Annotated in this window: 218 protein-coding genes, 6 tRNA genes and 12 pseudogenes (2 of these 236 cut by a window edge); 135 read left to right on the top strand and 101 right to left on the bottom strand. The window is 69.3% G+C overall.

The genetic code is table 11. The features are described 5' to 3' along the window. A protein-coding gene (locus tag ACSNOA_RS21875; protein WP_436660972.1) for an ABC transporter permease crosses the window boundary here: on the top strand, positions 1–191 show its 3' end. Its footprint begins 577 nt before the window's first position; 191 of the gene's 768 nt are visible here — the last part of the coding sequence; the start codon falls outside the window, past its left edge; the stop codon is at positions 189–191. Positions 192–318: 127 nt separating this feature from the next. Next, positions 319–1,068: a class I SAM-dependent methyltransferase gene (locus tag ACSNOA_RS21870; protein ID WP_436660970.1), complete on the top strand. Its 750-nt coding sequence runs from the start codon at positions 319–321 to the stop codon at positions 1,066–1,068. Between the two features lie 237 nt (positions 1,069–1,305). Here ACSNOA_RS21870 and ACSNOA_RS21865 read toward each other — a convergent pair. Further along, positions 1,306–1,474: pseudogene (locus tag ACSNOA_RS21865) on the bottom strand (ArsR/SmtB family transcription factor); the annotation flags it as partial. 53 nt (positions 1,475–1,527) lie between these two features. On the opposite strand from ACSNOA_RS21865, the gene ACSNOA_RS21860 reads away from it, so the two are divergent. The 6 genes and pseudogenes from ACSNOA_RS21860 to ACSNOA_RS21835 all read left to right on the top strand — a co-directional run bounded on the left by ACSNOA_RS21860 (position 1,528) and on the right by ACSNOA_RS21835 (position 5,167). After that, entirely contained in the window at positions 1,528–1,851 is a 324-nt protein-coding gene (locus ACSNOA_RS21860; protein ID WP_436662462.1) for an acyl carrier protein, read from the top strand. Further along, positions 1,749–2,339 (top strand): annotated as a pseudogene (locus ACSNOA_RS21855) (response regulator); the annotation flags it as partial. The gene ACSNOA_RS21860 and the pseudogene ACSNOA_RS21855, both read left to right, overlap by 103 nt. 120 nt (positions 2,340–2,459) lie before the next feature. Then, entirely contained in the window at positions 2,460–3,182 is a 723-nt protein-coding gene (locus tag ACSNOA_RS21850) for a class I SAM-dependent methyltransferase (RefSeq protein ID WP_436662401.1), read from the top strand. A 565-nt stretch (positions 3,183–3,747) separates the two neighbouring features. Then, a complete protein-coding gene (locus ACSNOA_RS21845) occupies positions 3,748–4,374 on the top strand; it encodes a maleylpyruvate isomerase N-terminal domain-containing protein (RefSeq protein ID WP_436660969.1) in 627 nt (208 codons plus the stop codon). Positions 4,375–4,470: 96 nt separating this feature from the next. Next, the gene (locus ACSNOA_RS21840; protein WP_436660968.1) at positions 4,471–5,025 is read left to right on the top strand and encodes a site-specific integrase; all 555 of its coding nucleotides are present in this window, start codon (positions 4,471–4,473) and stop codon (positions 5,023–5,025) included. Continuing rightward, positions 4,946–5,167 carry a tyrosine-type recombinase/integrase gene (locus ACSNOA_RS21835; protein WP_436662400.1) on the top strand — a complete coding sequence of 74 codons (222 nt, stop codon included), beginning with the start codon at positions 4,946–4,948 and terminating at the stop codon, positions 5,165–5,167. Before ACSNOA_RS21840 ends, ACSNOA_RS21835 begins: the two co-directional genes overlap by 80 nt. 88 nt (positions 5,168–5,255) lie before the next feature. Here ACSNOA_RS21835 and ACSNOA_RS21830 read toward each other — a convergent pair whose 3' ends face one another. After that, positions 5,256–5,456, bottom strand: coding sequence for a hypothetical protein (locus ACSNOA_RS21830; RefSeq protein WP_436660967.1), 201 nt, complete (start codon positions 5,454–5,456; stop codon positions 5,256–5,258). 119 nt (positions 5,457–5,575) lie between these two features. Further along, complete coding sequence (locus ACSNOA_RS21825) at positions 5,576–6,343, bottom strand: NADPH-dependent F420 reductase (protein ID WP_436660965.1); 768 nt, start codon at positions 6,341–6,343, stop codon at positions 5,576–5,578. Positions 6,344–6,449: 106 nt separating this feature from the next. On the opposite strand from ACSNOA_RS21825, the gene ACSNOA_RS21820 reads away from it, so the two are divergent. Continuing rightward, positions 6,450–7,085 (top strand): TetR/AcrR family transcriptional regulator, encoded by a 636-nt coding sequence (locus ACSNOA_RS21820; RefSeq protein WP_436660964.1) that lies wholly within the window; start codon positions 6,450–6,452, stop codon positions 7,083–7,085. A 339-nt stretch (positions 7,086–7,424) separates the two neighbouring features. Here the strand turns inward: ACSNOA_RS21820 and ACSNOA_RS21815 are convergent, their stop codons facing one another. Then, on the bottom strand, positions 7,425–7,703 hold the full coding sequence (locus ACSNOA_RS21815; protein WP_436662399.1) for a transketolase C-terminal domain-containing protein: 279 nt from the start codon (positions 7,701–7,703) through the stop codon (positions 7,425–7,427). Between the two features lie 823 nt (positions 7,704–8,526). Here ACSNOA_RS21815 and ACSNOA_RS21810 point away from each other — a divergent pair. Further along, positions 8,527–9,370: pseudogene (locus tag ACSNOA_RS21810) on the top strand (IS5 family transposase). Between the two features lie 39 nt (positions 9,371–9,409). On the opposite strand, the gene ACSNOA_RS21805 reads toward ACSNOA_RS21810, so the two are convergent. Together ACSNOA_RS21805 and ACSNOA_RS21800 are read right to left on the bottom strand one after the other, a co-directional pair. Beyond that, on the bottom strand, positions 9,410–9,742 hold the full coding sequence (locus tag ACSNOA_RS21805) for a hypothetical protein (RefSeq protein WP_436660962.1): 333 nt from the start codon (positions 9,740–9,742) through the stop codon (positions 9,410–9,412). Positions 9,743–10,464: 722 nt separating this feature from the next. Further along, positions 10,465–10,851 carry a styrene monooxygenase/indole monooxygenase family protein gene (locus ACSNOA_RS21800; protein WP_436660961.1) on the bottom strand — a complete coding sequence of 129 codons (387 nt, stop codon included), beginning with the start codon at positions 10,849–10,851 and terminating at the stop codon, positions 10,465–10,467. Between the two features lie 30 nt (positions 10,852–10,881). On the opposite strand from ACSNOA_RS21800, the pseudogene ACSNOA_RS21795 reads away from it, so the two are divergent. After that, positions 10,882–11,323: pseudogene (locus ACSNOA_RS21795) on the top strand (styrene monooxygenase/indole monooxygenase family protein); the annotation flags it as partial. A gap of 490 nt (positions 11,324–11,813) precedes the next feature. On the opposite strand, the gene ACSNOA_RS21790 reads toward ACSNOA_RS21795, so the two are convergent. Continuing rightward, positions 11,814–12,569 carry a class I SAM-dependent methyltransferase gene (locus ACSNOA_RS21790; RefSeq protein ID WP_436660959.1) on the bottom strand — a complete coding sequence of 252 codons (756 nt, stop codon included), beginning with the start codon at positions 12,567–12,569 and terminating at the stop codon, positions 11,814–11,816. 118 nt (positions 12,570–12,687) lie between these two features. On the opposite strand from ACSNOA_RS21790, the gene ACSNOA_RS21785 reads away from it, so the two are divergent. After that, a complete protein-coding gene (locus tag ACSNOA_RS21785; RefSeq protein WP_436660957.1) occupies positions 12,688–13,623 on the top strand; it encodes a helix-turn-helix domain-containing protein in 936 nt (311 codons plus the stop codon). 87 nt (positions 13,624–13,710) lie between these two features. On the opposite strand, the gene ACSNOA_RS21780 is transcribed toward ACSNOA_RS21785, so the two are convergent. The 3 genes and pseudogenes from ACSNOA_RS21780 to ACSNOA_RS21770 all read right to left on the bottom strand — a co-directional run bounded on the left by ACSNOA_RS21780 (position 13,711) and on the right by ACSNOA_RS21770 (position 15,814). Further along, positions 13,711–14,226 (bottom strand): polyketide cyclase, encoded by a 516-nt coding sequence (locus ACSNOA_RS21780; protein ID WP_436660955.1) that lies wholly within the window; start codon positions 14,224–14,226, stop codon positions 13,711–13,713. Positions 14,227–14,334: 108 nt separating this feature from the next. Further along, positions 14,335–15,168: pseudogene (locus ACSNOA_RS21775) on the bottom strand (IS481 family transposase); the annotation flags it as partial. Between the two features lie 88 nt (positions 15,169–15,256). Beyond that, positions 15,257–15,814 (bottom strand): hypothetical protein, encoded by a 558-nt coding sequence (locus tag ACSNOA_RS21770; RefSeq protein ID WP_436660953.1) that lies wholly within the window; start codon positions 15,812–15,814, stop codon positions 15,257–15,259. 635 nt (positions 15,815–16,449) lie between these two features. On the opposite strand from ACSNOA_RS21770, the gene ACSNOA_RS21765 reads away from it, so the two are divergent. The 3 genes from ACSNOA_RS21765 to ACSNOA_RS21755 are packed head-to-tail and all read left to right on the top strand — an operon-like array spanning position 16,450 to position 17,851. Then, positions 16,450–16,800, top strand: coding sequence for a PadR family transcriptional regulator (locus ACSNOA_RS21765; RefSeq protein WP_436660952.1), 351 nt, complete (start codon positions 16,450–16,452; stop codon positions 16,798–16,800). After that, positions 16,797–17,066 carry a hypothetical protein gene (locus ACSNOA_RS21760; RefSeq protein WP_436660951.1) on the top strand — a complete coding sequence of 90 codons (270 nt, stop codon included), beginning with the start codon at positions 16,797–16,799 and terminating at the stop codon, positions 17,064–17,066. Before ACSNOA_RS21765 ends, ACSNOA_RS21760 begins: the two co-directional genes overlap by 4 nt. Before the next feature lie 5 nt (positions 17,067–17,071). Then, entirely contained in the window at positions 17,072–17,851 is a 780-nt protein-coding gene (locus ACSNOA_RS21755; RefSeq protein ID WP_436660949.1) for a hypothetical protein, read from the top strand. 113 nt (positions 17,852–17,964) lie between these two features. Here the strand turns inward: ACSNOA_RS21755 and ACSNOA_RS21750 are convergent, their stop codons facing one another. Then, positions 17,965–18,537 carry a GNAT family N-acetyltransferase gene (locus ACSNOA_RS21750; protein WP_436662398.1) on the bottom strand — a complete coding sequence of 191 codons (573 nt, stop codon included), beginning with the start codon at positions 18,535–18,537 and terminating at the stop codon, positions 17,965–17,967. 377 nt (positions 18,538–18,914) lie between these two features. On the opposite strand from ACSNOA_RS21750, the gene ACSNOA_RS21745 reads away from it, so the two are divergent. Beyond that, on the top strand, positions 18,915–19,223 hold the full coding sequence (locus tag ACSNOA_RS21745) for a hypothetical protein (protein ID WP_436660947.1): 309 nt from the start codon (positions 18,915–18,917) through the stop codon (positions 19,221–19,223). 2 nt (positions 19,224–19,225) lie between these two features. Further along, positions 19,226–19,747 carry a hypothetical protein gene (locus ACSNOA_RS21740; RefSeq protein ID WP_436660945.1) on the top strand — a complete coding sequence of 174 codons (522 nt, stop codon included), beginning with the start codon at positions 19,226–19,228 and terminating at the stop codon, positions 19,745–19,747. 59 nt (positions 19,748–19,806) lie between these two features. Here the strand turns inward: ACSNOA_RS21740 and ACSNOA_RS21735 are convergent, their stop codons facing one another. Continuing rightward, on the bottom strand, positions 19,807–19,959 hold the full coding sequence (locus tag ACSNOA_RS21735; RefSeq protein WP_436660944.1) for a hypothetical protein: 153 nt from the start codon (positions 19,957–19,959) through the stop codon (positions 19,807–19,809). 313 nt (positions 19,960–20,272) lie between these two features. On the opposite strand from ACSNOA_RS21735, the pseudogene ACSNOA_RS21730 reads away from it, so the two are divergent. The 3 genes and pseudogenes from ACSNOA_RS21730 to ACSNOA_RS21720 form a co-directional block, all read left to right on the top strand. Then, positions 20,273–20,506 (top strand): annotated as a pseudogene (locus ACSNOA_RS21730) (GNAT family N-acetyltransferase); the annotation flags it as partial. A 70-nt stretch (positions 20,507–20,576) separates the two neighbouring features. Beyond that, entirely contained in the window at positions 20,577–20,717 is a 141-nt protein-coding gene (locus tag ACSNOA_RS21725) for a hypothetical protein (protein ID WP_436662461.1), read from the top strand. 248 nt (positions 20,718–20,965) lie between these two features. Continuing rightward, a complete protein-coding gene (locus ACSNOA_RS21720) occupies positions 20,966–21,589 on the top strand; it encodes a hypothetical protein (protein WP_436660942.1) in 624 nt (207 codons plus the stop codon). Positions 21,590–22,186: 597 nt separating this feature from the next. Here ACSNOA_RS21720 and ACSNOA_RS21715 read toward each other — a convergent pair. The 7 genes from ACSNOA_RS21715 to ACSNOA_RS21685 form a co-directional block, all read right to left on the bottom strand. Further along, positions 22,187–22,588 carry a nuclear transport factor 2 family protein gene (locus ACSNOA_RS21715; protein ID WP_436660941.1) on the bottom strand — a complete coding sequence of 134 codons (402 nt, stop codon included), beginning with the start codon at positions 22,586–22,588 and terminating at the stop codon, positions 22,187–22,189. Between the two features lie 1,288 nt (positions 22,589–23,876). After that, positions 23,877–24,788: an NADP-dependent oxidoreductase gene (locus ACSNOA_RS21710; RefSeq protein ID WP_436660940.1), complete on the bottom strand. Its 912-nt coding sequence runs from the start codon at positions 24,786–24,788 to the stop codon at positions 23,877–23,879. Between the two features lie 43 nt (positions 24,789–24,831). Continuing rightward, positions 24,832–25,212: an MmcQ/YjbR family DNA-binding protein gene (locus tag ACSNOA_RS21705; RefSeq protein ID WP_436660938.1), complete on the bottom strand. Its 381-nt coding sequence runs from the start codon at positions 25,210–25,212 to the stop codon at positions 24,832–24,834. A 45-nt stretch (positions 25,213–25,257) separates the two neighbouring features. After that, complete coding sequence (locus ACSNOA_RS21700) at positions 25,258–25,905, bottom strand: nitroreductase family protein (RefSeq protein ID WP_436660936.1); 648 nt, start codon at positions 25,903–25,905, stop codon at positions 25,258–25,260. A gap of 61 nt (positions 25,906–25,966) precedes the next feature. Further along, the gene (locus tag ACSNOA_RS21695) at positions 25,967–26,416 is read right to left on the bottom strand and encodes an isocitrate lyase/phosphoenolpyruvate mutase family protein (RefSeq protein ID WP_436662397.1); all 450 of its coding nucleotides are present in this window, start codon (positions 26,414–26,416) and stop codon (positions 25,967–25,969) included. Next, entirely contained in the window at positions 26,392–26,760 is a 369-nt protein-coding gene (locus tag ACSNOA_RS21690) for an isocitrate lyase/phosphoenolpyruvate mutase family protein (protein WP_436660934.1), read from the bottom strand. Before ACSNOA_RS21690 ends, ACSNOA_RS21695 begins: the two co-directional genes overlap by 25 nt. A 107-nt stretch (positions 26,761–26,867) precedes the next feature. Continuing rightward, positions 26,868–27,401, bottom strand: a complete 534-nt coding sequence (locus tag ACSNOA_RS21685; protein ID WP_436660932.1) for a carboxymuconolactone decarboxylase family protein — start codon at positions 27,399–27,401, stop codon at positions 26,868–26,870. A 135-nt stretch (positions 27,402–27,536) separates the two neighbouring features. Here ACSNOA_RS21685 and ACSNOA_RS21680 point away from each other — a divergent pair, with 135 nt between their 5' ends. Next, positions 27,537–28,184, top strand: a complete 648-nt coding sequence (locus ACSNOA_RS21680) for a TetR/AcrR family transcriptional regulator (RefSeq protein WP_436660931.1) — start codon at positions 27,537–27,539, stop codon at positions 28,182–28,184. A 227-nt stretch (positions 28,185–28,411) separates the two neighbouring features. Here the strand turns inward: ACSNOA_RS21680 and ACSNOA_RS21675 are convergent, their stop codons facing one another. Further along, entirely contained in the window at positions 28,412–29,158 is a 747-nt protein-coding gene (locus ACSNOA_RS21675; RefSeq protein WP_436660929.1) for an SDR family oxidoreductase, read from the bottom strand. Between the two features lie 588 nt (positions 29,159–29,746). Between ACSNOA_RS21675 and ACSNOA_RS21670 the strand changes: the two genes are divergently transcribed. Continuing rightward, positions 29,747–29,899, top strand: a complete 153-nt coding sequence (locus ACSNOA_RS21670) for a hypothetical protein (RefSeq protein WP_436660928.1) — start codon at positions 29,747–29,749, stop codon at positions 29,897–29,899. 174 nt (positions 29,900–30,073) lie between these two features. Here the strand turns inward: ACSNOA_RS21670 and ACSNOA_RS21665 are convergent, their stop codons facing one another. Further along, entirely contained in the window at positions 30,074–30,310 is a 237-nt protein-coding gene (locus ACSNOA_RS21665) for a hypothetical protein (RefSeq protein WP_436660926.1), read from the bottom strand. 604 nt (positions 30,311–30,914) lie between these two features. Then, complete coding sequence (locus ACSNOA_RS21660) at positions 30,915–31,067, bottom strand: hypothetical protein (RefSeq protein ID WP_436660924.1); 153 nt, start codon at positions 31,065–31,067, stop codon at positions 30,915–30,917. Between the two features lie 203 nt (positions 31,068–31,270). Here ACSNOA_RS21660 and ACSNOA_RS21655 point away from each other — a divergent pair, with 203 nt between their 5' ends. After that, positions 31,271–31,960: a hypothetical protein gene (locus tag ACSNOA_RS21655; RefSeq protein WP_436660923.1), complete on the top strand. Its 690-nt coding sequence runs from the start codon at positions 31,271–31,273 to the stop codon at positions 31,958–31,960. An 859-nt stretch (positions 31,961–32,819) separates the two neighbouring features. On the opposite strand, the gene ACSNOA_RS21650 is transcribed toward ACSNOA_RS21655, so the two are convergent. The 5 genes from ACSNOA_RS21650 to ACSNOA_RS21630 form a co-directional block, all read right to left on the bottom strand. After that, a complete protein-coding gene (locus tag ACSNOA_RS21650) occupies positions 32,820–33,383 on the bottom strand; it encodes a DinB family protein (RefSeq protein ID WP_436660921.1) in 564 nt (187 codons plus the stop codon). Between the two features lie 671 nt (positions 33,384–34,054). Then, on the bottom strand, positions 34,055–35,290 hold the full coding sequence (locus ACSNOA_RS21645; RefSeq protein ID WP_436660919.1) for an MFS transporter: 1,236 nt from the start codon (positions 35,288–35,290) through the stop codon (positions 34,055–34,057). A gap of 313 nt (positions 35,291–35,603) precedes the next feature. After that, positions 35,604–36,077: a DUF3618 domain-containing protein gene (locus tag ACSNOA_RS21640; RefSeq protein WP_436660917.1), complete on the bottom strand. Its 474-nt coding sequence runs from the start codon at positions 36,075–36,077 to the stop codon at positions 35,604–35,606. After that, complete coding sequence (locus ACSNOA_RS21635) at positions 36,074–36,505, bottom strand: phage holin family protein (RefSeq protein ID WP_436660915.1); 432 nt, start codon at positions 36,503–36,505, stop codon at positions 36,074–36,076. Before ACSNOA_RS21635 ends, ACSNOA_RS21640 begins: the two co-directional genes overlap by 4 nt. Before the next feature lie 94 nt (positions 36,506–36,599). After that, on the bottom strand, positions 36,600–36,836 hold the full coding sequence (locus ACSNOA_RS21630; protein ID WP_436660913.1) for a hypothetical protein: 237 nt from the start codon (positions 36,834–36,836) through the stop codon (positions 36,600–36,602). A 266-nt stretch (positions 36,837–37,102) separates the two neighbouring features. Here ACSNOA_RS21630 and ACSNOA_RS21625 point away from each other — a divergent pair, with 266 nt between their 5' ends. The 3 genes from ACSNOA_RS21625 (at position 37,103) to ACSNOA_RS21615 (ending at position 38,791) form a co-directional block, all read left to right on the top strand. Beyond that, positions 37,103–37,444, top strand: coding sequence for an ATP-binding protein (locus ACSNOA_RS21625; RefSeq protein ID WP_436660912.1), 342 nt, complete (start codon positions 37,103–37,105; stop codon positions 37,442–37,444). A 27-nt stretch (positions 37,445–37,471) separates the two neighbouring features. Next, a protein-coding gene (locus tag ACSNOA_RS21620; protein ID WP_436662391.1) for an IS5 family transposase occupies positions 37,472–38,337 on the top strand; the annotation gives its coding sequence in 2 pieces (ribosomal slippage) (positions 37,472–37,805 and positions 37,805–38,337; 867 coding nt in all). 97 nt (positions 38,338–38,434) lie between these two features. Beyond that, positions 38,435–38,791 carry an STAS domain-containing protein gene (locus ACSNOA_RS21615; RefSeq protein WP_436660911.1) on the top strand — a complete coding sequence of 119 codons (357 nt, stop codon included), beginning with the start codon at positions 38,435–38,437 and terminating at the stop codon, positions 38,789–38,791. A gap of 156 nt (positions 38,792–38,947) precedes the next feature. Here ACSNOA_RS21615 and ACSNOA_RS21610 read toward each other — a convergent pair whose 3' ends face one another. Beyond that, a complete protein-coding gene (locus ACSNOA_RS21610) occupies positions 38,948–39,160 on the bottom strand; it encodes a hypothetical protein (RefSeq protein WP_436660909.1) in 213 nt (70 codons plus the stop codon). A gap of 343 nt (positions 39,161–39,503) precedes the next feature. Here ACSNOA_RS21610 and ACSNOA_RS21605 point away from each other — a divergent pair, with 343 nt between their 5' ends. Beyond that, positions 39,504–39,833, top strand: a complete 330-nt coding sequence (locus tag ACSNOA_RS21605) for a hypothetical protein (RefSeq protein ID WP_436660908.1) — start codon at positions 39,504–39,506, stop codon at positions 39,831–39,833. A gap of 881 nt (positions 39,834–40,714) precedes the next feature. Continuing rightward, positions 40,715–41,269 carry a hypothetical protein gene (locus tag ACSNOA_RS21600; RefSeq protein ID WP_436660907.1) on the top strand — a complete coding sequence of 185 codons (555 nt, stop codon included), beginning with the start codon at positions 40,715–40,717 and terminating at the stop codon, positions 41,267–41,269. A 506-nt stretch (positions 41,270–41,775) separates the two neighbouring features. Here the strand turns inward: ACSNOA_RS21600 and ACSNOA_RS21595 are convergent. From ACSNOA_RS21595 to ACSNOA_RS21580, 4 genes are all read right to left on the bottom strand, one after another. After that, positions 41,776–42,063 carry a hypothetical protein gene (locus tag ACSNOA_RS21595; RefSeq protein WP_436660906.1) on the bottom strand — a complete coding sequence of 96 codons (288 nt, stop codon included), beginning with the start codon at positions 42,061–42,063 and terminating at the stop codon, positions 41,776–41,778. Positions 42,064–42,478: 415 nt separating this feature from the next. Continuing rightward, positions 42,479–42,964 (bottom strand): carboxymuconolactone decarboxylase family protein, encoded by a 486-nt coding sequence (locus ACSNOA_RS21590; protein ID WP_436660905.1) that lies wholly within the window; start codon positions 42,962–42,964, stop codon positions 42,479–42,481. 100 nt (positions 42,965–43,064) lie between these two features. Beyond that, positions 43,065–43,927 (bottom strand): IS5 family transposase gene (locus ACSNOA_RS21585; RefSeq protein ID WP_436662396.1). Its coding sequence is split into 2 segments (ribosomal slippage): positions 43,065–43,591 and positions 43,591–43,927, totalling 864 coding nucleotides; the frame shifts between segments, so codons are not numbered across the junction. Positions 43,928–43,977: 50 nt separating this feature from the next. Next, the gene (locus ACSNOA_RS21580) at positions 43,978–44,460 is read right to left on the bottom strand and encodes a carboxymuconolactone decarboxylase family protein (RefSeq protein WP_436660904.1); all 483 of its coding nucleotides are present in this window, start codon (positions 44,458–44,460) and stop codon (positions 43,978–43,980) included. Between the two features lie 175 nt (positions 44,461–44,635). Between ACSNOA_RS21580 and ACSNOA_RS21575 the strand changes: the two genes are divergently transcribed. Continuing rightward, positions 44,636–45,709: an RNA polymerase sigma-70 factor gene (locus ACSNOA_RS21575; protein WP_436660902.1), complete on the top strand. Its 1,074-nt coding sequence runs from the start codon at positions 44,636–44,638 to the stop codon at positions 45,707–45,709. Positions 45,710–45,859: 150 nt separating this feature from the next. Beyond that, positions 45,860–46,327: a hypothetical protein gene (locus ACSNOA_RS21570; RefSeq protein WP_436660900.1), complete on the top strand. Its 468-nt coding sequence runs from the start codon at positions 45,860–45,862 to the stop codon at positions 46,325–46,327. 321 nt (positions 46,328–46,648) lie between these two features. Here ACSNOA_RS21570 and ACSNOA_RS21565 read toward each other — a convergent pair whose 3' ends face one another. Next, a complete protein-coding gene (locus tag ACSNOA_RS21565; RefSeq protein WP_436660898.1) occupies positions 46,649–47,197 on the bottom strand; it encodes a YciI family protein in 549 nt (182 codons plus the stop codon). 67 nt (positions 47,198–47,264) lie between these two features. Here ACSNOA_RS21565 and ACSNOA_RS21560 point away from each other — a divergent pair. From ACSNOA_RS21560 to ACSNOA_RS21550, 3 genes and pseudogenes are all read left to right on the top strand, one after another. After that, positions 47,265–48,770 (top strand): annotated as a pseudogene (locus ACSNOA_RS21560) (integrase core domain-containing protein); the annotation flags it as partial. A gap of 25 nt (positions 48,771–48,795) precedes the next feature. Continuing rightward, positions 48,796–49,221 (top strand): DUF6188 family protein, encoded by a 426-nt coding sequence (locus ACSNOA_RS21555; RefSeq protein ID WP_436660897.1) that lies wholly within the window; start codon positions 48,796–48,798, stop codon positions 49,219–49,221. Positions 49,222–49,656: 435 nt separating this feature from the next. Then, on the top strand, positions 49,657–50,793 hold the full coding sequence (locus ACSNOA_RS21550; RefSeq protein ID WP_436660895.1) for a low temperature requirement protein A: 1,137 nt from the start codon (positions 49,657–49,659) through the stop codon (positions 50,791–50,793). Positions 50,794–51,238: 445 nt separating this feature from the next. Here ACSNOA_RS21550 and ACSNOA_RS21545 read toward each other — a convergent pair whose 3' ends face one another. From ACSNOA_RS21545 to ACSNOA_RS21535, 3 genes are all read right to left on the bottom strand, one after another. Beyond that, entirely contained in the window at positions 51,239–52,396 is a 1,158-nt protein-coding gene (locus tag ACSNOA_RS21545) for a polysaccharide lyase family 7 protein (RefSeq protein WP_436660893.1), read from the bottom strand. Positions 52,397–52,480: 84 nt separating this feature from the next. Further along, on the bottom strand, positions 52,481–53,251 hold the full coding sequence (locus ACSNOA_RS21540) for an IclR family transcriptional regulator (protein WP_436660891.1): 771 nt from the start codon (positions 53,249–53,251) through the stop codon (positions 52,481–52,483). Between the two features lie 9 nt (positions 53,252–53,260). Continuing rightward, positions 53,261–54,322: a LacI family DNA-binding transcriptional regulator gene (locus ACSNOA_RS21535; protein WP_436660889.1), complete on the bottom strand. Its 1,062-nt coding sequence runs from the start codon at positions 54,320–54,322 to the stop codon at positions 53,261–53,263. A gap of 257 nt (positions 54,323–54,579) precedes the next feature. Here ACSNOA_RS21535 and ACSNOA_RS21530 point away from each other — a divergent pair, with 257 nt between their 5' ends. From ACSNOA_RS21530 to ACSNOA_RS21485, 10 genes are read left to right on the top strand one after another with little or no spacing between them, the layout of a single operon-like run. Beyond that, positions 54,580–55,872: an ABC transporter substrate-binding protein gene (locus ACSNOA_RS21530; RefSeq protein ID WP_436660888.1), complete on the top strand. Its 1,293-nt coding sequence runs from the start codon at positions 54,580–54,582 to the stop codon at positions 55,870–55,872. Position 55,873: 1 nt separating this feature from the next. After that, entirely contained in the window at positions 55,874–56,821 is a 948-nt protein-coding gene (locus tag ACSNOA_RS21525; protein ID WP_436660887.1) for a carbohydrate ABC transporter permease, read from the top strand. Next, positions 56,811–57,671 (top strand): carbohydrate ABC transporter permease, encoded by an 861-nt coding sequence (locus ACSNOA_RS21520; RefSeq protein ID WP_436660885.1) that lies wholly within the window; start codon positions 56,811–56,813, stop codon positions 57,669–57,671. Before ACSNOA_RS21525 ends, ACSNOA_RS21520 begins: the two co-directional genes overlap by 11 nt. Before the next feature lie 12 nt (positions 57,672–57,683). Continuing rightward, positions 57,684–58,451 carry an SDR family NAD(P)-dependent oxidoreductase gene (locus ACSNOA_RS21515; RefSeq protein ID WP_436660883.1) on the top strand — a complete coding sequence of 256 codons (768 nt, stop codon included), beginning with the start codon at positions 57,684–57,686 and terminating at the stop codon, positions 58,449–58,451. Next, positions 58,439–60,028: a heparinase II/III domain-containing protein gene (locus tag ACSNOA_RS21510; RefSeq protein WP_436660881.1), complete on the top strand. Its 1,590-nt coding sequence runs from the start codon at positions 58,439–58,441 to the stop codon at positions 60,026–60,028. The genes ACSNOA_RS21515 and ACSNOA_RS21510 overlap by 13 nt, the downstream gene beginning before the upstream one ends. Then, positions 60,028–62,076 (top strand): hypothetical protein, encoded by a 2,049-nt coding sequence (locus ACSNOA_RS21505; protein ID WP_436660879.1) that lies wholly within the window; start codon positions 60,028–60,030, stop codon positions 62,074–62,076. The genes ACSNOA_RS21510 and ACSNOA_RS21505 overlap by 1 nt, the downstream gene beginning before the upstream one ends. Beyond that, a complete protein-coding gene (locus ACSNOA_RS21500) occupies positions 62,064–62,795 on the top strand; it encodes a DUF624 domain-containing protein (RefSeq protein ID WP_436660877.1) in 732 nt (243 codons plus the stop codon). Before ACSNOA_RS21505 ends, ACSNOA_RS21500 begins: the two co-directional genes overlap by 13 nt. Positions 62,796–62,797: 2 nt before the next feature. After that, positions 62,798–63,874: a DUF1565 domain-containing protein gene (locus tag ACSNOA_RS21495; protein ID WP_436660875.1), complete on the top strand. Its 1,077-nt coding sequence runs from the start codon at positions 62,798–62,800 to the stop codon at positions 63,872–63,874. Beyond that, positions 63,874–64,257 (top strand): hypothetical protein, encoded by a 384-nt coding sequence (locus ACSNOA_RS21490; protein ID WP_436660873.1) that lies wholly within the window; start codon positions 63,874–63,876, stop codon positions 64,255–64,257. The genes ACSNOA_RS21495 and ACSNOA_RS21490 overlap by 1 nt, the downstream gene beginning before the upstream one ends. 35 nt (positions 64,258–64,292) lie before the next feature. Continuing rightward, on the top strand, positions 64,293–65,534 hold the full coding sequence (locus ACSNOA_RS21485; RefSeq protein ID WP_436660872.1) for an MFS transporter: 1,242 nt from the start codon (positions 64,293–64,295) through the stop codon (positions 65,532–65,534). Between the two features lie 251 nt (positions 65,535–65,785). Here the strand turns inward: ACSNOA_RS21485 and ACSNOA_RS21480 are convergent, their stop codons facing one another. From ACSNOA_RS21480 to ACSNOA_RS21465, 4 genes are all read right to left on the bottom strand, one after another. Next, positions 65,786–66,124, bottom strand: a complete 339-nt coding sequence (locus tag ACSNOA_RS21480) for an immunity protein Imm33 domain-containing protein (RefSeq protein ID WP_436660870.1) — start codon at positions 66,122–66,124, stop codon at positions 65,786–65,788. Between the two features lie 293 nt (positions 66,125–66,417). Further along, entirely contained in the window at positions 66,418–66,777 is a 360-nt protein-coding gene (locus tag ACSNOA_RS21475) for a hypothetical protein (RefSeq protein WP_436660869.1), read from the bottom strand. A gap of 183 nt (positions 66,778–66,960) precedes the next feature. Next, positions 66,961–67,311 carry a hypothetical protein gene (locus ACSNOA_RS21470; RefSeq protein ID WP_436660868.1) on the bottom strand — a complete coding sequence of 117 codons (351 nt, stop codon included), beginning with the start codon at positions 67,309–67,311 and terminating at the stop codon, positions 66,961–66,963. A 45-nt stretch (positions 67,312–67,356) separates the two neighbouring features. Continuing rightward, complete coding sequence (locus tag ACSNOA_RS21465) at positions 67,357–67,818, bottom strand: nucleotidyltransferase domain-containing protein (protein WP_436660866.1); 462 nt, start codon at positions 67,816–67,818, stop codon at positions 67,357–67,359. 655 nt (positions 67,819–68,473) lie between these two features. Here ACSNOA_RS21465 and ACSNOA_RS21460 point away from each other — a divergent pair. The 3 genes and pseudogenes from ACSNOA_RS21460 to ACSNOA_RS21450 all read left to right on the top strand — a co-directional run. Further along, on the top strand, positions 68,474–68,788 hold the full coding sequence (locus ACSNOA_RS21460) for a hypothetical protein (RefSeq protein WP_436660864.1): 315 nt from the start codon (positions 68,474–68,476) through the stop codon (positions 68,786–68,788). Between the two features lie 312 nt (positions 68,789–69,100). Continuing rightward, the gene (locus tag ACSNOA_RS21455) at positions 69,101–69,274 is read left to right on the top strand and encodes a hypothetical protein (protein ID WP_436660863.1); all 174 of its coding nucleotides are present in this window, start codon (positions 69,101–69,103) and stop codon (positions 69,272–69,274) included. Positions 69,275–69,641: 367 nt separating this feature from the next. Further along, positions 69,642–69,860, top strand: a pseudogene (locus tag ACSNOA_RS21450) (transposase family protein); the annotation flags it as partial. 35 nt (positions 69,861–69,895) lie between these two features. Here the strand turns inward: ACSNOA_RS21450 and ACSNOA_RS21445 are convergent. Further along, a complete protein-coding gene (locus tag ACSNOA_RS21445) occupies positions 69,896–71,047 on the bottom strand; it encodes a hypothetical protein (RefSeq protein WP_436660861.1) in 1,152 nt (383 codons plus the stop codon). Positions 71,048–71,463: 416 nt separating this feature from the next. Next, entirely contained in the window at positions 71,464–71,898 is a 435-nt protein-coding gene (locus tag ACSNOA_RS21440) for a hypothetical protein (RefSeq protein ID WP_436660860.1), read from the bottom strand. 325 nt (positions 71,899–72,223) lie between these two features. On the opposite strand from ACSNOA_RS21440, the gene ACSNOA_RS21435 reads away from it, so the two are divergent. Then, a complete protein-coding gene (locus ACSNOA_RS21435; RefSeq protein ID WP_436660858.1) occupies positions 72,224–72,529 on the top strand; it encodes a hypothetical protein in 306 nt (101 codons plus the stop codon). Here the strand turns inward: ACSNOA_RS21435 and ACSNOA_RS21430 are convergent. From ACSNOA_RS21430 to ACSNOA_RS21410, 5 genes are all read right to left on the bottom strand, one after another. Continuing rightward, positions 72,526–73,059 carry a transposase gene (locus ACSNOA_RS21430; protein WP_436662395.1) on the bottom strand — a complete coding sequence of 178 codons (534 nt, stop codon included), beginning with the start codon at positions 73,057–73,059 and terminating at the stop codon, positions 72,526–72,528. The two genes, ACSNOA_RS21435 and ACSNOA_RS21430, sit on opposite strands and share 4 nt — an antisense overlap. A 591-nt stretch (positions 73,060–73,650) precedes the next feature. Further along, entirely contained in the window at positions 73,651–74,994 is a 1,344-nt protein-coding gene (locus tag ACSNOA_RS21425; protein WP_436660857.1) for a caspase family protein, read from the bottom strand. A 7-nt stretch (positions 74,995–75,001) separates the two neighbouring features. Further along, entirely contained in the window at positions 75,002–75,382 is a 381-nt protein-coding gene (locus ACSNOA_RS21420; RefSeq protein ID WP_436660856.1) for an effector-associated constant component EACC1, read from the bottom strand. Between the two features lie 489 nt (positions 75,383–75,871). Next, positions 75,872–76,258 carry a hypothetical protein gene (locus ACSNOA_RS21415; protein WP_436660855.1) on the bottom strand — a complete coding sequence of 129 codons (387 nt, stop codon included), beginning with the start codon at positions 76,256–76,258 and terminating at the stop codon, positions 75,872–75,874. A gap of 106 nt (positions 76,259–76,364) precedes the next feature. After that, positions 76,365–76,958, bottom strand: a complete 594-nt coding sequence (locus ACSNOA_RS21410) for a hypothetical protein (protein ID WP_436660853.1) — start codon at positions 76,956–76,958, stop codon at positions 76,365–76,367. A 499-nt stretch (positions 76,959–77,457) separates the two neighbouring features. Here ACSNOA_RS21410 and ACSNOA_RS21405 point away from each other — a divergent pair, with 499 nt between their 5' ends. Further along, complete coding sequence (locus ACSNOA_RS21405) at positions 77,458–78,423, top strand: hypothetical protein (RefSeq protein WP_436660852.1); 966 nt, start codon at positions 77,458–77,460, stop codon at positions 78,421–78,423. A gap of 517 nt (positions 78,424–78,940) precedes the next feature. Continuing rightward, positions 78,941–79,037 (top strand): annotated as a pseudogene (locus ACSNOA_RS21400) (IS5/IS1182 family transposase); the annotation flags it as partial. Between the two features lie 282 nt (positions 79,038–79,319). Here ACSNOA_RS21400 and ACSNOA_RS21395 read toward each other — a convergent pair. Next, positions 79,320–80,795 (bottom strand): hypothetical protein, encoded by a 1,476-nt coding sequence (locus ACSNOA_RS21395; protein WP_436660850.1) that lies wholly within the window; start codon positions 80,793–80,795, stop codon positions 79,320–79,322. Between the two features lie 703 nt (positions 80,796–81,498). Next, positions 81,499–82,482, bottom strand: a complete 984-nt coding sequence (locus ACSNOA_RS21390; protein ID WP_436660848.1) for a hypothetical protein — start codon at positions 82,480–82,482, stop codon at positions 81,499–81,501. 998 nt (positions 82,483–83,480) lie between these two features. On the opposite strand from ACSNOA_RS21390, the gene ACSNOA_RS21385 reads away from it, so the two are divergent. From ACSNOA_RS21385 to ACSNOA_RS21360, 6 genes are all read left to right on the top strand, one after another. Beyond that, positions 83,481–83,556: transfer RNA gene (locus tag ACSNOA_RS21385), tRNA-Glu, on the top strand. A gap of 4 nt (positions 83,557–83,560) precedes the next feature. After that, positions 83,561–83,633, top strand: a tRNA-Arg gene (locus ACSNOA_RS21380). A gap of 323 nt (positions 83,634–83,956) precedes the next feature. Continuing rightward, positions 83,957–84,031, top strand: a tRNA-Lys gene (locus ACSNOA_RS21375). A gap of 2 nt (positions 84,032–84,033) precedes the next feature. Next, positions 84,034–84,108: transfer RNA gene (locus ACSNOA_RS21370), tRNA-Leu, on the top strand. 2 nt (positions 84,109–84,110) lie between these two features. Continuing rightward, positions 84,111–84,184, top strand: a tRNA-Val gene (locus ACSNOA_RS21365). A 1-nt stretch (position 84,185) separates the two neighbouring features. Continuing rightward, positions 84,186–84,259: transfer RNA gene (locus ACSNOA_RS21360), tRNA-Asp, on the top strand. 508 nt (positions 84,260–84,767) lie between these two features. On the opposite strand, the gene ACSNOA_RS21355 is transcribed toward ACSNOA_RS21360, so the two are convergent. Both ACSNOA_RS21355 and ACSNOA_RS21350 read right to left on the bottom strand, forming a co-directional pair. Further along, the gene (locus ACSNOA_RS21355; RefSeq protein ID WP_436660846.1) at positions 84,768–86,747 is read right to left on the bottom strand and encodes a pre-toxin TG domain-containing protein; all 1,980 of its coding nucleotides are present in this window, start codon (positions 86,745–86,747) and stop codon (positions 84,768–84,770) included. Positions 86,748–86,751: 4 nt separating this feature from the next. Further along, positions 86,752–89,634, bottom strand: coding sequence for a hypothetical protein (locus tag ACSNOA_RS21350; RefSeq protein WP_436660845.1), 2,883 nt, complete (start codon positions 89,632–89,634; stop codon positions 86,752–86,754). Positions 89,635–90,010: 376 nt separating this feature from the next. On the opposite strand from ACSNOA_RS21350, the gene ACSNOA_RS21345 reads away from it, so the two are divergent. The 5 genes from ACSNOA_RS21345 to ACSNOA_RS21325 all read left to right on the top strand — a co-directional run bounded on the left by ACSNOA_RS21345 (position 90,011) and on the right by ACSNOA_RS21325 (position 95,504). Continuing rightward, the gene (locus ACSNOA_RS21345; protein WP_436660844.1) at positions 90,011–90,838 is read left to right on the top strand and encodes an SAM-dependent methyltransferase; all 828 of its coding nucleotides are present in this window, start codon (positions 90,011–90,013) and stop codon (positions 90,836–90,838) included. A gap of 269 nt (positions 90,839–91,107) precedes the next feature. Then, the gene (locus ACSNOA_RS21340) at positions 91,108–91,986 is read left to right on the top strand and encodes a hypothetical protein (RefSeq protein ID WP_436660842.1); all 879 of its coding nucleotides are present in this window, start codon (positions 91,108–91,110) and stop codon (positions 91,984–91,986) included. Between the two features lie 356 nt (positions 91,987–92,342). Next, positions 92,343–93,512, top strand: a complete 1,170-nt coding sequence (locus ACSNOA_RS21335) for a low temperature requirement protein A (RefSeq protein WP_436660841.1) — start codon at positions 92,343–92,345, stop codon at positions 93,510–93,512. Positions 93,513–93,705: 193 nt separating this feature from the next. Next, positions 93,706–94,467: an SDR family NAD(P)-dependent oxidoreductase gene (locus tag ACSNOA_RS21330; RefSeq protein ID WP_436660840.1), complete on the top strand. Its 762-nt coding sequence runs from the start codon at positions 93,706–93,708 to the stop codon at positions 94,465–94,467. 152 nt (positions 94,468–94,619) lie between these two features. Beyond that, positions 94,620–95,504, top strand: a complete 885-nt coding sequence (locus ACSNOA_RS21325) for a septum formation family protein (RefSeq protein WP_436660838.1) — start codon at positions 94,620–94,622, stop codon at positions 95,502–95,504. A 139-nt stretch (positions 95,505–95,643) separates the two neighbouring features. On the opposite strand, the gene ACSNOA_RS21320 is transcribed toward ACSNOA_RS21325, so the two are convergent. Beyond that, on the bottom strand, positions 95,644–96,126 hold the full coding sequence (locus ACSNOA_RS21320; protein WP_436660837.1) for a carboxymuconolactone decarboxylase family protein: 483 nt from the start codon (positions 96,124–96,126) through the stop codon (positions 95,644–95,646). Positions 96,127–96,455: 329 nt separating this feature from the next. Here ACSNOA_RS21320 and ACSNOA_RS21315 point away from each other — a divergent pair, with 329 nt between their 5' ends. The 5 genes from ACSNOA_RS21315 (at position 96,456) to ACSNOA_RS21295 (ending at position 101,660) form a co-directional block, all read left to right on the top strand. After that, complete coding sequence (locus tag ACSNOA_RS21315) at positions 96,456–97,166, top strand: DUF4396 domain-containing protein (protein WP_436660835.1); 711 nt, start codon at positions 96,456–96,458, stop codon at positions 97,164–97,166. A 507-nt stretch (positions 97,167–97,673) separates the two neighbouring features. Further along, positions 97,674–98,054 (top strand): nuclear transport factor 2 family protein, encoded by a 381-nt coding sequence (locus tag ACSNOA_RS21310; RefSeq protein WP_436660834.1) that lies wholly within the window; start codon positions 97,674–97,676, stop codon positions 98,052–98,054. 9 nt (positions 98,055–98,063) lie between these two features. Further along, entirely contained in the window at positions 98,064–98,885 is an 822-nt protein-coding gene (locus ACSNOA_RS21305) for an isocitrate lyase/PEP mutase family protein (protein ID WP_436660832.1), read from the top strand. 153 nt (positions 98,886–99,038) lie between these two features. Then, positions 99,039–100,325 (top strand): MFS transporter, encoded by a 1,287-nt coding sequence (locus ACSNOA_RS21300; RefSeq protein WP_436660831.1) that lies wholly within the window; start codon positions 99,039–99,041, stop codon positions 100,323–100,325. A gap of 159 nt (positions 100,326–100,484) precedes the next feature. Beyond that, complete coding sequence (locus tag ACSNOA_RS21295; protein ID WP_436660829.1) at positions 100,485–101,660, top strand: MFS transporter; 1,176 nt, start codon at positions 100,485–100,487, stop codon at positions 101,658–101,660. A gap of 106 nt (positions 101,661–101,766) precedes the next feature. Here ACSNOA_RS21295 and ACSNOA_RS21290 read toward each other — a convergent pair whose 3' ends face one another. Beyond that, positions 101,767–102,582, bottom strand: a complete 816-nt coding sequence (locus tag ACSNOA_RS21290) for a ferritin-like domain-containing protein (RefSeq protein WP_436660828.1) — start codon at positions 102,580–102,582, stop codon at positions 101,767–101,769. Positions 102,583–102,980: 398 nt separating this feature from the next. Continuing rightward, on the bottom strand, positions 102,981–103,169 hold the full coding sequence (locus ACSNOA_RS21285) for a hypothetical protein (protein ID WP_436660827.1): 189 nt from the start codon (positions 103,167–103,169) through the stop codon (positions 102,981–102,983). A gap of 91 nt (positions 103,170–103,260) precedes the next feature. Here ACSNOA_RS21285 and ACSNOA_RS21280 point away from each other — a divergent pair. From ACSNOA_RS21280 to ACSNOA_RS21270, 3 genes and pseudogenes are all read left to right on the top strand, one after another. Continuing rightward, positions 103,261–103,782, top strand: a pseudogene (locus ACSNOA_RS21280) (SUMF1/EgtB/PvdO family nonheme iron enzyme); the annotation flags it as partial. Positions 103,783–103,846: 64 nt separating this feature from the next. Then, the gene (locus ACSNOA_RS21275) at positions 103,847–104,200 is read left to right on the top strand and encodes a YidH family protein (RefSeq protein WP_436660825.1); all 354 of its coding nucleotides are present in this window, start codon (positions 103,847–103,849) and stop codon (positions 104,198–104,200) included. After that, entirely contained in the window at positions 104,197–104,451 is a 255-nt protein-coding gene (locus ACSNOA_RS21270; protein WP_436662394.1) for a DUF202 domain-containing protein, read from the top strand. Before ACSNOA_RS21275 ends, ACSNOA_RS21270 begins: the two co-directional genes overlap by 4 nt. A 41-nt stretch (positions 104,452–104,492) precedes the next feature. On the opposite strand, the gene ACSNOA_RS21265 is transcribed toward ACSNOA_RS21270, so the two are convergent. The 4 genes from ACSNOA_RS21265 to ACSNOA_RS21250 form a co-directional block, all read right to left on the bottom strand. Further along, a complete protein-coding gene (locus tag ACSNOA_RS21265; protein WP_436660823.1) occupies positions 104,493–105,710 on the bottom strand; it encodes a ribokinase in 1,218 nt (405 codons plus the stop codon). Positions 105,711–105,774: 64 nt separating this feature from the next. Continuing rightward, a complete protein-coding gene (locus tag ACSNOA_RS21260) occupies positions 105,775–106,761 on the bottom strand; it encodes a Gfo/Idh/MocA family protein (RefSeq protein WP_436660822.1) in 987 nt (328 codons plus the stop codon). Positions 106,762–106,781: 20 nt separating this feature from the next. Then, positions 106,782–107,825, bottom strand: a complete 1,044-nt coding sequence (locus ACSNOA_RS21255) for a zinc-dependent alcohol dehydrogenase (RefSeq protein ID WP_436660820.1) — start codon at positions 107,823–107,825, stop codon at positions 106,782–106,784. 6 nt (positions 107,826–107,831) lie between these two features. Further along, positions 107,832–110,018 carry an alpha-galactosidase gene (locus ACSNOA_RS21250; RefSeq protein ID WP_436660818.1) on the bottom strand — a complete coding sequence of 729 codons (2,187 nt, stop codon included), beginning with the start codon at positions 110,016–110,018 and terminating at the stop codon, positions 107,832–107,834. 119 nt (positions 110,019–110,137) lie between these two features. Between ACSNOA_RS21250 and ACSNOA_RS21245 the strand changes: the two genes are divergently transcribed. The 14 genes from ACSNOA_RS21245 (at position 110,138) to ACSNOA_RS21180 (ending at position 129,231) form a co-directional block, all read left to right on the top strand. Further along, complete coding sequence (locus tag ACSNOA_RS21245) at positions 110,138–111,271, top strand: ROK family protein (RefSeq protein WP_436660817.1); 1,134 nt, start codon at positions 110,138–110,140, stop codon at positions 111,269–111,271. 79 nt (positions 111,272–111,350) lie between these two features. Further along, positions 111,351–112,613, top strand: coding sequence for an ABC transporter substrate-binding protein (locus tag ACSNOA_RS21240; RefSeq protein WP_436660816.1), 1,263 nt, complete (start codon positions 111,351–111,353; stop codon positions 112,611–112,613). 77 nt (positions 112,614–112,690) lie between these two features. Beyond that, the gene (locus ACSNOA_RS21235) at positions 112,691–113,617 is read left to right on the top strand and encodes a carbohydrate ABC transporter permease (RefSeq protein ID WP_436660814.1); all 927 of its coding nucleotides are present in this window, start codon (positions 112,691–112,693) and stop codon (positions 113,615–113,617) included. After that, positions 113,614–114,465, top strand: coding sequence for a carbohydrate ABC transporter permease (locus ACSNOA_RS21230; protein WP_436660813.1), 852 nt, complete (start codon positions 113,614–113,616; stop codon positions 114,463–114,465). Before ACSNOA_RS21235 ends, ACSNOA_RS21230 begins: the two co-directional genes overlap by 4 nt. Before the next feature lie 36 nt (positions 114,466–114,501). Then, positions 114,502–115,818, top strand: coding sequence for an ADP-ribosylglycohydrolase family protein (locus ACSNOA_RS21225; RefSeq protein ID WP_436660811.1), 1,317 nt, complete (start codon positions 114,502–114,504; stop codon positions 115,816–115,818). Between the two features lie 3 nt (positions 115,819–115,821). Then, on the top strand, positions 115,822–116,610 hold the full coding sequence (locus ACSNOA_RS21220) for a glycerophosphodiester phosphodiesterase (RefSeq protein WP_436660809.1): 789 nt from the start codon (positions 115,822–115,824) through the stop codon (positions 116,608–116,610). After that, on the top strand, positions 116,598–118,301 hold the full coding sequence (locus ACSNOA_RS21215) for a glycerol-3-phosphate dehydrogenase/oxidase (protein WP_436660808.1): 1,704 nt from the start codon (positions 116,598–116,600) through the stop codon (positions 118,299–118,301). The genes ACSNOA_RS21220 and ACSNOA_RS21215 overlap by 13 nt, the downstream gene beginning before the upstream one ends. Next, entirely contained in the window at positions 118,298–119,764 is a 1,467-nt protein-coding gene (locus tag ACSNOA_RS21210) for a mannitol dehydrogenase family protein (protein WP_436660806.1), read from the top strand. Before ACSNOA_RS21215 ends, ACSNOA_RS21210 begins: the two co-directional genes overlap by 4 nt. Before the next feature lie 525 nt (positions 119,765–120,289). Further along, the gene (locus tag ACSNOA_RS21205) at positions 120,290–120,772 is read left to right on the top strand and encodes a hypothetical protein (protein WP_436660804.1); all 483 of its coding nucleotides are present in this window, start codon (positions 120,290–120,292) and stop codon (positions 120,770–120,772) included. Positions 120,773–120,945: 173 nt separating this feature from the next. Beyond that, complete coding sequence (locus ACSNOA_RS21200; protein WP_436660803.1) at positions 120,946–123,579, top strand: glycosyl hydrolase; 2,634 nt, start codon at positions 120,946–120,948, stop codon at positions 123,577–123,579. 334 nt (positions 123,580–123,913) lie between these two features. Further along, positions 123,914–125,389 carry an LVIVD repeat-containing protein gene (locus ACSNOA_RS21195; RefSeq protein ID WP_436660802.1) on the top strand — a complete coding sequence of 492 codons (1,476 nt, stop codon included), beginning with the start codon at positions 123,914–123,916 and terminating at the stop codon, positions 125,387–125,389. Between the two features lie 86 nt (positions 125,390–125,475). Then, positions 125,476–126,636 carry a branched-chain amino acid ABC transporter substrate-binding protein gene (locus ACSNOA_RS21190; protein ID WP_436660800.1) on the top strand — a complete coding sequence of 387 codons (1,161 nt, stop codon included), beginning with the start codon at positions 125,476–125,478 and terminating at the stop codon, positions 126,634–126,636. 5 nt (positions 126,637–126,641) lie between these two features. Beyond that, the gene (locus tag ACSNOA_RS21185) at positions 126,642–128,462 is read left to right on the top strand and encodes a copper resistance CopC/CopD family protein (protein WP_436660799.1); all 1,821 of its coding nucleotides are present in this window, start codon (positions 126,642–126,644) and stop codon (positions 128,460–128,462) included. 124 nt (positions 128,463–128,586) lie between these two features. Then, complete coding sequence (locus tag ACSNOA_RS21180; protein WP_436660797.1) at positions 128,587–129,231, top strand: hypothetical protein; 645 nt, start codon at positions 128,587–128,589, stop codon at positions 129,229–129,231. Between the two features lie 91 nt (positions 129,232–129,322). Here ACSNOA_RS21180 and ACSNOA_RS21175 read toward each other — a convergent pair whose 3' ends face one another. The 5 genes from ACSNOA_RS21175 to ACSNOA_RS21155 form a co-directional block, all read right to left on the bottom strand. Next, positions 129,323–129,718, bottom strand: coding sequence for a hypothetical protein (locus tag ACSNOA_RS21175; RefSeq protein ID WP_436660795.1), 396 nt, complete (start codon positions 129,716–129,718; stop codon positions 129,323–129,325). Beyond that, positions 129,715–133,170: a hypothetical protein gene (locus ACSNOA_RS21170; RefSeq protein ID WP_436660793.1), complete on the bottom strand. Its 3,456-nt coding sequence runs from the start codon at positions 133,168–133,170 to the stop codon at positions 129,715–129,717. Before ACSNOA_RS21170 ends, ACSNOA_RS21175 begins: the two co-directional genes overlap by 4 nt. Positions 133,171–133,440: 270 nt before the next feature. Beyond that, positions 133,441–134,145 carry a cation transporter gene (locus ACSNOA_RS21165; RefSeq protein WP_436660792.1) on the bottom strand — a complete coding sequence of 235 codons (705 nt, stop codon included), beginning with the start codon at positions 134,143–134,145 and terminating at the stop codon, positions 133,441–133,443. Further along, positions 134,145–134,489, bottom strand: coding sequence for an ArsR/SmtB family transcription factor (locus ACSNOA_RS21160; protein WP_436660791.1), 345 nt, complete (start codon positions 134,487–134,489; stop codon positions 134,145–134,147). Before ACSNOA_RS21160 ends, ACSNOA_RS21165 begins: the two co-directional genes overlap by 1 nt. Before the next feature lie 167 nt (positions 134,490–134,656). After that, positions 134,657–135,007, bottom strand: a complete 351-nt coding sequence (locus tag ACSNOA_RS21155; RefSeq protein ID WP_436660789.1) for a nuclear transport factor 2 family protein — start codon at positions 135,005–135,007, stop codon at positions 134,657–134,659. Positions 135,008–135,127: 120 nt separating this feature from the next. Here ACSNOA_RS21155 and ACSNOA_RS21150 point away from each other — a divergent pair, with 120 nt between their 5' ends. Continuing rightward, on the top strand, positions 135,128–135,904 hold the full coding sequence (locus tag ACSNOA_RS21150; protein ID WP_436660787.1) for a helix-turn-helix domain-containing protein: 777 nt from the start codon (positions 135,128–135,130) through the stop codon (positions 135,902–135,904). 21 nt (positions 135,905–135,925) lie between these two features. On the opposite strand, the gene ACSNOA_RS21145 is transcribed toward ACSNOA_RS21150, so the two are convergent. The 3 genes and pseudogenes from ACSNOA_RS21145 to ACSNOA_RS21135 all read right to left on the bottom strand — a co-directional run. Continuing rightward, positions 135,926–136,330, bottom strand: coding sequence for a hypothetical protein (locus tag ACSNOA_RS21145; RefSeq protein WP_436660786.1), 405 nt, complete (start codon positions 136,328–136,330; stop codon positions 135,926–135,928). Between the two features lie 198 nt (positions 136,331–136,528). After that, positions 136,529–136,930: a TMEM175 family protein gene (locus tag ACSNOA_RS21140; protein WP_436662393.1), complete on the bottom strand. Its 402-nt coding sequence runs from the start codon at positions 136,928–136,930 to the stop codon at positions 136,529–136,531. Between the two features lie 55 nt (positions 136,931–136,985). Beyond that, positions 136,986–137,144, bottom strand: a pseudogene (locus ACSNOA_RS21135) (TMEM175 family protein); the annotation flags it as partial. A gap of 216 nt (positions 137,145–137,360) precedes the next feature. Between ACSNOA_RS21135 and ACSNOA_RS21130 the strand changes: the two are divergent. Further along, the gene (locus tag ACSNOA_RS21130) at positions 137,361–137,756 is read left to right on the top strand and encodes a hypothetical protein (protein WP_436660784.1); all 396 of its coding nucleotides are present in this window, start codon (positions 137,361–137,363) and stop codon (positions 137,754–137,756) included. Positions 137,757–137,844: 88 nt separating this feature from the next. Here the strand turns inward: ACSNOA_RS21130 and ACSNOA_RS21125 are convergent, their stop codons facing one another. Both ACSNOA_RS21125 and ACSNOA_RS21120 read right to left on the bottom strand, forming a co-directional pair. Continuing rightward, positions 137,845–138,510 carry a response regulator gene (locus tag ACSNOA_RS21125; RefSeq protein WP_436660782.1) on the bottom strand — a complete coding sequence of 222 codons (666 nt, stop codon included), beginning with the start codon at positions 138,508–138,510 and terminating at the stop codon, positions 137,845–137,847. Then, complete coding sequence (locus tag ACSNOA_RS21120; RefSeq protein WP_436660781.1) at positions 138,507–139,352, bottom strand: sensor histidine kinase; 846 nt, start codon at positions 139,350–139,352, stop codon at positions 138,507–138,509. Before ACSNOA_RS21120 ends, ACSNOA_RS21125 begins: the two co-directional genes overlap by 4 nt. A 112-nt stretch (positions 139,353–139,464) precedes the next feature. Here ACSNOA_RS21120 and ACSNOA_RS21115 point away from each other — a divergent pair, with 112 nt between their 5' ends. The 6 genes from ACSNOA_RS21115 (at position 139,465) to ACSNOA_RS21090 (ending at position 143,586) form a co-directional block, all read left to right on the top strand. Then, positions 139,465–140,178 carry an ABC transporter ATP-binding protein gene (locus tag ACSNOA_RS21115; RefSeq protein ID WP_436660779.1) on the top strand — a complete coding sequence of 238 codons (714 nt, stop codon included), beginning with the start codon at positions 139,465–139,467 and terminating at the stop codon, positions 140,176–140,178. After that, the gene (locus ACSNOA_RS21110) at positions 140,175–140,924 is read left to right on the top strand and encodes a hypothetical protein (protein WP_436660777.1); all 750 of its coding nucleotides are present in this window, start codon (positions 140,175–140,177) and stop codon (positions 140,922–140,924) included. The genes ACSNOA_RS21115 and ACSNOA_RS21110 overlap by 4 nt, the downstream gene beginning before the upstream one ends. Next, positions 140,921–141,562, top strand: coding sequence for a hypothetical protein (locus ACSNOA_RS21105; protein ID WP_436660775.1), 642 nt, complete (start codon positions 140,921–140,923; stop codon positions 141,560–141,562). The genes ACSNOA_RS21110 and ACSNOA_RS21105 overlap by 4 nt, the downstream gene beginning before the upstream one ends. A gap of 116 nt (positions 141,563–141,678) precedes the next feature. Beyond that, complete coding sequence (locus tag ACSNOA_RS21100) at positions 141,679–142,104, top strand: DUF302 domain-containing protein (protein WP_436660773.1); 426 nt, start codon at positions 141,679–141,681, stop codon at positions 142,102–142,104. Positions 142,105–142,524: 420 nt separating this feature from the next. Further along, positions 142,525–142,794 (top strand): hypothetical protein, encoded by a 270-nt coding sequence (locus ACSNOA_RS21095; RefSeq protein WP_436660771.1) that lies wholly within the window; start codon positions 142,525–142,527, stop codon positions 142,792–142,794. Between the two features lie 312 nt (positions 142,795–143,106). Beyond that, positions 143,107–143,586, top strand: a complete 480-nt coding sequence (locus ACSNOA_RS21090; protein ID WP_436660769.1) for a hypothetical protein — start codon at positions 143,107–143,109, stop codon at positions 143,584–143,586. A gap of 21 nt (positions 143,587–143,607) precedes the next feature. On the opposite strand, the gene ACSNOA_RS21085 is transcribed toward ACSNOA_RS21090, so the two are convergent. After that, a complete protein-coding gene (locus ACSNOA_RS21085; RefSeq protein ID WP_436660767.1) occupies positions 143,608–144,207 on the bottom strand; it encodes a hypothetical protein in 600 nt (199 codons plus the stop codon). A gap of 206 nt (positions 144,208–144,413) precedes the next feature. Here ACSNOA_RS21085 and ACSNOA_RS21080 point away from each other — a divergent pair, with 206 nt between their 5' ends. The 6 genes from ACSNOA_RS21080 to ACSNOA_RS21055 all read left to right on the top strand — a co-directional run bounded on the left by ACSNOA_RS21080 (position 144,414) and on the right by ACSNOA_RS21055 (position 149,608). Continuing rightward, on the top strand, positions 144,414–144,911 hold the full coding sequence (locus ACSNOA_RS21080; protein WP_436660765.1) for a YcxB family protein: 498 nt from the start codon (positions 144,414–144,416) through the stop codon (positions 144,909–144,911). A gap of 255 nt (positions 144,912–145,166) precedes the next feature. Further along, positions 145,167–146,372: a DUF418 domain-containing protein gene (locus ACSNOA_RS21075; RefSeq protein WP_436660764.1), complete on the top strand. Its 1,206-nt coding sequence runs from the start codon at positions 145,167–145,169 to the stop codon at positions 146,370–146,372. 233 nt (positions 146,373–146,605) lie between these two features. After that, the gene (locus ACSNOA_RS21070) at positions 146,606–147,208 is read left to right on the top strand and encodes an AAA family ATPase (protein ID WP_436660762.1); all 603 of its coding nucleotides are present in this window, start codon (positions 146,606–146,608) and stop codon (positions 147,206–147,208) included. A 64-nt stretch (positions 147,209–147,272) separates the two neighbouring features. Further along, the gene (locus ACSNOA_RS21065) at positions 147,273–148,271 is read left to right on the top strand and encodes an RNA polymerase subunit sigma-70 (RefSeq protein WP_436660761.1); all 999 of its coding nucleotides are present in this window, start codon (positions 147,273–147,275) and stop codon (positions 148,269–148,271) included. 142 nt (positions 148,272–148,413) lie between these two features. Next, complete coding sequence (locus tag ACSNOA_RS21060; protein ID WP_436660759.1) at positions 148,414–148,878, top strand: DUF6069 family protein; 465 nt, start codon at positions 148,414–148,416, stop codon at positions 148,876–148,878. Positions 148,879–148,996: 118 nt separating this feature from the next. After that, entirely contained in the window at positions 148,997–149,608 is a 612-nt protein-coding gene (locus ACSNOA_RS21055; protein WP_436660757.1) for an SUKH-4 family immunity protein, read from the top strand. 111 nt (positions 149,609–149,719) lie between these two features. Here the strand turns inward: ACSNOA_RS21055 and ACSNOA_RS21050 are convergent, their stop codons facing one another. The 3 genes from ACSNOA_RS21050 to ACSNOA_RS21040 form a co-directional block, all read right to left on the bottom strand. Continuing rightward, positions 149,720–150,916 (bottom strand): epoxide hydrolase family protein, encoded by a 1,197-nt coding sequence (locus tag ACSNOA_RS21050; protein WP_436660755.1) that lies wholly within the window; start codon positions 150,914–150,916, stop codon positions 149,720–149,722. A gap of 176 nt (positions 150,917–151,092) precedes the next feature. Further along, a complete protein-coding gene (locus tag ACSNOA_RS21045) occupies positions 151,093–152,040 on the bottom strand; it encodes an aldo/keto reductase (protein ID WP_436660753.1) in 948 nt (315 codons plus the stop codon). A gap of 20 nt (positions 152,041–152,060) precedes the next feature. Continuing rightward, the gene (locus tag ACSNOA_RS21040; protein ID WP_436660752.1) at positions 152,061–152,654 is read right to left on the bottom strand and encodes a TetR/AcrR family transcriptional regulator; all 594 of its coding nucleotides are present in this window, start codon (positions 152,652–152,654) and stop codon (positions 152,061–152,063) included. Positions 152,655–152,752: 98 nt separating this feature from the next. Here ACSNOA_RS21040 and ACSNOA_RS21035 point away from each other — a divergent pair, with 98 nt between their 5' ends. The 3 genes from ACSNOA_RS21035 to ACSNOA_RS21025 all read left to right on the top strand — a co-directional run bounded on the left by ACSNOA_RS21035 (position 152,753) and on the right by ACSNOA_RS21025 (position 155,797). Continuing rightward, on the top strand, positions 152,753–153,682 hold the full coding sequence (locus ACSNOA_RS21035; RefSeq protein ID WP_436660751.1) for an NADP-dependent oxidoreductase: 930 nt from the start codon (positions 152,753–152,755) through the stop codon (positions 153,680–153,682). A gap of 119 nt (positions 153,683–153,801) precedes the next feature. Continuing rightward, positions 153,802–154,281 (top strand): TspO/MBR family protein, encoded by a 480-nt coding sequence (locus ACSNOA_RS21030; protein WP_436660749.1) that lies wholly within the window; start codon positions 153,802–153,804, stop codon positions 154,279–154,281. Between the two features lie 211 nt (positions 154,282–154,492). After that, on the top strand, positions 154,493–155,797 hold the full coding sequence (locus tag ACSNOA_RS21025; protein ID WP_436660747.1) for an IPT/TIG domain-containing protein: 1,305 nt from the start codon (positions 154,493–154,495) through the stop codon (positions 155,795–155,797). A 150-nt stretch (positions 155,798–155,947) separates the two neighbouring features. Here ACSNOA_RS21025 and ACSNOA_RS21020 read toward each other — a convergent pair whose 3' ends face one another. After that, positions 155,948–156,466, bottom strand: coding sequence for a VOC family protein (locus ACSNOA_RS21020; RefSeq protein ID WP_436660745.1), 519 nt, complete (start codon positions 156,464–156,466; stop codon positions 155,948–155,950). A gap of 91 nt (positions 156,467–156,557) precedes the next feature. Between ACSNOA_RS21020 and ACSNOA_RS21015 the strand changes: the two genes are divergently transcribed. The 3 genes from ACSNOA_RS21015 (at position 156,558) to katG (ending at position 160,475) form a co-directional block, all read left to right on the top strand. Further along, positions 156,558–157,592, top strand: a complete 1,035-nt coding sequence (locus ACSNOA_RS21015; RefSeq protein ID WP_436660743.1) for a helix-turn-helix transcriptional regulator — start codon at positions 156,558–156,560, stop codon at positions 157,590–157,592. Positions 157,593–157,749: 157 nt separating this feature from the next. Next, a complete protein-coding gene (locus ACSNOA_RS21010; protein WP_436660741.1) occupies positions 157,750–158,205 on the top strand; it encodes a Fur family transcriptional regulator in 456 nt (151 codons plus the stop codon). Continuing rightward, positions 158,202–160,475 carry a catalase/peroxidase HPI gene (gene katG / locus ACSNOA_RS21005; RefSeq protein WP_436660739.1) on the top strand — a complete coding sequence of 758 codons (2,274 nt, stop codon included), beginning with the start codon at positions 158,202–158,204 and terminating at the stop codon, positions 160,473–160,475. Before ACSNOA_RS21010 ends, katG begins: the two co-directional genes overlap by 4 nt. A gap of 123 nt (positions 160,476–160,598) precedes the next feature. Here the strand turns inward: katG and aroA are convergent, their stop codons facing one another. Then, complete coding sequence (gene aroA / locus ACSNOA_RS21000; protein WP_436660737.1) at positions 160,599–161,876, bottom strand: 3-phosphoshikimate 1-carboxyvinyltransferase; 1,278 nt, start codon at positions 161,874–161,876, stop codon at positions 160,599–160,601. A gap of 99 nt (positions 161,877–161,975) precedes the next feature. Then, entirely contained in the window at positions 161,976–163,046 is a 1,071-nt protein-coding gene (locus ACSNOA_RS20995) for a S66 peptidase family protein (protein ID WP_436660735.1), read from the bottom strand. Between the two features lie 563 nt (positions 163,047–163,609). Here ACSNOA_RS20995 and ACSNOA_RS20990 point away from each other — a divergent pair. Both ACSNOA_RS20990 and ACSNOA_RS20985 read left to right on the top strand, forming a co-directional pair. Continuing rightward, on the top strand, positions 163,610–164,608 hold the full coding sequence (locus ACSNOA_RS20990) for an aldo/keto reductase (protein ID WP_436660733.1): 999 nt from the start codon (positions 163,610–163,612) through the stop codon (positions 164,606–164,608). Positions 164,609–164,822: 214 nt separating this feature from the next. After that, positions 164,823–165,422 (top strand): TetR family transcriptional regulator, encoded by a 600-nt coding sequence (locus ACSNOA_RS20985; RefSeq protein WP_436660732.1) that lies wholly within the window; start codon positions 164,823–164,825, stop codon positions 165,420–165,422. Positions 165,423–165,474: 52 nt separating this feature from the next. Here ACSNOA_RS20985 and ACSNOA_RS20980 read toward each other — a convergent pair whose 3' ends face one another. Continuing rightward, positions 165,475–166,110: a hypothetical protein gene (locus ACSNOA_RS20980; RefSeq protein WP_436660730.1), complete on the bottom strand. Its 636-nt coding sequence runs from the start codon at positions 166,108–166,110 to the stop codon at positions 165,475–165,477. Between the two features lie 166 nt (positions 166,111–166,276). Here ACSNOA_RS20980 and ACSNOA_RS20975 point away from each other — a divergent pair, with 166 nt between their 5' ends. After that, complete coding sequence (locus ACSNOA_RS20975) at positions 166,277–167,500, top strand: erythromycin esterase family protein (RefSeq protein ID WP_436660728.1); 1,224 nt, start codon at positions 166,277–166,279, stop codon at positions 167,498–167,500. An 18-nt stretch (positions 167,501–167,518) separates the two neighbouring features. Here the strand turns inward: ACSNOA_RS20975 and ACSNOA_RS20970 are convergent, their stop codons facing one another. Together ACSNOA_RS20970 and ACSNOA_RS20965 are read right to left on the bottom strand one after the other, a co-directional pair. Beyond that, the gene (locus ACSNOA_RS20970) at positions 167,519–167,932 is read right to left on the bottom strand and encodes a VOC family protein (RefSeq protein ID WP_436660726.1); all 414 of its coding nucleotides are present in this window, start codon (positions 167,930–167,932) and stop codon (positions 167,519–167,521) included. Between the two features lie 23 nt (positions 167,933–167,955). Then, entirely contained in the window at positions 167,956–168,387 is a 432-nt protein-coding gene (locus ACSNOA_RS20965) for a helix-turn-helix transcriptional regulator (RefSeq protein WP_436660724.1), read from the bottom strand. Between the two features lie 141 nt (positions 168,388–168,528). Here ACSNOA_RS20965 and ACSNOA_RS20960 point away from each other — a divergent pair, with 141 nt between their 5' ends. Continuing rightward, positions 168,529–168,993, top strand: coding sequence for a DUF1801 domain-containing protein (locus ACSNOA_RS20960; RefSeq protein ID WP_436660722.1), 465 nt, complete (start codon positions 168,529–168,531; stop codon positions 168,991–168,993). Positions 168,994–169,004: 11 nt separating this feature from the next. Here the strand turns inward: ACSNOA_RS20960 and ACSNOA_RS20955 are convergent, their stop codons facing one another. Together ACSNOA_RS20955 and ACSNOA_RS20950 are read right to left on the bottom strand one after the other, a co-directional pair. Further along, entirely contained in the window at positions 169,005–169,481 is a 477-nt protein-coding gene (locus ACSNOA_RS20955) for a heme-degrading domain-containing protein (RefSeq protein ID WP_436660720.1), read from the bottom strand. A 196-nt stretch (positions 169,482–169,677) separates the two neighbouring features. Continuing rightward, complete coding sequence (locus tag ACSNOA_RS20950) at positions 169,678–170,712, bottom strand: LLM class flavin-dependent oxidoreductase (protein ID WP_436660718.1); 1,035 nt, start codon at positions 170,710–170,712, stop codon at positions 169,678–169,680. A gap of 207 nt (positions 170,713–170,919) precedes the next feature. Between ACSNOA_RS20950 and ACSNOA_RS20945 the strand changes: the two genes are divergently transcribed. Beyond that, the gene (locus tag ACSNOA_RS20945; protein ID WP_436660717.1) at positions 170,920–171,438 is read left to right on the top strand and encodes a GNAT family N-acetyltransferase; all 519 of its coding nucleotides are present in this window, start codon (positions 170,920–170,922) and stop codon (positions 171,436–171,438) included. On the opposite strand, the gene ACSNOA_RS20940 is transcribed toward ACSNOA_RS20945, so the two are convergent. Then, positions 171,435–172,232: a zinc metalloprotease gene (locus ACSNOA_RS20940; RefSeq protein WP_436660715.1), complete on the bottom strand. Its 798-nt coding sequence runs from the start codon at positions 172,230–172,232 to the stop codon at positions 171,435–171,437. The genes ACSNOA_RS20945 and ACSNOA_RS20940 overlap by 4 nt on opposite strands. Before the next feature lie 296 nt (positions 172,233–172,528). Next, positions 172,529–173,656, bottom strand: coding sequence for an FG-GAP repeat domain-containing protein (locus ACSNOA_RS20935; protein ID WP_436660713.1), 1,128 nt, complete (start codon positions 173,654–173,656; stop codon positions 172,529–172,531). A 195-nt stretch (positions 173,657–173,851) separates the two neighbouring features. Here ACSNOA_RS20935 and ACSNOA_RS20930 point away from each other — a divergent pair, with 195 nt between their 5' ends. Then, positions 173,852–174,205 (top strand): DNA polymerase ligase N-terminal domain-containing protein, encoded by a 354-nt coding sequence (locus tag ACSNOA_RS20930; RefSeq protein WP_436660711.1) that lies wholly within the window; start codon positions 173,852–173,854, stop codon positions 174,203–174,205. Positions 174,206–174,235: 30 nt separating this feature from the next. Here the strand turns inward: ACSNOA_RS20930 and ACSNOA_RS20925 are convergent, their stop codons facing one another. From ACSNOA_RS20925 to ACSNOA_RS20900, 6 genes are all read right to left on the bottom strand, one after another. Next, positions 174,236–175,207, bottom strand: a complete 972-nt coding sequence (locus ACSNOA_RS20925; RefSeq protein ID WP_436660710.1) for an NADP-dependent oxidoreductase — start codon at positions 175,205–175,207, stop codon at positions 174,236–174,238. A gap of 207 nt (positions 175,208–175,414) precedes the next feature. Continuing rightward, on the bottom strand, positions 175,415–176,593 hold the full coding sequence (locus ACSNOA_RS20920) for a ferritin-like domain-containing protein (protein WP_436660708.1): 1,179 nt from the start codon (positions 176,591–176,593) through the stop codon (positions 175,415–175,417). After that, positions 176,571–177,428 (bottom strand): phosphate/phosphite/phosphonate ABC transporter substrate-binding protein, encoded by an 858-nt coding sequence (locus ACSNOA_RS20915; RefSeq protein ID WP_436660706.1) that lies wholly within the window; start codon positions 177,426–177,428, stop codon positions 176,571–176,573. The genes ACSNOA_RS20920 and ACSNOA_RS20915 overlap by 23 nt, the downstream gene beginning before the upstream one ends. Continuing rightward, positions 177,425–178,555 carry an acyl-CoA dehydrogenase family protein gene (locus ACSNOA_RS20910; protein ID WP_436660704.1) on the bottom strand — a complete coding sequence of 377 codons (1,131 nt, stop codon included), beginning with the start codon at positions 178,553–178,555 and terminating at the stop codon, positions 177,425–177,427. Before ACSNOA_RS20910 ends, ACSNOA_RS20915 begins: the two co-directional genes overlap by 4 nt. A 323-nt stretch (positions 178,556–178,878) precedes the next feature. After that, positions 178,879–179,289, bottom strand: a complete 411-nt coding sequence (locus ACSNOA_RS20905) for a cupin domain-containing protein (RefSeq protein ID WP_436660702.1) — start codon at positions 179,287–179,289, stop codon at positions 178,879–178,881. A 136-nt stretch (positions 179,290–179,425) separates the two neighbouring features. After that, a complete protein-coding gene (locus ACSNOA_RS20900; RefSeq protein ID WP_436660700.1) occupies positions 179,426–179,755 on the bottom strand; it encodes a hypothetical protein in 330 nt (109 codons plus the stop codon). Between ACSNOA_RS20900 and ACSNOA_RS20895 the strand changes: the two genes are divergently transcribed. From ACSNOA_RS20895 to ACSNOA_RS20880, 4 genes are all read left to right on the top strand, one after another. Continuing rightward, positions 179,745–179,978: a hypothetical protein gene (locus ACSNOA_RS20895; protein ID WP_436660698.1), complete on the top strand. Its 234-nt coding sequence runs from the start codon at positions 179,745–179,747 to the stop codon at positions 179,976–179,978. The genes ACSNOA_RS20900 and ACSNOA_RS20895 overlap by 11 nt on opposite strands. Before the next feature lie 235 nt (positions 179,979–180,213). Beyond that, positions 180,214–181,689 carry a protein kinase domain-containing protein gene (locus ACSNOA_RS20890; RefSeq protein WP_436660696.1) on the top strand — a complete coding sequence of 492 codons (1,476 nt, stop codon included), beginning with the start codon at positions 180,214–180,216 and terminating at the stop codon, positions 181,687–181,689. Between the two features lie 55 nt (positions 181,690–181,744). Continuing rightward, complete coding sequence (locus ACSNOA_RS20885) at positions 181,745–182,281, top strand: VOC family protein (protein WP_436660694.1); 537 nt, start codon at positions 181,745–181,747, stop codon at positions 182,279–182,281. Further along, complete coding sequence (locus ACSNOA_RS20880) at positions 182,274–183,149, top strand: MerR family transcriptional regulator (RefSeq protein ID WP_436660692.1); 876 nt, start codon at positions 182,274–182,276, stop codon at positions 183,147–183,149. The genes ACSNOA_RS20885 and ACSNOA_RS20880 overlap by 8 nt, the downstream gene beginning before the upstream one ends. Here ACSNOA_RS20880 and ACSNOA_RS20875 read toward each other — a convergent pair. Continuing rightward, a complete protein-coding gene (locus ACSNOA_RS20875) occupies positions 183,125–184,090 on the bottom strand; it encodes a helix-turn-helix transcriptional regulator (RefSeq protein ID WP_436660690.1) in 966 nt (321 codons plus the stop codon). The two genes, ACSNOA_RS20880 and ACSNOA_RS20875, sit on opposite strands and share 25 nt — an antisense overlap. A gap of 92 nt (positions 184,091–184,182) precedes the next feature. On the opposite strand from ACSNOA_RS20875, the gene ACSNOA_RS20870 reads away from it, so the two are divergent. Both ACSNOA_RS20870 and ACSNOA_RS20865 read left to right on the top strand, forming a co-directional pair. Further along, a complete protein-coding gene (locus ACSNOA_RS20870) occupies positions 184,183–184,551 on the top strand; it encodes a VOC family protein (protein WP_436660688.1) in 369 nt (122 codons plus the stop codon). Between the two features lie 92 nt (positions 184,552–184,643). Further along, positions 184,644–185,204: a GNAT family N-acetyltransferase gene (locus tag ACSNOA_RS20865; RefSeq protein ID WP_436660686.1), complete on the top strand. Its 561-nt coding sequence runs from the start codon at positions 184,644–184,646 to the stop codon at positions 185,202–185,204. On the opposite strand, the gene ACSNOA_RS20860 is transcribed toward ACSNOA_RS20865, so the two are convergent. After that, positions 185,173–185,865, bottom strand: a complete 693-nt coding sequence (locus ACSNOA_RS20860) for a class I SAM-dependent methyltransferase (RefSeq protein ID WP_436660684.1) — start codon at positions 185,863–185,865, stop codon at positions 185,173–185,175. The two genes, ACSNOA_RS20865 and ACSNOA_RS20860, sit on opposite strands and share 32 nt — an antisense overlap. Positions 185,866–185,961: 96 nt before the next feature. On the opposite strand from ACSNOA_RS20860, the gene ACSNOA_RS20855 reads away from it, so the two are divergent. The 5 genes and pseudogenes from ACSNOA_RS20855 to ACSNOA_RS20835 all read left to right on the top strand — a co-directional run bounded on the left by ACSNOA_RS20855 (position 185,962) and on the right by ACSNOA_RS20835 (position 189,190). Further along, on the top strand, positions 185,962–186,348 hold the full coding sequence (locus ACSNOA_RS20855; RefSeq protein WP_436660682.1) for a YybH family protein: 387 nt from the start codon (positions 185,962–185,964) through the stop codon (positions 186,346–186,348). A 20-nt stretch (positions 186,349–186,368) separates the two neighbouring features. Next, positions 186,369–186,570: pseudogene (locus ACSNOA_RS20850) on the top strand (hypothetical protein); the annotation flags it as partial. 147 nt (positions 186,571–186,717) lie between these two features. Next, positions 186,718–187,566 carry an ABC transporter ATP-binding protein gene (locus ACSNOA_RS20845; RefSeq protein ID WP_436660679.1) on the top strand — a complete coding sequence of 283 codons (849 nt, stop codon included), beginning with the start codon at positions 186,718–186,720 and terminating at the stop codon, positions 187,564–187,566. A gap of 9 nt (positions 187,567–187,575) precedes the next feature. After that, positions 187,576–188,337: an ABC transporter permease gene (locus ACSNOA_RS20840; RefSeq protein ID WP_436660677.1), complete on the top strand. Its 762-nt coding sequence runs from the start codon at positions 187,576–187,578 to the stop codon at positions 188,335–188,337. Between the two features lie 34 nt (positions 188,338–188,371). Next, positions 188,372–189,190: a MerR family transcriptional regulator gene (locus ACSNOA_RS20835; protein ID WP_436660675.1), complete on the top strand. Its 819-nt coding sequence runs from the start codon at positions 188,372–188,374 to the stop codon at positions 189,188–189,190. Here ACSNOA_RS20835 and ACSNOA_RS20830 read toward each other — a convergent pair. The 5 genes from ACSNOA_RS20830 to ACSNOA_RS20810 all read right to left on the bottom strand — a co-directional run bounded on the left by ACSNOA_RS20830 (position 189,171) and on the right by ACSNOA_RS20810 (position 193,626). Further along, positions 189,171–190,010 carry an alpha/beta fold hydrolase gene (locus ACSNOA_RS20830; RefSeq protein WP_436660673.1) on the bottom strand — a complete coding sequence of 280 codons (840 nt, stop codon included), beginning with the start codon at positions 190,008–190,010 and terminating at the stop codon, positions 189,171–189,173. The genes ACSNOA_RS20835 and ACSNOA_RS20830 overlap by 20 nt on opposite strands. Next, positions 190,007–190,591 carry a TetR/AcrR family transcriptional regulator gene (locus tag ACSNOA_RS20825; protein ID WP_436660671.1) on the bottom strand — a complete coding sequence of 195 codons (585 nt, stop codon included), beginning with the start codon at positions 190,589–190,591 and terminating at the stop codon, positions 190,007–190,009. Before ACSNOA_RS20825 ends, ACSNOA_RS20830 begins: the two co-directional genes overlap by 4 nt. 91 nt (positions 190,592–190,682) lie before the next feature. Continuing rightward, positions 190,683–191,531: a phytanoyl-CoA dioxygenase family protein gene (locus ACSNOA_RS20820; protein WP_436660669.1), complete on the bottom strand. Its 849-nt coding sequence runs from the start codon at positions 191,529–191,531 to the stop codon at positions 190,683–190,685. A 100-nt stretch (positions 191,532–191,631) separates the two neighbouring features. Next, positions 191,632–192,597, bottom strand: a complete 966-nt coding sequence (locus ACSNOA_RS20815) for a hypothetical protein (RefSeq protein WP_436660667.1) — start codon at positions 192,595–192,597, stop codon at positions 191,632–191,634. Positions 192,598–192,705: 108 nt separating this feature from the next. Continuing rightward, positions 192,706–193,626 (bottom strand): cupin domain-containing protein, encoded by a 921-nt coding sequence (locus ACSNOA_RS20810; protein ID WP_436660665.1) that lies wholly within the window; start codon positions 193,624–193,626, stop codon positions 192,706–192,708. Positions 193,627–193,696: 70 nt separating this feature from the next. Between ACSNOA_RS20810 and ACSNOA_RS20805 the strand changes: the two genes are divergently transcribed. The 3 genes from ACSNOA_RS20805 (at position 193,697) to ACSNOA_RS20795 (ending at position 198,010) form a co-directional block, all read left to right on the top strand. Next, a complete protein-coding gene (locus ACSNOA_RS20805) occupies positions 193,697–195,073 on the top strand; it encodes an FAD-dependent oxidoreductase (RefSeq protein ID WP_436660663.1) in 1,377 nt (458 codons plus the stop codon). Positions 195,074–195,215: 142 nt separating this feature from the next. Next, complete coding sequence (locus tag ACSNOA_RS20800) at positions 195,216–196,331, top strand: GDSL-type esterase/lipase family protein (protein WP_436660661.1); 1,116 nt, start codon at positions 195,216–195,218, stop codon at positions 196,329–196,331. A 101-nt stretch (positions 196,332–196,432) separates the two neighbouring features. Next, entirely contained in the window at positions 196,433–198,010 is a 1,578-nt protein-coding gene (locus ACSNOA_RS20795; protein WP_436660659.1) for a hypothetical protein, read from the top strand. Between the two features lie 59 nt (positions 198,011–198,069). On the opposite strand, the gene ACSNOA_RS20790 is transcribed toward ACSNOA_RS20795, so the two are convergent. Together ACSNOA_RS20790 and ACSNOA_RS20785 are read right to left on the bottom strand one after the other, a co-directional pair. Next, positions 198,070–198,783 (bottom strand): hypothetical protein, encoded by a 714-nt coding sequence (locus ACSNOA_RS20790; protein WP_436660657.1) that lies wholly within the window; start codon positions 198,781–198,783, stop codon positions 198,070–198,072. Positions 198,784–199,053: 270 nt separating this feature from the next. Next, positions 199,054–200,139 carry a hypothetical protein gene (locus tag ACSNOA_RS20785; RefSeq protein ID WP_436660656.1) on the bottom strand — a complete coding sequence of 362 codons (1,086 nt, stop codon included), beginning with the start codon at positions 200,137–200,139 and terminating at the stop codon, positions 199,054–199,056. 264 nt (positions 200,140–200,403) lie between these two features. Here ACSNOA_RS20785 and ACSNOA_RS20780 point away from each other — a divergent pair, with 264 nt between their 5' ends. The 4 genes from ACSNOA_RS20780 (at position 200,404) to ACSNOA_RS20765 (ending at position 203,825) form a co-directional block, all read left to right on the top strand. Beyond that, positions 200,404–200,811, top strand: a complete 408-nt coding sequence (locus ACSNOA_RS20780) for an STAS domain-containing protein (protein ID WP_436660654.1) — start codon at positions 200,404–200,406, stop codon at positions 200,809–200,811. Between the two features lie 317 nt (positions 200,812–201,128). Beyond that, positions 201,129–201,533 carry a superoxide dismutase, Ni gene (sodN, locus tag ACSNOA_RS20775; RefSeq protein ID WP_436660652.1) on the top strand — a complete coding sequence of 135 codons (405 nt, stop codon included), beginning with the start codon at positions 201,129–201,131 and terminating at the stop codon, positions 201,531–201,533. Between the two features lie 154 nt (positions 201,534–201,687). Then, positions 201,688–203,010 (top strand): radical SAM protein, encoded by a 1,323-nt coding sequence (locus tag ACSNOA_RS20770; RefSeq protein WP_436660650.1) that lies wholly within the window; start codon positions 201,688–201,690, stop codon positions 203,008–203,010. Positions 203,011–203,666: 656 nt separating this feature from the next. After that, a complete protein-coding gene (locus ACSNOA_RS20765) occupies positions 203,667–203,825 on the top strand; it encodes a hypothetical protein (protein ID WP_436660648.1) in 159 nt (52 codons plus the stop codon). A 70-nt stretch (positions 203,826–203,895) separates the two neighbouring features. On the opposite strand, the gene ACSNOA_RS20760 is transcribed toward ACSNOA_RS20765, so the two are convergent. From ACSNOA_RS20760 to ACSNOA_RS20750, 3 genes are all read right to left on the bottom strand, one after another. Continuing rightward, a complete protein-coding gene (locus tag ACSNOA_RS20760) occupies positions 203,896–206,211 on the bottom strand; it encodes a low temperature requirement protein A (protein WP_436660646.1) in 2,316 nt (771 codons plus the stop codon). A gap of 147 nt (positions 206,212–206,358) precedes the next feature. Next, positions 206,359–206,661, bottom strand: a complete 303-nt coding sequence (locus ACSNOA_RS20755; RefSeq protein ID WP_436660644.1) for an STAS domain-containing protein — start codon at positions 206,659–206,661, stop codon at positions 206,359–206,361. Continuing rightward, a complete protein-coding gene (locus ACSNOA_RS20750) occupies positions 206,661–210,812 on the bottom strand; it encodes a SpoIIE family protein phosphatase (RefSeq protein WP_436660643.1) in 4,152 nt (1,383 codons plus the stop codon). Before ACSNOA_RS20750 ends, ACSNOA_RS20755 begins: the two co-directional genes overlap by 1 nt. Before the next feature lie 340 nt (positions 210,813–211,152). On the opposite strand from ACSNOA_RS20750, the gene ACSNOA_RS20745 reads away from it, so the two are divergent. From ACSNOA_RS20745 to ACSNOA_RS20725, 5 genes are all read left to right on the top strand, one after another. Then, on the top strand, positions 211,153–212,538 hold the full coding sequence (locus tag ACSNOA_RS20745) for a M20/M25/M40 family metallo-hydrolase (RefSeq protein ID WP_436660641.1): 1,386 nt from the start codon (positions 211,153–211,155) through the stop codon (positions 212,536–212,538). A 66-nt stretch (positions 212,539–212,604) separates the two neighbouring features. Next, positions 212,605–213,771 carry a carboxylate-amine ligase gene (locus ACSNOA_RS20740; protein ID WP_436660640.1) on the top strand — a complete coding sequence of 389 codons (1,167 nt, stop codon included), beginning with the start codon at positions 212,605–212,607 and terminating at the stop codon, positions 213,769–213,771. Between the two features lie 205 nt (positions 213,772–213,976). Continuing rightward, positions 213,977–215,431, top strand: a complete 1,455-nt coding sequence (locus tag ACSNOA_RS20735) for a PQQ-dependent sugar dehydrogenase (protein ID WP_436660639.1) — start codon at positions 213,977–213,979, stop codon at positions 215,429–215,431. Continuing rightward, a complete protein-coding gene (locus ACSNOA_RS20730) occupies positions 215,428–215,994 on the top strand; it encodes a hypothetical protein (protein ID WP_436660637.1) in 567 nt (188 codons plus the stop codon). The genes ACSNOA_RS20735 and ACSNOA_RS20730 overlap by 4 nt, the downstream gene beginning before the upstream one ends. Beyond that, a complete protein-coding gene (locus ACSNOA_RS20725) occupies positions 215,991–216,722 on the top strand; it encodes a TVP38/TMEM64 family protein (RefSeq protein ID WP_436660636.1) in 732 nt (243 codons plus the stop codon). The genes ACSNOA_RS20730 and ACSNOA_RS20725 overlap by 4 nt, the downstream gene beginning before the upstream one ends. Here ACSNOA_RS20725 and ACSNOA_RS20720 read toward each other — a convergent pair. Then, positions 216,616–217,908: an aminotransferase class I/II-fold pyridoxal phosphate-dependent enzyme gene (locus tag ACSNOA_RS20720; RefSeq protein WP_436660634.1), complete on the bottom strand. Its 1,293-nt coding sequence runs from the start codon at positions 217,906–217,908 to the stop codon at positions 216,616–216,618. The two genes, ACSNOA_RS20725 and ACSNOA_RS20720, sit on opposite strands and share 107 nt — an antisense overlap. Before the next feature lie 292 nt (positions 217,909–218,200). Here ACSNOA_RS20720 and ACSNOA_RS20715 point away from each other — a divergent pair, with 292 nt between their 5' ends. The 4 genes from ACSNOA_RS20715 to ACSNOA_RS20700 form a co-directional block, all read left to right on the top strand. Next, positions 218,201–220,891 (top strand): M14 family zinc carboxypeptidase, encoded by a 2,691-nt coding sequence (locus ACSNOA_RS20715; protein ID WP_436660633.1) that lies wholly within the window; start codon positions 218,201–218,203, stop codon positions 220,889–220,891. 216 nt (positions 220,892–221,107) lie between these two features. Beyond that, positions 221,108–221,626, top strand: coding sequence for a SigE family RNA polymerase sigma factor (locus ACSNOA_RS20710; protein WP_436660631.1), 519 nt, complete (start codon positions 221,108–221,110; stop codon positions 221,624–221,626). Then, complete coding sequence (locus tag ACSNOA_RS20705) at positions 221,623–222,399, top strand: hypothetical protein (RefSeq protein ID WP_436660630.1); 777 nt, start codon at positions 221,623–221,625, stop codon at positions 222,397–222,399. Before ACSNOA_RS20710 ends, ACSNOA_RS20705 begins: the two co-directional genes overlap by 4 nt. Before the next feature lie 105 nt (positions 222,400–222,504). After that, positions 222,505–222,976: the start of a peptidase M23 gene (locus ACSNOA_RS20700; RefSeq protein ID WP_436660629.1), read on the top strand. It continues 704 nt past the right edge of the window; only the first 472 of its 1,176 coding nucleotides appear in the window; the start codon lies at positions 222,505–222,507; the stop codon falls past the right edge of the window.

Below are 222,976 nucleotides of genomic sequence, written 5' to 3'. Positions count from 1 at the left end.
GCGCCGTGCTCGGCGTGACCCAGGCGCTGCTGTACCCGCTGTCGCTGTTCAGCAACATCTTCGTTGATCCGGTCACACTGCCCGGATGGCTGCAAGCCTTTGTCGATGTCAACCCGGTCACCCATCTGGTGACCGCCGCCCGAGAGCTGATGGCCGGCGGCACGCCGGGCCCCCGCTCGCCTGGATCCTGATCGCCTGCACGGTGCTGACGGCGGTCTTCGCGCCGCTATCGGTGCGCCTGCTCCGCACCAGCTGACGACACGGTACGCGGCCGAGGGGTGCCGAGCGCCTTTCCGCCGCCTGCTCGAAAGGGACAAGATGATCGACACGACAACTGCTAAGCAGCGCTGGCTTACCGCCCTCTGGCCATTCGTGCAAGCCCACCTCCCACCGGCACCATCCCGGGTGCTTGAGATCGGATGCGGCCCGACCGGCGGCTTCGTCCCGGCGATGCGAGAGCACGGCTATGACGCCGTGGGCGTGGACCCGGCCGCACCGCTTGGGCCTGGCTACCATCAGACGGAGTTCGAGAACCACAAGCCAACCCCTACGGTCGACGCCATCGTGGCCTGTACCTCGCTGCACCACGTGAGCGACCTCGACAAGGTCCTCGACCGAGCCGCGGCGGCCCTCGCACCGGGCGGCGTGCTCATCGTCGTCGAGTGGGCGTACGAGAGGTTCGATGAGGCAACCGCGCGGTGGAGCTTCGAGCGGCTGTCGAACAGCCGTGACTGCGACTGGCTGCACGGCCACCGAGAGCTGTGGCTTGCATCTGGGCAGCCATGGCAAACCTACCTCGACGGCTGGGCCCGACGCGAAGGTCTGCACACTGGGAACACCATCGTCCAAGCGCTCCAGGCCCGGTTCCGCACGCGGCTGTTTGCTCACGCGCCGTATTTCTTCCCCGACCTGCACCCCGTCAGCGACACCGACGAGCAGGCGGCCGCCGAGTCCGGCGAAATCCAAGCCACGGGCATCCACTACATCGCGACCAAGCCGGCAACCAGCGTTACCCCGATCGAGACGGTTCACAGTGCGTCAGCGTCGACGGCAGAGCCAAGCTATTGAGCAGCAATTACGCACGCTTCAGAGGGCCTGGCCTCCAGTGACGTCCGACGTCCCCGGCTGCCCGTTCCGGCGGGCAACGGTAGAGGCGGGCGCACCAGTTTGAGCACCCGAGGCGCGGCATCTAAGGGAGTCACTGCGGGGTGAAGCAGCAGGCACATCCCGGCTGGCAGCCGCAGGAGTCACCGCTGTCTGTGGCATCGGTGAGGGGCGCGGCGCAGCAAACGTCGCCCCGGGCGTCGGGCAGGCGGCCGGATCGACGGCGAGTACCAGACCGAGCAGGTCGTCGAGCGCGTAGGCGAGGTGAGGGTCGGCGAGCTCGCAGCGGGTTCGCCGGCCTTTCGGGGCGGCCACGACCAGCCCGCAACCCGCGTAGGCACGCGAGGTGGTTCGAACGGTTCTGGCGGGTGCAGAGCCGCCCTCGGCCTGGATTCCGCGACGCCTAACCTGGGAAGGAGCACCATGGCCGAGCCAACCAGCCCCATCACCGTCCACGTGCCCGACGCCGACGAGGTCGTCACCGGCCTCCGCGACGCGCTGACCGGCGTCCTCGACGCCACCGACCTCGCCAAGATCGACCCCGACGCGATCGGCCCCGACACACCGCTGCTCAGCCTGCCCATCGACTCACTGACGCTCCTGGAACTCATGACGATTCGACGCCGGTGCGCACCGGGTTCGGGCTGGTGCCCGAGGAGACCGGCGACATCGAGGTCGTGGGGGAGGCCGCCGACGGCCCGCAGGCCTTGGACGTGGTGCCCTGCAGCCGGCCCGATGTGGTCCTAATGGACGTGCGGATGCCGGGCCTGGACGGCATCGAGGCACCCGTTGCATCCGCTTCGGCCCCACGCGGCCCGCGTGATCATCCTGCCCCTCGACCTGGACGAGGTACGTGCTGGCCGGGCTTCGCGCCGGAGCCAGTGGCTTACTGCTGAAGGACGCGCTCACCGCCGACCTGATATCCGCCGTACGCGTGGTGGCTGCCGGCGAGGCGATGGCCGCACCCAGCGTCCCCCGACGCCTCTTCGCGCACTACCTCGGCAAGACCCCGCCACGGCCGGCGATGGACCGGCGGCTGGCGGCACTGACCGAGCGCGAGCGGGAAGTGCTGACCCTGGTCGCGCGGGCCGTCAGACGCCGAGACCGCGCCAGCGCTCTTCGTCTTCGAGAGCACGGTCAAGACCCACCTCGGCCGGATCCTGACGAAGGTGAAGCTGCGGGACCGAGGGCAGGCGATCATTCTCGGTTACGAATGTGGCCTGGTCGTGACCGGCAACGACCGACAGGCGGCCGGGATAAGCCCAAGCTACGGTTCCCACACCTCACCTGGTTGTCGAGCCCCTCGGGCGTCGTCTAGAAGGCGCCCTGAGCGCTGCGGCAGGTACCCTTGGCCGGTGTTCTCGGCCCAGGGTCCGTCTCTACGTGAACTCCGCATCCAGGCCTTTTCCTCGGTCGAGCGCGGCTATGACCTGCTAGCTCCGAAGTTTGACCACACACCCTTTCGCACGCCGGACAGCTTTCTCGGCGCGACCGCCGACGCGCTGTCCGAACTCGGGCCGTTCCGCCACGGGCTAGACGTGTGCTGCGGTACCGGCGCGGGCATGGCGGTTCTCAGGTCTGTGTGCCAAGGAGACATCACGGGCGTGGACTTCAGCGCTGGCATGCTCGCGCAGGCGCGGAGCGCTCACCCGGACGCCACGTGGGTTCGGGCCGATGCTCGGGCCTTGCCGTTCACCGAGTACTTCGACCTCGCAGTCAGCTTCGGAGCACTCGGGCACTTTCTGCCCACCGAGCGACCGGCGCTCTTCGAGGGGGTGTACCGAGCGCTGCGCCCCGGCGGGCTCTTCGCCTTCCCGATCGGTGCACCGCCGCCGCTGGCCTCGGTCGCCCACTGGGCCACGCTCGGATTCGACCTGGCCATGCGAGTGCGCAATGCCGTGTGGCGACCCCCGTTCGTCATGTACTACCGCACCAGCCCGCTGCCCGCAGTCCACGACAACCTGACAGCGGCCGGCTTCACCGTGACGGCCGTCGCCTTGACCGTCCTGGGACAGCGCCGGGACGGCGGCCCACGGTGCTGGCTGATCCTTGCGCGCAAGCCGGCAGACTCTCACTGATGCCCGACTCGCGGACCGTGTCGCCGCCATTGGTTCGGGATCTTCGACGGCGCTGTGCGAGACGTTCATCGCCGAGCCGCATCGGGCAGGTGAATCTGCCCAGGGTCGTGTGATCCGTGATGCTGTGCACATGAGTAGTCCTGTCATCGCCGCTGGACGACGACACCCGTTGGGACTGTGTGCCGACGGCACGGTGGTTGCGGCCGGCACGGGGGCGTCTGGTGAGTGCCAGGTCGACGATTGGGGTCAGGTGATTGCCGTGGCGCCGGGCAACGTGCATACGGCGTCGAACAGTGGAAGGTGCCACAGCGTCGGCCTGCGCGCGGACGGCACTGTGGTAGCGACGGGTGGAACGGTGACGGGCAGTGTGACGTTGCGAATCCGTCCCAGCACCTGCACGACAGCCGGCCTTGGTTGCTCAGTCGACCCGGTCACAGTGGGTGACCCCTGAGCGACTGGGGCGCACACTCACATGCCGATGTGCGGGCACTCCAGCCGACGAACTGCCCCTCGCAGGTAGAGGCACCCATGACAACAAGTGCCCGCAGGGCATAGCGTGCACTCGATGATCCGATCTGCCTTCCTCGACGCCGCCGAGACCGCCGCAGCTCTGTTGCGCGAACCGATACTGGCCGAGCGATGGTCCACGCCCAGCGCGTTGCCCGACTTCTCGACGGGCGGCCTGGCTCGTCATCTTGCCTACCAGGTAACTCACACGGTGACCCTCCTTGGCGCCGCGCCAGGACAGTCGGCGATCTCGGTGCTGCAGCATTTCACTTCCAACACCTGGGTGACTTCAGGCGTTGACAGCGCTGACAACATCGGCATTCGGCGCCGCAGCGAGCAGGCAGCCGCGTCGACGACCGCGGCGGACCTGGCGGACACCGTCGATGCCGCGTTGACCGAGCTGCGGGCCGTAGTGCCAGCACAACCTCTCGACCGCATCGTGGACCTCGGCGACTGGGGCCTGAGGGTCGATGACTTCCTATTGACCCGAGTCATGGAGCTGGTCGTGCATGTCGACGACCTAGCCGTCAGCCTCAGCTTGCCGACGCCATCGATGCCCGCGGCAGCGGCTGAAGCGACGATCCATCTGCTGAGTAGCCTCGCCGCCTGGCGACACGGTTCCCTGAACGTGATACGCGCACTGGCTCGGCAAGAACGAGCTCCCACCTCAATCGCCGCCCTCTGAATGCCGGATACCCTCTCGCGTCGCCGAGACAGCGCGCCCTCATCTGCCGCTCCGGGTGGGCTGGCGTTCATCGCCGTTGGTGACGCACGGTGATGTATGGCTGCCTTTCCTGCTTCCGCTCCCAGCCTTGTACCGACCGATCAGCTCGTCTTGCGCGCCGCGGTGTCCGCCTCCCTGGGCCGCTACCGTGGGCAGACTCGCGTCCATACCGACTCCGACCTGCGGGTTTTCCTACGCTGGTGTACCGACCAGGTTCTCGACCCGCTGGCTGCCGCGCGGGTGGACACCGAGCGGTACGTGCGCTGGCTTCAGGACGTGCGTCGGTACCAGGCCTCCACGGTCTCGCGGCGCCTGTCAGTGGTGCTCGGGTTCTATCGGGTCTGCGTCATCGACGCCATCCTGGAGCACTCGCCGGCCGACTACGTCCGCCGGCGCACGGTGCCGGCCGAGTCGCCGACCCTCGGGCTGGGTCACCTGCAGTTCGAGGCGCTGATTACTACCGCCCGACTGTCGAGCAACCCGAACGACTTCGCCCTCGGACCGGCACGCCGCCACCCGCCGGCTCAAGCACCTGGCCCAGGCCGTAGGGATCCGGATGCCGAGGATGCATCCCCACATGCTGCGTCACACGTTCGTGACGACGATGCTTGACGCCGGCCTCAGCCTGCGCGACGTGCAGATCGCCGCCCGCCACGCCGACCCGCGAACGACCATGCGCTACGACCGGGCCCGCAAGAACCTCGACCGGCACCCCAACTACATCCTGGCCGCGTACATGGCCTCCGGGACATAGCCAGCCGCTCGCGCCTCTGCCGATGGGACGATGCTACATTCGAGCAGGTCCAAGCAATCCTGCAACGGCGCGGACGCGGAACCGGCGGTCAGCACGTCAAGCAGCGCACCCGCAACCCGTACGTCTCCGCGGCATGATCTACTGCGCCGCCTGCGATGAGCGGCTCGTGGGTGATTTCCTTTGAGACCACCCACTTGTCTCGGGTGTTCCAGCGCATGACGCCGGTGTGGCCCATTGCCACATCGTCGACGTCGAGCAGTACCTCGTCGGTGCGTTGCTTGTTCCACACCTGCCGCCCTGTGTAGCGGGGGTTGGTGAGGATGATTCCGTCGTTGCCGGGTGCCGCGAACGCGGCAATGGCGTCGGATCGTCTCCGCCGGGCAGGCGCGCCTGCCCGGCGGAGACGGCTCAGTACAGCCGGTCGGCAGGGAGCTTGCGGGTCGTCTCGGCTAGTAGGGTGCGCACCCGGTCCGCGGGCAGCGGGACCCCCGGGTCCTGCGGAGGCATGGCGGTCGGCGGGAGACCGGCGCGAATCTGCTCGCTCAGCTCGACCGATGCGGCCACCAGCGCGGCGGGGTCGGCGAAGTATGGCACCACGAACGGATCGGTCTCGGGCTCGAAGCGCCAGCTTTCGGCTAGAGTGCCGGCGTCGACGGTGTCGAAGCCCAGTCGATCGATCAGGGCGGCGGCACTCGCCTTGGCCCGCGGGTCGTCGCCGGCGATCGGCAGGGCGGTGCGGTCGGCGGCACCCGACGGGCGGGCGAGCGCCGGGATGTGCTGGTCGCTGATGTTGTTGAACGCCTTGACGAGCTTCGATCCGCTCAGGTGTTCCTGGATGAGTTCGCTCGAGGTGAGCTTGCCCGTGTCGAGCACCTCGAAGGTACCGTCCCGGACCGGGTAGTAGTTGGTCGTGTCAAGCACGACCTTGCCGGCCAGGTCGGTGGCGGGAAGCTGCGGGTATGCGCTGAGCGGGATGCTCACGACCACCCAGTCGCCGGCCCGGGCCGCCTCCTGCGGCGTGGCGGCTCGGGCGCGCTCGCCGAGCTGGGCGACCGTCGTGGCCAGGCTCTCGGGCCCGCGGGAATTGGACATGACGACGTCGATACCGGCGGCGATCGCGAGCCGGGCGAGCTTCGTGCCGATGCTGCCGCTGCCGATGAAACCAAGTGTTGCCATGGGTCTCTTCCTGTGAATGCATTAACCGGAGCAAGCGCTCCTGTTGAAGCGTAGCATATGCGGAGCGAGTGCTCCGCATAACGCTGGTTGCGATACTGTGAGACGTGTGACCGTCGCCGATCAGCCCACGCCGACGCCGCCCGCCAGGCGAGCCCGTCGCGCGGACGCCGCGCGCAATCGCGCCGCAATCCTCGAAGCCGCCGGTGCCGTCTTCGCCGAGTTGGGCGGGTCGGTGGACGTTCGCGAGATCGCCCGGCGCAGCGGCGTCGGCATGGGCACGCTCTACCGCCATTTCCCCACCAAGGACGACCTGCTCGCCACCGTCCTGGAGCAGGAGTTCGTCTCGTGGCTCACCGCCGCTCATCAGGCGGCTACCGCCACCGCAGACCCCTGGCAGGCGCTGACCGGCTTCTTCGAACAGACGCTCACCAACCAGGCCCGCAACCGCGCTCTCGTGGAGAGCTACGCCGCAACCGGCGGCCCCTCCCAGGTGTGTGCCGAGCAGCGCGACTTCGTTCTCGACGACCTGCGCACCCGTTGTCAGAGAGCCGGCCTGCTGCGCCCCGGTGTCACCACCGCCGACCTGGTCCTGCTTCTCACCTCGCTGAGCCAGACCGTCCAGGCTGACGACAGTCGACCTGGCCAGTGGCGTCGCCTGCTGCGAATCTCACTCGACGGGCTCAGTAGCCGCAACACTGCGCCGCTGCCCGAAGTCGGCGGAACTGCCGAGGCAACGCAATGATGTGAAATGGCTTCCTTTGGGCGAGTGGGTAGAGCGGTGGAGGGCCCGGGCGGGACCGGGGCGTTCTGGGACGAGCGGCGTATGCCTGGTCAGCGTGCGCTGGCGGAGAAGGCGGAAGGTTTCGGGGTGGCGTGGCATGCGGTTCTCCGCGCCTGGTGGGTGAGCCGTTGGATGACTGCCCGACGGGTTTCCGCCGTTCTACGGCGCCTACGTGTGGCCGTGGCTGCTCTCGATCATCGCAGCGGCCGCTTGTCGGCGGGCCATTCCGGGCGTCGGCCCAGCCGCGCTGCGGCGTGCCGATCGTCCGGCGCCGACTCGATCGACGCGACGAGGGCTGCGTCAGCCGCGGGCTAGGGACCGGGCGGCGGAGGCGAAGTGGTCGGCGTCGATCCCCGCCCAGGCGAGCTGCTCCTTGCGCGACCCGGAGCCGGGCATGCCGCGTACGGCGAGGTGGACCAGGGACGGGGTGGCTCGCCCGGCGGCGATGAGGCTGTCCTTGACCGCCGAGCCCAGGCCGCCCTCGGCGCGGTGGTCCTCGGCGACCACGATCCGGCCGGTGGTGGCCGCGGCGGCGGGGATCGCCTCGTCGTCGATCGGCTTGATCGAGAAGCAGTCGATGACCCGGGCCCACCGAGCTGGCTACCGAGGCCACGTAGGGGCCCGGCGTGCGTGAGTCGGGGAGCGGTGTGAGAGCACAAAACGGCCATGAGCTAACGGGCGCCCATGCCCGGCGATCTTTTTTGGGCAAGTCACTGCCGGTGCTGTTTCGTAGGTCTGCTGGGTGACCTCTACGAGATCCGCTGGAGGAGCACTTTGTCGACCGTGAAGAAGTCGCAGCGCAGGATCGGGCGGTCAGGAACTGCTTCAAGGTCGGTCCGGACCGCCGCCGCGCCGGGTGGTCGAGGCCTGCGCGGTGAAGGACCTCCACACCGTGCTGGCCGCCACTTAATGACCGAGGCCGACCAGTTCACCCCCGGATACGCCGATGCCCCCACGAGGGATTCTCGGCGGCGGCCGCAGCAGCACACCTCACGGATCTGCGCGTCGACCGCTGACCGGCCGGGCCGCGCGCGGGTACGCGCCAAGCACACCGAGAATCTCCGCGCCAAACTCAAACGCCTCGCCGCCCGCCAGATCCTGGCCGAACCCGAGCCAGGCCTGTTCACCCTCGACTCGCCACCGCCGGCCGCATAGCCCCACGAGCAGGGCCTCTAACCAACGGCCACACCCACAGCGGATAGAAAATCCCGAACCACCCTCAGAGGCCGAAAACTCCTTATAGGGTTAAGCGGGGCATATGGTCGGTGCTGGGCTGAAGGTGCTGCTGAATGCGGCAGCCTTAGTGCCCGACATTCTTCCCGTGCTAGCCGAACTAAGGACTGACAGGAATGCGCCTTGCCGCGATCTTTGTGGGGGTCTCAAGTGCCTGCCGCCGTAGTTGATTCGTCGCTACGAGTTGTCTGACGTCGAGTGGGAAGCCCTGTCGAGGTATCTGCCGTCGGCAGTGACCGGCGGGCGGCCGTGGGTCGATGACCGGCGGGTGCTCAACGGGATCGTATGGAAGATCCGGGCCGGGGCAGCGTGGCGGGACGTGCCCGCCCGGTACGGGTCCTGGCAGTCGATCTACATTCGTTTCCGCAGGTGGGCCCTCGATGGCACCTTCGAGCGGATGCTGGCCGGGGTGCAGGCCGACGCGGACGCGGCCGGGGACATCGACTGGTTGGTGTCGGTGGACTCGACGATCGTGCGGGCCCACCAGCACGCGGCCGGGGCTAAAGGGGGCGGCGAGAAACGGACGAACCACAGGATCACGCCCTCGGTCGATCTCGAGGTGGACTGACCACCAAGATTCACCTCGCCTGCGACGGCCTCCGGCGGACCTTGGCATTCGTCCTGTCCGGCGGCAACGTCAACGACTGCAGCCGCTTCCCGCACGTCATGGCCGCTCTCCGGGTCGAACGGTCGGGGCCGGGCCGGCCCCGGGTCCGCCCGGATCATGTCATCGCCGACAAGGGCTACAGCTCCAAGGCCACCCGGGCCGACCTACGCCGACGCGGCATCGGGCACGGATCCCCGAACGCGCTGACCAGCAGGCCAACCGACGCCGGCGAAGCAACCGAGGCGGTCGGCCACCAGCGTTCGACAAACAGCTCTACAAACGGCGCAACGTCGTCGAACGATGCTTCAACCGGCTCATGCAGTGCCGCAGTAGCCACCCGCTACGACAAACAAGCACGTCCTACCAGGCCACCATCACCATCGCCGCGCTACTCCAATGGTTGTGAACCTTTGAAGACACGGCCTAGAAGGCCAAGTCTCTACCACTAGTCGGTCTTGCGGCCAGAAATCGAGCTCTGAGCCGTATTCGTGGCAGCTCGGATTCCGAAATAGGCTGTTGTCATAGTGCCGATGGCAGCAAAAGCGCTGGTCAGTATAGCCACAGATTGAGCCTCTGCCGATGCGGAATCCATGACAATTAGACCGACGATCGCTGCTGCGATTATAGTGGCATCGCCGATGGCCACCGCCAGGAGCCCTGCTATCGCCCGCGACTTCTGAACGTCGTTCGAACTTGGGGTTGGTTCGAGCCGCTGGCCCTCCATAGGTTGATCAGAACCTATCGGTTGACCCGACGGCTCAAGCAGACCTTCGGCCATGGCACCTCCATTCCGCTCGGCCATCGAGGTGGGCGCGAGCGCCGGGACCCCGCGGTACGCCTTTCATAGTGGTGCGAGTCGTTCGCGCAAGGCCCTGGACTGAACGTTCCGTCCCGTCACTGCGCGGCTCGGCCGAAGCAACCAGTGCCAGTGACAGGACCTCTGCAGCGCCTCACCCTGCTTCCGGGGGACGGGTCCCTTCTCGAAACAGGCCTCGTTGGCAATCGCCCTCAGTCTCACCCGTCACAGACGGCGATGCTCTAGTTTCCGCAAATCCGTGCCGGGAAAAGGTGGGCGACGGCTTGGTTTCAGCGCTTTGTCGGACCACTTGTCCCGCTCGCGCCGGACGGAATGGACCAGACTTCCCGGGAACGTCCGAACAGACACCGCAGGTGTGAATCCGGATATGGCGCGCCAGGCCGCTGTACTTGTTGTTAGACCTCATTCTCCTCGCTCTTGAGATTGCTGGAGGCGATTTCAGGCTGTGGTGGCTCGGCGCTTCGGGGAGCGATCGGCGCGAGCCGGATCGGTAGTCAGTGCTCATGACGGCCTGGCATTCAACGAAGGTGTACGCGTTCGCGTTCGGGGGAACGGATGGCATTGGGGGTGTCCCACGAACTGTGCCACACCTCTCAAACCGCACTCGCCTACCGGCTCGCTCCGGCACCCAGACGGGCTGCTGTAGCGCGGCAGCTCGCTGAGGTGCGCCATCGCGCATGCCCCTACCTACGAGCGATTGCGATGCTCCACGGGGCGGGTGGCCGCGAGTTCCCATGACCCAATGGAGAAGGCGCGCGGCGCTGATCCCTCGCACCGCACCGCCACGCTGGCCGGGCCGGCACAACGGAACTGCAGCACCACCGAGCTGCAACTTGCCTACTCAGCCGCTTCCTCATACCACCGTTGAAGCTGACGTGCGGGACCGGCCACAGCGGGTCCGGGGTCATGCCGTGGACGTAGGCGACCGCGAGGCCTCGCTGGGGTGCGGTGTACACCGATCGCTGCGGGTCGCGGTCAAAGACACCCACGAGGTCGCCCTTTCCGGCGGCGACGATGGTCAGGTCGTAGTGGCGCAGCTTGGTCAGGCCGTCCAGGTCCGCGGTCGTCATTCCCTGGTAGTGAACGGTGCCGCCGCGCTGCTTCCCGTGCTCGGGGAGCTGTTCGTGATTCCCGCGCTGACCCTGCCCGGGCCCTGCGAGATCCTCTTCTGGGAAGCGGTCCCCGACGGCCCGCTCGACCTGTGGAAAGACCGCCTGGACCCAGCTGAGCACCTCCAAGCTGACCCTCGAGCTCCCACGGCAGTACACGCCATGGATCTACGACCGGTGCGCCGATGTGGAACTGACCGACGGACGCGCCACCCTGTCCGGCAGATACACCCCGACGGTGCGCCACCCCGTGGCCGAGCTGCCCTCGGGCGGGCTCATCCTCGGCATGGCCGACGTCGTCGTCGCTAACGACCCCATCACCGGCCAGGGCAGCAACACCGCCGGCCAAGTGCGCCTACTCCTACCTCGGATCATCCTCGAACGAGGTGACCAGCCATTCGACCGCGAATGGATGAGCCAGACGTTCGAAAGCGCGGTCAAGCACGGGCAACGCCGATCGATATGCCATGAGGGCATACAAGAAGATCCCCACCGGCGTTTCCGCTGGTGGGGATCTCTGTAGCCCGGCGAAAGGCTATGTGGCCAGGGGCGGGGTCGAACCGCCGACCTTTCGATTTTCAGTCGGGAATCGCCGGTCACAACTCCTCGTTCTCGTCGTCCGAGGGAGCGGGGTGCCCGCTGTACGCCTCCCAGGCCTCCCGCAGGGTCCTCCAAACTGGTTCGTAGGCGGTGTGCTCGGCGAGGTGGTCGGGCAAACTGCCGGTAGTCGGTGCCGGTGGTAGGCCAGCATTCGTCGTCGGCGGCGTCGCGGGCTAGGTCACCGATCGGGTGGCTGGCGTCGGCGTGGCTCGCGAGCCACGCGGTGAAACTGCCGTCCGGCGCGGACGTCTTGGGTGTGGTGAGAGCGACGCCGAGCTCGGGGTTGGTGGCGTGGTTGGGCTGGTCGACACCCCCCATCAGGCTCAGCTCAAGGGGCGAGTTGCCTGCACGAAGGTGACCCGGCCGAACCTTTGGTCGGCGTGCGCGATCTCCCGGGCGTCGCCGAACCCGGCGTCCGCCAGGAGCGTGATGATGCCATCGCCGTGGTTGCGGGCCACGACCGGGCTGTGCGTCCCCCTGGAAGGCAGGAGGCGGGTCAGGTGCCGGAGGCCGCGGACAGGGCTGTGGCCATGGCGGTGCGTTGGTTGCCCGGGGTCCTCGAGGTGGGAAGCTGGGCCGCCGAAATCGACGATCGTTACCTTGGCTCCCGGCCGAAGAGCACGCAGCGCGTCGCGTGCGAACGCGATCCGACCGTCGTCATCGATGTGATGCAGGGCCAACGACGAGACCACGTGGTCGAGCGAGGCGTCCTCAGCGGGAATCCGGTCGGCATATCCCTGGACGAGAGTAAGAGCGACGCCGCGGCGTTGCGCCTTGCGCGCGGCTCTGCGCAGGGCGTCTCCGTCGGGGTCGAGGCTGGTCACCCGCGCGCTCGGCTGGGCCGCGAGCACGGCGAACGAAAGGTTGCCCGTGCCGCAGCCGACATCGACCACCGTCTGGCCGGGCTCGATTCCGGCGAGCTCGACCGCGCGTTCGTGCAGTGCGCGGACGCCAGCCACCCGGGTGAAGGCGTCGTAGAACGGGAGAAGCCAGGTCTTTCCCGCGCCCGGCAGGAACGGACGGTCCCGATCCTCCGGAGTTCGCCGGTCGAGGATGCGTATGCGGTTCGAAGCTGCCATGGGTGCCTCCTGGTGTACGCGGTGTCGGTCTGCCTCGACGGTCCGTGACAGGTTCGGTGTCGTCACCTTCGAGTCTTGGATAATCTGCGGGTACTGAGCAGGACTTAACTTGGAAGCCATGGGACATTCTTTGGTCAGCGACTCGCCGGGAGGCCGGTCGAGGCTGCACACGGTGCGGCCCGACGGGACGCCGGTCTACCGCTACCGGCAGCGCCCCGGCCTGCCTCCTGTTTCGGTGACCCGCTCCGACACCGAAGCCGCCCACTCCAGCCTCCCGCCGGACCACCGGCACGCCCACGACTTCTTCGTTCTGGTCTATGTCGAGGAGGGCATGGGCTCGTTCACCGTCGACAGCGCCGAACGACCGCTGCGCGCTGGCGAGGTCCACGCCCTATCGCCCCGGCAGGTTATCGGCGTCGCGACCGCGGCCGAGCTCACCCGCGGCCGCGCGTGGTCGGTAGCGTTCATACCGGACGCCGTTCCCGCCCTGAGATCGGTCTCCCCACTGGTCTGGATGCACCATCCGCTCCTCGCCCTGTTCGCCTCCGAGGCGGGGCACGGTCGGATCGCAGAGCCCGACCAGGCGAACTGGTCGGCGTGGCTGGCGGACCTGGCCGAGGAACTCGCCGACCTAGGCCGTCTCGGCGCCCCCGAGGCCGTCGCCGCGCTGCTCACCCGGCTTCTGGTCGCGGCCGCGCGACTGGCAGCCAGCGCTCCGGTCACGCCGGACCCACTCGTCGAGCGGGTCTTCGCCGAGATCGAGGCAACCTTCCGCGAACCGGTCTCCGCCGCCGACGTCGCCCGCACGCTCGGCTACACCCCCGGGCACCTCACGACCGTGCTCCGACGGCGCACCGGCCGCCCCCTGCTTGAATGGATCACCGAACGGCGCATGACCGAGGTCCGGCGAATGCTGCGCGAGACCGACCTGTCGCTCGACGCCGTGGCCGCCCGAACCGGCCTGCGCGACGCCACCTATCTCGTCCGCCGCTTCCGCGACCGCTACGGCATCACCCCGCAGCGATGGCGCCGCGCCCAGCGAGCATGGCCATGACAGTGGCTATCCCGCACATGGCCCAGCCCGGACGCTGGCCATTGCCGGTAAGCGACCGGCTATGGCCGATGAGCGCGTGTCAGGTCTTCATCCGGTAGTCGTGCAATGGTGGTGGCGCTCGGCGAGCTCCTTGAGGTTCAGCAACTGTCGTCGTGCCATGATCAGGTCGCCGATCGATAGCCCGACAGCGGCCCAGCGGCTTGTCTGCATGACTACCTTGAGCAGTAAACGCGTGGCGTTGTGCTCGTGGGGCACGAGTACGTAGGACATGAAGCCACCCATGATGTGGCCCGTGAGCTGTCGCTCAAGCTCGACCGAGACAATCCTGCCCAGCTTCCGTCCGCCCGCGGTAGTGAATGCTTCTCCGACCTCGGGCTGCGGAAGGTGCAGCAGCTGTCGAGGTGAGCGGCGGCCAAGGTTGTCGATCCAGTCATACGCGTACGGCGCGATTCTCACTTGGGCAACCCATGGCCACACCGCTGCGACGGGCGCCTCTACGCGCACCCCCCGCCATGCCCGCAAAACGGGTGAGACCACGAAGTCATCGCACGGATAGGAGAGCGACATCTCACCGTTGGTCACGCCCCACCGGTCACCGATCATGCATCCATTCTCCACCGTCGGACAGCATCCGGATCTGCCGCTGATAGGCGCGGCATCCGTGAGCGCGCCCGGTCCACCGTCGGTCTGCGGGAGCAGATCGGGAGCGTTCTAGGTGTACTGCCCAGGGAGGTTGGTCAGCCTGGGCGATGGGGGGCCGGCCTGCGGTGGCGGTGTGGGGACGGTGGTGATTGTAGTGGTGGAGCCAGGCGGGTAGGGCTGCTCGACGGGCGTGCTCTGAGCTGTAAAACCGTCGCAGGGCCCAGCCGTCGGTCATGGTGCGGTGGAAACGCTCCACCTTGCCGTTGGTTTGGGGCCGGTAGGAGCGGGTCTTTTTCGGTCGGATGTTGAGCTGGTGGCAGGCGTCGCGCCAGGCATGTGACTTGTAGGCCGAGCCGTTGTCGCTCAGGACGCGTTCGACGCTGACACCCCGTTCGGTGAACCAGGCGACGGCGTTGCGGAGGACGTCGATGGCGGTGGCGGCGGTTTCGTCGTCGCGGATCTCGGCGTAGGCGACGCGGGAGTGGTCGTCGATGACGGTGTGCACGAAAGCGGTGCCGATGCGGGTTCGTATCGGGTGTTGCGGGCGCCGGTGCGTCGGGCGGTGGCTTGCCGGTGACGTTTGCCCTGGGCTCGGCCGACGTAGCGCCAGCCACCGCCGTCGGGGATGCTGCCGTACTTCTTGACGTCGACGTGCAGCATCGCGCCGGGCCGGTCGTGTTCGTAGCGGCGGACCGGCTCGCCGGTGGCGCGGTCGATGTGTGACAGGCGGTTGATCCGGCAGCGGGTCAGCACGGCGTGCACGGTCGAGGCCGGCATCGCCAGCCGACCGGCGATCTGCACCGGTCCGAGGCGCTGCTGGAGCTGGTTCGGCCATCCTCGCCTCCGCGTTGCCTTCGATGATCCATGGCGACCGTACAGCCAAGCCGGCCGACTGACCCGTTCACAGGCCGACGCGAGGCGACGGGACGAGCAGGCCAACGGCAGCCACCGACCGCGACCGACACCAGTCTTGATCTTTGCAAAGCAGGGGTTAGAGCTTTCCGCATGGTTGGACGGTCCGGTGTCCCAGCCGGTTGGACACGGCGGCGACGAAGCCAGGGTCGAGCATGGGCCAGTTCCAGAACTCGAATCCCAGGTACCCGAAGGCCCAGGGCGGGCTCCATCCCCACTCGTTGATGCCGACAGGCCTGCCGCAGTGCCTGCATGCACGCACGCCGGTCCCACCCATGTACCACTCGTCGATGACCGGTGAGAAGTCGCTCCATGAGTCTTGGTCCTGACCGTCCACCACGATGGCGTTGCAGTGTGGGCAGACGACCTGGTCGACGCCCATCGAGTAGAACACTGACTGCCCCGTGACCATGCGGAACCCGTTGGTGGCAAGTTCGTGCAGGTCATCCCATGGTTCGACGGTCGCAGCGGCGTAGTTCGGCCCGGGGCGGTGCCCATGGTTGCCGAGGATGCACTCCGTCGGTTCGGCCACGACGATGCCCTGCTCAACCAGCCACGACAGCACCTCGGCCCCCAGATGGTCAGCATCTTCGGGGGTTGCCTCGACGTCGGCAATAATCTCGAACCATTCGCCCACTGCTCACTCCCTCCGCCCACGGTCCGGCGGACATCCTGACAGCAACGAGTGACGGCAACAGGCTCGGACTCGACAGGACCGAGCAGGACGCCAACCGGCATGAGACAAGAGGGCAGGCCGTCAACCGGACGGATCCGGACCACCTCGCCGAGGCTACGGATCAGAGGACCGGCCGGGCCATCTACGGGCCACAAGTTGGTGTCACCGGAGGCCAAAGCAGGCCACCAGAGAGCCCACCGAACAGGCGTAACGCGACCCTTCGAGCCGATCTTGTGCGATTCCCAAGCTGCCAGTCGCTGACCCCAACACGGCGCCAACAGTCGCCAACGAATCAACGTCGGCCACGAGGAGGGGAGGCGAGGCGGGTGATGGCCCCTGCGGAATGCTCCTACGGATCAGAAGGCGGGACGATGGCGGCCCAGTTGGTGGGTGGGGCACCGATGACGCTGCTCTCAACCGCCGGCATCGCAGGAGTGAAGTCGGGCCCGTTCAGGTCTCCGGCGTCCGCCGCGTCACCGTCGCAAACGACCACTCCTCTGTCGTCGACTCTGCACGGGCCGAAGGTCGTGTGAATCCAGCGGCGTGATCCACCATCCGGTGCGGCAGCATATCTTCTCTTCCACTATATTGGGTGGATGAGTTCTCGGGCGATGACGGAACCGGCCTTCTTCATCCTCACCGCGCTGCTCGACGCTCCGCGCCATGGCTACGGGATCGTTGCGGAGGTGGCAGAACTGTCGCGGGGGAGGGTGCAGCTAAAGATTGGCTCCCTGTACGGGGCTCTGGACCGACTTGTCGGCGAGGGCCTGGTCGAACTGGACCGCGAGGAGGCGTGGCAAGGACGGTTGCGCCGGTACTACCGGTTAACCGAACAAGGCCGCGACGCTCTCGAAGCAGAGGCTCAACGGCTGGCCGCGAACGCGCGCCTCGCCTCGACCCGGTTGCGCGACCAGCGGACCCCGATCACAGGGGCGGCGTCGTTGTGAGCCGGCTGGAGGAGCGCTACCGCTTCATCCTGCGGCTGCTGCCCGCCGCCTACCGGCAGGAATGGGAAGACGACATGGTCGCCGCCTTCCTGCGCAGCATGGACACCGGCGACCCGGAAACCACCGCGTACGCCGCAGACTACGGTCGGCCGAGCCTGTCGGAGGTCGCCAGCATCGTGTCCCTCGCCGTTCGGTTGCGTCTCGGGGGGCTGACGCGCCACCCCGCTCGTACGCCTGGGGGCAAGCCGTGCGACTGGCGACCCTGATGGCGATGCTGACCCACGCCATCATGATCACCACCAGTATCGCCGTCTCGTTGTGGCTCTCCGGGAAGCTCCCTTGGTTGCCAACTCCCGCATCCGAATGGGCGATCAGTTCACCGCCGAGCATCTGGCACACTGCGTGGAACCTGGCCAGCTACGCCTGGTTACCGGCCTATATCGCGCTCGTCCTCGGACACCGGCGCGTGGCCCAGGCAGTCGCGCTGCTTGCCATCATGCCTCCCGCCATCACTACCGCCGTGGAACAAGCCACCGGTGACGTACCGCTGTCCGTGTCGCCCTGGGCGATCCTGCTCATCGACGTGGTCCTGCTCATCGCCATGTCGGCCTTTCACCACGGCGCTCCACCGGTGCCGCGCCGCCCCTGGCTCCTCGCGCTGCCGGTCGGCATCCTCCTCGTCCCCGTGCCGCTGTTCACCATCCAGGCGACCACACCGACGCTGAGGCTTTTGGACTGGCCGGGCCTGTCCTGCGCGGCCGTTACTGCCGCCATGGTGATACACCTGACCGTTCGGGTATCCCGTCGTCGTCCTCGCACGCTGCCATGGTCACTGGCGCTCACCCTGCTCGCCGTAGCCACGCTCGCCCTGCGAACCGCAACCCTGCCCGACTACAGCGACCAGGCACAGCACACAACCCTCGCCACGATCGCGTCCGTGCAGGCAATCGCCGTCCTAGCGGTGGGCGTACCGCTCGCCGTGCTAGCCATCCGAGCGCTGCGCCGACTTCCACCGCCCGCCACCCGGAGACCCACCACATCGACCGAATAGGAACTCGCCCAACTCGGCGCCACAGGCCCCCCAGTCTTCACGCGTCGCCGACATCCCGATCCAATAGGTGGCGGCGAACGCACTCACGTGGCGAGATCCGGATGTCGAGTGCCTTAGTCAGTAAGGGAAGGCCGACGGGCTACCCGGGCGCGATCATTACCGAGGTCGTGCTGTTGACGTCGATCAGTGGTCAAGTCGGCAGTGGCGTACCGCGGCGTCACCGGGCCGCTGACACGATGGGTCATCTGCCTCCGGATCGTTGGAGCGCGCGTAGCCGTTCGCCGCGCAGGCCGACGCAGTCGTGAACGCAGAAGACGTCGGAGTAGACGAGGGTGCCGTGCATCCAGTCCTCGTACGCTGACAGCAGGACGACCTGGTACGCGCCCGGCGGGTACCGCAGCGTCGGCGGCCGGAAGCCCAGCCGCTCGGCGTTGTCGAAGCGCCGTGTGCCGTAGTAGCCGGGCGTGCCCCTCTAAGAACACCAGCGGTATGCCCTGGGCGTCGGCGGCGGACATGGCGTGGCCGATCAACGCGTTGCCGATGCCGGATCGCTGGAACTCCGGCAGGACGCCGAGCGGCGACAGGGTGTACACGGCCACCAACCGCTCTGGAACGTCCAACCGGCAACCGCTGAGCATTACGTGCCCGACGACCCGTTCGCCTTCCGAATCTTCGACGGTGGCCACCAGCGACAGTGGTGGCAACGGCGCTCGGGCGGTCCGCAGGTCGTCGACCAGGGCCGGCACCCGGTCTGGATGGCCGAACGCGCGGGTGCGCTGGTATGACGAGGAGGGCTTGGACGGGCTGAGAGACTGGTCGCACCGACCCCAGGCGCATCCAGCCAGACCCCTGCCGACGTTGAGCGGCGATTTGCCACCTGCGCCGAACACATCCCCCGGTGGGGGCAGCGACGGTTGCACTACGAGCTGGGCCGCCTCGGTTGTCCCGGCCCGATTCCATCGTTGAGCACCATCTACCGGGTGCTGCTCCGGCACGGGCTGTTCGACCTGGTACCCCGCCAGCGGGCGGGGAGGACTACCGGCGGTGGCAGCGTGAGCAGCCGATGGAACTCTGGCAGATGGACATCGTGGGTGGGGTCATGCTCGCCAACGGGCGCGAGGCCCGAGTCGTCACCGGCGTCGACGACCATTCCCGGTTCTGCGTCATCGCCGCTGTCGTCCCTCGGGCCCCCGGCCGGGCAGTCTGCCTCGCGTCCCGGCGCGAGTACAACACCGACCGGCCGCACCAATCCTTGGACATGGCCTTTCCAGCGGACCGGTTCACCGCCGGCCCCACCGACCCGCAGCTGCCGCTGCGACTGCCGCCAACGCTGACTGCGGATCCCCCGGGCCGGACGCGCCGTCACCGGTGACCGTGCCGAAACCTCGGCCGCCACACGATCAGCAGCCTGCCGCGGCGCCGCTGCTGGTCTCGGCCAACAGTGTCGACCCGGTCAACCTTGCCGTCGAGATCACCCGCACCGTTCCCACCTCCGGCGACTTCGCCGTCTGCGGGCAGCAGTTCTGGCTCGGCCCAGCCAGAGCTGGGCTCACGATCGGATTCTGGGCCGACACCACTGTCGTCCACCTACTCCTCGACGGCGTCTCCCTCAAGACCGTCCCGTCCCGGCTCACCCCCACCCACCTGCGCGACCTCCTCGCCGACGGCGGCCGCCCCGCCGGGCTGCCCCCGGTCACCGCCGGCCCGGTAAAGCCCGGCGCCGCCGTCGAGGTCGACCGTCTCGTCAACGCCACCGGACTGGTCAGCCTCGCCGGCTGGCAGGCCCCCGTCGGCTACCACCTGGCCGGCCGGCGCGTCACCGTCCGTCTTGACCGCGGCGTCCTGCACCTGCTCGACACCGACCGACCCCGTTGCGCAGCCTGCCCAACCCGCTGACCCCGACCGAACAGGCACGCCTTCGCGATGCCAGCCCCGCCGGATTGCCACCGCCACCATCAGCAGAACCGCCGCGTGTCGAACGGCGCGTCAGCAGTCGTGGTGGCCTCGTCATCGCCGGCCAGAAGATACACGTTGGCATCGGCCACGCCGGCCGAACCGTCACCGTCGAAGACGGCGGCAGCACCTTCCGCGTCCGCGACGGCGACCAACTCCTCACCGAGGTTCCTCGCACCACCAGCAACATGGCTACCCGGACCGCCCGGTGGGCCGAGCCGTCCGACGCCGGCTCTCACACCGCCGCGCTGGTCGGGCGTTGGCTGCTCGGCGGCTGGAGCACATCCGACCATGCCGCAGTCCGTGCGCGCTGGTCGCGGCGATGATCGTCACGCCGTGTGAGCGTCGTGTGTTCGCCGGCGCGCACGCTCGTGCCGGTGCCGGTGCCGGTGCCGGTGCCGGCGCCGGCGCACCGCAGGGCGCCGGGCACACTGTCTTCTGCCTTCGGGTGGCAGGCAGAATGTATTGATGGCGACGATACGGTTGTTCGAAGATGCAGACGCTACGGTCGTGGCCGATTTGATCGGATGCTGCTTGCGTCAGGTCAACAGCCACGATTATCCAGCCGATGTCATCGAGCGGATGTGTGCCCATTTCTCACCGGTACGCATCAAGGAACTCGCCACGGAGAGACAGATGTTCGTCGCCGAGTCGGATGGGATCGCCGGCACGGTCTCCCGTGAAGGCAACAAGGTCTACACCATGTTTGTGCACCCCCGGACCGCCGGGCGGGGCATAGGGCGACGCTTGATGCGGTATCGAGGCGCTGGCCGTGATCGACGGCTACGACTACATGGAGACCGGGGCCAGCATCACCGGGCACGGGTTCTACCACCGGCTCGGCTATGTCGACGTCCGTACCAGCGAGACGGAGTTCGGGCTCAACTACATCCTTCGCAGGCGCTTGACCTGATGGAGCAGTCGCCCGCAACCGGACGCGACGAGCGGAAACCGGCTCAGCAGGCGCGGCTGGCCCGCATCCTCTTCTGCCGCGTTCCGCGGGGGACGACCTACCGCGCGGATGGTGACATCTGGATGATCTCTGTTCAGCTTCAACCCGTGCGATGAACTTGCAGATTGGCGCGAGCCTGTTCCGGCGCCACGGGCGAGACGAACCGCCGACCAGACCGATGGGATCTTGGTTGTACTACTCTTCGCGCCATGGCCTTGCGTCCGGACCAGTTCTATGACCACGCGGTAGCCGTCGCTGACAGCGAGCGGCGGCTCCCGCTGGCGCGCATGACGGGATGGGACATCAGCCCATTCGAACAGGATGCATTGCGCGTCGCGCCGCTGCGCCCGCCGGTGCTGCCCGAGCCCGCCCGGCACGGCGAGGATCCGGCGGAGTGCCGGAACTGTCAGGAGCGCGACGAGGGCATCTGGTTCAACGATCACTGGCGGCTGGCTCGTGTCCCGGGAGTGGGCGTGCCGCTGGTGCTGATGCTGTACCCGCGCGATCACTATGACATGGCGGAGCTCCCCGACGATCTCGCCGCGGAACTGGGACTGCTGACCACCCGAATCGTCCGCCACGTGCAGGCTCTGCCGCACATCTCGCGAGCCCACGTCTACCGCATCGGTGACGGCGCCGCTCACCTGCACGTCTGGATCTTCGCCCGGCCGGAGGGCCAGGCGCAGCTCTACGGATCCTGGCTGGTCGTCTGGGACGACCTCCTGCCGGAGTATCCCGCCGACGTCGCCGACGCGGACGCCGCGATCGTGGCTGATGCCCTGGTCGCCTCGCATGGGGGCCGCCGATCGGCCGCCGCCCCACCCCGTGCCTGACCGGCTGTCCGCAGCAGGAACCGCCGACGCCGAGGCGGCGCGCGGCAACTGCTCGATCTAGCGTCGATGCCAGTGAGGTCGATGTGCAACCAGGGGGCAACTTCGTCTACTTCGGCGGTCCTGACGACAGCAGGTGGTCGCCGCAGGCGATCCAGTCACGCCCCAACGGCTGACGGACGGCCCACAACAGCCCTAACAACGCATTGATTTGCCGCATTCCGCGTGGCCGTCCGTCACAGTGAGCGGTTCTCACTGCCCAATTGACCTTTTGAGGATCAAGGCGGCCCGCAAAGCGGGCCGCGCCGGCCCGGCCCTGGCCTGCTGGCGACCTCCGGCCGGCATCGGCCGGGGCGGCCGGCCACGCTTGGGGACGACCAGGGGCCAGAAGACCTCGGGGCTCCGCCTCGAACCCCGACCCTCCTCAGAGATGCCGCCTGCGGATCACCTCGCCGGGCACCACAAGGGCTACCAGCCTCCCCGGACGGGGCCAAGGTCGTTCGTCCGGTAGGGCGCTCCACCTTGTCCCCGTCCGGGGAGGCTGGACGGTCTGGCGACTGCCCGACGAGGAGATCCGGTATCGCAGACGACAGGGTGAAGTCATGGATGCAGCGGCGCCCGTCGAGGTTTCACCTTCCGAAAGGCGATCCGCCACCCAGCGACCTCTCGGCGGACAATGTCCTCGTAAACCACGCTACCGACTGATCCGTTGGAATTGATGCCAATCCCTTTCGACAGAGCCCGGACGGTGCCGTCCGCGTCCTCGGTTACGTAGACGTTCGTGACATGGTGGCCCACAGGGTTCCTGTCCCCGAGGGCTAGAGCTGCTTGCTTGATTGCCTCATAGCCGTGCAACTCGCCAGCTCCGAAGGCTGTCACGTCATACACCACGTCGACAGCGAACAGCTCGTCCATCCTGTCGAGTTCGCCAGCGTCCATGAGATGCCCGTGCAGAGCTATCAGCTCGTGGACCGCCAACTTGTCTTCCGCCGAGAGCGTCATCAGCGAACCCCTCCCCGTACAGCCATCTGTACAGCCAAGACTGCCGGCAGACGCCGACACGGCCAGACAGCAACAGACTGCGTGACCAGGCGCAGGCTACCGTGACCACCCATCCGCGATCTTCTCTTAATCCGCGGGTTCGGGGTTCGAGTCCCTGGCGGCGCACCAACGATCAAGGCCTTGACCTGTTGGTTCACACTGGGTCGGGGCCTTTTTCGTGTGCGCGGGCGGTGGGTGGTCGCTCGGTGGGTGCTCGGGAGCCGGTGGACCGGGGTGGCGTTGGTGGGACACGGCGCGGTGCTCCGGGACGCCGGTCGGTGGCTGCGGCGCGGGATGGTCGAGCGGCCGGGGTTGCGGCTATCGGTGTTCCGGATCGGTTCGGTGGGCGGTTCCCGAATGGGCTCGGAGCCGGGGTCCGGCGATCTTGGCGGAACGCGGTATGCCGGTTCTGCGGCGTCTGTCGTCAACTCTTCGGCTGATTTGCCTCGATCGTGGCGGAGCGCTTGTGCGGGTCCATACCGATGACCACGCGATCCGACGTGACACTCAACAGGTCCTCCCGTTGCTCGATCCACCTGGTTCATCGAGCCGGGAGGGCAACGCTACTTCGAGCAGAGCAAACCCCTCTTGAGCCTCTCCCCGCCCTGGCGGCGCCCGGGACTGCGCAGGCCAAATGCGAGCCACACAACAAACGTGGGCAGCCGATGTGAGAGCGACAGCCCGGGCGCCTCGACCGAAGCCTGGCCGGGCCACGGTCGCAGGTCAATGAAAGAAGTAGGCTCCCCTCTGTGTCAAGACACCGCCGGGAGGAGAGCTCTATCCTGGGTCTCGGCGGGCATTAGTAGACGCGCGATGGCGGCCTGCCACACCCGGGCGACGATCAGCGAGCCGAGGATGCGACTGGTCTCCTCGCCGAGGGATGCCTTTTCGAGAGCCGGCACAGGAGGACGCCGCGGTCGAGGATCTTGCCCATGTCGAACGAGCTGTGCGCATTGCCGATGACGCTCTTGACGAAGTCCCGCAGCAGGAACGCCCACAGCCTCGCGAGGACGGGGGCGATGACCTGGCCGCGGAATCGTTGATGCCGTCGCACCAGAGCCAGAACCCGCCGAGCCCGTCCGGGTCGTCCAGGCCGTGGGTGAACCTGCCGCGAAACTCCCGGTCCTGCAACAACGACGGCACCAGACCCAGCGTCGGCTTGGCGTGCCGCATCAGCGTCGAAGATCCCGACGGTGACCTCCGGTGGGGCGGCGAGTGATCAGGCACCAACGTCCTTCTACCGCGGACGTCAGAACTCGAGGACGTACTTGACCCCACCAGAGCGGCCGCCCGCAACCTGGTCCGCGATCGCGGCGCCGTCCTCGAATGGTGTCGTCCGGACGTCAAGGCGCAGTTCGCCGGAGGCGGCAAGTGCCGCGAGTTCGCCGAGTGCACGTCCGTCGGGCTGCACGTAAAGGTTCGAGGTGGTGATTCCGCGAATCGAGTCGGGTGCGTCCGAGGTGATGGAGGTGAGGCGGCCTCCGTCGGTGAGCAGTCCGATCGCGTCCTCGGCGGTGCCTGTCGCGGCGATGAGGACGGCATCGAATCGGCGATCGCTTTTTTGCGCCCAACCGTCGGCGTGGGTGTTGATGACCTCGCTGGCGCCGAGAGCGCGGAGTTGATCGGCGCGGGCCGGTCCTGCACCGGCGACGATCTCGGCGCCCCGGAGGTGGGCGAGTTGCACGGCCAGTGACGCGGTGGGGCCGGAGGCTCCGACGACGAGCAGGCGGGTGGTGGCGTCGACGTGCAGCTCGTCGAGAGCCTGCTGGGCGGTGAGCCCGGCGACCGGGAGCGCCGCCGCAATCTCCGGAGCCAGGTTCTCGGGCAGTCGTGCGACGTGCGCGGAACGGACCAGGACGCGCTCTGCCCAGGTGCCACTGCCGCCTGGCAGGGGCGCCTCGTGGACCAGCACGAGGTCTCCCGTGCGGAATTCGGTCTCGTCCGGGCCGGTCGCGATGACGCGGCCGACGGCTTCGACGCCCAGAGCTGCGGGCGGAACGAGGCCGACGTCCCATCCGCCCGTGTGAAGCAGGGCGTCCCACGGGCCGATCCCTGCCGCGACCACCTTAAGGACGAGCTCGCCCGCGTCAGGCTGGCGGGGGTTTGGAAGGTCGAGGATCTCCAAGGCGCCGTTGGCGGCTCGAACACCGAGTCCGATCACGATTTGTCCTCTCTGTTGATTCTGTTCGTGCGTGTTTCGGGTTTCAAGCGGCCGGGCTCGTGCCCTGGTCCGCGGGCCGCTTGGATTTTGGGAGTTTGTCGACCACGAGCCGGTAGGAGTCGGTGATGAGTTCTTTCACCAGGTTCTCGTCGACGCTGGGCCCACCTGCTGCCGTGATCCAGTGCTTCTTGTCCATGTGGTAGCCGGTCGTGATCTCTGCGTACTGCTCGCGCAGCCCGACAGCCTCGTCCGGATCGGCCTTCAGGATCACGACGGGGTGTCCCGGCATGTCGGTCATGAGCATGAAGACCTTGCCGCCCACTTTGTACAGTTCCCAATTCGGGCCGACGCGGTGCTCGAACGTCACGTGCGGCAGCTCTGTCGCGTACTCGTTCGCGACCTTCTGGAGTTCCTGTCCGTCCATAGCTGATCAATTCCTCTAGTGATCGGTTCGCCCGGGCCAGGCGGCTCAGGCGAAGGTGAACAGGCGCTCGGGCTCGAACCGCGACACCGGGGTCTTGTACTGCTTCGCCTCGTCGGGGTAGCCGAGCGCGAGCAGCACGGTGGTGGTGTGTCCGGTCGCGCGGATGTTAAAGGCCTTGTCCACGCTGACCGGGTCGAAGCCTTCGAGCGGCATGGCCTCGACGCCGAGCTCGGCGGCGGCCATCATCGTCAGACCCATCACCATGTAGGTCTGCTTTTCCATCCAGTGGTAGGTGTCCTTGTAGCTGTATTGGCGCAGGCTTACGAAGTCGCGGGTCATCGATTCCCACCGCTCCTGCTTGGCCTCATCTGCGAACCGGCCGTCGGCCCGCTCCTTGGCGAACACCGCTTCGAGGTGGTGCTCGGTCACATCGGCCCGAGTGGTGAGGATGATGGTGTGCGAGGCGTTGAGGATCTTCTCGGCGTTGTCCTGGAACCGCTCGCCGAGGTTGGCCGCCAGCCGCTCCTTGCCCTCGCGGGTGGACACGACGTAGAAGTGGTTCGGCTGGATGTTCGTCGACGTGGGAGCCGAGCGCAGGAACTTCAGCAGCTGCTGAAGAGTCTCGTCCGGGATCGTCTTGCTGCCGTCGAAATACCGGCTGAGGTGCTTGCTCATGAGCTTGTCGAGATCCATGTCATCGTGCTTTCTGTGCGTGATGAGTTGAGAGGTTGTAGATGGTGAAAGTCGGATAGGGCTAGGGTTTGCGGGCGAGGAGTTCTCCCACCCGGTCGAAGCTGATGCCTGTCGTGGCCGAGGCGATGTCGCCGGCCTTGAGCGCCGCGGCCGCCTGTTCGAGAGCAGCCATCGCGTGCGTGTAGAGCGCAGGGCCCAGGCTGATGCGCTTGACCCCGGCTTTCTGCAGTTCAGAGACGGTCAGCACCTGGTCCGCCGGTGAGATGAGAACGTTCACGGGTGTCGGCGCGACGGCGGTGACGATCGCGACCAGGGACTCGAGGTCGGGCGGGAACGGCGCGTAGAGCACGTCGGCGCCGACCTCGGCGAAGGCCGTCAGCCGTCGGATGGTGTCATCGAGGTCAGGCCGCCCCTGGATGAAGTTGTCGGTTCGAGCGGTGACGACGATGCGTCGCTTCGCCGCGACGACCGCACTGCGAACCCGGCCTACCGCGTCGTCGAAGTCGCGGATCGGGTCATCGGGATTCCCGGTGGTGTCCTCGATCCCGATGCCGGCCAGCGCGCGTGCGCGACGGCACTGTCCACGGTCACGGCGACGTCCTCGGCGGTGACGCCGTAGCCGTCCTCGAAGTCACCGTTGACGGGCAACCCCGTGAGCCGGCCGAGCAGCTGTGCGTGGTCGAGATGCTCGTCGCGGGTGATGCTGTGGCTTCCGTCGGTGCGGCCCAGCGCGGCCGCCAGGGCCGCCGACGACGTGCCGATGGCCTCGAATCCGGCATCCGCCAGGATCAATGCCGACACGCCATCCCAGGCGTTCGGCATGACGAGGGCCCCTTCTCGGGTGTGCAGTGCCATGAACGTCTCATAGAGCTCAGAGCCGGACATATCGTTCCTTCCCAGGGCGTTGATCAGGGCGAGGGTTCGACCGATCAGGTCCCTGTTCCTGTGAGCTTGGTAAGCGCTCATGCCAGGTCGGGGATCGGGATGTCGACGTCGGTCAGGTTGACGTTGTTGAGGTAGTTGGTCAGCAGCGCCCGGACGACCAGCGTGACGATCGCCAAGATCTCCGGATCGGTGTACCCGGCCCCCTGGACGGCCGCGAGGTCAGCATCACTGACCCGTCCGCGCGTCTCGATCACCCGCTGGGCGAAGCGAGCCACCGCAGCCCGCTTCGGATCGACCGAGCTTCCCGCCCGTGCCAGCTCGATGTCCTCCACGGACATTCCGCCCTTCAGGGACCCGGCCGTGTGCAGCGCCAGGCAGTAGTCGCAGCCATCGGCTTCGGATACGGCCAGTGCGATCGTGTGGCGCGTCCTCGCGTCCAGGAGCCTGCCCGCCTTCGTCTGCACCGTCATGACGAGATCGAGGACGGTCGGGTTCGACGCGAGCATGGTGAACATATTCGGTACGAAGCCGAACTGCGCTCCGACCTGGTCGAGCGTGCTCCGCACGTCGGCGGAGGGCTCATCGGCAGGAAGAACGTTCAGGCGTGACATGGGAAATCCACTCCGGTCCATGCGGGGGTGGTCGATAACCGACCTGGGTCAAGTTTTGGGCCGCGCAGCCCACTTCCCAGATACAACACCACACAAGACTGGGCTGTCAAGCCCACTCTTGATAAGATGTGAATCATGAAGTCCACGACGGCAGCACCAGAGCCTCGCCAGCTCACCGCGAAGGGGCAGGCGACGCGTGCCCGGATACTGGAGAACGCCGCCGCGCTCATCTACGCCGAGGGCGTCCACGCCACGAACAACGACAAGCTCCGGCGCGCCGCCGGCGTCAGCGGGTCGCAGATCAACCACTACTTTCCGACCAAGGAGAGCCTCGTCCTGGCGGTGATCCAATGGCAGGCTGAACGCGTCCTCGGGCTCCACCACAGCGAACAGTTCGACGGCTTCGAGAGCCTCGAGGGGTTTCGGAAGTGGGCAGCGTTCTATATCGGGTATGAACGCGCCTACCACGAAGGCTGCAGCCTCGGGTCGCTCGCCAGCGAGATCATCAAGACCGACCTCGACGTTCACGGTGAGCTTGCGGATGCGTTCGCCCAGTGGCGACAGATCTTCCGCGACGCGCTCCTCCGCCTGCAGCGGCAGGGCCGTCTGAGCAACGAGGCCGACCCCGAGCAGCTCGCGAGCCTGCTCCTCGCTGCGTTCCAGGGCGGCATGCTCCTCGCACAAGTCGCCCGGAACATCTCCCCCCTCAAGGATGCCCTGGAAGCCGCTCTCGGCTACATCGAGACCTTCGCGACACCATGCCCCAGTAGCGCGGATGGATAGGACACCAGATTACGGATCTGGGGGCGCAGGTTTGAGTCCTGCCAGGGTTGCTCATCCAGGAGGTCGTAGCCGACTGGCAGGCCTGTGAGATCGACTTCCGTGTCGTCAACGACGAGAAGGCCGGCGTCATACGAGGCCACTCTCGGAGATACCCACACGGGAGTGCGACACGACGTTGCCGGTGACGACCGTCTCGTTCTGCGCGCCGTTGAGCAAGACCAATTCGGTCAGATGGCCAACCCGGCACCCCCAGACACAACGATCTCCTGCCCGGTGATGTAAACGGCATCGTCCGAAGCCAGAAAAGCGACCGTCCCCGCGACGTCTTCTGGCGTCGCGAGGCGGCCGAACGGATTGTGCTCGGCCATCGCCGTCATCGTCCCCGCGACGTCATCGGTTGCCGTCCGGATCGAGGCTCTCGTCATCGGAGTGTCGGTCATTCCGGGGCTGACCGCGTTGATACGAATCCGGCGCGGTGCGAGCTCGAGCGCAAGTGTCGGGATCATGGCCAGCATCGCGCCGTGTGACCCGGCCGCGACGCTGCTGCCGGTGAGGCTGCGCGTTGCTCCGATACCCACTGTCACAATGACAGAAGCGCCGTCAGACAGCAGCGGCAAGGCTTTCACCAGGGTGAAGAACACTCCTTTTGTGTTGACGGCGAACACCTCGTCGTAGCCCGATTCGTCCCAATCCTCCAGCGTCATCGGACGGTTGACGCCGGCGTTCAGGAACAGCGTGGTCAGACTTCCCAACTGTCCTCCGACTTCGGACACGACCTTGTCGATGTCCGATAGCGACCGCACGTCAGATTGCAAAACCAGGACATCGTCGGGCAATTCTTGCCGTGCGCGAGCCACGCTCTCCTGACGTTGTCCGGTGACGGCAACGCGGTAGCCGCGATTGTGCAGAGTCCGGGCGGTCGCCTTCCCGATTCCGCTGGTGCCGCCCGTAATCAGGGCCGTACGTTCCGACATCACAGTCACTCCATCCTGGTTGTTGGCTGGACTGGACGGGCCAATGGCAACACGCCGCTGGCGTGGTTTCTGGCTGGTTCGCCCAGAGTCGAGCCACCTACTGGACTATACCGTCCAAGTTTGCAAGCCGAGTTCGCGGCCCCCGCCGCGGCACGCCGGATCCGGACCAGCTCGTCGCCACGGTGGTCGAGGCGGTTCTTCAGCGCGCCGACAAGCCGGGCGAGCGCACGAAGGCGAGGCTCCTGAGCCTGAGCCGGGATGGTGATCTTTTGTTTGGCTCTGGTGCGGTTCAGGTCGGTGGTGCTGCGCCGGGGCACGGCTGTGATCGGGGTGTCGGCGTCGTAGACGGTGACGGTGTGCTCGTCGAGGGCGACGGTGACGAGTTTGCGGGCGTGGATCCTCCCGACTTGGATCTTCTGTCCGGCGACCTGGAAGCTGCCGTTGAACCGACACGACCCGGTCGACCGTCGGGGCGGTGGCCGGTGGTGGGACCGGGGAGGCCGGTCGGGCGTCGCGGATGCGGCCGCAGGCGGTCGGTGGCAAGGGGCAGCGCAGGGTGCGGCGCAGCTGCCCGGCCTCGTCGATGACGTGCAGAAGGACGCCGTCGAGGCGGACCCGGACCCGCTGACCGGCAAGCGGCATGCCGACGCTGATCTGCCGACCGGCGATGCTGATGCCGCCGCAGGCGTTGACGGCGCGGTCGATCTCGACGGCGGTGGTCTGCGGCGCCGGCTGTGGTAGTGGAGGCGGGCCGGCAGGGGTCCCGCCGTCGGCCAGTAGGCGGGCCAGGTCGCGTTGGGACAGCCTTGATGGGCTGGACTTGATGCGGGCGCCATCGACGGTCAGGACGTGCAACCGGTCGGTGTCGACCCAGATCGTGACCGGGGTGCCAGCGAGGGCGGGGCCGAGCCACACCTACTGCTGGGCAACGGTCAGGTTCCCCGACGGGGGCACGACGCGGCCGAGCTGCACCGGCTGCGGGCGGACGGTGGACACGGTCACCGACGCGGCGTCGACCTCGACGGCGGGTGGTGTCCTCGGGGCCGGCGGCGCGGCGGGCAGCAACCCGGACGGCAGTCGCAGCAGCAGCCCTTTGCGGCCGACCGCTCCAGTCCCGGGGTGGGGCGGTGGGTGCGGTGAGGCCCTGCACATGCCGCGAGTCGCCGCGGTTGCCGCCTCGCGAGCATGTCTAGCGCCGTCCGAGGCCACTACGTCAAGCATCACCCGCCGCAGGACACCGGGCCGGCTGCCGGCCTGTCGGGTCTCAGGACCTGCGTGACAGATCAGTCTCGGGACGTGGGTGACACCTCTGGCTAGATGATCTATGGCCTGCTCACTACGACGTTTGCAGCAGCCAGGGGCAGGACCCGGACTGGATTGGTGGCTCGGTCCGCAGCCGTGATCGCACCCACCAGAGCGGCTAATCGACCAACCGATCGCATGCCTCCCAGACGGCGGCTGCGAACGGGCCGGGTCGCGGCTCAATACAAATCTCATCCGCCACGAACTGAGCCGTGCTCTCGGGGCAGCTCACCAGGAAGTGGCGCGTCCCGGACGGCGAGCAAGTTTCGTCCGGAAACGCTTGACGGTTGTAGGCTCGCAGCCGCTGCTTCCATGGTGAGTCGCGTACCTCGTAGAACCCGTAACCACGGTTCCGCAGTCGGGGATCGCCCATCGCGGCCTCGTCGTTTGGGTACCCGAAAACCGATTGGGAACAACGCGCGAACGTCACAATGGCTGGACCTACCGCCTGGAACTACCGGTTGACCACGAAGAGGACGAGGACGGCGTCCGGCCCGTCGGTGTGTAGCAACATCTCGCCCGAACCCGCTGGCGAAGGACGGAAGCCCAGGTCGAGTTCGACGACCTGGTTCGCCTCGATCCCGTCGCTCTGATCGATACTCAGCACGGAAACAGTATTGAGGAGCATCGGCCCGCGCAGGATGCTCGCGGCCTCACCGTTCGGACGGCCAGCGCGCGGAGCCTGGTAACGATCGGATGACGCTGATGCCCACGAACACTTGGCGGAGTATCACGCAGGTCCTGAGACCGGACAGCCGGCTGCCGGCCATGCCGGGCTCCAGTTGATGCGTTACGGATCAGCGTCGGATGATGCGCGACATCGATGGCGGGGGCCAGTGCCGAACCGTTACTCAGCACGACGGACCTGTACAGGCCGGGAGGTTGTCCGGCCGACTGTGGGAGGAGAAAGGGATGCTTTCGGACTACCAACAGCAACTGCGGGCGAAGTTCCTGTCCGCCCCGGTCGTCGCGGCGCCCGAGCCATGGCGGTACCTCGACCAGACGCGGCGCTACATACCGGTGGGCGGGCTGCAGGGAGTCGGCTTCGGTGTTCACCCGGAGACCGGCGTCGACCTCCTGATGGTCGTCTCGATGGACGGCTTTGGCCTGATCGACGCGACAACGGGTGAGAAGGTCGCGCGGGACCGTCACCCTGACCCCGACGACGCGTCACCGTCCGGGCCCGACCTTGCCTGTCCGGGCATCGGCGTGCTGGCGGGCACTCGGGTACGCATCGCCGGGTTGTTCGGCGGCGGCCTGCACACCACGACCGACGACGGCTGGACCATCGACGTGGTGGCACCCGAGTGGCCAAACCATCGCGTCCTGCTGTCCAGCGACGGGGGTGCCTATAACGGCCCACCGGGCACGACCTGGTGGCACGTCTTCCACTCCGACTACTCCGAACTACGCGCCGCCGGATTCTCCCCGTCCGGCCGCACCCTGGTGATCGCGACCAGCAGCGACGTGACACTCATCGTCCGCCCCGAGGTCGCCTGACCGCATACGTCACGGCACATGGCGGCACGCCCCGCCGGAGTGTCACGCATCATCTGAAGCCAACCTGTCACACATCAAGCGGAGTACGACACCGGCTGCCGGCGAAAGCACCCTCACAGAATCCCCGTTCAAAGTTTCTGTACGTCTTGAAGGCGGCCCTTGACGGGCCGCACGCGCCGCCGCCTGGGCACGCGCCGGCCGCTGCCGCTGTCGCTCTGCGGCCGTCACGCCTGATGCCCGGCGGCCGGCGCGGAGAGCGGAGAACCCGGGGCCGCCGCGACGGGATAGCGGGAAGAGGTGGAGGTTCATCGCCGGCAGCCGGCCCGCGCCGCGCCTGAGCGGCGCGGCGCAGGTAACGCGCGCGCCGGGTCAGCGCGGCAAGCCCCAAGCATGGGGGCGGTGTCCGCGCGAGGACATGCCGGTCGTCCAGGAGCCGGCTCCGCAGCCGCTTAGGGTCAGGTCAACCGCTCGCCTGGGAGGGGAGGGGTGGCCGCCGGTGGCCAGCTCTGACCCCGGGAGCGGGTCCGTGCCGATCGAGGTTGGGTCAACTGCGCCACTGTAGCGGTGTCGTCGGGGGTGCGGTCCGTGACACGAGAGCCGACTCCGTCTGTTCCGGCAGCGTCCGACCGTGCGTCAAGGCCCGCTTGACGTGCGGGGTCGGGCCGGCTCGGCCCCGGCCTGCTGGCGACCTCCCGCCGGCATCGGCCGGGCCGGCCGCACCCTCGCGTGCGTGATTCAGCCGGAGGCAGCGACGGGATCGGACGGTTGCTCGACAGCGCAGCTTCACTGAAGCTCGCAGCCGCGGAGCGTCAAGGAGGCCGCGTAGCTTTCCGAAGCTCGATCCCCGGTCACCGGAAAGTCATATTCGGCGCGGTGCGGCTCCGTCCTGCCAGCGGTAGAGGTCGCGCAGCAGGGAAATCTCGGCACCGTGATGGATCAGCTCCCTGTTGACGTGCAGGATTCTGTTCGCCATGGGAAACCGTTCGGGACCCAATGTGGGCGGATTCTCCAGGTCAGCGTCCGAGAGGTCGCGGACCCCCGCGTTCCATTTCCCATACATCTCATCGAGCTGTTTCAGCGCCTCGTCAGCAGTCCCCGCGTAGGCGAATGTCTCGGAGTTGACGTCCTGGCCGCCGAAGTACCATCCGACCCGATAGCCCAGACACGAGACGATAATGTGCGCCAGCCGCCAGGCAATTGTGGTCACTGGCGCCGGCTCGGGGCCAGGGAACACGTAGTCCATCGTCCATTCCCGCAAACCTTCCGACATCGGTGCGGCCGACGTGTCACGTGGACGGATACTCCAGCAGCCGCGCACCGGCTCCCAGAAGTACTCCTCGTCGGTAAGACCCTCCAGCCGTGGCCGCAGGTTTTTGCGCCAGTACCAGTCCAACTGCTCCGAGAGCTGCTCGCTTCTTGTCACTTCCGCACACTACATACAACGGAGACCCTGGCTGCGACCCTCGCGGACGCCGGGCCACTGTCTGCCGCGTGCCCGGTCCGTGCCCGATGTAGGGGACAAGATGAGTCAACGGCGGCGCGGCCTGCAGCCGCGTGTGCACGCCCGTGCTGGACCGAGGCGTTCGTAATCTCACCCAGCGTGTAGATCAACACGATTCCCAAGCTGACAGTCAGCCGATCGCCCGTCCTCGACGTGCCTCAGCCCCTCGACGATGGCAGGATCGCATACGTGGGACCGGCCGGCAGCCCGTGGTGGCAGGGAGCGAAGACGCCGAAGCAGGGATTCATCCTGGGAGGTATCTGGCTTTTCCTTGCCGTGACGCACTGGGTGTTCGCCATCGGGGAGCCGATCAGTTGGTCCGTGATCCTCTCTGCGCTGGCAGCATTGCTTGGCGTTGGCTACCTAGTAACAGCCGTGCTGCTGCGCCGGCGCCAGCGCTCAGATCAGTGCTAGCTGGAAGCTGCGCGCCGAGCGGCTTGGGCACACAGGGGGCACAAGACACCGTCAAACATCGTCAACCAGCGATCAGCCATGGCAGCCGCCAGAGCGGTGTGAGCAGGTGTCACCGGTCGTTCACGCTGGTGGCGGGACAGCGACTCTATGTTCCGCTTCAACGTCTGACAAGCCTGGTCCTATCGACGGGCGGTGGCGAGGAGGCCGACTAGGGCGAGCAGCATCCAGCCGACAAGGTAGCCGAAGGCGGCGGTCGGGGAGACGGCTGTCCAGAGGACGCCGGATATGGCGCTGGCGGCGACGTTGCCGAGGGCTTGCACGGTGGCGAGGACGCCGAAGGCGGAGCCGCGGGCGTCGACGGGGGCGAGAACGGCGACGGCGGCGTGTTCGGCGGTCTCGACGGCACCGATGCCGACGCCGGCCAAAACGAATGGCACGGCGAGCAGGACCAGGCTGGCAGTGCTCGCGGCGAAGCCGGCGTAGGCGAGGGCGAACAAGACAACGCCGGCGGTCAAAACGAGGACGGGGCCACGCGTGCCGAGCCGGTCCGCGAGACGCCCGGCGGGAATGGAGGCGATCGTGGCGGCGATGTTGTAGCCGATGTAGAGCACCAGGGCCAGCCGGGTTGCCGCTTCCGTGCCGTGGGCGGGAGTCAGTTGCTCGGTGGCGCGCAGGATCAGCAGGGTGGCGGCGACATTGCCGACTTCGAAGGCGGCGATGCCTGCGAGCAACCGGCCGAGGCGACCGCGCAGTACCGGGCGTAGGCGTAGCCGGATCGGTTGACGCTCGCGCTGCTCGGCACGGGGGGCGCGGCGGATGGCGTAGACGATGGCCAGCGCCGCCAGCACGCCGGGGATCACCGACAGGCCGGTGGCCCACTTGACGCCGACGAGGGCGACCAGGCCCAGGGCGAGCAGCGGTCCGAAGATCGCACCGAAGTTGTCCATGGCCCGCTCAAAACCGTATGCGCGGCCGTACGCGGAAGCGGGCACCACATCGGCCAGCAGGGCGTTACGGGCCGGCACTCGCAGTCCTCGGGCTGTCCACGCGCCGGCACGTAGCAGCGCTACCTGCCACACGGAGGTGGCCGCACCGATCAACGCGCCGAGGGCGGCGGTGATGGTGTAGCCGCCAACCGCGACCTTGCGGCGGCGGCCGGGATCGTCCGCCAACGCCCCACCGGCGAGACGAGCTGCCCCCGCCAACCCGTCCGAAACACCCTCGATGACACCCAGGGCGGCGGCCGAGGCACTAAGCGAAGACGTGAGCAGACTCGGCAGCAGCGCGGTAGGCACCTCGTGGCCGACGTCGGCCAGGAAGCTGGCCGAGCCGATCCCTGCGACGCCGGGAGTAAGCCACCGCCGGCCGTCCTTCTCGCCGGCCGCGTTCACACTCTCGTCAACTGCCTCAACCATCACAGCAGTATCGGGCGCTGGGGTCTGAGGCGGGACGGCCCGACTGGGTGTGCCACGCCGTCGCCAGGCCGTCAGCCGTCAGACGACGATGACCAACGACGACCATTGGCAACGACGTTTGCCGAGGTCACAAGGGGTGATCGGCCTACTGACGGACGCAGACGATTGAGGCTTACCGTAGTTCGTGAACTGGCGGGCAAGCTAGTAGCTCTGGGCGTCCGGGCCCTGCCGAGATCGTCACGCCAGGTGGCAAGACAACCCACGTTACTGGTGTCGTCGCCGATGTCCGAGCCCGGGTAGTCCGAGCCGCCAGTTATCTTGTCCGACGGCGTCGGTAGGCCATCACGGTGATGACGGCCGCGGCGCCGGCGGCCGTGACGACTGGAACGGGCTTCGTACGCACGGCGGCGGCGATTTTCGCTGTCGCGGCACGTGCGGAGGCGATCACGGCGGGCTTGGTCTTGTCGGGGGCCTGAGTGCCGGTGGCCGCCGAGGCTCGCACTCGGGCCACGGCTTGAAGGCTTTTCTGCTTGGCAACCGCGGCCCGTTGGGAGGTCTTCTGCCGCACCGTGCCGACCCTTTGGGCTGCCGAGGTTCGCGCTGACTGGCTGGCCGTGGTCAAGCGCTGCCGGAGCCCGCTCGCGGTTGAGGTGGCCTTGGTGCGCAGGCGCGTCTTGACGTCGGTCTTGCCGGCCAGAGCGGCGACGGTATCTCCCAGCTCCGCGCGTGTGTGCTGGATGTCCTGCCGCATTTTCTCCGGGTCGTTACCCGCGTTTGCCGTGCTCATGGCTGCCTCCGACTTGCCGCGCCGCGTATCGCCTCGGTGTCTGCCCGCACGCTGTCCCTGGTTTCCGTCGGCGTGGGTGGCATGGCCTTCGTGACCTGCTTCTTTCCCAACAGGGCCGCTACCGCTGCCGCGATGAACAGGATGACGGCGACGATGAGCGCGGCTAGAGCATCCGGGATGACCGCGCCCAGAGCCAGGATCACTGCGGCGACGAGGGCACCGCCACCGTAGAAGCCGAGCGTGGCGCCACTACCGAGCAACCCTGCGCCCATGCCTGCGCGTTTGCCCTTCGCGGTCATCTCGGCGCGTGCCATCATCAGCTCGTCGCGGACCAGGCGGGTGATCTGTTCCGTGGCGCGCTGCACCAGCTCAGGGACCGGGGTGTCAGCAGATGCCGCGCCGGGGCTGCCACCGGGTTTGTCTGCCATGAGTGCTCCCACTTGTTCTCGCGTTTGGGATGGCCAAAGATGCCGACGGGTGGCCCGGTTGGCCACGTCCGACTGATGCGGTGGGACGGCCGCGTCAGCGCTGCTGTACGGCTGGCGCGGTCAAAGAGCCCTGCGAGAATCCGTCGGAGCGTCTGACCGGAGATGGGAAGGCAGTGTCGCCCAGCTGGCCGGCGAAGTCACCGGCCGGGATGTCGCTTGCCTGCTGCCTGTGACGCCGCAGCGCCAGCACGCCCGCCGCTCCGGTCAACGCCCCCGCGCTGAAAGCTAGGACCAGAGCTTGCCGAATACGTGAAGTGCTCTTGCGCGCCATGAATCGCTCCTTGTACCCAACGTGCCCGTCGAGCCTTGATTGTCGGGCTCGCACGCTTGCGCTACGCACCTAATCGGTGGACTTGCATGGGAAGCGAGGCGGGCTCCGGGGCGGGGAAGCTGGGGCGGTTGGGCGCGATCGAGAGGCAGCAGGTGGTCGGCGGGCGTCGGCGGATTCGTTCCCGGTGCTGGGGGTAGATTGCGCACCATGGTTGGCGGCAGCCCTGCCGACGAAGAGAACTCGGTCTGCGCGGGCGGGGGGCGGATGTGGACGGGGATACCCTGTTGTCCGCGAGAATCACGGCTCCACGGGTGTCGGAGCTTCGCCAGGCTGTCACTGCTGCCACTGCGGCTGCCGGGCTCACCGGATCTAGCCTGGAGGACTTCGTGCTAGCAGTGCACGAGCTGGTAGCAAACGTCGTACGTCACGGCGGTGGCGTTGGGGAGTTGCAGCTCAGCCGCTCCGAAGACATGGTGACCTGCCGAATCTCTGATCAAGGTCCCGGCATGCCCGCCCATGCCGTGCATACACTGCCCGATCCCCGCATGCCCGCGCACCGGGGTCTGTGGCTCGTACAGCGCCTAGGGCGTGTCCTGCCGATCTTGTAGTGGTTGATCGTTGACGATGTGCCGGTGGTGCGTCGTGGCGAGTTGACCGATGAGGCGTGGGCGGTGATCGCACCGCTGCTGCCGGAGCCGGGTGGTGCCCGGGGGCGGTGGCGGGATCACCGTCAAGTCATCAACGGGATCCTGTGGAAGCTGCGTACGGGTGCGCCGTGGCGTGACCTGCCGGAACGCTTCGGGCCGTGGAAGACCTGCCACGAGCGGCTGCGACGGTGGACTGCCGACGGCACGTGGGATCGGATCCTCGCCGCGGCGCAGGTGCATGACGACGGCACACCGGTGCAGTGGACGATCAGCATCGACTCGTCGATCGTGCGGGCGCACCAGCATGCCGCTGGCGCCCGCAAAAAGGGGGCTCCCCGACAAGTCCGGCGACGCCTGGTGCGCAAGATGGCGAGGCCATCGGCCGATCCCGCGGCGGGCTGAGCACGAAGATCCACCTCGCCGTCGACGGACGGGGTCGGCCGTTGTCGATCCTGCTCACTCCAGGTCAGGCCGGCGACAACCCTCAACTCCTGGCGCTGCTGGACGCGATCCGCGTCAACGAGCCGGGACCCGGCCGGCCCCGCAAGCGTCCCGACGTGCTGATCGCGGACAAGGGATACGCCCACGACTCCACCCGCCGAGCCCTGCGCCAACGCGGCATCCGGCACGTCATCCCCGAACGGTCCGACCAGGTCGCCCGCCGTGCCGTCAAGGGCAGCACCGGAGGGCGACCACCAGCCTTCGACAAGGCGACCTACCGCAAGCGCAACGTCGTGGAACGCTGCTTCAACCGACTCAAGCAATGGCGCGACCTGGCCACCCGCTACGCCAAACGCGCATCCCTATACCGGTCCAGCCTGGTCCTCATCGCCACTGTCATCTGGCTTCCATGATCGGCAGGACAGGCCCTAGCCGGCGATCTCGTCCCTACCAGCACTCCAAACGGGGTCACCGCGTTGATCAGCTCAAGATCACCCCCGGCGAGGCGGCATGACGGCCGGCCCCAGCGACCAATGGCAGTGGCGTTCCGCGGCTCGCACCGACCGCGCTGTCGTGACGCTGTCAGGCGAGTTGGACGTGAACAGCGCAGACGAACTGGGCGATCTTCTCCATGCCGTAATCCAGGACACGCCGGTAGTCGATCTCGACCTCGCTCAGGTGGCATTCCTGGACTCGACGATCCTCAGCGTGTTCATCAGAGCCTCTCGCACCGCAACCGACGCCGGAGGCTCCCTGGCCCTGCTCAACCCAACCCGTCACGTCCGGCGAGTCCTTGAGATCACCGGCGTTCTCCCGCTGTTCGGGCCAGACGATGAACCGGGATCGGTCCGGGCCGACGCCTTGTAGCACCACAGCAAGGAAGTAGCCACACGAGTAGCCAAGGCGGTGCCCCTCCGGCGGACATGGCCGTACCTTCGCGGACTCGTCGAGCGAGGCCGGGCGACGTTGACCAAGCCTCGCCCGCTCCTGGCAGTGTGGGGCAGAGGTTCCGCTCGCGCAGACTCAAGCGGATTTGACAGCCTGCGCGATCAACGCCACGCCGGAGGCGACGAGGGTGGCCGCGACCAGTACCAGGACCAAGCGGGTCAGGACGCGGCCGGCGACCGTCCCGACGATGGGGGCGTACTGCTCCTGTTCGGCTCGGACGAACCGGCCGGGCAGCAGCAGGATGGCCACCCCGGCGAGTAGGAGCGCGGCACCGGCGACAAAGGGCATGAGGCAGCTCCTTTATCGATCTTAGTTCTGCCAGCGAGGAGCGCGCCGGTTGTGGGCAGGAGAGCAGCCAAGCGAGCAGCCAAACCAGCGAGCATGAGCGGACGATCGCGGACGGAGACGCCCTGCCCGGCACGAGGACCAGGCGGTGGACCAGCGCCGGGGGACTGACTCGTAATGTGCGGATCATGCGTTGCCCGTCCCTTGACCGCGGTGTGCGCTGCGCCTTCCGCGAGGCGATCATCGACATGCACCGCAACTCGACCGGGTCGCCGGATGCCTTAGAGTTGGCCGCAGACGGCTGGAAGCGCCGCGCCCGCCCACTGTAAGCGCGAAGGGAGTCGCAATGGCAGCCGGTCGGATCGCGATGGCGGTGATTGGCGTGCTGATGCTGCCTCTCGGGGTTGGTGCTGTGGGTGCTGGACTGGTCGCGTTGTTAGGCGGCGTGCTCAGCTCCGACGGCGGACCGCCGACGTGTGATGGGAAGGTTATGCGCCCTGACAACCGGTGCCACATCATTCGGAACGGGCAGGGTGAGTCGGTCAGCTACGAGGAAATGGTGCGGCGTAAGGAAAGTGGGCTGCGGGACGGGCTGATCATCGGCGGCACCGCACTCGGCGGCGGAGTCGTGCTACTGCTCGGCGGCCGGTTGCTGATCCGCCGCGCCCAACCGTGACGGCGACCAGGTTGGCGAAGCCGTCAGGTGGGCCGCGAGCTGGACCGCCACCTGGAGAGGTCCGACCGGCCCGACAAGATCCGAAAGATGTGCGGAATAGCTAAGCGCGACCCTGGCAGGCTATCGGGCGTATGTCCTGGTAGGAGGCAGATCTGCGCGGCGAGCGCTACCCCGTTCCTAAATCGTGTGCCAGTTAAAACCCGGCCGGGGATACCTGATGTCAGCGCTTGACCTGGGCGACAGGCCCCCGAACGTGAAGACAACAACGAAGAGACAAAACAGGGCGGGCCCAAGACCCTCGTTGGCGCACAGGTAGATGACGAACGCGAGCCCGGCCAGGCCGATGGCGTAGGCGTACCACAGGGGTACAGCGACGGCCTGCTGCCGGCGCCGGCGTGAGGGGGACACAGCCTCTCCATCCAGTTCTCCGACAAGAGTCTGGATGATAGCGAGGACATCGACGAAGCACAGTGCCCGTAAGCCATGATCACCTGGCATAGATCGGGCACAACTGAGCGCGTACACCGGCGAGAGATGCCGGAGAACGACTGAAGACGTTTCAGCAGGTCAAGGGCTGCGTCGGGGGTGACGTAGAGAGGTCGGAAAGCCCGACTCTTGCTTCCAGCGGAACTGCACGAACCTGCACCCCAACGGCTGATCGACTTGAACGACAGCTTGGATCGGGTGCAGCTGTCGACAGCAACGGCGACAGCAACCGACGTGGACGAGGACACCCGGCGACGGAAGCGTGCGGACAGTCGCCCGAGGTCACGAACACGGGCAGACGACGCCGGACGATCCGCACAGAGCTTGTAAGCGAGATGCTCGGTGGCCCCTTCGCTGGCAACACGAGGCTTGCCTCTTGGTCGATCATGGGTGGCGTGCAGGATACGGTCGCTGTAGCGCTGGTCACATCCATGTCAACCCTGGCCGCAGCCAGCATCACCGGGCTGATTGGCCTATGGGCATCCCGTCGTCAGGTCGCGAGCCATCTAGCCGCCGCTCGTGAGGAACGAGCGGAGCAGCGGGCAACATGGACGGCTCAGCTTCGCCGGGACTCTTACGTCGGCTTCCTCAGTGCATGTGACCAGGCGTATCGACGCCTCGACTGGAACTGGCAGCAAGAAAACCATGATGCAATCCTGAAGGCCCGCAGCGAGACTTACCAAGCGCTGCGAGGTCTTGACGAGGCATACAACATCGTGCTGCTTGAAGGGCCAGGAGGAGTCGCTCGGGAGGCGGAGCTCGTCACCAGGAGCATCGACGACGAGTATCGTGAGCAGCTGCGATTGATCACCGAAGCCGCCTCGGAGTCTGACGATATCCCTCTGAATGCCTTGTACAGAGGGGAGAGACGTACAGCGATCGAAGAGCGGACGAAGCGCAGAGACTCCTTCGTCGAAGCGGCGAAGGCTGCCTTGAACCCAACCAGGTAGAGCGATGTCACCTACGAGCAGCCAACCGAGCAGCCAAACCGGCGACCAGTGGCGGACAATCACGAACCGCGGCAACCAGCTCCCAGGGTGCGATGGGCTGCGGATCAGCGCCCGGGGACCGACTCGTAATGCGTAGGTCGACGGTTCGATTCCGTCAGGCGGCTCGGCACAGAAGCCCAGGTCATCGACCTGGGCTTCGCCGTTTGCTAAGGTCGACGCCCTCGCCGCCGGCCGTGCCAGTCCGCAAATAGTCCCATCTCGCGCGGCGACCGCCTCGTCCAGCCCGTTGGCGACCGCGTCCAGGTCGTCACCGACGAGACCGGCGTACAAGTCCAGGGTCATCGACGCCGAGGCGTGCCCGAGCATCCGCTGCACCGCCTTGAATGCCTTGCGCGCTGATCGAGCCTTACATTGATCTCCGATGGCATCCGACTCTGCCGATGACAGGATGCCTCGGTTCCAAGTCTGCGCACACTCAGGCGGAGCGGAACCCGGCTCAGAGACTGTTACTGGCTTTTCGCACGCTCGCGATCGGCGGCTACCCGGACGTCGCGAAAGTCCAGGACGGCCTCCCGAGCGATGCGAATGAGCATCGCAAGATTGCGATGCGCTAGCAGCAGCACGTCGTCGAGGACCTGCGGGGATATCTCAAGTTCACGCGGGCCGTAGCAGTCGTGCCACGCCATGTCCGTGAGGTGCAGCAAATCGAGCGCGGCCTCGACCTCCCGGGAAGCGAACAGTGCCTCAATACGAGGTCTGCGTTCCTGACGGCGCTGCTCACTCCCGATCGCCATCGATCTCCTCCCAACCGTGTCCGTAAGCCAATATGATCTCCAACCACCGCTCGCGTCGGCAACGGTCGGCGGCACTCGGGTCGAATCCCAGCCACCGGCCCACGCGTCCGCAACTGCCGCTGACCTGGCGCGTCAGTCGTCCCCACACCATCACTGTCAGTCCGGCATCCGGGCCGGCCGCCGCGCCGTCAGATCACGATCGTTGGCTGCAGATCCGGCCACCAGCCCCAGGGTCGGAGTGACTCACCGTGATTACTGGACGGCCATCAACGCGAATACAAGACAGTTGGATTACCTGATCCTGCCAGTCTCACGGGCCGAGTTGCAGGCGCTGTTCATGACTCCTCCTTCGATGCAGTTGTTGATGCCGGTCCGGGGTGGGTGATCCTGGGCCGGGCGGTGGTCGGCGTGCTGGTCAGTTGGCCATGCCCGCGAACTGGCCGGGCTGGTAGGAGCCTCCGGGGTTGCGCACGATCACGTTGAACCGGTTGTTGGCGTTGATCATGGCGATCAGGGAGACCAGCGCGGCGATCTGGTCGTCGTCGTAGTGCTCGCGCACCTTGGCCCAGGTCTCGTCGGACACGCCTTGGCTGGCGTCGGCGATGCGGGTGCCCTCCTCGGTGAGTGCCAGCGCGGCGCGCTCCGCGTCGGTGAAGACCGTGGACTCTCTCCATGCGGCGACCAGGCTGAGGCGGACCGCGGTCTCGCCGACGGCCGTGGCGTCCTTGGCGTGGTAGTCGACGCAGAAGCCGCAGCCGTTGACCTGGCTCGCGCGTAGCATCACCAGGCTCTGGGTGGCCTGGGGCAGCGGCGAGTCGACGATCGCCAAGGCGACGTTGTAGATCCGCTTGGCGATCTTGGCGCCGAGGTTGTTGGCGAGCAGATTGAATCGGGATTCCATGGTCTGTGTCCTTACTCGTAGACGTGGGTGTGCGGCGTGGATCTTTCGCGCGGCGGATCGCGCTGGCCGATTGCCGCCTAGAGAGGGCCTGTCCTGTCGATCATGGGAGCCAGATGACGGCGGCGATGAGGACCAGGCTGGCCTGGTAGAGGGATGCGCGTTTGGCATAGCGGGCGGCCAGGTCACGCCACTGTTTGAGTCGGTTGAAGCAGCATTCCACGACGTTGCGCTTGCGGTAGGTGGCCTTGTCGAAGGCTGGTGGTCGCCCGCCGTTGCTGCCCTTGGCGGTCCGGCGGGCGACCTGGTCCGAGCGTTCCGGGATGACATGCCTGATTCCTCGGGAGCGCAGGGCTCGTCGGGTGGAGTCATGGGCGTAGCCCTTGCCGGCAATCAGGACATCGGGGCGTTTGCGTGGCCGGCCGGGTCCGGGCTCGTTGACCCGGATCGCGTCGAGCAGGGCGAGGAGTGGGGGGTTGTCGCCGGCCTGACCGGGGGTGAGCAGGTTCGACATCGGCCGTCTGCGGCCGTCGACCGCCAGGTGGATCTTCGTGCTCAGCCCGCCTCGTGATCGGCCGATGGCTTCCCCATCCTGCGTACCAGGCGTCGCCGGACTTGTCGGGGAGCCCCTTTTTTGCGGGCGCCAGCGGCATGCTGATGGGCCCGCACAATCGACGAGTCGATGCTGACCGTCCACTGCACCGGTGCACCGTCATCGTGGACCTGCGCCGTCGCGAGGATCCGATCCCACGTGCCGTCGGCCGTCCACCGGCGGCGTTCGTGGCAGGTCTTGCACGGCCCATAGTGTTCCGGCAGATCACGCCACGGCGCACCTGTCCGCAGCTTCCCCAGGATCCCGTTGATGACCTGGCGGTGATCCCGCCACCGCCCCCGAGCGCCGCCAGGATCGGGAAGCATCGGCGCGATCACCGCCCACGCCTCATCGGTCAACTCACCACGACGCACCACCGGCACATCGTCAACGACCAACCGCTACAAGATCGGCAGGACACGCCCTAGCCGAGACGGCCGGGTTCGTAGTCACCCCCGGGCTGCCGGAGGATGACGCCCATGCGGTTGGTCGCGTTGATTAGGGCGATGAGCATCACCAGATCAGACAGTTGATTCTCGTCGTAATGCTTGGCGGTGGCCGCCCACACCTCGTCGCTGACGCCGCTGGCCGCGTCTGCGATGCGGGTGCCCTGCTCGGTGAGCGCCAGCGCGGCGCGCTCCGCGTCGGTGAAGACCGTGGATTCGCGCCAGGCGGCGACCAGGTGGATGCGGGTTACGCTTTCTCCAGTGGCGGCGGCGTTCTTGCTCCACAGGTCGGTGGCGTAGGCGTCGCCGTTGATCTGACTGGCCCGCAGCAGCACCAGCTTCTGGGTCGCGGCGGGCAGAGTCGAGTCCTGGAGGATCGTCTTGCTCGCCGTGCCGAAGTGGGCGGCGGCCTTGGCTGCAGGCGCATCCGGGTTGCTGAACAGACTCAAACGAGCGGTCATTGTGTGCTCCCTGTGCGGCGTCGTTGGTCGAAGTCGAACAGGAGATGCCGGTGGCCCGAGTGGCGTGACACCGACGGAGGTGTGGCCTACGTCACCGCAAGGGGATGTCACGGAGCCAGCGGGACCGGCATCCTGTGTGAGGCACTAGGAAGATCCACGCGGATGGGAGCCGGTGATGAGCGAGCGCAGTGACGGGACCATGGAGACCACCGGACCGACCACTGACGGCAACCGTGTGGATCACGCCACCGAGGCCTTCGTCGCCCACCGGAACCTGTTGTTCACCGTCGCCTACGAGATGCTCGGCTCGGCGGCTGACGCCGAGGACGTTCTGCAGGAGACCTGGATGCGGTGGGTGGAGGTCGATCCGGGCATCGTGCGCGAGCCGCGCGCGTATCTGATCCGGATCACCACGCGTCAGGCGCTGATGCGGCTGCGTTCACTTCGTCGGCGCAAGGAGACCTATGTCGGCCCCTGGCTACCCGAGCCGCTACTGACCGCGCCCGATGTGGCCGAGGACGTCGAACTGGCCGAGGGTGTCTCGATGGCGATGTTGTTGGTGCTGGAGACGCTGACGCCGACCGAGCGTGCGGTGTTCGTGCTGCGGGAGGTGTTCGGCCTGGACTACGACGAGATCGCCGAGGCCGTCGACAAGACCCCTGTCACGGTCCGACAGATCACACACCGGGCGCGGAACCATGTCGCTGCGCGGCGACCGCGCGGGGCCGTGTCCCAGGCCGAAAACCGCGCCGCTCTGCTGGCGTTCCGACGAGCAGTCGAAACCGGCGACCTGCAGGGCCTGCTCGACCAACTCGCCCCGGACGTCGTCTTCCTGAGCGACGGCGGCGGCGTGGTCCAGGCCGCGCTGGAGCCCGTCGTCGGCGCCGATCTGGTCGCAGCCCTACTGGCAGCGGGGCTGGGCAGGATCGCAGGCACCGCAGCGGTGCAGTCGGCGCAGATCAATGGCCACCCGGCACTGATCATGCGGATCGGCGGCCAGGTCGAGGGCGTCCTGGCGGTGCGGACCGAGGATGGCCTGATCACCGGGCTGTACTTCGTGCGCAACCCCGAGAAGTTGTCACGCCTGGAGCAGGAGACCTCCCTGCGTCGTACTCCCGTCGTGGGTGCTGAGCTCCCCGACTACTGTGAAGTCCCACTCGTTGAGCATCCGGCGCAGGTCCTTCATCCGAGCACGGATCTGGTGCTGCATCGCACCATGATCTCTGAGGCCGGCGGTGGCGGTAACTGATTTCTGGCTGGCTCGCGGCGCTCGTTCAGTTGACGTCGGTCCCGTCGGGCCCGTCCTGCACGTTCACTGATCTGCCGCTGATCGTGCGTGCTCACCTCGCTGTCGGTAGCTACCGCGGCTTGATCAACTGCATCAGGCATCATGAGCGCCGTGAGCGACGGGTACATCCGCTTGATTCCGACCGACCTGCGGTGGCAACCGACCCCCGAGGCTGCCACCGCAGCTACGGCATACGTCGCCCGACTCTTTTCGGGGCCGGGCGACGATGTCGAGCACGTCGAGTATGAGTTCTACGACCAAGTCACGCTGATCGACGCGGGGGAGAACACCACCCGTGTCACGTGTCCGCGCTGTGGCAGCGACATCGATGTGGAGTGGTTCTTCGACCTGATCGAGGAAAACGGCGTGAGCTTCGATGAGCTAGACGTGACGGTTCCCTGCTGCGAGGCGATGGTTTCGCTGGACGCTCTTCACTACGACTGGCCAGTCGGTTTCGCGCAATTCGAGGTGAGCGCCATGAATCCGATGCGCGCCAAGTACGAGTTTAATGCGCTGGAACTCGCGGCGGTGTCCGCTGTTCTCGGCCATCCGGTGGCGCAGATCCTTGCCCACTACTAATCCCAGAGGCTGCTTCTCGGTCCAAGCTTGATCAGACACACTCTCATGCCGCGAGTCGCGCGGTCGTCGCGATCATCTAGAGCATCATCCGAGGTCGCGGTGTCAACCATCACCCGGCGCAGGACAAGCGACAGCCGGCTGCCGGCTGCCGGCGATGTTGGGCTCCATTGATACATTACGGATCAGTGTCGAATGACGGGTGACAGTTCCGGCTAGACGATCTTCTTGTCGTCAGGGTGAGCGGTCCATGCTGATTCATGTCGCGTGCCCGTCCGGGCGCGGGTCTTCCCGGCCGACTTCATGGTGCTGAACGTTCCCGATTCACGAGGGCCGCCCGCCGAACTGCCAGCTGTGGACCTCAATGTCGGCGTACCGGTCCGGACTGAGGATGGCGCGTGCCGTGTCCGGGTCGGGCGCCCTGAGCAGCACCGCCGTGCCCAACCATGTGGTGCCGATGTCGGACAGCAGCGGCCCGTACGCGATCAACTCATCCCGGTTGGACGGCACGACGAGATCAGCAGCCTCGCCCGAGCCGGGGCCGAGCACCAGGTAGCGGTTACCACCGGCCCGGCCACCGGGAAAATCCCACATGGTCCGCCCCAGCACGTTTCGCCACCGGCGCAGCAGCACGTCCCGATACACGCCGGCCTGGTAATTGGGCTCGTCGAAGGCAAAAGCGCGGGCAGCGGCGGAATCCGGCAGGTCGACGATGTGCAGGCTGCCGGTGGGGATGCCGCCGCTGGCAAGGGTCGGGCCGCGGGCGACCATCTGCGACGCATACCTGTCCATGTAGGACCAATGCTCTTCCAGCAGGTTCCTACGCAACGCCAAGGATCCGGGCCGATCGCGGTGGTAGCAGAAGAACTCCATGGCCCTAGTGTCACGCATCATGTGAAGCCAACCTGTAGCGCATCAACTGGAGTCGGACACGTCGTTGAGCACCATCTACCGGGTGCTGGTTCGGCACGGGCTGATCGATCCAGTGCCTCGCCGCCGCCGGCGGGAGGACTACCGGCGGTGGGAACGTGGCCGGCCGATCGAGCTGTGGCAGATGGACATCGTGGGTGGTGTCATGCTCGCCAGCGGCGGGGAGGCCAAGGTCGTCACCGGCGTGGACGATCACTCGCGGTTCTACGTGATCGCCGCCGTCGTTCCTCGGGCCACCGGCCGGGCAGTCTGCCTCGCGTTCGTCGAGGCTCTGCAGCGGCTCGGAGTGCCCGAGGAGGTGCTCACCGACAACGGCAAGCAGTTCACCGCCCGGTTCAACGCCGGTGGTGGGGAGGTGATGTTCGACCGGATCTGCCGGGAGAACGGCATCACCCACCGGCTAACGAAGCCCCGCTCACCCACCACCACCGGCAAGGTCGAACGGTTCCACCAAACCCTGCAACGCGAACTGCTCGACGACGTTGAAGTCTGGGCTGACCTGGAGGAAGCCCAGGCAGCGATCGACGTGTTCCGCCACGAATACAACTCCGCCAGACCCCACCAGTCCCTCGGGATGGCACTCCCGGCAGACCGGTTCGCCAGCCGCCCCACCGAGGCGCTGCCGCTGCGTCTGCCACCAGCGCTGACCACGACCCGGACCAGCCCCGATGAGGCGCCACCGGTCGCGCTGCCGAAACCGCGCCCGTCGCACGACCAGCAGCCGCCCGCAACGACGGCGCCGCTGGTCATGGCGGCCAACGGCGTCGACCCGGTCAACCTCGCCGTTGACATCACCCGCACCGTTCCCGCCTCGGGCAACCTCGCCGTCTGCGGGCAGCAGTTCTGGCTCGGCCCCGCCCGAGCCGGGCTCACGATCCGGCTCTGGGTCGACACCACCGTGGTCCACCTGCTCATCGACGGTGTCCGGCTCAAGACCGTCCCGTCCCGGCTCACCCCCGCCCACCTGCGTCAGCTCCTTGCCGACGCCGGCCGTCCCGCCGGACCACCGCCGATCACGGCCGGCCCGCTAACACCCGGAGCTCCCATCGAGGTCGACCGTCTCGTTAACGCCATCGGCCTGGTCAGCCTCGCCGGTCGGCAACACCCCATCGGCTACCACCTGGCCGGCCGACGTGTCACCATCCGCCTCGACCGCGGCGTGCTGCACCTCCTCGACGTCGACCGGACCCTGCTGCGCAGCCTGCCCAACCCGCTCGCCCCGGCCGATCAGGCCCGCATCCGTGACGCCCACCCCGCCGGACCTCCACCCGCCCCAGCACGCGAATCACAACGCGTCGAACGACGCGTCAGCAGCCGGGGTGCCCTCGTCATCGCCGGCCAGAAAATCCACGTCGGCGTCGGCCACGCCGGTCGAACCCTCACCGTCGAAGACGCCGACAACACCTTCCGGGTCCACGACGGCGACCAGCTCCTGACGGAAGTGCCGCGCACGACCACCAAGCCGATCGCTAGATTCAAGGCCCGCATACCCGAACCTCCACGTCAGCGACGCGACTGGCACCTGAATCAGGATCCGCCTGATGAGAGTTCCCACCCCATTGACCGGCTGTCGTGTCGACCGCACGGCCTTCGACCACCAGGTTCGGCTCAGCCTCTCCGCGCTCGACCCCGACGACGGCTTCCGAGTCGACGCCGAACTGGCAATCGAAACTTCGTTCCTGCTCCGCGACCCGGACGGGCAATGGCACGAACTCAACCCCGGCACCGGCGCCAGCCTGGCTCCCGTCCCGGACCTGTTCGGTCAGACCATCACCAGCGTTGAGATCCGCGGCAAGGGCACCCTCCACCTGGCCTTCGACAACCGCGCCGAGTTACACGTTGGACCCGACCGCAGCTACGAGTCCTGGCACCTGACGGGCACGGGAGTCGACCCGGTAACCGTCGGCCCAGGCGGCGAAGCCGACTGGCAGCCGCCACCCCAGCCCGAACCACCCCGCATCGGCTAACATCCATCCATGATCGTCTAGCCGGACGTGTCACGGATCAAGTGACAGCGATTCGTAACGCATCAAGTGGAGCCCGACAACGCCGGCCGGCGCCCTCGGGGACCTGGGTGACAGATCGATAATCGGACATGCGTTCCGCATGGCCGTAGTCAGCGGTACGCCTCTTGGTGCCTGACAATAATCAATCGATGCATACAGTCGAAGGTGCCGATCGTTTACCCGGCTGGGTGATACGCACCTGCCGGCTCCTGGGTCACGGGAGGCAGTAGTTGTCCTTTCCGCCCGGCGGTTGAGGTCTGCGCCCCAGGGTTCTGCCTATCCGCTCCCGACGCACGATCGTCATGGTACGACTGCCTCATACGAGTATGAAGCGAATGGAGACGGGCGAGAGTGACGGCCAGCGGCTCGCAGGTGTTGCAGGGTCGCAGGAGCGAGTTGCTCCTCGATCTCGTCTACGTCTTCGTGCTCACCCGGCTTTCGCAGCGGCTCATCGAGGACTTCACTACGGAGCGGCGAATCTTCCTGCTGGAAGCCGGTCAGACAACTCTGCTGTTCCTGGCGGCGTGGCTGCTCTGGGTCACCGCCGGTTGGGTGTCCGGCCTGTACGATCCGCGGCAGTGGACGATGCAGGCGGGCATCGTCTGGACGATGTTCGGCAGCATGCTTATCGCGGTCACGCTGCACGACGCGTTCAGCACACGAGGCCTGGTCTTCGCCCTGGCGTACGTCGGCGTCTACCTCGGCCTTGCCGTCCTCGGATTGATCGCCCGACGGCTCAACCGCGACCCGGTGATCTCCCCCATCCGCGCGCTCATCTGGACGGGGACAGCCGCCGTGCTCTGGGTCGCCGGAGGGGCGCTATTTCCGGAGAGTCCCGCACGTGTTGCGCTGTGGACCGTGGCCGTTCTGTCGCATTACATGGGATTTCTGGCTGGATGGTACGTACCCCGCCTCGGTCACACCAGCATGGCGGAGCTGAACCCCAGCGGCCGGCATCTCGTCGAGCGCTACCAGCAGTGCGTCATCATCACACTCGGCGAGACGATCCTGCTCACGGGGCTGACGTTCAGCACCGAGTTCACGCCCGACAGGGTGCTGCCGACCGTGTCCTCCTTCCTCGCCACGGTGCTGATGTTCCGGATCTATTTCTTCCGCGCTGGGGAACTGCTGCCCGCCACCGTCGACGCCGCCCCGCGCCCGGGCCGTCTCGCTCGTTCCGGGCTCTACACCCATCTGGTCTTGGTGGCCGGCATCCTCATCACCGGCGTCGGCCACGCACTTGTCATTAGCCAGCCGCACGAACGCCCGGATCCAATTCGGCTTGTGCTCTTCCTCGGTGGGCCCGCACTGTTCCTGGCCGGACGGGCGCGCCTCGAGTACGAGGTGTTCGGCCGCGTGTCCGCGTCCCGGGTGGTCGGGATGCTGGCACTGGGCGCACTGACGCCCGCGACGCTACCCGCGCCGGCGGTGGTCGCCGCCACCACCACGACCCTTGTCCTGGCCGGGGTGGCGGTGTGGGACCGCCTACGTGCGGCGAAGATGGGACTCGCGGCGCCCTCGCCACCGGGCTGAGCGGCAGTGCCGACACAGTCACGCGAAGGCGTAACCCGCGCCATGTTTCGTCGCCCTGGTGACGCGGAGGGTTCGCCGCAAAGCCGTGTTCGCGCCAGCTCCACGCGAGCTTGTTGAGCATGACCGCACGAGCATGACGAGGACTAGCACGAGATCATCTAGGGGGAACGGCCACGGTCAACTGCACCTCGTCCGTAACGGATCAAGTGAAGCCCCGCCCCGCTACCAACCCGACGGCTAAGGGATATCTCGTAACCCTGGCGTCTGTCTGGTGAGGACGATGGGCAGGTCGCCGGAGTGCAAGTGATCACGGTAGCCGGCCCGGCGTGGATCATGGTGGAGACGGACGCCCCGTGCGGTGTCCGGCCAATGGCTGCGGACTCTGGTGGTGGCGGCCTGGCGGGGGAACCCGCCCGGGGACTGCGATCCCCGGGCGGTTCACCGCTCACGAGTGGCTGACGCTCAGCCCGTAGATCAGGGTCTGGCCGTAGTTGCTGCTGCTGCAGGGGGACGAGTTGGAGCAGTTGGCCTGGGTGTAGGCGCCGGCCTTGAAGTACGCCCCGGAGAAGCTCTTCGTGATGGTCGTTTGTAGGACGTTGTTGTAGTAGGCCTTGACCTGGCCGCCGCTGACCACAAACTTGGCCTGGAACCGGGTGCCGAGCTGGTAGTTGTCGGTGACGAGTTTGTGGTGGGTGGTGTCCCCGTTGGTGATGTAGAGGCTGCTGCCCTCCAGGCGAAACGCCGTCACGTCGTCGGAGGAGTCGTGGATCTGCGCCCCGACCAGGTGCGGCTTGGTCGAGGGCAGCGCGGTGAACGCCTCGTCGACGACCAGGGTGTGCGTACCCGAGGTCGACGACCAGCTCGCGTTGCTCGTCCCGTTGTTCGTCATCTCGCGCAGTTCCGAGCGCGGGTAGCCCGATCCGCTGGTGGTGACGCCGTTGACGGCGGCGCGGAACTGCACGGCCTGGCAGGAGGCGGCCGTGACGAACCAGGGGGAGACCTGGAAGCTGTCCAGCGCGGGTTGTTTGACCTCGGTCGGGCTCTCCGAGGCGCCGGTAGGCAGTGTGATCTTCCAGTTCGTCAGATTGAGCACGTCGGCGGGCACGGAGCAGCTGCCGCCGCCACTACCGTCCGGCCCGTACACGCGGGCCTCGGTGATGCTGTTCCAGTCGTTGACGGTGTTCCCGTAGCCGACGACACGCACGTAGCGGGCCGCGCGGTCGGTGAAGTCGTACGTCTCCAGTTGCAGAGTGCTGCCGCTGCTCTGCCGCTGGCTGACGACAGTGGTCCACGAGCTGGCGTCGGTGGAGGTTTGCACGGCGAAGCTGCTCGTGCGCGTGTTGCCCTGGTGCCAGGCGATCGCCACCGAGCCGACCTGGACGCTCGATCCGAGATCGAAGCGGATCCAGGAGCCGTCGCCCTCGGCGGACCACCGGGTGCTCAGGTCTCCGTCGAGAGTGTTCGCCGGCACGTTGCCGTCGTCCGAGCTGGCCGTCACGGCCGTCACCGGCAGGGACGTGGCGGCCTGGGCGGGGGTGGCCAGCAGGCCGGTGCTGACGCCGACGAGGAGGATTGGCAGGGCGAGGATTCCGATTCGTCGCATTCCATGATCCTTCTGGTGGTAGTTCCTGTATGTGAACTATGCGGCACTAGTGCCGCGTGACCATAGAAGGTGATGACTGAATCGTCAACGGGATGCTTCGCGGTTGACGCCCCTCGTTCTGCCGGTCAGCGCGACGGTGATCGCAGAGCCGATGGCCTCGGCGATCTCGCGGGCCCGTGCTTCGGTCAGCCGGCCCCCCGCGACCGACACGCCGATGGCGTCCTGCGGGCCGAGCTTCGGAGGGGCCGCTACCGCGACGCAGCAGCAGGCCGCGGTGCCGACCGGGTCCCAGTCGACGGCGTAGCCGCGCGTTCTGGTTCGGGCGAGGTCGTCGAGCTGGCGGCTGTCCAGTGGGGCAACGGTGGGCCACGCCGCGGTGGGGGTCGGGTGCGCGACCGGGAGGCGGGCCAGCACCGCCCGCCCCAACGCGGTGGTATGGGCTGGCGCGTGCCCGCCTGCGGCGACCGTCGGCAGCACCTCTGTCTTCTCCCGGCTGACCAGGCAGACCACCTGTCCGTCGGTGACCCGGCCGAGCTGGACGGTGGCGTCGAGTTCGCGGTGCAGCCGGTCGACCACCGGGGTCAGGCGTCGGATCGACCGGTCGGTGTGCAGGTAGGCGGAGCCGGTCCGAAGGGCCTGTACGCCGAGGCCGTAGCGCAGTCCGGCGGAGTCGGTTTCCACCCAGCCACGGTGCACGAGGGTCCGCAACAGACCGTGCATGCTGCTCTTCGGGATGCCGAGATCGCGGGCGAGCTCCACGAGCGTGCGCCGCTCGGGTGATGCGGCGAGCAGTTCCAGCAGTTCCACGGTGCGGTCTGCCGATTTGACCCGCGGGACGCCGCCGCCTGTCGTCATGGTCGTTCCCTACTCCCGAGCGTCGGGCGCGGGGCCGGTGGAGGTGCGGACGACCAGTTCCGGGCGCAGCAGCAGGGACTGGCTGGGCCCGCCGTCCGGGTCCTCGATCCGGGCGAGGAGGTGTCGGAAGGCCGCCGCGGCCATGTCCGCGATGGGCTGGCGGACGGTGGTCAGTGGTGGCGCGGCGAGGTCGGCGAGCACGATGTCGTCGAAGCCGACCACCGAGACGTCCCGGCCGACACGCAGGCCGGCGTCGCGGATGCCTGCGCTGACGCCGAGCGCGCACATGTCGTTGATCGCCACGATGGCGGTCGGCCGGTCGTCTCCGTGCAGCAGGTCGTGGGCCGCGGTCCGGCCGAGTCCGGCGGCGTCGAGGTCGCCGTACGGTTCGTGCTCGGCGCCACCGGACCAGACGATTGCCTCGGTCGCATCGAGCCCGGCCTGCTCGAACGCGTTCGTGAAGCCACGGAACCGCTCGCGGCGGTTGATGCTGCGCAGCGAACCGGAGACGAACGCGATCCGTCGGTGGCCGAGGTCGAGCAGGTGGGCGGTGGCGAGGTGGGCGCCGACCACGTTGTCGACGCTGATGTTCACCAGCGCTGCCGGGTCGCCGGCCTGGGCGGTGCGATCGAAGGCGACCAGGCTGAGGCCGCGCTCGACCAGGGGCAGGACGTGTTCCAGTGAGGGCAGTGAGGAGCAGAGCACGACACCGCGGATGCCGTCGCCCCAGAGTTCTTCGAGGTAGCGCAGTTCGCGCTCGGGTTCCCGCTCGCTGTTGCAGAGCAGGACGTGGTGACCGTCGGCCAGGGCTGCCCGCTCCAGGTAGCGGGCGAAGTTGCCCCAGAAGGGGTTGGCCACGGACGGGACCACCAGGCCGATCACCTGGATCCGACCGGTACGGAGCTGACGTGCCGCCCGATTCGGCCGGTAACCCAGTTGATCGATCGCCGCTTCCACCCGTGCCCTGGTCTGCGGGAGCATGCGTCCGGGGCGTCCGTTGAGGAAGTTCGACACGGTGCTGGGAGAGACCCCAGCTTCCCGCGCGACCTGGTAGATCGTCACACCAGACATGCCTTGTCTCTCCTGTGCTGGCCGAGGGAACGGAACGAAACCAGTGTATGGGTTCACCGCCTCGTGAGCGTCCCGGACCTGCTCAGTTAAGCCCGTGTCTCGGCTCGTGTCCAGCCATTGACAGACCTCCACCCCACTCCTAGCCTTGCTGCATCGTTACACCAGTAAATCGATGCATGAACAGTTGCTTTCAACTAGTCCATGAGGTGAGCGGTAACCCAGGGCGGCGGTGTCTCCGCTGCGGGAGGGAAGAAATGATGACAAGAACCAGCCGGGCCCGGATGCGCCCCATGGCGGCGGTGCTGGCCGTGGCGCTGCTCGCCGCGGGCTGTGGCGGACCGGCGCCCAGCAAGGACGGCGACGACGGCAAGGTCGGCGGCACCGTGCGGCTACTGACGCCGATCTTCGAGGGCGCCGACGGAAAGGCGGAGCTGGACAAGCAGCTGGCCGCCTTCAAGGCCAAGTACCCCGACGCCGCCGTGGAGGTCGACTACACCTCGTACGGCAAGCTCAACGAGAAGCTGACCACGTCGATCGCGAGCGGCCGGCCGTACGACGTGATGCTGATGGGGGTCGGCTGGGTCCCGCCGTTCGCGTCCAAGGGCGCCCTGGCCGAGCTGGACGAGGACGAGGCCGGGCTGACCCAGCGGTACAACGAGCGGGTGGTCGAGCCCGGCATCTACGACGGCAAGGTTTACGGCCTGCCGATCATGCTGGACACCCGGTTCGGGATCTACCGCAAGGACATCTTCGCCGCCGCCGGCATCACCGCCCCGCCGAGCAACTTCGAGGAGCTACGCGAGTACGGGCGCAAACTCACCGTGCGCGACGGTAGCGGCAAGCTGACCCGGGCCGGCATCGACATCCTCTCCAACGATCTGCGACAGACGTTCCTGCCGCTGATGTGGGCCAACGGTGGTGAGCTGTTCACCGCCGACGGCAAGCCGGCGTTCAACAGCCCGCAGGCGGTGGGCGCGCTGCAACTGATGACCGACATCATCCGCACCGACCGGTCCGAGGACTTCGGGTTCACCCAGCCGAACGCCGCCACCGGCGTTCCGCTGGCCCAGGGCCGGGCGGCCATGATGGTCGGTCACAACAACGTCTGGCAGTCGATCCAGGAGACCGCACCCGATCTGATCAAGGAAGACAAGATCGGTTTCTTCATGATCGCGAATGCACGGCCGGCGATGTTCCAGGGCGGCACGCTGGCCACCGTCTCGGCGAAGTCCCAGCATCCAGCGACTGCCAAAGCGTTGGTCAGCTTCCTCACCGACCAGGACGCGTCGCTCGCGGCCAACGAGCAGCGCGGCAACGTCCCGGCGCTCAAGAGCCTCGCCGACTCCGAGTACGTGAAGAGCAACAAGGCCGTGCAGTTCGCCATGCAGCACATGGACGCCGCGTTCTCCGAGGGCGGCGTGCCGGCCTGGATCGAGGTCCGTGGCGACTTCAAGGCAGCGATCGAGTCGGCCCTGCTCGGGAAGAAGACCCCCCAGCAGGCGCTCGACGAGCTGGCGGCCAAGGCGCAGGCAGCGATCGCCAAGGGGTGACATGACCACCACCCTGCAACCCGTCGACGTGGTGCCCGCAGGCCGGGCGCCACGTCCGCCCCGCCGCCGACGCTTCGGCGCCGAACGCCGCCGGGCGGCATACCTGATGCTGGCGCCCGCGATCGTCCACCTGGTCTGGTGGATCGGTATACCAGTCATCGCGACGTTCGTGTTGGCCTTCACCAACTACGACGTGATCGCCGGAAGCGTCGAGTGGGTGGGCCTGGCCAACTTCCGCGAGATCTTCGCCGACGACACCTGGAACCTGTCGATCTGGCACACCATCGTCTACACCTTCTTCACCGTGCCGGTGGCGATGGTGATCGCCGTGCTCATCGCGGTGCTGCTCAACCAGCGACTCAAGGCTCGGGCCTGGTACCGTGCGGCCTTCTTCATGCCGCACATCACCGCGACCGTCGCCATCGCGCTGGTCTGGATGTGGATGTTCGAGCCCAACCTTGGGCTGTTCAACACGCTGCTGGCCGGTCTCGGTGCCAACGGGCCGGCCTGGCTGTCCGATCCCTCGTGGGCGATGCCGGCGGTCATCCTGGTCAGCATCTGGAAGGGCATCGGCCTGAAGATGCTGATCTACCTGGCCGCGCTGCAGAACATCCCCCGTGAGCTGTACGAGGCGGCGGACATCGACGGCGCCTCGGGTCCACGCCGGTTCTTCGCGATCACCGTGCCGTTGCTGCGGCCGGCCACCTTCTTCGTCTTCGTCGTCTCGATGATCGACGCGTTCCAGGTCTTCGACCAGGTCTACGTGTTGACCCCGGACGGTGGCCCGGCGAACTCGACGACCGTCATGACCTTCGAAATCTACCGCACCGCGTTCAGCGAGTTCCACATCTCGACGGCCTGTGCGCAGAGTGTGGTGCTCTTCGCCTTCCTGCTCATCCTGACGCTGATCAGCCGCCGGTTGACCGGGAGGGACGACAATGAGGCCTAGGTCGTACCGCCCGGTGCTGCACGTGCTGCTCGGCGCCGGCTCGCTGGCGATGATCGTGCCGTTCGTCTGGATGATCCTCTCGTCGCTGAAGAGCCACGCCGACATCGCGGCCTACCCGCCGGAGGTGCTGCCCACCGAGTGGGTGTGGAGCAACTACCGGGAGGCGCTGAAGTTCGCGCCGTTCGGCACGTACTTCCGCAACAGTCTGCTGATCGCGGTCGGGCACACCGTGATCAACCTGATCCTGGCGACAATGGCCGGCTACGCCCTGGCCCGGGTGCCGTTCCGAGGCCGCTCCGTCGTCTTCATGGGCATCCTCGGCATGATGATGATCCCCACCTACACCAAAATCGTTCCGCAGTACCTGATCGCCAAGAGCATGCCGTTCTTCGGCGGGAACGACTACCTCGGCCGGGGTGGTCAGGGCTGGCTCGACTCCTGGTGGGCACTGATCGTCCCGGGCGCGCTGACCCCGTTCGCGATCTTCCTGTTCCGGCAGTTCTACCTCTCGCTGCCCGCCGAGCTGGAAGAGGCGGCCCGGATCGACGGCATGGGCGAGTTCGGAATCTTCGCCCGGGTGATGACCCCACTGGTGAAACCCGCGGTCGCCACCGTCGCCCTGATCACCTTCGAGAACAGCTGGAACAACTTCCTCTGGCCCCTACTGATCACCACCCGCGACGACCTGCGGGTCATCCAGGTCGGCCTGGCCGCCTTCCAGCAGTCGGAGCGGACCGAGTGGGCCTACCTGATGGCGGGCTCGACGCTCGCCACCGTTCCGATGATCGTGCTGTTCCTGTTCGCCCAGCGGTACTTCGTGCAGGGCTTCGCCACTGCCGGAATCAAGTAAGGAGCACCCCTGATGACTTTCGACCTGACCGGACGCCGGGCCCTCGTCACCGGCGCGGGCCACGGGATCGGCGCGGCCATCGCCGTGGCGCTGGCCAGGGCCGGGGCGGACGTCGCCGTCCACCACGGCCACTCGGCCGGCCCAGCCGCCGAGGTGGCCTCCGCCATCGAGGCGTTGGGCCGCAAGACCGTCGTCCGGCAGGCCGACCTCACCCGCACCGGCGACGTGACCGGCCTCGTCGACGACGTCACCAGCTTCCTCGGCGGCCTGGAGATCCTGGTCTGCAACGCCGGTGGCATGGTCGGCCGCAGTCCGGTGGCCGAGATGACCGACGAGCACTACGCCCGGGTCGTCGACCTCAACCTGGGCAGTACCTTCCGCACCGTCCGGGCGGCGATACCGCACCTGCAGGCGGCCGGCACGCGGGGACGAGTGATCACCATGTCCTCGCTGGCGGCGCAGAACGGCGGTGGCGCGGGCTCGGCGGTCTACGCCGCGGCGAAGGCGGGGGTCCGGGGCCTGACGAAGGGCCTGGCCAAGGAACTGGCACCCAGCGGGGCGACCGTCAACGCGGTCGCCCCGGGCTTCATCGGTGGGACCACCTTCCACGACACCTTCACCCCGCCGGCCACCCAGAAAACGATCATCAACGGGGTTCCGCTCGGTCGTGGTGGCACCCCAGACGACGTGGCCGGCGCGGTCGTCTGGCTCGCCTCTGAAGCCGCGTCCTACGTCACCGGTGCCACCATCGACATCGACGGTGGCGCGTGGTTCCGGTGACCGGCACCGCGGCTGCGCCGCCGACCGTCCGGCCGGTGCCGCCGTCGGAGCGGGGCGGCTGGTGGCACGCCTACGTCTGCCCCGCGCACGGCGTCGAACTCGAACACGACGGCCTGCTCACCGGTGCCTTCCCCGACGGTGGGGCCCGCTGCCGGCACGGCTGCCGGGTCGACGAACCCGCTGTACGTGGCGCCTGGACCGTACTGGCCCACCAGGCGTGCGCCCGGCAGATCCGGGCGCTCGCCCGGTCCCCACGCGCCGTCGACCGCGAGACGGCCATCAACCTGCTGACCGCATACGCCCGGCAGTACGCGGCGCTGGGCGCGGCCCCACACGACGGTGCCGCCGAGTGGATGCTGCGGGGCCGTCTGTTCCACCAGGCGCTGACCGAAGCCATCTGGGCGGTGACCATCGGCCAGGCCGCCCGGGTGGTGCGTGAGGCCGGGCACCCGCTGCCCGCCGAGGTGACGGAACTGCTGCGCGCGCTCGTCGCGGCGGCCGGACAGGCGCGCGACGCCCTGGTCGCAGCCGGCCGGTTTGACTCCAACTACACGGCCTGGCTCATCGCTGCCGGAGCGGTCTGCTCCGGCCGACCGGACTGGCTGACCGGGCCGCACGGCCTGTACGCCCACGTACCGGCGGCGGTCCGGCCCGACGGCTGGGAGTGGGAGGGGTCGACCTACTACCACGGCTTCGTGCTGCGCGCGTACCTGCTGGCGCTCAACGCGGTGCCACACGTCGACGTGCCGGCCGAGGTGCGCGACCGGCTCGCCGCGATGGTCTCGGTGCTCGACACCCTCGCCACGCCCGACGGTCTGCTACCCGCCCTGCACGACGGGCCGTACGACCGGCCGCCGGCGGCGTACGAGCTGGCGGAGCTGCGCGAGCTGCTGCCGCTGCTCGGCACCGGGGCGGCCCGGCCGCAGCCGGTGACCGTGTACCCGAACGTCGGCTACACGGTGCTGCGCGGAGCGGGACTGCACGCCGTCGTGGACTTCGGTCCGCACGGCGGATCGCACGGACACCTGGACAAGCTGGCGCTCTATCTCTACGGCGCGGACACCCCCTGGCAGCCCGACCCCGGCCAGGTGCCGTACGCGCACCGGGGATGGCGTCGCCACTACGCCTCGACCGCTGCGCATCCGACCTTCAGCGTCGACGGGTTGAACCAGGCCGAGTGCGCGGGGCACCTGATCGGGCACGACCACCGGTCGGTCGCCGTCGGTTGCGACGCGGCCTATCCGGGCGTGTCGGCCCGTCGCGAGCTGACCCTGCGCGACGGGATGCTGGTGGACGAACTCACCGTCGAGACGGACCGGCCCCGCCTGGTCACCGCCCACCTGCGACCGGACGTCGACCTCACGGTGCGGGCCGCCGCCGACGGCGCGCTGGAGACAGTCTGGACCGGTCGGCAGGTCCTGCGGGGGCGTCACACCGCCTCCGTACCGGCCGATGCCCGCTGCCGACCCGGTCCCGGGCCCGCGGACGACCCGCAACGCGCGCGTACCTGGGTCGACTGGACCGCGCCGGACGCGACCGTTGTGACCTTCCGTTCCGTCTACCGGATGGGGACCTGATGCAACCCCTGCTGATCGGCGCCCGGCTCGATGAGCTGCGGGCCGCGCTCACCACCACCCACGCCGCCCAGTGGCGGCGACTGTACGAGCAGTGCGACTGGTACCGCGGGCAGACCCCGCCCGCGGAGCACCCGACCGCGAGCATCACCTACCTCGGCCCGGCCGCGATGAACCTCGCCCTGGCCTATCGCCTCACCGGGCAGCCCGGCTACCTGGCCGAGGCCCGACGGTGGATCGGCACGGCCGTGTCGTACCCGCACTGGGGGAAGGCGAAGCTGCCCGACCACGACCTCGACGCGGGCTGGCTGCTGCACGGGCTGTCCCTGGCGTACTCCTGGCTGCGCGACGACCTGCCCGACGACGAAGCCGACGCGCTGCGGAGCAAGCTGCTGCTCCAGGGCGAGCGGCTGTACGCCTTCGCCGTGGAGACCGAGGGCACCTGGTGGTCGTCGAGCTACTGGCAGAACCACAACTGGATCTGCTACGCCGGGCTGGCCGCCGCCGGCTACGTACTGGACCGACCGCAGTGGAGCGACCGGGCCCGCGACAACCTCGGCACGGTGCTCGACCTGATGCCGGTCGATGGCTCCGACGCCGAGGGCGTCGTCTACTGGCGGTACGGCGTGCCGTGGCTGGCGATCCACCTCGACCTGCTTCAGCACGCCGAGGGGATCGACTGGTGGGAGCGGGGTGGGTTCCTGCGACACACCTTCGACTGGCGGCTGCACCAGTGCGCCCCCGGGTTCGAGGAGAACGTCGACCACGGCGACTGCCACGACCGCCGCTCCGGGCACAGCGTGGCGCTCTACCACAAGCTCGCCGCCGTCTACCGGAACGGCCGGGCCCGCTGGCTCGCCGACCACGTCGCCGAGCGGCACTACTGGCGGGAGGCGTACGCCTCCGGGGTACGTCCCGGAGTGATGCCCGAGGCCGGCTACGAGCTGCTCTGGTACGACCCGCAGGTACCCGCCGTGGACCCGGCGGTCACGGCGCCGACCACCGCCCACTTCCCCGACCTGGGCCAGGTGACCGCCCGCACCGGCTGGCACGAAGGGGCGGCTTTCGTCAGCTTCAAGTCGGCGCCGGGCGGTGGCCACACCGCCTGGGACACTGCCGACCGGTTCCGCCGCGACAAGGGCTGGGAGACCCTCAACGCCGGTCACCACCACCCCGACGCCGGATCGTTCGTGTTCGGCGCGCACGGCGCGTTCCTCGCCGTGGACGACGGCTACTGCAACCGCAAGCGGGCCGCCCACCACAATCTCGTCCTCGTCGACGGACAGGGCTGGGCCGGCGAGGACCGCTACCACGTCTACAAGGACCTGCCGTACGAGCGGCAGGCCCGGCTGCGCGATGTGCTCGCCGGCGGTGGCATGGTGCATGCGACGGCCGAGTCGGCCGCGATGTTCGACCCGACCCTCGGCGTCCGGCGGGTCGACCGGACGCTGGTCTTCACCCCGGCCGGCCGGCTGGTGATCCTCGACGAACTCGCCGCCGAGGAGCCCCGGGAATGGACGTTCCTGCTGCACTCGGACTGGCCGGCCGAGTTCGTCGACGGCGACGTCGTGCTGCGGTCGGGTCCGGCGCAGGCATGGGTGCGGCGGTTCGCCCCGCGCGACACCACGGTCACCCAGGGCGCTACGGAGATCGAGGCCAACCCCACCGCCAGCACCCCGAGCCTGCGGATCGTCCGTACCCTGCACACCGTCCGGGTCCGGGTCGCGCCCACCACGGACACCCGGATCCTCACCGCCATCGAGCCGACCACCGCCCTGGCCCCGGCGCCGGCCACCGCCGAGGCAGCCGCCAGCGTCGCGGGGACCGGAATCCGGTTCGGCGACGGTGAGACGGTGCTGCTCGCGCCGACGACCCGGCGGATCGAGGGTGCGGAGGTACGGGCCGAAGCCGCGGCGGTCATCCTGGTGCCCGCAGCCGATGGCCACGCCGCCAGGGTGGGCGTGGTCGCAGGCACCCGGGTCGAACTGGCCGGCCGGGTCGTGGTGGACAGCGTGGACCCGGTGACCCGGGTGCTGCCGTGGCCAGCCTGACCGCCGGCATGCGCACGGGCGGCCCCGCTCCGACCCGACGTCGTCCGACGGGCGGCCGCCGGACCGGCTGGGAGGGCGCCGCCCTGCGCATGCTGGAATTCGTCGCGTACCCGGCGCTGGCCGGTTGTGCCCTGCTCCTGCTGTGCCTGGGCGTGGTGACCTGGCTGCCGGCGCTGGCCGCCGCGGCGCACGCCCTGCAACAGTGGCGCGACGACGGCCACGCCCGACCGTTCCTCGGCACGCTGGAAGCCTTCGGGCACTACTGGCGGCGGCTGTGGCGGCACGGGCTGGTGTCGACCGTGGCCGGCATCGTGCTGGCGGCCAACATCGCCTTCCTCGCCACCCGCCCCGATGCCGCCGCCCTTGCCCTGCTCGCGCTGCAGCTCGGGCTGGTGCTGGTGCTGGTGCCGTACCACCTGGCGCTCGCGGTGACCGCCGCCCGCGACCCGCAGGGCGACACGCGGCGCTGGTCCCGCGACGCCCTGCTGTTCGCCTTCGCCTCACCCCGCCGCGGCCTGGGACTGCTCGCCGTGGCCGTCGCGGCGCCGGCGCTGACCGCGCCGCTGGCGATCGGTCCGCTGCTCCTCGGCGCCACCCTCCCCCTGCTGCTCGGCCTCCGGATCGCCGACCGCGCCGTCGAAGGTCGGCCCGGCACCGCGACGCCCGGACCCGAGCGGCAACAATCGTTCACCCCGTCCGACCGGAAGAGGAAGCCATGATGGTGCGACGACTCACTACCACCGCCCTCGCGCTGACCATCGGGGCCGCCACAGCGGCGCTCCCGACCGCCGGTGCGACCGCCGCGCCGGCGAGTCAGCTGTACGTGAGCCCGGGTGGCGACGACGCCGGGTCCGGTTCACAGGGGACGCCGTTCGCGACGATCCAGCACGCGCTCGACGTCGCGCCGACCGGTGCCACCGTGCACCTCGCCGCCGGCACGTACCTGCAGGACGCGGTGACCCGGCGGCCTGGCGTCGCCATCACCGGGCCGCGTAGCGCGGTGGTCAAGGGCGGCGGCGGTGCCCGGATCCTCCAGGTGCAGCACGACGACACGACCCTTTCCGGGTTCACCGTGGACGGTCTGCACGGCGCGGCGGACAGCCGCGACGGCTACCGCGACAAGCTGATCTACGTGATCAGCACGACGCCTGGCGACGGAGTCGACGGGCTGCGGATCCGCGGCATGCGACTGACCAACGCGGGCGGCGAGTGCCTGCGGATGCGCTACCTGATCACCGGGGCCGACGTGTCGTACAACGACATCGGCCCGTGCGGGGCGGACGACTTCGTCTTCGACGGCGGCGGCAAGAACGGCGAGGCGATCTACCTCGGCACCGCCCCCGAGCAGCAGGGTCGCAATGGCGCGCCGGACGACCGCCCCGACGTCAGCCGGGGCAACCGGATCCACCACAACAAGATCGACACCCAGGGCAACGAGTGTGTCGACATCAAGGAGAACTCGACGGCCAACCTGGTGGAGTTCAACTGGTGCACCGGGCAGCTCGACGACAAGTCAGCGGCGTACGACGCTCGCGGATCCGGCAACACCTTCCGCTACAACGTGGCGACCGGCAACCTGGGCGCGGGTATGCGGTTCGGCGGCGACACGCCGACCGACGGCACGAACAACGACGCCTACGGCAACGTGCTCACCAACAACGCCCACGGGGGGATGAAGTTCCAGGCAAACCCGCAGGGACGGGTCTGCGGGAATCTGATGTACGGCAACGTCGGCGGCGACAGCGTCGGCGACTACGGTGACCTCTTCGACCCGGCTGCCCGGTGCGGGAACCAGTAATGACGGGGCACCTGACCGCGGCCGAGGGGAGCACCAGCGTCCTGGATGTCGTCGCCGGGGACCGCCTCCTACCGGTGGTCGTCCTCGACGACGCCGCAGCCGCACCGCCACTCGGTGCGGCGCTGGTGGTCGGTGGCCTGCGCACGATCGAGGTGACCCTACGCACCAATTGCCTGGAGATCCTGGACCGGGTCGGTGGTGGGCACAGCTTCGCCTCCGGCCTCATCTACGGCCTCATGGAGCGCGAAGACCTGCGGGCCGGGGTCGAGTTCGATGCCGCCCACGGTGCCCTGGCCATGAACACGCCAGGGGACACCTCGATGGCGAGCCTGCCGGAGGTCGAGGCGCTCGCGGCCGGGTCCGGCGCGCGGGTACGCCGCTGAACGCCACCCACCGCACCGGTGTGAACCCCCGGCGTGTGGACTCGACTCCCACGCCGGGGGGCGCGGCTGTCGACGAGCCGCGCACCTGGTGGTCGCCCGGTCTGCGGATCATGGTCGCCGACACCTTCCTCATGGGACTCGGCTTCTACGCCCTGGTCCCGCTGTTGGCACATCACCTGCTGCACGATCTCGGGCTCAGCATCGCGCTCACCGGTCTGCTCGCCGGGGTACGGTCGGCCAGCCAGCAGGGCATGATGCTCTGGTCCGGCGTACTCGCCGACCGGTTCGGTCACCGCCGCGCGATCTGCCTGGGCGTGCTGCTGCGGGCCGCCGGTTTCGCCGCGTTCGGCGTCGTCGACTCGGTGCCCGGTCTCGCGGTGGCCTCGGTGCTGGCCGGGCTCGGCGGGTCCCTGTTCCATCCGGCCAGCTACGCCCTGTACGCCGAACTGACCCCCACGCCGCACCGCACCCGTGCCTACGCAGTCCGGGAGACGACCAGCAACGTCGCCTTCGTGCTCGGCCCCGCCCTCGGCGGAATCCTGGCCGCCACGAACTTCACGGCGCTGTGCTTCGTCGCGGCCAGCCTGTTCCTGCTCGCCGGAGCCATCACCTGGGTCGGCCTGCGATCGGACCGATCCGCACCCCGCCCGGCCGCCCGCACGTCGGCGCTGCACCTGCTGCACACCATCGGCCGGGACGGCGACTTCCGACGGTTCACCCTGGTCAGCGCCGCCGCCTGGGCCCTGTTCAGTCAGCTCTACCTGGCCGTGCCGGTCCGGGTCGGGCAGGTCCTGCCGGGGACGACGTCGCTGGGCCTGGTCTACACGGTGGCGGCGATCGTCATGGTCGCGGCGACCGTCCCGTTGACCCGGCTCACCGAGCGGTATCTGCGTACCGGGCAGACCCTCGCCGTGGGCACGAGCGCGCTCGCGGTTGGCCTGTTGCTGCTCGGCGTGCTGCCGGGCCCGGGGGGTGTGGTCACCGGCGTCGTCGTGTTCACGCTGGGACAGGTGCTGCTCCTGCCCACCCTCAACAGCACCATCTCCCGGCTCGCCCCTCCGGGCGCGGTCGCCTCCTACTTCGGCGCCAACGGCCTGGCGCTGGCGGTCGGCGGGTTGGCCGGCAACATCGGCGGTGGTTGGTTGCTCGACCTCGGTGGTGGCCTCCCGGCGTGGGCGCCATGGACCGTCTTCGCGGCGTGGGGCCTGGTTACGGCGGCCGGGTACCCGATCGTGATGCGCGGCCAACGGCCACACTCGGCCGGTGACGCACGGTGACTGACATCAAGCAGCCCGGAGGGACGGTCGATGCGGAGACGTCCGTGCACCCGCGCCCGATCCGGGACGGGGCGAAATTGGCCAATCGGACGAACCGTCCGGCGACGATGTCACACGGCGCGCTGTTACGCGGATTCGCCCTGCGGCACCACCGACAGGCCCTGGATCAGGGTGTCTCCGTACAGTCTGATCAGGTCGATGTTCGCCCGGCCGTCCGACACGGCGCCCCCGCGCTCCAGCCGACGGCGAGGCTAACGACGTAACCGGTCACGCCCTCGCTTCCAGCATGAGCACGCGAGTTGCCTCGCGTACTCGTCCAGGTGCTCAACATGCAAGGGTGCGAAGATCTTGTCTTCTTCGTGGTGGATCGCCAGGCGGCGCCACACGAACCCGTCGTTGCTGGCGCCGGCGGTCGCGTGCCGCAGAGCGTTGAGCGGTTCCAGGTGGCGTGGGCGTGACAGTGCGAGGCCGACCGCCGTCCGCTGCTTGGGCGGCGCTGACTCGACACGGAAGCGTCGACAGATGTCGCGTTGCGCTGCCGAGACATCCAGGCCCGGCATGCGGCGACGCCACCTGATCATGTCGCCCATCATGTGAAGTCGACCGTCACGGGTCAACCGGAGCAAATGGCGGGATCGATCACGGTGCCAGGTCCTAGAGGGGCGCAAACCCGGATGTGGTACCTGCTGGCCAGGGCACGCACGAGCTGCCGGAGGGACTCGGGCGCTGAGACGATGAAAGCGTCGAGTCGACCGCTGGGCGGTGCAGGAATCGCGGTTTGGGCCCTGATGGCGGTGCCTTAGACTCCGCCGGTGCTTGAGGTGTCGGGGGACTTCGAAATCCACATCACGGACGGCAGCAACACCCGGTGCGGGCTCACATGTCACCTAGCCTTCGGTGGCGCCGGGCGGAGTTGCACCCGAGCGGGGACATCTCCGTCCCCCGACGGATGTCCGCCGAGTTCCACGTACGCTCCAAAGTGCTGCCCGCGCAGCAGGACGCCCCAATCGGCGCCTGTCAGGCGGAAACATTCCACGGCCTCTATGGCCTCGTGAGCTTCGTCGATGCGTCCGAGGGAATGCAAATGAAGTCGCAGCGCCAGCCCGGCGAGCAATCTGGCGTCCGCCTCGTCGGCCACGGGCAGGGCCGATTCCTTGGGACGCCGCCGCCCGAGGGCTCTCTTCAGGGCGTCGTACGCCGCGTTGCCCAACACACCCGCGCCAACGGAGGTGCCGATGAACACGAGTGTTTCCCTCCCCATCTCTAGGAGGTCGGGATCCGGAAAAAGACAGCGCCGTAGCGTTGGTTCTCGCCTGATATCGCCCGCGCTGCTCGCTGCATCTGGGATCGGGTGAGAGGTGTCAGAGCCCATCAGCCCAGGGTAGGAGATCAGTCAACGGGTTGGCGTAAACACTGAGACCCCCCTCTATACTTCGCCGTAGTAGCCCTCTTCCTCACCGAGGACCAACGGCACGTCGTAGATCGACATGTCCGGCCTGGTCCTGGTGAACCTGACCTGGTGCCGCCACCGCTGGTGCTCGAACGCGACGTCAGCGTCGATCTCGACCACGGCCGTCGGCTCGACCTGCACGTACCGCAGCGGCTCAAGCCGGTCGAGCTGCCCCGACCAGGAGGCCGGCAGCGGGTGCGGCCACGGGTGCACCACAGTCCCGCCGCGACGCTGCAACGGCCGCAGCGGGGAGAGCCCCGCGGCGAGGTCGGCCCGCTGCTCGGCGTCAGCGGGCGGGTGCGGCCCTCTGGCGATGCCAGATATCAAAACTGTCGGGAATGCCCCTCCGGAGGCGGCTGGTGAGTTGGGCCGTCAGGGGCGGCAGGCGTGGATCAAATTCCCGAGCGCGCCGGTCGGGTCGCGCAGAGATCGGGCGCCGTCGGTGACGACTCGGCGAGTGCCGGGGTCGAGCGGATCGGTGCTTGCCCAATCGGGCGGGCCGACGTTGATCTCCACTTCCAACCCGGAGGCGGTGCGGAAGCGGCGTTCGATGACCGCGCCCCAGGACTGAACCCTAATCAGATCGCCGATAGCCAGTTCATGCACCCAGATGTCATCGGCGTATCGGGCCTGGTCGGTGGTGAGCAGGACGAAATCGATGTCTGAGTCTGGCCGGGCGGCGTCTCGGGCGTACGAACCGGCCAGGAGCAGACCGGCGACGTCCGGGCGTCGTGCTGCCCACCGTGTGACACGGCTGATGATCTCTTCGACCTCGGCGACACGCTCGGGAGAGAGCGCAGGGGGTCCGTGGGTTGCCGTTTGGTCGTTGTGCATCGATTGGTCTCCCTGGCTCATGTGATGGCTGATCTCGGCGGCGTAGCTGGTCCAGTCGACGACGCTGGCGCGTTGCCAGGCCGCGGCGCGCTGGAGATGTTCATCCCGTTCGTCGTTGCCATCGGGACGGTGCTTGCTGGGGTGGTCGCGGCATGGGTTGGCCTGCTAACCCTGTACGCCCGTCGGCTCATGCCACGTGGCGGCACCAATCGGCACAGGACCCTGATGAAGGTGCTGTGGCGGGACGTGATAGCACCAGTCAGGCCTGGTAGGTAGCGGAGCGAGTGCAGCACCGGACCGGCGCGGAGTAGCCACAGCATGGCCTGCATCAGTCCTCATTAGTCCTCAAGAGGGCGGACCGCGACCACCGACGCCGAGAGGCATCTCCGCACGTCAGGCCGGTCGAGGCCAGGTAGGCGTAGGTAGGCAACTTGATCTCGTAATGCGTAGGTCACCGTGCCATCCACGTGCCAGTAGCCAGTAACCCGGACGGTCACCAGAGGGCACGAACGGTCGCGGACTTCCCGCCCTTGACCTGGCCCCACCAGGTCCTTGTCGGTGGTAATCCTCGTCCTTCCAAACTGTGACGCTCCTCCATGCGCTGGTTCGAGGCCCGCAACCCCCGAACCTCCGCGAGCTTTGCAACGATGACCCGGTGGACGAACAGCCGGTCTTTACCGACCCGTGGTGGGACCTACGCCGAGGTGGCCCTACAGAACACCAACAACGTGAAGCACTGCACACCGAACTTCTCGCCGAGGTGGCCGCCGGGCACCCCCTACACAACCAACCCGTCGAGGTCATCGGCAGGTCCATGGCATCAGACGACATCGTTGTGGAACTGGCCTCCGGGGGCTGGGCCCGTGTCCACCTCACCTGGAAACGCGCGGCCGATAGACCACCCTGGCCCACCACCACTTTCTACGGCACCACTAAGACCCTCGAAGAGGACATCCACGAGCCAGCCTGAGCAGGCAAAGCCGCAGCCCGTAAGCGGGCCGCGCCGGCCGGGCCCCGGCCTGCTGGCGACCTTCGGCCGGCATCGGCCGGGCCGGCCGGCCATGCTTCGGGGCGCAAACCCTTGAAGACCTCGGGGGGCGCTGACCCGAACCCCGACCCTCCTCAGAGATGCCGCCGCAGATCACCTCGCCGGGCACCACAAGGGCTACCAGCCTCCCCGGACGGGGTCCAGTAGGCGCTCCACCTGGACCCCGTCCGGGGAGGCTGGAAGTTCTACGACTGCCGGACGAGGAGATCCGCTAGGAACCCGTACGGTTCCCGCATGACGTATGTCCCTACCGACGCCGAGCAGCCTGCGTTTCTCGCCCGCATGAACCAGCTCGCAGCCGAGGTGGACGAGGCGGGCGACGTCTACGCGGCAGGCTTGCGGCTGTGGGAGCTGTCTGGACGCGCGGTCGACGCGGGGGAACTTGCGGGGAACCTCTGCGCTTTGTGAGGTGCACTGATTGACTGGGTAGAGCTGAAGCCCGACGAGGCGGACCAGGCTGAAGCCGCCATGAGGCGGGCCGCCCGGGAGTGGCTTGGCCTTGACCAGACGGACAGCGGTGCGATCCAGAGATATCTCGACCACTGGCTCCACGACATTTGTGGCTACGAGCGCCCCTTAGCCGGGCCATTTACGGGCCAGTAACCGTCGCCCGCAGCGGTCACGAGCGGGCACGAGGGGAAGCTTGCCTTGCCGCTGGCCGCGGGCGTTTCGGGCATCACGACCGCTTGAGCAGGCTCTTCCAAACCGGCGCTCCGGCCCAGCGCACGCACGGACGGTTAGTTGTGCAACCAGAGCGCGGAACAGCCGAGGCACAATCCGTACCGACCGCGTCGCCGCCCCCGGCCCCAACGGCGCCGGCCTCTGGCGGTCCGGGAAGCACAGGCACCACGGCGGCAACGTCCAGGTCATCTCCGTCCCCGACGGCTGGCCGATCTGGGTCTTCCCAGTCCGCCCCGGCCGCGAGCGTGACATCACCTGCGCGCGCACGCACGGCCTGGTCGACGCCCTCGACCGGCTCGCCTCCACCCTGGACATCCCCACCCTGACTGGGTGGTTCTCCGAGCGGGTCTACGAGGTTGCCCTGCGCAGCGCTGGTAGTTGCCCGAGCGTGGTCCTAGCCATCGCAACTGCCCGGTCCAGCCCGTCGGGCAGATCCGGTGGAAGCTGACTGATCTCGCGACAGATGCGCTCGGCGTCGTCCAGGAACCGTTCGATCGCGCCTTTGGGATCCCAGAAGTTGCCGTTTACTCCGCGTCCACGGCGGAGTGTGGCCAGATCGGCGGGCAGGTCCCGGGGTGACTGCGGGGGTTTGGCGATCCAGTCGGGCGGTTGCATTCCGCGTGCCGATATCTCCCGGTCGATGGACCGCCGAAGCTCATCGACCTTGGCCCGGAACTCGGCGATGCGTTTCTCGATCGCCGCTTTGGTCGGCACCTGCAGGAGATTGCCTGGGCAGGCCACGGCGAGTGGCCGAAACGGCACCTGCCGGCTGTCGGCGTTGTAGACCACGTGCAAGCGCAGCAGATACAGCGAGGTCGCGCCGGGGGTTTCGTGGACATATCCGCTGCCCGGCGGGATCTCGGTATTCATCCGGACCTGGAAGCGGTCGGCCTCGCCAGCCCCGATCACCTGCGAGATGCCGACGGTGATCCGGGCTCCGTGGGCGTTCTCCGGCACCGGAAGCTCGACGTCGTAGGTCGCTGACGGAGGCAGCCACACACCCCCTGAGGTGTCCACGTAAGGCAGCAGGTCGCCGAAGGCCGTGATCCGGCGTGCCCACAAAACCTCCACGACCATCTTCGTAAGCACCGCGGACTCGCCGCCGCGGTTGAGCAGCTTCAGGTCAACCACCGGCGGGTCCATCCATCTGGCTTGGCGCTCCGACACCGAGATGTCGACCGGCTCCACCCGCGGGCCTTCGCCTGAGGACGACACGGCCCTCGCAGCCTGGCCGTGCGGCGCCGGGTGGGCGTCGGCCTGCTCGCGGGCGGCCTGCTCGCGAGCGGCCTGCTCGCGAGCGGCTAGGAGCTCGGCCGCCAGGGCCCTGGCGTCCTCGTCGTGCCGGCGCACGACATCCAGATCATGCCGGCGCCCGACATCCACAGACATGGCGTCGACCGCTTCCACATCCGCCCGTCGCGGTCGGCGCGCATGCAAGACAGCCCACGCCCCGATGACCGCCGCGATGATCGCACCACCTACGGCGATGAGTGACGCCATCATGCCGGAGAGTATGGCAGGGGTGGATGAAACCGCAACACATGCCGCTCGCAGGACCGGTCCGAAGGGTGTGTGTCCCAGCCTGAGGTCACACAGTGACGCCTTCGGATCCAGGTGCGGTGATCGACCGCAGCCAGCTCTGCCGGGGATCTATCCGCGACCGCGTCGACCCGCCGGACGCTCGCAGTGCAGGTCGGTGCCACCGGACGGCCCAGACGGCACCTCGCCCCTGCATCATCGACCGGACCAGAACCTCAGGCGGCAAATCGCGCCGTTACCGGCCTGCCGCCAGACGGAGGTGATCCACGGGTGCCGCATCCTGTGAACGTTGTTGGCGCCGTCGATCTGCGCCATGGACAGGCCGTCGTTTAGGGCAGCTACACAGCTGGTCTCGCCCGCTTCGGTGATTCGAGGCACTACGCCCAAGGTGGGGTATATCGGCTCAGGTAGTCGCGGGCACGGGGGAGCGGGTCCTGCCAGTACTGGTTCGGCATGCGGGAGTGGTGGGTCTTGCAGAACGCGGCGAGACTGTCCACGATCTTGACGCGCTCCAGCGGGCGGCCTTCGAAGGCTATGTTGGCCGCCAGCAGTTCCGGCTCGGGGCTCCAGCCCGAGTGGTCGAACGCCCAGCTATCCCAGAGCGCGTAGGCGTGGAAGATTTGCCAGTCGTCCGCCAAGCGCACTCCTACGATCTCAATCGGCCGATCCGGGTAGGAATCCCGGCACACCCAGGCCAGGATGTGACACGCCCCGGCAGCGAAGAAGGCCTGGTCCGTCCGGTCCCAGGCGATGCGCTGGTCCGATCGCTCGATCGCCGTTCGACGAAATGCTCCCGCTGCTTCGGCCGCCACCGCCCAGACGTTAGCGAATCGTCCGGCCCGCCGCTCATGCCGCTGAGCCGGCGCTGCTGAACGACCGGGTCTGGTAGCCGATGAGCGCGTCATTATGCTGTCGCACAAAGCGCTAGTTGGGGAGGCCGTTGGGGTGTCGGCGACTGCATCGCTGTACGTGCTCGATCGAGACCGGGTGGTGGAGCTGGCCGGTCTGGTCGATCGACGTCGGTGGGCCCGATTGTCTCGCTCCAGCGCCACCACTGACCGAAACGCCGCGTTCTTTCAGGTACTGGCTGAGCATGCACGCCCCGTGCGGCCTGGGTACGAGTGGTCGGGATACTGCATGCTGGCGCTGGTGGACTATCTACAGCATCACGGCGTACGACTGCGGCGCTCGGATCTCAGAGCTGAGTCGTCGGCCATCAACAGGATCTACGGCGAGACACTCCTGCTCACTCCGAGGCATAAGAAGTATCTGAGCAAGCTCGCCCCCGACGCGCATCGCGAAGATGAGCTCCGCGCCCACTTCGAGAACAAACGTCTCGGATTCGAGGAGGCCGGGATGGCGGCCATGGATGGCCTGGAGCTTCTCCACGACACGTTGTCCGGATTGCAGCCGGACGAGGTGCTGGTGCTCAACGTCGGCTAAGGCTCGCCCACTGCAACGCACTCATTTGGCTCCCCTCTGTGTCGAGACACCGCCGGGAGGAGAGTTCTATTCTGGGTCTCGGCGGGTCCGGGAAGTGACTTCTCCGAAGAGCTGGCTTGGGGATGCGAGCTGGTCACGCTGGAGTCGGTAGTCGTTCTCCGGTGTCCTCCCGGATCCGCCGCCGTGGCAGCTGTTGCGTCGTCGATCATGCGTCGGTAGACGATGTCGGACAGGCGTCGTTTCAGGGCGCGCATCGCTTCCATTGATGTCTTGCCGGTGGCTTTCTTGCGGTCGAAGTAGGCGCGCCCCCCGGTGGGGTTGGGTAGCTGGACGGTGGCCATGATGTGCAGTACCCGGTTGATCTGCCGGTTGCCGGCGCGGGAGAGCCGGTGCCGCACCTGGTCACCGGATGAGGCGTCGATGGGGGCGGTGCCGTTCCAGGAGGCGAAGTGGGCGCGGTTGGGGAATCGGGTGATGCCGCCGACTTCGACTAGCAGCCGGGCGGCGCCGGAGGGTCCGATGCCGTGCAGGTCGATCAGGGGGGTGCCGGTGAAGGCGACTAGTTCCTTGAGTTGAGCCCTCGATCGCCCAGACCCGGTGCGGCCACCGGCTGGCGTACTTCCTCATCGCCGCGTAGCCGCCGCGGTCGGTGTCGAAGCCGCCCCCGCCGACGATCGTCTCGTCGCCGGCCATGACCTCGATCGTGGCAAACGCTTGTGCGGGTCCATGCCGGTGATCACGCGAGCTGACATGAGCTGAGCAACCCCTCTTGAGCCTCTCCCCGCCCTGGTGCGACGCCCGGGCTGCGCAGGCCAAATGAGAGCCACACGACCAGCGTGGGCAGCCGCAATGAGAGCGACGACCCGGGCGCCTCGCCCGAAGCCTGGCCGGGCGACGGTCGCAGGTCAATGAAACAGCGCGCCGACCTAATCGCCTGGTACGAGCGGTGCAGCTACCGGCGAGCTGACCCCGTTCCCGTACGGCGACGAGCGGTTCGGCGTGCCGCGCCGGCCCGACCTGGCGTTCGAGACCCTGACCCGGAAGCTCGGCTGACGCGAGCCCGCGACCTCGGCGGTGTCGCGTCGCCGGCCAAATCCCCGGCGCTCGGATCATGCGGACGATCACTCGTCACTGCGCCGTGGACGGCTCGACGGCGCCCACCGTCGGAGCCTGGCCACGGTCGGCGCCAGGTCGGGATTCAGGTCGAACAGTTCCCGCTCGCTGCGGTAGAGGCGGCCACCGGCTCGGCGCACCGCCGCGCTCAACTCCTGCGGGTCGACGCCGCACAGGCACACGGCGAGATAACCGAGCTTCTCGTACGCCTGCACGAGCCACAGCGCCGGGCGCCGGTCGAGACCGGGTGCGGTGAGCGGCGGCACCCCCGGCCGGAGCCGGACGAGAAGCACGTGGAACGAATTCGTGGACGTGCGGTGGGTGATCAGCCCGAGATGCGCGATGTCGGCCCACGGGACGCGCACCGTGTGCGGACGGAACCCGACGACCAGGCCGGAACGGCCGACGACCAGGGTCCGCGGTGGAGTTCGGGAGGTGCTGAGCAGGAGGAGGCCCTGGACCAACCCGAGCCCTGCCACCAGCCAGAAGCCCCGGGCCGACTCGAGTGCCCACCAGATGGCGAACGGCACGACGAGGAGCAGCCCGATTCCAAGCGTGGCCAGGAACCGTGTGAATGCCGGGCTGTACGGCGGTTGGCCGGTGAAGGTGATCTCCTCCGGCGGGGGCGGCGTCGGTTCGAGTCGACCGGCGCCCCCTCGGGCCAGGACGAGGCTCCCCGCGGAGTTGCCCGCTCGCCGCTGCGGGCGGGGCAGGCCCCGCCCGGCCAGCTCACGGTCGACCTGGTCGTAGACCTCATCGAGGGTCAGCGGCTCCGGCCGCTGGAGGACACGCAGCAGCGCCCCGGTGAACGCCGTGTACGTCTCGCCCGCGGGCGCGTACGCCGGGGCGTTCGCGCTTGTCGAGGTGAGCGTGTACGAGCCGGCCATGGCAAGCTGCCCGGCGACCAGCCCGTCCGGCGCCGACATCGCCTCGATCGCCCTTCCGGAGAAGCAGCAGTCCAGGATCAAGACCCGGTTCGCGGCGGAGCTGATCGCGAGATCATGCTTGATCAGCTCCACCGGCACGGCACTGTAACCCGGCAAGCGCGGGTCGGTGTCCGCCAGCGCCAGGTACAGCCGGCCGAGATCGTCGACCAGGCCGTGCCCGGCGTAGTAGACGAGCAGGACGTCGGTCGCCGCCTCGGCCGCCTCCTTCAGTGCCGCGCCGACGTCGGCGACGGTCGCATCACCGTCGACCCGGTGGCACTGCGGCAGCGTCCCGACCTGCGGATCGGTGAGCACCGCCCGCAGCGCGGACAAATTCTCCCGGACGGCGGGTATGTCGGGAAGGTCGGCAGCGAACCGGTCCGCGCCGATCAGCACCGCCCAGGAGCGGTCCGCGTCGGAAACCACGGCTGGCTCATCCCGCGTGCTCATGGCGCGAAAGGAGGGCTTCGACCTCCCGCACCAGTGCGGGCAGATCACGCGCCCGCTGCGCCCGCACGATCAGCTGCCGCCCGTCAGGCCCGGTGATCTGCACCTCCACACTGGTGCCTCGCTGGCTCAGCCACGTCGACAGCGAGCCGGCGAGGACCGCCACGGCCCCGCCCGAGCCGAGCGCGACCACGAGCGCGTCGGTGAGCGCCCCCATCTCGCCGGGACGGGGCGGGGGCTGCTCCAGGCGTACGCGGCCGCGCAGCTCGTCCTCACGGCGCAGCCAGTCCAGCAGCGAGGTGAGGTGATCCCGGCCGTTCGAAGCGCTCAGCCGCAGCACCGCGGGAAGATCAGGTGACGTCCACACCCTTCTATCCTGCGGGATCCGCGCCACCCGGTGCTCGCCGGCCGGCCGTCGGTCGCCGGTGCGGTTGGCCACCCGCCGTGCGGATCCGGCCGCCGGGTCGACCGGGCTGCTGTGGGCTGCGGGGAGAAGCGTGAGCGGCCTCCACCGAAGTACGGCCGCCCTGTCGTCGGATTCCGCGAACGGCGAACCCTCGTCGAGCAGGACGGGGCGGTGGTCCGGCCCACGCGTCGGCCTGCTCGGCCCGCTGCCGCAATTTGTCAAACTCGGACGATGGCAGGCGCCACAGACGTTGCGGCACTCCGCGCAATCGCCGGCCCTGGGAAGTGTCGCGCCTTCACCACGTGCGCATCGGTCGCCGCGCGGGCTACAAGCTCGGCGGCCGAACCGGACACCGGCTTCAACTCGTTGGTGGCGAAGTCGACGGGGTTCGTGCCCGCGAGCCTTCGTCCGGGCAGGCCCCGGCCCCGACGCCAAGCCGGGCTTGACGGTTCAGGGAAAGTCGCGCCATTCCGCCCAGGTCGGCGGTCCTGGTGCGGTAAGCGCATCGAGCACGACGTACTCGATCTGGTCAGGGGTCAGATGCTGATCGTCGGGCGCCCCGGGAGCGGCTGCGATCCACGTGTTCTTGCCGTCGGACAAGAAGACCTTCACCGACTCACCGCGGTCGGCGACCGCGACGAGCGTGCCCCACGGGCGGTGAACAAACACCTGCGTTTCGTGCTCCGGGCGCATCTCGCGAAGCCATCTCTGCACCGTGTCGCGGTCGCGGAGCTCTGTCTGCTCCTGCTCGAGATGGAGTAGGCCACCGGTCAGGCGCTCCGCGACATCCTTCGGCCCACGTCGAGAGCGGCTCAGCCGATCCCGAAACCAGCCCATGTCGCCTCCCTCCGCCGGACTGCCGAGCTTCCATCATCAGCCTTGCACCTCTATAACCGCATCCTCGGACCGGGCCAGAGCGCCCGGACATGACATCAGGCGGGGATCAATAACGCTGGAAGCGGCTCAGGAACTCGTTCACCAGGTGCGGTTCGGTGTCATCCATTCGCGTCCGAGTGCCCGAGGTGAGGCCACCCACCTGGCCGCCACACATGTAGATCAGCGACACCGGTGGCCGGTCGGAGTAGCGCAGCACGAACGAATAATCGTGGCTGTGTCCGATCAACAGGCAGGCCTCGCCCATCGGCTCTGGGGCGGCATCGGGCCACCAGCCGCTGTGCCGCCGCTGCCACTGCTGCCAGGCCTGATTGCGGTTGGGTAGTCGGTTGAGTAGCGCGGCGAAGTCGGCGGCCCCGGCACGCAGCACCCGCTGACGCGGCGGGTCCGCGACTCCGGGGCGCGGTTTGTGCAGCGCCGTGGGTGTCGTGCACAGCAGTACCTCCGTGGCGCCGAGCGGCACGAGCGGACCCTGTGCGTCGACGAACTGGTGCCGCTCCTTGATGACCGGGCAGCCGTCCGATCCGAGTGGAATCTCGTACGGGGTGCCGGCCACCGTCGGCCAAGGCGGCGCGGTACGCCGGACCCAGGCGACCGTCACCACACTCGCAGCCACCACGACCACCGTCACCAGGACGATCAACGCCCGACGCCGTAGCAGATCCCACTTGGTCAATGGCTCGCATTCTCCGGCTCGGTGATGCCAGCGAGGCTAGTTCCTCCATCAAGGACATCGTGCAGCGGTATCGACGAGAGCTGCCGCTCATCCAAGCTGACCCCTTCCGATGGGGCACGGAGTCTCCAACGAAGGGGGGCCCAACGTGTTAACAACCTCCAGCAGTCCTAGAGCTAGGACGCAGGTGGTCACATGTGCCCACGTCCTGACGCGCACGAGTTCCGTCATCGACAGCAGCAGGCCGGCCACGGCCAAGCCGGACAGCACCGAGGCCAATTGATCGAACACTTCGAGGCCGAGGTCCGCAAGACCGTTCCGGTTGGCTGCCTCCGTCGGAGCAACCCACCGGCAGGGTACGTCGATCGACCTTGAGCAGCACGTGAGAGTGCACGGCAGTGAGTCCGCTCCTGCCATGTAAGCCAACAACGCTAAGAGCTTGGGAGGGCCGCCCGTAGCATCGGCGGCCATGGGTAGCAGAGTGAACTACGTTGTGATCCGTAAAGGGCGGCACCAGCTGTACGCGCAGGGCGGTGGGGCTGGGTACGGCCTCGACTATCACTTCGCGATCGGTCCTGCGGCTGCGCTGCGGTGGCTCGACCAGCTCGATAACTATCGGACGAACGAGTGGTTCGATGACCTAGCCTGCGAAGGTGCCGTGTTGATTGACGTAGATCACCGCACGCTGCTGATGTTCAGTCTGCTGGGTCATGTCGCACTCGGTGGCCGGTACGACTATCGGGCCGCGCTACTTGAGGCGTACGGGCGTACCTGGGCTGGCTGGAAGATACGTTGGGCCTACGACGGGATCGGCGATCTTGTGGCATACCTCGGCCAGGACCGCCAGGCGGTGCGGGAGCGGATGCCTGCGCGGCCGGCCCTGTACGAGGACGGCGAAGGATGGTCCGACGGGCCGATCGAGTTTCTGGTCAGCGTGCGGGACGACGCTGGTTGCCGCGCCTACGGACTGACCGAGGGAGCGCAGCGGCCCTGGCTGGTCGGCCCACAGCTGCTGACCGAACTCGACGACCGCCAGCTCGTCTCCTCGTGCCGGACCACGCCGACCGCAGGACTCCATCTCGACCTATCGGCGCGCCGTGCCGGCCTCTGGAGCATCATCCCTTTGAAGGGAGTGACCGAGACATGGTCGGTTGACTGGCCCGGCTGGGACCTGGAGTTGTGGGCCGACGATTATGGTCAGCAGGTCAACAGCTGTAGCGGGGCCGTCAGACTTCCCGCTGTCGACCTCGCCTGGGCCTTGGCCGCACTCGCGAAACGGCTGGACAACTACTGGCCGGTTGAAGAGCACCTGCGGGCGAACGACGTCGACGTCGACCGGATGCGTGAGTTGAACCTGGGAGGAATCGCAACCCACCTCGCGGCTCGTGTGACACCTTCAGAACTCGCCACAGCCGTGGCAAAGATTATCCGCTGACACACCGACCTTCGCTCTGCCTCCGGTGAGGTCTGAGCGTGACCCGAAACCGGCCGCTGCGACCGGTCCTGCCCGCCAGGCCAGCCCGATAGGCGGCAACGGCCGAATCTCACCCTCTTTGCAGCGCAGCAGCGTACCGCTGCCGCAATCGGCAGCGTTCGTTGTGGCGGCAGCGAGGCGCTTGGCGACGGGGTCTCACGTCCGATCGCCTCCCACGTGCCAGCGCCCGTGTTCAGCGGGGGCGGTCTTGGCGTTCACTGCTTGCACGCCACGGCCGCGATCAACGCCCAGCCGTGACAGACACTAGCCGTACTACAGTCGCCCATGGCAACTCCCCGGCTGACAACACCGGGGTCAAGGCGTACCCGATGGCTGCAAGGCATCCGCCACGGACGAGAGCACCATTGTGCAGGCGCGGACTGGCGGTGTGTTGCTGTGCCAGGCGCCAAGCAGCCGGCGACGGCCGACCATGACGGCGGTGCCGACCCTTACCAGCGCGCCGACGAGGCTGCTGGGGATGCCGGTGGTCGCGCCGGTGCTTCCTGGGCCGTGGGTTTCGGGGTCGGCGGCGCGATCACCGGCAGATCATCAACGGGATCTTGTGGAAGCCCCGAGGCGCCTGACGTCGCCTTCCTTGCCGTCGTTGATGTGGCCTCGCCGCAGCTATCACCGGCCACCCGATGAGCCCAGTCGCGCATCGCCACCGCGGCTACGGCATTTGCCGACGACCGTCCGGCTGGCGGCAAGGGGGCCCAAGAAGAGAGCACCCGCGCCGTCAACGTCGCCCGCACCCACCCCGAGCCCCTGCGCCATCCGCCGAGAACAAGCGTGATCATGGCGAGGTCGAGCTTGGCCTCGCCCGTAGATGGCCTGGTACTGCCGCGGCAGTCGGGCGGTCAGCCGGCGTAGCGCGGCTCGCTGAGCCGGCGGCGAAACTCCGCGTGAGCGGTCTGGAAGACGCCGTTGAGCCGCTCGAGCTCGGACTCGGTCGGTTCTCGCCGCAGCCCAACCTCAATCTTGAAGTCGCCGTCGACGATCGCTACGTCGAGGTGGTCGAGCAGGTCCGCGGGGAGTCTGGTGATGACGAACTCGCGGAATGCGTCGGCGATCGTGCCCGCCATGTCGCCGCACCCGCAGGTGCGGCCATCCAGGACCGCGGCGAGGTGGCTGCGGCCGGTGATCGCGTCAGGGTGTACGGGATCCATGACGGCCAGGCCCTCCTCCAGGACCGTGCGGGCCTCCGACAGTCGCGCCTCATGCTGAAGGAACAGACCGAGGGCGATGCAGGCCCGCCCGACCGTGTCATGGTCGGTGCCGCGGCGCGCCTGCCGCACTGCTTCGGTCAGCCGTTGTTCCGCCGGGCCTACCTGGCCGGCCTCCTTCAGCGCGAGGCCCCAGTTGCGCAGCACCTGACTCCGCAACTCTGGACGACCGATGCGTTCCGCCCTCGCGTGCGCCGACACGTATGTGCGCAGCGCCGCCTCGGCCTCGCCGGCTTCGTCCTGGGCCATCGCCAAGCCGAGCGTTGCCATCAGCGCCTCCTCCTGTCGGCCCTGACGGTCGTACGAAGCGAGCACGCGCTCGATCGCATCGATCCGCCCTGCCTGGTCACCGAGATCACGGCCGAGGTTCGCCAGCGCGGACAAAGCGTTGAGCGTCGCCTGGTGGTCGATGCCGAGCCGTTCCTCCAGAGCGGCGACCAGGGAGCTGAGCAGGGACTTGCACGCCGGATCGTCGTGGTCCAGCATCTGGGTGGCAACTCGCCCGACCTGCTCGACGACCTCGTCGGGCAGTTGGTGCAGGCCCACGAAGAGAGGCTCCCCGGTGCCGCCTGCGTGGACAATCGCTGCTCGTAGGGCCAACGCAGACGCTACCCGCTCGTGCCCGTTGCGCCACAGGTTGGCCACCGCCTCCTCGACGACCTGCCGCGCACCCACCACGTCGCCGCGCTGGCGCAGCAGGTCCGCCAGCGGTTCGAGGCCGAACGCGTACCCGGCGTGCTCGCGACCGTAGAAGCCGAGACGTTCCTGAACCCCCTGGCGCAACTCAATCTCGGCCTCATCGAGTCGACCGGCCATGCGCAGCGCCGAGCCCAGATTGAGTCGGTAGGTCAAGTGGTCCTTGCGGGACTCGTGATCGCGTGGCGTCGCGTAGACGGCGCGGCGGTAGCACTCGATCGCGCGGTCGAGTTGATCGGCATTGAGCAGCACATTGCCGAGGTCGCACTGAGCGGAGGCCCATTCCGGGCTGCCAGGACCGTGTCTGTCCGCAGCGGCCTGCAGCTCGCGCGCCATGAGGTTCTCGGCATCGCCCATACGGCCCTCCCGCAACAGCGCAAAGGCCACCTCGACCGGGGTGGGGGGTGTCGTCACGAGCAGCAAGTTTAGGCGCGCCTACTGACGTTCGCGCACCCCTCTGAAACCGTGAGCGAGGGGCCAGGGGTGAACCGGTCGAGCCGTCGAGGCTGGCTCGACGTAGCTCCAGAGGGCTGCTCAGCGCAGGCCGTTGCCCAACGAAGCCGCACTCGATATCTGCCGGATAATCGATCGGGATCACGATGGCAGGCATATGCAAGCTTGTACTCGCGACGCTTCTGCTCGCGATGCTCAGCCTCTGTTTCGGAAGTCATCCCGCACCTACGCGCCCACGGCGTCGCGGTGACCGAACGGCAGCAGCGGGCTGGCTGGCAACCGTGACTGTCGGCGGTGGCGTGGCGTTCGTGAGGTCGTAAGACCGCTGCTGGGATACCCGCCAGCCCCCAAAGGGTGGCGCGGCGGGTATCCGCCATAGGTAGACCGAGAGGAAGATAGGCGGATGACGGAGCACTCGGCAGGAACCTGAGCCGGACGCTCTTCCAGGAATTCCTCGATCCGCTCCTCAAGGAGCGCAACTTGGTCGAGGGGGCGAAGCACGTCTATCGGCGAGTCGCACACAACGGCGATGCTGTCGTCGTAGATTTCCAGCGTTCGACGTCACATTGGCTTGATCGGACGAGGGTGCCGGCCTCGTCGAATACGTACTCGGGCTGACAGGCTCTCGAACAGCGTGAATGGATTTCGGGGTGGAAGGTCCCGTTCAACGGCGACGGAGCCTGTCCAACAGCGACCTCTTCCGCAGCGGTGGCACAGGTGATCCGCCAAGCGCGACGCCATCGCCTGGCCACTCCTGGAATGCAGCGGTCAGATCCACTGCATGGTGAAGGGTCTCGCTAGGCATTCCTGGGGTTATGTAAACCAGCTGTGCCACCGAAACGCCAATCGTGAGCGGTCTGGTCTCGGCCGCTTCACGCATCATCCGGTATCTCGTCTCGACCAGCCCGGCGACGTCCGAGCGGCATGCTGGGTCCACCCAAGCCGCTGTGATCAGCGCATACAGCGCTGCTTCGGTAATCCAGTCCTCGACACCGTAGGCCAGCTCGATCAACATTTGTCGCCTGGTCGACGCAGACCACGGCTGCTCCGGTCGATGGTGCAGTAGGCCCAGGCAGCACCACGCCTGGATGTAGCGCTCCCACGAGCCTGGCAGGCGATCCCACCGGCCTGTCGGCATCTGGGGCGGATGAACCATGCTAGCCAGCAGGTCTTCTACCTCAATGTCGCCAAGCGGAGCGGCCGCGTCATACATCATCGGCGGTGGCTCCCATGGCAGGCCGGCAAAGTGAGCGGCGATAGCGGCAGAACCAGCGGCGCTCGGCGGGTCCACCGCCGGCGATGCGTTGACACCGTCGAAACGCCACTGCACGATGCCGGGCTTTAGCGGCTTCCGCGGATCGGGCTGCCCGGGATCGCCCATGGCGATGACCGCCTTTGGCCACCAACGGCGGAAGGTGGTCAGCGCGCTGGGCACCTCCATCGAGGAGATACCGAGCTCGCAAGGCATTGAGCGGGTCTTCGGGTCTGTCTGGGCGAGGATGTTGATGCATGACTCGGTGGCAGCCGGGACATGGGCAAGCCACGGCAAGCCTTCGCACCTGGTGACCAGCTCATGGTTTTGCGCTGGTTTGGCTCGCAGGCGATCAGCCAGAGCGATCAGGCTTTCCGCGTTGATGCCTTCAGACATGTCGCCTTCCCTGTGAACGCGTAAGGCAACATCGTAGGCAGCGGCCCCCGCCGAGGTCGTGACGGGTGGCCATGGCCGGGCGGGAGTTCTCTCTGTCGGCGTACGGATGAACGAGCCCAGTCGTGTACGACCGGAAGAGAGCAGCCGGCCGTACCCGCCCACGTCCCTCATGATCAGGAGGACTTCGACATTGATCAGTTGACGTGGGTGTCAACGGTGGCCGTAAGTGACCCCGTAGCGACCCGCGCGCCGCCAGGGGGTCAGGTTTCACGCGTCGACGACATGGGGCCCTCGGGGCCGGGTAGGGAGACCAAGCCGCGCTCACCTGACTGTGAGCATGGCGGGGTTGATGCAGCCCTCGACGAGCCTGCGGTAATGGGTCAAGACCAAGCCGACCCGCACCGCAGCCGCGCAGCGGCGAGGAGCGGAAGCGGCGCGGTAGTAGGGCCTATCCGGCCGCCTTCACGGCAACGACGTGCGTCAGGCAAAGCCTGGGCCGTGGGTAGGAGGCTGGCTCCGTTCATCCGTACCTACCTGATCCCGTTCACTCGTACGCAGATACTCTCAATCCGTTGGTCTGGACCGCTGCCCAGGCAGCCAGGCGAGTAGCCAAGACGGCGCCCGGGGCCGGACGACGGCGAACAGTAACGGCTGGATCAACCAGGCACGGGCCACGAAGACCAAGCGTTGCCCGATGCTGCCGGTGTAGGGGTCGAGTTGGGTCCGCGGGCGGTCAACGAGGACCGGCCCAGGCCGCCGGTGGACCGGTTGATAAGCGTCGGAGGCGTCCGAGCCGAGCGAGACGGCGGGGGAGGGCTGATTGGCCAGCTGGGCGTCCGACATTGCGGTGATCGTCGTTTTGAGGCGGTCCGCGGCGAACGCGGTGGCGAGCCAGGTGTCGAGTGGATCGGCGAGGGCGTCCCCGTGAGGTGGTCTGCGCCAACGACCACCGTCGCCGGACGGCCCGCACCTTCGGGTGGGCGCGGCTGGACGACCGAGCGCCGCTAGCTCGTGGGGTAGAGCTGCTGACTCTCAATCAGTAAGTGCAGGTTTCGAGTCCCTGGCGGCGTACCAGATTGCCCCGGTAGCTCAGCGGACAGAGCTGGTTTCCTAAACCGGGCCGGTCGCAGGTTCGAGTCCTGCCCGGGGGACGCGATCTTTTGATCTGCGCTGTGCTGGGACCGGTCGGTCGTCGCGTCAGTCGCGGTCGCGTGTATGCTGCGGCGGCTCTAGAACATCCGACGGTGGTGAGGGTGGCTTCCTAGCGACGATTCCGGACTGCAAAAACCAAAACACGATGGCCGCCACGAGAATGGCGATCACAAGAACGCATGCTATTCCCCCGGTGATGCCCACGACGCCAAGCTATCGTGTTGTGCAGAGCGGGCCACTCAATTTCGAGGATGCTCGATCAAGCGGAAGCGGCCTCGGTCGAAGTTGACGACCCCGGGCCTGCGTCACACAAGATCGTTAAGCCGTCGACGCGCCTGATGGTCGGGCACCGGACTTTTGATCCGGACTGAGGTCGGTTCAAATCCCTCCGGCGGCACTGCGGGGTAGAGGAGTTCGGTCGTCCTCGCCGGCCTCAATAAGCCGGAGAACGCGGTTCGAATCCCGCCCCCGCTCCCGCCGCGGTAGCTCAGCGGGAGCAACGCCTCGACAAGGCGTAGGGTCGCTGGTCCGATCCCCGCTCGCGGCACCATGGAGCCGTCGACTAACTGGCCAGGTCGTCGCCCTATCAAGGCGCATCGTGCGGGTCCGAGTTCCGTCGGCTCTACTCGAACCCGCACGCCCCAGTCAGGTGCCGCCCCGGCGGAGTTTCCAGGTGACGGCACGCCGCCGGACGGCGCGAACTCCACCGACACGATCCGCGTCTCTGGCGGCGGCTCGAAGGTCAGCCAACCGTCCGCTACCACACCACCGTGCACATCGGAACGCATAACGAGTGACTCCGGCCAGGCTTATGAAACACCGCCTAGCACCCACGTGCGAGCGGGCGTATTCGAGTTCGCCCAGACTCTGGTAGCGCTGACGGGCGAGCCCCACCGGCTGTATCGGCAGCGTCTACCACGCCCTTCAACCGGTGCGCGTACGGGATACGCTCCCGTCCAAACATCGCACCTCCGCTGTCCACCGGCGACCGCCGTGCCACAGCGCGGCAGGGGAGGCACTGGGCGCTTGTCTTGGCCCCTGGCGTTTCCTCTACCCCCGTGAATCCGCGCCACACCCGCTGCGGTCGCGGCTTCCGGCGGTGGCCGCACCCCGCCGGACATGAGCGGGGCTGCTTATTTCGGCTGGCCGGTGGCGGGCACCGGGACGGCCTGGCCGGGCACGCCGTGGGGGAGCAGGGGAGCCGGGCCCAGCAGGTGCTCCGGCGGCACGTGGATGCGCAGGCTGCTGGACAGGTCGACCAGCTCCTTCTGCGTCACGTTCATTCCGAGCACCTCGAAGTTGTAGCCCAGTCCCGTGAGCTGCTCCTGCATGTTCCCCACCGGCACATCCCTGGGCAGTACGCCGAAGACCTTCGTGTGTTTCGGGGAGACCCGCACCGGCAGGAACTCCTCTCCGACCTGGATCACGGTCGCGGTACCGTCCTGATTGGCCGCGAGCCGCTCGATGTCGCGGCGGACCTGCCCGCCCTCCTCGCTCAGCACGACCTCGCGCTCGATCCTGTCCAGGGCCGCGTCGACCTCTTCGGCACTGGTGGGGAATTTCTCGCCGCGCAGCCGGGCCCGGTTGTTGCGGGCGCGCAGCACGTCACGGGCGTACGCGCGCAGCTCGGCGCGCTCGGCCTGCGACAGGGAACTGATGCTGCTGGAGGCGATCTTCAGCTCCCGGGCGGCGTGCTTGCCCGCCTTGGCCTCGAAGATGGCGACGATGATCAGCTCGCCGTTCTGCCGGTGGGCCAGGATGCCGTCGGTGAGCTGGCGTCCCGACGCGTCGCGGATCATGTGGCCGGGGATGAACTCCAGCGTCTGGGGCGCGGGAATGTGGATGCCCAGGGCACGCAACCCGGCGGGGTCACGCAGCCACGCTGCGATCCGCGCCTCCAGGAACTCCTCCAGCAGTTGCCCCTTCATCAGGTTGATGTTCGGGCCCTTCTCGATGACCCGCATCAGCGCCAGATGGTCCAGCTCGCTGAGCAGTGCCTTGCTACTGACGAGCTTTTTCAGCGAGTCGGCGACGTACGTGGCGATGGACATGCCGCGCGGGCTGCCCCGCTTGACGCCCATCCTCTCCAGCGCGGTGACGGCCCTCAGCGCCAGTGCGGAATCGACCTTCTTTCCGGCCGCGATCAGGGCCCGGGCCTCGGAGATGGCGAGTCGCCCGGTGACGTCCTCGCTCACCTTCTCACCCGCAGCCAGGGCGAGGCTCCACCGTGCGGCGCCGCGCCCGTACAGCCGCTCCATCCGCGCCGCGGTGTAGAGCGCCCGACCGCCCTTGACGAACCGCGAGGCGAACGGCAGCAGCACGCCCGCGGCGATGATGCACCGGTCGACCTCGGTCAGCTCGTAGCCGAAGATGTCGTACCCGAAGGCCGCCTCGAAGATCGCTACCGCGGTGCCGACGACCGGGATGCAGGCGACGCCGAACTCGACGACCTCCAGCACTGCCGGACGGTGTTCGGCGGGCAGCGGGAACGAATTGGTGTCGGTGGGCCGCTGCTGGGCTATCCGCAGCGTGACCAGCAGGTCCTGGCGCTGTGCCAGCATCCGGTTCATGCCCTCGGCCGCGGGCAGGGTGAGGAAGTCGTCGTCGCCCTGGTGTGCCACCACCCACGCGGTCAGGGTCGCCGCGATGTCGTCGAGGGCGTCGGGCACAGAAGGCGTGGGAGGCACCGGAGATCCTGGCACCGCCGGCGCCCGGTCGTGCTCCTGTATCAGCAGTACGCGCTTGCGGGTGCGATCGACGACCAGGTGCGTGCGCATGGTGGCGCGTTCGCGCAGCATCCGCATCAGCGCCAGGTAGTCGTTGTTCTTGGCGGTGAAGGCCTCCGGGGCCAGCTCACGGCGGCGCAGCGGGGCTGCAGCCTGCCGCCGTGCCGTGACCTTCCACAGCTCCGGGCCGGAGAGGCCGCCCTCCTTGCGATGCTCGTACGCGGCAAGGGAGTCAGGCCGCCGGGCGAGATCCTCGGCCATGACGGCGACCCCGCCGCGCAGCACGGCCAACTCGAAGGCGCTGGCCCTGCCGCCGGTCATGCCGGCCTCGAACTCGGCGCGAGCCGAGGTCAGCATTCGCCGGTAGGGGCCCAGATCGATGGCCATCGAGTCAGGCTGGGTAGACGGGCAGTTCGGGGCCTTCCTGCAACCACACCAGCGTGGTCGGCACGGTGAACTCCCACGGGCTGCCCTCGGGCAGCGCGCCGGCCAGGTCGTCGGTCTGCGCCCGCACCTCGTCGGCGATCGACTTGTACAGCGGGTCGTCGATGGTCGGCGGCTCGCCGCCGAGCCAGACCCGGTCGGCCAGCCGGGGGCTCCTGCGAGCCAGGAAGTACGCGACCGCCACGTTGTACGCGGGCGACACCGGGACCACCACCCTGGCCGCGCCCGCCTGCTTGAACTGGGCGAACAACGGGTCGATGTCGGAGCGGTTGCTGGCCTCGGTCCACTTCGTCTTGCGGCCCCAGAAGTACGGATAGAACAGGTAGGTCATCTGCGGCCAGTCGAAGGCCTGTTCGAAGAACTGGATGACCGGGCCCTCTGCCATCGCCTCGTGCACGTCGACCTCGGGCAGCTTCGCCGGGGCGTCCGCCGGGTCCGTCATCGCGTTGTAGTCGCTGAGGTGGCTGCCAGTCATCATGGTGACGCACAGCTTCTTCAGCTCGGTGCGCTCGATCTCCCGATTGGTGGCCGGGTTTCGGCCCTGGATCACCACGGCCCCCTCCTGCGCGCCGGCCTGGGCTACCTTCTGGTCGTACGCTGTCTTCATGGCCAGGTAGGCCGTGCTGATCTTCTCGAAGGTCTTGTTCTGCCAGTCCTGCAGGTACGCGTCGTCCCGGTAGCAGTTGATGCCGACGTTGACCGAGTACGCGTTGATGTCGTACCCGATGCAGCTGACCGCCATGGGCCCTGTCGGGTTGTCGAAGGTCTCCGGGGACTGCGCCCACCCCAGGGTGTGCACTCCGCCCTGCTTGACCGCGGTGCTGGTGACGAGCTCGGCGGCGTCGTCACCGATCTGGATCGAGAACCGGGGCCCGCCGACCACGTAGATCAGCGACACGTTGGCGATGTAGTAGATCATCGTGTAGCCGTTCGGCACGACCAGGTCCTTGAGCATCTTCGATACGGTCTTGCCGTTGTCGACGCCACTCTGCTCGAACGACGTCGCCGCGTACGTCCATTCCGGCGGCGGCGTGGTGATCCCCTGGGCGTTGTAGCGGCTGGCGAACATCTGGTAGTTCGACTCGTCGAGGTCGGCGGCGGTCAGTGGCTTGTTCTTGGCATTGACGAACGGTATCGGCGGCTCGGCGCCCACGACGGCCTTCGGCCGCAGCTGCGAGGCGAGCCAGTAGGCCGCCGGCTGCGGCACGATGAACTCCAGCATCAGCCGCCGGCCGTAGTTGTAGACCTGTGCCCGGTAGCGCTTGTCCAGCCAGCGGTAGACGCCGGTGATGTGCGCGGCGCCCTGGGCGTTGTCGACGCCGTGGGTGTTGGTCTCCTCGACCTCGTGGAAGGTTCTGGTGGTGCGCTCGGTCTTCACCTTCTTCTGAATCTTCGTGACGGAGCGGTCGACCACGTCGCGCGCGAAGTTCGAGCTGCTCTTCGTCGACTCCTGCTTGGACGTCGCGTAGGCGAAGTCGCCGTGCGCGGTGGTGACGACCGGCCCGAACGCGGCGGTCACCGTCACCCCGGCCTGCACGCTCATGTCCTCCTTGACGGTCCGATCCGCCTCCTTCTTCAGCTCGAACCGGTCGGTGGACTGCTGGTCGCGCTCGGTCTCGTTCACCTCCTCCGACGACTCGAAGTAGGTGGTCTCGACCCGGTCCAGGGTGCGGTGCACCCGCTCGCGGTGCTCGCCCTTGAGCACGTTTTCGACGTGCGCGACCTCTCCCGGGGCGTACCCGAGCAGGGTCTGCCTGACCACCTTCAGGTCGCCGACGCCCAGCGGCCGGATCCGGCCGCTGACGTCCACGTCGGGGCTGGTGCCCGGGTCGGGGTCGGCATCGAAGATCGGGGGGACGTCCAGGCCCGGCACGATGGTGCCGACGTCGTTCAGATCGAGCGTGCCCGACAGCGCCCGGAACTCGCGCCGCAGCGCCGGGTCGTCACGCAGAGCGTCCACCCTCCGCAGCAGCGTGGTCAGGTGGGTCTGCGCGGTCGCGGTCGCCGTCGGCACCGCCGTGGCCTCCCCGATCCGTAGACGGGCCGCGACGCTCCGCGCCTCCTCGGGCAGGTTGGCATCGAGTACCCGGGCCATGCTCACCACCCGCCCCAGCGTGATCCGGTTGCGGAACACGTCACCGTGCTGCGTCGGCTCCTCCGACAGGACCCGCTCGCGGATCGGCGTGGCGTTCGCCCGTACGGCGTCCAGCAGCGTGCGGGTCGCGGCGACCTCCCGCAGCAGCGCGCGAACCGGTCCGTCGGACACCTCGGCGTGCCCTGCCACCGAGGCCGAGCCGCGCCAGCGTTCGGTCTCGGGCGCCTCGACGACCGCAAGCTCCGCGGGCACAACCGGGGTTGCGGCGAGCGCGGTCACCGCGTCGGCGGCGGTGGTCGCCGCGTCGGCGCGCCACAGCGCGGCGAAGTGCAGTGCCCGCAGCGCGGCCGTCGGCGTCTCCAGGTCCGGTCCGGCCGCCGGTCCCTGACGATACGCCCGGTACAGCGCGTCCCAGGCCGTCCCGGCCAGCTCGGCGGCGTCGCGGTCGGTAAGGGCTAGCACGTCGCGCAGCTCCGCGTCCGCGTCGCCCAGCGGGTCGCCGGCGGGCTGCGCGCCGAAGCGGTCGGCCAGTGCGCGGGCCGCTTCGGCCAGCGCGGCCAGCCGCGGGTCCTTGTGCCGCGAGGACTCGCCATCGTCGTTGCCGGCGAGCGACCCGTCGCCGAGGGCTCTGCGCTGGTCGGTGATCAGGCCGAGGGTCGCCTCACGTTGGCCGATCAGTTGCGGTGGACGTACGGCGACGAACTTGAAGGCATCGACCGTCTGACTGTCTGGCATGGGTCCGTTGTAGAACCTCGCGAGGCGCGCGCACAGTGTCTGTCGGAAAGCGGCCTCGCCGAGCCGACAACAGGCGAGGTCACGAGCGACGTCGACGGAACGGGTCGGGCTGCACCTGGGCCGCGAGCAAGGCCAGAAACCCCTCGCGATCGTGCTGGCCGCCGGCCACCGCGGCGACAGTCCGCAGTTCATCCCGGTCCTGGCCGCTATCCGCGCGCCCCCAGCAGATATCGGCGTCCGTAGGTGCCCACAGTTAGCCGGCAATCAAGACGAGGGCAGGACTCAGAGATCGTCGACTACGTCGGGTTGCACGCGCTGCCGACGCCCGGATCTAGCCGATGTGCGAACGAGGGCGGGACTGTCGTAGCGTGCCGACGTGGGATCAGAGGATCTGGCCGTCACGGGTACCGCGGCTTGGATAGCAGCCGCGCGGGCGCGAGAGTCCGCCCGGTCCGACCGTCTGTTCAACGATCCATGGGCACATCTGCTGGCCGGCGAGCTGGGCCGTGCTCGGCTCGCGGCGAGTGAGCGTGCCGCCGGCGGCGAGAATGCCTTCCTCCCGGTACGGACACGGTTCTTTGATGACGTCCTGCTTGAGGCGACGCGATGGGCGCGACAGGTCGTGCTCCTCGGCGCAGGCTTCGACACCCGGGCCTACAGACTCGCGCTGCCGAAAGCAACAACCGTGTACGAGTTGGATCACCGTGGCACGTTGGCGGCCAAGGAAAGTGTCCTGCAGGCCGCGGGTGCTGCCCCGGTCTGTGCGCGCCTTACGATCGGCGTTGATCTGCGTACCGACTGGTCGGCGCCGCTTCTTGATGCAGGATTCGATCCGGGAGCACCAACGGTGTGGCTCGCTGAGGGATTGATGTTCTACCTCGAATCACCAACGGTGCAGGCCCTGCTGTCACAAACGGCGTCCCTGTCGCAGACGCGTTCGACTCTGGCTTTCGATGTGTTCGGGACTGGCCTGTTACGGCTGCCCGCGATGAAGTCATGGATCGAGCAACGTCAGCGGACGAGCCAGCCGTTGCCTTTCTGTACCGATGAACCGGCGGCTCTTGTGAGGCGGTGCGGCTGGCACCGGTGCGTGATTACTGAGCCAGGGCAAGAGGCGGCCTGCTTCGGCCGCCTCTCATCGCGGCGCGACGGTGGCGTAGACCCCACTACACGCACCTATCTCCTGGCCGCCGAACGGGCCTGATCGTGAGCGCCGGATGCGACCCGGCTCGTGGGTCAACTTCTGAAACCAGGCCCTAGTGGGCGGCCTTCTTCTCGCCAACGTCTGGGCCATCCGGGCTGCGGTAGCTAGCGGACGCTGCGCCGCCTCCTGACAGTCTTCCTCTGGGGGAATAGCAGGCAGGTCAGCACGGTCACCGCGGGACCCTCCCGGCCGTTGCTCGCTTACATCCCGGCGTGAGCGTGCCTCACACTGGTGGTGCAGCCCCGACCGTTGGTAGCGAGAGGCATCGGATGCAGCAGACGAAGCGTACGTCGACCAGGCCTGCCCGGCTGAATCGTACTGCCACGCTTGCGGGAGCCTTCATCAACATCGGCGTGCTGCTGGGCGCCTTCGTCAGCCTGCTGGCCTCGGCCGCTTGCGACGCAGGCTCTTCTGCAGGCGATCCGTCGAACCAATTCGCCTATCAGGCGACCGTGCAGAACGACCGTCTCGATCTGTTCAAAGGTCGGATGTACGTCACGACCGACCGGCGCGTGAAAGTGACAGAGTGGTTTGACGTACGGGTGCTTCTCTGCGGGCCTGCGAACACCGACGACTTGTGCCTCAGCCCGGCCGGGGTGCCTCCGACCGACCCAGATACCTCCAGGGACGTTCCGCTTGGCGGCCGCGTCGGTGTGACCCTCGCTGCAGCGGATAACGCTGTGGAGGTCAAGAGCCTGGTCGCTCCCGAAGACGACACCCAGCCGCTCACGGATCCGAGCGACGCGGGAATGTGGGTGTGGGATGTGCGGGCGACCAAGCCGGGCAACTACACCCTCCGGGTATCCGTGTTCATCCTGGCCGCCGAGACCAAGGCCGAGCTCATGCCCCGGGAGACGGCGGCCATCCAGCTTAAGGTTGAGCGGACTGGCACGTATACCGCCAAGCAGACCGCCTGGTCGCTGATCGACGTGGCGAAGTGGGGGATCCCGCACATCGTGGCCATCGTGTCGGCGCTCGCCGCCGCCGGCGCCGCCGCCGAGCTGTTCCGCCGACGAGGACGGCGCCGGCGGCAGGCGGAAGAGCAGGGCTTCCCACCCGGGGACCCTCATTTGGACGCTGCGGATCACTCGACCAGCGACGCCGGCCAGCAAGGAGTGTCTCGCGGCGGCGGCCCTGCTGCCGAGTAATCGTGCGGACGCCGATCCGTGAGCGCGACACCGGTGAGCGGTTAATCGAGCGCGGCATGGTTCCATCCCGGTCGGCGAAGCTAGTTCGCATAGGTGGCTGCTGCGCGTCGCCGGCATATGAGCGGTGGCTAGTGCCTCGTCTGTGAACGTTGACCGTGTAATGAGCCTGGATTGGCGGCGACGGACGGAAGCAGAGGGTTTCTGCCGTCGCCCGCCGGTGTAACGAGGCCGCTCGACCCCAGGCGCGGCCGTCCATCTGGATCCACCGGCGCCCCCCGCGTGGTACGACTGCCCGAGGGGTAGACAGCACTGGTAGAGACGGGCGGTAGATGGCGACAAGCCGGGCAGAAGCGCTGATGCGAAAACCGGGACAACCGCAGCAGGCGACCTTCCTGGACCTCTTCTTCGACCTGGTGCTCGTGTTCGCCCTCAGCCGGGTCTCGCAGCGACTGCTCGAGGACGTGACGTCCCAGCGGGATGACGTCCTCGCCGGAGCCGGCCAGACGCTGCTGTTGTTGCTGGCCCTGTTAATGGTCTGGTTTGCGACGGCGTGGCTCACCGACCTGTACGACCCGCAGCGGCCGGAGATCCAGTTGGTGGTCGTCGGGACCATGCTCGGCGCCCTGATGATGGCCGCCGCGCTGCCCCACGCGTTCGGCCCCGGGGGCCTGGGCTTCGCCGGAACGTATGTCGCAATCCACATCGGCCGTCAGCTCTTCCTCGTGGCCGTCCTGAGGGGTCACGAGGCGCAGCGTCGCACCGCAGGGGTGCTCCTGTGGTCCGCCCTGTCCGGCGTGCCGTGGATCGTCGGGGCGATCGTTCCGCAGAGTCAGGTGCGGGGAGCGTTGTGGGCGCTTGCGCTGGCCATCGACGTCGTTGGGGCCGTGCTGCTCTTTCCCGCACCGTGGGTTCGCCGCCCGCCGTCGCATTGGCCTGTTGTGGCGGAGTACTTGTCCGAGCGCTATCGACAGTTCTTCATCATTGCACTCGGCGAGCTGATCCTGGTCAGCGGTATCGCCTACAGCGCGCACTACTTCAGAGGCGGCGCCACCGCGGCGTTCGTGGTGTCCTTCGCCACCACCGTGCTGCTGTGGCGGATCTACATCTACCGCGCAGGCGAGCAGCTGCCCGCTGCCATCGCGACGGCTCCCGAGCCAGGCCGCCTCGTGCGAACGGCGGCGCTCGCTCACCTGCTGATGGTGGCCGGCATCGTCGCCGTCAGCGTCGGCAACGAGCTGGTCATCGCCGATCTTTCAGGGCGCACCGACCCGGCCTGGATCGGCGTCATCCTCGGCGGGCCCATCCTGTTCCTAGCCGGACGCGCCCTTTTCGAATACACGGTATACGCCCGGGTATCCCGCTCCCGACTGATCGGAGCGTCGGTGCTCGCCGCCACTTCACCGGCGGCAATTCTCGTACCGCCCCTAGCCCTTTCCATCACCGCGGCTGTCGTCCTCGCAGGCGTCGCCACCTTCGACGGGCTGCGCAGCAGGGGGCGCCCAACCGAACCGTCACCGCCCCGTTAACCGCAGAGCCATCCGATCTGTCGGCGACGCCCTGGGATCCGACAGGCTGTACGGCTCGGGTAGGGGTGTTGGCAGGATCGATCAATGTGTTGCGAGGATGGGGCAAGCTTTCGATAGTTTTGGTCTATCGCCCCCACGGACGCCGGGTGTTCTCTGGTCACCAGAGAGCTTGTCTACTCCTTGGAGGATCACCATGCCCCAGATCGCCCTCATCACTGGCGGCAGCGCGGGAATCGGTCAGGCTGCAGCTTTCGCAGCGGCGGAGCGTGGATTCGGTGTGATCTTCACGTACTACCGTCACCAGGCGGAGGCGCGCGAAACCGTCCAGAAGATCGAGGCTGCCGGAGGTGGGGCGGCGGAGCTCTATCTTGATGTCGCGGACACAAATTCGTTCGCGCAGTTCTACGGAAGCGTCGAGCAGATTCTGCGCGACAAGTGGAAGACGAGCAAACTGCACGCGCTCGTCAACAACGCCGGCATCGGCGGCGGCGCCGCCTTCGAAGATGTCACCGAGGAGTCGTTCGACCAGTTCCATCAAGTGCTGTTCCGCGGCCCGTACTTCCTCACCCAGCGGCTGCTTCCGCTGCTCGCGGACGGTGGTGCGATCGTGAATACCGGCAGCAACTCCGCCCTCGTCAGCGGGGTGGAAGCAGGCTATTCGAGCTACGCAAGTCAGAAGGCCGGCCTGCACCTACTGACCCGCTACTGGGCCAAGGAGCTGGCGCCGCGCCAAATCCGGGTCAACGCGGTAGCGCCCGGCTCCACTCGCACCCGCATCGTCGACGACATCTTCACGCGTATGCCTGAGGTCATTCCGCCGGTCGTCGAGACGGTGCCCTTCGGACGTCTCGGTGAGCCGGAGGACATCGGGAAGGTCATCGTCTTCCTGATCGACGACGCCAGTGCCTGGGTTACCGGCCAGGTCATCGAGGCGTCCGGCGGCCAGGGGCTCTAGCACTCAACGACAGTGCCTGCGCCGGAACCAAACCTCTGCTGAAGGGAAGCATGTCGTCCATTGCCCCGCCGCTCCGGGTCGGCATCAACACCGGGACTGTGTGCCCTATGCTGCGCGCGTCGTGAATCCCCGAACCCTGGAGAGGACTGCGCGTGACGCGTCAGCAGCGGGTTGTTGTCGCCGCCGCACTGGTTGGCGTCCTGATCTCCGGATGCGCCGCGCCGCCACCGGGCAGTGACGGTGACCTGGCCGATGATTGGCGCCCTCTGGCGGCCGCGAAGCAGTTCACCCCGCGAGTTCGGGCCTGCTATACGGTCTCCGACCCCGATCTGGAGGACGATGAGCCGGTGGACTGCGGGCAGCCCCACGTGCTGGAGACGATCCACGTCGGAACGTTCACCGGCGACCTCGCCCAACGTCCGACCCCGCCCCAGTTCTATTCGGCTGTCATGCGTCCGGCGTTCAGCGAGTGCGACGCGAAGGCGCGGGAGTTCGTGGGCGGCGACTGGCGCGACGGGCGGGTCGCGGTCCAGGCGGTACCTCCGTCGACGCGGGGTTGGCAGGGCGGGGGCCGTTGGTTCCGGTGCGACGTGTTCGTGCTCAGCGCCCCCAGCAGCGCCGGCGGCTCACCCGACTCCATCATCAGACAGGCCGGAAGCCTACGCGGCGCTCTGAGGATGCCGTCACCGCTGGCGCACACCTGCTTCCAGCTCGACCCATACGACCAGCTTCTATCGGTCGGTTGCGCCGACGCACACCGCTTCGAATACGTCGGAGTCTGGACCTCCCCGGTGGAGCGGCGCGACGATGTGGGGCGCGACCCGGCAGCCGTGCACGCCCAGTGCCGGAAGCTGGTCTACCGGTTCGCGAAGGTGCCCGCTGGCGGAGAGGTCGGCGCCGGCACCATGTACCGGCTTCCGTCCGAGCAGGGCTGGGCACGCGGCGACCGGGGGGTGCGCTGCTACTTCTGGACGGGCGGACCGGAGGTCAGCCGTTCCATACGCGGACGGGGTGCCTCGGCCATCCGCAACCGCTGAGCTGGCGCCCTTCGAAGCGGCATGACGAGGCACACTCTTCGCGCCTGTCGCATGGCGCTGCGTCGGTGCTCGGATGTTCGACACCTCATCGGCTGCGCCCAGGCTTTCCAGCATTCCGGCGGCAGGGCCGGGTATCGACTCAGCTGGGAGGCGCCGTCGTGGGCATGGCACCTTCGGCGAGCTTGAGTCGCGTCCAGATGTTCATGTTGATCACAACGCCCACGATCTCCAGGATCTCGTCCTCGGTGAAGTGCGTGGCCAGCCGGTCGTGCGCCTCCTGGATTCGATCGTTGACGGTGGCGTCGGCGGCTCGGGTCAACGCCTCGGTGTAGGCGAGAGCGGCTTGCTCCGCCTCGGTGAACAGGTGCGTCTCCCACCACCCGGTGAGCGTCTCAACCTTGGACTGCGGGATGTCGGCGGTGCGGGCAGCGGCGTGGTGCACCAGAAGGCAGTAGCTGCAGTTGTTGATTTGTGCGACGCGTAACCGAAGAAGCTGGGCCAGCGCCCGTTCCACTCGAAGCGTGGCGGTATGGCCGAAGGCTGCGGCCCCGGCGCTTACCAAAGCCATGAGTTGCTCGTTCGACGTGGCGTTCAGTCGAACGTTCTGGATCCTGGTGTCCAAGAAATGACCTCCTGTAGGTCACAACGACAACACCAGTGGTCGGGACGTCCACGCCGGCGGACAGCCATATCGGGGTTCCCAGCGGCCTCGCCCAGCCGTCCACAACAGACCTCTCGAACACCTCTTGCACGGGACGGGTCTTGACCGGCGGGCGCGGCGCGCGAATCAGACTCGAGCGCCTGCGATGAACCGAAGTCGGTGCATCTCATCGACGCTACCGGTAGAACCCCGAAACCTGAGCCCAGGTGGCTTCGTTAACTCATGTTTGCCTCACGCGCCCGCGCCCCGCTCGCGCTACGTCCTTACCTCCTGCAGCTGAAGGGACAGCCATGCGACTTACGTTGCTGGAGCTGCTGTCGTGGATCTCGCTCGGTGTGGGGTTAGTTAGCTCGGCCTTGATCGTCGTCGACACCCGCGTCCTCGGGTACCGCCAGCCGATCAAGATCATGGAGTTCGTCTGGGCCGTAACCGGGGCCTACCTCGGCCTGGCGGCCATCATGGCCTACCGGCGTTGGGCTAGGCCACAGTCACCCCGGTGGCAGCAGCGCCACGGCAGGCCGCCGAGACGGCCGCGGCAAATAGCCATTCTGACCGGGCTCTGCCACTGCGGCGCCCACTGCGCTCTTGGCGTCATCCTCGGTGAGCTGGTGATATTTTTCAGTGGCATTAGCTTAGGGCGTGACACCCTGTGGGCCAACTACATCAGTGACTATTCAGGAGCGATCGTCGTAGGTGTGACATTCCGATACATCACCTCGGTTCGTAGAGGTCGGCAAAGAATGCGGGACGCGTTCGTGAATGTCGCCAAGGCCGACCTGCTCGCTGTGACCGCCTTCGAGATAGCTCTGTTCATCTGGTTGGCGATCTCGCAGTATGTCACCGACTCGGAGCCATCAATGGATCCGTCGACCCCGGTATTCTGGTTCTTCATCCAGATCGGGCTGGCCTGCGGGTTCATCGCCGCATGGCCCGCAACCGCCTGGCTGGTCCGTCGTGGAATCAAAGTAACGCCGGAGCACGGACCAAACCGTAGGCGGTAGCCGAGCGCCAACTGGCATGTGCGCCAGGTAGACGGGCGACAAGTGTCGAACGACTATCTCGGAACAAGCTCGAGCCATTTGGATGGACTCTGGAGTCCAGCACACTCCCACTGCGGAGGCGTTCCAGCTTCCGCTCTGATCCGCGAGCAGCCGACGTACGCCGCAGGCCCGGCCATGGTCAGCGCCAGGCGCACCCCGCTTGCGGGTAGCTGCGGCGACGTCTTAGGGTGGACCAAGTCGTCCATGTAGTCTCGTGGTCGACGGAGCGACCGAACTTCCCGGGGCAACCGCCTGCCGCTACTCGAGGACGGAGCGTGCAGGAGCCAACAGCCGCAGGACCGACTGCGGTGGCGGGGCATCGAGGCCCGACCGAGATCAGGACATAGTCGACAAACGGCGCGACGAATTAGACACCACCTAGACGGAACAACGGCACGTCAGCACCGCATACGGCACGGAACGACAATCCAGCATCGCCGCAAGCCGAACCTCAAGAAGGAGCAAGAAATGAACGACGCCGAGCAGCGCGCCGAGGATCTGGCGATCCTCGAACAGCTCAACCTCGACTACATCCACTCGGACGAGACCAGCGATGCCAAGCGCTTCAGTGAATTCCTCGCCGAAGATTTCATCACGCAGACGCCGGGTGTCACCCGCAACCGCGAGGAGTACCTCGAATACATCGCCAAGCCCCGGCCCATCAAAGACATCGTTCTGCGCGACTTCAAGATCCGCATCCTCGGCGACGTCGCGCTGATCCACGGCCGCGTCACATACACCATGATCGCCGATGGAGTGGAGCAGGAAGCGCTGTACACGGACGTGTACCAGAAGCGCGAGGGCACCTGGGTCTGCGTCTCCGCCTGCGCGATCGCTCCGGGCGCCTGACCCGCCACCATGTCTGACATTCCAGCCCAGACACGTTACGAACAATTCGTCGAACTCCATCGTGGCCCCGACACATTCATCATGCCTAACGCATGGGACGGTCCGTCGGCCCTGCTCTTCAAAGAGGCCGGATTCAGGTCCATCGCGACCTCTTCTGCGGCCTTCGCCGCAACACTGGGCCGGCTCGACGGTATCCACGCCATCAGCCGCAGAACGCACCTTGACCATGCCGCCCTACTCACGTCCGTGAGTGGCCTGCCGGTCAACGGCGACTTCGAGGATGGCTACGGCGAGGCTCCCGAAGATGTCGCGGCCACTGTCGACGCTGCCGTTGCCCGCGGTCTCGCCGGCATCGGGGTTGAGGACACCACTGGTGACCCCTCTAACCCGATTCGTCACTTCGATGACGCGGTTCGCCGCATCGAGGCCGCCGCCGCGGTCGCACGCGGGCGGATCGTTTTGACGGGCCGTACGGACAACTTCCTGTGGGGGATTTCGGACCTCGATGACACCGTGCGCCGTCTCGCGGCCTTCGCGGAAGCGGGAGCTGACGTCCTGTACGCGCCGAACCTGCCGGACGTGGCCTCGATCAGCGCAGTCGTCAAGGCTGTCGCGCCCAAGCCGGTCAACGTCCTCGTCAGCCCCAAGGACACGGCCACCCTCGCGGAACTCCAGACGATCGGTGTACGCCGGATCAGCCTCGGAGTCGACCCATACACGCACGCTCTCGGCGCTACACGGGCGGCTGCGGCGAAGCTAGCGGCGGGAGACCTGACGGCGCTCGCGTCAGAGCTCAGCTTCGGCCACATCATCGACCTCATCAATGCCTAAGACGGCCACCCAACCGGGCGGCCGCGCACTGGTTTCCATGCGACCAGATCGCAACGTGAGCTGTCTTGAATGCCCGCACGACTCGCGCGGAACGTTCTCGGGTGCTTACAGAAGGGAGCCCTGCCAGGAGCATGCGATAACTGAGGAGAAAATATGATCGAACCCAAAGTGGCGTCGCCGGCACACCACGCATCGCAGGTGTCCGTGGTCACGTCGTCGTCCTGCGCCGCGGCCGTCCCGATCGAGCCTGCAGCGGTCCGCGCCACCGCGGAGCCCGGTAGCAGGCGGGGTTGGGCGTCGGTTGGTGCGCTCGCGCTCGGCGCGTTCGTCATCGTCATGACGGAGACGCTTCCGGTGGGGCTGCTGCCGCAGATTGCCGACGGACTGGATGTCTCGCTCGGCCTCGCAGGGCTGATGGTGCTCGTGCCTGGTTTCAGCGCCGCGGTGTCAGCGCCGCTGTTCTTCCTCCGTTCCAGCCGCTTCAACCGGCGCTCCGTCATCCTTGTCCTGGGTCTCACGGTGCTCGTGTCGAACGCGGTCGTCGCCGTGGCGCCGAATTTCGCCGTGGTGCTGATCGCCCGTATGCTCTTCGGCGCCACCCTCGGAGCCTTCTGGACCGTGGTCTCACCGGTCGGACCCAAACTGGTGGGCCGGTCCGGCGGCACTCGCGCCATCACCATCATCGCGGCGGGTATCTCGGGTGGGACGGTGGTGGGGCTGCCCGCGGGTCAGTTCCTTGGCAACCTCGTCGGCTGGCGTCTCGCCTTCGCCATTGCGGCGGCGGCGACGCTGCTGGTCGTGGTCGCGCAGACGGTCGTGCTGCCGGGTATTCCCCCGGACGGGCGTACGCACCTGCGTGATCTCGTGGGAGTCGTGACGCGACGGGCCGCCCGGTTTGGGATGGCAGCGGGCGCCGTGGTGTTCATCGGACAGTTCACCGCCTGGACGTACATCACCCCTTTTCTTATGGACCACACGCAACTGTCCAGCGACGTGATCTCTCTGCTCTACGTCATCTACGGCTGCGGTGGCATCGTCGGCTCGATCGTGGCCGGATCGCTGTTCAAGCGCGGAGTGATCGGCAGCTTCGCCGGGGCGGCGACGGTGGTGGCCGCATTACTCATCGGGCTGGCGTGCGCGGGCTCGTTACCCTGGCTGGCTGGCCTGTTGCTCGTGCTGTGGGGCCTGTTCTGGGGAATCGTGAACCCGGGAACGCTGGTCTGGATACTCGACGCCGCTCCGGAAACCCCGGAGGCCGCGTCGGCCGTGAACGTGACGAACCTTCAGATAGCCCTGGCGGCAGGATCTGGCCTCGGCGCGATCCTTGTTTCGTCGACAACCCTGCAGATGGTGTTTCTCACGGCGGGCTTCATTGTCCTTACCTCCGCCGTGCTCGCCGCGGTGGCGGCACGGCTCGTGACCCTCGCCCGGAGGGAATGACGAGACCGGAACGAGGCGAGGGGTGCCGGGCACGTAGTCGTGCGCAAGAACCGCCGGCATGGTTCAGAACAAGAGAAAGACGGCTCGATGCAACACGTAACCCCAGCGACCAACCTGGGCCGCCGGGTCCGAACACTCCGGCTTGCATTCCTATCTGCGGTGGTCTCACTGGTGGCCGCGTTTGCCGCAGTGGGCTCGACGATCCCGCTCTTCAACATCTACCGGGCCGAGGACGGGTTCACCAACGCCGACATCTCCCTGACCGTCGTCGCCTACTCCGCCGCTACTCTCAGCACACTGCTGGTGCTGGGACGACTGTCCAACCACGTGGGCCGACGGCCTGCGGCGATCGCCAGCCTCGGCCTGCTCGTACTGGGTTGTCTGCTGCTGTTGAACGTGCACCACATCGGCATCCTGATCGCCGGTCGGCTCCTGATGGGCCTCGGCGCCGGGCTGGCCAGCAGCAGCCTCACCGCCTACATCGTCGACGCCGCACCCACCAGGCCGACCTGGCTGGCCTCCGTCGCTTCCAGCCAGACAGTCATGCTCGGTCTCGCCGTGGGCGCCATCGCCTCCGGCGCCCTCGTCCAGTTCGGCCCCTGGCCACGTGACCTCATCTACCTGGTTGTCATCAGCCTGCTCCTACTGTCTGCCGCGCTCGTCGCCATCAGCCCGGAGACCGCGACTGCCTCGCCGGGCGGCTGGCGTTCCCTGCGCCCCAGCGTTCGGGTACCGGTCCGCGTCCGGCATCTGCTCCCCGTCGCGGCCGCCGTGTTCCTGGCCACCTGGGCAACAGGGGCCTTCTACCAGGCATTCGTGCCCGCACTGGTCGAAGATCAACTGCACACCAACAGCTCGCTCGTCCTTGGACTTGTGTTCGCCGCGTACATGGGCCCCAGCGCTCTGAGCGCCCCCCTTGGCGGCCGGTTCTCACCAGCGGCAGCCCAACGAATCGGCATGATCGCCTTCCTGGCCGGATGGATCGGCATCATCACAGCGATTACCACCGCCGCGCTGCCGTTGTTCATCACCGCAACTGTCGTGGCGGGAGCCGCTCAGGGCATCGCCATCAGCGCCGCCACCCGCGGCCTGCTGGCCGGCAGCACCCTGCACGACCGGGCACCGATCTTCGCCGTCGTATATCTCCTCAGCTACAGCGGCGCGACCATTCCCAGCCTCATCGCCGCTCAACTCTCCAGCGTCTTCTCGGTGCCGCACATCGCGTTCGGGTACGGCGCACTTGCCGTCCTCGCCACGGCGTTCACTGTCATCGCTGCGCGCGACTCAGAAATCGACACGACCAGCCGGCCCAGCGCTTCACCCTTGAGGGTGTAGGGCCGGGGGCAGGGCATCGGCGGTTCACACTGGGCCTGGCAGGTCGATGAGCGAGCGTTTCCGCGTGGGCGTCCGTCCTCAGGACCAGTTCAGCCGACGTAAACCCTCATGCCGTTCCGGCGCTCGCCACGATTTCGCCGTTCATGCCGGCCGGGTAGAAGCCACCCGAAGCCGCCGGGGTCATGCTCAAGTAGGCGATGTTCAACACGGACTGGGCCGATCGGCCGTAGCACATACCATTTTCGTCCGTGGGGATGAAATTCGGGTCCGCCGCCGTGCCGACACCCTGGTCGTCATCCGCCGCACCATCAAGACTGTTACGCGCGTCGGAAATCTTTTGTACCGAGTCAAAGACCGTGTCGTCGGTGAGTCCGGCGCTGTAGAGCGCGGATCGGACAATCCCCGCGTGGTATGCCTCGGTGGCCAGCAGGCCGGCGGCCGCATCAAGGTACGTCTTGTTCGACAACAGTTTTGCGGATCCCTTGAACGCCGACACTCCGACGTCTTCGAAGAGGAACGCCGCAAAGAGGAAATTGAGGTCGTTCGCGTACGGGTCGAAGCTTTGGCCCTGCTCGATCAGGCCGGCGGCGGTCGCCGCCGAAGTGAAGCTCGCGTCCAGCGAGATCGCGGGACGAGCAACAGCGGCATTACCGAGCGCGGCTCGCAAGAAGGCCACATGCTGCATCTCGTCGGAGGCGATCTCCTTCGCGAACCTCTGCACGAATTTACTGCTGAAGTTGACTGACCCTCCGCCGGACACCTCGCCGCGCACCCCGGTCCCGGTGGTCATCTCGTCAGGAAGCCCGGATCCCGTCGTCGCGCGGAGATAGAACTCAGCCTCGAGATACTCGAGATTGAGCGCGAAGTTGAGGATTGCCGCGTCACTCGGCGAGCCACCACCCGCCGGGTCGGCTTCGCACACGCCCGGATCTACCAAGGCGGAGAGCCTTCGCCGATCCGATTCGGATTCTGCACTGCGTGACACTGCCTCTGAGATGAACAGTTATCCATGCCGCCTCCGTTTTGGCCATCCAGGTCCCCTAGCTGTCCGCGCCGGCCGACCTGACTGGAAGGGATGAGGCTCACGTTAGTTGTGCCGACGAAAATCAGGGATTGTTTGCCAAAGGCGGTACGGGACGAATCAAATTCGACTACGCTCCGCTCGGCGGTGTTCGCCCGCCGGGGCCTCGCCGTCCTCGGCCAGCGCGAGCACGAGCCGATCCCGTTCGGCGGCAGTGGAAGCGATCCGGCCGGTGAACGACCTGCGGGACGAGGGGTGGCCGTGGTCGACCGCGAGCAGGGCGACAGAAGCCGGTCAGGTCAGGCATGCCCTTCGAAGGATTCGGTACTCCGGCAGCGACGTCCGTAAGGCCGTTCGGCGCCGCCATGATCGTGTTGTGGGCCACCGAACGGGGTCGGCTGTTCATCGTCCCGGCGCACGGGCCGGCCGGGTTCGTCGTCGAACCGGGTGCCGGCGGCGGCGAGCGCGTCGATGTGCGGCGTGCTCACGTTCGGGTCCCCGTAACAGCCCAGCTGGTCGCGACGGCCGCCGAGTAGGGCCGTACCAGGCAGCCGGTCGCGCCCGGCGCAGCTCGGGCGTGTGGATGAAGGTGATCGCCCAGAAGAGCTCGTTCCACGCCCGCCGGAGGGCCCCGGTTCGGATGTGACCAGGCGTGCCAACCACCCGGTGGTGCACGTGTCGTGGAACGACGCGACCGCCTACGCCGCGTGGGCCGGCAAGCGCCTGCCGACCGAGGCCGAATGGGAGAAGGCCGCACGCGGCGGCCTCGACCAGGCCCGCTTCCCGTGGGGCGACGAGTTCACCGCGCGCGGCCAGCACCGCTGCAACACCTGGCAGGGCACGTTTCCTCGAAAGAACACCGGCGACGACGGCCACATCGGCACCGCACCGGTGACCGCGTTCCGCCCCAACGGCTACGGCCTCTACAACACCAGCGGCAACGTCTGGGAATGGTGCGCCGACTGGTTCAGCGCCGACTGGCATGCCGACCCCTCTCCGGCTACCCGCATCGACCCGGCGGGCCCGCCGGCCGGCGCGACGCGGGTCATGCGCGGCGGCTCCTACCTGTGTCACGAGTCCTACTGCAACCGCTACCGCGTCTCGGCCCGCACCTCGTCAACACCGGACAGCACGACCGGTCACGCCGGCTTCCGGTGCGCCGCCGATGCCCGAGCCCGCCTGGACGCGGGAGGGCGCCGAGCCGGACTACCGGTTCTCCCTCGCCAACGAACGCACGTTCCTCGCCTGGATCCGCACGGCGCTCGCCCTCCTGGCCAGCGCCATCGCGGTGATCCAGTTCCTGCCGGCGTCGGCGCTGGCAGGAGCTCGCACCGGCCTCGCGGCTGTGCTCGCCGTCGCCGGCACGCTGCTTCCGGTCGCCGCCTACCGCCGCTGGGCCCGCATCCAACGCGCCATGCGCCTCAGCCAGGGCCTCCCGTTCACCCCGCTGCTTGTTCTGCTGGCCGCCGCGCTGGGGGTGCTCGGCGCGGCCGTGGTGGTCCTCGCCGTCGTGTCGTGAGTGATCCGGGCCTGCAGCGGGAACGCACAGCGTTGGCATGGACGCGTACCGCCGCCGTCTCCGTCGTCAGCGCGCTGCTGCTGGTCCGTCTCGGCCTGCACACCGGCTCCCGGCCGCTGTTCCTGGCCGCCGGCGCGGCCGCGGCGCTCTCGGCGGTCCTCGTGCGCCGCCACGGCGGCCTGCTCGCCGTCACCGGTCTCGCCACCGCGACCGGCGCCCTGACCCTGGCGGGGCTCCTGCTGACGGCCTAGGTGCCCACGACGTATATCGACGATGTGGATGCCAATGTCGGCTAGTACGGCAGCCGCGGTTCGAGATTCCCCTGGCGGTCGGCCGGGCGCCGGCCGTCGTCCCCGTCGGGTCGGGTCGGTCGGGCACCCGAGCGGGTGACCGCCGCCGCGCCAGCGGTCACCCCGGCCTGGACCGCCTCGGCGAGGGCGGCACCCCGGGCCAGGGCGACGGCGAGTGCGCCGACGAACGCGTCTCCGGCACCTACGGTGTCCACCACCTCAACGTCAGGTGCCGGGCAATGTCCGGACCCGCCGGTCGGTTCGGCGTACACCGCCCCGGCCGCGCCGAGCGTCACCACCACCGAACAGCCGATCTCGGCCGCGGCCCGGACCGCCTCCTCCGGGGTGCGGATCACCGCGCCGCGCACCACCTGCGCCTCGGACTCGTTGACGACCAGGACATCGAGGGCGGCGAGCAGCCCCGGGTCGAGCGGGGTTGCGGGGGCGGCGTTGCAGACCGTCCGGGCGCCTGCCGCCGCGGCGACGGTCAGCAGGGCCCGGACCGCCGGCAGCGGCACCTCCAGTTGGCAGAGCACCACGTCACGGGGGCGCAAGACGGTGCCGACCCTCGCGACGTCCGTCTCGTCGAGGCGCGCGTTCGCTCCGGGCGCGACGGCGATCAGGTTCTCGCCGGCGCGATCGACGAAAACCAACGCGGTGCCGCTGGGCTCGGTGGCGTCGATGGTGACCGCGCTGTCGTCCACCCCGGCTTCGACCAGATCGGCACGCATCCGGCGGCCGTGGGCGTCGTCGCCGATGCGGCCGACCATCCGGACCACCGGACCTGTCGCTTCATCCGGCGCTGCTGCCGCACTGGCGGCGGCGACGGCCTGATTCGCGCCTTTCCCGCCGCTGAGCACACGCAGCCGGCCGCCGAGTACGGTCTCGCCGGGACCGGGGAGCGCGGGAACCTCAAGGACCAGGTCGGCATTGATGCTGCCAAATACAACGATGTCAGGCACAGGAATCTCCGGGAAGTATGGTGCGAGGTGAGGGAAACAGGACGCCCGCCTGGAACGGCCCGTGCTGCGTGGCCGCCGGCCACGAGGGACTGGCCAGCGGGCTGCTGAACGCCATACGGCAGGTGGCGCGCAGCGCTCGGCCTGGCACCCTTCGCCACCAGCACGGCGTACGCCGGCGACCGCGTTGCCGGTGGTCGCATGGCAGGCGTCGAGGCGCTGACGTCGGTGGCTCCGCCGCTTCTCGGCGTGGCGGTCCATCTCACGACAGCAGTGGCCGGGGTGGCGCTTCCACCCTCCCGGCCACCCGGCTGACGCTTTTGTCCTATTCGCCGGGGTAGCGCACCCCGATTTCTTCGCGGACGGCGTCCATCGTGGCCATCACCGCGATCGACTGCTCGTGGGTCATCAGCGGGCTCTCGACCTCACCCTCAACGATCAGCCGCTCGGCTTCCGCCGCCTGGTACTGCATACCTCTGCCGGTCACCGGCTCGTCGAACCGTTCAAGCTCCTGTCCCGTAACGCTCTTCACGGTGACCCGCGCGGGGGAGTACCAGACCGAGTCGATCTCGATCCGGCCCTCGGTCCCGAGCACCACGGCGGTGTTGGGGCCTCTGGTCTCCATGGAGGAGTACGACGTCGAGATGGCGTCGTTCTGGTGACGCAGGACCGTCGCAACGCAGAGGTCGACGCCGGTGTCTCTCAGGGTGCCACGCCCGGTGATTTCCACGGGGGCCCCGAGGATGTCATGGGCGAAGGACAGCGGGTAGACACCGACGTCCAGCAGGCAGCCGCCGGCGAGGTCGAGGTTGTTGAGCCGGTGCGCAGGGTCCGACGGGAGCCGCTGCGTGTGGTCGGCGTGCAGCGAGCGGACGTCGCCCAGGAGGCCGCGTTCGATGACCGACCTCACGTAGGCCATGTGGGGGAGGAAGCGCGTCCACATGGCCTCCATGACGAGGAGCCCCTTGCTGCGACCGAGCTCGAACACGGCACGGGCCTCGGCGGCGTTGACGGTGAATGCCTTCTCGACCAGCACATGCTTGCCGTTGTCGAGGGCGGCCATCGCGTTCGCGGCGTGGAAGTTGTGCGGCGTCGCCACGTAGACGACGTCGACGTCAGGGTCGGCGACGAGCTCGTCGTACGAACCGTGGGCGCGCTCGATGCCCCACTTCTCGGCGAAGGTGCGGGCGTTGTCTGTCGACCGCGACCCGACGGCGGCAACGCGGTGGCCGTGCGCGACGAGGTCGCGTGTGAAGGCGTTGGCGATGCCCCCGGTTGCGAGGATGCCCCAGCCCACCTCGCCCTTGGACATGGGCGTCGGTTGTACGTCGATCATGCGGCGTTCCTGTAGTCGAGGACGACCTGGAGGGCATCCTGAGGATTTTTGTCGAGCATGTCGAAGGCATCCGGTGCGCTCTTCGCGGGGATGACGTGGGTGACGAGGTCATCCAGGGCGAGCTTGCCGTCGTGCGCCAGTGACAGAACCGTGCGCGACATACGCAGGTCGTTCCAGCGGTGCTGAAGATGCGCTGCCACCCCGGAGATCTGGGAGCAGATGATGGCGATCCGGTTGTGGTGGAACTCCTCACCCAGCTGCAGAGGAGTCGCCGGACCTTGGAAGAACCCGCTGGCGACCACGCGGGAGTTGTAGCCGACGGTGCGGACGGCCTCGTGCAGCGCCTGGTAGGCGCCGCTCATCTCGATCACGACGTCCGCTCCCCGGTTGTCGGTGGCAGCGCGCACTGCCGCCGCGACGTCGTCACTGGTCGGGTCCAGCGTCTCGTCGGCGCCGAGCCGCTTGGCGAGGGCGCGCCGCGTGGGAACCGGGTCGACGACCGTGACCCGCGCTCCGTTGAGACGTGCCAGCTGGGCGACGATCTGGCCGGGCACGCCGGCTCCGAAGACGACCACCGATTCGCCAAGGTGAATGTCAGCGTCGAGGATCGCGTTGAAGGCGATCGCGCCGATCCGTCCGAAGACGCCCATCATCGGCTCGACGCCGGGCAGGAGCCGCGCCCTGGCGTACCCGACCGGGCGCACGACCGTCGCTCGGTGACCCCACGAGCCCCATACCAGCTCGCCAACGAGGTCCTCGTCGCTTGCGGAGCCGACTGCGGCCACCCGGCCGACCTCTTCGTAGCCCCAAGCATCGATGGGGTAGGACATGGTCGAGTCGCCCGGGACGAACAGCTTGCGCTCCGGGTCCCATTCACTCGTCAGGTAGGGGTTGGTGCCGCGATAGGCCGTCAGCTCGGTGCCAGCGGAGATGCCGGAGTACACCGTCTCCAGCAAGACCTCTCCAGGACCCGGTGTGGGGTCCTCGACCTCCACCACGTCGACGGTGCGCGGGGAGGAAAAACGGACAAGATGTCCCACGGGATTTCAGCTCCTGTTCTCAGTGGTTTGATCGGCGATCAGGCGGAAGACGAGCGCCTGCTCGGGGTACAGCATGGGTGCCTGCAGCCCGATGGCCTCCAGCGCTTTGCCGGAGATGACGGGACGGTCGACCCACCATGAGGGCTGCCCGCTGCGTGTGCGCACGAGGGCGCCGGCCGAGAGCGGGATCGGCTCGATGCGGTAGGCCAGGTCCGGATCCAGGGCCGGCAACGTGATCCGACCCTGCTGTGCGGCCGCAGAGGTATCGAGCGTGACGAAGGTGAAGAGCGCCCGTGTCCGGTCCTGGCTCACGACACCGTGGGCCCAGTAGGCGTCGTCGGGGTAGTCGCAGTGCACCGCTGTGCCGCTGTGCAGCAGATCGCGCTCCTGCTTGTACAGCGTCACCCAATCTCTGAGCTCGTTCAGCTCGTCGGGAGAGGCGTTGCGCAGGTCCCACTCGATGCCGAAGTGCCCGAACAGGGCGGTGGCCGCCCGGAAGGCCAGCGAATGCGTGCGGTCGGTCGTGTGGGCAGTCGGGGCGCCGACGTGGCTGCCGACCATCTCGGCTGGCAGCACGAGACCGGTCCAGCGCTGAATCCTCTGCCGCTCCAGCGGGTCGATGCAGTCACTTGCCCATACCCGGTCGGTGCGCTGAAGCACCTCGAGGTCGACCCGGCCACCGCCGGAGGAGCAGGACTCGATCTCGAGCCCGGGATGCCGTCGCCGCAGCTCGTCCATCAGGGCGTACGCCGCAAGGGTCTGTGCGTGCACCTTCGCCCTGCCGGTGAGGCGGTCGCCGGCCTCGACCAGGTCGCGATTGTGGTCCCACTTTATGTAGTCGATCTGGTACTCCGCGATGGCCGCGCTGATCGATTCGAGCACGTGGTCGAAGGCCTCTGGAATGGCGAGGTTGAGCACGTGCTGGTGGCGGCCTGTGAGGGGAAGGCGTCCGTCGCCCGGCGCCAGGATCCACTCGGGATGCGCGCGGGCGAGCTCCGAATCGTCATTGACCATTTCCGGCTCGAACCAGAGCCCGAAGTCCATGCCCAGCCTCCGGACGGCCTCGACCAGCGGGTGGAGGCCCTTCGGCCAGACGGCCGGGTCGACCTGCCAGTCACCGAGCCCCTTCCGGTCGTCACGGCGGCCCAGGAACCACCCGTCGTCGAGGACGAAGCGTTCGGCCCCAACCTTGGCGCCATGCGTCGCCAGCTCGACCAGGGTGTCCACGTCGTGGTCGAAGTAGACGGCTTCCCAGGTGTTCAGGACAACGGGCCTGGGCGATGTCGGATGGGTAGGCCGCGCTCGCAGATGCTGGTGGAAGGCCGCCGCTACCGCATCGAGTCCGTTGCCGTGAACGGCGTACAGCCAGGGAGTCGTGTAGGTATCCCCGGGCTCGAGAGTCACCTCACCGGGAAGGAGAATCTCGCCGCCGCCGAGAACGCGTAGCCCGTTGAGGCCGAGCTCCGCGAATGTGACGTGGTTGCCGCTCCAAGCGGTGTGGACGGCCCATACCTCACCGCTACGGAAGCCGAAGTGAGCCGTTCCCGCCGCTAGCAGGAGGCTCGCGTCGGAACCGGTGCGCCCGCGACGGCCCTCGCGTACGTGCGTGCCGGCGTGGAAGGGATGCCGCTGCGGGCTGCGCTCCCGCAGGTGACGCCCGGTGAAGTCGAGAATCTCCTGCGCCTCGGTGGGAACCGGGAGCACCAGGCGCATGCCATTGACCGTGAAGGTTCCGCTCTGCGCGGTGTTGGTCAAGGCCGCCTTCACGCGCGCGACTCCCTCGGCCGAGAGCTCGATGGTCGTCGTCAGGGCGACCTGGACGGCCTCGTCGACCGCCCGGCTCACGAGTACCTGACCCTGGTCCGGCTGGCCGGACAGCTCGTGCCCGGTGGCGACGAACCGCGTGCTGAAGGCGGTCCCGTCCCGATGTCCCTCCAGGCCGGGAGTGCCCATCCAGCCGGCGGACTGCTCGGGTAGCACGCCGGGGTAACGGTGCTGCCCAGGCAGTCCGTCCGCGCCGTACTGCGCCTCGCTCAGGGTGGCCAGGAACTGTTCGTGGGCGGGGTCGTCGTCCAGTCGCGCCCCCCAGTGCAGAACCCGCGGCACGCCCGAGCTGACGTCGACCACGAGCGACGTGGTCGCGGCGGTCAGCGTGCGAACAGACCGGACGGAGCCGCCTGTCGATACACTCATGTGCGCTCCAGTTATTATTTCACCGCGAAACTAAGCGGAGAGCATGCCACACAGATCGCCGGCGGACGACCCCCTGTTCCCGAGCGGTCGAGGACCGGTCCCGCGGATCAGGAGGATTGATGCACCCGGACCTGCCTGACACATCGAAGGCGGTGGCGGTCGACATCCTCGTGCACGGTGCCCAGTCCCGGGCGCAGCTGGCGAAGAAGACCGGTCTGTCGGCACCGACGCTGACCCGCCTCGTGCGGCCGCTGCTCGACGCGGGTGTCCTGGTGGAGTCCCACTCCGTGCGCACACCCGGCCGCGGGCGGTCGTCGGTCCTCCTCGATGTGGTCGCCGACGACTACCGGTACGTGGGTGTAAAGCTCACCAGTGAGTCGATCTACGCGGTGCTCACGAACCTCCGGGCCGAGGTGCTGGACAGCGAGACGCTGCCCGAGCCGTCGCTGAACGTACCGGACGTCGTGTCCTGCGTCGCCGGCGTCGTCTCCCGGATGGCGGCGAGGGCCGGCCGGCCCGTGCAGGGCGTCGGCGTGACCGTGGGCGGCCGGGTGGACAAGGGCGAGACCGTGGCCGACTCGCCTTTTCTGGACTGGCACGAGGTGCCGTTCCGCACCTTGCTCGCCGAGCAGGTCGATGCCCCGTTGTTCCTGGCCAACGACGTCGTGGGCCTCACGATGGCGCAGCAGTGGTTCGGCTACGGCCGCACGTATCCGGACTTCGCCCTGCTGACGGTCGGTGCCGGCGTGGGGTACGGGCTCGTGATCAACCACGAGGTTGTCCCGACGATGGTGAGCCCGATCAGTCACCTACCGGTCAACCCGCACGGACCGCTGTGCCCCGCTGGCCATCGCGGCTGCATGATGGCCTTCGTGACCTCTGGGGCGATGGCCAATGCCGTCTCCGTCGCCCGCGGGCGGCCCACGACCTACGAGCAGGTGCTCGGGCTCGCCGAGGCCGGTGACCGGGTGGCCGCGCGCGTCGTCGCGGAGGCGGCACACGCTGTCGGCCGCGCGGCGGCGGCGATCACCTCGCTGACCGGAGTCGAGCGCATCATTCTGTCCGGCGAAGGCGTGCGACTTGTGGAGATCGCGCCTGACAGCCTGCACGCCGGTCGCATCGAGTACGCCGACGGGCAGGAGAGCGGCCTGGACCCCGTGATCCGACCGATGGATTTCCTCGAGTGGGCTCGAGGAGCGGCAGTGGTCGCGATCCAGGCCAGCTTCCCGTCAAACTTGCCTGCTGCCCCTTGACGGCCTAATTTCGCGGTGAAACTATATCGGCCGGATCCCCCGTGTGCATAACAGGGCAAATTCACCGAGAGGCCGACGCATGCGCATCCCACCTCTGAAGATCCTGGCCGCCACCACAGCGTGCCTTCTGTTGGCGGCGTGCACCGGAGGAGTCCCCGCTTCCTCCGACAGCAACTCCAAGACCCTCAAGTACCTGATCGAGGAGCCGGAGGACGCGGAAGCTCTGAAGGCTCTCAAGGAGCACATCGCCGACTTCGAGAAGCGGTCCGGCATCGACGTAGAGGTCAGCACGCTTCCCCTCGACAACATGCGCACGGTCCTGCAGACGCAGCTCCGCTCCGGTGAAGGACCCGACGTGTTCAGCTGGGGCTCGGGCCCGAGCTTCGGTGGGGCCCTGGTGAAGGCCGGCCTCGTGCAGGACCTGACCAACGCCTACGAGAAGTACGACTGGAAAGTCTTCGACTTCGCCAAGGAGCGAGTCACCTACGACGGGAAGGTCTACGGCGTCCCGGGCGAACTCGAGACCGTCGGTCTCTTCTACAACAAGAAGATCTTCGCCGATCTCGGGCTCAACCAGCCGCAGAACCTGAATGATCTCAAGGTGGCCGCGGAGGCGATCCGCAAGGCCGGCAAGGTGCCGTTGGCCGTCGGCGACAAGGAAGCGTGGGAGGGCGGGCACCTCCTCAGCATGGCCCTGTCGAGCGCGGTCGGCGGGAACGGGATTGAGGCCCTGCTCAGCGGCCAGAAGTCCTGGAAGTCCCCGGAGGTCGCGGCAGCGCTGCAGCTGTGGGCGGACTTCAACAAGGCTGGGTACCTGCCCAAGTCACCCACCTCCGTGGACTACGACACCTCGACCGCGATGTTCTTCTCCGGTGAGGCCGCCATGATTCCGACCGGCAGCTGGCTGGTCGGCGAGATCGACGACAGCGCGGACTTCGAGGTCGGCTACATCCCGTTCCCGGCGCCCAATGGCCCCGGAATCTTCACCGGTGGACTGGGCTCCGGTCCCTGGATCTCCAAGACCGCGCGGAACAAGGACGCCGCGGAAAAGTTCCTCGACTTCCTCCAGTCAGAGGAGCATGGCCGCTGGACAGTCGAGAACCTGCACACGATCCCACCGCGGCCCATGGACACCGCCAACCTCGACGTCTCGCCCATGTTGGCGCAGGTGCTGAACGACACCGCCAAGGTGAGCGCCGGCGGCGACTTCGGCTACAACATCGACGTGATGGCCTCCGACACGTTCAACAAGGCGATGTACGACGGTGTGCAGGCGATCCTCACCGGTCAGCAGACCGCTGAGGAAGTCGCCGCGAGTCTCGAGACAGCGGCCAAGCGGTGACTGCAGGCGCTCCGGCCAGGGCGACAGCTCCGGCGCCGACCACGGCGCCGGAGCGGGGAGCGACAACCCGTCGCCGCTTGCCCTGGCGAACCGTCAACGCGGAGACTCCGCGCGTCACGCGCAGGGCGCAGGCGCGGCTGGGCGTGATCATGGTGGCTCCGCTGACCGCCATGGTGGCGGTCTTCCTGCTGCTGCCGATGGCGAACGCGGTCTACTACGCCTTCGTCGATTTCAACGGCTTCGATCCCAGCCCGCCGTGGATCGGGTTCTCGAACTTCACCGAGTTGGTGCAGGACCCGGACGTATGGGCCGCGTTCAAGAACAACGTCATCTGGATTGTCATCGGTACGTCCGCTCCCATCATTCTCGGGCTGGGCCTCGCCGTGCTGGTCTGGAACGTCCGGCGCGGGAGCGTGCTCTACCGGATCGCGTTCTTCCTGCCGTTCGTGCTGCCACAGGTCGCCGTCGGAGTCGTCTGGGGCTGGATCTACGAACCCTCGCGAGGCTGGCTCAATCGCGTCCTTGAGTCGGTGGGGCTGGGCTCTCTCGCCAGGGGATGGCTGGGTGACCCGAACACCGCGCTGTACGCCGTACTCGGCACCGCGATCTGGGCCACCGTCGGCTTCGTCTTCGTCATCTTCCTGTCGGCGTTGCGGAACGTCGACATCGACCTCGTCGACGCCGCCCGCCTTGACGGGGCGAACGGCTTCCAGCGGCTGCGCCACATCATCCTTCCGCAGATCATGCCGGTGTTCCTCATGGTCACCACCATCACGCTGGTGGGTGGTTTCAGCGTCTTCGACATCGTCTTCGTCATGACCGGCGGCGGCCCAGCCGGCGCCACCGAGGTCCTCGGGACCTACGCCTACAGCAGCGCGTTCCAGCTCAACCGGATCTCCTACGGCACCACGCTCGCGCTGATGATCACGGTGATTTCGATCCCGTTCGCCGTCTGGATGAACCGACTGCAACGCAAGCTCTCACTCCAAGGAACGGGCGCATGAGTGACAAGACCCCTGGATCCAGCACGCGTGACCGCCTACTCCTGACCGGTAAGCACCTTCTCCTGCTCAGCATGTCCGCGTTGATGCTCTTCCCTCTGGTGCTGACGGTCTCCACGGCCCTAAAGAGCGGCCACGATGTGAAGGTGAACCCCTTCGGTCTGTTCTCGTCGTTCTCCACCGAGAACATCGTGAAGGCCTGGACGGTGGGGGACTTCGGCAGCTACGTGGTCAACAGCTTCCTGCTGTCGGTGCCGAGCACGCTGCTCGTCGTGGTGCTCTCGACGATGGCCGGGTACGCGTTCGCGCGACTGCCGTTCCCCGGGCGCAGTCTCCTGTTCTACCTGGTGGTCCTGGGCCTGCTCGTGCCGTTCTTCACCTACATGATCCCGCTCTACTTCCAGCTCCGCAGCATGGGACTGCTGGACAGCCTGCTCGGGGTCAACCTGGTGCTGGCCAGCACCGGCCTGTCGTTCGGCACGTTCTTCATGCGCGCGTTCTTCTCCGACCTCCCGGTCGAGCTGGATCAGGCCGCTCGCATCGACGGTGCCTCCGAGTGGCAGATCTTCCTGAAGGTGGTTCTCCCTCTGGTCAGCTCGGGAATCGGCGCACTCGCCGTGTTCACCTTCCTGCAGAACTGGAACAACTTCCTCGTGCCACTGCTGTACATCCCCAGCGGCGAGTACCGGCCGCTGACCACGGGCCTGTACCTCTTCCTCGGTGGGCGCTCCATCGACATCGGGCCGCTGGCGGCGGGCACCCTTATCACCATCCTGCCCGTCGTGGTGCTCTTCGTCGCGTTGCAGAAGCAGGTCACCCAGGGCTTCCTCTCCGGCGCCGTCAAGGGCTGACCCGACCCCTCCTTCTTCCTTCAAGTCAGGACGCACATGCACGACGTACTTGACCTGCGCGACCTCGTGCCCGACGAGGCCGAGCAGCTCGCCCTCAGCGGGTACCCGGTCGGTGACCTGCGGGCGGCTGCTCATGAAGCGGCGACTCAGGGCGACCTCACCGGGCTGGCCGAGGTGCGGACGCGGCTCGCGAGACTCGAGCGGGATCCCGACTGGGACCACGAGGAGCCAGAGGACGACCGCGTGCTGCTGGATCACGCCGCCACCGCCCCGCTGGTCGAGGTCGACCGAGAGCTCCTGCCAGAGCGAATCCGGGGCGCCTGGCTCGGCCGCGCGGTCGGCAACACGCTCGGCAAGCCGGTGGAAGGCCTGACCCGCCCGGAGATCGAAATCTATCTCCGCGCTGCGGGCCAGTGGCCGCAGACGGGCTACCTTCCGCTGCTGGACCCGTTGCCCGAAGGAGTCGGCACGCTGCATCCGTCCGCAGCGGTCGCGACGGCCGGCCGCTTCGTCGACGTGCCCCGCGACGACGACATCGACTGGACGATCCTGGCCCTGCACGTCATGGAGACGCACGGAGCCGGCTTCACGACGGAGCAGATCGCCGCCGCGTGGCTGGACCGGGTGCCGTTCACCCAGACCTACACGGCCGAGCGGGCGGCGTACCGCAACCTGATCGGTGGTCTGCGCCCACCCGCCACCGCGACCACCGACAACCCGTACCGGGAGTGGATCGGGGCGCTCATCCGGGGCGACGCCTTCGGCTACGTGTCGCCCGGCGATCCCGCGGGTGCGGCCCGCCTGGCGCTCGTGGACGCCCGGCTGAGCCACACGGCCAACGGCAAGTACGGCGAGATGTGGGCGGCCGCGCTCGTGGCTGCGGCGCTCGCCGTCGACAGCATCGAGCAGGCTCTCCGCCACGCGCTGTCTGTGGTGCCGCCCCGGTCCAGACTCCATTCCGCCCTCGCTCATGTGCTTGCGCTGCGCCAGCAGGGCGCCGGGCGAGTCGAGGCCCTCGACTGGGTGGACGAGGCGCTCGGCGACTACCCCTGGGTGCACACGATCAACAACGCGGCGCTCATCTCGATCGGCCTGTTGTGGGGCGGGCACTTCATGGACGCGGTCGGCATCACCATCTCAGGTGGACGTGACACCGACTCCAATGCCGCGACGGTCGGCAGCGTCTACGGCGCCCTGCACGGGCCCGACGGTATCCCGGCGGAGCTGGTCGGAACCACGCACGTTCATGTCCGCAGCGCCGTGCGGGACTTCGACCGCATCACGATCACCGAGCTGGCCGCCCGGACTGCGCGGCTCGCGAGCACGCTCACGTCCGCCACCAGGGGGAGGTGACACATGACGTGGCGGGTCTTCAATGACCAACCCGCACTGATCGGCCATCGCGGAATGGGGCAGGGCCTCGTCGCCGGGTACCGAGAGAACTCGGTGGAATCCTTCCGCGCGGCGGCGGAGGCGGGGCTCGACTGGGTGGAGCTCGACGTCCAGCGCACCACGGACGACGACCTCATGGTGACCCATGACCCCGTTCTGCCGGACGGACGCTACATCGCGGAGATGACGAGCGGCCAGGCGGCGCGGCGCGGTCTGGTCCGGCTGGACGATCTTCTGGAGGAGCTGCCGCTCACCCTGGGTGTGGTATTCGACGTCAAGTCGGGGCTGCACGATGCCGCTCGGTCCGCGGACTCGACCACCGCGACACTCCTGGCGCGCTCCTGTGAGCGCACCTTGGGGGACAGGCCGGCGCTCGCTCTCTCGTTCGACCCAGGAGCCTTGAGACACATGCGCGAGGCCGTGCCCGACATGGCGCTCGGTCTGCTCACGTGGAAGCAGTTCCCCATCGGGCATGCCGTCGCGGCCGCCGCTCACCTCGACGTGCAGGTGCTCGCCGTACACACCAGCTCGCTGTGGCGCGACCCCTCGGCAAGCGCCACCGCGCCGTCGATCGAGAGCGTCGTCGAGAGAGTCCATTCCTCTCAGCGGCAGGTGCTGGTCTGGTGCCCGGACACGCGCGAGGCACTCGACTTCGCGGCGGCACATGTCGACGCCCTGGTGGTCGACGACGTGCCCCGGCACGTACAGGCGCTGTCCGAGTCCAGGAGTGCGGGAGACTCATGCGCCCGGTAGCTCTGTCGCCGCAGTTTCGCGAACGTTCCCTCGCCACGATGGCCGCCGACGGCGTCGACGTGCTCGTCGTCGGGGGTGGGGTCGTGGGAGCAGGCTGTGCGCTGGACGCCGCCACCCGGGGACTCCGGGTGGGACTGGTCGAGGCGCGGGACTTCGCAGCGGGAACGTCCAGCCGCTCGAGCAAGCTCATCCACGGCGGCCTTCGATACCTCGAGATGCTCGACTTCGGGCTCGTGGCCGAGGCGCTGAAGGAACGGAGCCTGCTTCTCAACGATCTGGCGCCGCACCTGGTTCGTCCCGTGTCGTTCATGTACCCGCTCATGCACCGCGGGTGGGAAAGGTTGTACGTCGGCGCGGGGGTCGCCCTCTACGACGGACTGAGCCTGCCGTCCCGGCGCCCGCGTGGTGTCCCCGGCCACCGACATCTGAGCCGGCGTAAGGCGCTCGCCCTGGCACCCGCGCTCCGTGAGAACGCGCTTGTCGGCGCCATCCAGTACTACGACGCGCAGGTCGACGACGCCCGGTACACGCTCTCCCTGGCCCGAACCGCGGCCGCCTACGGCGCCCACGTCGCGTCGCAGGCACGGGTGATGGATTTCACCAGGTCAGGCGACCGGGTGACCGGAGCTGTCGTACACGACCCGGAGTGCGACCGGACGATGACGATCGCGGCGAAGCACGTCGTCAACGCGACCGGCGTCTGGACGAACCAGACGCGGGCGCTGGCGGGTGGCGCCGTCTCCCCGTCGGTGCGCGCCAGCAAGGGAACGCACCTGGTGGTGCCGCGCGACCGGATCAACGCTCAGACCGGCATGATCCTGCGCACCGAGAAGTCGGTCCTGTTCGTGATCCCGTGGGGACGCCACTGGCTCGTGGGTACGACGGACACCGACTGGGGCTACGACAACGACGACTGTGTGGCCACGCGTAGCGACGTGGACTACCTGTTGGCCCGGGTCAACACCGTCCTGCAGCGCCCGCTGACCTCCGCGGACGTCGAGGGCGTCTACGCCGGGCTCCGGCCGCTGCTCTCGGGCGACTCCGACCTCACCACGACCCTGTCGCGAGAGCACACCGTGGCCAGCCCGCGTCCCGGTTTGACGATCGTCGCAGGCGGCAAGTTCACGACCTACCGGGTCATGGCCCAGGACGCGGTCGACGCGGCGGTCGCCGACCTGCGCGGGCTGCTCCAGTGGGAGATGCCCGAGTCATGCACGGCGAAGATCCCGCTGCTCGGGGCGGACGGCTACCCGGCGCTGTGGAACTCGCGGCATGCAATAGCCGAGAACGCGGCATTGCCGGTGCACCGGGTCGAGCATCTCCTCCGTCGCTACGGATCCCTGCTGCCTGAGGTCCTGTCCACGATCGAGGACGACGCAGCCCTCGCCGAGCCGGTTCACGGAGCGGAGGACTACCTGCGCGCGGAAATCATGTACGCGGTGACGCACGAAGGGGCGAGGAACCTCGAGGATGTGCTGACCCGGCGCACACATGTGCGCATCGAGACCTTCGACCGTGGACTCCGCTGCGCTGAGGAGGTGGCGGGCCTCGTGGCTCGGGCGTTCGGGTGGAGCGCCGGCCGTGTGGCGACGGAGGTCGAGAACTACCAATCACAGGTCGCCCTGGAGCGGGAACACGCGGACCTGTCCGACGAGCAGCTCACCGATTTCTTGCAGGCGAAGGTCGCATGACAGACGAGGCGATCCTGGCCCGTGCCCGCACGGCAGGCTACGAACGAGCCGGTGTGACACCGGGCGTCGCGCACATCGGCGTCGGCAACTTCCACAGGGTGCATCAGGCCGTCTACCTGGACGAGTTGCTGGCCCGACGTACCGACCAAAGTCTCTGGGGAGTGTTCGGCGTCGAGCTGCTCGGCAACCAGCACGCGACACATCGCGCATCGGCCTTCGCGAAGCAGGGAAACCTGTACAGCCACACCGTGTTCCATCCTGACGGCCGGCAGGAGTGGCGAGTCATCGGCTCGATCGTCGACTACCTGCATGGCCCCGCCGACCCGGCCGCGGTGGTCCACGCGCTCAGCATGCCGAGCATCCGGGTAGTCAGTCTCACCATCACCGAAGGCGGCTACCACCTCGACCCGGTCACCGGTGAGTTCCATGTCGACGAGCCGGAGATAGCCGCGGACCTCGCTCGGGAAGTTCCGGAAACGACGTTCGGCGTGCTCACCGCTGCCCTGCGCGCGCGAAGGGATGCCGGAGCGGGCCCCTTCACCGTTTTGTCCTGTGACAACTTGCCGGACAACGGCGCGGCTGCTCAGGCGGCGACCCTGGGTTTCGCGGAGGCGACCGATCCCGGACTGGCGCGCTGGATCGAGCGAAACGTGACCTTTCCCAGCTCCATGGTCGACCGCATCGCTCCCGCCGTTACCGCGCCCATCCGAAATCGGCTGAACAGGATCACCGGTCTACCGGACCGGGTGCCGGTCTTCAGCGAGGCCTACCGCCAGTGGGTCGTCGAGGACGAGTTCTGCAGTGGGCGGCCCGCCTGGGAGGAGGTGGGCGTGGAGATGCGCGCGGACGTGGCGGCGTTTGTCACCGTGAAGCAGCGACTCTTGAACGCGGCGCACTCGATGCTCGCCTATCCCGCGCTCCTCGCTGGGCACACATACATTCACGAGGCGGCCGCGGATCCGCTGCTCGCCGGGCTGGTCAGCACCTTCATGGCCGAAGATGTCGCGCCTAGGCTGCGACCGCCGAGCGGCGTGTCGCTGTCGGCGTACGCACGTCAGGTTCTGACGCGCTTCGGCAACCCGGCCCTACCCGACACGGTTGCGCGTGTCGCCAGTGACGGAGCGGCCAAGCTTCCGGCATTCGTCCGTGCCACCGCCGGCGAGCTGTTGCGTGGGGGTGACGTTCGCCGGTTGGCGCTGCTGGTTGCTGCCTTTCGGAAATACGTCAACGGGTACGACGGACGAGGCGAGGGGGTCGCGTCCGAGCCGAACCTGCACGACAGGGACTGGCGGTTGCTGCGGTCCGCCGACCCGCTGGCTGCGTTGGAGGCGGGTCCCTTCCAGGGATGGGGACTGGCCAGCCACGCGGGGTTCGTGGAGACGTACCGGACGAGTGTCGCCACGCTTGCCTCTGAGGGCGTGCACGCAGCTGTTCGTCGCGCGGTGGCCTCGCTCGAGAGTTGAGCCCGAGGCCCCCTGACCGATCACGGAGACTTAACGGGAATGTCTTTCCTGCTCACGTCCTGCCGCAGCCGAACAGTGTACGACCGCGCCGAGGACGGGCGTCTCACCCCGGCGGGGGAGTACGAGACGGTCGGGCTGGGCGGGTTACCGTCGGCGCGCCGGTCGACGCCCTGGCAGCGCAGGGGTCGCTGAGACATCACGACGGACTGCTGTTCGCGTCAACGCGGGCAGCACGCTGATCGTGTTCCGCCTTCGCTGACACTCCACCTCAGATGATCCTTCCTCTGCTGGCCTATCTCGACCCGTCGCCGCACGTGCCGAGCCGCCACCTAGCGGCGCTGCCACATGGGAGGGGCTGACCAGCTGAAAGTACGACCACCACATCATTGCCCGCCGGCAAGTGCTGTTGCTAGCGTGGCTTCGGGCGAAGCGATCGACCCTCCCTGTTCTTCTCAAGGCCGGCTCCGGCCGGCGGCCCTGTGCCGCCCGTCCGAGCGGCTCGGCCCTCCGACTGATAGGCCTGCCATGCGCGTGCTCGATCGGCTGACTGCCGTCGTCGCGCTGGCGATCGTCCTGGCCGGTTTGGGCGCGCCTGTTCGCGCGGAGGATCCTGAGCCCGGCGCGCTGGTCACTTCCACGCACAGGTCGATCATCCACGCCGCACCGTCCGTTCCTTCTGCGGCTTTGGACGGACGTCCCGTCGCCGCTCCGGGTACCCCGGCGGACCGTTTCGCCGCCCCGCCTCCCGGCGACGATCAGGCTGCCGTCGCGCACGTCGTGCCCGCCACTCCGTTGGACGCGCGGGCGGACCTCTGTGGTGGAAACCCTGGTGACCAGCGCGTCTGCGTTGTTGCCAGCGATGGACCGGATGATCTCTTCCGTGCCGCGCCCGCTGGCATCGGCGGCACGTCCGACACGGCCGTCGTCCCGGCCCACTACCGGGAGCCGGCCGTACCGCTGCCACCGCGCGGCACCCTGCCCACGCGGGCCCCGCCGACCCGGACCTGATCCTCTTCGCGCCGTCTCGCAACAGTGAGCAGCCCATCGTCATCGGGTGCACGAATGAGGATCCGAGACGCGCGCCCAAGCTTGGTTCCTGGGCGCCGTGGCGGCCATCTATCGCCGTGCTTTCCACTCCGGGCCACCAGGCCCGGGATCCCTCTGAATCCGGGAGGATTCGTATGTCCAAGTCCCGCTGGCGCAAGTCAGCGACAATCGCGGGCGCGCTGGTGCTGACCGCCGCGCTCGGTGGCGTCGTCGCCACCAACCACGAGGTGCAGGAAGCCCTCGGCCTGGCCGACGAGCCGGGCGCCAACATGCCCTGGCACCCCAGGGAATTCATGGAAATGGCGGCCGGCGAGTCGTCCGAGGAGGCGGGCGAGGAGGCCTTCGAGGCCCGCATCATCGCCGAGCAGTTCGCTCAGGCCCGCTACGCGCCGGGCATCGTCGCTCCGGGCGCCTATTCGAACGCGTTGAGCCAGCTGAACGCGCTCCCTGCGACGAAGGGCAGCTGGCGCGAGGTCACCAACATCAAGTACGACGGTGACGACCCGCGCTACCGCGACTACGCGTCCAACTCGTCCGGGGGCGCCGGTCTGGTCACCGGCCGGATCACCGGCCTCGCGGCGGACAACAGCGGCTACGTGTACGCGGCCGGCGCCGACGGTGGCGTGTGGCGTTCCTCGATCGGCGGCGGGAGCTGGACGCCGATCACGGACGCCCTGCCCACTCTGTCCAGCGGTGACGTCGTGCTCGCCGCCGACGGCTCGCTCTGGTACGCGACGGGCGAAGGGAACACCGGCGGCACCTCGTACGTCGGTGCCGGCGTCTACCGCCTGGCCAACCCGAAGACCGGCACGTTCAAGCCGACGGACCGGGTCGGAGGAGCCGAGCTGGAGAGCACCGTCATCAACAAGCTGCGGTTCTTCGACGGCAAGGTCTGGGTTGCCACCAACCGGGGCCTGTTCTCCCACCCGATGGGCAGCACCTCCGGCGCCTGGAAGCTCGAGTTCACGCCCAACCCGAGCTACCTGCCGGGTGGTGCGGACGCTGGCGACGCCGACGCCGCGTACAAGAACATCGTCAACGATGTGGCGGCCGACCCGCGCAACCCGAAGCACGTGATCGTCGCCTCGGCGTGGCGCTCGGGCGACACGTACAACGGCTTCTACGAGACCGCCGACTACACGGCGGGCGGCTGGACGAAGGTCAACCCGACCGGCGCCATGCCGGCCGACGACATCGGGTACGTGACGTTCGCGTTCTCCGCGGACGGCGGCACGCTGTACGCGATCAACCAGTCGCCGCGGCTGCTCAACAAGCCGGCCGGTAACGTGAACAGCTACCTGGACGGCATCTACGTCTCCCACACCGGCAATCCCGCCGGCCCGTGGTCCAAGATCGCCGACTCGTCGAAGCTCGGTAACTCCGGCTCGGCGCTGAAGCAGTCGGTCGGCGGCAAGGGGTACGGCCCGGGCATCCAGGCCTGGTACAACCAGTTCCTCGCAGTGGACCCGGCCAACCCGAATCACCTCTGGGCCGGGCTGGAGGAGGTCTACGAGTCGACCGACGCCGGCGCGAACTGGAAGACCGTGGGTCCGTACTGGAACTTCAACTTCCCCTGCTGGAGCATCTCGGACGCGCAGAACACCTGTAGCAAGACCACCCACTCCGACCAGCACTCCGTGGCGGTCGGCAACGGCTTCGTCTACGTCGGCAACGACGGCGGCGTCTACCGGCGGCCGATCAACGGGAAGACCGACCGAGACGGGCACGCCACCGACTGGCAGAGCCTCAACGACGGCACCATCGACGCGCTGCAGTACTACTCGGTGGCGCTTGGCAAGGACCCGGGGAAGGCCGGCACCATCGTCTCCGGCGGGCTGCAGGACAACGGCACGTCCATCCTGCGTCCCGGCGACACGGTGATGGGCTCCCACTTCGGCGGCGACGGCGGCGACGCGCAGGCCGACCCGGCCAACGGCTGCCGGCAGGTCCAGGAGTACACCAACCTGGCCATGCGGGTCACGGAGAACTGCAACGCGAACCCCGGCCCGGGCACGGCGGACACGTCGACCTCGCGCGACATCCAGCCGTACACCTCGTCGCCGGGCGACGAGCCGGCCCGGTTCATCGGGCCGTTCGCACCGGACGACCACGACGCGAACGTCTGGGTGGCCGGTGGCCAGCATGTCTGGGTGAACACCAAGGGTTACTCGATCAGGGACGGCAAGGGCTGGACCAACGTGTTCGACCTGGGCGCCGGCCGCACCGCCACGTCGGTCGCGGTCTCCGGCGGCATGGCGTACGTCGGCTGGTGCGGGCCGTGCAACAACGCCGGCTTTGCTCGGGGCCTGGCGGTCGGCAAGGTCAACGACCCGTCGACCTGGCACCAGGTCACCCTGCCGGGTGACTTCCCGAACCGGTTCCTGCAGGGCGTCGGGGTCGACCCGGCCAACCCGTCGCACGCCTTCGTCGCGGTCAACGGGTTCTCGCGCCGCTTCACCGAGGGCCCGGGCGCCGGCTTCGGCCACGTCTTCGAAACCACCGATGCCGGTGTGAATTGGAAGGACGTCTCGGCGAACCTGCCGGACGTGCCGGCCAGCTCGATCAAGGAACTGGCCAACGGCGCGCTGGTGCTCGCCACCGACCTGGCCACCTTCTACCGGGCACCAGGTGCCACCACCTGGCAGCGGCTCGGCACCGGCCTGCCGCTGACCGTCGGCATGGACGTCGAGTACAACTCGATCGACAACTCGGTCTACGTGGCCACCCACGGCCGCGGCATCTGGGCGTTCCAACTGGCCCAGCTCTGACCGTCCGACGGGCCGGCCGGGTCCGAGAGGACCCGGCCGGCCACCGGTGGGCATAGACAGACAAAGAGGAAGCCGCCGGCGACCGGTCTGTCCTGGTGGCCGTGTGGGGAGTGCTCGCCGTCGGCGCGCTCATGCCGGCGCCGTCGCTGCTCTGACGTGCGGCGTTGCATGATCACGACGATTGACGTAGTGGTAGGGCCGCCTTCCTCGACAACTGCACCATGACGGCCCGCTCGTGCCGTCTTTAGTGTCATCCCCTGTGTGCTCTTCGGCTGCGCGGTGACCAAGCTGCGCTGAGAGTCACCAAGGGAGAAATGCCAAAGGGAGACATGTGGTGAGAACGAAGCCCCTCGTCGCGAGTGCAGTCGCTCTGGCGACGGCTGTGGCACTGCAGCTCGGTGGAGCCAGCGCGGCATTCGCCGCCGGCCCGGGATCGAGCCCGTCGGACAACTCCGCCCACGGCGGGGCGGTCCTGGACGACGTTCACAATGAGCCGACGACCGCCGTCGCAAGCAACGTCACGTTCATCGACAACGTCAGGGGAGTCAGCGGCTACTCGGCGCTGAACTTCATCAACTACGACAAGTACGGCTACGACTTCATGTTCGCCAACGGCACCGGCGGTCTCGCCGTCTGGTCGCTGAAGGACCCCAAGCACCCGGCCCTGGTCTCGAAGATCACGGCGGCCGAGCTGCGCCTGCCGGGGGACACCCAGGACAGGTTCTGGGAAGGCGAGAACATGACCGTCGACCCGAAGCGCAAGCTGGTCTTCCTCACCCGGGACCCGCGTGGCTTCGGTGGCACCGTCTCGACCGGTCAGTCCGGTGTCTACATCGTCGATGTCAAGAATCCGTGGAAGCCGGAAGTCGTCACCTTCCACCCGATTCCGGCCGGGCACACGGCCACCTGCATCAACGACTGCAAGTACCTCTGGTCGGTCGGTCCGGCCAACACCGGGACGCCAGGCCAGGACCCCTCCTGGAAGGGTGTGCCGGTGCGGGTGACCGACATCCACGACATCAAGCACCCGTACACCTTCGACCAGGCGGTCGATCTCGGTCGGCACGACGGGGTCACCGACTACGTGCACAGCGTCGACGTCGACAAGAACGGCATCGCCTGGGCCTCCGGTGAGGGTGGCGTACGCGGCTACTGGACCGAGGGCCGGCACTACGACCCGGTGCAGAAGCGCAACCGCGTCGCAACGGCGTACGACCCGGTGCCGTACGCGGGCGGGACCGTCGTGGCCACCAACCCGGCGGGCACCGACTTCTTCGACTTCTTCGACCACAACGCGTACCACAACACGGAGAAGGTCGGCGACTTCGACAAGGGCGAGCTGCTCTACATCACCAACGAGAACATCACGACCTGCTCCCGGGCGGGCGAGTTCAAGATTGCCTCGTTGAAGGGCAGCTACGACGGCCAAGGTTGGCGTTCCACGCCGGAGAATCCGTTCCGGCTGGACTTGATCAGCCACTGGTCGCCGTGGGGCAAGGAGGGCTCTGCCACCACCGGTAGCTGCTCCGCGCACTGGTTCACCGTCAACGGCAACATCGTGGCGCAGGGGTGGTACGGGCAGGGCACCCGCTTCATCGACGTGTCGGACCCGAGGAACCCGACCCAGGTCGGCTACTTCCGGGTGCCGGCGGGGGAGGGTGTGACCGGCGGTTCGGCGTCGGCCGTCTACTGGCACAACGGGCTGGTCTACGTCGCGGACTACAACCGGGGCGTCGACGTCCTGCGGTTCGACGGCAAGCTGGCCGGCGCGCCGGACGACAAGATCTGTTGGAACTCGTGCGACAAGTAACCGTCTGAAACGAAAGCACCGGCCCGAGCGCGGCGACCGCTGCGCCCGGGCCGGCTTTCGGTGGTGACGGACCTGGAGGTAGAACGGTGCGACGCAGAGGTGCCGTGCGCTCGGTCGCGCTGGGCGCGGCCGCGCTGATGGTGAGCGGTCTGGTCGGCGCGTGCTCTGGCTCCGACGAGGGCGGGGGCGCCCCGAAGCTGCGGGGCGAGATCACGTTCGGGGTGCTGGCCCCGCTGTCAGGCGACATGGCTGAGCGCGGGCAGGACCTCGTCGACGGGGCGCAGCTCGCTGTCGCTGAGCTGAACGATCAGGGCGGGGTTCTGGGGCGGCAGGTGAAGGTGGTCGTCGAGGACGGCGGCTGCACGCCGGCGACCGGCGAGCAGGGGGCGACGGGGCTGGCCGCCAAGAAGGTCGTGGGGGTGGTCGGCGGGCTGTGTGAGGATGCGGCGGTGGCGGCGGCGAAGGCCGTGGCCGCAGCTGGCACGCCGTTCCTGGTCACCTCCGCCCGCGCCGACCGGGTGATCGAAGCCGGGGTGCCGTCGGTGTTCCCGATGGAGGCGACGGTCTACCAGGAGGCGCTGGCCGCGGTGCACTGGATGGCCTACCGGAGCACGCAGCAGGTGGCGGTGCTCGATGACGGCTCGCCGGCCTCACAGCGGCTGTCCGGCCTGGTGACCGACCGGGTCAAGGCCGACGGCCTGCCGGTGAGCAGGCAGAGCACCGACGGTCCTGATCTCGCGAAGCTTGCCGGCACCGTCACCGCTTCCAAGGCGGACTTCGTCTACTGGACGGGTGCAGCGGGACCAGGTGGACGACTGGTGAGCGCACTACGACAGGCCGGCTACACCGGCCATTTCATGGCCTCCTCCGAGTCGGACGGCCCCGAGTTTCTGCAGGCGGCCGGCGGGGCAGCCGAGGACGCATTCCTCACCACGGCCGCGGGCCCGAAGCTTCTCCCGACGGCGGCGGAGTGGACCGCACGCTTCAAGGACCGTTACCGACGGGACCCGGGCCGCGACGCCATGCAGGCCTACGACGCGCTCCGCGCGCTGGCGCAGGCGGTGCGCCAGGCAGGGGACACGGCACCCTCGAAGGTCGTGGACAACATTCCGCGGCTCGAAGACTTCACCACCTTCACCGGGGTGCTCCGCTTCGCCGCCGATCACTCGATGACGTACGACAACTACGTCATCGCCCAGGTCCGGGGCGGCACGTTCACCCTGGCCAGCAAGTTGCGTACGGACTAGCTCGGATGACGCACAGGATTCAACTCGCAGGCCATCGCTGGGCCCGGGTGGCCACGCGGCTGGCGGTGGTCCTCCTCCTCGCGACCGGCGGCCTGGTCACCAACCTCGCGTCCACCGCGCAGCCGGCGTACGCCCACGCCTCCCTGCTGGAGACCTCGCCGGTCAACGGCGAGGTGCTGGCCTCGCCCCCGGCGGAGGTCCGGCTCCGCTTCAACGAGGCGGTCAGCTTCAACGAGCGGTCGATCCAGCTGCTCGACACCAACGCGGAGAAGCTGACGATCGGCACCCCCGGCCACGTGGACGGGAAGGCCAACACGGTGCGGGTCAGCCTGCCCACGGATCTGGCCGAGGGTACCTACGTCCTGGCCTGGCGGGTCACCTCCGCGGACTCGCACGTGGTATCGAGTGCGCTCACGTTCAGCATCGGCCATCCGAGCGCAACGGCCGCCCCCGTAGAGCAGGACGCCCACCGTGCCGTCGTCGTCGTCGACGCGGTCGGCCGTGCCCTGGCCTTTCTCGGTATGGCCCTCGCCCTCGGCGGCGCGCTGTTCGTGGCCGTGCTCTGGCCCGCCGGCCCCACCGACCGCCGCGGCCGCCGCATCGTGTGGTCAGGATTCGCCGTGCTGGCCGCCGGCACCGTGGTGGTCCTGCTCGTACAGGGGCCGTACGCCGCCGGCACCTCGCTGGCCGGAGTGTTCGACCCGGACCTGCTCGGCGCGGCACTGTCCACCCGGTTGGGCCACGCGCTGCTGGCGCGGCTGGTGATCGTGCTCGCCCTCGGCGTGGCGTTCGGGCTCGCCGTACGCCATCGGTCGCGCTCCATTACCACCGTGTCGGCGACCACCGGGACGGCACAAACCGAGACGGCCGGAGCGGCCGGCGCCACCCGCCGGATCGTCCTGCCCGCGGTCGCCACGGTCGGCGCCGTCGCCCTGCCGCTGACCTGGACACTGACGGATCACGCGCAGACCGGCGTGCAGACCTGGCTGGCCGTGCCGGCGACCAGCCTGCACCTACTCGCCATGGCCCTGTGGCTGGGCGGCCTGATCACGCTCGCGGCCCGCGTCCTCATCCCGGCCGGGAGGCGGGACACCAGCCAGGCCAGCACCCTGGAGCCCGCGCTGCCCAGGTTCTCCGGGCTCGCGCAGATCTGCTTCGCGGTGATCGCGGCGACCGGCGTCTACCTGTCCTGGCGGCAGGTGGGAACGTGGGCCGCGCTCGGCGCGACCGACTTCGGTCGGCTGCTTCTCGGCAAGCTCGCCGTCGTCCTCGCCGTGGTAGGTCTCGCCGCGGGAGCGCGGCGGTTCGTGCGGCGGCGCGGCCGCGAACCCCTCGGCCTCGACGCCGCCCCCGCCGCCGCGGTGCGCCGGCTGCGCCGTTCGGTCGTGGCAGAGATCCTGCTCGGGGTCGCGGTCGTGTCGATCACAGCCGTGCTCGTCAACACCGCCCCGGCCCGCACCAGCTACGCGCCGCCGGTGCGGGCCACCGTCCCCGTACCCGCCGCCGCGGTCGAGTCGGACGCCGGGCTGCGGGGCGCCTCGATCGAGGTGAACATCGAGCCGGCGCGTTCCGGCAACAACGTGGCCGACATCTACCTCACCGGCCCGGACGGCTCGCTGGTCGCGGTGCCCGAGGTCTCCGGTCAGCTCGAATCACCCGACCGCGACGTCCCGAAACTGCCGGTCACCGTCACCGCGGCCGAGCCCGGCCACTACGTGGCGAACTCGATGTCCATCCCGTTCCCCGGAGAGTGGGTGCTGCGGCTGGACATCCGAGTTTCCGACTTCGACGAGACACCCGTGCGCGTCCAGTTCACGGCACGCTGAAAGGTAGGTGACACACATGCGAGGCGCTGACCGAAAGGCGTCCCGGAGCCGATCGACCACGATCGCCGCCGGCTTGCTCGCCCTCGGTGTCCTGGCGGGCTGCTCCAGCGAGAGCCCGGACCCCGTGACCAAACCCCCCTACACCGTGGACTCGGTCCGGTCCGGCCTGGTCAGCCCCAGCGACCTGGGCGAGGGCGCGATCGAGATCGAGGACGAGGGCCACTCCTCGCACGTCATCTACACGCCCCCGAACAGCATCCCGACCTGTCCGTACGTCCAACGTTCCGAGGATGTCAAGGTGGCCGTGGAGCCGGCGATCGAGCCGGTGGGTGGCAATCCGACCGGACGGACCGTCGTCGCGCCTCAGATCGTGGGGCCGTCGTCGCTGCCGGTCGTCACCCAGGGCGCGGTGGTCTTCCAGAGCGCCTCGCTGGTGGACGACACGTGGAACGCCGTCGTGTCCGAGGCCAACAAGTGCCCGGCGACGTTCAGCGTGCTCGGCGGACCGGCGACGGTGGTGGGTGAGTACAAGGTCGGCAGCCGGTCGGTCGAGATCAACGGGTGGAAGGGGTTCGCGCAGCATCTCGTACACACCTCGCCCCCGGAGGTGAACACGGAGACCTACGACGATCTGGTCACCGTCGTGGTGCGCAAGGCGAACGCCATCATCTACGTCGGCTACACCCAGATCAAGTCCGTGGGCAAGCGCGCCGACTCCGACGAGAAGGTCAAGGCGTTGATGAAGACCACGCTGGCCCGCCTCGGCTAGCGCGAGTACCACCTATGGAGAGGGCGAGAGCCACACCCGGTGGAAGACCAGGAGGGACGCCCGCGGCGGCCCCCGTTGGCGTCCTGCCCAGTCACCTCGACTCCAGGTAGGTGATCGGTTTCCCGGCCGCCTCAGCGTAGTTGATCTCAGAGCGGGTGGACACGCCGATGTAGCCGCCCACGTTGAGCACGTGCACCTCGTCGGCCAGGTCGATCTTCCGCTTGTGTAGCTCGTCCAAGGCCACCTTCTCGACGGAGCCGTGCCCGACACCCTCGCCGTGCCCGTGCTCCGCTTTCGCGTGCGGATAGAAACCGACCGACAGCACGATCTTCCCGGCCATCGTCAGCCGGTAGTTCGCCTCCTGGAACTGGTCGTAGAAGCGGGTCGAGCCGCACAGCACCACGATCCGCGGCCGATCCTGGCCGAACTCGGCGTCGAGCGCCGCCGCGGTCCGGGCTGCCCGGGCCGCAGGGTGGGAAGCGTTCATCTCACGTGGGCTCTCGCGGCCAGGATTGCCTTGATCTGGAACTCCCCGGTTGGCGTGACCTCGATGATGGGCAGCCGCCGCCCGACAGCGTTGCCGGTCGTGGCGTCGAGTGTGAAGGTACCGCCGGCGCCGTGCACCTGGTTGCGCTCGCGGTCGGATCGCGCCAACTCGGAGCGCACGGATTGCCGCGTGGGTAGTTCCCCGGGTTTCAACCCGTTGGCGGTGCGGCTGATCGCCTCCGACAGCGCCAGCATCGCGTCGTGCATCATGACGCTCCAGCCGTCGGCAAGGTCGATGGTGTCGAACCCGAGCCGCTCGAACTCGGCAGTGAGCTGGTCGAACTCGGTGATTCCCATTTGCCGGGCAGCGTCGGGGTCGACGTGCGGGGTGTAGATGATGGACAGCTTCGGCTGCTCGCCCTGAGGGAGCAAGTCCGGCCTCGTGCGCAGTACCGACGCGTCCGAACCGGTGACGAGCGTGATCACCCGGTCCCGGGCGCAGCCGCGCTGCCGCAGGTTGTTGATCAGATCGTCGAGGAGCACTGCGCGGCCCGCGTAGAGCACGGTGTCCGGCGCGTCGCCGCCGCAGAGGTCCCGCATGATCTCGCGGAACTGGGTGTCCAGCGATGCCTCGGTGTCGAACCGGCTCTCCACGCTGATCGCCAGCTTGCGGCCCACTGCCGCTGCCTTGAACTCCTTGTAGAGCGTGGAGGTGTAGAGGTCGTCCTCGTTGTTGTCGTAGACGAGCATGGCCTTACGGACATCCCGCCCGGCCAGGTAGTCCGTTAGCGTCGCGGTCTGCTCGCCGGTGGTGGAGCTGACCCGAGCGAATCCGTTGATGTAACGGGTGGGCCCGCCCGGCTCGGCGGGCGGTTGAACATGGAAGTCGGTGGCGGTCACGACCGACGCCACCATCGGGACGCCGGCCGCTGACAGCGCGTGTGCAGTCAGCTGGGCGCTGGTGGTGCTCTGGCCGACACCGATCACGCCGACCAGCCGCTCCTCGTCGGCGAGCTCGATCAGCTGGTCGACCACCGGGCGCCACTCCTGCTCCCGGCTGCCGGGATTGGCCAGCAGCAGTCGTACCTTGGGCTCGCGCTTGTCCTCGTTGGCCGCCAGTTGGGCGACGTGGGCACCCTCGAGCTGGGCGCGGACCCGTTGCCAGGTCACGCTGCCCACGTCGTTGGGCAGAAGCGGCGTGAGGAGCGCGACCGTGACGTGCGGCTGCTCCCGTACGCGGTTGTTCTCCTCCAAGATCCGCCGCTGCACAGCGGCGAGCTGGCCGTCGAACACGTAGGAGCCGTCGGTGACCCCGACACACTCGCCGTCTCGCTTCTGGACGCCTTCACCACAGCGGGTCAACATGGTCACCCCGACAGCACCTGCGGAGACCAGCAGTAGCGCCACCACCGAGACGGTCGCCGCCAGTCGGATGCGTGCCCTGCGCCGCACCCGCTTCGGCGTCGGAGGACTGAAGTCAACCCGCTCACGCTGTCGCGTCGACGCCTGTCGGCGAGCGGAATGGCTCGGCACGAAGGGGCCGCCGGCCTCGGCCCTGGCCTCGATCAGCGTCGCGGCTTTCAAGAAGTCGTTCCGCGTCACACCGGGCTGCTGCGCCAGCGTCCGCAGATCCCAGGCGGCGCTGGAGCAGAGGTCGGCACGGTCGGCGGCGGACAGGGGGTCGTTCGCGGCCCACAACGCGACCACCACCCGGGCAATCGTCCGGCCGGGCTCGTCCGCCGGTCCGGTGCGGCCCGCCGCCGCCAGCACCCGCGCCGGATCAGACTCGTCGGTGTCCAGGTCGTTGGGCGCGGCGGTAACCGTGTCGAGCTCGGCGAACCATGCCCGCGTGTCAGGCAACAGCTCCTGCAGGCGCTCTACCACCGCGTCGACATCCCTCAGCGCCAGGGCGTGGTAGTAGCGGTCGGATCTCCTGCCGTTGTCCCGCAGCCAGGTGTGCACTGCCGTCCATCTTTCGGGAGCGGCGGCGAGGCGGCGCACCAGCAGGTGACGGAGGGCGGGCAACATGACCACGCGACCGGTGCCGGTGTCGTGAACCCGCAGTTCGGCGGGTACGAGCCCGACACCGTCACGAGGCGGGGGCACCAGGCCGCTACGCGCCAACTCGTCGGCCTGCTCGACGTCGGAGGCGGCAGAGCAGGCTTCCAGAGTGGCCAGGACCGCATCCGACGGCGAGCCGAGCAGCTCGCGCAGTAGCCGCTCCTCGACGGTGACCGCGGCCTGGTCAACCGGGCCTCGCCACCGGGACTCCAGCAGTCGCTTCAACGGCACGGCGCCGCCGGTATTGGCGCCGATCGCCTTGACGATCACGGCGGTAGCGGCGGGGTGACCGCGGGTGAAGCGGTACACCTCAGCCGCGATCGCGCGGTGCGCGTTGAGCCGGGGGCCGGCGACCTCGGACACCAGGTCCTTGACCTCGTCCAGGTTCAGGTCGCGCAGCGCCACCGGGTAGGAGTCGCTCTCGTAGGTGCCCTGCCGGCGCTCGAGGTAGTCGTCGTAGCTCGCCTCCTCGGCGAAGGGGATCTCCTCGTCCGGCGCCACGTGCCGGGCCACGCCGCCCGCGCTGGTGGCAACCACGGTCAGCGGGTCGACTTCGCCGCGGCGAGCGTCGGCGAGCGCCCGGTAGAGCAGGCGGCCCGGTTTGGTGTCGATGTTGTCCAGCAGCAGCACGCAGTTCACCGACCATGCGCCGGCACGCCTCTTGTCGAACGCGGCCCGCAGGTCGGCCAGGAACGCGGCCCACAGGAGTTCGGTGGCCTCCTTACGTTCGGCCTCGCTCGCGTCCTCGCGGGTGAGCAGGTTGAGCCGGACCAACTCGTCGTAGGCCTGGTTGCCGGAGCCGTACCACTCCAACCCTTCACCGAGCACGACCCGGCGGCCACGCCGCCATGACACCAGGCCGTTCAGAACGAGGTTCGGGGCGTACTGCGCGGCCGTGGCCGCCCCCGGAACGCCGCCCACTCCCGGAATCGACCCGGTCACATCCTGCGCCAGGTTCGCCAGGAAGGTACGGAGCTGGTCGAGGCGCCGTGCGTTCTCCAGCGCCGTCCGCATGATCACGCGGGCAGCCGGGCCCGGGGAGTCGACCTGCGCAGAGATGGCCACCTGAGCCGTGACGAAGCGGGGGAACGGGATCGAACGGTAGCCGGCGGCGTTGCGATTGAGGTCGAACGCGAGAAGCGACAACACTTCCCACGCGGTGGCGTTCTTCAACGTGCCGCAGTCGACGCGCGCGTAGGGGACCTTGCCGTGGAGCCCCTTCTCCACGAGGTTCAGCAGGGCGGTCTTCCCGCAGCCCCTGGGGCCGGTGAAAATCAGGATCGGCGTACGACGGCTGGCTGGGATGCCCTCCGACTCCGGCCGGATCGCGAACTCGCGGACAAGCGCGAGCGCCCGATCCCTCCCGTGCAAGCCGGACGAGTCGTTGACCATTCGTACCCCCCATACAAACGCGAGTTGACCGTCGCCCATCGAGCCTTACCGACTTCTGAGGAGGATCGTAGGGGCTTCGGGCGGGGTGCCGGTGTACGGCGGAGCGTTGGTATCAGCTCTTCCGTGCGCACCGCCGCGTCAATCCCTGGTCCGACGCGCCGCCGTAGCCCTGGATCACCGCAAAGTGTTATGCGTGATCCTGTTCGGCTCCACGCCGCGATCCGGCCAGCGCGCCTGCTCGGGAAGCGACGGGCAGGATCCTGGGCGTCGCTAGGCAGTGGAGCAGCAGGAGCATCCCGGCTGGCAACCGCACGAGTCGTCCGTCGCCGCGCCGGTGAGTGGCAGGACGCAGCAGGCGTCCCCTCGCCATGCGTCCCTGCCTTCCTTGACGGCTACCACTGCGATGACGAGTGCCGCCAGCGGGTCGGCCCAGGACCAGCCGAACAGGCTGTTGAGACCGAGACCGACGAGGAGCACCGCCGACAGGTAGGTGCAGAGCAGCGTCTGTTTCGAGTCGGCGACCGCGGACCGGGAGCCGAGTTCGCGACCGGCCCGTCTCTGCGCAAGGGACAGCACAGGCATGATCAGCAGTGACAGCGCGGCGAGCACGAGACCGACACTCGAGTGCTCGGCCTCGGCGCCATCTGCCAACGCGCGCACCGATTCCACGATCACGTAGGCGGCGAGCGCGAAGAACGACACCGCGATGACGCGCAGGGCGGTCTTCTCGCGTGCCTCAGGATCGCGGCCGGCGAACTGCCACGCCACGGCCGCCGCGGACGACACCTCGATGACCGAGTCGAGGCCGAATCCGACCAGGGCAGTCGACGACGCCAGGGTGCCGGCGGTGATCGCGACGATCGCCTCGATCACGTTGTAGGTGATGGTTGCGGCAACAAGCAGGCGGATGCGGCGCGCCAGAACAGCCCGTCGATCCAGGCCGAGGAGGGGGAGCTGGCGCGGCGGGGAGGCCATCAGCAGCAGCCCTTGGCCGCGGCGTCGGGGCAGGCGGCCGGATCGACGGCCAGCACGAGACCGAGCAGGTCACTCAGGGCGTGCGCGAGGCGGCCGTCGGCCAGTTCGTAGCGGGTTCGCCGACCCTCGGGGACCGCGACGACCAGACCGCAGCCCCGCAGGCAGGCGAGGTGGTTCGACAGGTTCTGTCGGGTGGTGCCCAGCAGGTCGGCGAGCTCCGCCGGGTAGCCCGGCCCTTCCTTCAACGCGAGCAGCAGCCGTGCGCGGGTCGGGTCGGACAGGGCGTGGCCGAACCGGGCGAGCACCTGCCCGTGCGTCAACGTCTCCACGACTCGATAGTACATTTTTTGCTGTATCAATCCAGGCGCCTGTCGGTCAAGGGCCTCGGCGGCGGCGACATTGTGATGCGGGGACACCCGCCTAGCAGCTAGCGGATTTCGGATGAGTACGTGGCTGGCGCGGAAGAGCGCCAGCCACGTACGTGTCACGCCGCATTACGCGCGCGGCGCCGTCACGCGGGCACCTTGTCCAGGAAACCGCGTACGTCCTGGATCCGACCGGACTCGTCCAGCACCAGGACGTCGAATCCGATCACCAGCGGCTCGGCTCCCTCCGGACCCAGGCCCCAGCGGAATCGCACCTGGCGATGGTGGGCGTCGGCCTCACCGACCTGGGTGAACACGAACCCCGGAAACTGCGCCTGGACGCCCTCGACGACCGCCGCGATCCCCTCGTGGCCGGAGACCTCGGCCAACGGATCCGTGTAGGTGGCCTCAGGCGACCAATGCTCGGAGAGCAACGCCGCCCGCTCGTCGCCGGTCGCGTTCCAGGTGGCCAGGTACTGCTGAACGACACCGTTCATGATCACTCTCTCTGTTCGTCTCGATCGGCTGATGTCCAGAATCCTGGCCCGGCCCTGGCCGTCTGATCCATGACCTCACAGGTCATGGCCACCCGGACACGGCCCCTTAAGCTCGAGGACATGAGCGCTGGAGTCGAAGCCCCGCCTGTCGGCGCGCTGTTGCGGACCTGGCGTGCACGACGGCGGTTCAGCCAGCAGGAGCTGTCCAATCGATCGCGGGTCTCCACCCGGCACCTCAGCCGGGTGGAGACCGGCAAGGCGCACCCGACACCAGAGATGCTCATCCATCTATCCGAACACCTGGGTGTGCCGCTGCGGGATCGCAACCGACTCCTGTTGGCCGCCGGCTACGCACCCCGCTACCAAGATCACCAACTGGACGACGCGTCGATCGCGATGGTGATGGACGGTCTGCGCCGGCTCCTCGACGCCCACCTGCCGTACCCGGCACTACTGTTGGACGATCACTGGGACATCGTCGACGCCAACGCTGCGGTCGACCAACTGCTGACCGGTTGCGCGCCGGAGCTGCTGGAGCCCCCGATCAATGTGGTCCGGGTCTGCCTGCACCCGGACGGACTGGCCCGCCGGATCGGCAATCTTGCGGAGTGGGGCGGCCACCTGCTGCAGCAGATGAGTCATCGCGCCGAGCGCACCCATGACCAGCGCCACCATGAGCTGGTCGCGGAGATCGCCGGATACCTCGGCAAACCCGATGCCGCGCACCCTCGCACGGGACCGGTGATCACCCTCGACATCGATGTCGACGGCAACCCGCTCCGATTCTTCAGCACCTCTGCCACCCTGAGCACCGCCACCGATGCCGCCTTGGAAGGGATGCATCTGGAGACATTCCTGCCGGCTGACAAGGAAACCCGACGCCGGTTCGATGCCTGACGTCCGGTCCAGGTCTCCTGGTCAGTCCAGGTAGTAGTTGGCTCTCCAGCGGGCTTCCTCGGCCACCGAGAAGTTGTCGAAGTCGCCGGCGGCTTCACAGTCGAGCAGGTAGCGGAGGGCATCTGCCGCGTCCTCGGAGCCGTCGGCTTCCAGGTGCGCCTTGGTGGCGTCCAGCCCTGCTCCGCAGAGCAGTTGGACGTCGATCGAGCAGTGGGCATCCCAGCTCGATTCCTTGGCCTGCCAGATGATGAGCACGTCGCCCAGCTGGCCGGCGTTGAACAGCTGCAGGCAACACAGCTTCATGAACTCGGTGTCCTGGTCCTGCTGTTCAAGGTCCGCCTGCGCGCGGAGCATCTCGCGGATGTGAGTCAGGTCGGCGGCGGTCGGCTGGAGGCCGTACCGGCGAAGGCTCTCGTCTTCGTTCACGGGACCCCTCGCTGGACTTGCGCACCGGACGGTCATTATCCATACACGAGACCCGAGGAGACCGCGGGCGGCGTCACGCTCCGTCCAGATCGAGGTAGGCGGCCTCGGCCCGCGATCACCGGTCGCGCTCACGGGCGCGTCTCACGCTGGCGACCTCCCCCTTGATCGGCAGCCAGTAGAACGGAATGAACGCGGCGATCACCGCCACGCCGAGGACGGGATGCCAGATGCCCACCAGCGTCCCGGCCGCGACCCAGAGTGGCGCGGGCGAAACCTCCTGCTGATCGCTCGGGCGCCGGCGTCGTCGATGCTGGCCGCCAGCAGTCGACGACCGCGCCGCGCGTACTCCCAGATCACGTTGAACAGCACGGCCGCCACCCCGTAGGCGATCCCGTAGAAGGCGACGGCGGTCCGTTGCCCGTGACCGGACTCGAACGCCTCGGCCAGGACGGACGCGACGAACGGCAGGAACGCTATCTGCATCAGCAAAAGCGTGTTGAGGAGCAGCACCAGACGGTCCGCCGAATGCAGGTGGTCGAACATGACGTGGTGGTTCACCCACATCTGCCCGATGAGCAGGAAGGTGACGGCGTACGCCAGATACGAGGGCCAGAGCGCGCCGAGGCCGTTCAGCAGGTGGCGGGGTGTCCTGAGGCGGACGGATCTCCAGGACGAGCAGCGTCACCGCGATCGCGATGACCGCGTCGCTGAAGGCGACGACCCGACTCGGATCCCGTTCCGCCCCGACGGGGTTGCGGGACCGGCCCCCGTCGACCGGGGCGTAGGTGCCGCGTGCCGTACGGAACCAGCGCATCAACCTCCTCCACGACGTGTGGCCGGACCTCCCGGTCGGCCCACGAGCCTTCCCACACCGGACCGCGCCAAACGCGGGTCCGGCGCCGGCCGGTGCGACCGCTTCCCGAACTGGTTGTCGTTACGCAACTCTCATGTCATGTTGACCGCGCTGTGACGGCAGTCATCGATATTTGCATCGAACCGGCGTGACATGAGAACGCCAGGCGTCGCGGGGGTGACGGTGATCGATCGCAGGAGCACGGGTGGAGCCGCCCGGCACGAGCGTGGGGCGACGCCGCAGGGTCGCACCAGCGTCGGCGTAACTGTCGCACTCGCGGTGTTGGCGGTCCCGCTACTGCCGATCCTGTGCCTGTCGGGCATTGCACTTGTCGTGGCCATGGCTCCGTCCGAGCCCTGCGCACCCCCGTTGGTGCAGGACCGGTCGGACTGCGGGCCCGAGCCGCTGGCCATGCTTCCGACCGCGTTGCTTGCGGGCGCCTACGCCACGGTGGCCGCTGTCGTGGCCTTCAAGGCTGGCCTGCCGCCCTGGATGCGGATCCTCGCCCTGTCCGTGGCGCCGTTGGCCGCCGCGCCACTTCTCTGGGCGCTTTTTGTCTATCGCCCCTACTGAGATCACGCTCTGCAGGGCGGGAGCGTGCGGTCGCCGCTTGCGGCACGACGCACTAGGGGTAGCGGGCGGCTCCTGCCGGGGACGGGTGTCAGCGGCGTGGCCGCACCAGCCCCGCGTCGAACGCCGCGATCACGAGCTGTGCCCGATCTCGGACGGCCAGCTTCGCCATCAGGTGCGTGATGTGCGTCTTCACCGTCTTCACCGAGATGACGAGGGCGGTCGCGATGTCATCGTTCGACAGGCCGCCGCCGATCAGCGTGAGCACCTCGACCTCACGGTTGGTGAGGCGCCGCAGCGCGGGCGTCGGCCTGTCCGATCGGGGCGCCGTGACGTAGTGGGCCACGAGCCGGGTGAGGATCGACGGCGCGAACAGGGACTCACCACGGTGGGTGCGGCGGATCGCCTCGATCAGCTCGTCGGGGCGGGCGTCCTTGAGCAGGAAACCGGATGCGCCCGCGTGCAGCGCCTCGTAGACGTACTCGTCGAGCTCGAACATGCTCAGGACCAGGACGCGGGCATTGGACAGTGCCGGGTCGGCGCAGATGCGACGGGTGGCGACGAGGCCGTCGAGGTGCGGCATCCGGACGTCCATCAGGATGACGTCGGGGCGGGTGGTGCGGGCGCACGCCACGGCGTGCGCGCCGTCGCCGGCCTCGCCGACGACGGCCAGGTCCGGCTCGTTCTCAATGATCATGGCGAGGCTGTGTCGCAGCAGCGCCTGGTCGTCCACCAGGAGCACCCGGATCGCGCTCACGCCGCGTCGTCCCGGATCCGCGCGGTGATGCGGAAGCCTCCGTCGACGTGCTCCGCCGACAGCGTGCCGCCGAGGCCGCCGACCCGCTCCCGTAAGCCGGCCAGCCCGTGGCCGGCGCCCGGCGATGCCCGCCATCCGTCGACCGGGCCGGTGTCGGCCACCGTGACCACCACGTACGTCCCGTCGCGATCCACCCGCACCCCCACGTCCGTCGGTCCGGCGTAGCGCGCCGCGTTGCTGAGCGCCTCCCGCACGATCTTGCAGACGGCGACCTGTACGCCCTGTGACACCGGGCCGAGCGGCGCGACCGTCAGCCGTGTCCGGAGCCCGGCGAGCGACGCCTTGTGCACGATGCCCGGCAGATCCTCGAGGTTGTCCAGCGGCGCGCGGCGGCCGGCGGCCGACGGTTCACGCAGGACCGTGAGCATGCGGCGTAGCTCGGCTGTCGCGTGCCGGCTCGCGTCTTCGATATCGGTGAGAGCCGCCGCCACCTCGGCGGGCTTGGGCAGATGCCGGGTGGCCGCCGCGCGGACGGTGATCAGACCCAAGCCGTGCGAGACGATGTCGTGCAGGTCGTGGGCGATCCGCAACCGCTCGGCGAGCACCGCCTCGGACGCGGCCCAGGCCGTCAGCCGCGACTCGTAGGCGGCTCGGTCGGCGCGTGACCGCCGCACGGCCCAAACCGCGGCCGCGACAGCGCCGCCGACCATCACCGGCGGCAGTACGACCGCGAGCGGGCCCTGCGCGCCGACCGTGCACATGGCCATCCCCAGCACGCTGATCACCACGGCGGACACCGGCACGACCGTGGACCGCCCGGCGGGGCGCGGATGCGCGTTCACCACCCCGACTGTAGTTCTCAGACCAGGGTCTGACGGTCCACGGACCGACGCCGCGGTCGAGATCCGAGGGCGGTCCGATGTGTCGGGGCCAGGGAGCCGCTTGACTCGATTCATGATCACGATCGATCGCATCAGCAAGACCAAGAGCAGGACGCAGATCCTGTACGACGTCACCTTCGAGGCCCGGCCCGGCCGGGTCACCGGCTTCCTCGGGCCGAACGGCGCTGGCAAGACGTCGACGCTGCGTATCCTGCTCGGCCTCGACCGCCCGCAGAGCGGGACCGCGCTGGTCTGCGGACGCCCGTACCGGAAACTCGACCGTCCGCTCACGAAGGTCGGCGCGCTGCTCGACGGTAGCGGCGCCCACCGGGCCCGCACGGCCCGCGCCCACCTGCGCTGGGTAGCCGCCAGCAACGGCCTGCCCGACTCCCGGGCCGACGAGGTGCTGGAGGTCGTGGGCCTGACGGGCGACGCACGCAAGCGCGCCGGCCGCTTCTCACTCGGCATGAGCCGCCGGCTCGGGCTCGCCACCGCGCTGCTCGGCGACCCCGAGGTGCTGGTCCTGGACGAACCGATCAACGGCCTCGACCCGGCCGGGATCCGCTGGATGCGCGAGTTCCTCCGGGACAGCGCAGCGCAGGGCCGGACGGTCCTGCTCTCCAGCCACCTGATGGGCGAGCTGGCGGAGATCGCCGACGACGTCATCGTGATCGACAAGGGCCGCGTCGTGATCCAGGGCGAACTCGCCGAGGTGACCGGCGACCACGGCACGCTCGAGGAAGCGTTCTTCGCGCTGACCGCCACCGAGGCGGGTGCCCCGTGGTGAGGCTGGTCCGCGCCGAACTCCGTAAGCTGCTCGGCCTGCCCACCGCCTGGGTCGGCCTGGTGCTGGGCACGCTGGCGGCACCCGTGATAGTCCTGCTGAACGCGCCCTACACCCGCCGCGCGATCGCCGCCGGCACCCTCACCGACACGTCCGACCTGGGCCTACGCGACCTGGGTATCGGCCTCATCGGTCCGATGGTTCTCGGCGTGGTCGTGCTGAGCAGCGAATACACGTCCACGGGTAAGGACGCCCCCGGCGCCCGGCAGCTCACCGCGACCCTCGCCGCCGTGCCCGACCGGATGCGCCTGCTCGTGGCGAAGACCAGCGCGCTCGTCCTGGTCGTCGCCGCGCAGGCAGCGGTCACCGCGGCCGCCACACTCACCCTCACCCACGTGCTGCACGGGGAACACGCGCCGGTGCCCGCCCCGGCGCGGGTCGCCGCCGCCATCCTCTACTGGACGCTGACCGCACTACTGGCGTACGCGATCGCGTTGATCACTCGCAACGGCATCGTGCCGCTGACGCTACTGGTCATCAACAGCTCCGTCGTCTCGGTGTCGTACCTGCTGACGAAGGTCACCGACCTCGCCTCCTACCTGCCGGACATCGTCGGAGCGCAGATGTTCATCCGCAGCACCGACTTCCCCGTCGAGGTCGCGCCACTGATCGCCGGACTGGTGATGACAGCCTGGGTGGCCGCGTTACTGGCGGTCGGCGCCGTCCTGTTCCAGCGGCGGGACGTATGACCGCCGTCCGGGCTGAGCTGCGCAAACTGCTGACCCTGCCGTCGCTGCGACTGACCGCACTGCTGACCTGGAGTGCCAACCTGCTGCTGACGCTCGCGTACGCGTCCACCGAGTCCCGTGGTGAGCCGTTCGACGACGCCGCCGCCCTGGCCCCTCTCGGTTACACCCAGGCCGGCTTCCTGGTCCTCGGCGTGCTGGCGGCCGCGTCCGAGTACCAGGAGGGCGACCAGATCCGTACGACGCTGCTCGCGATGCCCCGGCGTTTGCCACTGCAGGCGGTGAAGGCCCTCGCGCTGGCTGCTCTGACGATCCCGGTGGCCGCCGCAACGGCGGCCACCAGCACCCTGCCGGCCGGTGCGGCCGCATGGATGCCTGCCGCGACCGCGTACCTGACGCTCACCACGCTGCTCGGCGCGGCAGTCGCCGTCGTGGTCCGCGGGGCGGTGCCGGCCGTGATCGTGCTGCTGGGTCTGTACTTCATCGCGGGCCCGGTGCTGCGCGCCCGGTTCGGCGCCAGCGCCGCCTACCTGCCGGACACCTCCGCCTCCGACCCGTCGCAGGGCGCCGTTGCCACGATCATTTGGCCACTCTCCGCCCTCGTGCTCGCCGCTCTCACCTTCCGCCGTCGCGACGCTTGACACCGAGCCGAGTCGGCGCATCCGCGGGCTCCGGCCCGCCGGAGGCGGCGGAAGGGCCGCGGCCCTCAGTTTGCGGCAAACCTCCCCGCGTCGGCCTCGGTTGCGGGCACGATGGGATGGATTCGCCCAGCGACACGGTGAGCGGGGGGTCGGCCGTGAACGACGGACTGGTGACCAGGCGGAGCGCCCACGATGTCGGAGAGACGGTCTCCGCGCTACGGGCTGAGGCGGAACGCGTGGGCGCCGCGGTGGCGGCGGTGGTCGATCATGCGGCGGCCGCTCGCAAGGTCGGGCTCAGTATGCCCGACACACAGGTGATCATCTTTGGGAACCCGCAGGCGGGCACCCCGCTCATGCAGGCCTGCCCCGAGATCGCCATCGACCTTCCACTGCGACTCATGGTGCGGGACGACGGGCAGCCCGGCTCGCTGATCACCTGGCAGGACCCCGCGTACCTCGCCCAGCGGTACGGACTGGGCGAGGATCAGCTTGCACCCCTGAACGCCCCGGCCAAGATCGCCTCCGTGGTCGACGGAGGCTGAGACGACCTACTTGCCACCGCCGGACCAGGCACGGTGAGGTGCGGGCATGGGCAGCGGTCACAGGAGCCCCAGGGCCGCGAACGACCGCAACCTGGTCGAGCACGAAAGGCGAGCGGGAGGGCGACCCGGTTTAGCTCGTCGGCTAAACACCGGTGACGGCCCGGGCGGTGCGGGCCTACCTCGACGTCGCCTTCTTCCACCCGTAAGACGACGGGGCGAACAGTCCCGCGCTGGCGGGGAGGGGCAACGGCCAGCGTCCGGCCAGCTGAGTCGATGACGGCCGGGTTCTGAGCCGTCGCTCGGCGCCCGCTTCGACGGACGAAAGGCGGCAGTCACGGCTACGTGCACCTGCCGCGACAGATCGATTGCGCTGGCGGGTCATGCTGAGGCAACCTGAGCAATGGCCGAATGGAGGGGACCATGACGATGTCTTGGCTCTCGATCGTCCTGGGCGGCGTAGCGCTACTGCTCGCGGTCACGTCGGCCGTCGTTGTCGTGCGGCGCCGCCGGCTGGCCCGCGCATCGTTGACGCGTGACCCCGTCATCGAGAACGCGCGGCGAGCTATGGCCGAGATGCAGGACCAACGTCGGCGCTCCAGCAAGGGCACGATCCGGCGCGAAGGCGGCGGTGGAAACTCGGGCACGATGTATGACACTGCATACGGCTCGGACACCTCCGCCGGAGCGTAGTCGGTTCGACGTCGCTCGTCGTCACGGCTTGGAGAGGCGCCATGTCGCTTCGACGATGTCGTAGCACCATGGTCGCGGAGCCGTTGCGAAGGAAAGCCGAACCGGGTGCGCGATGGGCACTGTGCCACCTGGACAGCCCGCGTGACAGCCGCCATTGAGACTCGTCCGGGATGGCTCTCCACTCCTTCCCGTGTGGGAACGAAAGAGGGTCTACGACTGTCCGACGAGGAGAGGAGATTCTGCTCCGAGGGTTCCTGTCGTCTACCGCCTTCGACGGGGACCGCGACGGTGCGCCAGCGGCACAATGATCCGATGCGCGCCGACGAGGCCCAGACGTGGCAGCTACTACGGGCATACGATGACCCCGACCACCTGGAGTTCCCTGCGGACTACCGCCATGACCGTGTCAGCGCGCGATTCAACCGGCTTGCTGAAAGGCTCAACGCGGCGTTCGGTGGCCAGTGCATCGCCGACCCGACCCAGGACGCAAGTTTCCACGGCATGATCACCATTCCGGTCCTGGCCAGTGAGACCGGCCGCCAGCTGCACGTCGTCATCAGCAACTTCGGGGACATGGCTGTCTTGGCCGTGGACAGCCCAGGTGAGTGGGACGACCAGGAGACTGCCGATCTGCTGCACCCCGGCGACGCCGACGTCATCCATCGTGCTCTGGATGAACTCGGCTACACCCTGATCCGGGCGGGCCCTCTGTGGCAGCGGTATGACGGCGCGGTCACCTACCTCCGTGAACGGCCGGCCGCATGGTGGCTCCGCTACTTCGACTACATCTGACGGCGCGATCGGCGCCGGCGGTCAGACCCCGCCCCGCCGACGCCTCCGCTCGATGTCCTCCTGGACCTCCGGATCCCAGAGGGAGGCGTTCCAGTCCTCGGGCTGCGGCTCCGCAGGCAGCGGCACTCCGACGATCTGTGCCCTGCTCCGCAGCTGCTGCGGCTGGCTTCGTGGAGGATCATCGGTGGCGGCTGGCGGGTTGGCCAGCCAGCGCCCGAGCCTGCTGCGGGTGATCAGCGCGCCGATGATGAGCAGGATCGCCCCGGCTGCCCGTGCGAGATGAAAGCCCGCCGGGGTCTTCATCGGCAGGAGGTACGACAGGAACAGAGTGAGGCCTCCGCAGGTGACCGCCCAGTTCCGGACGATCGCGACGGGGCATTGGTGGGAATCGACGAAGCGCTTCGTCAAACCGGACCAGGCCAGGAACGCGAAGAAGAGAGCCAACGGCACTGCGATCGACAGGACCGTGACCGCCTGGCTGCTTGGCGGCGTGACCAGATCGGCGACGATCGCCGCACGGACCAGGGAGAGTCCTGCGAACAGCGCGGCGAGCGCCAGCAGCGCCCAGAGGGCTGCTTGCCAACGCGGCGGCAGGGTCGCTACCTGAGCCCGAGCGCTCACACAGGCATGGCCCTGTCCCACATGATCAAGCTGAGTCCCGCACGTCGAGCAATTCACGATCGGCCGTTCCCCCCGCGTTAGCTGTCACCGCCGGAGCAGGCTAGTGGAATCGCGAAGACCGGACCAGCCTGTCGTGTGGTCGATTTGGCCAGCGGGGCGCGAGCCAGGCGCTGCCCGTCAGCGGACGGGAGCACTATCGTTCTGGCGTGCACATCCGTTTCGACGTCCCAGCCGATCCCGCCTACCCGGGCCGCGTGGCCGCCGCGCTCGCCAGTGTTCGACTGCGCAAGTACGGTTACATCGGCGCGGTGCTGGCGGCGGTCGGTGCGATCGGTTTCGCCGTCTCGCGCGGGATCGCGGTGGGCGATCGCCTCCTACCACTGTGCATGGCGCTGGTCGTGGCCGGCGTGCTGTCGATGCTGTACTCGCCGTGGGTGCGGTTGCGCGCCCGGCGCCGCTCCAGTCGTTACGCGGTCGAGGGCGCCTACGACATCACCGACGACAACATCATGATGCGCAGCGGCTCAGAGTCCGGCGGCATCGCCTGGGACGGGGTCGCCCAGGTAAGGGACACCCCCGAGTTCTGGATCGTGTACGTCGGCCGGATGCCGGCGACGGTGATCCCACGCCGCCTGATGTCCCCCGAGGACGCCGAGACGTTGCGAGCCTATATGGCGAAGCGTGGCCTGCTCCGGCTTCGGTGAATGTATGCCCGGACCAATGTGAACCGCCAGCCGGTCAAAGATCGGGCTCGCCTCGGCCTATGTCACCGCCATCGTCAGAGCTCTACAACTCCTCGGAACCACCTGAAAGGTGCAGGCAACTGCCGTGCGAGGGCCGTCGGGTAGGGCCTGCCCCACCGGCGATCGTCCCGCTCACCGGCTGTCGTCCGGACAGACCGCTTCATAGGGTCGCAGGAAAGGCATCGACACGTTCCTGTCTGTTCCGGAGGTGGTCACGTGAATTTCTCCATCGAAAACCCGCCCATCAGAAATCGAGCGCCATCCGGGACGCTCTCCCGGATCCTCGACGTCGACGCATTACGCGCCGTGGCGCTCTTCTTCATTCTGGTCGTCAACATCGCCTTCTTCGCCTCCGGCTATTCCTTCCATCTGATTCCGGATCCCGCGCACGACTCGTGGGGCGACCAGGCGGTCCGGTGGCTGGTCGAGCTGCTCCTGGCGATGAAGGCGTACCTGCTCTTCTCCTTCCTGTTCGGCTACAGCTTCACGCTCCAGCTCGACTCCGCCGCGCGGCGCGGCGTCGATTTCGCCCCACGGTTCCGGCGACGGCTGACCGGGATCTTCGTGCTCGGCGTCCTGCACGCGGTGCTGCTGTTCCAGGGCGACATCCTTACCACGTACGCCCTGCTCGGTCTGGTCCTGCTCGCCATGCGGAGAGTCGGCGTCAGGACCGCGCTGCGCGCCGCCGTACTGCTGACCGGCGCGATCGGCTTCGTCCTCGCACTCGCCGCCACGGGTGGGACGCAGCTGGTCGCCGATCCGGCGGCGGCCCTCGCGGCGGGCCAGCGGTCCACCGAGGCACTGCAGGGCGGGATCGGCTCGGTGGTCGCCGAGCACGTACGCCAGCTGCCGGCCATGGTCGGCACGCTCCTCGTCCAGGGGCCGCTCGCCCTCTCGGCCTTTCTCTTCGGTTACGCGGCCGGGCGGCGCCGGCTGCTCACCGACGTCGTCGGGAACCGGCAGCTCCTGCGCCGGGTGCAGCAGCTGGGCTATCCGGTCGGCCTGGCCGGCGCGGTGATCTTCGCATCGGGCGGAGGCACCGCCAACCTGACCGGGCTGGCGGCGGGCGTGCTCACTGCGCCGCTGCTCGCGGCCGCGTACGCCGCCACCCTGCTCCAGTTCTTCCAGACCGACCGGGGACGGCGGGTCGCCGCCGTACTCGCGCCGGCCGGGCGGATGTCCCTGTCGAACTACCTGGGTCAGTCGCTGCTCTGCGTGCTGGTCTTCACCGGCGTCGGGCTGGGCCTCGCCGGTGCCGTCACACCCGCGGTCGTCGTACTCATCGCGGTCGCGATCTACTGTGTGCAGCTCGCCGTCAGCGCGGTGTGGATGGCCCGGTTCCGGTACGGACCGTTGGAGTGGCTGTTGCGGGCCTGGACCGAGCAGCGGTGGCTACGGCTGCGGGCCGCGGACCCGGCATGACGGTCCCGGCGGGGCGGATTGCCGGCCCGGGCCCGGTGCAGCATCAATCGGATTGCCGCGCCGGGCCCCGGCTGCGCGCGGTATCCGCCGGCTCGGCGATCGTCCCGTAGACGATGGCGATCCGGTCGACCGGCCGGCGGCACACCGAGCCAGCCCGGTGAACGGGAAAGGTGATCGTCCCCAGCCGACGAACGCGGGGTTGCGAGATTGAGACACCCATCAGAGAGGACGAAGTGAGCAGCCAGTACATCGTCATCACCGGCGGACCCGGAGCCGGCAAGACCACGCTCATCGACGGCCTGCGGCAGGCCGGATACGGCTGCGTCGGCGAAGCGGGACGACAGATCATCCAGGACCAGATGGCGATCGGCGGCCGGGCGCTGCACAACGGGGACTCACGGCTGTTCGCCGAGATCATGCTCAGCTGGGAGATCCGCTCCTATCGCCAAGCCAGCCAGCTTGTCGGACCCGTCTTCTTCGACCGGGGGATTCCGGATCTGGTCGGCTACCACCTTCTGCTCGGCCAGCCCGTTCCGGCGCACGTGACGGCTGCGGCGCAGCTGTTCCGCTACCACCAGCGTGTGTTCGTCGCCCCGCCCTGGCCGCAGATCTACACCACCGACAGCGAACGACACCAAGACCTTGCCGAAGCCGTGCGTACCCATGACGCCATGGTCGCCGCCTACACCCAACACGGGTATGAACTCAGCACCCTGCCGCGCAGCGATGTCGCCGCCCGCGTCGAATTCGTCCGGCAACGCACAGCAGCCGTCGATCGTGGATCTCCCGGGTCGCCTCGCCCACGCTCCTCCGGGTTACGAGACGTCTCTGAGTGATGAGTTGTCGCGCCCGTACCCGTCACACCTACGAAGGGACACGACGAGGCGGAAGGATGACGTGATGAGTGCGGACACGCGGCTGGGGGAGCGGGGCGGGAGCGGTCTCGGCGAGGTCGACGAGCGGGCGTTCTCGGGGCTGGCGGAGCGGCACCGTCGGGAGCTGCACGTGCACTGCTACCGGATGCTCGGATCGTTCGAGGACGCCGAGGACACCGTGCAGGAGACGTTCCTCCGGGCCTGGCGGCGGCGGGAGACCTTCGAGGGGCGTTCGACGTTCCGGGCCTGGTTGTACCGGATCGCCACCAATGCCTGCCTGGACCTGCTCGCCAGGTGTCGCCCGGCGCCCGCCGTTGGCGGCGAGGTGCTGTGGCTGCAGCCCTACCCGGACCGGCTGCTCGACGAGCTGCCCGCGGGTGACGCGGACGAGCCGGAGACCGTCGCCGTCGCGCGGGAGACGATCGAGCTGGCGTACCTGGTCGCAGTCCAGCACCTCGCGCCGCGCCCGCGGGCCGTGCTGATCCTGCGGGACGTGCTCGGCTGGCCGGCGAAGGACGTCGCGGAACTCCTCGGCGACTCGGTCAACTCCGTGAACAGCGCCCTGCAGCGGGCCCGCGCCGGGATGCGGAAGCACCTGCCCGCCGAGCGGCAGGACTGGACCGGAGGCGAGGAGGACGCCGGCACGCGTGAGCTGGTGCGTCGCTTCACCGACGCCAGCGTTGCCACCGACATCGACACGCTCGCGACCCTCCTGCGGGACGACGTCCGCTGCTCGATGCCGCCCACGCCGGGCCTCCACGTCGGCCGTGACGCGGTGGTGCGGGACTGGACCGAGAGCGGCTTCGAGGGCCTGGGGCGCCTGCGTGCCGTTCCCACCTCGGTGAACCGGCAGCCCGCCGTCGCCTTCTACCTCTGGCGCGAGCGGGAGGGTGCGTACCTGCCGCTGACCATCGACGTACTGCGCATCACCGGCGGCGCGATCAGCGAGATCACCATCTTCCACGACGACCAGTTCCCGCGCCTCGGGCTGCCGGAGCGCCTGCCGGCGTACGGCACGAAGTAGTCCCGGCGCGCGCGCCGCGCGCGTCCGCGCCCTGCCGACCCGGGCCGTCGTACGGCGAGGGTGCGCGTCGCCATCCCAGGGTCGTCACGCGCCCAGTCGACACAGCACCCCAGGCCAGTTGTGGAAGTGATGGAGGAACCGTATGAGCAGCATGGATGGCACCGGGAGCGTCGCGGGCCCGGCAGCGGGCCGGACCAGCCGTACGCACCGACTCCGCGGGGGGCTCACCGGCACCGGCTTCGTCGCCACGCTCGCAGCGATGGTGGCCACCACCCTCGGCGCCGCGCTCGCCCGGGCCGCGGGCGTCGACTTCGAGGTGCCCGATGGTGGTCAGACGATCCCGTTGTCCGGGTTCGCGGTGGTGACCGGCTTCTTCTCGGTCGTGGGCGTCGTCATTGCCGTCGCCCTTTCCCGGTGGAGTGCCCGCCCCGCCGACCGATTCCTGCGGACGGCGGTGGCGTTGACCGCGATCTCGCTGGTCCCGCCTCTCCTCGCTGGGGCGGACACTGCCACCACCAGCGCCCTCCTCGGGCTCCATCTCGTCCCCGCGGCGGTGATGATCCCCACCCTTGCGCGGAGCCTCCGCACCCGGACCGGGTCACGGTGAGCGCGCGGGGCGGGAGAGGGTCGCCGGTAGTCCTCCGATCGGCGAGGCTGGTGCGTGACCGCTTCCGTCCACTGACAGTCCCACGGCGCGTGCCGGCGCCGAGTTCGGAGTTCCCGCAGTGCTCTTCGATGTCACCCGCAGCGAACTCGTCGACGTCTTCGGCGAGGATCGGCTCGCGACCCTGCCCGCCACCGCCTTCCCGCCCGCCGTCGCGGACACCGAGGGCGGCCGCCTGCTGGGGACCGTCGGCGTTCCCACGGGGACGCTCCGGCTGCGTGTGCCCGACGAGGATTCCGGCCGGCTGCCCCTCGTCCAGGACGTCGTGCACATCGAGGACATCGAGGAAGCCTCGGCGGACGCGGGCGAGTGGCCCGTCATCGGCTGGCTGCTCAACGCCCACCTCGCCCTCGACCCCGGTTCCGGCACGGTGTACGCCTTCGACGCCGACGAGTCGATCGTGCAGGCGCTCCACACGGACGTCTCCTCCCTCGTCGAGGTCACCGCCGGGTTCCAGCGCCTGCTCAAAGAGTTCACCTTCAGCGGCGCCGACGAGGAAGCCGACTTCGAGCGCCTGGAGCGCGAGGTCGAGCGTGTCCGCCAGGAGACGAGCAGGATCGACCCGCTCCCCTTTCAGGACGACGAAACCGTCTGGTCGGTGGTCGGCGACGAGATCGCCGCGGGCCGGCGTTTCACGGCAGGCAGCCCGAAAGCCCGCTCGCTCTACGGCTGATCGCCGGCCGACGTCGCCCAGGGGCCGCGCGGCCCGCGCGGTGTCTGGGCGGAGATGAGGAACGTGTCGAATTGGCGAGAACGGGCCCGGCTCTTCACCGGATGGTCGCGCCTATGCTGATCGAAATCCCCGGAAGAATTCGCGGATGTCGCGCACGAGAAGCTCCGGCTGCTCCATCGCGGCAAAATGGCCCCCGCGATCGTGCTCGGTCCACCGTACGATGTTGTTGCTCCGCTTGGCGATGTGCCGCAGGGGGATGAAATTGTCCTGGGGAAACACGGCCAGCCCGGTCGGGGTCGCCGACGGTTCGGGCGGCGAACCCCAGTACGGCGCATGCGCCCGCTCGTAGTAGATGCGGGCCGACGAGCCGGCGGTGCCGGTCAGCCAGTAGAGCATGACGTTGGTCAGAAGGTGGTCGCGGTCCACGGCGTCTTCGGGCCGGTCGGGGGAGGAGTCGCTCCACTCCGCGAACTTCTCCGCTATCCAGGCCAGTTGGCCGACCGGTGAGTCGGTCAGCGCGTAGGCGAGTGTCTGCGGGCGGGTGGACTGGATGTCGGCGTAGCCCTGACGGTCGCGCATCCACTGCTGGGTGCGCTGCCAGGACGCGAGCGTGCGTTGGCGCTCCTCCGGCGTGAGCGAGGCCAGCTCCTCCGCCGTCGGCTCGCTGACCGCGTGTGCGCCCGGCAGGAGATTCAGGTGTACGCCGATGACGTGGTCGGGATGCCTGCGGCCCAACTCTCGGGAGATTGCCGCGCCCCAGTCGCCGCCCTGCGTGCCGTAACGCGAGTAGTCCAGGCGGGCCATCAGTTCAGCGAGAGCGTCCGCCACTCGGTGGTGTTCCCAGCCGGGCTCGGTCGTGGGCCCGGACAGCCCGAAGCCGGGGATGTGGGGCAGCACGAGGTGGAACGCGTCGGTCGGCTCGCCTCCGTGGGCCCGGGGATCCGTCAGCGGCGCGGCGATCTGCGTGAACTCCACGATCGAGCCCGGCCAGCCGTGGATGATGACCAGTGGGAGGGCGTCAGGCTCGGGTGAGCGGATGTGCGCGAAATGGACCGTGGCCCCGTCGATCGTGGTCGTGAACTGGGGCCACTGATTGAGCGTCGCCTCGGCGGCCCGCCAATCGTAATCGTGCCTCCAGTAGCGGACCAGCTCCATGAGATAGGCCCGCGGGACGCCGTAGGACCAGCCCACCCCGGGTAGTTCGTCCGGCCAACGAGTGAGGTCGAGACGCTGATGCAGTTCGTCCAGATCGCCCTGCGCGACGTTGAGGCGGAACGGGCGGAACGGGTTGTCGGAAGAAATCGTCATCACCTGGGATCTTATGCCAGGCTCGGCACAGACTGGCGTGGGCGGGCGGGAGCTGACAGGGGAATCCCTGGCCACCGCCCGGCCACTCAACAAACCGCGGGAAACGTTTCTGGCCGATGCGCGGGCGCGGTTTTCCGCTCGCCGGGAGGCCGGAAAAGGGGCGCGCGCTGCTGGGGTCAGGCGGCCGCGTCCAGTCGCGCGCGTAGCTCCTCCGGGAGCACCAGGGCGGCGCCGTGGAGGGCCTCCTCCAACTGGGCGACGTTGCTGACGCCCACTATCGGCGTCACCGCGGGAGCGCCTCCCGTGAGCCAGGCGAGCACTACCTGGTTGCGGGTGACGCCGAGCTCGCCGGCCACCTCGGTGAGCGCGGTCAGCCGCCGCGCCGTGCCCGGATGGTCGTACGCCTCGGGCAGGGGACGGTCGTCGCGGGTGTAGGAGCCGTTGAGCAGCGGGGTGTAGGCCCACAGGGCGAGTTCGCCGTCCGAGCTGACGTAGTCGAGCACCTCGTCCGTCACCCAGCCGAAGCGGTGGCTCTGGTCCGGGACGGTCGCGCCGGGACGCGGTTGGAGATAGGAGTGCCGCAGCTGCAACGCGGTGTAGCCGGGCCACCCGTTGGCCTGCGCGATGCCGCGGGCGCGCTCCACCCGCCAGAGAGCGTGGTTGGACGCCCCGAGGCGCCCCACGGTTCCGGCCTTGACGAGCTGCGCCAGCTCGTACCCCGTCTCCTCCTGCGGCACCGACCGATCCTCCATGTGGGTCCACAGCAGGTCGACGCGATCGGTACGCAGGCGGTGGAGGCTGCCCTCGACGGCCGTTCGGATGGCGGACGCCGAAAGTCCTTCCCGGTTGGCCGGCCAATCGCCGGCGCCGACCGGCTGGGCACCCACCTTGGTGCTGAGAACCACGCGGTCCCGCAGGCCGGGACGCCCGGCCAGCCAGGCGCCGATCACCCGCTCGCTGTGCCCGCCGGCTTCGTCCGGATCCGACCAGAACGCGTAGCAGTTCGCGGTGTCGATCACCGTGCCGCCGGCGTCGACGAACCGGTCGAGCAGATGGAACGCGGTCCGTTCGTCGACGTCGCTGCCGAAGCGCATCGCCCCGAGGGCGAGGTTCACCTGTGCCATGACATGCCTCTTTCGTTCGTTCACGATGAGCGGGGGTTGGGTCGGTCGCGATCGGCAGCCGGGGGATCGGCGAGGGCGTGCACGCCGGCGCGAATCCGTTCGACGTCCATCTGCTGGTACTGGCGGAGATAGTCGATGACGTCGGCGCGGAGCGCGGTGAAGACGACGTGGGCGAGGTATCCGGCGTCGACGGTGGGCCGTACGGCGTAGAGGCGATCGGTCAGTTCGGCGATCCAGAACTGGCTGGCCGGATTGGCGTAGTAGGCGTACGGCCCGTAGTGCTCCAGCGCCCGGATGAGCGTCCGGTTGTCCAGGACGAAATCCAGCAGGGCGTCGAGGTACGCGTGGAGGCGCGCAGCCGCATCCCCTCCGGGGCCCAGCGGGGGTTCGCCACCTCGGACGCGGTCCTGCAGGGCGGCGACGCGTGGCGCGATGAGCGCGTCGACCAGCCCCAGGAGATCGCCGAAGCGGCGCATGACAGTGGCCTTGCCGACGCCGGCGGCCTGGGCGATGCGCTCCAGGCTGACGTGGCCGAGGTCCTCCCGCCGGAACAGCGCTTCCGCGGCGTTCAGGACGGCAGCCCGGTTACGGGCAGCGTCGGCGCGTTCCGCCACAGCACCCTCCTTGCCTATGTGGACCGGTGGACCGTATCGTACCGGACCGTCGGACCGTTTAGCGGATCCGGTCCATGAACGCCAAATTGTGAGGAACCATGCACCAACGCCGCTGCCGGGCAGTCGCCTTCTCCGAGTACGGCACCGCCGACGTTCTGCGGATGGTCGACCACGCGGTGCCCGAGCCGGGGCCGGGACAGGTCCGGATAGCGGTGCGCGCCGCGGGTGTCAATCCGATCGACTGGAAGATCCGTAGCGGCGCCATGGCGGACGTGATGCCGCTGCGACTTCCGGCAGTTCCCGGTGTCGACGTGGCGGGCGTGGTCGAGCACCTGGGGCCGGGTGTCACCGCATTGGCCGTCGGAGACGAGGTGTTCGGCAAGGCGGTCTCCGGGAGCTACGCGGAGCTGGCGGTGGCGAACCTCGATGCCCTCGCCGCGAAGCCCGCCGCGATGTCCTGGGAGGTGGCGGCCGCCCTACCCGTGGCCAGCACCACGGCCTTCCACGCCTTCGCCCCACTCGGCCTGTCGGAGGGTGAGACGATCCTGATCGACGGAGCGGCCGGTGGCGTGGGGAGCGTCGCAGCCCAGATCGCCCGGCACCGCGGGCTCACGGTGATCGGCACGGCCAGTCCGCACAATCACGACTACCTGCGTTCCCTCGGCGTCATTCCCGTCGCCTATGGCGCCGGGCTGGCCGCGGGCGTCCGCACCGTCGCCGCACACGGTGTGGACGCCGCTGTGGACGCGGCCGGACAGGGCTCCCTCCGCGCCTTGCTGGAGTTGACCGGGAACGCGGATCGGGTGATCAGCCTCGCCGACCCGTCGGCGGAGTCACTGGGCGCGCGGTTCGTTTACGGCGAGCCCGACGACATGAGCGGCATCCTGACGGAAGTGGGGGCGCTGGTGGCGGCCGGCGCGATCACGGTCCTCGTCGCCCGCACCTATCCCTTGGCCGACGCCGCTGCCGCCCATCGCGACAGCCAGTCGGGGCACGTCCGCGGCAAGCTGGTCCTGGCACCCATCTGATTGGCCAGGCCCGTTCTCCTTCTGCCGGTGACCGCACAAAAGACGGTGTGTCGGTGGCCCGAGCCCGGCCGGCGCGAGACGTGCGGGTTGACCATCCGTGACACGGGTATCGGGGCAGCATGCCACTACCCAGCTGGGTCAGGACCGGCGCGGCGGTCGCGGCGACGGCCGTCGCCGGCAGCGTGGCCACCAACCCCTCGTCCGGTTGGTACCAGCGGCTGCGTAAGCCTCGCTGGCAGCCGCCGGCGGCGGCCTTTCCCCTGGTGTGGACCCCGGTGTACGCGCTGATCGCGGTGGCCGGCGCCCGCGTCCTCGACCGCAGCAGCGGCGCGGAACGCGCGGCGTTCGCGAGGGCCTACGCCCTGAACCTGGCGCTGAACGCCGGCTGGACCGCGCTGTTCTTCCGCGCCCGTAGGCCGGCGGCCGCCCTGGCCGAGATCACCGCGCTCAACGCGTCCAACCTCGTCGTGCTGCGGCTCGCCACTCGCACCGACCGCGTCGCCGGTGTCGCGCTGGCTCCGTACGCCGCGTGGACCGTGTTCGCCACCGCGCTCAACGGGGCCATCGTCCGCCTCAACCGTGCCAGTTGCCCGTGCTGACGAACGGTGGCTCTGAGCGCGGTCACCCCACGATCCGGTAACGCACCGTCCTCGTTTCCTTGCGGTCGGTAGTTCGGCCCATAGCGTGCCGCTCCTCTGTCTCGTTTCGCCCTTCGGATGCGTGGACCGAGGTCCGCGCACCGACACGCGATTGAGCTGAACGGGGGAAACGCGAATGGGATCTGTCCGGCGACGACTGTCGGTCGTATCGGTGGGGTTACTGGTGGCCGGCGTGGCCGGTCTGGCGCTGGCATCGCCGGCGCTCGCGGCCCCGGGCGACGCGGCCGCGCGGGGCGTGGTCCTCGACCTGGTGGGGGACCCCGGTGACGAGTCGGTGCAGGCCCAGGGCACGTTCGGAAGCGTGACCGCCCCGCCCGGTGGCGGTACGGACGACGAGACGTCGGTGGACGTCATCCTCTCCGATCCGGAGAACGTGGCCGCGACCGGCACCGTCGCGGAGGTCACCGCCACCCGCGGGCCGACCACATCCTCCGCCTCGTCCCAGCTCGCCGACTTCACGCTGGGCGTGCTCGGCGTCGAGGTGCTGGACGTCTCCGACTTGGGGGTCACCGCCCAGTGCCGCGCCGGAAACACCAGCGCCGGGGCCACCGGCGAGGACATCGCGGTCTTCGGTCAGCAGATCACCATCCGTGACACGGCACAGGAGTTCACCACGGGCGTCACCGTCACCGGCCTGACCGACGCCACGTTGCGCGCCGTCGTGGACCGCCAGCTCACCGGCACGCCGAACAACGTGATCGGGATCAACGTACGCGCGCAGCTCTCCGTCTCCGGCTTCGACGGCGCCGAACCGGTGCGGTTCTCGCTCGGGCAGGTGATCCTCGCGGAAGCGTCCTGCCAGAGCCCGCAGGTGGTGTCGCCCACGGCGTCGACGATCTCGCCGGGTTCCGGCCCGCGATCGGGTGGCCAGCCGGTGACGATCACCGGCACCGGCTTCGTGCCGAACGCCACGACGGTGACGTTCGACGGCGTGGCCGCGACCGACGTGGTCGTGGCCGCCGACGGGACGTCGCTGACGGCCGTGACCCCACCGGGAACGGTGGGCCCGGCGGCGGTGGTGGTCACCACGCCCGGTGGCTCGACGCCCGCGTTGACGTACACCTATCAGGCCGACGGCGCCGGCGTCGAGGTGACCGGCCTGACGCCGGGGGAGGGGCCGACCTCCGGCGGCACCGTCGTGACCGTCCGGGGCAGCGGGTTCGTCCAGGGCCGGACCACGGTGGAGATCTGCGGACGGACGATCCCCGCCGGTGAGGTCACCGTCGCGGCGGACGGCCGGTCGTTGACGTTCCGCACACCGCCCTGCACGGCGGGCAGAGCCGGCGTCCGGGTGACCACGCCGGGCGGCACGTCGAACGAGGTCGGGTTCGACTACCAGGCGATCCTGCCCGTCACCGCCGACTCGCTGGGCCTGCCCGTCGCGGCCGGCCTCACCATGCTGCTCGGCGGTGCGGTGCTGCTGCTCGCGGCGCGCCACCGCCCGCGGCGCGTCTGACCGGCCCAGCCCAGCCGTGCCCCGGAGTCGATGCCGGGGCGCCGCCCGGGTCGCTCGGGTGGCGGGAAGTTCCCGCCACCCGGGCGGCAACCGGCGAGGTCACGACGCTTGTGCGGCGACCCGCCCGGGGCGGCGAACGGGCGGTACGGCTCAGCCGACCAGCGGACGGCTGACGACGCTGTCGGTGCGGCCGCTCAGCTCCCGGTCCAGGGTTTCCTGGGCGTCACGCATCGCCTCGGCGTACCGCGGTTCGGCGAGTCGCCGCATGCCCACCTCGGGCGCGACGTCCTCGACCACCGCGCTGATCCACCAGATGTTGCCGAACGGGTCACGCACCCGGCCGCCCCGCTGGCCGAAGGCGTGGGTGGCCGGCGCGGTGACCACGCGGGCTCCGGCGGCGACCGCGCGCTCCGTGGCGGCGTCGGCGTCGGTGACGAAGACCCGTAGCAGAGACGGCATGGCCGGCCAGTCCGGCCGCTGGTCGAAGGCGAGCAGGACGGTGTCGCCGACGCGGATCTCGGCGTGGCCGATGGTCCCGTCCTCGAGCCGTACCCGGCCCGTCTCGACGCCGTCGAACACCACGGCGACGAAGTCCAGCAACTGCCCGGTGTCGGGCGTGACGATCCACGGCGCGACGGTCGTGTAACCGGTGGGTGCGATGGTGCTCATGGTCGAAACTCCCTCTGTCGAAGCGGTCGGCGCCCACCGTAGGGGCCGTATAGGTCGGAGCCCGTCCTAGTCGTACGGCAGGATGGCGGCCGTGTCCGACGCGCGCGCCCGGCTTCTGTCCCTGCTGTCGCTGCTGCAGACCCCTCGGCTGTGGCCGGGGAGTGAGCTGGCGCGGCGGCTCGGCGTGTCGGGTCGGACGGTGCGGCGCGACATCGACCGGCTGCGCGAGCTGGGCTACCCGGTGCACGCCGAGCAGGGCGGGCTGGGTGGGTACCGGCTGACGGCGGGCGCGGCGATGCCGCCTCTGCTGTTGGAGGACGACGAGGCGGTCGCCGTGGCCATCGGGCTGCGTACGGCGGCGGTGCAGGCGGTGGCCGGTGCGGACGAGGCGGCGGTCCGGGCACTGCGCAAACTGCTGCAGGTCCTGCCGGCCCGCCTGCGTCGCCGGGTCGACACGCTGGCCTCTTCCACCGTGACCCACCCGTTCTCGGCGGCCGCGGAACCCGTGGACCCTGACGCCCTGGTCCAGGCCGCTGCCACCATCGCCAACCACGAGCGGCTGCGGTTCCGGTACCGGGACGAGGGCCGGCACGTCGAGCCGCACGCCCTGGTGCCGGCCGGGCGGCGCTGGTACCTGCTCGCGTTCGACCTCGATCGCGACGACTGGCGAACCTTCCGCCTGGACCGAGTCACGGAGCCCACCGCGACCGGCGCCCGAGCGGTCACGAGGGAGGTGCCCGGCGGGGACGTCGCCGCCTTCGTCGCGAACCAGGCCCTGCAGAAGGCCCCGACGTACGCGGCGGACGTGGTGATCCACGCATCGGCCGCGCAGGTGGTGGACCGCCTCGGCGCCCCGCCGCCGGGCACCCTGACCGACCGGCCGGACGGCACATGCCGCTGGCTCGCGCCACCGGACACGCCCGAGTGGCACGCGCTCCGGCTCGCGTCGATCGGTCTGCCGTTCGCGGTCAGCGATCCGCCGGAACTGGCCTCCCACCTCCGATCGACCGCCGCGCTGTTCCGGGCTGCCACGGCGGGACACGGCCGACCCGGGACCCGCTCAAAGCAGGCCGGAGTGCCCGCCGGACGGGCGCGACCGCCCCGTCGAGGTGGGGTGGGCCGGTAACCTCGGCCTCGATCGCCGGCCCGAGAGTCCGCAGGCCCGCCGTCGGCCTCCGTCCGTGCCCGCACTATCGTCGAGGCGACCGCTCTGCGCCGAAGTGTCCGGGTTGCGGCCCGAGCGAAACTTGAACAATTCCAAAAGAGTGGACTATGTTTACCGCATGACGTCCGACTTCGAGGCGCAGCTCCGCGCGGCCTCGTTGCGCGTGACACGGCCCCGGTTGGCGGTGCTCACCGCGCTGCGCGACCATCCCCACGTCGACACCGACACGGTGATCGCGCTCGTGCGGGCGGACCATCCCTCGGTCTCCCACCAGGCGGTGTACGACGTGCTCCGGGCACTCACCGACGCCGGCCTCGTGCGGCGCATCCAGCCGGCCCGTGCGACCGCGCGATACGAGACGCGGGTGGGGGACAACCACCACCACGTCGTCTGCCGCTCCTGCGGCGCGATCGCCGACGTCGACTGCGCGGTGGGCCATGCTCCCTGTCTCACCGCCTCCGGCGACCACGGGTTCGTGGTCGACGAGGCGGAGGTCGTCTACTGGGGCACCTGCCCCGACTGTGCGACCGACCGCACCTCCCAGAGATCCGCCAGTTCGGAAGGAAGTAGATGAGCGACCAGGACTACACCCCCTCCAGCGCGCAGGGTGTGGACAAGAAGGAGGCGGCCGGCTGCCCGGTCGCGCACGACTCGGTGACCGCGCAGGGCAGCGAGAGCGAGAACCCGGGGATCCCCTCGCCGACCCCGAAGACCGGTGGGCGCCCGCGCACCAACCGGGACTGGTGGCCCAACCAGCTCGACCTGTCGGTGCTGCACGCCCACTCGCCGAAGGGCAACCCGCTGGGCGAGAACTTCAGCTACGCCAAGGAGTTCGCGAAGCTCGACGTCGAGGCCCTCAAGCAGGACATCGTCAAGGTCCTCACCACCTCGCAGGACTGGTGGCCGGCCGACTTCGGCCACTACGGCGGCCTGATGATTCGGATGAGCTGGCATGCGGCGGGCACCTACCGCATCCACGACGGTCGCGGCGGCGCCGGCGACGGCGCGCAGCGGTTCGCCCCGCTCAACAGCTGGCCGGACAACGCCAACCTCGACAAGGCCCGCCGCCTGCTGTGGCCGGTCAAGCAGAAGTACGGCCAGAAGATCTCGTGGGCCGACCTGCTCGTGCTGGCCGGTAACGTCGCGCTGGAGTCGATGGGCTTCAAGACCTTCGGTTTCGGCTTCGGCCGGGAGGACGTCTGGGAGCCCGAGGAGATCTTCTGGGGTCCCGAGGACACCTGGCTCGGTGACGAGCGCTACGTCGGCGAGGCCGAGATGGCGCCCGAGGTCGGCGCGACCGAGATGGGCCTCATCTATGTCAACCCGGAGGGCCCGAACGGCAACGCGGACCCGCGGGCGGCGGCGTACTTCATCCGGGAGACCTTCGGCCGGATGGCCATGAACGACGAGGAGACCGTCGCCCTCATCGCCGGCGGCCACACCTTCGGCAAGACCCACGGCGCGGCTCCCGCCGAGAACCACGTGGGCCCGGAGCCCGAGGGCGCCCCGCTGGAGGCGCAGGGCCTGGGTTGGCTGAGCAGCCACGGCAGCGGCAAGGGCCCGGACACGATCACCAGCGGCCTCGAGGTGACGTGGACCGACGTGCCGACGCAGTGGAGCAACCGCTTCTTCGAGATCCTCTTCGGCTTCGAGTGGGAGCTCACGACGAGCCCGGCCGGCGCGAAGCAGTGGGTCGCCAAGGACGCCCCGGAGATCATCCCGGACCCGTTCGACCCGTCGAAGAAGTACAAGCCGACGATGCTCACGACCGACCTGGCGCTGCGCTTCGACCCGACGTACGAGAAGATCTCGCGCCGCTTCCTGGAGAACCCCGACGAGTTCGCGCTCGCGTTCGCCAAGGCCTGGTACAAGCTGCTGCACCGCGACATGGGTCCGGTCGAGCGCTTCCTCGGGCCGTGGGTCGCCGAGCCCCAGCTGTGGCAGGACCCGGTGCCGGCCGTCGACCACGAACTCGTGGGTGACGCCGACATCGCCGCCCTCAAGGCGAAGGTCCTGGAGTCCGGCCTCACGACCGCCCAGCTCGTGTCCACCGCCTGGGCCTCGGCCGCCAGCTACCGGTCCACCGACAAGCGCGGCGGCGCCAACGGCGCGCGGATCCGGCTCGAGCCGCAGCGCAGCTGGGAGGTCAACCAGCCCGAGCAGCTCGCCACGGTGCTGGAGACCCTCGAGGGCATCCAGCGGGAGTTCAACGCCGCCGGCGGTGCGAAGATCTCGCTCGCGGACCTGATCGTGCTGGCCGGGTCGGCCGCGGTCGAGAAGGCCGCGCGTGACGCCGGCGTCGAGGTGACCGTGCCCTTCCGGCCGGGCCGCACCGACGCCAGCCAGGAGCAGACCGACGTCGAGTCCTTCCGGGTCCTCGAGCCGCGCGCCGACGGGTTCCGCAACTACCTGCGGCCGGGGGAGAAGACCCAGCCGGAGGTGCTGCTCGTCGACCGCGCCTACATGCTCAACCTGACCGCGCCCGAGATGACCGTCCTCGTCGGCGGCCTGCGCTCCCTCGGGAACAACGTCGGCGGTACGCAGCACGGCGTGCTCACCGACCGGCCGGGCGTGCTCACCAACGACTTCTTCGTCAACCTGCTCTCCCCGGGCACCCGGTGGAAGGCGTCGGAGTCCGAGGAGCACGTGTACGAGATCCGGGACCTGGCCACCGACGAGGTGAAGTGGACCGCCACCGCGGTCGACCTCATCTTCGGCTCCAACTCCCAGCTGCGGGCTCTCTCCGAGGTGTACGCCAGCGATGACGCGCGTGAGAAGTTCGTGACGGACTTCGTCGCGGCCTGGACCAAGGTCATGGAGCTTGACCGGTTCGACGTCGCCTGACGTAGCTCAAACGGCGAGCCCCGGTCGATCCGCGAGGATCGGCCGGGGCTCGCCCCATCAGACTTCGGTGCGGAACCGGGCATCACCGCTGGCGACGCCAGTTGTCCGACACCGCGGAAGTCGTCACCCGAGCTTGGCGAGGTCGATGAAGAACCCGGGGTAGGTCTTCGCGACACAGCCGGGGTTGGCGATCTCGATTCCGCCGCTGCGGAGACCAAGCAAGGACAGGCTCATGGCCATGCGATGGTCGTCGTAGGTCGCGAACCTGGTAGGTGTCGGGACGCCGGGGTGGATGGTGAATCCGTCGTCGTGCTCGACGGCGTCGATGCCGGCCCGACGCAGTTCAGTCACCATGGCGGCGATGCGGTCGGTTTCCTTGCCGCGGATGAACCCGATGCCGCGTACCCGGGTGGGAGCGTCGGCGAAGACAGCCACGGCGGCGAGCGTCTGTGCCGTGTCCGAGGTGTCAGCCATGTCGACGTCGATGCCCCGTAGGGTTCCGCTGCCGGTGACCGTCAAGTGGGTGCCGGTGCGCTCGACCCGTGCACCCATGCGGCCCAGGAGATCGGCGAAGGCGACATCGCCCTGGATGCTGGCGCTGCCCAGGCCGTCGACGGTGATCCGTCCTCCGGTGATGGCGGCCGCCGCGAGGAAGTACGAGGCGGCGCTCGCGTCGGGTTCGATCACATAGTCGGTTGCCCGGTATCTGCCCGGCCCGACCCGTAGACCGTCGACGTCCACCCCGAACGCCGCCATGACCGCGGCAGTCATCGTGACATACGGCACCGACACCAACGGAGTGGTCAGCTCCACGTGCAGCCCGTCGTGCATCAGCGGCCCGGCCATGAGTACGCCGGACAGGAACTGGCTGGACAGGTGCCCGGGCAGCCGAACCCGGCCGCCTCGCAGGGGCCCGGTCACCGCGACCGGCAGTAGCCCGGGCTCCCGCAGCTCCTCCACCTGTGCACCCAAGCGACGCAGCGCCTCGATCAACGGTCCGAACGGGCGAGCACGTAGCTGGGCGCTACCGTCGAGGACGGTCCGGCCTGGCCGTAGCGCCGCGGCGGGCAGGATGAATCGTGATGTGGTGCCGGACTGCCGTGCATTGACGAGGGCGGCGTCCGAAAGATGGCGCGGATCAACGCCGGTCACCGCCACGGTGCCCGTTGCCTCGTCGGCGACGGCGACCGCGCCGAGCGCCGACACGGCATCGATCATGGCTCTGGTGTCGTCGGCGAACAGCGCCCCGGACAGGGTGCTGTGGCCAGCGGCCAGTGCGGCGCACAAGAGCGCCCGGTTGGTGATGCTTTTCGAGCCGGGTGGCCGCACCGTCACAGTGGGTGGGACCGGTATCGGCGTGATGGCGAGAACATCGGGAAGCTCTTCTGCGACGGACGGCATGGCACCAGTCTCCCGCAGGTTGCTGGCCGAGAAACCTCCGGGACGTCAGGAGGCGCGCGACCGGAATCCGGACCATGTGCGGGCGGCAGGCCCGTCCGGCTACCGGACGCCGGCCTCCACCGTCAGCGTTCCGGCCTGGGCGTCCATCGTGGCCATGGCGCCGAGCGGCACGGTGAGCTGGCCGTTGCCGTGCCCGAGGCGGAGCCCGCCGAGCACCGGTACGCCGAGGTCGTAGAGGCGGTCCCTGAGCACCGCGGCCGCGTCCCACTCGCCGGGCTCGCCGACGCTGTTGGTGATCTGGCCGACAACCACCCCGGCGACCCGGCCCAGTACGCCGACACGGCGCAGCTCGGTCAACATCATGTCGTAGCTGTACGGGGCCTCGTCCACGTCCTCGAAGAACAGGATGGCGTCGTCGAAGTCCGGCGAGTCCGCGGCGCCCAGCGAGGTCGAGATCAGGGTCAGACACCCGCCGAGCAGCCGGCCGGTCGCCCGACCCGGCACCATGACGGAGGCGGCCGTCTCGGCCGGATCCCGGTTGATCGTGATCGGCGCGGTGGTCATCACCGCCCGGCGCAGCGCCTCGGCCGACTCCGGACCGGTCCGGCTGTCCGACCAGTTGACCATCGGGCCGTAGAAGCTGACGAGGCGGGCCTCGCGCCACAGTCGCCCGTGGATGCTGGTGATGTCGCTGAACCCGACCACCACCTTCGGGTCGCGACGCAGGGCGGACACGTTCATCCGGTCCACGATCCGCTGGGTGCCGTAGCCGCCGCGCGCCGCGAAGACGGCCCGCACGCCCGGATCGGCGAACGCGGCGTTCACGTCGGCCAGCCGCTGCGCGTCGGTGCCGGCCAGGTAGCCGTATCGGGCGTAGACGTGCTCGCCGAGCTCCACCTCCAGTCCCCAGCCACGCAGGATCGCGATACCCCGCTCCATGAGAGCGGGGTCCGGAGTGCTTCCCGGCGACACCACGCGGACCCGGTCGCCGGGAACCAGGGCCCGTGCCCGGACGGGTGCCCGCCCGCCGCGCGGCGCCGCCTGAGCCGACCTCCCGCCGCCGATCAGCACCGCGCCACCGGCCGCCGCCGCTGCCCCGTGCAGCACACGCCGCCGGGACAGGGCCGTGCCGCCGGGCCCCGTCGTCACACCCTCGTCAGAAGCCCGCATCGAAGTCCTCCCCCGTCGTGCCGGACCGGCCTTTCCCGGCCCGCTATCCATCAGACTGCATCAATGCCGGGGGTGTCCACAAGCGACCGGTGTGGCGGGACGAGGGTGGACGCCGGCCGGGCCTCGGTGCACACCGTGACCCGGTCGGCGTCCGCTCAGGTCACGCTCGCAGGAGTGGCTGCCAACCGTCGCGGTACCGCACACCGCGTGGTCGCAGTCGGATCTGGTCGTGCACCGTCGCGGGGACCGGCTCGGTCCGGATCTCCTGGGGCCGCTCCACCACGACGCAGACGCGCTCACCCGGCCACCATCAGCCGCAGGAGCGGGCCAGATCGGCCCAGGCCGTGAGGTGCTCGGCCTCGTCGGGTCCGTACCGGGCCAGGCCCACTTCACGACCGAGCCCGACCGGGGACGCCATTTGTCTCCTCGCCGATCCCGTCGAGCTGGACGCCCAGCTCCGGCCGACCGCAGGGAGCCAGGCGACGCCGTCAGGTGACAGAATTTGGAATCTGTTACCCGGACGCTGTAGTCTCAATCTCGTCACCACAACGAGGAGGACAGTCATGGACACCCGCACCCTTGGGACGACCGGCCCGACCGTTTCCGCGCTCGGACTCGGCCTGATGGGCATGTCAGACCTCTACACCGGCGGCGACGACACCGAGAGCATCGCCACCATCCACGCCGCCCTCGACGCCGGCGTGACCCTGCTCGACACGGGCGACTTCTACGGGCAGGGGCACAACGAGATGCTGCTCCGCGAGGCCCTACGCGGACGCAACCGGGAAGACGCCGTGATCAGCGTCAAGTTCGGCTCGATGCGCGACCCCCAGGGCGGTTGGATCGGAAACGACCACCGCCCGGAGGCGATCAAGAACTTCCTCGGATACACCCTGCGCCGGCTCGGCACCGACTACGTGGACATCTACCGGCCGTCCCGGATCAGCCCCGATGTGCCGGTCGAGGACGTGGTCGGGACCCTGAGCGAGCTGGTCGCCGCCGGCCACATCCGCAACATCGGGCTCTCCGAGGTGAACGCGGAGACGTTGCGCCGGGCGCACAAGGTGCACCCGATCTCCGACCTGCAGATCGAGTACTCGTTGATCTCCCGGGACATCGAGAAGGACATCCTGCCGACCGCCCGGGAGCTGGGGGTGGGCGTCACCGCGTACGGGGTGCTCTCCCGGGGCCTGATCAGCGGGCACTGGTCGGCGCAGCGCACTCCCGCCCCCAACGACTTCCGGGCCCACCTGCCGCGCTTCAACGGCGAGAACCTGGACCGCAACCTGGCCCTCGTCGAGCAACTGCGGGCGATCGCCGAGGCACGTGGCGTCACGGTTGCCCAGATCGCCATCGCCTGGGCGCTGGGCCGCGGCGCCGACATCGTGCCGCTGGTGGGCGCCCGTCGTCGGGACCGGCTCGCCGAGGCCCTCGGCGCGACCGCGGTCACGCTGACCGACGCGGACCTGGCAGCGATCGAGGCCGTGGTCCCCGCCGGTGCCGCCGCCGGCACCCGCTACGACGCCGATCACATGGCGTTCCTGGACAGCGAGCGGGCATGACCGTGAGACGGGGCACGGACGTCCGCCGGTCGTCCGGTCGGAAGCCCGTGCCCCGGCTTCCCGCTCCGCTCGGGGCCGAGGACGGCCCGGGGCGGAGCGGAGAGCGCGTCGCCCCGGCCGGGCGGACACTGTCTCCGTCGGGCCCGGTGGCGGCCCTGACGCAGACGGCGGGGGTGACGACGACCACCGACGTGGGATCAGGGAGGCTTGAGTAATGAGTACGGACCCGGGCACCCTCTCCGCCGAGCGCATCCTCGACGCCGCCGAGGAGGTGCTACGTCGCTACGGCCCGGCGAAGGCGACAGTGCTGGACGTGGCCCGGGCACTCGGCGTCAGCCACGGGAGCGTCTACCGCCACTTTCCCAGCAAGGCGGCGCTGCGTTCCGCGGTCACGGAACGCTGGCTGGCCCGGATGTCCACCCCACTCGCCGAGGTCGCGACCGCCGACGAGCCGGCTGCGGAGCGGCTGCGCCGGTGGCTGTTCGAGCTGAACCGCTGCAAGCGCCGGATCGCCCGTGAGGACCCGGAGCTGTTCGACACCTTCAACCTGTTGGCCACCCAGCTGGAGGAGGTGGTCGCGGCCCACCTGGAGGTGCTCGCCGGCCAGCTCGCGGTGATCGTCGCCGACGGGGTGGCCAGGGGGGAGTTCGACGTGGCGGATCCGGCACTCGCCGGGCGGGCGGTGCTGCAGGCGACCACCCGGTTCCACCACCCGGCGCATCTCACGGAGTGGGCCGAGCCGGTCCTGGAGGACGATCTGGCCGCTGTGCTGGCGCTACTCCTCGACGGTCTGCGCGTTCGCCCGGCGAACTGAGCGGGCGGGGGGCCAGGCAACTCCGACCGCCGGCCGCGGCCGCGACACGCGTTCACCCCTGCACTGCGCCAGCAATCCGGTCGCACTTCGCGATCAGGCGTGCCCGCAGCGGCGCGGCGCGTTCCGCGCACAAGCTCGTCGAGGCGCTGGTGAACAACCCGCGGCCCGATGTGTGGGACGTCCACCAGGCGTGCCCTGCGGGGCGCGGCGGTCGCAACCCGGGCCTGTCGAGCGCGTGCGGTGGCGGCAGTTCGGGCCATGGTTCCTTCGTCTTCCCCGAGCGCGTCGGCGACAACTCGGGATCGGTGTGGGTGACGCCCGCGCTCAGCGCGGCACGGAGCTGGGAGGCGACCATGGCGAGATCGCTTGCCAGCGGTGGTGTTCCGCGCGGGCGGGGATCCCGGATCCACTCGTAGAGTCGTTCGAGGGTGGGCCAGCCATCGATCAGGGGGAGTGCCCTGTCGGGCGAGTCGACCCATTCGAACCGGGGTCGCGGTCGCGACATCCTCGCGTAGATCGCGGTCACGCAGCGTTCGGCCGTCGCTCGGTCCGCCGGTTCCGTGGACAGGGCGTGGCCGAGCCACTCCTGGCGGATTTGGATGGCCTGCTGCCACAGGTCACGACCGGTGGTGCTGCGGACGGACTGTGCGGGCGTCGCGGCGTCGGATCGCCACGTGGGGGCGCTCATCGCGCCGGGGCGTCGCCGCCCTTCCGGGTAGAGATCATGGGCGTGACTATGGCCCACCACCCGGCACCGACGCAACCGCCTTTCCTGCCGTTTGAAGGTTCGCGGCGTTACCATGCGGGCGTCGCGGTCAAGTCTCAACCGACGGTTCAACGATACCGTTTAGGGCATGACTACCGGCATCGAGGACATCGCCCAGGCCGTGACCGCTGCCTCCGTCCTGGGGCTGCTTCCGGTCCGGCCGCGGCTGCTCGCATTGGGCGAGCCCACCCATGGCGAGGACGTTCTGCTCGACGTGCGCAACGGGCTCTTCCGGCAGCTCGTGGAGCGGGAGGGCTACCGGACGATCGCGATCGAGAGCGACTGCCTGATGGGCCTCGTCGTGGACGACTACGTCACCGCGGGCACGGGCACCCTCGACGAGGTCATGGAACGCGGTTTCAGCCACGGGTTCGGCGCCTCCGCGGCCAACCGCGAGCTGGTGAGCTGGATGCGCGCGTACAACGACGGGCGGCCCGCCGCCGAGCGGGTGCGCTTCGCCGGTTTCGAGGGCCCGGTGGAGATCACCGGCGCCGCGAGCCCGCGGCAGGCGCTCACCGCCCTGCACACCTACCTCACCACCCGGGTCGACGCCGACCTGCTTCCCTGCACCGCGGAGACGCTCGACCGCCTGCTCGGCGCCGACGCCCGGTGGACCGATCCGGCCGCGATGCGGGACCCGTCCCGGTCGGTGGGGCGGACGCCCGAGGCCGGACAGCTACGGCTGCTCGCCGACGAGCTGGTGGCCCTGCTCGACACGCAGGCGCCGCACCTGATCCCGGCCACCTCGCGCGACGACTGGGACCGGGTCCACCTCTACGGTCGTACGGCCGTGGGTCTGCTGCGGTACCACTTCAGCATGGCCGACCCGTCGCCGGCGCGCATGGCACGGCTGTTGGGCGCGCGGGCGTCGATGATGGCCGCCAACCTGCTCGCCATCGCCGAGCGGCGTCCCACACTGGTGTACGCGCACAACGGGCATCTGCAGCGGGACAAGAGCAGGATCCGGATGGGCGGCCTGCCGGCGGAATGGTGGAGCGCCGGGGCGATCGTCGGCGCCCAGCTGGGCACGGCGTACGCCTTCCTGGCCACCGCCCTCGGCACGATCCGCCACCGCGGTGTGGAGACGCCACCCGCGAACACCGTCGAAGGGCTCCTGTACGCGCTGCCGGAGGACCGGTACGTCGTCGACGCACGCCGGTTGGCCGTCGCCCTCGGCGCCGGGACGCCCGCTCCGCGGGTGTCGCCCTGGTTCGGCTACGCCCCGTTGGAGCCGGCACATCTGCAGAGCATCGACGGGATCGTGTTCGTCAGGGACGCCCCCGCGGGGGGAACGTGGTGGCCGGCGGCCTGACCGGGCCCGGCGACTGGCTCACGCCGGCACGCCGGTGACGCGGACGAGGTTGCCGGCGGGATCACGGAAGGCGCAGTCGCGGACGCCGTAATCCTGGTCGATGGGCTCCTGGACCACATCGGCACCCGCGGCCTGAAGGCGGTCGAAGAGCCCGTCGAGGTCGTCGGTGGCCAGCGTGACGCCGGTGTAGACGCCCTTGGCGATGAGTTCCAGGATCGTGCGGCGCTCCTCGTCGGTGACGCCCGGGTCGGCGGCCGGTGGGTGCAACACGATGGAGGTGCCCGGCTGCCCGACAGGACCCACGGTGATCCACCGCATGTCCTCGAAGCCGACATCGGCCCGGACCTCGAAGCCCAGGATGTCGCGGTAGAAGCGCAGCGCGGCCTCGGGGTCGGTGTGCGGTAGGAAGGCGTGCTGGATGGTGACATTCATGCCGGTCACGCTACGCACGGTTGTCACGCGTGGGCTTCTCGATTCTTGACCGGTCTGGTGACCTGTTTGCTCAGGCACGGCGGAATGCCGGCCGCGGCCAGAGAGTGGTCGCGCCGGTACGCGCTCGGCGACACGCCGACCAGCTCCGTGAACCGGGTGCTGAACGTGCCCAACGAGGAGAAGCCGACCTCGAAACACACGGCCGTCACGCTGAGGTCTCCGCGCCGCAGCAGCGTCATGGCCCGCTCGATCCGGCGGGTCATCAGATAGGAGTACGGGGACTCGCCGTAGATGCGGCGGTACTCGCGGCTCAGGTGCCCCACCGACATGTGCGCCCCATGCGCCAGCGCCTCGAGGTTCAACGGCCTGGCGTACTCACGATCGATCCGGTCGCGGACACGGCGGATCAGGGCGATGCCGCGCAACCGTTGCTCCTCCGCACGTCCCAGGCCCATGCGCGCCATCCTCCCACCTCGCACCCGCCGTGCCCCCGGTGTCGTGGCGCGGCATCGGTCAAGAATCGAGAAGCGCCAGCCTGCGCCGCGTCGTTAGCGTCGGAGAGACGTCAACCGAGACCGACCGGAGGGTGACCAGGGATGAGCGCGAACACCCGCACGGGCCGCACGAGAGGCACCGGCGGCTTCTCCGAGGAAGAGCGTGCCGCCATGAAGGAGCGCGCCGCGGAACTGAAGAAGGAGGCGACCCGCGGTCGCGGCGACAAGGCCGCCGCCGCGGAACGCGACGTGCTGTCGAAGATCGCGGAGATGGAGCCGTCGGACCGCGCGGTGGCCGAACGGATCCACGCCATCGTCACCACCAGCGCCCCGGAGCTGTCGCCGAAGCTGTGGTACGGACAGCCCGCCTACGCCAGGGACGGAAAGGTTGTGTGCTTCTTCCGCAGCGGGCACCACGACAAAGAGCCCTACTCGACGCTCGGCTTCACGAAGGAAGCGAATTTCGCCGACGACAGCGGCCTGTGGCCCACGTCCTTCGCCGTGGCCGAGTTGAGCGAAAAAGCCGCGAAGACGATCACCGCCCTCGTCACGAAGGCCGTCAGCTGACCCAGGCCCGTTCAGGTCGTGGCGCCGGGCTCGGGGCGCCGACCGTTCAGGAAGAGCCCGAGGGCCTCCACGACCAGGCGGTGGTCGTCGAGTTGGGGCAGACCCGAGACGGTGACCGTGCCGATCGGGCCGGTGCCGCGGAGGATGATCGGGAAGCAGCCGCCGTGCGCGGCGTAGCGGGCCGGTTCGAGGTGGGCCTGCTCCTCGAAGGTGGTGCCGCGGTCGCGGTAGCTCTGGCCGACGAGGTAGGAGCTGTGGCCGAAGCGGCGTACGACCCGGATCTTGCGTTCGATCCAGTCGTCGTTGTCGGGGGAGGTGCCGGGCAGCGCGTAGTGGAAGAGTTGGTGGTCGCCGAGGCGGATGTCGACCGTGATGGCGTGGCGCCGCTCCCTGCCCAGCCGGACCAGGAGCGTGCCGAGTTCCCACGCGTCGTCGTGGTCGAACCGGTCGAACTGAAGGCGTTCTTCCTGCTCCTGCAGCTCTGACATCACGGCGTACCGGTCCCTTCCTCGATCGTCACCACGATTCAAACAGAGCCGGAACCGGCGGTGGCGTGCGGGCGCGTTCTCGACCCCGCGGCCGACCCTCGACGCCGTCTCACCCGCGGCGGCGGCTGGCGACCGGATCTTCGCGGACGTGGCCGAGCTGGTCGGACACCTCCGGTGACGACACGACGGCCGGCGCTCAGCCGGCCAGCAGCTCCCGGACGCGGGGGATCACCTTCGTGCCGTACAGCTCGATGGTGTTCATCAGGTGCTCGTGCGGCATAGAACCGTTGGCGTACTTGACGTCGACGCGTTGCAGACCGAGCGCCTGCACCGTCGTCGCGATCTTGCGGGCCACCGTCTCGGGCGACCCGACGTGCCACGCGCCCTCGGCGATGTCGGCTTCGAACCGGGCCCGGGTCATCGGCTGCCAACCGCGCTCCCGGCCGAGCCGGTTGAGCATGTTCCGGGCGTGCGGCCAGAGGAGGTCGGCGGCCTCCTGGTCGGTGTCGGCGACGAAGCCGGGCACGTGCGCGGTGACCGGAAGGCGCTCGTGGCCGAACTGGTCGAGGGCACGGTGGTACAGCTCGACGTACGGTGCGAACCGGGCCGGGTCACCGCCGATGATCGCCAACGCCAGCGGAAAGCCCAGCCGGGCGGCCCGGACGACGGACTGCGGGCTGCCGCCGACGCCGACCCAGGTGAAGATCCGCCCCGACTCCGTCTTCGGGTAGACCTGCTGCTGCTTCAGCGGCGCTCGGACGCTGCCCTGCCACGACACGGAATCCTCGGCCAGCAGCTTCGCCATCAGCTCGAGCTTCTCCTCAAAGAGGCGCTCGTAGTCGGCCAGGTCGTATCCGAACAGCGGGAACGACTCGGTGAACGAGCCCCGGCCCAGCATGATCTCGGCGCGTCCCCGGGAGACCGCGTCGAGGGTGGCGAACCGCTCGAACACGCGTACCGGATCGTCGGAGCTGAGGACGGTGACCGCGGTGCCGAGCCGGATGCGCTCCGTCTGGCCGGCGATCGCCGCGAGCACGATCTCCGGCGCCGAGATGGAGTAGTCGTCGCGGTGGTGCTCGCCGAGGCCGATGGCGTCGACGCCGAGCCGGTCCGCGAGCACCGCCTGCTCGACCACGTTGCGGATCACCTGCGCGTACGGGAGTCGCTTACCCTTCGCGTCGACGGTGACGTCGCCGAAGCTGTCGAGCCCGAACTGCACCTCGGTCGCCATGTCGTTCCTTCCCTCGATGCGCCGGGCGTCCCGGTTTCCGGCGTCTCCGGCCCGGGACAACGGCAGCGCCCTCGGCTCGCATTCCCGAACCGGGGCGTGGGGAACACCACGTCCGGTCCGGCGTCACCAGCCGGCTCAGGAGCGACGGCGTCACCAGCCGGCTCAGCAGCGACGGTGGCGGCGGGTCGGCGCGGTAGGTTGGCGATCATGGGGGACTGGGCGATGCGGCCGGCGTCGGTGGCGGATGTCGAGACGGTGGCCGAGTTGCGGGCCGTGGTGCTGCGGACGGATCTGGAGCGGCTCGGCCGCTACGACGATCACCGGGTGCGGCAGCGACTGCGGAACGGGTTCGTGCCGGCGCACACCTGGGTGATCGAGGCGGGCGGCGCGTTCGCCGGCTGCGTGTCGCTCCGCCCGGCCGAGGACGCCCACTGGTTGGAGCACTTCTACCTGGCTCCGCACCTGCAGGGCGGCGGCATCGGTACGGCCGTCCTCCGCGGGCTGCTGGCGCGGTGCGACCGCGAGGGCATCCTGGTCCGGCTGAACGTGTTGCAGGGCAGTCCGGCCCGGCGGTTGTACGAGCGGCACGGCTTCACGCTCGAGAGCGAGGATCCGGTGGAGGTCTTCATGGTGCGCGAGCCGGCCACGGCCCTGCGCGCAGATGACGTCGTCGGGGTCGACGGGCCGCAGCCCGTCGACCCCGACGCGTGCCCTACGCCTGGTTAGCCGACCCCACCGGCGCGGAACGCCACCCAGGCGTCGCTCATCCGGTCCGCCTGTCCGGCGGTGAACATGTTCATGCAGGAGTCCTGCGTGTAGTCCATGAAGTTGTGGATCGGGTCCAGTCCCGGTGCGGTGCAGGTGTCCGCGCCCACCGGGCAGTCGAACTGCGGCGCCGCCTCCCGCGGGGTGTCCTCGACGAAGTCGCCGGAGGCGGAGCACCCGTGCGCGAAGGTGTGCTCCAGCATCAGCCAGTGCCCGACCTCGTGCGTCAGCGTGTCACCCAGGGCGTACTTGCCCGCCGTTCCGCCCGGCATCGACTCGTCCAGCATCACCACGCCGTCGATGTAGTCCCGGCCGTTGTTGTAACCCTTCGGGAAGTACGCCCAGCCGAGGAGACCGCCGCCGATGTTGGCCGCGTACACGTTGAGGGTGCGGGAGTCGCCCTGGTACAGCGCGTGCTTCATGTCCCGCTCGTTCTTGCCCGGCACGACCGTGTACCAGTCGCTGTTCACCGTCCACGTCGTGTCGACGAGCGTGAACCGGAACGGCGTGTCGGAGGCGTTCGCCGCCGTGCGACCCGCGTACGAGTCGTTGAGCACCGTCATCTGCGCCGCGATCAGGGTGTTCCACCTGTTCGTCTCGGCCGCGGTCAAGGGGTGGTCGGAGATCATGTGGAAGACCGTGGGTACGGTGACGCTGCCGTTCGGCAGGCGCGGCGAATCCTTGATCACCCCGTAGGCGTTCGCCTCGTTCTTCGGGTACAGCTCCGGTTCCTTCGCGGTGGCGTCCTCGGTCACCCGAGCCGCGCTGTGACCCTCGGCGCCCGGCTCACAGGCCGCGGCACCCGGGGAGGCCGTCACCGGTGCCGCCGAGGCCATCGCTCCGGAGGCTCCACCGGCCGCCAGGAACGTCGCAGCGGTAGCGGTCAGGACCGCCAGTTGAAAAGTCGATCTCCTGCGCATCGTCGCACCCTTCACGCATGGGGGATGGAGACAGAACGGACGGGCGAAAGGCCGGTGCGGGGCACGAGGGCCCTCCACTCCTAGAGGGCGATGCCGTCCTCTGTGGCGTTACACGGCCGTCGCCTCGGCGCTCACACGCTCGGGAAGAACCAGAGGACGTCGCTCAGGCCGCTGTCGTCCGGTACGACGATGTCGTCGCGCCCGTCCCCGGTGAAGTCGTCCACCACAGGCGCGCCGGGCGTGCCGGGCGCGGCCAGGGTGACCGGCTCCTGGAAGGTGCCGTCACCGTTGCCGGGCACCACCAGCACGCCGCGGTAGCCGCCGCCGAAAGCGAGATCGGCGTGGCCGTCCCCGTCGAAGTCACCGGCCGTGGCGTTGCGCTCGCCCGCTCCGTAGACGAGGGTGCGCTCCTCGGTGAAGGTCCCGTCACCGTCGCCCCTCAGGTAGACCGCGCCGCCCCACTCGGATCCCGGTACGACCGCGTCGACCCGCCCGTCCGTGTCGAAATCGGCGAGCACGGCCGGGCTGCAGGGGTCCGGCAACTCGTGCCACACACCGGGGGCGAAGGTGCCGTCGCCGGTGTTCAACCAGGTCACCACCCGGCCGTACCCACCTCCGGTCGCCACCAGGTCGAGGTGACCGTCCCCGTTGAGGTCGGCGCCGGCCAGCCCTTCGTTGGCGGTCGGCTCGGCCGCGAGGATCGGCCCGGGGGTGAACCGGCCACGCCCGTCGTTGCGGAGCACCTGGACCTGCTCCCGCCCGGCGAGGGACAGCGCCAGGTCGACGTCCCGGTCGCCGTCGAGGTCGGCCGGCACGAGGTTGCGGGGGATGCTGTTCGCGCCGGTGTCCCACACCCGGGGCGCGCGGAACCGACCGTCGCCGCGGCCGAGCGCGACCACCACCTGGTTGAGGTCGATGTCGACGACCGTGGCGATGAGGTCTCGCCGGCCGTCGCCGTTCACGTCGGCGAGCGCGACCGAGCGGGGCGCGCCGTCGAGGGCGACCACGGCCTCGGCCCGGAAGCCGGTCGCGCCGAGGTTGAGCAGAATCGAGACCCGGTCCGCGTCGGTGTGCGCGACCGCCAGGTCGGGCCGCGCGTCGCCGTCGAGGTCGCCGCTGGTCATGGCGCCCGGCACGGCACCGGTCGCCACGGCGATCGGCGCGCCGAAGGTGGCGGTCGCGGCGGTGGCGGCGGCCGGGGTGAGGGCCGTGGACAGCGTGACGGCCAGGGCCGGCACCCCGAGGGTACGAATTCGCATGCGCGCTCCTGACTTGAGGTATGGACCCGGACCGGTTCGTCGCCGATCCGGGCAGGGGCGAGCCTCCCTCGCGGATTGATAACGCCGGGTTAAGCCAGCGCTATGTCGGCGACGCATCTGCCCGATCACGAGCGAGGGCAGCCGTCGCGTGCCCGTTGACGGGCGGCGGGGCGGGCGGGCGTCGACAATTGTGGGGTGCCGCGCGCCTTCGTCCTGCACGACCACCGCAAACCACGGCCGCACTTCGACCTGCGGCTCGAGGAGAACGGTGTGCTGCGATCCTGGGCGGTGCCCCGTGGCCTGCCGGACGATCCCCGCGACAATCGGCTCGCGATCGCCGTGCCCGACCACGCGCTCGATCACCTGACCTACGAGGACGCCGACAAGTCGATCGCCGACATCGGCACGTGGGAGGAGCACGACCGCACCGAACGCCGGATGCTGTTCACGTTGCACGGCCGCACCGGCCGCCGCCGGTACGCGCTCATCCGTACCGGCGAGGGGTGGCTGCTCCACTTCACGAAGGAGCAGCCATCCCAGGACCGATAGCCGGAGGGACGGCCCCGGCACGCCTCGCGCTCAGACCACGGTGAGGAGCAACTTGCCCGGGTACGAGGTCGTCAGGCGGCGGTGTGCCTCCGCCGCCCGTCCCAGCGGGAACTTCTCGGCGACGTGCACCTGGAACGGCCCCGCCTCGATGAGCTCGTTGAGGCGCTGCAACCGACCCGGGGCCGGTTCGCCGTCGTACGCCTGGACGCTCACCCCGGGCCGCTCGCCGGGCGCCGGTCGCACACCACGGGGGTACGCGAGCACGGCGCCGTCGCGCAGCACCTCGCCGAGCCGGTCCAGCGTCCTGCCGCCCGCCATCGCCAGCAGCCCGTCGACGCCACCCGGGGCGACCTCCCGGATCCGCGCCAGCACCTCCGCGATGTCGCCGTGGCCGTCGAGGGCCACGTCCGCGCCGAGCCGGGTCACCAACCCCACGCCCTCGGCTCCGGACGCCACGGCGATCACGTTGAGGTCCTTCCGTTTGGCCAGTTGCACGGCCAGGTGTCCCTGGCCGCCGCTCGCGCCGAAGATCAGCAACCACGCTCCGGGCCGCAGGTCCAGCAGCTCCAGCCCCGACAACGCGGTCAGTGCGTCGGTCGGCATGGCCCCCGCGTGCTCCACCGGCACTCCCGCCGGCAGTTTCGCGACGTACTGCGCCTTGGTCGCCGCGTACTCGGCGTAGAAGCCGCCCTTCGGGCGGGTGTACCCGTAGGCGTAGACGAGGTCGCCCACGCTCACGTCGGTCACCTGCCCACCGACCGCGGCGACCGTCCCCGCGGCCTCGTTGCCGGGCACGATCGGGAACGAGGCGCCCTCGGGCACCAACGTGCCCTCCCGTTCGGCGGCGTCCCACACGCCCACGCCGGCGCTGAACACCTTGAGCAGGACCTCGTCGCCGGCGATCTGCGGCACCGGCAGGATGCGCGGCGTGATCACCTCGGGGCCGCCGAACTCGTCGAAGGCCGCGGCCTGCATCCGCTCGGGCACGTCGGCGTCTGCCATCTGGAATTCCTTCCCGGGCACCGGCCCGCGCGGTAGCCGTCAGGCGTCGGCATCGTCGATGGCAGCATGCCGCACCGCCACCCCGACTGCTTCCCGCCGGACGCCATTCACCCGGTCGGGCTACCGGTGACTCCTCGCTCGGCTGGGAAGCGGTTACGCGCAGATCCGCCGGTCGCCTGCGGCGGGACGGCCATTCGGTCGCGACGTTCACATGAAGTTGCGTGTGTGCAGCGCGGACAGTGCGGCCGCTTCGTCGGCCGGGAAACCGATGTATTCGAGCCGGCGACGACGTCCCTCGTCCATCGACTGTTGCAGGCGGAGCACCTCCTGCCAGCCGTGGCCGATCGCCGCCGGCGTCCAGGACCCGGCGGCGAGGATCACCAGCGCGTCGAAGACCTGCTTGTTCAGACCGGCGGTGTCGAGGAGTGCCGCGTGGCGCCGTTCGACGGCCGCTCGCAGCCGGCGTAGGAAGCCGCGATCCGCCCGGACCACGTGTGTCGTGTGGGCGACCCCGAAGGCGACGTGGCGGGCCTCGTCGCGCGCGGCGAGCTGGGTGACGGTCGCGGTGATCGGATCCGGTGCGTGGCGGTGCAGGAAGTGGAGCAGGTCCAGGAAGCTGCCCTCGCCCAGCACGGAGAGGAGGAACGAGGCGAGCGTGAAGTCGGGCTCCTCCAGCAGCGTCTGCAGCGACGCCCGTCCACCGGCTCCGGAGAGCCCGAGCACGTCACGGTGCAGCAGGGCGCGGCGCGTGAAGATCTCCACGTGCCGGGCCTCGTCCGCGGCCTGCGCCGCGAGCAGCTGCATGACCTCCCGGAAGTGTGGGTGCAGCCGGGACAGCAACCGGGCCGGGATCATCAACGCGGCCTGCTCGTTCTCCACGAGGTAGGTCATCACCTGGACGACGGCGTCCTCGACGTGACTCGGCAGCGACCCGGCCGCGGCCCAGTCCACCGCGGTCGCCGGATCCCACTGGTTGGCCGTCGCCTGGGCGTACAGGCGGGGCGCGAGGTCGGCCCAGACCAGGTCGCGGTCCACCCAGTCGACTGCCAGGGCAGGACCGCCGGGCTCCACCAGCGCGCCCCGGGCCGCCAGCCCCCAGTGGGGGCTCGCATGCGCGACGACGTCGTGGGGCGTCGAGCCGGCCCGTTGCGCGTCCCGCCAGCGATCCAGGTCGGCGCGGCCGCGGACGACGATCGGCCCCTCGGCCGCCGCCTCGAACCGGTGTCCCTCGGCACGGCACCAGGCCGCCAGGTGTACCGCGAGCGCGGGGTGCCGGCCCCGCACGACCAGCCGGTCACCGGGCGCCAACGCCGCCAGCGCCCGGTCGACCAGCAGGTGACCACCGGCGTCCAGACCGAGATCCTCAAGGTCGATAGTCGGCGGCACGGAGCGCTCCCCGTGGATCGTAGAAGTTGGTCTCGGCGATCGCCGCGTCGAGAGCCGCGTAGCGCTCCGTCCGGCCCGGCAGCCACTTCTTGAGCCCTTCGAGGTCCAGCAGCGGCCGGGCCGAGTCGTCCGCGTAGGACATGCTGAGCAACAGCTTGCCGAAGTGGTCGACGAGCGCCGGGTCGGCGGACGGCCCGGCGGTCAGGTTGCAGTGGTCGTACGGCTCGGTCTGGGCGAGGACCCGCACCGACCCCGCCGGCAGGGTGCCCTCCCGCCCGAAGAGCAGCAGGTTCGCGTCGATGAGACAGGCCGCGTCGGCGCGTCCGGCCCTCAGCGCCTGCGCGGCGTCGCGCTCGCCGCCGATGTGGTCGCCGTGCAGACCGACGCCCACGTCGAACCGGAGCAGGTCGATGTCCGAGTCGGTGTCGAGGCCGGCGCCGCGCAGGAGCGCCAGCGGGAGCAGGGTCGCCTGCGGCGAGTCGACGGCACCGGTGGCCACCGTCCGACCCCGCAGATCGTTCAGGCTGCGAAGGCCCGAGTCGGCCCGTACGACGACGACCGACGTGAGGTCGCGATCCGTGTCGCGCATCGCGACCGCGCGTACGGTCGCATCCTGGGCACGAGCGAGCCGCTGCGCGCGCAGCCAGGCGAGCGGGGAGTTCCAGGCCAGGTCGATCCTGCCAGCCAGGAGGTCCTCGACCTGCCGCTCGTACTGCGAATAGAGGACGTAGTCCAGATCGAGGCCGCGCTCGCGGAACCAGGATCGGAAGCCGGTCCAGATGGTCACGACCTTCGGGTCGTAGGCGACGGCGCCGAGCAACAGGGTCTGGTTCATGCCTCGGGCCCGTCCAGCAGCGGCAGGCCACACAGCGCCCGCCCGACGAAGTCCAGCAACGCCGACGTGGTCGGCGCCATCACGCGCGCGGCCCGGGAGTCGCGGAACCGTCGTTCGATGCCCAACTCCTTACGGAACGCGGCGCCGCCGCATGCCGTCATCGCCAGGTCGGCCACCTCGGCCGCGCTTCCGTCCGCCGCCGCCTTGACCTCCAGAACGAGCAGTTGCGCGTCGTCGCGTCCCTGCTCCAGCGCGGCGAGGGTGGCGTCGAGAAGCGCGGCGGTGCGGTCGGTCTCGATCCGCATCCGGCCCAGGACCGCCCGGGATTCGGGCTGCCGGGCGAGCGACCGGTCCAGGTGCTGCAGCCGGGTACGGCTCAGGTGATCTGCCGTCTCCCGGGTCACGGCCTGCATCAGCCCGACGCTCGCCGCGGCGTTGAGTAGGAGGAACCAGGGCAGCACCGCGGTGAGCGCGAGGTCCAGACCCGCGCCGTCGGCACCGAGCCGGGCATCGTCGGGCACCACCAGGCCGTCGGCCGTGACCGGGCGGGAGTCGTTGCCGCGCAGACCGAGGCCGTCGAACTCCGGGCCGACGGACAGCCCCGGTGCGCCGGCCGTGACCAGCCACAGCGACATCGGTCCCGCCGCGGCCAGGGGCCGGCTCGACCAGACGTAGCTGTCCGCCTGGCTGGCGGCGGTGACCCAGCTCTTCCGGGCGTCCAGGCGTACCCGCCCACCCTCGTCGGTGGCCGTGCCCAGCGGCGCCCAGAAGTGGCTGCGTGACCCCGCCTCGGAGAAGGCCAGGGTGCTCAGGTGCCGCCCGGCCGCGACCTCGCGCAGCACGCTTCCGGCTCCCGTGGCGGTCAGTGCGGCCACCGCGCTGTAGTGCATCAGGACGACCATCGCGGTCGACCCGCACGCCGTCGAGAGCTGCCGGACCACGTCGGTGGCGACGCGGAGGCCCTGCCCGCCTCCGCCGTGCTCGGCCGGCACCGTGAGAGCGAGCAGGCCCGCCTCCGCCAACGCGTCGACGGCCTTGCGGGGAAAGGCGGCGGAGCGATCCACATCCCCGGCCTGGGGTACGACGATCTCCTCGACGATCCGACTCAACGACTCCTGATGTCCCATGCTTCTCTCCAGATGCAGGCTGAACCGACCTGTGGGGGTGCCATCGGCGCTGGAATCCGTACGGGATGGGCCAGTGGTCTCCACTGACCAGCGGGGTCTCTGTGTGGAGGTGGCCCCGACAGGGGGAGTGGGTGGCAGGGTGCGCGGCCGGGCGGACGGGGAACTGCCGGCTGCGCAACAGCGTAGTTACCGAACGCGACGACAGGAAGGGTCGATGTGATTCCGTCGGGTCGCGGCGCCCGTCGCGCGAGAGTGTGTCGTCAGCCCTCCGGGCCGACGGCAGTAGGCGCCGCAGACCGCGGAGCAACGCCTACTGCTCGCCATCATGCCTGCGAAAATCGCAGGTGTCGTCGCTCGGCCAGCTCCTCCTGGCTGACCACGGTCAGAACGGGGGTGCCGGGCGGCGCGAACATGGTCACCACCAGTTGCGACTGCGCGTCCGGGAGGTTGTTGGCGCCCTGGTAGTGGATCACGTCCCCTCCGGGCTCGAACAGGGCGTCACCGGCCTTGAGCACGCGGGGCGGCTGCCCCTCCAGCTCGAAGAGGATCTCGCCCTGGGTGACGTAGCCGAAGAGCGGCCCGGGGTGCCGGTGCGGCGGAGCGCCGGGGTCACCGGGCGACAGGGTGACCCGGATGGTCCTGGCCTCGGCGCCCGCCGGGATGCGGGCCGTCGCGTTCGCCAGGGTGCTGATCACCTCGACGCCGGGGGGTAGGTGTGCGTGGTCGGCGCTCATGTGTTCCTCCAAACAGGGATCGTCTGTGGGAACGACAGAACGGCGGCCCCGTCTGTGACAGCCGCCCCGCCGACCCGGGGGCGGCCCTCGGACCGGGGGACCGTGGAGCCGGCCCCCCCGCCGCTGGTCACGACAGCTAGCTCAGCTTCCACTCCGCCCGTTCGCCCTCGGTGCTCTGGCCCTCGTAGACGGCCAGAGCCGGCCTGGTCTGCTGCGGTGCGGTGAAGACCACCCAGCCCTGGACGCACCGGCCGGGGGCGACGGCCTTGAGGTGATAGGGGTACTCGTCGGGGACCACGCCGGACCAGGTCGTCACCGTCGTCGTGCCGTCGGCCCAGCGGAGTGACCAGGGTGCGACGCTGACCTGCTGGGCGGTGGACGCCGCGGGGAGGTTGCAGGTGCGCACCTCCAGGCCGCCGAGGCCCTCGGCGATGGATTCCTTGTACCGCAGGGCGGTGGTCGTCATGCTGCCCTCCTGGAAGGTGTACGCCTTCCCGAGGGGGAGCGGCGCGGCGTCGGGGCGGCCCGGTGACGGCGAACTTGCGGACGACGTGGCGGTGGTCGGTGTCGACGTGGGGCTGGTGGCCGAGGTCGTATCGCTGCCGCATCCGCAAACGGTGGCAATAAGGGCAAAGGCGATGAGGCGGCTGGTGTGGATCACACCGCGCAGGCTAGCCCGATCACGGTGATTGCTCGCAATCCGGCTGAGCTCGCACGGATTTATCTCACATCGGGGAACGGGGTGCGCCACCGGGGCGCGGGGGGCTGCCGCACGGTGGTCAGCGGCCCGGCGGTTCGACAAACAGCGTCGCCCGGAGCCCTGCCGTTACATCGATGGTCGCGCTGCTGCCGGATGGTTCCCCGCGGAGGCGGCCGGCGGATCCGCGGTGCTTGAGACCGGCGGGTCCGGGGTACCGGATCCTTATGCCGAGTGTGGGGCAACTCGTCGGAGACCGTTACCGCCTGGTCGAAATGATCGCCAGCGGCGGTATGGGCGACGTGTGGCGGGCGGTCGACGAGACGCTGGACCGCTGCGTGGCCGTCAAGATGCTGCACCCGCGTCTGGTGGCCGACGCGGGCTTCGGTGAACGCTTCCGCCGGGAGGCGCGTGCCATGGCCGCCCTCCGTCATCCCGGTGTCGCCCAGGTCTACGACTACGGCGAGATGTCCCTGCCCGAGGGCCAGGTGCTCGCCTACATCGTCATGGAGTGCGTGCAGGGACAGTCCCTGTCGGAGCGGATCGCCGAGGTCGGCCGGCTGGACACGGCCGAGGCGATGTCGATCGCGGCGCAGACCGCACGCGCTCTGCAGGCCGCGCACGACGCCGGCGTCGTCCACCGCGACGTCAAGCCCCACAACCTGGTCATCGAACCCGACGGGCACGTCGTACTCGTCGACTTCGGCGTCGCCGTCACGCAGGACGCGGTGGGTCTCACCGCCGCGAACCAGGTCGTCGGCACCGCCCTGTACATGGCGCCCGAGCAGGTGTCCAGGAACGAGACCACGCCGGCGATCGACATCTACGCGCTGGGTGCCGTCGTCTACCACTGCCTCGCCGGTCGACCCCCGTACCAGGGTGACAACGCCGTCGCGGTGGCCCTGCGGCACCTGGAGGAGGAGCCGCCGCCGCTGCCCGAGGACGTCCCGGCGGAGGTCCGGCAGCTGGTGGCGACCGCGATGGCCAAGCAGCCCACCGAGCGCTTCCCGACGGCGGCGGCCATGGCCGCCGCGGCGCAGGCTCTCGCGGCCTCGCCCGACCAGGAGGCGACGGCCGCTGTCGACCTCGGCCCGACCGAGCCGCGGACCGCGCGCCTGGCCGCCCGGCAACCGGCCCTCGCGGGTACGTCGAGCCGCGCCCTCCGCCGTGGCCACACGACGCTCGCGGTGCTTCTCGGATCGCTGGCCGCCGCGGCCGCCGTCCTGGTGCTCGCTGACCCCACCGGGATGATGTCGGGTCCGACCGGGGGACCGTCGGCACCTCCCGTGGTGCCTCCCGCGGCGCCGCCATCGATGCCGACGCCGGAGGACGGCACCGGCCCCGGCCCCGGCCCTGGTGGCGGTGGCGGAGAACCGGACACTCGCGGTTCCGCCGGTATGCCGGTTCGGGCGCCCGGATCCGCCACGCCCACGGCCACCCGTTCCGCGGGTGGGAAGACGCCGGTCGGGGCTACGCCCTCGCAAGGAGGCAGTTCGGGCGCGCCGACCCCCAGGACGTCCGACGGCGTCTCCCAGGGACCGACGGGAACGCCGACGGACGGAACGACGGCCACACCGACGGAGGAGCCGACCGCGGACCCGACCGATGAACCCACGGCGGACCCGACCGAGGAGCCGACGGCGGACCCGACCGAGGAGCCAACGGCGGAGCAACCGACAGCCACCGGGAGCGCAACGTCCTGACGCTCGGCGTACCGGGCTTGACCCTCACGCCGCGTGAGGCGGGAGGGTGGGGTCCATGGGTGACCACTACGATGCTTTCGAGATCAGTCCCGTGCCCGTTCCCGGCCCGGACGCGGTTGCGCCGGAGCCCTTCCGGGGCATCTACGGCATGCCCGCGTTCGTGACGATCCCCACGAGCGATCTGGCGGGGTCGCTGGATTTCTGGATTCGTGGGCTCGGCTTCGTCGACCTGTTCAGCATCCCCGGCAGGCTCGTGCACCTGCGCCGCTGGGCGTTCCAGGACGTGCTCCTCGTCGCGGCGCCGAGCGTTCCGGAGGAGGCGCCCGCGATCAGCATCAGTTTCTCGTGCGTGCTCAACCAGATCGACTCCCTCGTCGAAGCCTGTCGCGCGCTGCGCCCCCACTCGGTCGACGGCCCCCGGGACACGCCCTGGAACACCCGCGACGTGGAGGTCATCACTCCCGAGAACGCACGGATCATCCTCACCGCGGGGAAGCCCTTCGATCCGGCCAGTCCGGAGGCGCGCAACCTTGCCGCCGTCGGGATCACTCCAGCGGGCGCCGGTCGCGACGACAATGAGGGGCATGCCTGATGCCACCGACGTCGACGGCCTGACCGTCGGTCAGGTCTCGACGCGTCTCGGCGTGACGGTCCGCGCGCTGCACCACTGGGATGACATCGGTCTGGCGCGACCGTCGCTGCGTACGACCGCCGGCTACCGGCTCTACACCGCCGGCGATCTGGAGCGCCTGCACCGCATCGTCGTCTACCGGGAGATGGGCCTCGGCCTGGACCGGATCCGGGCCGTCCTGGACGACTCGACCGCGGACGTGCTCGCCGCGTTGCGGGCGCAGCGCACCCAGGTAGCCGAACGGATCGACCGCCTCCAGCAGCTCGGCGTCGGCCTGGACCGGATGATCGCCGCCCACGAGCGCGGCCTGCTGCTGACCGCCGAGCAGCAGGCCGCGATCCTCGGGCCCGAGTGGAACCCGGACTGGCCCGCCCAGGCCCGTGAGCGCTACGGGGACACGACGCAGTGGCGGCAGTACGCCGAACGCGCGGCCTTCCGCGGTCCGGAGGAATGGCAGGCCATCGCCGACGCCGTCGCCGACCTCGACGCTGCCCTCGGGGACGCGGTGGACGCCGGTATCGCGCCTGGCAGCGCGGAGGCGAACCAACTCGTCGAGCGGCACCGCGCGGTGTTCACCGCGTACTTTCCCCTCACCCGGCAGATGCAGGTCTGTCTCGGTCGCATGTACGAGGCCGATCCGGGATTCGCTGCCCACTACGACGGCATCCGCGCCGGCCTCGCCACGTGGTTCCGTCGGAGCATCGACGCCAGCGCACGCGCCCACGGCATCGATCCCGACACCGCCACCTGGCAGTGGGGCGCGGGTTCCGGCGCACCGTTGGCCGCTAGCCCAGGTGTTGGTGGTCAGGACGTTGGTGACGGCGCATAGTGGTGGGCAAGGTTGGTGGCGAGGGCGCGGAGGTGAGCCCGGGCTTCGGTGGGGCCGTGCACAGTAATGGCGTCCCCGAACGGCAGCAATGCTCGCACGTCCTCTAGATGCAGGAAGCGAACTGTTACCTTGTGGCCGGTGGCGGATTCTTCCCGGTCGTCCCGGACGAGTCGTGGGCCGAGAATCCGTTCCGCCCGCTCGAACTGGGACTGGTCGATGGTGGCGCTGACCTCTATCGCGTGGTTGTGTGCCCACTGATCAATGAGCGCGGCAGCGACGGTGGCCAGGGTCTGGTTCTCGCGGATCCGTCGTGGCTGATTGACTTCCTCCCACGTCGTGATCCGTTCGAGTCGGTACATCCGTGGCACCCGGGCACAGTCGGCGATGAGATACCAGACGCCGGCCTTGGCGAACAGCCCGTAGGGATCCACGACCAGGTCGCGTGGACATGACTCGCGTGAGCTGTCGTACTCGATCCGTAGCCGGCGACCTCGCCGCACCGAGCCGATCAGCGAAGCCGGAGTCGTGCCGGACCCTGATGTCTGGAGCCAGGGACGGCTGTCCACGTGCACCACGTCGGTGAGCGGCAGGAGTTCCTGATCTCGACGTGACTGTTTCGCTGCGATCTTGGCGAGCGCGCGCCGGCTTTCGACCGATGCGTCGAGCTCCGCGCGTTGCTTTTCATCCAGCCCGATGAGCGAGAGGTGATCACGCTCGTCAGCCGTGAGCCGCGTGAGGTCGAGCCCGGACCCGGGCAGCATGGTCACGCCGCCGAGGCGGCCCCGGTGTGCGGTCACCGGCAGACCGGCGTCGCGGAGCCAGTTCAGGTCCCGGGTGATGGTTCGCAGGGAAACCCCGAGCGCCGAGGCAAGTTCCTGTGTGGTCGCGCCATCCCTCGATTCCAGTAGCAGCATCAGGGCGAAGAAGCGGTCCGGGGTCACCCAACAAGTTTTTCAGGAATTGCGACACGATGCGGCGCATATTCCGGCCAGGCTGGTGGATGCGTACCCCCGACCTGCGAGAAGGAACAAGCATGACCACATCCGTCGTGTCCATCGTCTATGTGAACGACGCTCCCGCCGCAGCCCGTTTCTACGGCGACCTCCTCGGCATGAGCCCCTCGCTCGAGACTCCGGGATACATCACCTTCGACCTCGGACCAGGCGCTGACCTCGCTCTGTGGTCCGGCCAGTTCGAGGACCTGTCGCCGGATGTCCCGCGTACCAGTGAGGTGTGCCTGGCCATCGGCGGCGGTGGACCCGACGAGATCAACTCAATCTTCAAGCAGTGGCAGTCCAAGGGCGTCACGATCCTGCACCAGCCTCGCGATGCGGGGTTCGGGCTGACCTTCCTCGCAGCCGATCCTGACGGGAACCGTATCCGGGTCGCACCGAAGGACTGACCAGATGCGGACGTCGTGACGGCCGAAAGGTGGTGGCCGGCCGGCTGCGATATCCGGTGGCGGCGCCGCCCGGTGGCCGTGAGGATCACGAGATGTCTGTCTTCCTGGAGACCGAACGGCTCGTGCTGCGTCCGTTCACCGACGACGACGCCGACCGCCTGTTCGCGCTGGACGACGACCCCGAGGTCATGCGCTTCATCAACGGTGGCAAGCCGGCCAGTCGCGAGACGATCAGATCGCGCATCCTGCCGCGGCTCCTGCACGACCACCCGTGCATCGGTACCCGCGGCTACTGGGCGGCCGAGGAGAAGGCGACCGGTGCGTTCCTGGGCTGGTTCGAGTTCCGTCCCCTGGACGAGCACAGCGCCGACGTGGTCGAGCTCGGCTACCGGCTCAACAGGGCCGCCTGGGGCAAGGGGTACGCCACCGAGGGCTCGCGGGCGTTGATCGCCAAGGGGTTCACCGACTTCGGGGTGCAACGGGTCACCGCGAACACCATGGCGGTGAACACGCGATCCCGCCGGGTGATGGAGAAGTCGGGCCTGGTGTTCCTGCGGAACTTCACGGGGGACTGGCCCGAGGCGATACCGGGCTCCGAGCACGGAGAAGTCGAGTACGTCCTCACCCGGGCCGACTGGGAACAGCGCCGGTAGCGGTCGCGGGCTTCGACGCGGGGCGGCCACGCCGGACGGTCGAGGGGCGCCGCGCCCAGAAGAGCGCGTGTCCGCCGGCGCCTTCCGGAATGTGGTCCTCGGCGGTGACGGTCAGGTCCGCCTGTCGCAGCCAGGAGCGGTAGGTGCGGGCGTCGGCGTGGCTCCACCACATTCTGGCGGGGCCACCGAGCCAGTTGTCCTGGGTGCCGGTCCAGGCGCTGTCGCCGACGGTCGTGAGCAGCCAGCCGCCCGGGCGTAGCCAGCTCGCGATGCTCCTGATCAGCCGCGGTTGCTCGGTCAGGGGCATGTGGATGAGGGCGTAGAGGCAGACGACGGCGTCGAACGAGGCCGGTGGCAGGTCGAGTCGGGTGGCGTCGGCGCGGACGAAGGTGCCGCTGGGCACGAGCCGGCGTGCCCGCTCGATCTGCACGTCGCTGATGTCGACGCCGGTGACGTGGTGCCCGGCGTCGGCGAGGAACCGGGCGACCGGCACACCGCAGCCGCACCCGAGATCGAGGACCGCCGCCGGAGTCGGTAGGCGTCGGTGCAGGTCGGCCAGCCAGGGAGCGTACTGGCCGTCGTCGGCGTCGTCCGCCCGGTAGTGGTAGGAGAGCGCGTCGTACCCCCGCCGGACCAGGTCACGCTCGTCGAGGCTGCCCACGCTGGCCAGGCTATGAGTTCCGCCGCCGCCTGGCGAGGTGATTGTTCCGCTCGTTCGCGGTCGCCGACGGCCCGCCCGATGGCAGGGTGGAGTGCCATGGACAGGAAGCATGTCGCCGGCTGGCTCGCCGCCTACGAGCAGGCGTGGCGGACGCCGGGCACGACCGGGCTGGTCACGCTCTTCACCGAGGATGCGAGCTACCAGCAGGGGCCCTACTGGACGCCCGTCGTCGGCCTGCTGGCCATCGCGCGGATGTGGGAACAGCAGCGCAAGGGCCCAGACGAGGTGTTCCAGATGACCAGGGAGATCGTCGCCGTCGAGGGCGACACCGCGGTGGCGCGCCTGGAGGTCCGCTACGGCGACCCGGTCGACCAGGAGTACCGCGACCTGTGGATCATGCGATTCGCCGACGACGGGCGCTGTCGGGTGTTCGAGGAGTGGCCGTTCTGGCCCGGGCAGCAGCCGGCCGATCCGCCGGACTGATCGGGAGCCCGGGGACCGCCACGCACGCATGCGTGCTGAAGAAGGTCGCGGGCCTGATCGAGGAGCATCTGCGGCGCCGGCTCGTCGTCTCCGACACCACGCTGCTGGGTCTGGTCCAGCACCTCGCCTCGTACGCTTCGGTGGGTGCTCGCCCACATGACGGGTGAGACCGTCCGGCACGCCGACATCCTGCGGGAGCTCATCGACGCCACCGGCCGGTGAGAGGTCGGTACGCGGGGTCGCACGTCGCCCGGGGCTGACCAGCCCCCTCGGCCAAGCCCTGGCGAGCGGGACGCTCTGTCGCCGACAGCGAGCACCTGGCCCGCGGGCTTGACCTTGACGCAGCGTCAACCCCGCATGCTGGCCGTCATGAGCAACCCGCGCACGACCGATCAGGTCGACGGGCCCGCGATCCACGTGCGGGGCCTGGAGAAGTCGTACAAGGAGCTGCGCGTGCTGCGCGGCGTGGACCTCGCCGTGGCCCGGGGGAGCATCTTCGCTCTGCTCGGCTCCAACGGGGCCGGCAAGACCACCGTGGTGAAGATCCTGTCCACGCTGCTCAAGGCCGACGCGGGGACCGCGCGGGTCAACGGCTTCGATGTCGCGACGCAGGCCGCCGACGTGCGCGGATCCATCAGCCTCACCGGGCAGTTCGCGGCGGTCGACGAGATCCTCACCGGGCGGGAGAACCTCGTCCTGGTGGCCCGACTGAGGCGCCTCAGGGATCCGGGCAGGATCGCGGACGACCTGCTGAGGCGCTTCTCGCTGACCGAGGCGGGCGCCCGGAGGGTGGCGACGTACTCCGGTGGCATGCGCCGCCGCCTCGACATCGCCATGAGTCTCATCGGAGATCCGCCGGTCATCTTCCTCGACGAGCCGACGACCGGGCTGGACCCGGAGGCGCGCATCGAGGTGTGGCAGGCCGTCAAGGAGCTCGCCGAGGGTGGCACGACAGTGCTGCTCACCACCCAGTACCTCGACGAGGCCGAACAGCTCGCCGACCGGATCGCGATCCTCCACCAGGGTCGGATCATCGTCGACGGCACGCTGGCCGAGCTCCGGCAACTGCTACCCCCTGCCACGGTCGAGTACGTCGAGAAGCAGCCCTCGCTCGAAGACGTCTTCTTCGCGGTCGTCGGCGACTCCGGCGAGGACGACGAAGGCAGCGACACCGGTAGGGACAGCCACGCCCGCAAGACCGCGGCGAACAAGAGATAGGGAACAGCCATGGCCACGCATCTCCTCGCCGACACCGCCGTCCTCACGGGACGGACCATGCGGCATGTCACCCGCAGTCTGGACACCATCATCACGACCGCGGTCACACCGATCGCGATCATGCTGATGTTCGTGTACGTGTTCGGCGGCGCGATCGACACCGGGCCGGTGTCGTACGTGAACTACATGCTTCCCGGCATCCTGCTCATCACCATCGCGTCGGGCATCTCCTACACCGGGTTCCGGCTCTTCGGTGATATGCAGGGCGGGATCTTCGAGCGGTTCCAGTCCATGCCGATCGCCCGGTCGGGAGTGCTGTGGGCGCACGTCCTGACCTCACTGGTCGCCAACGTGATCTCGTTGGTGCTCGTCGTGCTCGTCGCCCTCGTCCTGGGCTTCCGCTCGGGCGCCGGAGTGCTGGGCTGGCTGGCGGTCGCCGGGATCCTCCTCCTGTTCATCCTGGCGTTGACCTGGATCGCCGTGATCCCCGGCCTCAGCGCGAAGTCCGTGGAGGGCGCGAGCGCGTTCTCCTACCCGCTCATCTTCCTGCCGTTCATCAGCTCGGCCTTCGTGCCCACCGACACCATGCCCGGCCCGGTACGCGCCTTCGCCGAAAACCAACCGGTGACGTCCATCGTCAACGCGATCCGCGACCTGCTCACCGAGCGACCGGTCGGCACGGACATCTGGATCGCCCTCGCCTGGTGCGTCGGCATCCTCGTCGTCGCCTACGTGTTCGCCACCATCACCTACCGTCGCAGGATCTCCTGACCCGGCGCCGGGCGGGTCGGGGCAGGATCAGAGCATGCTGACGATCGGTCAACTGGCGGCGTACGCCGGCGTCACGGCGCGGGCGGTGCGGCACTACCACCAGATCGGGCTCCTGCCCGAGCCGGAGCGGGACGCCTCGGGTTACCGACGGTACGGCGCGAAGGCGGTCGTGTCGCTCATCAAGATCCGCACCCTCGCCAACGCCGGCGTGCCGCTGTCCCGGATCGGGCAGATGCTCGAGGCCGACGCGTCGGCCTTCGCCGATGCGGTCGAGGGAATCGACAGCGACCTGCGCGCGGAGATCGAGCGGCTCGAATCCAGCCGTAAGCAGATCGCGCAGCTCGCCGTAGGGGACAGCCTGGCGCTGCCGCCGGAGGTGGTCTGCTATCTCGACCGGCTTCGAAGGCTGGGGGTGTCGGAGCGGTTGGTGGAGGCGGAGCGCGACGGGTGGATCCTCGTGGTGGCCCGCTGGCCCGATCGCACCGGCGAGTTCATGGCCGAGAAGTTCGCGCAGCTCGACGATCCGCGACTCGTGCGGCTCTACCGGCTCGGGTCGGAGATCCTCGAGAGCGACGTGGCCAACGACGACCCGCGTCTGGAGGAAGCCGCCGACATCCTGGCCGGCCTTGCCGAGCAGGCATACATCGCCGACGAGATCGACCCCGACGAGGAGGCGCACGACGAGGTGCCGTTCGGCCTTCTGGACGCACTCGCGGTCGAGTGCGACCCGCGGGCGCAGCGGCTGCTGGACCTGATGCGCGAGCGTGGCTGGGCCAGTTGGACCCGGACCCGGCCGGTGCGGCTGGCCGAGGCCCGGGACCGGACTCGCCCGGCTACACCGAAACCTCGGTGAAGAACTCGCGCAGGGCGTCGGCGAACAGTCGCGGTGCGGTCATGGTGACAAAGTGCGACTGTCCGGGCCACACGATCTGACGCGCCCCGGGGATCGTCTTCGCCAGGGTGTTCATGGTGGTGGGCATCGGCTCCCAGGTGTCGGCCCCCTGCATCAGCAGCGTCGGCGTGGTGATGGCGGACCAGCGGGCGATGTCCGCGCTGTCCCCGGCGAGCGCTTCGAGATCGTGCAGCCAGCCGATCGCCGCGCGCCGCGCCTCGGCCGGGTCGGGCTTCCGGGCGGCCGCCGCATCGGCGGCCGCGGCGACGATCTCCGCGGGGACGCGCGTCACCTGGTTCAGCGTCGCCATCATCGCCGGGGCGTCATCCCGTTCGAACGCGGTCCGGTAGCGATCGAGCAGGGGGGCGGTGTCCGGGCCGCCCGCGAAGAGGGGCGCCTCGAAGATGGCGAGCGAACGGAGGCTGCCCGGGTGCGCCAGGGCGGTGTGCAGCGACAGGGTGGCGCCGTAGGACGCCCCGACGAGGTGGACGGGCCTGCCGGACGACCGGCGGGCGGCCTCGACGACCGCGACAACGTCGGCGACCTCGTCCGTGAACGACTTGGTCCCGGACGGAACGTCGCTGGGCCCGTACCCGCGCCGCGCCGGCATCCACAGCTCGTGGTCGCCGGCGAGATGGTCGGCGACCGTGGCCCAGGAGTGCAGGCCGCCCCCGGAGCCATGGAGGAGGACGACGGGGTCTCCGGCGCCCGTCCGCCGGACCACCAGGCGGGTGCCGTCCGCCGACGTGACGTCCTGGTGGTCGCTTTCGTGGCTGGTCATCGCTGTTCTTCTTTCCGGTTGGGCCAGTTGCTCAGGGTCGTGTGCATCGCGTCGAGGATGTGGTGCCAGGAGACGTCCAGCTCCCGGGGGTGTCCGAACCCGTCGCTCGCCTCGAGGCTCGCGAAACCGTGGAGGGTGCTGCGTACGAAGCGGATCGCGTCGGTCAGCGCCGGTTCGTCGAGCCCGTACCCGCGCAGCATCGCGTAGCTCAGCTCGATCATGCGCAGATGCCCCACCGACGTCGTGCCGACCTCGGCCGGTAGTGGTAGCTGGGTCGCGGTGTACTGCCCCGGGTGCGCCACCGCGAACGCCCGGTAGGCGTCGGCGAAGGCGACGAGGGCCTGCCGGCCCGCGCGACCGGCCACGGCGAGCGCGAGGTCGTCCGCGAATGCCGCGGCCGCCCGGACCGCGACCTGCTGGATCAGCGCATCGCGGCTGCGGACGTGCACGTAGAGGCCGGCGTCGGAGATGCCGAAGTGTCGAGCGACCGCCGCGACGGTCAGCCGGGGCAGGCCCACCTCGTCCGCCAGGTCCGCCGCCGCGGCGAGCACTCGCTCCCGCGTCAATCCCTGCCTCGGCATCGCAGACCTTCGCCCCCCTAGCATTGAACTTAGGGGGCCTAAGGTATCACCAAGGGTCCTACGGGTGCGTTCGGCCCATTGCCGGCCGCGTTCACTCCGCGCCCATCACCAGGCCCTCGATCGTGTGCTTCTGGCGGATCGGCGTCAGCGTCTCCACGACCGGGCACGGCAGGTGCGCGCGCACCGACGCCGGCAGGCTCTCCCAGTACTCCCGGGTGACGGCCATGTCGTGGTGTGCCGCGTTGCCCGCGCCGGGCGCGTCCACGCCGAGCACCAGGACCGGACGGGCGAGCGTCGAGACGTTCGGGGTGCCGCGGTGGATGGTGAGCGCCGAACGGGCGGAGATGTCGCCGCGGCGGGGATACTTCCGTACGGCTCGCGCCTGGTAGCGGGGGTAGCGGTCCTTGGGCGGGAACATCCCGTGGTCGAAGTCGTCGCCCTCGTCCCACTGCGTGCCCGGGGCGATCTCGAACGGTCCCATCTCCTCCACGGTGTCCACCGTGGTGAGGTTGAACGCCAGCGAGGTCAGCCGCCGCTGCCGGCGGGTGTCCGGCGGCATCGGAAAGTCCCGGTGCCACGGCTGCATGGCGGCGCCGGGGAACGGGATGTCGAAACCCAGCTCGACGATCTCGTACTCGGGACCGAGCACCGCCTCGCAGACCGCGACCACCCACGGGTGGGTGACCAGGTCGACGAAGCCGCGCAACTGCTCCGGATGGATCTCGACGTACCACCGCTGCGGGCCGCGCCCGACGGCGCCGTCCGGGCGGGCGCGGGCCTCGCGGAACGCGGCGTCGATGTCCTCGCCCACCCGCTCGACCCAGTCGACGGCGAAGGCGCCCCGGCGCGCCGTGATCCCGTCCCGGTAGAGGTCGCCGAGCGCCTCCACCGGGACTTCTCCTGCCTCGACGGCCTGCGGGTTACGAACGTCGGCGCTCATCGGACCCTCCTGGTGGCGGCGGTCCGACGAGTATTACAACGTTGTAGAAGAGGCGCAAGAGGCGGCGACGGGGAACGGACGAGGTGACGACGGCGGCAGGTCAGGACGCGGGTGGGGCGGGCCGCGGCAGGAACCGTCCGCGCGCCGCCTCCACGACCGACCGTACGGCGATGCCGCCGATGAGGGCCGAGATGGCCGCCAGCACGAGGTACGTGTAGACGCGGTGACCCGAGGGTTCGCCGTCGGTGATCCAGTGCAGGGTGACCGTCGCGACCGCCGACCAGGAGAAGGTGAACGCCCAGAAGCTCGGGCCGAACCTCAGCCGCAGGTACAGCGGGAGAAGGCGGATCTGCGCGAGCACCAGGAGCAGCCCGTACCCGGAGACCAGCATGACCCAGACGTCGATCCGGCCGCCGTTGCGGGCGAAGAGCGCGAGCCCGGCCACGGCGGAGGGGGCCACCTCGATCGCGAGGGTCGGCACGAGGGGCGCCGGCAGCATCGGCCGGACGAAGAGGCGGTTGAGGATCAGCGACCCGAGGACGAGCCAACAGACGAGCCCGAGCCCGAGCATGATGGTCGCGAGGGTGCGCTGCCCGACGGCGGACGCGGCGGCCGAGGCGATCAACCCGCCGGCGACGGTGGGCAGGAAGTAGCCGGGGTTGATCTGGTCGATGTCGAGCCGGCCGTAGATCCACTGCCCGGTTATCCAGCCGCCGTAGACGAGGGTGAGGAGCAGGAACACGTCGACGAGGATCCGCCCGACCCCCATGTGGTGCGGGACGACGCCCTGCGCGGCGAGCAGCATCGGGGTGATGACGGCGAGGGATGCGAACGAACCGGCGATGGGATCCACGAGGTCGCCGACGAGCGTTCGCGGCCTGGGCAGCGCGTGTGCCGCGTACGCCACCACGACGACGAGCCAGGTAAGCGCCGCGAGCGCCAGCAGGGCGCTGCCGATCCAGACCGGCACGGCGCCGGCGCGTCCGGCCACGTTCCAGGTGTTGCCCATGCCGGCGAGGCCGAAGGGGATGCCGAAGAAGCTCGTCGGAATCCGGACGGCGGCCATCTGACACCTCCCCTGGCGGGGCGGTCCCGCGCGGGCGACGCCCGTTCCATCCTGCCCAGACCCCGGTTGCCGCGCGCTCGATTTCGGTCAATCGCCACGGGGCCGAGGTCAGCGGCCGACCTGCCCGGCGGTGCGGCGCAGTCGTGCGGGGGTCGTTCCGGTGGCGGCCCGGAACGCCTTGCCGAAAGCGGAGGTCGAGCGGTAGCCGACGCGCGCCGCGACGTCGTCGAGACCACGACCGGTGGTGGTCAACAGGTCGGCGGCGATCATCATCCGGGTCCGGGTCACGAAGTCGGCGATGCCCATGCCCGTCGCCGCCGAGAAGTGCCGCACCAGCGTGGCCCGGGAGACCCCCGCGACGCGGGCGAGCCCGTCGATCGTCCACGGTTTCTCCGGCTCGCGTACCACGGCGTCGACGACCGCCCGTAGACCGGCGTCCGTCACCGCGGTCCACGGCCTGGCGAGGTTCGTGGTGGCCCGACGCTCACGCCCGTCCCCCCGCAGGACGAGCACGAGGAGCGCCTCGCAGAGCGACGCGAGCAGGGCGCCGGCGCCCGGGCCGTCGAGGGTCGCCTCGTGCCGCACGAGTTCGCCGAGCAGGCGCAGCGGGGATCCGGCGCCGGCGCCGAAGGACGCGTGCAGGATGTCGGGCAGCCCGGCGAAGAGAAGTTCACCGGCGCCCACCCGGTAGGTGTAGTGGCCGCAGAAGAGGTCGATCGACGACGTGCCGGCGCTGCGGAGGGTCTCCACCGAGCCGCTCAGCTGCCGCTCCGGCGGTGCCGGCGGGTCCTCGGCGACGACCCGCACGCGATGCTGTCCGGCGCCCGGCAGCACGAGGACGTCGCCGGCGCGCAGCTCGACCGTACGATCGCCGAATTCGACGACGCAGTGGCCCTCCAAGAGCAGGTGGAAGGGCACCTGTCCCGGTCTGGGCGGATTGTCCAGGACGTGGCGGCCGGCAAGCAGGCAGCGTACGTCGACCGTGGCTTCCAGCCGGGCCATGCGGATGAGGGTGCTGATCGGATCCATGAGCCAATCTCGACGAATATTGAGCCGAAGTGGTCTTGATAGATCACACGTCGCGGTCCAGCCTAGTCCCATGAACGGATTGCACGCGGATCTGCTTGTCGTCGGCTTCGGCAAGGGCGGGAAGACGCTCGCGGCGGCCCTCGGCCGTCGAGGCCGACGCGTGGTGATGGTGGAGCAGTCCGACCAGATGTACGGCGGCACCTGCATCAACATCGGCTGCGTACCCACCAAGGCGCTCATCCACCGGGCCTCCGCACGGCCGCAGGGCGCGGACGCCTCGTCGTGGTACGCCGACTCCGTGGCCTGGACGGCGTCGCTGACCGCCACGCTGCGCCGCAACAACTTCCGCATGCTGGACACGCTCGACTCCGTGACGGTGGTGACCGGCACCGCCGCCTTCCTCGACGAGAAGCGGGTGGAGGTCACGGCCGGCAGCGACCGGATGGAGATCACCGCCGACACCATCGTCATCAACACCGGCGCCCAGACCGTCGTACCGGACATTCCCGGACTCCGGAACAGCAGGCACCTGGTCACCGGCACGGACCTGATCGGCTCGCCCGACCTACCACGCCGCGCGGTCGTCATCGGCGCCGGTTACCAGGGGATCGAATTCGCGGCGATGCTGCGTCGCTACGGCGCCGACGTCACGGTCCTGGAGGGCGCCGAGCGGATCCTCCGCGCGGAGGACGACGACGTCGCCCGGGCCGCCGAGCAGATCCTGCGCGAGGAGGGCGTCACCTTCCGCACCGGCGCCCGCGTCACGGGGGTCACCGACACCGCCGACACCGCGATCGTGTCCTACGAGGTGGACGGCGAGGCCGCCACGATCGAGGCGGACGCGGTGCTGGCCGCCACCGGCCGCGCACCGCGCACCGCCGAGCTGCGGCTCGAGGCGGCCGGAGTACGGACCACCGAGCGCGGCGCCGTCGAGGTGGACGAGCATCTGCGCACGAGCCGCCCGCACATCTTCGCCGTGGGTGACGTCAACGGGGGGCCGCAGTTCACGTACATCTCGCTGGACGACTACCGGATCGTGGCCGACCAGCTGCTGGGTGAGGGAAAGCGCTCGACGGCCGACCGCGTGGCGGTTCCGTACACGCTGTTCATGACACCGCCGCTGGCTCGCGTCGGCATGACGGAGCGGCAGGCCCGCGCCGCCGGCCGCCCGGTGCGCGTGGCGTCCCAGGCGATCGCGGCCATCGCGGCGATGCCCCGGGCCCGAATCCTGGACGACGTCCGCGGCCTGATGAAGTTCGTGATCGACGCCGAGACCGACCAGATCCTCGGTGCCGCGCTGCTCAGCGTCGACGCGCAGGAACTCATCAACACCGTGGCCCTGGCCATGCGCACCGGCGCCACGGCCAGCAGCCTGCGCGACGCGATCTGGACCCACCCGAGCTCCACCGAAGCCTTCAACGAGGTCCTCGCGACCGTGGTCGGCTGACCCCGCAGGCACCCCGCCGGGTCGGCCGACGACCTGCCGAACCCGGTGATCCGGCCAACGCCGCTCCGGCCCGGGCTGGGTGTCGGAGACTTCACGTACAAGCCTGATCGCCGCCTCGCACGGCACGGACCATGGGAACGACATGATCTGGACGGCCGGTTTCCGTACCGCAGTCATCAGCCCCTACGAGCACCTTCAGCTGAGCCGACCCCGTGGCTTCGCCGACCAGACCGTACGTCAGGTGCTGCACATGGCCGGCGGGGGAGAAGCCGTCCGGGTGCGCCTGACGAACCGCTACGGGCGTACCCCGTTGACCGTCGCCGCCGCGACCGTGGCCGTCGGTGACACGCGGGTCGCCCTCACCTTCGACGGCGCCGAACGGTGCGTCGTCGCGGCGGGCGAAGAGGCCGTCTCCGACCCGGTCGACCTCTCCATCGCCGCGGGCGCGGACCTGGTCGTGAGCCTCTACCTTCCCGAGGAGACCGGCCTGGCCACCTACTCCCACATGCCGGCCGAGGTCGCGTGGATCGCCGACGGGAACCACGTCGCGTCGTCCCCGTTCCCGGCGGCAGAGCAGGTGGGAGGCCGCTTCTACATCTCCGGTGTCGACGTGCTCGCCCCGCCGGACACCTCCATCGCCGTGGCCTTCGGCGACTCCTGGTTCGAGGGAGTCGGCACGACGACCAGCGCGAACCGCCGCTCGGTCGACTTCCTCAACCGGCGCCTCACCCGGGGGTGGGTGGTCAACCAGGGCATCGCCGGCAACCGCCTCCTGCGCGACGAGATCGGCGAACACGCGCTGGCGCGATTCGACCGCGACGTCCTGTCGATACCGGCCCTGACCCACGTCCTCGTGCACCTCGGCATCAACGACCTCGGTCTCCCCGTCATGCTGGGCGAACCTCCCGTGACGGCCGACGACCTCGTCGAGGGCTTCACCGCCCTGGCCGACCGTGCCCACCGGGCCGGCCTCAGAATCCTGGTCGCCACCATCGGCCCCTTCGGTGGCGCCGGCCCCGAGATCAGCACGCCCCAGGGGCTCGCCACCCGCCGCGCCGTGAACGACTGGATCCGTACGACCGATGCCTTCGACGCCGTCTTCGACGTGGCCCGCGCTGTCGCGAACCCCGATGCCCCCGACTACATCCACCCCGCGCTGGACAGCGGCGACGGCATGCACCTGAACGACAGGGGCGCCGAGGCCATGGCCGGCGCTGTCGACCTGGACGACCTGGTGCTCGGTCCTTCGGTGCGGTGACCGCCTGAGCGGATCCGGACGGGACGGACCCTGGGGCCCGCGTCGGAGGCGGCCGCGAAATCGGGTACGGCCGGGATCGCCGGCTCGGGCAGGATGGCGAGGTGATCTGGGGGAGACGGGGCCGCGACACCGGGCCGCAGCCCGCCGTGGCGGAGGTGCTCGTAGCGGTGCGCAGCGCTGTCGACGCCAGCGCAGGGGCCAGATGGGAGACGATGAACCGTCTCATCGAGGTGCTGCTCGACGTCGTTGACCGCAGCGACGAGGTGCTGGCGCGCTCCGCGTTGCGGCTGGTGGCCAACGTTCCAGGATTGGTGTCGCGGCTGGACGGGCACGCGCGGCAGGCATCGTGGCATCGCCCGTACCAGGAGCTGCGGCGGGTCGATGCCCGCTTTTCGTCCACCACATTGGGGCCGGTAGCGATCGCGCTGGCCAGCATGCACGCCGACGGACGGATTCGGGAACGAGCGGTCGCGGCGATGCGCGATCGGCCGTACCCGGAGCTGGTGCCGTTCCTCGTGCTCCGTACTGCTGACTGGGTCAAGCCGGTACGGGATCGGGCGCGAGCCGGACTCGCGCTGGTGCTCGCCGACGATCCGACCGGCTACCTGCCGGCGGCGCTGCCGATGGCGCTGCGGGTCGACGCGCGGGCGCGAGGTGGCTTCGCCGTCACCCAGATCCGGGCGGCGCTGCTGTCGGCGCCGGTGGGGGTGTGGCGCGGGCTGCTGGAATCGGATGACCGGCGGCAGCGGAGGTTCGTGTTCGACATCGTCCGGGCTCAGGGCGGCCTGCGGCTGCCCGACCATGTCACCCGCGCCGAGACCGACGCGGATGTGCGGATCCGGAGCGGGGCGGCGGAGGCGGCGTGCCGCGAGGCCGTCTGGACCCGCCAGCACGACGTCCTGCGTCGCCTGTCCCGGTCGACTCGTGCCGAGGTGCGGGTAGTGGCGTTGACCGGGCTCGTCCGCGTCGGTCAGGACGCCGACGTGGCCGCATGCCTGGATGACGACGCGCCGCTGGTCCGGGCGGTGGCCCGAGACGCGGCCCGCCGGATCGGCATCGACCCCCGGGAGCACTACCGGGCCGCGGTCGGCGCCGCCACGCCGGCGCCGGGTGCGATCGCCGGGCTCGCCGAGACCGGCTCGGCGGCGGACGCCCCGCTGCTGCGACCGCTGCTGGCCCACCCACGATCCCGGGTCCGCGCCCAGGCGGTACGAGCGATGCGCCTGCTCGACGCGGTTGTCGCGCAGGAACTGCTTCCACTGCTACGGGACCCGTCGCCGGCCGTGGTCCGGGAGGCGACCGCCGCCCTGAAGCCCCTGCGCCGTGCCCTGCCGCCGGACCTTCCCTGGCAACTGCTCGGCGAAGGCCGGGCGGAGCTGCGCCAGGCCGGCTACCGCCTGCTGCGCGGCCACGGCCTCGACGTCCAGTTGCGCGCCGCCCTGACGCTCACCCTCGACCCGGACTCCCGCCTGGCGGAACGTGGCAAGGCCGATGTGACCCGCCTCGCCCGCGACGGCGCGCGGACCACCTGGCGTCGGACTCCACCACCCGTTCTGGCGGTCACCGTCGCGCAGCACGGCGAGCTCGTCGCATTGGCCGCACGAGCGGCGGCGGCACTCGGCGAGGACACCAGCCGGATGCTCACCACCTGGCTGGCGGATACCGGCGCCGACGGATGAGAGCGCCGCGGCGCCGGCCGGCCAACCTCCCGTACCGGCTCCTCGCCGCCACATCGGCGTCAGACCAGCAACCGCTCCCGGAGTCTCGCGCCCACGTTGATCCCACCGACCACCCGGGCGGCGCGCGGGTCGTGCACGTCGACGGTGTTGTTGCGGCGCATCATCTCGCGGACCGGAGGCGGCAGTCGGGGCGGGTCGTCCATGGCGGCGAGGACCTGACCGAGGCTCGTGATCGTCCGGTCGACGAGGGCCGCCCCGTCGGTGTCCACCCGCACCCGTCCGAACTCCCAGCCGACCGTTGTCAGATCGAGTACCTCGAACATGCGGGCCGCGAGCGGGTTCGGGTCGGTCACCCGGTCCAGCCGGGACGCCTGACCGCCGATCGCCACGACGGCGCCGGCGACCTGCGCGTACGGGTGGAAGCCGGACGGCAACGCGAACAGCGGCCATCGGAGCGCCGGACCGGCCTCCCTCCACAGCGGCCGGTAGTTCCGGCGCTGCACCACGAGCCGCCGGCCCGTCCGAAGCTGTATGTCCTGGGCCTGGGCCTGGAGGTCGGCGTGCGCCTCCTCGGCCACCTGGCTCACGATCCGGGCCGCCACCACCAGGCCGTCGTCCCCGTCCAGCAAACCGGTGACCGCCTCGACCTGCTCCGGAAACCCGACCTGCGCCCCGGCGCCGTACCGCTGCTGCACGTCCCGTAGCAGGGCCTCCTGCCGCCCCGGATCGAGTTGGACCCGCCCGCCGCCCAGCAATCGCCGGAGCCAACGCATGTCGCCTCGTTTCCACAGAGCAGCCCTGGACCGCGGCAATGCTAGTGCGTCGCACCAGCCGCGTCCGGCGACGGGGTAGGCCGCGGAACCTCGCCGCGGCCTTCGTCGTCCGGCCCCTGGGCGTCATCTTCTCCGGGCCGCTGATCGACCGCGTCGGCGAGCGACCACGGCGGACGGCCCGTGGCGGCGCATTCCCGCTGACGCGGCCGCGAAACACGTTCCCGCCCCCGCACCCCGTCATCGGCGACGAGCACGGTGACGGTGTCGGCCTCAGGTGACTGTCACGGTGAAGGCCCCGACCTGGTTGCCGCGCTGCGCGTAGTGCGGCAGGTAGAGCTTCCACGTGACCGTCAGCTCGCGCCCCGCGCGCATCGAGGCCGGCACCTCCGTGACCATCTCGAACACGCCGGTGCCGCCGGCGGAGAGCTGCGGGAGGGGGCGACAGTTCAGCCGGTACAGCGCAGAGGTGTTCACGGGCTCGTTTGCCGTGTCGCCGAGGGAGAAGCGCTCCAGCAGATATCCCGGGCAGGGGTCCAACGCGAGCGGGCCCCCGGTCGGGTTGCCGAGCGTCACGCGGAAGGTGAGCCGCGACCCGGACGCGGCGCTCGGCGGCCCCGCGACGGCGACGGTGAGCTGGTCGAGTGGTGAGGGCGCGGGTGCCGACGCCGTGACCGGCTCGGCGAACCCGCTGGCGAACAGCGTGGCCAGGGTGTAGGGATTGATCACCTCACCTCGTTGGCAGCCGGGCCGGTCCTTGGCGGTGATCGGCGCGCGCAGCGTGCCGCCGCCGTCCGGCAACTCGATCGCGAGCTCCAGCGGTCCGCGCGGCCGCTGGCAGAACGGCCCCGACCAGTCCAGGCGCAGGCGTGCGTGGCCGCCGGCGGGCACGGCGACGACCCGGGCCCGGCCCTCCTCGTTGATGGTGTGCGTGTACCGCATGGGGATCTCGCGACCAGCCGCGAGCATGGTGGTGGGCACCTCACCCCGCAACGTGCACTCCACCTTCGACACGTTCCGGACGTCGACCTCGCCAATCAGGTTGCCGATGGCGGCGTCCATGCCGCGCGGTGTCTCACCGCCGTTGCCGGAGCGTGCCCACCGGGTGAGCAGCCCGGACAACTGCTCCGCCCGGCACGGCCGGCTGCCGGCTGCCGGAGAGCGCGGCCCGGCCGGTCGGCCGTTGAGGTCCTCATCGGTGATCTTCATGTCGACCCACGGGACACTGCCGTCGGCGAGCAGCGCGGCGGGCGCCGGCACCTCGGCCGACCGGTCCGGGTGGCCCCGCCCGGTGTCGGGGGCGGCGCAGGCCACGGCAACGGCGAGCACGGTCAGCAGCACCAGCGACAGTCGACGCATGTCACCATCCTCACCCGGCGGGCCGGCACCGCGCCGCCCTCGCAACGGTACGCGCGTGAGGAGTCGTTACCGCCGAGCGCACGGCCCTCGTCCCGGCGTGGCGGTTAGCGGTGATCGCGGGTAGCGTTCTCGGTGGCACTCGTGTGCCACGTCGAGGTCGGCTTCGCCGCGCATCTGGTTTGTCCTCCCCGGCGCCGGATCGACGGTGGCTCCCTCATCCGGCCCTCCCATCGCCCTTCGCCGGAGCGAGGACCGAGTCCTTCGATGAACACTTTCCCTGATCGTGGCCTGCTGCGATGCGACGTACGCGACGTGAGCCCAGGCCTCCGCCACGTCACGGTGAGCGGCGAGGCCGACCTGGCCACCGCCGACCAACTCGAGCGCGATTTGACGGCGTCGCTGTCGCCCGCCTGGGTCACCCACCTCGCTCTCGATCTGACCAGGCTCAGGTATCTCGACTGCGCCGCGCTGTCTGTACTGATGGCCGTCCGGCAGGCCGCCCTGGCGCGCGATCAGCAGGTGACCATCGCGGCTGCCACCGGGTCGCCGGAGCGCGTCCTGGCACTGACGTCCGCGGGGCAGATCTTCGGCTACCCACCGCTGCCCCACGGAATCCGCTACCAGCGGACACGACGCCCGCTTCGCGGAACAACGGCGAGGGCTGCGTCCTGATCCAGGGACCGGTCACCATGAAGGGCGCATCGCGAAGATCGACGACATGGACTGGGGACGCGACCTCGAGGTGACCGACCCGGACGGCAACCGGCTGCGCGTCGGCACCCCGAAATCCGGCTGACGTCGCGGCGCCCGTGACGTGATGTGGGCGACTACGCCCGCACCCGCTTGACATGAACTCGGGTTGAGGTTCTAGCGTCGCTGTGGATCAAGGAGCGGTGCGGGATCTGGTGCTCCGACCCGGGCGCATCAGCGCTCGGACCCGGACGACCCGCGCCGCGCCGAGAGACGACGTCGTCAACGGAAGGAATCCGATGGGACTCGCGCACCTCCTTCGTCCGCGCACCGTCGTGAGCGCGCACTGTGATCTTCCCTGCGGGGTCTACGACCCGGCCCAGGCGCGGATCGAGGCTGAGTCGATCAAGGCCATCTGCGAGAAGTACCAGGCCAACGACAACGCGGAGTTCCGCACCCGGGCGCTGATCATCAAGGAGCAGCGAGCCGAGCTGGTCAAGCACCACCTCTGGGTGCTCTGGACCGACTACTTCAAGCCGCCGCACTTCGAGAAGTACCCGGAGCTGCACACCCTGTTCAACGAGGCCACCAAGCTGGCCGGCGCCAGCGGTGCGAAGGGCTCGGCGGACCCGGGTGTGGCCGACCAGCTCCTCGCGAAGATCGAGCAGATCTCGACGATCTTCTGGGAGACCAAGCAGAGCTGAACGCGCGACGCGCCCGGTCGGCGGCCCCTGCCGGCCGGGCACTCCGCGGCGCCGAAACCGCCGGTTTCCGCCCAACTATGATCGGACAGACAACTCCTCACCTGCCGCGCTCCACCGAGCGCGGCACGTCGCGCAACCCGTTCAGGAGGGGCGCATGCCATCGCGTACCGATCTCGTCGAAGACCTCATGGGCCGGTTCCCGCACGTGCCGCGGGAGGCCGTGATCAAGGAGGACCTGCTGCGTGGCGGCCTGGCCTTCGACGACTCGGCGTTGACGGACAACGAAAGCGGTGACGTCAAGCCCAAGTCGTACTTCATCTTCTCCTTCGACCACCGGACGCTTCCGGAGCTGGGCGCTGCCGCCCTGCGCCGCCCCCCGGAGGAGATCGTGCTCACCGGCGGCCCGTACGAGCTGCGCCGCACGGTGGTGTCGGTCCGCACCAACCCCGACTCGCCGTACCGGGTCCGGCCCGACGACGACGGTCGGCTGATGCTCTTCCTCGACGGGCGGCCGATCGCCGAGGTGGGGCTGCCCCCGATGCCGGACTACTACCGGCACACGCTGGCCAACGGCAAGTCGGTGATGGAGGTCGCTCCCACGATCCAGTGGGGCTACCTCATCTACCTCACCGCGTTCCGCGTCTGCCAGTACTTCGGCGCCAAGGAGGAGTGCCAGTACTGCGACATCAACCACAACTGGCGCCAGCACAAGCAGGCCGGGCGCCCGTACACCGGTGTGAAGCCGGTCGACGAGGTCCTCGAGGCGTTGGAGATCATCGACCGGTACGACACGACGCGCGCGTCGCAGGCGTACACGCTCACCGGCGGCAGCATCACCTCGAAGGTCGATGGGCTGGCCGAGGCCGACTTCTACGGCCGCTACGCCCAGGCCATCGAGGAGCGGTTCCCCGGCCGGTGGATCGGCAAGGTGGTCGCCCAGGCCCTGCCGCGGGCCGACGTGCAGCGCTTCCACGACTACGGGATCCGCATCTACCACCCGAACTACGAGGTGTGGGACAAGCGGCTCTTCGAGCTCTACTGCCCCGGCAAGGAGCGGTACGTGGGCCGGGAGGAGTGGCACCGGCGCATCCTCGACTCGGCCGAGGTCTTCGGGCCGCGCAACGTCATCCCGAACTTCGTGGCCGGTGTCGAGATGGCCGCTCCGCACGGCTTCACCAGTGTGGACGAGGCCATCGACTCGACGGCCGAGGGCCTGCAGTACTTCATGTCCCGCGGCATCACCCCGCGGTTCACCACCTGGTGCCCGGAGCCGACCACCCCACTCGGCCGGACCAACCCGCATGGCGCGCCGCTGGAGTACCACATCCGGCTGCTGGAGGTCTACCGCGCGACCATGGAGGCGAACGGCCTGTCGAGCCCGCCCGGGTACGGCCCCGCCGGCGCCGGCCGGGCGGTCTTCTCGGTCAGCTCGTTCATGGACAGCCTGCCCGCCGAATCGGCGGTGCCGCAGGGCTGACCGGAGCCGGCGCACCGACGCCGGGCGATGGTCCGGTGATGGAGGTCGCGAGTCGCGCCGACCGGCCCGGGTTGCGGCGGCCCGCCACTGCCGCTGCCGAGGAACGCTGGCCGGAGTTCGGCTTCCACGCCGCCACCGGGCCCGGCCGGCGACCGCCTTACGGTCGCGAAGGCCGGCTGGTCGGGGTCGCAGGCCCCACCTCACCTCACCCACCCCGCTCCGCCATCGCCTACTCAGCGCAACCAACCACCGAGCGGGCACCCCACCTCTTCGCCTCCTTTGCTCTGCACCCAAATACGCACCAGGCACAGTCCGTGACTGGTGCAGATAGAGGTGCAGAGCAAAGGAGCGAATGCGGGTGGGTCGGCTCAGGACGGCCACCACACAAACGCGCTGGTCAGCGCCCGCAAGGCCGGGACGATTCGGCGTCGATGGCAGTGAATCGCGCCAATCCTGAACACGGAGAGTGAGTTCTCCCGCTCGCGGTGTCGGTCTCACGGAGAGCGACTGTCCGCCGTCCCCGCGCCCGACGGACGGCACGGCAGGAAGACGCGGCTCCCCGGCGACGTGGCTCGCGGCGAGCCCTGACCGGGGCGACCTCCGGAGCCCTCGCACTGCTCGGCGCGGCACTCGGTGCCGTCGGTGCGTACCTGGCGTTGCTCGCCTGGCACCACCGGGAACCGCACTGGCTGACACACGCGCCATCGCACAACCTGGTCACGATCCTCGTCGGCCTGCCGCTGCTCGCGTACGTCGGCGGCTGGCTGCTCGCCGGAAGGGAGCCACGAGTCCTGGCACGGCAGCCGCTCGACTGACGCGCAGAGACCAGCCGTTTCCGGTTCGGGGCAGCCCGGTCAGACGGTGGTCGGCGACGGCGGTGCGGGCTCAGCGGCGGGCCTGCGAGGGGGCGACCGCGGCGCTCCGGTAGCTGAGCGTGAGCCAGAGCGCGACGACCGTCGTGGCGATCGCCACCACGAGAGGCGGCGCCAGCAGCAGCCCGGGCGACATGCCGACGATCACGAGCAGCGCCACGGTGCCGCGCCAGGGGCGGTGCGCCCCGTAGATCACGACGCCGAACAGGGTCCGCCCCACGATGTGCAGGGCCATGCCACCCACGATGACCAGCGACCACGCCGCCTCCACGCGCCCGAGTGGTTGGCGGATGTATATCTCGGCGCCGGCCGCCACCACGACCGTACCGGCGATCATGATGCCGTGGCAGTACCCGGCGGCGACGGCGATCCTCGGTGCGGCCCTGTCGACCGCCGTCGCGAGATTCCGTCCGCGCGGCAGAAAATAGCTCCACAGCATGACGGTCGCGGTCGTGAAGGCGAGGACGAAGGCCAGCGTCCGGAAAGCGTCGAAGCCCGCGTCGCTGTAGGCCCGGCCGCTGAGCAGGACCACCGCGCCCAGGGCGATGATGAAGACCTGACGGTACCGCTCCGCGATGTGGTCGCCGATCACCTTGAGATGCGCCACCGGTGCGCGGCTCAGCTTCGGCACCGGCCAACCGAACCAGGCGCTCGCGCCGTCGACGACGATCGCCGCCGCCCACAGCGCGAGCCGGCCCGAGGCGGGAAGGAAGGCCCCCACCAGCCACAGGACGGCGGAGATGCTGAACCAGATGAGGACCCGCGCCGAGCGTGCCTGCAACGGGGAACCGCGCAGCGCCGGGACGATCACGAATCCCCGGACGATGTGGATCCCGGCGTACCCCCCGGCGAACAGCAGGCCGTGGTCCCCGAAAGCGGTGGGCACCGCGGACGCCATCAGCAGCCCGACGAACATGATGACGATGATGAGCCGTTGCAGTCGGGGTTCGTCCGGGTTGAACCAGTCCGTCGACCACGCCGTCGCGACCCAGATCCAGTAGATCCCGGCCAGGAGGACCATCGACTCCGCGACGTTGACCAGGCTGAGGTCGGCCAACAGTCGCTGCGACACCCGCGTGAGAGCGAAGATCATGGCGAGGTCGAAGAACAACTCGTAGGCGGAGAGTTCCTTCGGGTCCTCCCGCTTCCTGGTCAGTCGTTCCAGCGGTGTTCCCGTACGTATCGGCTCGGGGCCGATTCGTCCGAAACCGAGTACGACGCCGAGCAGCACCACGCCGACGGCGCCGGCCACGACGAGCGGCGGTGACCGCAGCAGGACGGGGGACACGCCCGCGATGACCAGCATGCCGCTGATGGCCCGCCAGGGGCGTCGCTCGAAGACGGCCCAGGCGTACAGGGCGCGGCCCACGAGGTAGAGGAAGGGCCCCGCAATGATGGCGGCCGACCACTGGGCTCGGGTCTCGCCGAGTGGTCGGGCGATCAGTATCTCGGCGCCCATGGCCGTGATGACGATCCCGAGAATCATGACCAGGTGCGTGTACGAGGCGCGGACGGCCGCCGAGGACGGTCGCCGGTCCAGGGTCTCCTGCAGGGAGAGCCCCCGCGGCAGGAAGAAGGCGCGGGCCATCAGCCCGGTGGTCGCGAACGTGATGGCGAAGGCGGCTATCCGGACGGCGTCGAGGCGGGTCTGGCTGAGGGTGACGCCGCTCGTCAACACCACCTCCCCGAGCGCGATCACGAAGATCTGCCGGTGCCGCTCGGCGATATGATCGCCGCGTACCCGCAGGTGCTCCTCCGGTAGGGGAGGCATCCGCGGCACCCGCCAGTTCAGCCCGACACCGAGGTAGTCGAGGGTCACCGCCAGTGACCACAGCACCAGCCGTGGCGTCGCCGGCAGGAACGCACCCGCGATCCACAGGATCGCCGTCGAACCGAACCACGTCGCCGCGCGCACCGAACGCGTGCCGAGTGGGTGACCGTGCAGTGCCCCGATGATCGACAGGTGCCGTACGAAGTGCGCCGCCACGTTCGCCCCGGCGAAGACGAGCCCGTGCCGGCCGAAGGCCTCGGGTATGGAGGCGGCCGCCACCAGCCCCGCGAACATCATCCCGATGATGATCCGCTGGATGAACGGCCCTTCCGGGTTGAGCCAGTCGGTCGTACGGGCCGCGCCGACCCACAGCCACCAGACGGCCGCCAGGAGGACCAGGGTCTGAAGCGAGTTCTCCCAGTCGAAGTCGCGCAGGAATCGCTGTGACAGCTGCGTGAGCGCGAAGATGATGGCCAGGTCGAAGAAGAGTTCGACGAAACTGATCCGGTGGGTCTGCTGGGCGCGTCGGAAGAGCCCGTCCACCCTGGTCCGCGCCACAGCCCGTCCGTCTCGCCGATCATGCTCCCGGACATTCGTACCACGACGGGGGCGGTGGCCGGGCTGTTATGCCACGCAGCCGGAGGCGTCGACCGGCGGGAAACGCTTCCGGGAATTCGGGCGGAGCCCCGTGGCGCCGGCGGCGGACTACCCGGTGTGCACCGCGGTGAGATCCGCCAGGCCGGAGATGGTGAGGACGGGCGCCAGCAGGGGGGTGGCCAGGATCTGGATCTGGTCGGCGTGCGCGAACAGGGCGGCGAGCCCCGCGCTGTCGAGGTACTCGACCTTCGTGAGGTCGACGACGAGTTGCCCCTTCGTGGCGCGCACGGCGGCGCCGGCCAGGGCGGTGGCGAACGTCTCCGCGTTGCTCATGTCGATCTCCCCGACCACGGCGAGGACGCACGTGCCGTCGGGACGGCTGCTGGTGGAGAACGTGAGCGGCGTGGTCATCAGGAAATCCTTGCCTGCATGTCGACGGTGGTACCGGCGGCGCCGGTGGTGATCGTGACCTGGTGCATCAGGGTCCGCATCAGCATGAGTCCTCGACCGCGGTAGGAGTCGACCGCGGACTGGGGGGCCTTCCAGCGGCCGGAGTCGATCACGGTGAGGCGCAGGTCGTCCGCGGTGGCGGTGGCCCGCAGCCGGATCTGGCCGCCGGGCCGGTCGCGGTGGCCGTGCTCGATGGCGTTGGCGCAGGCCTCACCGGCGGCCACGAGCAGGCTGTGCGCGGTGGACGGGTCCAGGCCGCAACGCTCGAGCCAGCGGCGCAACTCGCGCCGGACGGGGGCGAGGCGGGTGGCCTCGGCGGGGAAGTCGAGTTCCAGTGGGCCGGGGTGACGGTAGAGGAGCAGCGCGACGTCGTCGTCGTAGCCGCCGTCCGGGGCGAGCCGGTCCATGACGCTGCTGGCGAGGTCCTCGATGGGAGCCGTCCGCCCGTCCTGGACGGCCGCGGTGGCCCGGTCGATGCCGTCGTACAGCGGTTGCCGGCGGCGTTCCACGAGCCCGTCGGTGTAGAGCATCAGCGTGGCCCGCGCGGGCACGGCGTACTCGGCCTCGGGTCGTTCCGCGCCCAACCGGACCGCGAGTGGCCGGGACCGTCCCTGGTCCAGCAGGTGCGTGGCGCCGTCGCGGTGGGCGACGATCGCCGGGGGGTGCCCGGCACTGGAGTAGCGCAGGTGCCCGGTGGCGGGGTCGAGGATGCCGCAGAAGACGGTGGCGCAGCCCGCGCCGGGTAGCGCGGCGGCGAACCGGTCGAGCGCCGTCAGCGTCTGGGCGGGACTGGTGTCCTGGAGCAGCAGGGCACGGCAGGCGCTGCGGAGCTGACCCATGACGGTGGCCGCCTGGAGGCCGTGGCCCACGCAGTCCCCGACGACGATACCGATCCGGCCGTCGGGAAGTTCGATGGTGTCGTACCAGTCGCCGCCCACCTTGAGCGGGCGTGTCGCGGGCGAGTAGCGGACGGCGAAGCCGCTGGGCAGTTGGGCGGGGCCGAGGATCGCGCGCTGCAGGGCCAGGGCCGTCTCGCGCTGCTGGTCGATCTGGTGGAGGCGGTGCAGCCCCTGGCCGAGATGGCCGGCCAGCAGCGCCAGCAACGTCTCGTCCTGGTCGGTGAAGGGACGCGTGTCGCCCGGGTCGATCCAGAGGACCATCGTGCCGTCGGGGTGCTCCAGCGCGATGCCGGCGCCCGTCCCCGGTTCGGTGACCGGGCTGAGCAGCGGCTTGTGCCGCAGGGCGGTGATGGCCTGGCGGACGTCCTCCGGCAGGGCCCCCCACCGGAGCTGCGGGTCCCGGGCCACGACGCTGGGAACGTCGGAGCCGTCGAAGACGGCGGCCAGCACGTGTGTCGCCTGCCAGAGCTGCTCCAGCTCCTCGAGGACCCCGTGCAGGACGTCGGCGAGACCGTCCGCCTGCGCGAGGCGCATGCCGAGGGCCGCCATGGCGCTGTCCCGCTGGACGGCGTAGTGCTCGGCGGTGACGTCGCGGAACGTGCCGACGATGACGCGGCGTCCGCTCTCCGGATCCTGGACCTGGTTGAAGGAGGCCGCGACCCACAGCCGGTGCCCGTCCCGGTGGGTCACCGGGATGGTGTACGTGCCGTGGGGCTGGTTGAGCAGGGTGGCGAGGGCCTCGGCCACCTGCTGGTGCGCCTCGGGATCGGCGTCCTCGGCCGGCCACCAGGGCGGGATCGGGAGATAGGGCAGGCCCTCGGGGCCGTAGCCGAGGATCTCGGTGAAGGTGGCGTTGATCTCGATGACCGCGCCGTCCTCGTCGCAGACGAAGAACGCCTCCTGCAGCGAGTCGACCAGAGCGGTGCGCCAGCGGGCGTGGTGGTTGCGCAGGCGGGCCAGTTCGACGTTGGCCCGGACCCGGGCCAGCAGTTCGGCCGCGGAGAAGGGCTTGACGAGATAGTCGTCCGCGCCCGCGTCGAGGCCCTCGATGGACGCCTCCTGCCCGGCCCGGGCGGACAGCAGCAGCACGGGGGTGCCCGCGGTGCGCGGGTCCGCCCGCAGTGCGGCCACCAGCTGCAACCCGTCCAGCCGAGGCATCATGACGTCGCTCACGATCAGGTCGATCGCGTCGCTCCGTGCCGCTTCCAGCGCGGCCTGGCCGTCGACGACCGCCTCCACCCGGTGGCCGGCGGAGCGCAGCAGGCGAGTGAGGTACTCCCGCATGTCCGAGTTGTCGTCCGCGATGAGGATCTTGGCCGACGGGTTCCTGGCGGGAGCGTCGTCCAGGCCCGCCGCGTCCGGGGGCGTCTGATCCTCCGCCGGCCCCGAGGGCAGCCAGCGGAGGGCCTCCTGCACGAACGGGTCGGCGGTGGCCGACACCGCGGCCGCGCCGTCGGCGGAGATCAGGGCGTCGTCCGGGAGGTGAGCGGTGCCGAACGGCAGACATATCGTGAACGTGGTGCCCTCGCCGACGGCGCTGTCGGCGGAGATGGTGCCTCCGTGCAGACGGACCAGCTCCTGGACGAGGGCCAGGCCGATCCCGCTGCCCTCGTTCGAGCGCGCCCGGGCGTTCTCGATCCGGTGGAACCGCTCGAACAGCCGCGGCATCTCCTGCTCGGCCACGCCGATGCCGGTGTCGGCGATGGTGACGACCGCATGCTTCTCCTCGGCGCGCAGCGCGACGCGGACGGAGCCCTCGAACGTGAACTTCAGCGCGTTGCTGAGCAGGTTGAGGACGACCTTCTCCCACATGCCCCGATCGATGTACACCGGCTCGGGAAGCGGCGGGCAGTCCACGTCGAGCGTCAGCCCCGCCCTCTCCATGGCGGAGCGGAAGACGCTGGCCAGTTCCGCGGTCGTGGCGGCGAGGTCGGCCGGCTCGTACCGGGCCTGCATGCGGCCCGCCTCGATGCGGGAGAAGTCCAGCAGGCTGTTCACCAGCTTGCCCAACCTGAGCCCGTTGCGGTGGATCGCCTCCAGCTCGTCGCGTACCCGCTCGTCCGCGCCGTTCAACCGCGTACGCAGTTCCTGCAACGGTCCCATGATCAGCGTGAGCGGTGTGCGGAACTCGTGGCTGATGTTCGAGAAGAAGGCGGTCTTGGCCCGGTCCAGCTCGGCCAGCTCCTCGGCCCGTCGCTGTTGGGTGCGGTAGCTGCGGGCGCTGCCGATCCCCGCGGCGACGTGCCCGGCGGTCAGCTCGAGGAACCCGCGGTAGCCGTCGTCCAGCGGCCGGTACCGGTTCAGCCCCGCCACGAGGAATCCGTACGGCGTGCCGCCCTGCTGGAGCAGCGGCACCAGCAACGCCTGCGTGGGTGGCTCGGACCAGTCCCCGGCGGGCAGCGCGCCGAACCGGTCGCCGTCGAGCGGTACCAGCACCGGTCCCGTCCGCGTCAACTCGGCGGTGGGCCACACGCCGTGCGGGTCGTCCACGGGCAGCGTCTCCGGTGCGGCCGGATGCCCGGCGGCGATCCCGGTCGCTCCGGCCAGACGTGCGGACGACTCGTCCTCGAACAGGTAGGTTAACGTGAATGGCAGGTCGCGCAGATTGCGGGCGAGCTGCCGGCTGGAGAAGGCCAGCATCTCGTGCTCGGTGCGGACCACGCTGGGATCCGACCCGAGGTCCCGCAGCGTCGCCATCCGCCGCTCGCCGACGACCCGCTCGGTGTCCTCCCGCACGACGCACAACATGCCGACCAGCGCGCCGTCGTCGTCCCGCAGCGGGCTGTAGGAGAAGGTGTGGTACGTCTCCTCCGGGTAGCCGGACCGTTCGAGGAACAGCAGCAGCGCCTCGTCCCACGTCGCGTCGCCCGTGCTGAGCACCGTGTCGATCCGCGGGCCGATGTCGTCCCAGATCTCCGCCCACACCTCGCTCGCGGGCCGGCCCAACGCCCACGGGTACTTCCGACCCAACGTGTCCCGCCGGTAGGCGGCGTTGCAGAAGAAGGTCAGGTCCGGCCCCCACGCCATCCACATGGGAAACCGGGACGACAGGAGGATGCTCACCGCCGTCCGCAGGCTCTGCGGCCAGCCGGTCGGCGGCCCGAGGGGCGTGGCCGCCCAGTCCACCGCCGCGAGGTCCCGGCCGATCTCACCGCCGGCGCTGAACACGTCGGGCTCGACCCATGCCAGCGGTGGACGATCAGCACTGCTCATCGCTACGACTTCTCCTCATGTCAACCGCACAGGCGAGCCATCCCCGGCAACGGCGGGTGACCGTGGGTACCCCGGGAGGTGGGGCGGCGACACGCCGGAGCTGATGGAGCGAGAGACGCCACACACCTGTGGACACGGTCCTACCACAGATCAACTCGGCAGGCCCGGTGCGGCCGCCAGTCTCGCACACGCGGCGGTGACGGGCGCAGGTGAGGAAAGTCGGGTTTGCCGCACGATCCTGGGGGCACAGGGTTGCCCGTGATCCTCGGACGTGGTCTCCGGGGCATCGTCTTCCGCCGACGTGCCGGGCGGAGAAACGCGGACCGGCGGAGGATCTGACATGACGGAGATCCACGACTATCTCGCGGCCCACCGGTCGGACATCGTCACGGAGTTGACGGAGTGGATGCGGCTGCGCTCCGTCGCGGGTGTCCCCGCGCACGCCGTCGAACTGATCCGGTCGGCGAACTGGCTGGCCGCCGTGCTGCGCGACACTGGCTTCCCCGTGGTGGAGGTCTGGGACGGCGAAGGGGCGCCGGCCGTGTACGCCGAGTGGTGCGAGGCGCCCGGTGCGCCGACCGTGCTGATCTACAGCCACCACGACGTGCGGGCCGCCAAGGACGAGCAGTGGACGGAGTCGGCGCCGTTCGACCCTGTGTTGCGCGACGGTTACCTCTACGGCCGGGGCGGGTCCGACGCCAAGGGGCAGGTCCTGAGCCACGTGTGGGGGCTGCGCGCCCACCTGGCCACCAGCGGCCGGGACGTGCCGGCGGTGAACCTCAAACTCCTCGTCGAGGGCGAGGAGGAGGTCGGGTCGCCGCACCTGGCCGACCTGCTGGAGGAACACCGCGAACGCGTCGGAGCCGACGTCGTGGTCTTCTCCGACACGCTGCTGTGGCGGGCGGATCACCCGGCGATCTGCACCAGCCTGCGCGGCATGATCAGCGCGCAGCTCACCGTCTACGGACCGCTGCGCGACGTCCACAGCGGGACGGTGTCCGGTCCGGCGCCCAACCCGGTCGTCGAGTTGTCCAAGCTGCTGGCGGAGCTGCACGACGACAAGGGCCGGATCACGCTGCCGGGCTTCTACGACGACGTCGCGGAACCGTCCACCCGCACCCGCGAGGACTACGCGGCCCTGCCCTTCAGCGAGGAGGACTGGCTCGCGCGCACCGAGACCCGCAGCGTCGGCGGCGAGGACGGCTACACCGTGCTGGAACGGCTGTGGGCACGGCCCGCCGCGGAGGTGATCACCGTCGTCGCCGGCGATCCGGACGGCGTGTCCCGCGGCGCGGTGCCGGCGGAGGCACGCGCGGAGGTCAGCATCCGGACCGTGCCGGACCAGAAGGTGGCCGACGTCGCCGATCAACTCCGCCGCTTGGTGGCGAGCACCATCGGCGACGGGGTCGCCTACGAGCTGACGATCTCCGAGGAGACCGCGCAGGAGCCGTACCGGACCCCCGAGGACAGCCCCTGGCTGGGTGCACTGGCGGAGGCGATGCACAAGGGCTTCGGCTCCGCGCCCGGACGGATGGGGAACGCCGGAGGCGGTCCCGCCGACCTGCTCGCGACGACCCTGCGGGCGCCGGTGCTCTTCTTCGGCACCGGCCTGCCCGAGGACCGCTGGCACGACAGCGACGAGCGGGTCTCGGTCGACGTGCTGCTCAACGGCGCCGCCACGCTGGCTCACCTGTGGCCACGACTGGCCGACCGTGACCAGGTCTAGGCGATCGCGCCGAGGAGAACGGGACCATCCCCGCGCCGCCGGCGTGGCCGGCAGGAGGAACCTTCGATGACCATCGCAGCTCTGCCTCACCACCGCCGCGCCGGGGGCACCGACCGCCCGGATGCGCCCACCCTGGGGGTGGAGGAGGAGTTCCTGCTCCTCGACCCGGGCACCGGCGACACCGTCGCGCTCGCCGACGAGGTCGTCGCGGCGCTTCCGCCCGCAGCCCGGGCGAACAGCCGCCCGGAGCTGCGGTCCAGCATGATCGAGATGGTGAGCCCCGTGTGCGGGACGCTCGCCGAACTCCGTGGGCAGCTCGCCGAGCTGCGGCGTGCCGCCTCGACGGCCGGCGCCGCGCTCGGGGCGTCGCTCGTGGCGGTCGGCGCCACCCCGGCCGCCGACCCGCACCGCGACGTGCCGCCGGAGCCCCGCTACCTTGGCATGAGCAAACGCTTCGGGTCGGTGGCGCACGATCCGGCGGTGTGCGGCTGTCACGTGCACGTCGGCGTGCCGGACCGCCGCACCGCGGTGCAGGTCTGCAACCACCTGCGCCCCTGGCTGCCCGTGGTGCAGGCGCTGGCCGCGAACTCGCCGCTGCACGCCGGCGTGGACAGCGGGTACGCCAGCTGGCGCAGCATCCAGTTGCTGCGCTGGCCCAGCCTCGGGCCGACGCCCCACTTCCGCGATGCCGAGGCGTACGACCGCACGGTGGCCGCCCTCATCGCGTCCGGCGTGATGATGGACGAGGGGATGGCCTACTGGTACGCCCGCCCGTCACGCCGCTATCCCACCGTGGAGGTGCGGGTCGGTGACGTGTGCCTCACCGTCGACGACGCCGTGCTGGTGGCGGGGCTCGTCCGCGCGCTGGTGGCCACGACGATCGACGACATCCGTGCCGGCGTGGAGGCCCCGGAGATCCCGGACAGCCTTGTGGCGGCGGCGCACTGGCACGCCGCCAAGCACGGACTGGACGGCACGTTGTTCGACCCGCGCGGCGGCACGACGCGGCCGGCGTGGGACCTCGTCGACGACCTGGTCGCCCGGGTGGAGCTGGCGTTGACGCGGCACGGGGACCTTCCGTTCGTCACCGCCGGACTGGCCCGCCTGCGCCGGGAGGGCAACGGGGCGACGCGCCAACGCGAGCGGTACCGCCAGGTCGGCGACGTCGGCGGTCTGGTCCGCGCCCTCGCCCGCGAGACGGCGGGGCCCCCGGGCATCGTCTCCGCCGCCTAGCAGCCCGCCCGGCGCCGGGACGGGTGTCGGCGCTCGCCGTCGTGCGGGTCGCCCCGCCGGTACGGGCCAGGCCGTTCTGTCCGAAATCATGCCCGTTGTCGCCTGGGCCCGCATATGGTCGGGACGTCATCTTCCCGACCGGCGCGGCACCGTCGCGCGCCGGGAAGCCGGCGCACCGACGCGTACACCTTCCACTGGAGATGCGATGACCGCTGCGACGCCGCTGGCGGTGACGGTCGCCGACGCCGAGGCGTTGCGAGCGCTGCCGACGTCCGCTCGTCCGCGGGTCGACCCCGCGGACGTCGTCGTCCCGGCGGGGTACCGCGTCGAGGTCGTTCTCGTCGGTCTGTCGATGCCCTGCGGCATGGGATTCGCCGACGACGGCACCCTGTTCGTGCTGGAGGGCGGAAGCACCTGGCCCACCCGTCCGTACGTGCCCGCCCGCATCCTCCGGCTCGACCCGCAGGGACGCCTCGACGTGGTGGCGGAAGAAGGCCTGGGCGGGCCGCGACACGTCGCCGTGTACGGCGACACGATCCTCGTGTCGTGCAAGGGCGGCCGGAACGCCCGGATCGACCGGATCAACCTGACCAACGGCAGGCGCGACGTGCTCGTCGACGGCCTGCCCAACGGTGGTTGGCACGAGCCCGGCGGTCCGGTGTTCGGGCCCGATGGCCTGATGTACTTCGCGCAGGGCTCGGTGACGCAGCAGGGTGTGGTCCTGCCGCAGGGATTCCAGGTCGACCTCGCACGACACATGGGTGTCCACGACGTGCCCGGTGAGGACGTCGTGCTCACCGGCAACAACGTGCAGACCTACGACCCGACCGGGCCCTACCCCTACCTCGTCGAGACCGGCCCGTTCAAGCCGTTCGGGACGCCCGCCGGGCGCGGGGAAGTGGTCAAGGGGCAGCTCAAATGCAGCTCCGGGTTGTGGCGCGCCCAGCCCGACGGCACCGAGATGGAGCTGGTCGCGTGGGGCATTCGCAACCCGTACGGCATGGTCTTCGGCGAGGACGGCGAGCTGTACGTCTCCGACAACGACTTCGAGGAGACGGGGGACCGGGCCGTCCAGGCCGACCCGGACCGGGTCTGGCGCATCGACGCCGCCCGCACCCCGCACGGATCGCTCGACCGCCCGGCCTGGTACGGCTTCCCCGACGTCTGCGGCGACGGCCTGCCGGTCTGGCACGATTCGCACCAGCCCCGTCGCGGGACACCGGCCAAGCCGCTCCTCGAGAACCCACCCCCGTGGGCGGGTCCGGCCGTGTTCCTCGAGAAGCCGCACTCCGCGTTGACCGGCCTGGATGTCTCGCGCAGCGACGCGTTCGGCTACCGCGGGCGGCTGTTCCTCTGCGAGTGGGGCACGCTGGCGCCGTTGAACTCACCGGACAGCCGGGACCTCGAGAACGGATTCCGCGTGGTGGCGGTCGACCCCACCGACGGCTCGGCCGAGGCGTTCATGCGCAATCCACGCCCCGGCCCCGCCTCGGCGCTGGGGACCGGCGGGCTCGAGCGTCCGGTCGACGCCAAGTTCGCCCCGGACGGCAGCCTCTACGTACTCGACTTCGGGGTCTCCCGCGTCATGGAGACGACACACGTCTCGTACGGCCACACCGGGGTGCTGTGGCGCGTCGTACGCGATGGGAGCCGGCCGTGAACCGCGCGCTGATGGTGGAGCTCGACGACGCCACCACCACCGCGTACGTCGACCGGGTCGCGCCGTGGCTCGGCACGACCCGCACCCTCCAGTCGGCGTACCGCAAGATGCTGGAGGACACCGCCAACGAGGTCGGCGAGCCGCACATCCACGCCTGGCTGCACGAGATCGCGGACGCGGCGGGACGCCACGAGGCAGCCGTCGACGACCTGTACCGCGCGTTCGGGCTGGAGTCGAAGGCGCGGCCGGGGACCGCCGGCAGCGGAACACCGCTGGTCCCGGCGATGCTGGCCACGGCCCGGGAACTGGTCGGCGATGCGCAGGGTCTCGTGGCGGGCGCGCGCGGCCGGGCCTGGCGGCACCTGCGGATGCTGCTGCTCAGCAACCTCGACGCGATCAGTGGATTCGCCGTCGCCGAACAGCTCGGTCTCACCCTCGGGTGCCCCGCCGTCGTCGACGTCACCTTCCCGATCGTCGCCGAGAAGTCGCGGCACCAACTGCTCATCCGTGAGTGCTACCTGGAGATGGCGTCCAACGCGATCCTGTACCGGCGCGACGTGTGACCACACCGCGTCGTCCGGGTTACCTGATCGTCCTCGCGGGCGTGCCGGCGGCGATGCTGGCGGTCTTCGCCCTCGTCGAGGCGTACGACGTCCCGCTGCTGACCGACCCGTCCCCGCTGCTGCGAACGGCGGGTCCGGCCGCGGCCGCGGCGGCGTTGGCCCTGCTGCTGGTCGACGTGGCGATGCCCGTGCCGTCGAGTCTGATCATGGTGGCCAACGGCGCGTTGTTCGGCGTGGTTCCCGGCGCCCTGCTGTCGACGGCCGGCGGGCTCGGCGCGACGCTTGTCGCCTTCGCCGTGGGCAGACGCGGACGGGGGACCCTCGCCCTTCTCACCACGGCGGCGCAGCGTGCCCGCGCGGAGGCGCTGCTCGCACGTTACGGGCTGCTCGCCGTCTGCCTCACCCGGCCGGTACCGGTGCTCGCGGAGACCGTCGCGGTGCTCGCCGGAACCTCGCGTCTCGGCTGGGGCCGTGTCGCGCTGGCCGGCGCCGCCGGCGTGCTCCCCACCGCCTTCCTCTTCGCGGCGGCCGGCGCCGCCGGGGAGACGGCCGGCCACGGCCTCGCCCTCCTCGCGCTGCTCGGTCTCTCCGCGGTCTGCGCCTGGGTGCTGGGCCGCCGTGTCACCGCCGGTGGGCCTCGCCGAGGGCGCGGGCGATCCGCGCGTGCTCGTCGTGTCGCAGCGTCGTCGCGATCCGCACGTGCGACCGTCCGTCGCCGGACACCGTGAACGGCGCGCCGGAGGCGATGCCGATGCCGTCGGCCGCCAGCGACCGGATCGCCGCCGCGGCGTCGCGTACGGGCACCCAGACGGAGAGCCCGGCGACGCCGGTCGGCGTCAGCCCCTGCTCGCGCAGGGCCTGGACCATCTGCTGGCGGCGATCGCCGTAGGTGGCCCCCGCCCGGCGGATCGTCTCGCGGGTCTGCGGGTCGGTGAGCATCTGCGCCAGGGCGCGTTGGGTCAGCATCGAGGGCCAGCCGCCGCTGGCCTTCTGCCGGGCCCGTACCCGCGAGACGACCCGCCGGGCCCCGGCCAGCGCCCCGACCCGGAGGTGGGGTCCGTGCGACGCGTTCCAGCTACGGACGAGGAGCGTCTGGCCCGGCAGGAACTCGCCGAGCGAGACGTCGGGAGTCGGGGCGAGCGCGTGGGCCGTGTCCCGCTCCAGGATGAGGACGTCGTGATCGGCGAGCATCGGCACGAGCGCCCGGGCCCGCCGGCGCGACAGCGCGTGGCCGTGCGGGCTCGCCATGCGTGTCTGCAGGAGCAGCATGCCGGGCCGGGTGGCCAGGGCCGTCTCGAGCGCCTCCGGCAGCGGGCCCTCGTCGTCGCAGCGCACCGGCACCGCCTGGGCCCGGTGGTCCTCGACGATGTCCAGCAGGGAGGCGTCGGCGACCTCCTCGACGAGCACCCGGTCGTGCGGGTGCAGGACGACGCCGGCGACCCTGTGGACGGCGTCGTGGGCGCCGCTCGTGACGGTGAAGTCCTCGGCCGCGAAGGGCCACGTTTCGCGCAGCACCGCCGCCAGGTGGACGTCCGCGGTGTCGTCCGGGTACGTCCGCCAGTGCGTCCGGGCCACGGCCGTGGCCATCGGGCCGGCCAGATCGGGCACCAGAGCCGGGTCGGGAAAGGCCGTGGAGAGGTCGAGCCGGACCGGCGGCGGGGGCGGGAGGCTGGCGGAACGCCGGCCCGCGAGGGTGCCCGGGCCGCGTACGACGCTGCCGTGCCTGCGGTCGCAGTGGATGAGGCCGCGCCGGCGCAGTTGGGCCCACGCGGAGGCGATCGTCGTGGGCCCCACGTGCAGGGCCGCGGCCAGCGCGCGCACGGTGGGCAGGGGCAGGCCCTGGGGGAGCCGGCCGGCGTGGATGAGGTCACCCAGGCGGTCGGCGATGCCGCGGGCGGACCGGTCGGTGACCATCAATGCGAGTGTGCTGGCGTGCAAACGTTCCGGTCGGCGCGCGGACGCCGGATCGGCGGCCCGGTCGAGCGTGTCGGTCAACCGTGGTTTTGACACCTCGGCGATCATGGCTATTGATACCGCGTGGGCCGAACCCGCGGCAATGATTTTGAGGCATTCTTGAGCTTTCCGGGGTGCTGGCGGAAAAGCGAACAAACGCGAACAGCGGAGCCACTGTGGAGATCGACGCCCACGGCTACGGTTCAGCCACGGTCCATCTATGTGGATTGATGTCGAGTCGGGAGGCCCGCCGATGCTCAAGACCCGTCCACCCCTGTTGTACGCCGCCTGCGCGGCCCTGCTGGCGCTGGTCGGAGCCACCGCGACCGCACCAGGCGCCGTCGCCGGCCCCGGCCTCACGCAGGCCGCGTCGTCCGCCCGCGCCGCGGACATCCCCACCCCCGAGCAGCACTTCGGCTTCGCGATGGGTACGGAGGGAAAACTCGCCGCCTATCCTGACGTGCTGCGCTACATGAAACTGATCGCCGAACGGTCCGACCGCGTCGACTACCAGGCCATCGGGCCGACGACGATGGGCAACGAATACGGGACCGTCATCATCAGTTCCCCGAAGAATCTGCGCCGCCTGGACCGCCTGGTCGAAATCAACCAGAAACTCGCCGACCCGCGCCGGACCACGCCGGAGGAGGCCCGCCGACTGGCCGCGGAGGGGGTGCCGTTCTACCACCTGGAGGCGACCATCCACTCCAGCGAGGTCGGCAACGGGCAGGCGATCAACGACATCGTCCACCGGCTCGCCACGGAGGACTCGGACTTCACCCGGAAGGTCCTGAACAACTCGGTCGTCGTCCTGGTGCCGTCGCAGAACCCCGACGGCCAGCACCTCATCATCGACCACTTCAACCGGACCGCGGGCACCGACTACCGGCGGACCTACCCGGACCTGTACCACAAGTACACGGGCCACGACGACAACCGGGACTGGACGATGTTCACCCAGGTCGAGGCGCGGTACCGGCTCGCGTTGGAGAAGAAGTACCGCCCCGCGATCGTGCACATCATGCACCAGAAGGGCAACACGGGCAGCCGGATCTTTGTCCCGCCCTACGGCGGCATCACCAGCGAGAACGTCCCGGCGAACATGACCACCTCGGTCTCCGCGATCGGCCAGCACGCCGCCCGGGCGCTCGCCGCCGCCGGCAAGACCGGGGTGGGCAGCCTCGACTACCACATCTTCTGGACCCTGGAGCAGCCCGTCGGGTACTTCCCGTTCACCGGCTCCGGTGTCTACCTCACCGAGATCGCCTCCGTGACCGACTACGCGTACCCGCAGGTGTCCTCGGACGGCCGTCCACTCGGCCCCCAGCAGGCCCGGATGAGCCTCGTCGAGCCGTACCGGTCCCACACCTGGACCCTTGCCGACATCGTCGACTACGCCAAGATCGCCACCTACGCGGGCATGGAGTACACCGCGGACAACGGCGAGAAGCTGCTCTACGACAACCTGTTCGCGGTGCCGCACGAGTACCTCACCAAGGGCGTGCCGTCGGGCACCTTCGCGTTCGTCGTCGACGCCGAGCAGCGTGACCCGTACGCGACCTTCGAGATGCTCCAGCGCCTGGAGTGGACGGAGGTGGAGATCGACCGGGCGACCTCGCCGTTCGTCGCCGACGGCAAGCGTCACGAGGCCGGCTCCTACGTCATCAGGATGCACCAGCCGCGCGGCAACTGGGCGCACCAGGTGCTCGGCGCCGACCGGTACCCCGAGGTCCGCGACTGCGGCGACTGCCCGGTGCTGCTGCCGTACGCCGAGGCCACGACGAGCCTGCCGCTGCAGCTCGGCGTCGACGTCGCCGAGGTCCGCACGCCCTTCGAGGCGCAGATGGAGCGGGTGACCTCGGTCCAGCCGCCGCAGGTGACCATGCCGGCAGCCCCCGGTCCCAAGGGCGCCTACCTGGTCCGCCCCGAGTCGTACGGGACGGTCCAGATCGTGTCGGCGCTGCAGGACGCCAACATCACGACCTTCCGCGGCGGCCGGGCGTTCCGCGCGCAGGGCGCCGACTACCCCGCCGGCACCTACATCGTGCCGGCCACCCCGCAGGCCCGTAACGTCCTGGCGACCGCGTCGGCCAAGGTCGGCCTCCCGGTCACCGCGACCGACCGCGCGCCCAAGGTTCCCGGGGTGCAACTCAAGCCCAAGACCCGCGTCGGGCTGCTGCGGGGTGTCGGGAACATGCCCGGCGGCTGGGACATGTGGCAGTTCGACCAGTACGGCATCAACTACGACGTGGTCGGCGCCCAGGACTTCCAGCGGAAGTCGCTGAACGAGCTGTACGACACGATCGTCGTCTCCTCCGGGGTGTCCCGGGACGACATCGTCGAGGGTCTCGACCCGGCCGAGTACGACGAGGCGTACTCCTGGGCCTACGGGGTGGGCGAGAAGGGCTGGCGCAAGCTCCAGCAGTTCGTCCGCGACGGGGGCACGCTGCTGGCGATCGGCGACTCGGTGCAGACCGCACAGCAGCTGCTCGACCTGCCCATGAAACCGGCACTGCCCGAGGACGACGACGAGTTCACCACCGGCGGCAGCCTGCTGAACCAGGAGTTCGACCCGAACCACCCGGTCGCCTGGGGGATGCCCGAGTCCTGGCCGGTCTGGCTCTACGACACCCAGGCGTGGGAGCTCACCGACAACTCCGGGCAGGTGGTGTCGAACTACCCGGCCGAGGGTGAGGTCCTCGCGAGCGGCTACCTGCGCGGCGCGGAACACATCCGGGGCGCCGCCAACGTCGTGTCCTTCACCGTCGGCAAGGGCCAGGTCGTGACGTACGGCAGCGAGATCACCTTCCGGAGCCTGCCCCGGTCGCAGTTCAACCTGCTCTACAACGCGATCTACCACGGCCCGGCCGCCGAGGTCGACGCGACCGCGCTTCAGCAGTTGCGGCCGCGGTTCGGCCCGGACCGCACGGTGGCACCGCGCTAGCGACGACACGCACCTGACGCACCAGAGGGGTCGGGGTGGGACCGCGAGGTCCCACCCCGGCTCCGCGTCGGCGGATCCCGGCGGCCGGGGAGGTTCGCGTCGGGGCCCGCACGTTCATCCGGGGCGAGGCCCGCACGTCGCTGACGTCTTTCGGCGGGCAGGCATAGCGACGGGGGGTTCACCGCGTGTGAGGGTGTGACACGAGGGAGGCAATGGATGGACGGCGAGGCCGAGCGGGAGTTCCGGGACTACGTCGCAGCGCGGCAGGCTGCCCTGTTCCGGGCCGCGCTGCTGCTCACCGGGCACCGCGAAGACGCCGAGGACCTGTTGCAGACCGCGCTGGCGAAGCTGGCCGGGCGCTGGACACGGCTGCGGCGCTCCGACTCGCCTGACGCGTACGTCCGCAAGATCCTCTATCACCAGCAGGTCAGCGTCTGGCGGCGGATGCGGTACCGGCGCGAGATCGCGTACGCCGAACCGCCCGAACGGGCCGACGACGCCGGCGACCCGGCTGTCGACACGGCCCTGCGGTTGTCGCTGGCGCAGGCGCTGCGCGGGTTGACGCCCAAGCAACGTGCGGTGATCGTGCTGCGCTTCTACGAGGACCTGCCCGAGGCCGAGGTGGCGACGATCCTGTCCTGCTCGGTCGGCACGGTGCGCAGCCAGACGCATCGCACCCTCGCACGCCTTCGTGTCTCCTGCCCCGAGCTCTCGCTGACGAGGGAGACCACGTGAACAGCCACATCGAAGAGAACCTGGGCCGTGGGTTGCGGGAGCTGGCCGATGCGCCCGCGCCGGTGGGGCTCGCCGACCGGGCGCTGCACCGCGCTCGCCGCGCGCGCCTGGCCGCGGCAGTGGGGAGCGGATCGGCAGCCGTCGTGGCGGCGCTCGCCGTGGCCGCGCCGTTCGTGTTCTCCGGCGACGAGCGCGACCAGGCGCCGCCGGCCGCCGCCCTGCCGAGCCCCGGCGGCGACTGTGCCCCGCTGCCGAGCCTGTCCCCGGACCGTACCGGGGGCGCGCAGAAGACCTGGCCGGACTTTGTCCGGGTTGCCGTCGAGCGGCTGCCGGCCGGCGGGGACTACGCGCTGGAATCCGCGTACGGCCCCTGCCATCCGGCGGACGTGAAGGCCCCGAACGCGTACGCGGTCGTCACCATCGGCCCCGACGGCGCGGACGGCCGGCTCACGATCAGACTCGACGACGGCACCTGGGGCGAGAACGCGATCGTCAGCCCGACGACGTGCTCCCAGGCGAACCAGATGGAGGTGAGCGGCGAGGGGCGCGCGGCGGGCAAGCTGGTGTTCTGCGAGGAGGCCACCGCACAGAGCCCGATCGTGTACGGGATCGAAGCCCCGACGCGCGAGCTGACCGTGCTCGCGTCACTCGACGACGGCCGTACGGCGTGGGTCTCGTCCCACCCCGCGACCGTCGGTGGCCCGTCGGAGGTCTCGCCCGACGACCTGCGCGATGTGGTCACCCAACTCCTCCGCTTCGCCCCGACCCGCTGACACCGCCGTCGCCCCGCGTCGCCCTCGTGCCACCGGCGGGGCGGGACCACACATATCGATAGATGTCGCTACGCTCCTTGCATCTGATGGTGAAGGAGGGACATCGTGCTCCGTTGCCGGATCGCGCTCAGCACCGCCGTCGCGGCGCTGCTCGGCGCCGCCATGCTCGCCCCCGCCGCCCAGGCGGCCCCGTCCACCGACGTCACCGACGCGGTGACCCGGAAACTGCTCGGAGAGGCCGGCCGGCTCGGCGGCCCCGCGCTCGACGCCGCCGAGGCGTCCGACACGCGGGTGACGGTGACCCGCCGCGCCGGGCGGTCGTGGGCCTTCGGCACCGCCGTGGTGGTCGCCCCGCACCGCGCGGACGCGTACCCGGCCGGCTGGCTGTTCGTGGCCCGTGCCGGGAGCCACGGTTGGCAGGTCGCCTTCGACGGCGAGGCGGCCTTCGCCGACCTCGCCGCGGCGGCCCCCACCACGGTCGTCCCCACGCGGGAGAAGGAGGTCCTCGCGACGCCCACCCCGGCGTACGCCGGCGGTGACTACCGCACCGGCATGCGCCTGCCCTACGGGGTGGGCC

It is taken from the genome of Micromonospora sp. URMC 103, from assembly GCF_051386435.1.
In the GTDB taxonomy this organism is placed as follows: domain Bacteria; phylum Actinomycetota; class Actinomycetes; order Mycobacteriales; family Micromonosporaceae; genus Micromonospora.
This window is presented reverse-complemented; position numbering and strand designations above follow the sequence as displayed.

What these genes read in the sequence shown, in the direction of transcription:
- ACSNOA_RS21870 (WP_436660970.1), top strand. Translation starts at nt 319, where the DNA reads ATGATCGACACGACAACTGCTAAGCAGCGCTGGCTTACCGCCCTCTGG.
- ACSNOA_RS21860 (WP_436662462.1), top strand. Translation starts at nt 1,528, where the DNA reads ATGGCCGAGCCAACCAGCCCCATCACCGTCCACGTGCCCGACGCCGAC.
- ACSNOA_RS21845 (WP_436660969.1), top strand. Translation starts at nt 3,748, where the DNA reads ATGATCCGATCTGCCTTCCTCGACGCCGCCGAGACCGCCGCAGCTCTG.
- ACSNOA_RS21840 (WP_436660968.1), top strand. Translation starts at nt 4,471, where the DNA reads ATGGCTGCCTTTCCTGCTTCCGCTCCCAGCCTTGTACCGACCGATCAG.
- ACSNOA_RS21825 (WP_436660965.1), bottom strand. Translation starts at nt 6,343, where the DNA reads ATGGCAACACTTGGTTTCATCGGCAGCGGCAGCATCGGCACGAAGCTC.
- ACSNOA_RS21805 (WP_436660962.1), bottom strand. Translation starts at nt 9,742, where the DNA reads ATGGCCGAAGGTCTGCTTGAGCCGTCGGGTCAACCGATAGGTTCTGAT.
- ACSNOA_RS21800 (WP_436660961.1), bottom strand. Translation starts at nt 10,851, where the DNA reads ATGACGACCGCGGACCTGGACGGCCTGACCAAGCTGCGCCACTACGAC.
- ACSNOA_RS21790 (WP_436660959.1), bottom strand. Translation starts at nt 12,569, where the DNA reads ATGGCAGCTTCGAACCGCATACGCATCCTCGACCGGCGAACTCCGGAG.
- ACSNOA_RS21785 (WP_436660957.1), top strand. Translation starts at nt 12,688, where the DNA reads ATGGGACATTCTTTGGTCAGCGACTCGCCGGGAGGCCGGTCGAGGCTG.
- ACSNOA_RS21780 (WP_436660955.1), bottom strand. Translation starts at nt 14,226, where the DNA reads ATGATCGGTGACCGGTGGGGCGTGACCAACGGTGAGATGTCGCTCTCC.
- ACSNOA_RS21765 (WP_436660952.1), top strand. Translation starts at nt 16,450, where the DNA reads ATGAGTTCTCGGGCGATGACGGAACCGGCCTTCTTCATCCTCACCGCG.
- ACSNOA_RS21755 (WP_436660949.1), top strand. Translation starts at nt 17,072, where the DNA reads ATGCTGACCCACGCCATCATGATCACCACCAGTATCGCCGTCTCGTTG.
- ACSNOA_RS21745 (WP_436660947.1), top strand. Translation starts at nt 18,915, where the DNA reads ATGGAACTCTGGCAGATGGACATCGTGGGTGGGGTCATGCTCGCCAAC.
- ACSNOA_RS21720 (WP_436660942.1), top strand. Translation starts at nt 20,966, where the DNA reads ATGGCCTTGCGTCCGGACCAGTTCTATGACCACGCGGTAGCCGTCGCT.
- ACSNOA_RS21715 (WP_436660941.1), bottom strand. Translation starts at nt 22,588, where the DNA reads ATGACGCTCTCGGCGGAAGACAAGTTGGCGGTCCACGAGCTGATAGCT.
- ACSNOA_RS21705 (WP_436660938.1), bottom strand. Translation starts at nt 25,212, where the DNA reads ATGGACGGACAGGAACTCCAGAAGGTCGCGAACGAGTACGCGACAGAG.
- ACSNOA_RS21700 (WP_436660936.1), bottom strand. Translation starts at nt 25,905, where the DNA reads ATGGATCTCGACAAGCTCATGAGCAAGCACCTCAGCCGGTATTTCGAC.
- ACSNOA_RS21690 (WP_436660934.1), bottom strand. Translation starts at nt 26,760, where the DNA reads ATGGCACTGCACACCCGAGAAGGGGCCCTCGTCATGCCGAACGCCTGG.
- ACSNOA_RS21685 (WP_436660932.1), bottom strand. Translation starts at nt 27,401, where the DNA reads ATGTCACGCCTGAACGTTCTTCCTGCCGATGAGCCCTCCGCCGACGTG.
- ACSNOA_RS21680 (WP_436660931.1), top strand. Translation starts at nt 27,537, where the DNA reads ATGAAGTCCACGACGGCAGCACCAGAGCCTCGCCAGCTCACCGCGAAG.
- ACSNOA_RS21675 (WP_436660929.1), bottom strand. Translation starts at nt 29,158, where the DNA reads ATGTCGGAACGTACGGCCCTGATTACGGGCGGCACCAGCGGAATCGGG.
- ACSNOA_RS21665 (WP_436660926.1), bottom strand. Translation starts at nt 30,310, where the DNA reads ATGTGCAGGGCCTCACCGCACCCACCGCCCCACCCCGGGACTGGAGCG.
- ACSNOA_RS21655 (WP_436660923.1), top strand. Translation starts at nt 31,271, where the DNA reads ATGCGCGACATCGATGGCGGGGGCCAGTGCCGAACCGTTACTCAGCAC.
- ACSNOA_RS21645 (WP_436660919.1), bottom strand. Translation starts at nt 35,290, where the DNA reads ATGGTTGAGGCAGTTGACGAGAGTGTGAACGCGGCCGGCGAGAAGGAC.
- ACSNOA_RS21640 (WP_436660917.1), bottom strand. Translation starts at nt 36,077, where the DNA reads ATGAGCACGGCAAACGCGGGTAACGACCCGGAGAAAATGCGGCAGGAC.
- ACSNOA_RS21635 (WP_436660915.1), bottom strand. Translation starts at nt 36,505, where the DNA reads ATGGCAGACAAACCCGGTGGCAGCCCCGGCGCGGCATCTGCTGACACC.
- ACSNOA_RS21630 (WP_436660913.1), bottom strand. Translation starts at nt 36,836, where the DNA reads ATGGCGCGCAAGAGCACTTCACGTATTCGGCAAGCTCTGGTCCTAGCT.
- ACSNOA_RS21615 (WP_436660911.1), top strand. Translation starts at nt 38,435, where the DNA reads ATGACGGCCGGCCCCAGCGACCAATGGCAGTGGCGTTCCGCGGCTCGC.
- ACSNOA_RS21610 (WP_436660909.1), bottom strand. Translation starts at nt 39,160, where the DNA reads ATGCCCTTTGTCGCCGGTGCCGCGCTCCTACTCGCCGGGGTGGCCATC.
- ACSNOA_RS21605 (WP_436660908.1), top strand. Translation starts at nt 39,504, where the DNA reads ATGGCAGCCGGTCGGATCGCGATGGCGGTGATTGGCGTGCTGATGCTG.
- ACSNOA_RS21595 (WP_436660906.1), bottom strand. Translation starts at nt 42,063, where the DNA reads ATGGCGATCGGGAGTGAGCAGCGCCGTCAGGAACGCAGACCTCGTATT.
- ACSNOA_RS21590 (WP_436660905.1), bottom strand. Translation starts at nt 42,964, where the DNA reads ATGGAATCCCGATTCAATCTGCTCGCCAACAACCTCGGCGCCAAGATC.
- ACSNOA_RS21580 (WP_436660904.1), bottom strand. Translation starts at nt 44,460, where the DNA reads ATGACCGCTCGTTTGAGTCTGTTCAGCAACCCGGATGCGCCTGCAGCC.
- ACSNOA_RS21575 (WP_436660902.1), top strand. Translation starts at nt 44,636, where the DNA reads ATGAGCGAGCGCAGTGACGGGACCATGGAGACCACCGGACCGACCACT.
- ACSNOA_RS21565 (WP_436660898.1), bottom strand. Translation starts at nt 47,197, where the DNA reads ATGGAGTTCTTCTGCTACCACCGCGATCGGCCCGGATCCTTGGCGTTG.
- ACSNOA_RS21555 (WP_436660897.1), top strand. Translation starts at nt 48,796, where the DNA reads ATGAGAGTTCCCACCCCATTGACCGGCTGTCGTGTCGACCGCACGGCC.
- ACSNOA_RS21545 (WP_436660893.1), bottom strand. Translation starts at nt 52,396, where the DNA reads ATGCGACGAATCGGAATCCTCGCCCTGCCAATCCTCCTCGTCGGCGTC.
- ACSNOA_RS21540 (WP_436660891.1), bottom strand. Translation starts at nt 53,251, where the DNA reads ATGACGACAGGCGGCGGCGTCCCGCGGGTCAAATCGGCAGACCGCACC.
- ACSNOA_RS21535 (WP_436660889.1), bottom strand. Translation starts at nt 54,322, where the DNA reads ATGTCTGGTGTGACGATCTACCAGGTCGCGCGGGAAGCTGGGGTCTCT.
- ACSNOA_RS21530 (WP_436660888.1), top strand. Translation starts at nt 54,580, where the DNA reads ATGACAAGAACCAGCCGGGCCCGGATGCGCCCCATGGCGGCGGTGCTG.
- ACSNOA_RS21525 (WP_436660887.1), top strand. Translation starts at nt 55,874, where the DNA reads ATGACCACCACCCTGCAACCCGTCGACGTGGTGCCCGCAGGCCGGGCG.
- ACSNOA_RS21520 (WP_436660885.1), top strand. Translation starts at nt 56,811, where the DNA reads ATGAGGCCTAGGTCGTACCGCCCGGTGCTGCACGTGCTGCTCGGCGCC.
- ACSNOA_RS21515 (WP_436660883.1), top strand. Translation starts at nt 57,684, where the DNA reads ATGACTTTCGACCTGACCGGACGCCGGGCCCTCGTCACCGGCGCGGGC.
- ACSNOA_RS21505 (WP_436660879.1), top strand. Translation starts at nt 60,028, where the DNA reads ATGCAACCCCTGCTGATCGGCGCCCGGCTCGATGAGCTGCGGGCCGCG.
- ACSNOA_RS21490 (WP_436660873.1), top strand. Translation starts at nt 63,874, where the DNA reads ATGACGGGGCACCTGACCGCGGCCGAGGGGAGCACCAGCGTCCTGGAT.
- ACSNOA_RS21480 (WP_436660870.1), bottom strand. Translation starts at nt 66,124, where the DNA reads ATGGGCGACATGATCAGGTGGCGTCGCCGCATGCCGGGCCTGGATGTC.
- ACSNOA_RS21465 (WP_436660866.1), bottom strand. Translation starts at nt 67,818, where the DNA reads ATGCACAACGACCAAACGGCAACCCACGGACCCCCTGCGCTCTCTCCC.
- ACSNOA_RS21455 (WP_436660863.1), top strand. Translation starts at nt 69,101, where the DNA reads ATGACGTATGTCCCTACCGACGCCGAGCAGCCTGCGTTTCTCGCCCGC.
- ACSNOA_RS21445 (WP_436660861.1), bottom strand. Translation starts at nt 71,047, where the DNA reads ATGGCGTCACTCATCGCCGTAGGTGGTGCGATCATCGCGGCGGTCATC.
- ACSNOA_RS21435 (WP_436660858.1), top strand. Translation starts at nt 72,224, where the DNA reads ATGCTGGCGCTGGTGGACTATCTACAGCATCACGGCGTACGACTGCGG.
- ACSNOA_RS21415 (WP_436660855.1), bottom strand. Translation starts at nt 76,258, where the DNA reads ATGGGCTGGTTTCGGGATCGGCTGAGCCGCTCTCGACGTGGGCCGAAG.
- ACSNOA_RS21405 (WP_436660852.1), top strand. Translation starts at nt 77,458, where the DNA reads ATGGGTAGCAGAGTGAACTACGTTGTGATCCGTAAAGGGCGGCACCAG.
- ACSNOA_RS21390 (WP_436660848.1), bottom strand. Translation starts at nt 82,482, where the DNA reads ATGTCTGAAGGCATCAACGCGGAAAGCCTGATCGCTCTGGCTGATCGC.
- ACSNOA_RS21355 (WP_436660846.1), bottom strand. Translation starts at nt 86,747, where the DNA reads ATGGCCATCGATCTGGGCCCCTACCGGCGAATGCTGACCTCGGCTCGC.
- ACSNOA_RS21350 (WP_436660845.1), bottom strand. Translation starts at nt 89,634, where the DNA reads ATGCCAGACAGTCAGACGGTCGATGCCTTCAAGTTCGTCGCCGTACGT.
- ACSNOA_RS21340 (WP_436660842.1), top strand. Translation starts at nt 91,108, where the DNA reads ATGCAGCAGACGAAGCGTACGTCGACCAGGCCTGCCCGGCTGAATCGT.
- ACSNOA_RS21335 (WP_436660841.1), top strand. Translation starts at nt 92,343, where the DNA reads ATGCGAAAACCGGGACAACCGCAGCAGGCGACCTTCCTGGACCTCTTC.
- ACSNOA_RS21330 (WP_436660840.1), top strand. Translation starts at nt 93,706, where the DNA reads ATGCCCCAGATCGCCCTCATCACTGGCGGCAGCGCGGGAATCGGTCAG.
- ACSNOA_RS21315 (WP_436660835.1), top strand. Translation starts at nt 96,456, where the DNA reads ATGCGACTTACGTTGCTGGAGCTGCTGTCGTGGATCTCGCTCGGTGTG.
- ACSNOA_RS21310 (WP_436660834.1), top strand. Translation starts at nt 97,674, where the DNA reads ATGAACGACGCCGAGCAGCGCGCCGAGGATCTGGCGATCCTCGAACAG.
- ACSNOA_RS21305 (WP_436660832.1), top strand. Translation starts at nt 98,064, where the DNA reads ATGTCTGACATTCCAGCCCAGACACGTTACGAACAATTCGTCGAACTC.
- ACSNOA_RS21300 (WP_436660831.1), top strand. Translation starts at nt 99,039, where the DNA reads ATGATCGAACCCAAAGTGGCGTCGCCGGCACACCACGCATCGCAGGTG.
- ACSNOA_RS21275 (WP_436660825.1), top strand. Translation starts at nt 103,847, where the DNA reads ATGCCCGAGCCCGCCTGGACGCGGGAGGGCGCCGAGCCGGACTACCGG.
- ACSNOA_RS21265 (WP_436660823.1), bottom strand. Translation starts at nt 105,710, where the DNA reads ATGGACCGCCACGCCGAGAAGCGGCGGAGCCACCGACGTCAGCGCCTC.
- ACSNOA_RS21260 (WP_436660822.1), bottom strand. Translation starts at nt 106,761, where the DNA reads ATGTCCAAGGGCGAGGTGGGCTGGGGCATCCTCGCAACCGGGGGCATC.
- ACSNOA_RS21250 (WP_436660818.1), bottom strand. Translation starts at nt 110,018, where the DNA reads ATGAGTGTATCGACAGGCGGCTCCGTCCGGTCTGTTCGCACGCTGACC.
- ACSNOA_RS21245 (WP_436660817.1), top strand. Translation starts at nt 110,138, where the DNA reads ATGCACCCGGACCTGCCTGACACATCGAAGGCGGTGGCGGTCGACATC.
- ACSNOA_RS21240 (WP_436660816.1), top strand. Translation starts at nt 111,351, where the DNA reads ATGCGCATCCCACCTCTGAAGATCCTGGCCGCCACCACAGCGTGCCTT.
- ACSNOA_RS21230 (WP_436660813.1), top strand. Translation starts at nt 113,614, where the DNA reads ATGAGTGACAAGACCCCTGGATCCAGCACGCGTGACCGCCTACTCCTG.
- ACSNOA_RS21225 (WP_436660811.1), top strand. Translation starts at nt 114,502, where the DNA reads ATGCACGACGTACTTGACCTGCGCGACCTCGTGCCCGACGAGGCCGAG.
- ACSNOA_RS21220 (WP_436660809.1), top strand. Translation starts at nt 115,822, where the DNA reads ATGACGTGGCGGGTCTTCAATGACCAACCCGCACTGATCGGCCATCGC.
- ACSNOA_RS21215 (WP_436660808.1), top strand. Translation starts at nt 116,598, where the DNA reads ATGCGCCCGGTAGCTCTGTCGCCGCAGTTTCGCGAACGTTCCCTCGCC.
- ACSNOA_RS21210 (WP_436660806.1), top strand. Translation starts at nt 118,298, where the DNA reads ATGACAGACGAGGCGATCCTGGCCCGTGCCCGCACGGCAGGCTACGAA.
- ACSNOA_RS21205 (WP_436660804.1), top strand. Translation starts at nt 120,290, where the DNA reads ATGCGCGTGCTCGATCGGCTGACTGCCGTCGTCGCGCTGGCGATCGTC.
- ACSNOA_RS21200 (WP_436660803.1), top strand. Translation starts at nt 120,946, where the DNA reads ATGTCCAAGTCCCGCTGGCGCAAGTCAGCGACAATCGCGGGCGCGCTG.
- ACSNOA_RS21185 (WP_436660799.1), top strand. Translation starts at nt 126,642, where the DNA reads ATGACGCACAGGATTCAACTCGCAGGCCATCGCTGGGCCCGGGTGGCC.
- ACSNOA_RS21175 (WP_436660795.1), bottom strand. Translation starts at nt 129,718, where the DNA reads ATGAACGCTTCCCACCCTGCGGCCCGGGCAGCCCGGACCGCGGCGGCG.
- ACSNOA_RS21170 (WP_436660793.1), bottom strand. Translation starts at nt 133,170, where the DNA reads ATGGTCAACGACTCGTCCGGCTTGCACGGGAGGGATCGGGCGCTCGCG.
- ACSNOA_RS21165 (WP_436660792.1), bottom strand. Translation starts at nt 134,145, where the DNA reads ATGGCCTCCCCGCCGCGCCAGCTCCCCCTCCTCGGCCTGGATCGACGG.
- ACSNOA_RS21160 (WP_436660791.1), bottom strand. Translation starts at nt 134,489, where the DNA reads ATGTACTATCGAGTCGTGGAGACGTTGACGCACGGGCAGGTGCTCGCC.
- ACSNOA_RS21155 (WP_436660789.1), bottom strand. Translation starts at nt 135,007, where the DNA reads ATGAACGGTGTCGTTCAGCAGTACCTGGCCACCTGGAACGCGACCGGC.
- ACSNOA_RS21150 (WP_436660787.1), top strand. Translation starts at nt 135,128, where the DNA reads ATGAGCGCTGGAGTCGAAGCCCCGCCTGTCGGCGCGCTGTTGCGGACC.
- ACSNOA_RS21115 (WP_436660779.1), top strand. Translation starts at nt 139,465, where the DNA reads ATGATCACGATCGATCGCATCAGCAAGACCAAGAGCAGGACGCAGATC.
- ACSNOA_RS21105 (WP_436660775.1), top strand. Translation starts at nt 140,921, where the DNA reads ATGACCGCCGTCCGGGCTGAGCTGCGCAAACTGCTGACCCTGCCGTCG.
- ACSNOA_RS21100 (WP_436660773.1), top strand. Translation starts at nt 141,679, where the DNA reads ATGGATTCGCCCAGCGACACGGTGAGCGGGGGGTCGGCCGTGAACGAC.
- ACSNOA_RS21095 (WP_436660771.1), top strand. Translation starts at nt 142,525, where the DNA reads ATGACGATGTCTTGGCTCTCGATCGTCCTGGGCGGCGTAGCGCTACTG.
- ACSNOA_RS21090 (WP_436660769.1), top strand. Translation starts at nt 143,107, where the DNA reads ATGCGCGCCGACGAGGCCCAGACGTGGCAGCTACTACGGGCATACGAT.
- ACSNOA_RS21065 (WP_436660761.1), top strand. Translation starts at nt 147,273, where the DNA reads ATGAGTGCGGACACGCGGCTGGGGGAGCGGGGCGGGAGCGGTCTCGGC.
- ACSNOA_RS21060 (WP_436660759.1), top strand. Translation starts at nt 148,414, where the DNA reads ATGAGCAGCATGGATGGCACCGGGAGCGTCGCGGGCCCGGCAGCGGGC.
- ACSNOA_RS21050 (WP_436660755.1), bottom strand. Translation starts at nt 150,916, where the DNA reads ATGACGATTTCTTCCGACAACCCGTTCCGCCCGTTCCGCCTCAACGTC.
- ACSNOA_RS21045 (WP_436660753.1), bottom strand. Translation starts at nt 152,040, where the DNA reads ATGGCACAGGTGAACCTCGCCCTCGGGGCGATGCGCTTCGGCAGCGAC.
- ACSNOA_RS21035 (WP_436660751.1), top strand. Translation starts at nt 152,753, where the DNA reads ATGCACCAACGCCGCTGCCGGGCAGTCGCCTTCTCCGAGTACGGCACC.
- ACSNOA_RS21030 (WP_436660749.1), top strand. Translation starts at nt 153,802, where the DNA reads ATGCCACTACCCAGCTGGGTCAGGACCGGCGCGGCGGTCGCGGCGACG.
- ACSNOA_RS21020 (WP_436660745.1), bottom strand. Translation starts at nt 156,466, where the DNA reads ATGAGCACCATCGCACCCACCGGTTACACGACCGTCGCGCCGTGGATC.
- ACSNOA_RS21010 (WP_436660741.1), top strand. Translation starts at nt 157,750, where the DNA reads ATGACGTCCGACTTCGAGGCGCAGCTCCGCGCGGCCTCGTTGCGCGTG.
- katG (WP_436660739.1), top strand. Translation starts at nt 158,202, where the DNA reads ATGAGCGACCAGGACTACACCCCCTCCAGCGCGCAGGGTGTGGACAAG.
- aroA (WP_436660737.1), bottom strand. Translation starts at nt 161,876, where the DNA reads ATGCCGTCCGTCGCAGAAGAGCTTCCCGATGTTCTCGCCATCACGCCG.
- ACSNOA_RS20995 (WP_436660735.1), bottom strand. Translation starts at nt 163,046, where the DNA reads ATGCGGGCTTCTGACGAGGGTGTGACGACGGGGCCCGGCGGCACGGCC.
- ACSNOA_RS20990 (WP_436660733.1), top strand. Translation starts at nt 163,610, where the DNA reads ATGGACACCCGCACCCTTGGGACGACCGGCCCGACCGTTTCCGCGCTC.
- ACSNOA_RS20985 (WP_436660732.1), top strand. Translation starts at nt 164,823, where the DNA reads ATGAGTACGGACCCGGGCACCCTCTCCGCCGAGCGCATCCTCGACGCC.
- ACSNOA_RS20980 (WP_436660730.1), bottom strand. Translation starts at nt 166,110, where the DNA reads ATGAGCGCCCCCACGTGGCGATCCGACGCCGCGACGCCCGCACAGTCC.
- ACSNOA_RS20975 (WP_436660728.1), top strand. Translation starts at nt 166,277, where the DNA reads ATGACTACCGGCATCGAGGACATCGCCCAGGCCGTGACCGCTGCCTCC.
- ACSNOA_RS20970 (WP_436660726.1), bottom strand. Translation starts at nt 167,932, where the DNA reads ATGAATGTCACCATCCAGCACGCCTTCCTACCGCACACCGACCCCGAG.
- ACSNOA_RS20965 (WP_436660724.1), bottom strand. Translation starts at nt 168,387, where the DNA reads ATGGGCCTGGGACGTGCGGAGGAGCAACGGTTGCGCGGCATCGCCCTG.
- ACSNOA_RS20960 (WP_436660722.1), top strand. Translation starts at nt 168,529, where the DNA reads ATGAGCGCGAACACCCGCACGGGCCGCACGAGAGGCACCGGCGGCTTC.
- ACSNOA_RS20955 (WP_436660720.1), bottom strand. Translation starts at nt 169,481, where the DNA reads ATGTCAGAGCTGCAGGAGCAGGAAGAACGCCTTCAGTTCGACCGGTTC.
- ACSNOA_RS20950 (WP_436660718.1), bottom strand. Translation starts at nt 170,712, where the DNA reads ATGGCGACCGAGGTGCAGTTCGGGCTCGACAGCTTCGGCGACGTCACC.
- ACSNOA_RS20945 (WP_436660717.1), top strand. Translation starts at nt 170,920, where the DNA reads ATGGGGGACTGGGCGATGCGGCCGGCGTCGGTGGCGGATGTCGAGACG.
- ACSNOA_RS20935 (WP_436660713.1), bottom strand. Translation starts at nt 173,656, where the DNA reads ATGCGAATTCGTACCCTCGGGGTGCCGGCCCTGGCCGTCACGCTGTCC.
- ACSNOA_RS20925 (WP_436660710.1), bottom strand. Translation starts at nt 175,207, where the DNA reads ATGGCAGACGCCGACGTGCCCGAGCGGATGCAGGCCGCGGCCTTCGAC.
- ACSNOA_RS20915 (WP_436660706.1), bottom strand. Translation starts at nt 177,428, where the DNA reads ATGAACCAGACCCTGTTGCTCGGCGCCGTCGCCTACGACCCGAAGGTC.
- ACSNOA_RS20910 (WP_436660704.1), bottom strand. Translation starts at nt 178,555, where the DNA reads ATGGGACATCAGGAGTCGTTGAGTCGGATCGTCGAGGAGATCGTCGTA.
- ACSNOA_RS20905 (WP_436660702.1), bottom strand. Translation starts at nt 179,289, where the DNA reads ATGAGCGCCGACCACGCACACCTACCCCCCGGCGTCGAGGTGATCAGC.
- ACSNOA_RS20900 (WP_436660700.1), bottom strand. Translation starts at nt 179,755, where the DNA reads ATGACGACCACCGCCCTGCGGTACAAGGAATCCATCGCCGAGGGCCTC.
- ACSNOA_RS20890 (WP_436660696.1), top strand. Translation starts at nt 180,214, where the DNA reads ATGCCGAGTGTGGGGCAACTCGTCGGAGACCGTTACCGCCTGGTCGAA.
- ACSNOA_RS20885 (WP_436660694.1), top strand. Translation starts at nt 181,745, where the DNA reads ATGGGTGACCACTACGATGCTTTCGAGATCAGTCCCGTGCCCGTTCCC.
- ACSNOA_RS20880 (WP_436660692.1), top strand. Translation starts at nt 182,274, where the DNA reads ATGCCTGATGCCACCGACGTCGACGGCCTGACCGTCGGTCAGGTCTCG.
- ACSNOA_RS20870 (WP_436660688.1), top strand. Translation starts at nt 184,183, where the DNA reads ATGACCACATCCGTCGTGTCCATCGTCTATGTGAACGACGCTCCCGCC.
- ACSNOA_RS20865 (WP_436660686.1), top strand. Translation starts at nt 184,644, where the DNA reads ATGTCTGTCTTCCTGGAGACCGAACGGCTCGTGCTGCGTCCGTTCACC.
- ACSNOA_RS20855 (WP_436660682.1), top strand. Translation starts at nt 185,962, where the DNA reads ATGGACAGGAAGCATGTCGCCGGCTGGCTCGCCGCCTACGAGCAGGCG.
- ACSNOA_RS20845 (WP_436660679.1), top strand. Translation starts at nt 186,718, where the DNA reads ATGAGCAACCCGCGCACGACCGATCAGGTCGACGGGCCCGCGATCCAC.
- ACSNOA_RS20840 (WP_436660677.1), top strand. Translation starts at nt 187,576, where the DNA reads ATGGCCACGCATCTCCTCGCCGACACCGCCGTCCTCACGGGACGGACC.
- ACSNOA_RS20835 (WP_436660675.1), top strand. Translation starts at nt 188,372, where the DNA reads ATGCTGACGATCGGTCAACTGGCGGCGTACGCCGGCGTCACGGCGCGG.
- ACSNOA_RS20830 (WP_436660673.1), bottom strand. Translation starts at nt 190,010, where the DNA reads ATGACCAGCCACGAAAGCGACCACCAGGACGTCACGTCGGCGGACGGC.
- ACSNOA_RS20825 (WP_436660671.1), bottom strand. Translation starts at nt 190,591, where the DNA reads ATGCCGAGGCAGGGATTGACGCGGGAGCGAGTGCTCGCCGCGGCGGCG.
- ACSNOA_RS20820 (WP_436660669.1), bottom strand. Translation starts at nt 191,531, where the DNA reads ATGAGCGCCGACGTTCGTAACCCGCAGGCCGTCGAGGCAGGAGAAGTC.
- ACSNOA_RS20815 (WP_436660667.1), bottom strand. Translation starts at nt 192,597, where the DNA reads ATGGCCGCCGTCCGGATTCCGACGAGCTTCTTCGGCATCCCCTTCGGC.
- ACSNOA_RS20810 (WP_436660665.1), bottom strand. Translation starts at nt 193,626, where the DNA reads ATGGATCCGATCAGCACCCTCATCCGCATGGCCCGGCTGGAAGCCACG.
- ACSNOA_RS20805 (WP_436660663.1), top strand. Translation starts at nt 193,697, where the DNA reads ATGAACGGATTGCACGCGGATCTGCTTGTCGTCGGCTTCGGCAAGGGC.
- ACSNOA_RS20800 (WP_436660661.1), top strand. Translation starts at nt 195,216, where the DNA reads ATGATCTGGACGGCCGGTTTCCGTACCGCAGTCATCAGCCCCTACGAG.
- ACSNOA_RS20790 (WP_436660657.1), bottom strand. Translation starts at nt 198,783, where the DNA reads ATGCGTTGGCTCCGGCGATTGCTGGGCGGCGGGCGGGTCCAACTCGAT.
- ACSNOA_RS20785 (WP_436660656.1), bottom strand. Translation starts at nt 200,139, where the DNA reads ATGCGTCGACTGTCGCTGGTGCTGCTGACCGTGCTCGCCGTTGCCGTG.
- ACSNOA_RS20780 (WP_436660654.1), top strand. Translation starts at nt 200,404, where the DNA reads ATGAACACTTTCCCTGATCGTGGCCTGCTGCGATGCGACGTACGCGAC.
- sodN (WP_436660652.1), top strand. Translation starts at nt 201,129, where the DNA reads ATGGGACTCGCGCACCTCCTTCGTCCGCGCACCGTCGTGAGCGCGCAC.
- ACSNOA_RS20770 (WP_436660650.1), top strand. Translation starts at nt 201,688, where the DNA reads ATGCCATCGCGTACCGATCTCGTCGAAGACCTCATGGGCCGGTTCCCG.
- ACSNOA_RS20755 (WP_436660644.1), bottom strand. Translation starts at nt 206,661, where the DNA reads ATGACCACGCCGCTCACGTTCTCCACCAGCAGCCGTCCCGACGGCACG.
- ACSNOA_RS20750 (WP_436660643.1), bottom strand. Translation starts at nt 210,812, where the DNA reads ATGAGCAGTGCTGATCGTCCACCGCTGGCATGGGTCGAGCCCGACGTG.
- ACSNOA_RS20745 (WP_436660641.1), top strand. Translation starts at nt 211,153, where the DNA reads ATGACGGAGATCCACGACTATCTCGCGGCCCACCGGTCGGACATCGTC.
- ACSNOA_RS20740 (WP_436660640.1), top strand. Translation starts at nt 212,605, where the DNA reads ATGACCATCGCAGCTCTGCCTCACCACCGCCGCGCCGGGGGCACCGAC.
- ACSNOA_RS20735 (WP_436660639.1), top strand. Translation starts at nt 213,977, where the DNA reads ATGACCGCTGCGACGCCGCTGGCGGTGACGGTCGCCGACGCCGAGGCG.
- ACSNOA_RS20720 (WP_436660634.1), bottom strand. Translation starts at nt 217,908, where the DNA reads ATGGTCACCGACCGGTCCGCCCGCGGCATCGCCGACCGCCTGGGTGAC.
- ACSNOA_RS20715 (WP_436660633.1), top strand. Translation starts at nt 218,201, where the DNA reads ATGCTCAAGACCCGTCCACCCCTGTTGTACGCCGCCTGCGCGGCCCTG.
- ACSNOA_RS20710 (WP_436660631.1), top strand. Translation starts at nt 221,108, where the DNA reads ATGGACGGCGAGGCCGAGCGGGAGTTCCGGGACTACGTCGCAGCGCGG.